Raw genomic sequence first — 230,686 nt, forward strand, 5'->3', positions numbered from 1 at the left:
ACATTTTAACTTTAAAATTTAAAATCATTTCTCATTCATTAAGATCACCCCTACAGCGAGGACCTTAACAAAGTATATTCAGCTATAAAATTAAAACAACAATTTCCTTAAACTATAATTTTATGACATTTTTTAAAATTTATATTCATAATTTATCAATCACTTCTTATAAAATTTTCAGCCAAATAGTTATAGAGCAATTTGATTCGTTTTGGCGTTGGTCCCAATTGTGGGCGATATAAATACAATCCCCATGGAGATGACTTAACATTTTTCATAACTTCTATAGCAGTACCTTGCTGAATCATCGGTAATGCCAAAAATTCTGGAATATGAGCAAAACCAATACCATCAACTATTGCCTGACAATAAGCATCAAGGTCATTGGTTGAAAAAGATGGCAAGTTAGGTAAAAAAGTTTGATCATATTCAAACCCCCAAAACCAATATTGATTTAAAGATAAATTTTCAAAGGCAATAATAGGAAAATTATCTAAGTCGCCAATCTGATAAGGCTGTCCAACTCTTTTTATAAGATCTGGTGAACCCACTACACGAAAACCGATATTCATAACTTTTCGAGACACAAAGCGATTGTCATTTAAAAAGCCAACACGAAGTCCAATATCTATTTGATTTTCAATTACATCACTGTGTTCATCAGTCAAAATACAACTGACCTTTATATTTGGATATTCAGTCTGAAACTTTGTAATTAAAGGTATAACTAAGTGTCGACCAAACGCAGTTGGCATCGTTAAACGAATATGACCAGAGATATTCTGATTAGATTCCTGAGTATTGTTTTTCACCAATTCATTAATTTGTTTTAGTAAAGGCTGAGCTTGTCTTAACAACTCTTCCCCTGCACGGGTAATTTTATGACCACGCGTGCTCCGATAAAAAAGAATTTCTCCTTTCTGATCCTCAAGTTCCTGTATGGCACGTGTAATTGACTGAGGTGATTTCCCCAACTTTACAGCAGCTTTTTTGAAATTTTCAGTATTCGCCACTGTACAGAAAATTTTAATCAGTTCGAAATAATTACTCATAACTTATTCCAAAATATGGAATTAAGAAATCCAAATTGTATCATTTTTTTTGATTTATTATTTAAGTATATTTAATTTTTAACTTTGTTATTACAGGTATAGCAATGAAAGCACAAATCTTGAAAAGCTATGATATTAAGGAATTTAGTCTGGTTGAAATTCCAATTCCTGAGATTGATTCGCATGAAGTTTTGGTCAAAATTCATAGTAGTGGTGTTAACCCTATCGATTATAAAATCCGTGAAGGGGCAGCGCCTTATGCAGATCCTATTCTCCCCGCCATACTCGGAACAGATCTTGCTGGTGAAATCATAAAGGTAGGTGAAAATGTTAATAACTTTATCGTTGGAGATAAAGTATATGGTTTGGCTGGTGGTGTCCGAGGATTACAAGGCACCTTAGCTGAATATATTGCTGTAGATGCAGATTTACTTGCAATTAAACCTAATAATTTATCTATGCGGGAAGCTGCTGCCTTACCTTTGGTTTTTTTAACAGCTTGGGAAGGCCTTGTGGATAGAGCTCAAGTTAAAAAGGGGGATTCCGTCTTAGTTCAAGGTGGTGCTGGTGGTGTTGGTCATATGGTTGTGCAGCTTGCAAAAGCTAAAGGTGCGGAGGTATATGCAACAGGTAAAGCACACAATCGTAAAATAATTGAAGATCTTGGAGCAATAGCAATTGATTATGAGACACAAAGTATTGATGATTATGTTCAGAAACATACTGCGGGTCAGGGTTTTGATATTATTTATGACACTGTTGGTGGTAATACTCTTGCTAACTCCTTATCAGCAATTAAATCATATGGACACATTTCTAGTTGCTACGCCTTTAGTGAAATAAATTTAGCCCCTTCATCTTTACGAGCTGCAACGCTTTCAGGTGTTTTCGTCCTCCTACCACTACTCACTGGTCAAGGTCGAGCACACCATGGTGCTATTTTGCGACAACTGACTGAATATGTTGAGTCAGGAAAAATTCGCCCTATTGTTGATCGTCATACTTTTAGTTTGGGAAATGCTCTTGAAGCGCATGATTTTTTAGAAAGTGGATCTGCGTCAATCAAAGTGGTCATTGATATTATTTAACTCGCTCGGTTTAGGACTAAACTTAGTCAAAAAAGAAGACCCTTGAAAATGCACTGCCCCAAAATCGTGGACAGTTTAGTTAACACTGCATTGAGTTCTGAATTGAATAGGACTCAATCCTTTTAGTTTAATTTAATTTTCTATTAGCGGCTGTGGCATTTCATAAATAGTTTGCGTTGTAGGCTAAAATTGAGCATGAGACATATACATCGTAAAGCATGAATAAAAATAGCGAGGCTGTATACTCAACCTCCCTTTTCAAAAAGGGAGGATGAGTTGCCTAGTTGAGTATTGGTTTTAGATGAGCAGTTTCCTCCCCACCTTCATTTACGACTTAATACTTATATTTCACGCTGAGCATAAAATTACGTGGCTCACCATAGACCCCAGAATTATAGAAGCCGATGTTGGTAAAGTAGTGTTGATCAAAAATATTATTTAAATTAATCGCAGTGCTTAAATGTTCATTAAACTGGTAGTTGGCCATTAGATCGACCAATACAAAGGCTTTCTGATCAATCACTTCACTACGTTTTTTGACATTGTTATACACCGTTTGCCATCCGTGGTTCTGCCAACGAACATTCCCGCCCACGCTTAAACCTTCGAGTTGCTGATCAAATTTATACTGGGTAGAGATATTAAATTGATGTTCTGGTTCCCATGTTGAAATCTTCTCACCATCATGGTCCTTAATTTGCTTATAGGTATAACCACTTTGCACTTGGACATTGGGGAAAACCTCACCAGAAGCTTCAATCTCTACCCCCTTAGTTTTGGCTTTCGCACCAATCCATGCAAAATCAACAGCGGGATTACTTGGCGCACCATTATAAACAATGTCCTCAATGGCACGATTGGATTCATGGATTTCAAAATAAGCGATACTGGCATTTAACTTGGCATCATCAGATTGAAACTTAAAGCCGCCTTCGTAGTTTTTACCTTCGTCTGGATCTAGGATTTTATTGGCTGACGACTTATACCAGATATCATAAGGCATAAAGATATCGCTGAGACTGGCATAAGCACTGACTCGATCAGTAATGTCATAGACGACCCCAACATAGGGAATGAAGCGATTCTTTTCCTCAACCACACCTTGTAAGCCTTTCATTTTATAGTTGATCATACGGGTGCCTAAGAGCACCTTTAAATCATCTGCCAGATTTAAACGTGTACTGGCGTAGGCACCATATTGTGAAGTACGGTCATGGGTATAGGCATTTGGCTCACCCCAATTTGGCTGTGCAATATTGCCATCCCATTGGCTAAAATCGGGAATATGTGAATCATAACCCTGCATGCCACCATACCAATCTTTCCCCTTCCAACGTGAATAAGCTCCACTTGCGCCTAAGACCAAATCATGTTGCCGACCAAGCAGCTCTAACTTACCTGTGCTATACAACTCCAATGAATCACTGACAGTACGACCGATATATTGAGAAGGCCAAAGATTAGCAGAACCATCTAATTTAGGATAATAGCCTTGGATGGTGCCTAGTGTTGCATCATAGCCATTAATTTTATGGTCATATTGCAGAGTCAGTGCCCAATCATCATTAAATTTATGATGTACATTGGCAAAAATGGTGCGGGTATATTGTTTCCATTCACTCCAATTGGCACCATTATTAAAGGAGCGATCTGGATCAGGATTACGTTCCCCTTCACCATTAAATAAAGGAAAAGAGCCTGACCATGTCGATGCTTTAGGGTCATTGTTCTGGTAATCAGCACCCAGTGTAACTAAAGTTTTATCGCCTAAATCTGCTTCGACAATGCCATAAAATACAGCACTTTTACGTTCATAACGATCCATAAAAGATTCTTTGTCTTGACCCGCAGCCACAAAACGTCCACGAATAGTTTGCTCATCATTCAGTGAACCACTGACATCTGCCATAGCACGGTAATTATTCCAAGAACCTGCGCTTAAACTCAGCGATGCTTGAGTCTCTGCGGTTGGTTTTTTACGTACTAAGTTGATGGTTGCTCCTAAAGATCCCACCCCTGTAAGTAAGCCCGTTGCGCCTTTGAGTACTTCGACACGGTCATAAATAGCAGAATCACTGAGCGTATTACCCGCAGCATAACCGACATTTCGAGTCGTAGAAGGAATGCCATCATATTGGAAATTATTAATGGCAAAACCGCGTGAGTAATAACTGGTCCGTTCACTATCGTAAGCTGATACGGTAATCCCGGGGGTATGCGACATGACTTGATCAATATTATTTAACTGAAAATCATCCATCAACTGTCGCGTAATCACACTAATGGTTTGTGGTGTTTCTTTCGGTGTAAGCACTAAACGCGTGGCGGTGGCAATTTTACCTGGTGTATAAGAACCACTATTTTCAGTAATTTCCCCCAACTGATTGGCAGTTACGACAATGGTCTCAAGTTTCGCTGCTGGATTGTCAGTGAGAGAATTTGTTGCCACGGCTGAATCCGTTGCCGTGTTTGCAACTGTTGTGGTTTTCGACATCTGACGTCGTTCAATTCGCCACACCCGTGGACTTTGTTGAACAAGCTGTAGATCTGTGTCTTTTAATAACTGTTGAAAACCCTGAGCAATATCAAAACTGCCGCTTAAACCGTTGGTTTTATACCCCTGCGTCAGTTTCGGATCAAAAGACAATGCAATATTAGACTGTAGAGCAAAATTAGAAAGCGCTTGCCCCAAATCCCCTGAAGCCACTTGATAATGCTTTTGAGTTGCTGCTGTTTCAGCATGGCTAAATGCACTGACACCCAACATGCTGCTCAGTACCAATAAATGCATGACCGAATAACGCATTTTTTTCTCGCGGCTTATTTTATATGGTTTCGGTTTTTTCAAATTTTTTGCGTGTTGCAATGCTAGAGACACCATAACCCCCTATTGAATACCAATGAGTTCTCTTATTAGCCTTGCCAGTTGAGTTTTAAAAAAGTGTCAGCCTTAAATTATTTTTTTTCACCAATACTGACCCAATAGCCCTGTGCATAGCGATTGATGTCTAACTTATAGGTGACAGCCAACATGCTATATAGCGTTGGCAAATCATTGATTGGATAAGTCCCTGATATTTTAATCTGAGCAATATCATCATCTAAAGCAATATAACCCTTTTGATATTTTCCTATACGCTGTACGAATTCAGACAACGGCAGATCATTCACGATCATCCAGCCCTGCGTCCAACTGTTGCGTGTAAGATCAGCACTTGTAACCTCGGCGACCTGCTCGCGATTCAAATGACTTTGCTGACCCGCCGCAACAATCACTGCCTGAGTTGGATGACGTTGTGGTTGTAATTTCACCGCACCTTGCTCGACGAATACCCAAGACTGCTTTGGATTAAGCTCTACTGAAAATTCAGTACCCAAAGCCTGCATTTGCCCATGTTGAGTTTGCACAAAGAATGGGCGTTGCTGTTGATCTTTCGCAGTTTTAATCCAGATCTGACCTTTTCTTAGCACGACATTACGTTGCTTAGCGCTATAGTCCAGATCAATTGCCGATGCGCTGTCTAAATACAGTTCACCACCATCGGGGAGTTTAATTTTTTCAATTTCACCTACTTTTGTACGATAGTCCGCCGTCCATTGTTGCTGCTGATTTAAGCTATAACCTAAATACAGTAACGATAGACCAGCCAAAACCCACATGTAATGACGGCGTTTTTTCCATGAAGATGATGTACTTTGCTCTAAAATAGGCCGTGCTACTTCTGTTGGGAGTTGATCAAAAGTATGATGCAGTTGCTGCATTTTTTGCCAAACTTTGGCATGCACTGAACTTTGTTGCTGCCAGATCTGTAATTGCTGTAATTCTTGTGAACTCAACTCACCTTGGCTTAAACGCATACACCAATCAGCCGCTTCATTTAAAATTTGTTGCGTCTGTTGCTGATCTTGTTTTTGATCTAATTTTTGATTGTGTTGTTGTTCAGATTCATTCTGCTTTGACATTGGCTTAGTCGTCCAGCATCGCAGACAGACAATGTACATACGCTTTTTTGATATAGCGTTTGACTGAACTTAGGGAAATATCCAATTTAACTGCAATCTCATCGTATTTCAGCCCTTCAAGCTGTGCATAGAGAAAAGTATCGCGTACCACCGCAGGCAGTTGCTCTAGTAATTGTGTCACTTCAAGCAAACTTTCGATAATCAAACAGTGTTGTTCTGGAGAGATTTCTTCGAGTTCAGGTTGTAGCGCCAGCACGTCTAAATATGCCCGCTCAATATGCTTACGTTGAATCCAATTGATCATCAAGCCTTTGGCTACAGTGGTCAAATAAGCACGTGGTTGCAATAATTCAATTTGCTGTCGTCGTGCCATCACTCTTAAGAAAGTATCTTGTGCCAAATCAGCTGCATCAGAGCTATTGCCTAACTTTTTATATAGCCATGCATATACCCAAGAATGATGTTCTTGATAAAGCTGAGCAATATCATGATTGGAAAGCGACGCAGACATGGAAAAAGTTTATTTAAGCGAATGATAATTATTATCAGTAATTTAATGGCTAAATTCAATCATTATTTTCATCTTAACCACGCCCTTGTCCAACTCGCTTTTATTGCACAAACCCAAGCTACATATCATCCATAAAGGCCTATTATCGACAATGGCATAAACTCCACAGATGAAATTAAAATTCTTCAGGATTAACGATCCTCTATTAAGGAAGTATTATTTTTTCATCATGATTAATTTATAGGGATTTTGCTTGTGCTTTTAACTCAATTAAAGACAACGACAAACTGAATAAAGATCATAAGTTTAACGAAAAAGAACAAGAAATTGATATTTTCGCTATGAAAAAAACGTGATGTAAAATCATCACGCTTTATTTTTATTTATTTATTCCATTCAGCAATCGGTGTTGGCATATGTAATGCCAACTGAGCATCTTTGATCACATCCATTCGTAAGATTTTTTTAGCACCGAGTTGATCCAATAATTGACTGACTGGGCCACCATAACGATTTAACTCAACATGTTTTGGAAATAACTTTTGAGCAAAATTTTGGTTATTTGCCTGAACGTATGAACGATACCAAATACCATCAACCTGATTCAGCATGGTTTTCTTTTCTTGCTGTGATTGATTTTTTACAGTTTTAAGTTTTGGTGTTGGCGCAGATAGGCTGATGTCGAGATTGCCTTGAGTATCATACAAATGCGCTTGGACCTGATCAGCTATTTTTAAATCAATTGCAGTGAGCCACTTGGGTAAATCATAACCATAAACACCACGTACACGTGCAATTTCAGTATCGACAGGTAGTGCAAGAACATAACCATAATAATCGCGCGCACGTGCAGATTTGATTAACTCTAAAATATTGGCGCCTTTTGCATGAGGACGGCGAACCACAACAGCAACAGATACTTCATCATAAGGATCGTTATCACAGACATCATAGGCAAAAAAAGTAAGTGAGACCAATCCATAGCCAGGTATTGGGCTTAAGGGTTCAACTTTAGCAGGCAACTTTGCTGTTAACTTATCTAATGGTGCAAGCATCAACAGTTGAACATTGCTGGTTTTATAATAATAGTTTGGCGACCACACTTGGCCTATACGTGTTTCAACCAGTTGCTTAGGAATCTTTCTAAAGAAATCTATATTGCCAATACCAGATTCCTTTGCAACCTCTTCTAAATTTGGTTGCATATGGAATCGGTCATAAAAACCACCTTTAGGAACCAGTACCTTATGCGGTCCAAATTCGACCTCTACAAACGCTTTTGCATTTGGATATTGAGTGGTTGGTTGCTTTGCATTAACTCGATTGGTCATTACAGTATTTATATTTTGCATCGCTGTATTCTCTTGTGAATGTGAGATGTTACTGAGCTGATTGTTAGGTGTAAGATCATTTACTGCAAAAGCAGAATGTACGAATGCAAAACTCATAAAAAAGCGTTTGCGTTGTTCGATTTAAATTAAAAAAATTCAACATCGCTTTCACTCTAATTCAGCATTGAGTTCATGCTATGTTTAAAGTGGACTTTAAGGTCAATAGGGTTTATTTGTTTTTTAATTCAATTTGAATTGTGATTAAAATTCATGCACAAAAAACCGCAGCTCAAATTTAAAATGATGAATATATATTTGATCGCACTTGCAAAAGATCAAATTAAAGCAAATGCTGAATGACGCCCAGAGTCAGCACTTTATGGGTAAAATGCCATTCATCTAAAATAGATAGAAGATTAAAAAACAGGCTTGACCTTAAAGCTTACTTTAACCTTATACTCACCATGAAACAACTCACAGGAAATCATGATGACAAATACTTGGGTTATTAAGCATCGTATAATTCAACAGTTATTGGTTGTTTTAGCAGCATTATTTTCAGTGCCTTTTACATCTGCGAATGATAACAGCAGTTCAAAATCAATTTCGAACCCATCTTCGTCAGGATCTAAAGGAAAAATATTGGTTGTGATGACCAATCATGACAAATACCCTTCACGTAAAGATTCTACAGGGCTATGGGTAACTGAGCTCACACATTTCTATGACGTTGCGTATAAAGCGGGTTACCAAATGGATTTTATTAGCCCTAAAGGGGGTGCAGTGCCACTGGATGAGCGTAGTCAAAAATGGATCTATATGGATAAACAAGCACGCGCTTATTTAGCCGATCCTGCGTTTATGTCGCGGTTAAATAACACCTTGCAGCCAAGTGAGGTAAAAGCGTCTGACTATAAAGCAATATATTTTACTGGCGGTCATGGCGTGATGTGGGACTTTCCAAATAATCCTGAATTAACCGCACTAGCTGAACAAATTTATCGTCAAGGCGGTGTAGTATCCGCGGTATGTCATGGTGTGGCAGGTATACTTTCCCTAAAAGATGAACAAGGCAAAGCACTCATTGCAAACCGTAAAGTGACAGGATTTTCAAATCGTGAAGAATCGCTTTCAGGGATGAAAAAACAAGTGCCCTTTTTCCTTGAAAATCAGTTGAAATCAAAAGGTGCAAAATATTCTCAAGGATTTTTCCCATTTACCTCTTATGTCATTGTCGATGACCGTATTATTACAGGTCAAAATCCTCAATCACCACGTGAAGTAGGCGAAGAAGTAGTCAAAAAATTAGTGACTATACCATAATTTAAATTAGCTAGATTGGACATATTTTGTGAGTTAAGGCTTGCAAAATATAACCTCATATTAAAACACTCATGTGATGCCTTCAAAATATCGCCAATGTTGAATACCAGTATTCCAGTCTATCCCCCTCACTTGCGGAGATATCTTTAGGTAAATTAAATAAACTGGATTAGATGATCTTCAACACACAGTTTCGGTGGTCTGCCTATTCATAGAAATTTTCATCTGCTGTTGTTCAACCATTAAAGCAAATATTGAACGAGAGATGCCCTGTAGAACGATTGAACTAAAAATCAGAGCACATTTTTGAGTCATGATATCCATATACCGATTTTGTTTGAAAATCTTAATTTTCACAAGATTAATATAATATAAATCAAAAAGATATAAATTTATTAGTTTATAAAAAAAAGCTTAATGATTGATTTTAATGTTGACATTTTAATCAACTTAAAGAAAAATCATGATTCGTAAAAAAATATTATTTCTTTATTTTATATTTTTATTCAAAAATAGGTTCTCGCCTTTACGGCTGATTGTTTTATGTCGAATTTGGTTGTTAGAAAATGTCAGGGCTTTGATTTTCATTTGCATTAGATGAATTATTACAATTTACCAAGAAACAAAGCATACATTTTATAAAATAACTAAAGAAACATGCCGTTGTATAAGCTGGCATAACAGCGTAGGCCATGAGCTTTAAAACTCAAATGCATCGTTCAGTACTGAATGGAAATCTTAATTTTTGATGCATTTAAACTCAATCAATTGCTCATAGCCTTCGGGAGGAAAGTTCTATTTGACATAAGCTAAACAGGAGTATTTAGGCTTAGGTAGATTTTTGCCTATTATTTTTCAAGGATGGAAAAATGAATTTTCTGGCATGGTCATCATTTGTCGATAATTTTACATCTTCACTGGTGAGCACAGTTACTATTGATGCATGTTTTTCTTATCGCGTAGATCATAATTTAATGACTTCCGAGCACTATTTCCAAAATATTAGCCGTCACGTTGTTGATTATTATCTAAAAGAAATACAAGAACATGACCCATTATTTATTGGCAAAAACATTCTAAATGAAAAGAATATGCTGGTCTTGTCCCAGCAATCTATTTCTGAACAATATTATGCTTTTATGCAAAGTCACCATGTCGGTGACAATGTGGAATTATATTTTAAACTCAATAATATACCCATTAGAGGTATTAGTTTAATTCGCCATAAAGAAAAAGGACGTTTTACCAAAGAAGAATTAGATTTACTCCAAAGTTATCACAACTTTACCAATCATTACTTAAAACAAGAGCTAACAAAAGACACGCCCCAAAATAGATTTCCTCTTGATTTACATCACATGACCAAAAAAGAACAAGAAATTATTAAACTCATTTGCGCTGGTAAAAATAACGAGCAAATAGCACAAATGCTGTTCATAAGTATGTCGACTGTTAAAACACATATTCAGCACATTTTTCAAAAAATTGGGGTGAATAGCAAACATCAGCTTGTTACCAAACTCTTTGCGATTGCTTAACGAACAACTAAACACTGCTGTTTAAAAATCATCCTCTAGGATGATTTTTTTTTAGCCATTCTTATCTAATGTATCACTACCTATACACATGTATGTTGATCATTCAATAACAGGCATTAAACGTCTTTAACTAGACGCCAAGTCTAAAATTAAATGAGCGTGAATATTTACATCAACAACAATAATTTAATCAGTAGTTTAGCTGATTTCCTCAAGGACTTTAATTTATTATGGATGATAATTATGAAATTAATTCAACGTACCAACTCCTGCTTAGGGGGAGTAATCGTATTTTTTTCAACCATGCTGTTACCCCCCCATACTCTCGGCAACGAGCAGATTCAGGTTTCAGCAAACCTGTTTAATTTGTCAATGTATAGTCAAGAAAGTAGTATCGATGATCACTTTACCAATTCCGCAGCACTTATATTAGGAACTGACATTCAGCTTGATACCCAATCAAATGACTTAGGTGTATTAAAAGCACAATATATATTTAATGGGTTAAATAACGATGCTCAACTCAATACATCAACGAATTGGTTCGGCGGAGTCGGGAGTTACATTGGAGGTGCTATTTCCCCAAATGACATCGCCTCATCTCAATTAAGCCTGTTAACTTGGGACAAAAAATGGGATGAAGATAAAATCTATACAGCTATTGGCCGAACCAATCTACGACGTTACTTTCTTTATAATAATTGTCAAAATCTGATGATATGCACAGACCCTATTAAAATTGCTATGGGCTCACCACCTTTCACTTATGGCTATTGGGGAGGTTATCTAAAATATAATTTATCAGACCAACTTTATTTTCACACTGGTGTGTTTGAAGTCAATATAAATGACTATCTCGAAAAGAAAAAAGGACTCGACTTTTCTTTTAATGATCAATTAGGTTATACCCAAGTTTATGGGGTCGGATACAAGGATAAACAAAACAAGGCCGAAGTATTTTATTTTTATAACAACTCTGAATATACAAATGCATTCACCAAAGAAAAATATCGTAATACTGACGGTTTTAATTTTAGATTTAATTATGATTTTAAAAAAAATAATATCCCCGAATTTTATGGTGCAGTGTCTTATATTACTGAGAAAAATCAGCCTTATAAAAACTATTGGGAGCTAGGATTTAATTATAAGCTCAACGCACCTGGTAATCATGTCGGTATGAAAGTTGGTCAGACCGAGCTAAACAATGATTTTTTTCAGCTGACTCAGCAATTAAATGGCAATCAAAACAGAAAAACATCATTTTTATCTTTTGATGGCGCGGTTAAATATAAACAACTGACTTTAAGACCATTTGTTCAATATATCTGGAATCCTGATAATTATTACCGCTCTAACCAAGGAAGTTTTGATAGCAATATCATCGTTGGATTATTCACTCAATTGAAAATTCATTAAGGAGTACGATCATGAAATTATCTAAAATAACGCTTTTTTTAGGTAGTATTATCATGAGTAGTTTGGCTTTTGCAGAATACTCATGCCAAGAACTAGGGCTAATTGACTGTCCAAATCAAGTAGATAAACAGCTACCAGACCCCCATGATATGTTGACTTGGACACCCGAGCAGCGTGTTATTGGATTTAGAAATACATACCGAAGCTATGACGGTAGCGCATTTCACCCAGATAAAAATAATATTTTAAAACTTAATAAATATGAAAAACCGATTACCAATAAAAAAATCACATATTCCATCGGGAGTAAAAAATTCCATCTAAACGATTATTTAAAAAGGCAGGTTGTAGTTGGTTTGATTATTTTAAAAGATGGGAAAATCGCCTATGAATATTATAAAAGCGACAATGATGCGACAACCTTATGGACTTCTAGATCCATCGCAAAATCAATTGTTGCAACTTTAGTTGGTATTGCGATTAAACAAGGTAAAATTCATTCTTTAGAAGATCCAATAATTCAATACCTTCCTGATTTAAAAGGGACTGCTTGGGAAAAAGTCACATTAAGACAACTTATGCAACACACCTCTGGCGTTGAATGGGACGAAAATTACAAAGACCCTCAGTCTGACTTTGCAAAAATGACCTATTGTGAAGTTGAAAAAGATCCAAATACTTGTGTTTATGAAAATATTAAAAAAGTAAAAACTAAATATGAGCCTGGCACAGTATGGTCATATAACACTGGAGGTGCATTTCTTGTCGGAAAAGTATTAGAAGCTGCGACTCATGAGAATATTGCTGCATACCTAGAAAAAAATGTCTGGAAAAAAGTAGGCATGGAAAAAAATGGTATTTGGCAATCGTATAAGCGTAATGTCATTGACATGGGGGGACATGGTTTTAATGCCACGCTACGTGATTATGCACGGCTCGGTGTATTTATTAGCAATGAAGGCCGCCTCTCGAATGGTGAAAAATTACTACCAGATGGCTGGACCAAAGAAGCCACAAACTGGACCAAGGCAAAAGGTTCGGTTTCTAACGATTATCCAAACGGACAATACGGGTTTCAATGGTGGAGTTCACATGCAAAAAGCGGCGCTCCTCTGACCACAAAAAATGCAGATGCAACCTTGTGGGGATTTGGCATTTTTGGTCAGATGATGGCGATTAATCCAAAAGATAATATTGTGATGATTCAATGGAGTACATGGGATACGGCTATTCCATCGGAACCGATTATCAATGAGAAAAGCTTATTTTTTAATGCTGTCACTAATTATCTAACACGCTAATATAAAAAAGCCATTACTGAATGTTCATAATGGCTTTTTAAGTAAACACTGTGAAAAATTAGAAATCCTCCAGCAAAATACAAATAAAACATAACCACCCGTATTAACCAAACTAAAATAATGAGCACGCTAAGCGAATCGTTTCCAAAACGCGATGTTGGACAAGAATAACCATCACTCTAAGAACTCTCTGCACCGAGTGTAGCAACCATCAAAATGCATTAAGCAAGCCTTAAACCTGATTAAATTTGAGACATCTCATTTTTAAAATGGGCGTTATTTTAATTAAATCAATAGACATTTCATCAATTCACAATAAATATCAACATGCTAAACAGAAATATTGTGTTGACTCAGTTTTTGTATTAGATTAGTATTTTTAATGTAAATAATTATCATTATCATATAGCCAACAAAGCATTGCCCTTTCTAGCCACGATGATTGTCCAGTTTTTTTATCAAGCAAAGGATAAAGCAATGTTGTTATCTAAAATGAAAATAGGTCATAAAACGCTGATTGCGAGTTCAATCTGTACCATTCTTGCGGGTTGTGGTGGCGGTGGTAGTAGTGGTGGTGGAGACAGCAAACCGAGCAATACTGCGCCCACAATTGATGCAATCAGCCCATTGACCATACAAACCCTAGACAGTAAAAAAATTAGCGTAACGGCGAAAGATGCTGAGAACAACGCGCTCACCTATAGCATCAAAACTGCGCCAAAATTAGGCACTGCCAGCATTGACAGTAAAACAGGTGTGATTACTTATATTGCAGGCAATGTGGTTGGCGCAGATACACTTGTGGTGAGTGTCAGTGATGGTTCACTGAGCACAGATCTGAGCATTACGATTAATACCCAAGTTGAGTCGGTGTTTGATTATCAATTCTACAAAGTCGCCAACCCTGAAACAGGTAATTCTCAAATTGTTCGTTATGACCCTAACAACGGCAAACAGGAGTATTACAGCAGTATCAGCAATGTGATTTTAGGCAATCGTGTCTTTGTAATGAGTGCTGCAAAAGATGGCGATAAGACGGTTTATAAAAAACGAGAATATGCGATTTTCCTTGACCCAAATGCATCTAAAGAAACGCGTAATTACACACCAGCTGGAGCAACAACAGCAACTGAATATACATTCTATACCGACAATATTCTAAAACGATTTGATGCAAGTAATCCAAACAGTCAAGCCACCATTTTTAGTAGTGCAGCATTACCAGCAGCATTAACAGCCGCAGGAATGAAAGTGATTGGCGATACACAAACCATGTATCTCAATGAAACAGATATTGATAATTCTTATGTGCAATTGCGTACTTTTGCCAAACTACCCGATATTTTTAGAGGCGAACTGTCTGACAATATTAAAAATGCCTATATCACTGTGCGTTTATCAGATGGCAAAGTGACACAGGGTCGAACCATTAAACAGGTTGTCAATAACACGACTGGTAAAACTGATTCAGTATTGGTCAACTACAGTGCTGCCTATGTCAAAGGAAGCTACCCAACTGCAAGTAATGAAGCTGCACGTTTACAAAGCTGTACCGTTGATTTGGTCACCTGTACTGATATTGGTGGAGGAACAGGTCAATACTACTTCTTAGCGCAAAATGATAGCCATATTTATCTGGCAAAAGAAGGGGTAAAAACACTTTATGCTTATGATAAAACAGCAAAAACCTTAGCGAATGTAACAGGTGCAGAATATCCTGCAAATTATAATCCCGAACATCATCAACTTAAATTTGGTGGTGGACATGGTGGTGCGGGTATCTTTAGTAATTTCTTTAACATGCCAAATGTAGTCGATAATTTGGCAGAAGGTAATACTGGTTATTTATTGATTAATTATAACCTTGATACACAAAATGCAGCGATCACCCATACAATATTTGGCAACGCCTATGTCTTTAAAAATGCCGAAATTCTGAAATTGACAGGCACCAGCGCAAGCAAAATTTATGATAATGGCACTGGTACGGATTTAGCCAATAATTCAAGCAATGTGGCTTTGTCATATAACCTCAACCTTACTGCGGTCAAAAATGGTTATTTATTTGTCGAAGCGGCCAAGTTATCTAAAGACAAGATGAACCTTAACTATCAACAAGGCTGGTTAAATACAGCAACCACAACCACAAAAACAGCGTTGGATAATGCCGTCATTGATCAGGATATTCCATACTTTACTTCAATGCGGGTACCTGCGGTGGCAGTCGGTGATTATGTCTATGTCAATGAGACCAATCCAACTGCAGCAGCAACCCGTGTTTATAACGTTTATAAATTACCACTCAATGCGCCAACAGCCAGCAAAACCAGCGTCACCCCAACGATTGGCCGTATGTACTTTGAACGCACTGCATTCCGTGCCAATGGTGTTTATGAAGGTAATGTATTGTTATGGAACAAACGTGCCAATCAGGCAACGGATACAGATGACACAGTCGGTAGTATTGTCAATGCCACCACGGGCAAACTCATGGGTAACATCAAGGATTTAGAGGGTGGAGGTGGAATTACCAATGTCACTGCCGACGCTTCAGGTAATGCCACTTTGGCTGGGATTGGTGGTCTATTTGGCTTGCATATGACAGGTACTCATACTGGTGTTCCTTTACTGACCAGTGGCTTCTCGGAAAATGAAAAATCATTGAAAAGAGTCAATCAAATTAATGGTTCTTGGATCACTGACTAGGCCATACATACTCATTCAATCGGGTTACTGTTTCCATTCTTAAGATGGGGCAGCAACCCTGCGTTTATTTTGACTGGATTTCTGTCATGAACACACCTCCCTTTCTCCCACGATATCTATTATTGGCCCTGTGTATTGCTGGTGGATACTCTCCTTTCTATCATCTCTATGCAGCAGAAAATAAGAAAGATACCGACATAAATGATGAACACCCCACTAAACTGCCTGTCATTGAAGTCACAGCAGAAAAAGTCCTCAAGGCAGAGCGACAAAATCAACAAGAAATGTTTAACAAACCCTATTCCAAACAGATCATCAGTCAGGAAAAAATTCAACAGGAAGGCTTAGCCGATGTCAAAGAAGCGATTCGGGATATTCCTGGTGTTTCCATTACCGAAACTGGGGCTTTCGGTAAAAATGTAAAAATTCGCGGTCTGACTGGGCAACGCGTGGTCAGTGTTGTTGATGGCATCAAAATCGCCAATCAAGGTTTAGACCATTCAGGTTCTGGTGAAATCAATCAGGTGGATATTAACAACGTTGAAATGATTGAAGTGGTAAAAGGTAGTCCTGCGGTGATTTACGACCCGGGTGCATCAGGTGGCGTCATTATCGTCAAGACCAAACCTGTACAAATGAGTCAAGGCATCGGGGTCAGTCAAAAATTCGCTTATGATGAGGGTTATGACAAAACCAGTTCCACCACCAGTCTAAACGCAGGCATGGATAATTTTGGTGCAAAGGTCACTTATACCAAAGAATCGTCCAATGACTATCGGGTCCGTGGTGATGCTGATAAAAAATATGCGATTAGTAAAACCAATGCATTAAATGCAGTGAATAGCACAGTAACCGTAAAAGATTTGGGTTATGACGCCGAATCACTGAGTGCCAAATTATCAGGAAAATTTGCTACAGATAGCCAAATTGATCTCGATTATGACCAATGGATCGGCAAAGATATTGCATCAGCACATGGGAATACCATGCAAGATGCAATGGTGATGCTGTTGGCACGCAAAGAGCGTGAATCAAAATCCATCACTTATCGTAAAGACAATCTGGGTATTTTTAATAACTTCTCATTTAAATATAACAAACAATCCTTATTAGAACGCCAACAAGAAGGTGGTTATACCGAAACATTAGACAGTGATAATTTTAATGCCAATCTATTTTTAAACTGGCATCAATTACAAGCCAGTTTTGGTCTGGAAGCTGTTTTAGATAAAGCCGTCACTGCTGTGTATTCTGAACAAGATTATTATGCAGGTTTTACCAATTTAGAATATGACTTCGGCACATGGACAGGTTTTGCAGGAGTACGCGCCAATTATTGGGCAACCCGACAAAAATTACTGCCAGGTGCAAATGCTGAACTTGCCTCGCAACTCATCGGTATTTCGGGAATTACCCCTGAAAAAACCATATTCGAGCCAACATGGGCGCTAGGAGCACAATATCACCTCACCGATACTCAGAATATTTCTGCCAACATCAGCCGTACTTTCCGCGCACCTGATTTGTATGAACGCTATACGTTTGGAGGCTTTTTGGGTGGAGGTTTAGCTTTACAACCGGAAGAAGGCTACCATGCCGAAGTGGCTTGGAAATACCTCAATGATCATTGGGCGTTAAATACCAGTGTGTTTTATAGCGACTTTGACCAATATATTTGGACAAAAACCAATCGTAGAGTTATTGATCGGGCTGGTTTGGAAAGTTGTATTCGTATCGGTAAATGCAATATAGCGACAGGCGATTTTAATGATCGTGAATCTGACTTTTTCCAAGACACCACCCGATATTATAATGCCGACCAAGTCAATAATTGGGGTATGGAATTCAGTGCCAATTATATGGATGAAGTGCATGATTTTGGTATTTCAGGTAGTTTTAATAAAATTGATTCTGAAGATGTTTTTGTGCAAGCTGCGGCACATCCAATTGATATTAACAGCCATTATAAATATACCTTTAGCCAATTTCCGTTACAGCCATGGGTGAAAGGCAAAATTCAGACCGTATTTAATGAACCTCAAGTCATACAAAAAGGCGGCTTTGATTCTTATACCATCGGTAGCCTGTATGCGGGTTTTAATCATAAATATGTCAATTTAAGTGCAGGGATCCGTAACCTCGGTAATACCACCTATAGGGCTGCGTATAGTGGTTTAAATGGTCTGGAACGTACTTATTTTATCAATGCTGAATTTAAATGGAATAATTATAAATGAATCTAAATTTTTGGGTTGTTGCCCTCGCCTGTGAAAAGAGACCAACATGATGATCATCTACATCAATCTGATCTGTTCTATTTCAATCCAAAATTTATATAGAGTATGTGGGACAAAATCAAAGCAAAAAAAAGACCCTTAAAAATTTAAGGGTCTTTTAAATATTTGGCGGAAGCGGTGTCCGTATAACACTTGTTTTATACAGTCCAATATAATCCAATATAATCCAATATAATCCAATATAATCCAATATAATCCAATATAATCCAATATAATTTTATCTTTCAATAACTTAAAATAAAACCTTTCCAACCAAGTCTTGCCTAATCCGACCATTTCCAATATTCTATGTGGGTTATTATGTGGGACAAGAACAGCCCTATGCCTAAAAAAGCAAAAAGAACTCTCTGCACTCAGTGTAGCAAAAATCAAAGAAAATGGTAGACATGCTGTAGGCGGTGTAGATGGTTTGCATCTACGTATTGTGAATGACTCTCGTTCTTGGATTTTACGTGTGGTTGTAGGTCAACGTTTTGATGAAGATGGTAAACAACGAGTCCATCGCCGTGATATTGGTTTAGGCTCATACCCTGAGGTATCCCTAGCTGAAGCAAGAACAAAAGCTCAAGAAATGAAAGCTCAAATCCGAAATGGGATTGATCCTATCCAGCAAAAAAGGATAAGCTACAGGCTTTACGTATTCAAAAGCTCCGTGATCGTACTTTCCGTGAATGTGCTCAGATTGTGATTGCTAATAAATCTCGTGAATTGAAAAATCAGAAACATATTGCTCAATGGTCAACTACATTAGAAACTTATATCTACCCTATTTTAGGTGATCGTGTGATTGGCTCAATAACTAAAGTCGATATTGCCAAAGTTTTGGAACCCATCTGGACTGAGAAAAATGAAACAGCTAAACGACTCCGTGGTCGTATTGAAACCATCTTTGATTATGCCAAAGCCATGGAATATTTTGAAGGCGATAACCCTGCGGAATGGAAAGGTAACTTAGAACCTATTCTAGGTAATTTAAAACAGATATCACGCCCTCACCCTTCTTTATCTTATGATCTGGTAGCAGAATTTGTTCAGCATCTGCGCCAGAAAGATGGTATTTCACCTAAAGCTTTAGAATTTGCAATTTTAACCGCTTGCCGTTCTGGTGAAATCTTTGGAGCAACTTGGCAAGAAATCGATTTTCAGAATAAAGTTTGGACTATTCCAAAAGAGCGGATGAAAATAGACAAAGAACATCGTGTTCCACTTTCAGAGCCAGCCATTTCATTACTTGAATCAATTCAGGCCGATACTCAACCTCAAAGCTATATTTTCCCTGCACCTCGTGGTAGTGGCATGCTTTCAGATATGTCTTTAACTGCTTTGATTAAGCGTATGCATGAACAGAAGCTAAAAGAAAATGGCTTAGGCTATATTGACCCTAAACAAAATCGAGTAATTACAACCCATGGTTTTCGATCCACATTCCGTGACTGGTCGGCAGACCAAACTGACTACCCTCGCGAAGTCTGTGAACACGTCCTTGCACATAAACTGCCTGACAAAGTTGAAGCAGCTTATTTACGTGGAGCATATTTAGAAAAGCGTAAAACGTTAATGGCTGATTGGGCTCAGTTTTGTAGCTCAAAATGAGCATAAACTGCATAAAACTAAGCCTCCAGCCCTCTGATAGCTGGAGACTTCTCAAATTCATTCCAATAATCTGCTTTAAAAGACTCACACAAAATAATTTATAGACTAGATGGAAAACAAATTTAAGTTGAAAGAATCTAGCATAAATTTAAGCTGACAGACACAATTTTCAATAAGTAACTTTCTGATATAGTTTGTGTTAGTACAGACAAGCGTATTCAAAAGGGTATTTACTTTATCTAACACATCATCATTTTTCATTTTCCTAAACTTAAATGGGCTAACATTTCTAGCAATTACGCTAAGTTTAATCGAAGAGCATTTTATTAAATCTAGTATGCTATTCCTCTATATTTAGCTTATATTTTTCTATCTCTCCATTTTTATCTTTGTATAAATCCAAAATTATTACCCCTGAGTATTTATCACCTGTTAAATGAATCGTATAGAAATCATAATCTGGACCTTCCGGAGCACCAAAATATCTACCTACTTTCCAAATTTTGTATTTCTGAATATAACCAAATTTACGTTGTAACTGATTATCTTTTTGAAAAACAGTTTCAATATATTGTTCATTTTTTGCCCATGAATGTTATTCTGGACAAAAATTGTTACACTCGATAATAAGATTATAAAAAATATTATTGCTATAATTTTTTTCATGTTATTTACTATTATTCCTTCGAAATCAGCACCATAGGAACCACCTATAGCAACTCCAAATTTCCATGTACTATTTCCAGAAACCGTCGGATCAATATTAAAGCTTAGCTTATTCACGGCGAAATACCCCACCCGTTTTTGTTTAAATCCATTACCGGTCGCAGCTGTAATAACCGTACTAGCTCTAATTGGACCTAAACCAATACCAACTAGATAAAACATCAATTAATGTATTCAAAATTTCAATAGAAAAATGAATTTAGAGATCGCTAGATTAAAGTAACACCTATGAATCACACATAAATAATTCAAAGACCATGCACATATATTGTTGTTCTTAAAAATTTCAGGGAACAATTACATGATCAATTACTTCACGATTACTTAGGATGTAGAGTACATCTCCTGGATCAATTCTCTTAGAATCAATTTTTACTTTTAAAGATTTAACACATTCGCATCCATCCCTATTTTTACCATAAAAAATCAAAGATGATTTTTTAAAAGTATTTAATGTCAAGTAAGCACTTTCATGATCAGAACATGAAAAAACATCTGTTAATGATACTAAATAAGCTTTTTCCTTATTTAACATTAAAATTTCTGGTTTAATTTTTTCATACGTATTGCATTTATTTTCTTCAGAAACAATTTTTATTCCAGATTCCAATGTAAATTGATCTTGCTGGTGTTGCCTTTTATTGCAAGCTGTAAGGCTTAGAATCACGAATAAGACTAATAATGCTTTAGACCATTTATTATTTTCCATTATTAAACTCCCTCCACTCCCCAGAACTAGAAAATTAGGAATACTATTAAATGGTCATTTATTTCCAAATTTATCAAAAGATTTTTTAGATTACTATTTAGATCTAAAATTGATAAAAAAGTATATTTTCACCACTATCCAACAAATTATAAAAAATAAAGTCGAATTTTACCGTAAAAAATATTAATTTTTAATCTAAAAATTAATATTAAAGATAATAGTATAATACACGAGCTATGAAGAGTTTTCAGTTAAGAATTTTTCTATATTTTCTTCAATTTCAATCTGTTTTTGAATTAAATTTAGAGTTTCTTTTTTCAATAAAAACTTTTTATCTTCTGGAATATATTTAATTACAACCTTATCTTCTCCAAAATAAGGATTTAGAATAAATACAACATACCCTCGATCTTGATCTGAAATTGGTAACAAAAGTAAATTTGTATCACTATCCAAAGCATTTTTTAATAAAACATAAGATTGGCTAGTATTTTGAATATTCTTATATCTTGATTCAATTGCTTGCATAACTGAATATTGATGCTTCACAGCCATCTCATTTTTAAATGCCTTATAATTACAACCATTCCCTCCTATAAGGCAGACTGTAATTATTAATATTTTTATCAATTTCATGGGTTAAACTCCAATAAGCTACTCGGAATCGATCCACCTTGAGGGATTCTAATAGCATTAGCCCCATTGCGTTGCATAATGATCTCCGTATTTCCAGGATATGGACTGACGACTGGTACTGAAATCGAGTTGATCCCGCCTTGATGCAAAGCTTTTTGAGTACGTGTTGCACATGTATCATTAAAAGCACTCCAAGGATTTTTAAATGGATCTGGAAGACTATTTGGGTCATATTTTTGCAATTCACGAATCATTTTTGCTTCCTGCTCAGGGGAAGTATTTAAAATATAGACAGTGGAAGCTCGATACCCTGCTTGATTAGAAAGATAGTTAGTAAAACTGCTTCCATAAGATGTCCGAGTACCTGAACTAAATATACCCTGTCCAGTGAATCCAATAGCGACATGTCCGAAGGGATTACCACCTGTCGCATGCCCTACCACTACAGCTGTTTTCAATCCTGTTGGATCAACATAACTAATTGGATTACTCTCGACATAAGCATAAGTATTTAAACCACCAGCTAGTCCAATTGGATCACTTTGAGTATATCTTCCTGTTGTTGGGTCATAATAGCGATTCCAGTTATACCACAAACCACTTTCTGAATCGTAATACTGCCCAGGAAACCCCAAGTTAAAAGGCCCAATACTACTTTGAATTACAGCACTATCGTAACTACTGGTATTCGCCTTCCATACTACCGCTTTATTCGTATCGGTTATAACTTCTGGGCGTTGTAAATGATCATTGTGGATGTAATACACTTGATTATTACGAATTAATCCCACTGGCTGCCCACCCAACCAAATGTAGATAGTTCCTAATCCACCATTCTGAATTGCACCCATTGGGCTTTCTGCTAATAATCGGCCATCTGGTGCATAAACATAGTTAATATTGCCATTGCTACTGACTTTCCGACTACGAAGATTAAATGCTCCATAATCATATGTAGTGGTTACACCACCTAGCTTCACTGACTTCAACCGGTTAAATGCATCATAAGTGTAGTCTTGTGTGCCACCATAACCTGATTTTTGGATTTGATTTCCCACTGCGTCATAATAGAAGTTTTTAGCCTCTGCACCTGTGATATTGAGTAATCTATTTCCAGCTCCAATCTTATATGCAGATATAGCGTTTGTATTGCCAGTCCTATTAGTCCGATTTGAATTGGTATTCACTCCCCAACTCTCAGTGTACTGCGGTGAGGCAGCACGTATCAGCTGCCCTAATGCATCATATTCAAATGAAGATGTTTTACTCGTCTCAACGCTATTACTAATCAGCGTAATCCAATTATTTGCGTTATAGTTATGTGTTAAATTTTGAATTCCCGAAGTTGTGATTCCTGTTAAACGATAATCCGTATCATAGCTAGATTGGCGTACAAGCCCATTTCCATATGTCCAGTTTTTAACCCCTCCATAGGGCTCATAACTAATATTTCTAATAATGGTTTGTATATTTGATCCTATTTTGAATTTAACAGCATTTACACGATTTAATCCGTCATATTCATAGATCGTTTTATAATCATCATTATTGCCTTGGCTTTCACCAATCAGTCGACCGCTATTGTCATAACTCAAATGTGTCGGATAGCTTATTCCTTCGATTTTTGTAATTTGAACTGATATTTTTCCATCTTTCGTATAACCATATCCTGTACCAGATGTGCCATCTGATACAGCACACAACTGACCAATACCATTAGTACAGTTATCATAATTCCATGCCAACGTCTGGTTACTACCTACTGCTTTAATCCTTCGATTCAAGGCATCATAACTATAACGGGTAACTTTGTTATCTGCGTATGTTACCGTTGCAAGATTACCAACATTGTCATAGGTATAGCTGGATAATCCCCTTGACGGACTGTTTTCAGTAAGCACCTGTCCAAAACCATTATATGTATATGTTGTTTTATTCCCTGAAGCATCGGTAACAGAAGTTAGATTTCCGAAAACATCCCAACCATACACAATATTTGAGCCATTTGAATGAGTTTCCTGAAGAGGTCGTCCCAATGCATCATAACTGTAAGTTTTGATGTGATTTAGTGAGTCTATTTGTTTTATAACATTGCCTTTTGCATCATATTCTTGACGAATGTTCTGACCATTATTGCCACGATTAGCTGTTATCCAACCCAATTGATTATGTTCATTCATCCATGAATAACGAATATTCCCACCTTCCCTATATTCTACTTTTTGTAATACGCCCAAATTGGAATAACTGTAAGTTTGCTGACTTACTGCTTGATCATTATTACTATGAGAAATACTGGCAATCGTTCCATTATCATTATAGCTAGTTATTTCTTTCAAACCATTCGATGAACTGACCTCGGTAATTCCAAAGGGCCCATACTTATAACTTGTCGAAGTAAATATAATAGGTGCGATTTCTTTTATTTCATTAATTACCCTACTACGGCTGTCATAACTATATCGTGTGGTCTGACCATTCGGCTGGATTATTGTTCCAGGATTACCAAGTCCATCATAATCACTATATGTTGTAGTTTGTCCTAGTGGATTTTTTAACTGTGTCAAATTGCCTAAAGAATCATAGTTATAAGTAAAAACCTGCCTATTACTACTAATTGTAATAGTTTTCGGAGTTCCATTGTTATGCAGACTATAATTATATTCTTGTTTACGACAATTGTTCGCATCACAGACAGTAAAGCTTCTCAGACGGTTATTCTTGTCATCATATGTATAACTCTCGGTTTTCCAAGGTTTAATTGTAGAGCCTACACCAGAAAAATATTCTACTTTGGATGGAAGCTCTGTGTCATAAGACCAAGCATATTTAATTATCAAAGCAGTACTATAATCGCCATTCCGAATACCACGGATTTCCTGAGTGACTCGTCCTGAACTATCGCGTAGATATTCTGTTTTCACACCATTCCAGTCTATACGAGAATTAATCAACCCTTTATTATCATATGTTGTCAGAGCACTCGCATTTGGACAGTTACTAACGCCACTTCGTTCAATACTGCTCAGCTTAGTCTTGTCCGTTCCTGTATAGGTATATTTACTCACTGCACCGGCTGCATTAGTAACAATAGAGTAATTCTCTCCATAACTGACTTTGTCAGTTTGCGTACCATCACTACGACCACTTTGAATAGCTCTATTCTGCGCATCATAAAGATAACTCGTAAGCCGTTTTCCATTGACTAAAATTGCAGTTAAGTAGGTCCATCTATGGCCTCCATAATCATAACTACGTGTGGAACCATCAGGATAGGTAACTCCCATAAGGTTGGAAGCTCCTGAAGTGTTTTCATAATTATAGTGGTAGTGATTTCCTGCTGGATCAGTAACTCGTGTGATATTTGACTGAAATACTGGATCTCTAGACTGGATTTCTATAGATTTTCCATTTGTATGCGTTACTTTACGTATCTGCTCAAAATCATATTCATCATAGGTAATTGTCCATCCAACACGATGTGCATTTAACTTTCTCAAAAGCTTTCCAGCAATATCGTATGCCTCTGCACCACCATCAGGGAGTAAAACTGTATAGATACCTGAACCATATAAAACCCACTTCGCATCATCTACACGTTCCTTCGTTCCATCAGGCAACAGCCTTACATAGTTTTTTTTATCATCTCTGACCAGCATATAGTCGAAATTATGCTGCCATTTTGTCTGAATCAATCTTTTATTCGAGAAATTTGCTGGCCCATTAGGCCCAGAAGCAGAATTATAATAACGAATAAATTCCAATGGCATTTCTCCGGGAGTAGTAAAGTCCACTTCCTTCTGCATTTTTGCACCATGAGCAATTTCAATAGGATTAGATGTTGTTTTACATTCTATATCTTCAGCATCTTTAAGCTCAGCATGAATTGAGCTCACCTTACCAAGTGAAGTAGGTGTTGAGTATGTTGAGTAAATCACACCAGGAGGTATTCCTCTTTCACCACCATAGGACGGCTGAAACTGTCCTGGAAAGCTACTTGATGGTTGTGTGGCAGTCACTGTAATCGTAGGTAAAGACGCAATATTTGCAACAATAGACTGACTAATCAGACTCAAACTAATTGCAATTGAGATTATTTTATTCTTACTCATGGGAAATTCTTGTCATTGATATTTTGAAATGTTATAACATAACAACTATTTTAAATTCAATCAGTACCTTTATTAAATTGATATTTATTTTATATATAGTGAGCAGTAAATTTCTCACTTATTGATAATTATCACAGAAAATAACTTATATTTAGCAATATTAAATTAAGCGTATATTAATATACGACTCTTAGGAGTAATTAAGACTTATGAAAATTTTAAAAAATATTCAAAAACAGGTAGAAATGATGTCTAATAATTTTAAATGGATTTTTTTATATGGCGGTCTTGGCTGGGGCTTATCTATGGCAACATTTATGTCTGTTCTTAGATGGATTGAATATAAATCTCCTGCATTTGGTTCTTTGCCTATATTTTTCGTAGTCTGTGTTGTATGCGGCATTGGATGGGGGTTTTTCATTAACAAATTAGATAAAGAAAAGAAAAATCTTAATATAATTTTTCCAAAGTTAATAAAATCTTTACTCTTATTAGTTTGTACTCTTTGTATTTATGGATTGGTTTTTAGGTACATTCTTGTTCCTAAAAACCTGAATAATACATTTATTAGCACATTACTTTTATTTTTACTTTTGTTACTACCTTTTTCTGCAAAAAAATTTAGGGCTATACTAGATAAGGTTTAAATTCCAGCCTAAAATCTCAAAACTTTCAATTGTTGTTTTGGGCTTACATAGTTAAATCTAAACTCGCATTCTTTCAAAAAACAAGAGAAATAATTCGTTCGGAATACCATTATATTTTCGCAGTATTTTTTTACTTGATTCCAAAATTTTCAATTCCATTAATATGATTTTTCCCATTTGCAAAGTGTGTAGAATGATTAATTCTATTATAGCAGAACCCAGCAACATCTAGAGCATTGTTGCAACTACGCTATTGATCAGTATAGACAATGTTATCTGTGCAATTTTCTTTGCAATTACAATCATTTAGGTACTAAATTTAGTGTCTGAAACAATAATAGTATAGACCTTTCTATTACCCTTTAATAATCCAAAACTATCATTTTACCCGCAGAACTACGACCACGCTTACCTTTACGAGTGCCTCCAAGATTCCTTTCATTTAATTCAATTACGCCATAAAATATTTCGAAAGCTCCTATCTCTAAATAATAAGCAATAATTTTACGAACTTTAGTAAAGAAAAGAGCAGCCGAATTATGATGAATTTCTAATAAATCAGCTGCTACTCTTGCAGCTACACCCAACACGAAAAACTTTAGAAATTCTAATTAAGTTTTCTTATTTAATTTACAATAGGTTAGCTTTATTTTCATAGATTAGCACATTACTAATCTAGTACAATCCCTAAAGAATTATGTGAATTATCTAGAAAAAGTGAATTTTCAATGAAATCCCCCCCTTTTTTTTAATTTCCCCCCTCCAGTAAATAAAATAAATATGTTTAAATAATACTAATTTTAACAGTCATAAACTCTTTTATTTTTTAAGTACTTCAAAAAGTGTACTTAAATAACAATTGAAAAAATAGATATATCTAAAATATATCTATCTATTAATTAGTAATATGATTTATTTTTTATAACATATTCTAAATTTATCTTATCTCAAGAAGCACTTATGGAGAAAAAATGTATACCTACGCGTATCTGAAAAATGAAGAATCTTCTTTTTTAAAAAATACAAATTTTAATTTTATTGAGTTAAATGGATTCACAATACTTAAAGAAAGAATCGTATTCGAAGATATTTCTGTTGAAAAAAGAATTAAATTTAAAAAGCTAATTAAACACACATTAAAAGAGAATGATTTACTAGTAATCAACAGCTTAGATTCCATGGGAACTAATTTTATTGAAATAGATAGCACTATAAATTATATTTTTAAAAAAAATATTCGCTTAATTTGCTTAGAATTCTCAAAGAAAGAAATATGTAGTAATATTAAAATTATTTTTCTACATTTTTTAAGAATTGCATCAAAATTTGAAAGAAAAAAAATAACAAGTAAAAATAAAATTATAAAAAATAAATTAGGTAGACCAGAAATTTTAAACAACAATCAAAAAAAAGAAATAATACAAAAATTCAAAAAAGGACAAAGTATTTACTCTTTAGCAAAACAGTTTTCCGTATCAAGAACCGTTATTAAAAGAATTATTTCAAATTTAGAAAGTACTGAAATAGAAAAATATTAAAAATAGTTACTCAAACTAAAAAACTATTTAAAACCTAGTTCAATAAAATAAAATTCAGAATTACAATAAAAAAAAACTTCTTTATAACAAACCCCCTTAACTTCAAAAACACCTAAACCACTTAATGATTTAATTTGAATCTTACTTATTTTTTTTGAAATACTATTTTCATCATAACATAATTGAACAACAAACTGCTTATTAGGATTGCATTTTTTCTTAGCAATTACCATTCTACATTTTCTAATATTTTCACTCATAAAATCCTCAATTAGTACATAATGACACTATAGATTTTTTATTAAACCTTTGGAATTAATTATTTATATACATTTTATAAAAATTAATTCCAATTAAATTTAAGGGGATTTATCAAAACATAATTAGAATTCCACTTGAACTGTTACGGTATCACTATATTTACCAGCAGGCAGACTCTGTGAATTCGTATCCAGAATTTTTGTTGTGAAAGCATAACCTTGCTGCGTATTGGCATTATAAATACTAGGATTTGTAGTCGCAACATCGCTCAACCACTGCTCGTTATTTTTTCCCCAACGTTCTGTGGTCGAGTTTTTATAAATTTCATAACTCATATAGTTATTACCCGTTTCAGATTTCATCGCCCGCTGATTGCCATTTTGTGGATAGAGACCATCATTCAGACTCACTTTATAAGGTGTCTTGACTGAACAACGTATTCCCATAGAAGTTTTCACTGGTGTAAAGGCATCTGCAAAGGCTGCTGTTCCAAAATTCACATCATTGGTCGCAATCCGGCAATCGGGTAAAACTTCAATACTTAAGTCGAATGTTGCATCACTACCACTTCCCCAGCTAAAAGGTATGATAGGCCAAGTTCCTCTATTGAAACCAGGACTTTCATCGTGGAGAGCCAACGCACCTGCTCCAAAATAAGCTATAGAGTAATACCATTTGACTTTAAATGATGTTTCAGCTCGGTAGATCCCAGGCGATACAGCTTGTCCTGGATTAACTCTTGCGTTAAATTGTAATGATCCACCAGACTCCTTAAAGATATTGATAAGTGAATACGTACTCATATCAACTTCCTGACCAAGAGTAATTGCTTCGTTTTTGGTATCCAAATAATTCACCGTAAGGCGTTCACCAGTGACACTATTGATATAGTTTATTGGCATCTGATCGACCCGATATTTAATATAATAGATACTTGAAAAAACCAAACCAAATCCACTACAGGATAAACCTGCACTGAATTGCGAAGATTGAACTCCACTTTCTGCCAGAGTAATTGAAGGCACTTTACCAATAGACACATTGCCACTTGAGTTAACGTTACAATCCGCATAGCTCTGAGCAGCAATTAATATCAACCCAGAGAATAATAGACCTGCGGGTATTATTTTTTTTAAAGTAATCATGGTTTAGCCACCTCACGACAAACAACCGACTTAATCACTGCAATCTGTTGTTGCGCTTGTTTTAAATCCAACGAAAAGTTTGCTTCACATACGCTCTGATCTGGTAGTTGCACTCGAATGCTATTCTCTGCACCCAGATCTTCAAGATAAGCAATCCCGTCCATCCCCACATAACTCGATTCTTGATCCGCACGATGTACCACAGCACCTACTGGAACCGCCTGCCCATTGCTTTGTACTAAGGACACATTTGCCGCATAAGACTGTTTGATTGGGAAGCCAATCACCACACCTGAACCTCGTTTTGCTGCGATCCGATTTTCAACTTGGGTTGCATTAAAGTTAGAAGGTAAATCGATCGGGTTGATGCTGTATTTAGCTGCGTAATAAGGCGTCACTGACGGTACAAAAACATAGCCCTTGGCGTTACTCCGCCCCACTAGACTGTTTTCATAATGCACGGGTACATCTGCAACTTTGTTGGTATCAATCAAAGCAAAAGATTCACCCAGTCGATTGGCAACGAAAACATTGCCTGACATCAACACCACTGAACCGGAAAGTCCAAACCAATAGTTGTAATCATTGCTACCCGACATACCGACATCGGTATTAAAATATTGGTTACGGTAGCTCACGCGTGCTTGATTGTAGTCATCGCTGTTTTCATTAAAACGTCGGCTTAAATCAACACCAACACCGCCTGCCAACGGTGCACTACGGTTATAATTGACATAACCATAATCACCACTGGATTGTTGGCTATAACCTAGACTGGCCGTGGATCTGCTCTTGGAAAATGGAACCGATAACTGAAATACTGCACTCCAATCTTTTTCCACAAAATCCCGATTGGCACTTAACGACACTGTCGCACCACGCAGATAAGACGGTAATACCGGTGCCCAAGACAGATTCATCAGTTTATTTTTAATGTCGCGGTTCTTGGTCTGGATATATGCCATCCCAAAAGTACCTGACTTATCTGTGGCAAAATAAGTATTGGCAACCAAACTCTTATGACTGTTGGCTGAGATCAAATTGCTATATTGCAAGCGCGAAAGGTCATAATAATCCTGATCGCGCTGAGTATGATTGAGACTAAATCCAAAACGCTGCTGGTTATAGCTATAGCCTAAAGTATATTGATTTCCCTTAAGATTTTGACTATTGATCCGGTTAAACTCTCGATCTGCCCGACTTTGAGTTGCCGAACCACTTAATACCCCAAACTGATTCAGCTTAAGCACTGAACCCAATCCAGCCAACTGAATTGAATCGGAGAGTTCAACTCGCCCTTCAGTCGTGAGCCAATCATTAATCCCATAACGTGCATCTGCTGAACTGGCAAATTTGCCATATGCAAAGTTCTTAATCCCATAGTCTTCTCGGATCTGCCCCATAGACACGGAATAATCCAATAAGCCCGGTTTAAGCAAAGTATTCGAAATATAAAACGGCACTGAGGTTGCCACCTGACGGCCAACACTATCTGTGGTGACAATCACCGCCTCGCCTTTACCATTAACAAACGGAACATTATTCAAAATAAAAGGACCAGATTGCACATCTGTTGAATTGGCCTTCTGCCCATTAATCAACAAATCTACAGTACTCGGTAAGGCCGCTTGTCCTTTAAACTGGGGTAAAGGATAGGTAATCAAATCTGGACGGGTACCAAAATTACGTTGTAACTGTAATCCACCTAAACGCACTGAACTTCCCCATGCGTTTTTACTTCCAGTAATTACATCACCTGCTAAAAATGAAATCACACTGACCGGATCATCATATTGCCAAGTGGTATCATAGCGACGATAACCATCACTGTTCTGATTGGATGACTCAAAATCAGTTTTGCTGTAAATTCCTGAGTTTCTCAGTACACCATAAGGGGAGAAAAAGCGTTGTTCTGTAAAGAGTGTACTGCTATAGCCACCATTCTCTGGGCGGTAGGTATAAAAGTCATAGTTATTTAATAGACCAATACCCGACTGCGCTGTTTCAGGTTGATACCAAGAATCCAAACCGCGTATCTGCACCGGCATCCAGCTGGCAGGAAGATCTAGACTAAAATACTGTTGCGCTGAATTGTACTCATACTTCAATTCGGGAATCTGATTGAGGCTGACCCAATCCAAGGCCTTGCCCGAAAAGCCTAAAGTAAATACATCTAGATCCGTCAGGTTTTTTTCTGACTGTTGCTGAAGTGCATCCGCAGGCAGCTTAATCTGTAACTCATCCAGTTTTGATTGCTGAATAAAGTAATGATCGCCTTTGACAATGAAGGGGATCACTTGTCGGGTCGAATATTGATTGATCACCAAGTCCAGATAGAGCTTAAATAAGCTATTCACTTCTGAAACATCTCGTGGTGGCGGGGGTAAACCATTTGCATAGACATTGCAGCTTAGCAATGGGATATTTGCGACCAATATCAATGTCAGGCTTTTGCATAAAAAAGAAGGGGTATGTAACCCTGATAAATAACCCATTTACCCCCCTCCTTCTTTCTTAATCTCAACCAATTCCTGTTTCACTCCTGAACTGTCAACTCCGTACAAACTGGTTTGACCACTTAGGCTGTTGAGTAACTTGTTGTCTAGATCAAACTTCATGGTGCTGTTTGCCAGCACATAACCAAAGGCAGTTTTGCCAAAAGCCATTTGCTCTGAAGTCGGGGTTAATTTAATCCCAGCAAGCCGTGAAAATTTTGAACCGGTATTTTTAATATAAAGTTCAGGTTTGCCCTGTTCATTCTTCTTGACCCACCAACTTAATATCGGTTTTGCCAAGGGGTTTTTCGTATTGGCTTTTTGTGAAACTTCAGTTAAACCACTGCCAAGTCCTTTACCATAGCTAAATAAGGGAATGGAATAACGCATCTGAAAGCTGACCGTGGATGTTTCTTTATCCGTTTCTGGATTGAGCTTAATCGGTAATTCATCGACAATAATTCGATAGGCAAGTTCCTTGGCATCAGGTACAGCAGCTGAGCGAGTTAAACGCAACATATGCTTTTCACCTGCTTTAATCTTTGCCACGGGTGGACTTGGAATAACCTCGGTTTGTTCCACATAAGCATCTTGCTGATGATTCTGATCCCATTTAAATACCCGAATCTGCACCATGGCATCAGAGTTACCAGTATTTTGTAGCCATACCGCAGTGGCTTTTTCATTTTCTTCAATTTTTGGATAGATTGGCCAGATTAAAAATGTAGCCTGTGCGAATACCGGTGAGGTCATCATCAATGCCGCTGCAATAGACAGTACTTTAAAAGGCTGTCTTATAAATTGTCTTAAATTCATAGAATCACCATGTAATCGTAATTGCGACCGTATCTTTATAAAGACCTGCGGATCGTGGTTGATTGTTATTATTCAAATCTGCAACAGCATAAACTGCAAAACCCAATACGGTGTTCAAAGTAGTGGTTGGTGTCAGTGGGTAAGTACTGCCACTGGCATATTCACCTTGCAAATTACTGTCCTGATAAAGCTGATAAGGTACAAATTCATTCTGCTGGGCATGTTTCATCCGCCGAAAGTTATTTGAAAAGTGATCACCACCATTCAACATCACCTTTACCGGTAGCCGTGCAGTACAACGAATATTCCAACTTTGTGTCGTATTTATCACAGATCCTTTTAACCGCCCCTGCATCACAGCAGGATGACGACCAAAATCAATTAACTGTTCGACATTGCTGAGTTTGCACCCATTTTCAATGGTCGCCTGCACTTTAAAACTTGCCGAAGTTACAGGATCAACAGCAAACCCACTTTGAACAATCGAAATCAGCAGAACACTTAAACCTATTTTTTTCATGATTTTGTTCTTTAAAATTCAATGGTAATTGGAATAGTGTCGGTATATTGTCCAAGCGAGACTGACCGACCATTATTAACAGTTTGCCCCATGAGATTAAGCGTTTGCGGCTGACCATTATTGGTCAAAGTAATGATTTGATTGGGCCTTAACGCTTCGCGAGCAGTTCCATATAAGATGTTGTAGGCAAGGAAATCTGTGCCATTACTGATTGCACGAAAATAATTTGCGCCAAAAGGTGCTGGTACCTTGCTGTCATGTTGCCCCGCACCAAAGGTAACTTTTATTGGGGCATTGCCAGGGCATTGAATGGTCAAACCTGAGCTAGAACTCTGACTTAAGCTGGTCTCTATCACCTGATTAAATGCAGCTGTGGTTTCTCCGAAATCCAGCTGTCCAAAATTCAAGCCATTTGTTCCGTTATTCACGGTCTCATTGTTGATCTTGCAGGATGGCTCTAATTCAAGTTGAACATTTAACTTAGCAGCCAACTGTGCTGCACTAGTGAATGATGAAATAAATCCACAAGCTACTAATCCAACGCATTGTTTAAATAACAGATGCATACGTTTCTCCTTAAAACAGGCTTGTTCAACAACAAACCTGTTCACTGTTACGTATACTGATTAGAAATTAACAGTCACCAATAAAGTGTCTTTGTAGTCACCCTGTGCTTTTGCAGTGCCGTTGTTCGCAGCGATTGCGCCAAAAATTGGAACTTCTTGAGCTACACCTGTCGCAGCAGTGAAAGTCTGAGGAGCATTAATTACATATGGATTGGTACGTGCTGCATCACGGTAAACGTTATAATTCACTAGGTCGGCAGCAGTGGTATGTTTAAGACTACGATCAGCACGTAGACCACCGTCAATGGCAACAGTAAAGTCAACAGGCGTTGTACTGTCACATTTTACGTTTAAATGGCCACTCGTCGCTGATGAAGCAACTTGAGCTGTAAGGGTATTGGTCCAAGTACCAGAAGTTTTACCGAAATCTAATGTACCAAATTGGTTCATATTTCCATTCACAGTAGAACCTTCAACAGTACAACCTGTTGAAACATTCAGCTTGACATCAACTTGACCCGTCACTGCTGCTTGTGCAGTCGCGATATAAGCCGTGCCTAGTAATCCAGTTAGTGTTAGTTTAGTAAAAATATTCATATAAATTCCCATAATTTGTATTATTCGTAAACTTTTACACAAGAAGTGTGAAAGTATTTACATAATCACAACTTAAAAAGGAACACTCAATATTTAATAAATTAAAGAACGTAAAATAGACACTTAAGTATTTATTTTTTAAATTTTTTTTTAACAATAATAGATTTAAATTATAAAATTAAATTAAATATCCAATAGGATCTATAGAATAATCCGCAAATAGAACTTTAAATAATTATTATCAAATATTTAAGAAAAAATTCACTCAGATTTTAAACCGTAAGTATTAATCTTATGCTTTTCTCTTTTACCTGTGATTAGATAAAATTCAATTTTGATTAAGGTTTTTTGATATTTACTGTATTAAAAAATAGCGAGATAGCAAAATTTTAATATCCAAACCAAACTTACTAATCGTTATGCTTCGAACAATGATGAAAGATCAAGATGGGTATAAACTAAAATCTATTTTCTGTAATTTTAAGATTTATCTCAAACAAAATTTGAGAAATTTTATTGAAACTATTTTTTCCCGTATCAGAACAGATTGCCCAGTGTTTAAGAATCAATGAGTATTCAATTTATATCATGAGTCAAATTGGTAGTATGTATTTCGCCAAGCACACTTGTGAAAATTTGATTCAATTCAATTTGAAGCGATAAAATACAGGTTGATCATAAAATATCGAGATTTATTGTCATCAATTTAGTTTGTTGGTCTGTTTATAAACTGAAGGAGCTTGTCCTGTCCAGCGTTTAAAGGCACGTCGGAACTCACGTAACTCACTAAAACCCAGTTTTAGACTAATCTCACTCATGGATAGGTTTTGTTCAAGTAATCGCTTTGCTTTGTGCTCCAAGACATTTTGCCGAATTTTTTGAAAAGTCAAACCTTCTGATAATAATTGTCGTCTTAAATGACGTTCGCTGATGCATAGATGCTCTGCAGCTTGCTGTATCTTGAAATGTTCAGGTAGATGCTGTTCAATCAAATGTTCAAGTAAATACAGATAGCTGATTTGATTGAGCTGGTCAATTTCTTTTAAAGTCCGTTCACAGATCTGGATGGCAGTTGCGTAATTAGTGGCGCTGTAATTTTTTAAGCTGCGATGCAATATGTTTTGTTTAAAACTAATGATATTTTTATCACTGTTGAATTGAATTGGGCAGCCAAAGGTATAATAATATTGTTCTTGATATTCACTTGGAAAATAGCTGAGCTCAAGACTGACCACATCATTATGATCACCTAACATCACGTCTAAACAAGTTATTGTACTGCTAAAAAACTCATCATAGAAAAAGGCTTGTAGTTCATTACAGGGAAAGCGTTCAGTTATTTCACATTTAAAAAGATCATCTTGGATGGCATACTTTACATTCAGTACACTCCCAGAAATCCGATGATAGCGCAGTACGATGTCTAAAGCATCTGCAAAAATCTTACAAGACTGCATTGCAAAACCCAGAATGCCCATTCCGATTAACCCCTCGCTTCTACCAAGTTTTAAACCGAGATCGGGTACTTGATAGGAGATAATGGCCTGAGATAAAACATTACAGATTTGATTAAAATGAACAATACTTTGAGCTTGTTGTATTTGTTCAATGTCTAAACCTGAATCATGAAACCATGCTGCATAATCCCACCGCTGCCGCTCTGCATAATGGATAAGGCTAGTCAGAATAGTTGGTGGAATAAATTGTTGTTGGTCGTATTTATCACTGCTACGTGTAGGCATAAGTCTGTTTCCCCCTCCTTAAAGAAAATTCTATAACCCTGTTTGGTATCGCATAATTTTGATTAAATTACAATATACTTTAAGGCCGTTAGAAAATTTTGAAAAGGATGTTTAAATGTATCAGGTAGGTTGGGATAAATAGAAAATCAAAATTAAGCCGAAAGGCTATGCCATATTTTATTGAAATTTTCATAATTGAATTAAAAACACTGCAATTGGAACTATGTCTACGTTATGAATTACAAAATTTCTCAATTTATCCGACCTTTCTACAATTTAAATCAGATGGTATAAGACGAATATATAGTTTCAATGTATGCCAATGAAAAATATGACATAAAACTGTGCTAGCAGTTTTAGTAGATAGAAATGCACATTTGATTGTTCCACTAAAGAAGAAGGAAAAACTATGGAAAGATATTTAAATAAGTTTGAATGAAATAAGCTAATTCTTTTCTGATTTTTTCAATCAAAATTTTGTTTTATATCAGTTTTTATCAAAACGATTACTTTGTGAAAACCAATACACAACTACAAGACATTTCAATCCTTTGTCCGTAATAGCATTCAGATGGATATCAAAATTCATCATGGCTTTGCCAGTTGAGACATTATCTTTGTCACAGATGAAGTTGAAGCCAATCTGATTATTATGGGTGCACATAATCGCTCAAACGTAAAGTGTTTATTACTCAATTGTTTGGCGTGTGCCGTACTAACAGAATCTCATATTATTGCATTCATTTAAAATGCAACTGATTATTTTAATTAATAAATAGAACTTCTCTGTGCAAGTTCCGTTTATTTTCTACAATCTCCTATCTGGCCGTATATCCCCCCATCTCGATCATATGCAACCCTATTTCATTATTTTAAAAGATGCTTAACTAAACACTTGGCATTCATTTCCGAATCAAAATAGTGGGTAGGATTTGTTTACTATCGTTAGAAAAATTGACCGTCAATAAAAAGATCAGATTTAAAAATGATACAGTTTCAAGGATGATAAATATGAAACCCAAACTAATGGTGATGGCCCTCTATGGGATGTGTATAAGTACATTGAACCACGCAGCAGCACTTGAACAATCAGGACAATCCATTCAACCTTTTCTGGAAAAGGGCAATTATGTAGAGGTCAGTGCCACAGCTGTTGATGCTGACATTTCAGGCAAAATTAGTAATCGCCCAGAACTGGTCAATGATCCGCAGAATCTTAACTCAGGTAATATGATTAATAGCGCGCAATATTATAGTGCAGCATTCAAACTACAGCTAACTGATCGAATCAGCTTTGGTCTGCTCTATGACCAGCCTTTTGGTGCAGATATTACCTATCCAATGCAGTCCAATAACACATTTTCGGATAATAAACTTACTCAGCAAGGGACATCCGCCAATGTCGATACCGAAAGTATTAGCATGATTTTGGGTATAAATCCTTTTAGCAATTTTCAGCTTTATGGTGGTACAGTTTATCAATCAATCAAAGGCGATGTCTCACTTCGAGGTAATGCCTACGATAAATTGAATGGCTATGATGCCAAATTTAAAGCCGATCATGCTGTTGGTTGGCTGGCAGGTCTGAGTTATCAAATTCCAGATATCGCCTTAAAAACAACCCTTACCTATCGTTCTACAATCGACCATGACACACAGGCAACTGAGACCATGTTTGGCCAACCCTTAGAAGTCACTACGTCAAGTAAAACCAGAATTTCTACACCACAATCAGTGAATGTTGATTTTCAAACAGGTGTTTATAAAAACACATTGCTTTATACCAATCTACGTTGGGTAAACTGGAAAGATTTTCATATTCGACCTACTCAATTTGGTGCAGTGACCGAATATCTAACTGGCTTGAGAAGCAAAGGAAGATATACTGATGGTTTTGATCTAGACAGTTATCAAAAAGATCAATGGACAGTAAATGTCGGACTTGGACATCGATTTACTAAAAAATGGCGTGCATCCACTGAAGTAAGTTGGGATTCAGGTACAGGCGACCCAATTTTAAATCCAAGTAAAGGTTATTGGGGCATTGGCTTAGGTGTCCAGTTTAATCCTGCCCATAACTATTTTATTGCAGGTGGTGTTAAATATTTCTGGTTAGGTGATGCGGTTGCTAAAGAAAGCAAGCACTACACTCCAACACTGCCAGGAAGTTTTGAAAATAACAATGTTATCGGTTATGGTTTGAAAATGGGCTATCATTTTTAGTTACTAAATCTCATCAAGCCAAGTAGAAGCATGATCAACTTTAAACTCTGTAACTACTTGGCTATTTTCTGGCATCCAATCAACGGATTAGAATCTTAGTAGCCTATTCTGATAAAGACTGTAACCTCTAGGATAATGCAATGAAAAAAACTTGCCTTTTCTATATTTAACTTACCTTTTCTTTTACGGTTTTTGCTAATTCAACTAATCCCAATGTAAACGTGAATATTTTTATTGGCACTTTAAACATTCAGAATGAGAATACCATTTTAATGCAATGTGATATTACTCAAACTGAATATGTTTTGAAAAATGCGGACGATTATAAAAAAGCCGTATTAGGTTTTCTATCCAAAGCCACAAAACTAAAGTAATCCATTTATGCACAAGTGATTGCCACTTATAAAAGTGAATAAAGACATCAATATTCTATTGGTCGATTCCATTGTAAATCTGACCGAAGCTAAAAGCTGTCATGACCGATTTATTTTAAAGATCCAACATGGCAGGCTTTTAGATCGAATATTGATGAGCAAAGCTCGATCACTCATTAAAAGTATACCATGTCTCAAAAGCATGTTTGCTATAAAGCTTTAAGTTGGAAAACTGGGCAATAATTGCTTCGCTCTGTTTCGGTTTTTTTAAACACAAAATCATCGACCTGAATATCAAAATCCTTCGGCACATTGACCAATTCCTGATTACTGCTACGCCCATACAATGCATGAGTATGCGCTTGATCTGGGTAGACATAATCAGCCAGCCAATAGCTACCATAAATAAACATCGCCTTACTTTATGTGGTAATTTATTTAATAAAGACATAGATACAAGCTAAGTAAAAGGTAGTATTTTTAATTCAGACGCAACAATTTATAACGCAGGTTGTAATGCCCTTAAAAAATCACTTGTTTTTAATAACATTGAACCAAAGGACAAATCATTGCAGACACTTTCAGTCGTATGAAAGCTAAAGGTTGAACGACCACCTCCATTAAAACAAATCTCATCATGTCACTACGTTGGGAACTGTTTTTGAATCAATTGTTGATAATGAGCATAAGTCTGCTGTGAGCTGTGATAAGCCAACTCAGGCTTTTTAATGATGGCTGGGATATTGGTGACATGTGCATCATAGCCCATCAAACTTGAGAGTTTTAAATACTGCGGGTACTGTTAAGTCAGTTTTAAAATTTCGAACAGTTGTTGTGTAGACTCTACTCCCACCACGATGAAACCCAACATCAATCTCAATATTCACATCCAAACAAAGAGAATATAGCCGAGCAATGTCAAAATATTGCTGTAAACGTTACTTGCTATAAATCAACCACTGAATTTTGGCATTTGACCATTCTGTATGCTAATCAAAAAAATGACGTACTGCCAGGGCAGGCATTGGTTTGCCCAACAAAATATCAGCTTAGGCAAAATTTCTAAGATCGAAATAATATGCAGTTGATGAAACACCATAAAGCGTTTCGTATTGATCTATTCAGATAATAGCTTGAGTAAATCTAAACTCGCTAAAGACTTCAGCACCAACCGTGCTTTTAAATGTTTGGCGTGAGTAAGATGAATCTGAACATGCTGAATATTTTATTTTACGGCCGCTTCATCAAAAATCAGTTGCGGGTTCGCAATCCTCTGTTTTTTTAGATCGAGATTTAGGATCCAACATATTTATACCTTTTTATTTAATCGTAACCCTAAAATTGTTTGATACAGAAAAGTCTTATCGATTAAGCTTATTTTCCCTAAAATAACTTTTCCAGATTGGATCAAGTTTCAGATGCAAAGCCATAAAACAATCTCACTTTGGATATAAAGTCCAAAGCTGTGTGTCGGTGATTTGATACATGCTTCCCCAATGCGGACGCCCCAATATTTCTGCAAGATTGGCTTAACCACATCAAAAATCAATCGTAGTTTCTGGCTATGATATTGATGCACTGAAATCGAAATTGAATCTTGCAGATAAAAAAGAACTAAGCCAAATATCTTCACCTTTGAAAAACCAAAATTTGAACAGAAAAAGTGGCAACGTTATAGTCTCTTAATACTTGTAACATTTCATCTAAGCATTCAATTCCACGATCAACAGGAATTTGATATTCCATTTTATTGAACTTGTTATTACGCGGCATTGGAAATATTTTACACGACTAAGCCTCATAGGCCGTTGGTTTTACAAAGATGCTTAAAAGCTTCTGTAAACAAGGATTCAGCGAGGGAAAGGTTTTGGTCAGTTCAGAACATAAGCTCAGTAAAGTATAATCTAATGAAAAATTCCTTTACGTGGCAAAATCTCTTCATCATTCTCATCCAAGCTTTTCATTATTAACTGCTTTTCATAGGAAAAGGCAAAACATTCGACATATCAATGCTGATGTTTCGATTATTGAAAATTCTGCATCATATGCTCTACAGAACACAATTCAATATGTTCTGTGAGCTTAAGCTTATAGTGAGGGTAATTCTGCTTAATGATCTTTGTTTTTAGAAGCCTGTCCAATTCGACCAAATGCCTCCTTGCTGATTATGTATATTACCTTCTTCCTTGGCTGGTAGCAGTTTTTAAGTTGCCATGATTGGTTCGTTTTGAGAGTTCCTCTTCTGAAATTTGCTGTGGACGTGTCGTTTGATCGTAATGACGTTTATTTTTTTCTAACAGCAATTGTTCTGTTAAACCCCGAAATTTACTTTGACAAGCTGCCAGTGTCCATTGGCCAAATAAGGTATGTCCACCTTCATAGGCTTGCTCTTGGTATTCTTCATAGGTCGTAACGTAGCCCATATAATCATTGCAGTACGATGCTAACCAAACTCTTTCCATGGATGTTTGTGCAACAAGAGTTTCTTTAACTGTATCGGCTATACGCTGCCCGGCGATGGTAGTAAACTCTCCTGGACAACAGACCAATGCTAACGAACCTAATCGTATTATCTGCAAGGGAACCATACTTGGAACTAAAAGACTATTCTGAATCGCCCCTGCTTTAACTTGTCGGTTCATTTCTGCAATTGTTGGATCAAGAATACTCGGTGGAAAATCAATCGGTTTACCTAAAATCTTTTTGGTACCCGCTTCCAGTAATATCTGTTTCGGCCCTTGAGATGCATATAACCTTTGATATTCTCTAAAGTCAGTTGCTTGGGGATACTTTGTTTTTTGTTTACGAAATTGATCAGCTAAAAATTTTATCCCCATAATTAATGGTTTCGGTAAACCTAAACCATCAACAGGAGTACCTGCAAAAAAAGCTGTACCGTGACAGGGTTTACTGGTCTTAGCATTCTTTTGGCCATAAGCAAACTCATCTGGAATTTCAATATTGCTAAGGTCTACATAGGAAAAAACAGCATCTATCTTACCTTCAACTTTTTTCAGATTTTTAGAGATATTCTCTTGTAAGGTCATCAAAGCCAGTTCACTTTGATAACGCCCATTTTGTTGAGCATATTGATATTCCTGCTCACCTTTAATCTTATTGCGAATCTTAAGCTGGTCTTTACCATGAAAATGTGGTGACACATCCCCTGCAGTTGCTTGGGCAAAAATCGTAATCGGATTTTGAACCCCTTGCTCGATTAAAGCCTGCTCTGAACATGCAGCGGCATAACCTTTGTTATCCCCATCATATGCTTTTAAGGAATTTCCCAAACACGTCGCATGTACCCCAAATAAGGAAATAAAGGACTGTAGTTTTTGATCACGATAGAAACCTATCAGCTGCATTTCTCGGTTCAAGGCTAAATGCGTTTCAGCTTCCGTACGTGGCTGAATCTCCGGATTACGATTGTAGGCTTTAATTGAACGATTCCATGCCACGGCTGTATTCTCTGAAAAATGTTGACTCCCCAATAAAATCTCGGTGTCTTTTTCAGATGCAACTGCATTTTTTATGCTAAGTATAATTGCCTCTACTATTGCATTGAAATGCTCAGGTACAAAACCAGGTGTTGGCATATTATATAAAGCCTCATAACCACAACCACCAGGCCCAGAATGAGTATGGGTTGCCATTAAGACCAATTTATTTTCATCAAATTGTGAATCTAGGATTTGTGTTAATCGCTCTACCGTTTGGCTTCGTATGGCATGTGTAATACAACCTAAATCCAGACAACAGATCAGGAGTCGGTTATAGTGCTGATCGACAATACTCACGCTACGTGCATATAAAGCCGTTCTTTGTTCATAAGCCCGATGTGACCATTTCCCATAACCAAACATGGCATAGCCTTTCGGCTTAATTTTGATTTGCTGTTTATCCCAACCTACCTGATACATTTGCATATCCTTTTCCAAATTTTCTAACTGCCTTACAGCATGTTGAAACTTAATCAGAATTATGTGATACCAAACAGGGTCGAAAACTTTTCTTTTGGGGGGTAAAACGGACTTATGCCTACATGCGGCAGTGATAAATACAACCAACAATGTGCTCTACCAATTACTCTGGCTAGTCTTACCCATTATGCTGAGCAACTGAGGTATCCTTATAACACTTGTTTTATGCAGTCCAAACCAATCCAACATAAATTTATTTCTAAGTATCAATTATATACTAGTCGGTTCTGTAAGCGCTCAACTTAAACTCAATTTATCAATTATCTAAAGTAGCCTGAATAATTCTTATTTTGATTATTCCAATCCAAAATTTATATAGGAGACGTGAAATAAAATCAAAGCAAAAAAAAGACCCTTAACAATTTAAGGGTCTTTTTAAATATTTGGCGGAAGCGGTGAGATTCGAACTCACGGAGGACTCACACCCTCGTCGGTTTTCAAGACCGGTGCATTAAACCGCTCTGCCACGCTTCCAATGGCGGCTATCATATAAATAAAATTGCAACTTGGCAAATCTTTTTCAGTATTTCTTCAATCAAATGTACAAAATAAAGTCAAATCTCGCTAATTTGATGAATATTCAAACTATTCATAACGAATTGAATTGATATACCAACGTTTTTTACCTGATGGTGTATCCACTTCTGCCTCATCATCGACTTGTTTAGACAGTAAAGCTCTTGCCATCGGTGAATCAATTGAGACATGTTGCGGATGATGATCATAAATTTCATCTACTCCGACCAGACGTATGGTTTTTTGTTCGCCTTCGTCATTTTCTATTTCAACCCAAGCACCAAAATACACTTTACCTGCTTGTTCTGGAGAAAAATCGATAATTCGTAATTCTTCTAAACGCTTCCCTAAATAACGTACACGACGATCGATTTTTCGAAGTAGCTGCTTATTATACTGGTAATCAGCATTTTCAGAACGGTCACCCAGACTGGCAGCCCATGTCACTTTCTTGGTAATTTCAGGTCGTTCTTCGCGCCAGAGATGTTGTAACTCTGCAACCAACAGATCATGCCCGGAACGGGTAATTAAATTAGATTTCATGATTTAAAACCATTTAAAATACATATGCACTTGATACTTATTTTTTAAAAAATGTTGCTACAGTCTACAGCCAATAGCGTAAACATGTCAGCTCAAAAATAGCGCATTTTAAGTTTTAAAAAGCAATAAAATCGTTTTTTTCCTATTTAAATTCAGACAGAAAATTCAATCAGAAAACCTTTTAAAAGTGGTAATTCTTAACTTACATTTGGAACATTTGCTTACAGTTTTTGGCAGCGTATTTCAGTTTTAAAATTCCTGCAATTTTTAAAAAAATATTTCTTTAAAAATCATTATCTTAAATATTTTAAATTGATCATTTTTCATACAAAGTTTGACAGATCTAAAAACCGCCTATATTATGCGCACATGTTTTATGAGTTTATTTTTTTAATTTTGTAGTTTTTCTGCAAAATCTTTCTATCCCACATGTCATTTTTTGAATGACGTTCATGACTGCCCACCCTTATTGAATTTACCAACTATAAGAAGTTTTTAAGCGTTTTTGTGCTTATTACTTTTTAGGGCAATAAATTACTTGTAGCGGAGACAACATGCACAGTAGTTCAACCTCTGGGTCGAGGCTTAGCCTTAACTCATTTTTTCGTGCGCTGCCAATCAAAACTTTAGTTTTATCCACTGCATTAATTCCTTTTAGTATTAATGCGAGTAAGAACAATCAATACAATGCTGTAGTTAATTCGAGTAAATTGACTGTAGTTGCGGTTTCCAATCCAAGCATCGTGTTTAAGGATGGAGACTATAAGCATGGCTTCGGCTATGACTTAGCCCATAACTATGCTGAAAGTTTAAACGTTAAACTTGAGCTTAAAACTGTTTCTGACAATGCAACAGCATTGAAAATGGTTGCTCAAGGTAAGGCGAATTTTGCGATTACCACCGCAAATATGCAAAGCATCGAAGCAGAACGCTTAACCTCATTTTCAGCAAGCTGTGGTGATTTCAACAGTTTAAAAAGTAATGGTTTAAACCCAGAATTAAATTGGGTATTTAAACAAGCTGAAGATCCATTAACAGCAACTGCAAGTGGTTTCATTTGCCAAAGCAAACAAAATGGTTCAACTCAGCAACTTGCCTCATTTTATAATCGTAATGTCGTTAAGAAAGACGATTGGAACGTGATTCAACGTGACCTAAGTTCTCGTCTACCGATTTATAAAGCCAGCTTTAAGCGCTCTGCGCAGCAATATGGCTTAGATTGGCACCTGCTTGCTGCAATTGGTTATCAAGAATCATATTTAAAACCAGACTCTGTTTCTCCCACAGGTGTCCGTGGTTTGATGATGTTGACCAATACTACAGCTAAAGAAATGGGTGTCAGTAATCGTAGTGATCCCGCTCAGAGTATCCAAGGCGGCGCAAAATATTTTGATATGATGTTGAGTCGTTATTCTTATATTCGTAATCCAGATCGTCATTGGTATGCTTTGGTTGCATACAATATGGGGCCTGGTGCAGTTGAAGGTATTCAAAAGCGCATCAAAGCACAAGGTAAAGATCCCAATGACTGGATGAATCTTTATAATTATTTGACACGTAATCAAGCAAGTAATGGTCGTTATAAGCAAGCTGTACAGTATGTCACACGTATTCGGGCTTATTTAGAACACATTAAAACCACACCTCGATTACTAGAAATTTAATCTGTATTTTAAATCGATTGGATCTGTAAAAATCAGGCAATAAAAAAGCTTACTCTCGGGTAAGCTTTTTTATTGTAAAAAGATTAAGCAGTTTGCTCTAATACTTTCTTAAATAAATCTTTTTGCTCTTGGCTTGGCTTGGCTGTTTGTAAAGCCATCAATTGAGACATATCACCTTGAACTTTGATTTTGCCTGTCATAAATGCTTGCATTGCAGCAGCCATATCAAATTCTAAGAATACTTTACGAAGTGTTTCAGCATCCATGTTCAACGTTGTTTTCGCATTTGCAGAACTACCTTTGACGATTTTTCCGCCGTCTAAAGCAAGCTCTGTGTTGCCATCTGCATCTGCAACAACCAAATTAATTGCTAAACCTGAAAGTGCTGGTGGTAAGTTTAAATCACCTGCTTCAGCAGTTAATTTTTCAACATTTGCAAACCAATCATCAGTTAAAAATGCAGGCATGTTCATTCCTCAAATTATTTATTCAATTTATTGTGTTATCTATCCAGACAACATCAGGTTGAAGCAGTTTTGCTTGCCCAATGTTATAGCATGATAATTTCAATTTGGGCTAAAGTTTTTTGTACGGACTGTTCATGTTTTATCGATTTTATCGGTTTATTTTTTTAAATCAGGCACTCATCTCAATATGAATGCCCGATTCGTTCATTTAATTGGCAAAAAAGATCAATCTGCTGCAAAACTAAGATTTACAACATCTAAACGCTTTTTCATTTCTTCCGTATCACATTTCATATCGAATTCGCGTTCTTCATCCAATTTTTCAAAATCAAATAAATCACGGTCAGCTAATTGTGATGGTGAAACATTCTGTAATGCACCAAAAATACTGTGCAAACGTTTTGGATATTGTTTATCCCAACCACGTAGCATGTCGTTTAACATGGCACGTTGTAAGTTTTCCTGAGAACCACATAAGTTACATGGAATAATCGGGAATTTACGAATTTCAGCATATTTGATGATGTCTTTTTCTTCAACATAAGCCAAAGGACGAATCAAAATGTTCTTTTTATCCGAAGACAATAATTTTGGCGGCATCGCTTTTAAGCTACCACCATGGAATAGATTTAAGAAGAACGTTGCAATGATATCATCGCGATGATGACCCAATGCCACTTTGGTCGCACCAATCTCTTGCGCAAAACCGTAGAGTGAACCACGGCGTAAACGTGAACACACTGCACAGTAAGTTTTCCCTTCAGGTGTCAAACGCTTGGTGATGCTATAGGTGTCTTTTTCCAAAATATAATAAGGAATATTGTTTTCTTCCAAATATTTCGGTAACACATCTTCAGGAAAACCAGGTTGCTTTTGATCCAAGTTCACTGCGACAACATCAAAGTTGATCGGTGCAATACGTTTAAATTGCAACAAAATATCAAGCAAGGTGTAACTGTCTTTCCCACCAGAAACACAGACCATTACCTTATCGCCTTCCTCAATCATTTTAAAGTCACGAATTGCATGGCCGACTTGACGACGAAGTTTTTTCAAAAGACGATAATAAGCTGAACTTGTTGGAAGCTCTGGTTTAAAATTAAATCCTTGTTCGGACTCAACTGGCGAGTACATAGACGAGATAAACCCATAAAAAAATACTGGGCAATTTTATCTGATTTGAACGTTAACCGCATCTAAAGATTTTTTTATTTTGCATCAATTTTTATCTGGTCATCTTCCTGTCGTATTTCCACATTTAAAATAGACGGCTCAGTTCATTTTTTAGCCGAAGTGCTTATCTTTTGGACTTTTCCACAGTTTTCCACAAAACCTGTGGATAAAATTGTGGATTGTTTGGGGCTTGACAAAGTTTTCTCACGCAATGATGGGCATTCTCTTTAGATTGATCATTTTTTAACCATTATATTTTATATATATTTTTCAATTGTTTAGCATAGTCAATAAATATATTTTAAAAAAAATATAAAATTTTTTTTGATTAATATGCCAACAAATAGCACTTGCTTTTTCGCGATTGTATTGTTAAAACTCAATTCATAGTTTTTCTTGTTCAATAACTTTGTTAAACTCCCAAAAATTGGGGAAATATTTTAATTACTACAAAATGAAAAAATTAATTACGGGTTCGCTAGTATCTATTTTAGGGTGTATGAGCTTTGCTTCATTTACATCGCAAACGTTTGCAGGGCAAATTTATTTCTACAAAGACCAAAATGGGACAACCTTACTAACCAATCGCAAAAATTCGGATCGTTCACTGCAAAAAGTCAAAGTGACTTATTATAAAGACAGTAATATTCACAGTTATAGCAACTGGGGCAGCTCAGAATCCGCAGTACTGCCAAGTTATAGTAAAAGTAAAAACTCTTTTGACAGTATTATCCGCCAAGCTGCGCAGACGCATGGTGTGTCTGAAGGCTTAATCAAAGCAGTAATGCATACTGAGTCTGGCTTTAATACCAATGCCCGTTCGCCTGTCGGTGCACAAGGCTTAATGCAACTGATGCCTGCAACGGCTCGTCGCTTCAATGTGTCCAATTCTTATGATCCACAGCAAAATATTTTTGGTGGTGCCAAATATCTCAGTTGGTTAATGAAACGCTTTAATGGCAATACCAGTTTAGCTTTAGCGGCTTATAATGCGGGTGAAGGGAATGTCGATAAATACGGCGGTATTCCTCCCTTTCGTGAAACCCAAGACTATGTCAAACGTGTCACCAGTCGTTTAAACAACCTATATGCTGGTGGTTTAAATTTATCTGCAAATAATATTGGCACTTCAACCAGTACTGGACAAATCATTGCCCAATCAAATCAAAATGATTTCTCCAATCAAGTCGAGCCGACACCACAAATCAGCAACAGTTCAAATATTCAACCCGTAAAATATAGTTCTCGTCCAATTATTATTGCTTCTGATGGGACCTACACCGATGCTCCTGCGGGTTCTTATTCAACAGCACATGCCAGTGCGACAGCACAAATCACCATTGGCAACTAATCACTTAAGCGCTTAATATCCCCCAAATTATGTTGCTAAAATAGAAAATAATGCACTTAATTTGTGCAATTACATATTTTCAACAAATTGCTGAAAAAAATAATGTTTTCTCTAATACAGAGAATCTTTTTTTAACTTGCCTATTTTTTTAAATAAATTGCTTATCCACTATCCATTTCATTTGAATTTGTTATTTTTTGCCCGCTAGATTTTTCCCATTATTCTTGAATTTTAATCATCTAAACCTCATATTGAATTTCATGATTTATTTAATACGTCATATTATTTATTATTTATAAGAGGATTCTCTCCATGATGCGGATTGGTTTGTTTTTGCTAACCAACCTCGCGGTACTGGTTGTAGCTGGCATTATCCTATCATTATTAGGTGTTGGTAGTTACTACGGCGCTGGCGGTCTTAAATTAGGCAACCTGATGGTCATCTGTTTAGTGTTTGGTATGGTAGGTTCTTTAATCTCCCTATTTATGTCCAAATGGATGGCGCTAAAAACCACAGGCACTGAATTAATCGACCCGAATGCTCCTCGTAACCAAGCCGAAGTTTGGTTATTACAAGAGGTTGCTCAACTTTCACAACGTGCTGGTATTCAAATGCCAGATGTTGGTATTTTCCCATCTTATCAATCCAATGCATTTGCTACAGGTTGGAACAAAAACGATGCGCTGGTATCGGTTTCAACAGGTTTGCTCGAACGCATGAACAAAGATGAATTGCGTGCCGTACTTGCGCATGAGATTGGTCACGTTGCCAATGGTGACATGGTCACATTATCCCTTATTCAAGGTGTAGTGAACGCCTTTGTAATGTTCTTTGCCCGTGTGGTTGGTGATTTTATTGACCGTAATGTCTTTGGTCGTCAAGATGGTGAAGCGCCTGGATTGGCTTATTTTGCAATTACCATCGTGCTTGATATCGTCTTCGGTATATTGGCTTCGGCAATCGTAATGTGGTTCTCTCGCTATCGTGAATACCGTGCAGATGAAGCTGGTGCTCAACTTGCAGGTAAAGAAGCCATGATTTCCGCTTTATTGCGTCTACAAGCTGAATCTGAAATGCCAGATCAAATGCCGAAAGAAATGAAAGCTTTTGCGATCGCAGAAGGTAAAGAGCAAGGTTTTAGTTTGGCTGCTTTATTCCAAACTCACCCAAGCATCGAGCAACGTGTTGCCGCTTTACGTCAACTTAATTTGCCTTAATCTATACATGCTCGCTCAATCGTAGTGATCATTAGAAAAACAAAGCCTCCAATATGGAGGCTTTGTTTATGGGTACATCATATTTTTAATTTTTGCTTGTTCGATATTTAACGTGCAATTGCTATCTTTCTTACTTTCTTACTTTCTTTCTTTCAATACCAATTTGAGGAATTAATCTAATTGGATACAACGGATTAAACTTCCATTCGGATCAATCACACAAAACATATCAATTTCTTCGAGATACTGGATTTCTGTTATTCGTGCTTCTGGGAATTGTGCCCAATCTAAGCCTTGCCAAAAATGAAACAGATCTTGCAAGACATGTGTTCTTAAGCAGGCACTAAACCATGATTCTTTTGGATTTAAATCGGGGTGATGGAAAAACTCAACCAGCAAACTGTCCTTACTTAAGATCATCCATTCTGCGGACTGATAATCACACTGAAAACCTAAGAATGCATAAAATTTACGAGTATGATCAAAATCAATAGCAGGAAGGTTTGCCGAAATATAATCTTGCATGATCACCTCTGTATTTTAATATCTACATTTTCACATCAATTCAATGTTGGAATCTATGCACGATAGCTTTGATACCAATCCCATAACATATTTACGCCAAACCACATTGCAAGTCCAATCAGGATCAAAACAATCAAACCTAAAATATCGGGAATATGAATCCAAATCCAAGCAATAACAGGATTACGCCAAAATGCTGAATGCTGTTGCTTTTGTTCTAACTTCTCATGTAAAAATGGGTGAACCACATGATCATCGCTATAAATCTGATATTCTTCTTGAATATGGTCATGTACAACGTCTAAGGCTTTACGACTGGGCCGGATAAAAATATCGAATAAGGTTCCAGCAATCGGTATACATCCCACAACGCCGTCAATCACAGCCAGTTTTAATACCCCGTTGAGCTTTGCTTGAGGCACGCCAATCTGTTTGGCTTTATAAACCGCATAACAGGTCAACACAAAACCCGCGACATCACCAGCAATCGGTATAGTACTGAGTGCGGCATCTGCCCCTACCCCTTGTTTGGTAAATGGAATACGCACCACTGAATCCATCATATTGGCAAATTTAGCCAAATCTCGTTCAAGTTTAATGACTTCTTGAGTAGATAATTTTTTTTCTGTACCCATAAAGATTTCAATTTTTTGACATGGTGAAGTTAAATTGATCATACCCAATAAATTCAGTATGTTGTGTATAAGTTTAATATTTACAGTAGCAAAATCTTATCAATACAATAAAAAAGGCTGAGCGCTCTTTTAAACTACTCAGCCTTTTCGGATATACAATGGGATTAATCTAAGAACTTAACCACAGTCCCCGGTTGAACCTTACGACCTAAATCATTGGCATCCCAATTGGTCAAACGAATACAACCATGAGAAGCGGTCTTTGAAATTAATGAAGGATTCGGCGTACCATGAATACCAAATGTCGGTTTACTTAAAGCAATCCACATATTGCCAACAGGACCATTTGGACCAGGCGGTAATGCCAGCTTTTGACGGTTGCTCCCTTGAACAAAGTTTTTCGGGTTATAACCATAAACAGGGTTTGCGGCAACTTTAATGACCTTATGCGTTCCTTTCGGGGATGGTGTACCAGAACCCCCAATTGTGGCAGGAAAAGATGCAATCATTTGATTTGCACTATTGTATAAATAAAGTTGTCGAGCAGGCTTATGCGCAATAATTAAGGCCACACCTTCAGGCAAATCATTGCGTACAATCGGTACATTGATGGTTTCGCCTACTTTTTTAAAGTTAGCTTTTGGATTGAGTTGTTTAAGAAAGTCTTCATCAATATGAAACTTTTCACCTAACATTTCAGTCACACGGGTGTAATACAGACCCGGCATTTTTGCTTGTTGGGCATAATTTCGCGGAATTGATTTGGCATAAGGCCCTTTAATATCCGCTGCAGTAATTTGATAAGTTCCAAACGCTGCGGATTTTTGATTTTTTAACAAACTGTCCCAAGTCTGTTTATCCAGTTCACCACTAATCGGTAAACTTTTAATCTGTTGATACGCAGCAAGTGCTTTTAAAAAGTTCTTGCCACTTTTACCGTCGATTGGCCCTGGCGAAGCATGTAAATTATTGAGCATCACTTGTGCACGGGCATAAACGGGGAATTGCCCTCTGCCAATATTTTCAGACCAATTGGCGGTATTGATACTATTGACTGACCAATCTTGTTTTAAGTCCGCTTTTATCGCTTCTTGACTTTTATCAGCTTTAACATTTTGTTTGGCAAAAATTTGACTTTGAATATTTAAACCCACAAGACACATAATGCAAATCAGGTTTGGCAGAAACTTGCCCATATAAAGCTCTCTATTAACTCAATATTATAATTGATGTACTTATCTAATAAACTATTGTATTACAGACACATAGTATACTGATCTCGAACAATAAAAGCGACGTCACACACACCTTGAACGATCATTTATATTCTCAAGGCTTTAAACACAATTGTATAAGATCAATAGTGTGTTTATTCATAAAATGAAAATTATGTATGCTGGAAGTTTATCTTTGTATGACTTTATTATCATTTTTTAAGAAAAATATGCAATAGTACATTTTGACTATTTAATCATTTAAAAACGGTAATTTTAAAATAAATTCAAATTAAGCAATTGAAAATCATTGCCATGTTATACAGTTGTAGATTTTCTACTCAGCATTAGCACCCAATCATGACACACACATGACCAATCCGAACAAAATATAAGCTTTAGATTTGTTTTTAATCATTTAATTTGAATTATTGATTAGAAATAGCTGTTATCATTTTAAAGTGTTATAGATTATCATCTCATTTATTTTGTCAGTAAGAATTGCCTTGAATACGATCACTTTGCTTCAGCCAGATGACTGGCATGCCCACCTGCGTGATGGTCTTGCCTTAAAACGTACAGTTCCAGATCTAGCCAAACAATTTGCCCGTGCGATTTGTATGCCGAACCTCGTTCCACCTGTGAAAACTGTAGATGAAGCGAATGCTTATCGTGACCGTATTATGGCACATGTCCCTGAAGGGGTTGATTTTGACCCACGTATGGTACTGTATTTTACCGACCAGACTTCTCCAGATGAAGTTCGCAAAATCAAAGAGTCTCAATTCGTCAATGCAATTAAACTCTATCCTGCTGGTGCAACAACCAACTCGGATAATGGTGTCAGTGACATTCGTAAAGTCTATGCAGTGATTGAACAGCTTGAAGAACATCAAGTGCCATTACTATTACATGGTGAAGTTACTCATCAGCATGTGGACATTTTCGACCGTGAAAAACGCTTTTTAGACGAAGTACTTTCACCGTTACTGAAACAATTTCCGCAATTAAAATTGGTGTTAGAACATATTACCACCAGTGAAGCCGCGCATTTTGTGCTTGAACAAGATCGTAATGTTGCTGCGACGATCACACCACAACATTTAATGTTTAACCGTAATGATATGTTGGTCGGTGGTATAAAACCGCACTTTTATTGTTTACCGATTTTAAAGCGTCAAACTCATCAACAAACTTTACTTGAAGTTGCCACAAGCGGTAGCCCTAAGTTTTTCTTAGGTACTGACAGTGCACCACATTCTAAAAATGCCAAAGAAAATGCATGTGGTTGTGCAGGTTGCTATAGTGCACCTACAGCAATTGAGCTTTATGCTCAGGCTTTTGATCAAGTCAACAAAATCGAACGCCTAGAAGGTTTTGCCAGTATGTTTGGTGCAGACTTCTATGGTTTGCCTCGCAACACAAATAAGATTACCCTTGTGAAAGAAGATCAGGTAATCCCTGAAAGTTTAGATTATTTGGATGGTGAACACATTATTCCACTTTATGCTGGAAAAACCATCCAATGGAGAAAGGTGTGACAACTGAAACATTACCTGTGATTGGACAACGCTTTCGTGGTTTTTTACCCGTTGTGGTTGACGTTGAAACAGCAGGTTTTAATGCAGATACCGATGCATTGCTTGAAATCGCATGCATCCCGATTGTGTATGATGCTGAAGGAAAATTTGTTCCAGGTGAAGCACATCATGCACACATCAATCCTTTTGAAGGTGCAAATTTAGATCGCCGTTCTTTGGATTTTATTGGTGTAGATCCATTTAATCCAATGCGTATGGCAATGGCTGAAGACGAGAAAACAGCATTAAAGCGTATTTTTAAGGCGGTCAATGAAGTACGTCGTCAGCAACATTGTACCCATGCGGTCTTGGTCGGACACAATGCCCACTTTGATTTAGGCTTCCTAAGAGCTGCAATTGCGCGAACTGGCAGTAAAAATCAAAACCCTTTTCATAGTTTTTCTGTATTTGATACGGTGACTTTAAGTGCGGTCATGTTTGGTCAAACTGTTTTGGCTAAATCATGTATTCAAGCTGGAATTGAGTTCGATGGTAAAGAGGCTCACTCGGCCTTGTACGATACTCAAAAGACGGCTGAACTGTTTTGCTATATTTTGAACAAACTCGCACCTCACTTACTTGACAATTTGGTGGCGGATCAATAAGATATCGCCATCTTCTAAACGACCCTATCGTCTAGAGGCCTAGGACATCGCCCTTTCACGGCGGTAACCGGGGTTCGAATCCCCGTAGGGTCGCCATCTAATTATTCTTATAATTTCTTTCTCTCTTTTTTGATCTTCTTGATTCAATTATTTTATTTCATCCCTTTTCTTTAGACTTTAGAAGCTGACGGTTTATTTTATTTTGTCAATTTTGGCATTTTAATCTAAAATATCTCTTTAAAGTTCAATGACATCAAATATGCAATCACCTGATCAATCGAATCAGCACACTGTCGCTGATGGGCAAACTATTGTCTTAAAAAGATCCATGACCAAACGCCACCTGATCATGTTGTCATTAGGCGGTGCAATCGGTACAGGCTTATTTTTAAGTTCAGGTGAAGTGATTGCACAAGCTGGACCGATTGGTGCAGTGATTGCCTATATCATCGGTGGTTTAATTGCCTATATGGTGATGCTGTGCTTAGGTGAACTTGCGGTCAATCAACCTGTAACCGGATCTTTTGGTGCTTTTGCAGCTAAAAATATTGGACCGGGTACAGGCTACATGGTGTCGTGGATGTACTGGCTTGGCTGGTCTGCCACCTTGGGGACTGAATTTACCGCAGCAGCCATGCTGATGCAGGAATGGTTTCCAACAACCTCCATCTGGTTATGGACCTTGGTCTTTATTGTTGCCATCTTGATTTCCAATCTAACCTCAACACGCTTTTTTGCAGAGTCAGAGTTTTGGTTGTCTTTTGTCAAAGTTGCAACGGTATTGGTATTTATCTTACTCGGCCTAACCGCAATATTTGGGTTAATCCCCTTCCATGGTCATGAAACTGCACCTTTATTCAGTAATTTAACCGCACATGGCTGGCTACCCAATGGTTTATTTCCTATTTTTGCCACCATGCTGATTGTAAATTTTGCCTTTAATGGTACTGAGATGATTGGGATTGCTGCTGGTGAAACTGAAAATCCTGAAAAAAATGTCCCAAAAGCGATTCATGCTGCGGTTTGGCGGTTAATGATTTTCTTTGTTGGTACCATTATTGTCATCAGTTCATTATTGCCCTATCAAGATGCTGGCCTAGCCGCGCATGGTGAAGGGATCAGTAATAGTCCCTTTGTTTCTGTATTTAACTTGATTGGAATTCCTTACGCAGAAGACATCATGCGTTTTGTGATCATTACAGCGCTTTTGTCCACTGCTAATTCAGGACTATATGCGGCATCTCGTATGATGTGGGCGCTTTCAATTCAAAAACAATTACCTCGAGTTTTTTCCAAACTGACCAAATCAGGTACCCCTGTTGTTGCAATTTTTGTGACCATGATTGGAGGTTTACCCGGTTTACTGTCGGAGCAATTTGGCGCAGATGTCATCTTTAAAAACTTACTCGGTGTGGCAGCATTTACCATGGTTATCGTGTGGATGAGTATTTGCTGGAGTCAGTTTAATTTCCGTCGTAAATGGCTGGCCAGCGGTAAAACACTGGCTGATTTAAAATTTAAAACGCCGTGGTATCCAGTCGTACCGATTCTTGGCTTTATTACCTGTACCGCAACTGGTTTAAGTATGGCAGCAGATCCGGAAATGCTTTCTGGCTTTATTGGTTGTTTAGTGTTTATGGCAGCATGTTATGCAACTTATTACTGGCTTTATCATCAGAAAAATTAAGTCGCAGTGTAAATCACTGATCAGCCCGTATTCATACGGGCTTTTCTATTTTGGACTTTTAACCAACAGCATAATTTTTAAGTGATTCATATATAAATCAAGCCGTTTTTATTTGATTTGGATTCTTCTAAAAAACAAAAAATAGCTTTATGGCTAAATTAAAAACAAATACATGATGATTCGCTTATAGATTCATCAGTTAAACGCTTTTTCGATAAATCCATTTTGACAAAAATATCTTTTATCCTTAATATACGCATCACCTCATTACGACCCTATCGTCTAGAGGCCTAGGACATCGCCCTTTCACGGCGGTAACCGGGGTTCGAATCCCCGTAGGGTCGCCATATTTGAGATTGTTTCCAACACAAAACTTTCTCGTAAAAAAGCCTGAGCAATACGACTCAGGCTTTTTTATATCTATCGTATTTTAAAGCAGTTAAAAACCACCATCCCGTCATATTTAAAAGATTGTTTTTTCATCAATAATCTGAATTTTTAATTTAAAATAATCAGTGCAGAGTTAAATATAAATAATTGATTTAAATATTTATTTATAAAAACCATAAAATCATGGTGATTTATAGTATTGCTTATTGAGCATTAACAACACTCAATCATTGCACTATTTATGAATTGGGCTAAAATAGCGCGCTTCTTGTTTTATTTCCATCTGAAGCTTATGCAGTCATCACCAAATCAAAATGATGCTCAGGTATCATCTAATTCTTCACCACTCAAACGAGCAATGAGTACTCGTCACTTGGTGATGATTTCGCTTGGTGGTGCAATAGGTACAGGGCTTTTTTTAGGTTCTGGTGAAGTAATCTCACAAACGGGTCCGATTGGTGCCATTATCTCTTACATCCTCGGCGGTGTAATTGCCTATATGGTGATGCTGTGCTTAGGTGAACTTGCGGTTCATATGCCTGAGTCTGGTTCATTTGGTACTTATGCGCAACGATACATTGGCCCAGGTACAGGATACACCGTTACTTGGCTGTATTGGCTGACATGGTCAGCAACACTAGGCACTGAATTTACTGCTGCGGCTTTGTTAATGCAAGAATGGTTTCCGCATATCTCGATGTGGTTATGGACGCTGATTTTTGCAGCAATCGTGTTTGGCTTAAATATGAGCTCAACCAAATGGTTTGCCGAATCTGAGTTCTGGCTCTCTTTGGTTAAAGTCATTACGGTAATCGCTTTTATTCTTTTTGGCCTCTTGGCAATTTTTGGTATTTTAAATTATCAGGGACATACTTCAGCACCATTATTTAGTAATTTGACCGATGAAGGCTGGTTCCCACAAGGTCTATTCCCAATCTTCACCACCATGTTAATCGTGAACTTTGCCTTCTCTGGTACGGAGTTGATTGGCGTTGCTGCGGGTGAAACTGAAGATCCTGCGAAAAATGTGCCTAAAGCCATCAATACTGCTATTTGGCGTTTATTGATTTTCTTTGTTGGTACGATCATTGTCATTAGTGCACTGCTGCCTCACCAAATGGCAGGATTACATGCTGAAGGGGTCAGTAGCAGCCCATTTGTTACCGTATTTGATCATATTGGTATTCCATACGCAGAAGACATTATCCGTTTTGTGATCATCACTGCATTGTTGTCTGCGGCTAACTCAGGGCTATTTGCAGCGTCACGTATGATGTGGTCGCTCTCAGCCAAGAAACAGCTTCCAGCATTGTTTTCTAGAGTCAATGCACGCGGTATTCCATATATTGCGGTGATTGTCACCATGTTCGGTGCATTACCTGGTCTGCTTTCAGAGCAATTTGCACCTGAGACTATTTTTAAAAACTTGTTGGGTGTGGCTGCGTTTACCATGGTTGTGGTGTGGATGAGTATTTGTCTGAGCCAGTTTAATTTTAGACGTCAATGGTACAAACAAGGTCATACCAAAGCTGAATTAGGCTTTGCTGCACCATTGTTTCCAATTGTGCCGATCTTAGGTTTTATCTTCTGTTTAATTACCTGTATCAGTATGGTATTTGACCCTGAGATGGTGGTGGGCTTTATTTGTTGTTTAATCTTTATTGCCATTTGCTATATCAGCTACGCATTCTTATATAAAGATCAATCACAACCCTAAACAAGATCTAACTGATCATGCCTAAACAAAAAGTGTAGCCATTGGCTACACTTTTTGTACATTCATAGATAGTCAAAATCAGTTTAAACTCGTAATTTAATAGCTAAACATAACAATCTATAAAACCCCCAATGAAGATTATTTTTATTCATGGTATGAACCAGCAGAATTATAATGCTGAGAGTTTAAAACAACATTGGGTTGATATTCTTCAACAGGGAATCGATGAACTTAAACTGCCTATTTCAACCGCACAATTAGATATTCGCTTGGCTTTTTATGGTGATTTAATCAGTAAGCACCAATTAAGCAATCGCTTTGACTTAGAAAGCTTTCTGCCTAAATCATGGGTAAACTTTCACTTTCATAAACATACAACAACGCCAGCCACGACAACTTTAAATGTCGCTCCCGCAATTCCAATACTGCCCTACTTCATGCCTGAGCATGACTTAAAACTGTCTAAACGCTTGTATTTGGCTTCGCAATTGTTAAAAGATAAGGCACTCAAAGAGTTCTCTTTAATTTTAAATAATTTTCCAAAACTTCATGAAAGTCTGATTCATAAATTTCTGATCGAAACTTATTTATACCTCGCCAATCCTCAGTTTATGGATGAAGTCCATCAACGGATACTGGCCAACTTAGAACCCGATCAACCGCATATTATTGTTGCGCATTCGTTAGGAACCGTGATTGCCTATAATCTGTTACAACAGCTGCAAGCAAACTACCAGATACAACGCTTTATTACCTTAGGCTCACCACTCGCCTTTAAAGTGATTCAGTCTAAACTAACACCACCCATCAAAAGACCAAATTGTCTAAATGGTGATTGGCATAATTTCTATTCACCAGATGATTTTTTAACCGCTTTTCCTTTGATCAATGCACCCTTTGACTTTCAACCCGCGATTTTAAATACCGCGATTTCAACGTTTATTCATACTCCTCATCAAATCGCAGGCTACTTACAACATCCTGCGGTGATTCAAAATATTTTAGATCCCATTCTGTACCCCAAGCCGTAATAATGGTCTTAATTTTAACCACTTTGCTCATATTGCTTTGTTTTTATCCATATAAACGCAATTTCAGTTTTTATTGTGGAAAAAAGTTTGACACCTGCCAGTATTCGCCCTAATATACGCCCACCTCTGAAACGACCCTATCGTCTAGAGGCCTAGGACATCGCCCTTTCACGGCGGTAACCGGGGTTCGAATCCCCGTAGGGTCGCCATTAATTTAATGGTTTAGTTTCAAGTGTCTGCCTCAATTTATTGACCCTATCGTCTAGAGGCCTAGGACATCGCCCTTTCACGGCGGTAACCGGGGTTCGAATCCCCGTAGGGTCGCCACATTCAAGAATGTATGTATATACCGCTTCTTATAAAAAACCTGAGCATCATGACTCAGGTTTTTTTATGTCTGCTATATTTTCAATCAATTCAAGCCAGCAACCGAGTCAACCATTTTCAATTTCTTTGAATTAAAAATTGCACTTGGCGCAATCACAGTTTCTCGCAATGGAATATGCTGTCCATAGCGTTGTTGCATAAGTGCTTTAACACTTCGATCTGTGAGATCAAAACTTTGTAATTTTTCCAAGGGCGCCAATTCTATTACTAAAGCATATTGATAAGCTTTCCATACAATTTCAGAGCAATAAATTGCGTCATCATTCCATTCAAAATAAACATCATAGGGTTTATTTAAATAAGTCTCGGCCTGTTTGACTAACTTGTGTTGTTGCTCAGCAGTCAATTGAGGTTGATAACGCTTTACGACATAGGCTTTATTTACACCACGATTGATCCATTGTTGAAGCGGTGTATATTTCACAGGCTGAATCGCCTCCAAAACCAAAGCTTGACCTTGTTTCATTACGATCATTCCCATGTGGCTATATGGCGAATGGGTGGCTTTTTCGATCACAAGACTTTGTGCTGATTTAGAGCTATGAAAAATAATATCTCCTGTCTGATACTCTGCGGCATATATCGAGTTAACGTAAAACAACACTGTCAGCAACAAGAGTTTGAACGGTTTTCTTAACATCATTTAAATCTTAATTTTGATCTTCTTTATCTTGGATTTAATCTAACAGAGTAGTAAAGCATTGCCTAAACTTTGTAATAAAAAAGGAGCAAAATAAACTTTCATTTTGCTCCTTTAGCTTTTAATTCAAATCAAAAACATCAGCTGTTTGTGATTTTGCTTTTGACTTATATACCTCATCAAGACAAGAGCAAAACCCAATCATTCATCATTTAAAGCACATTCAAAACTACTTGGGGTTTGACCACATCGAACCTTTTTCAAAATTTTCATCATTGTTGGGTCATAGAAGCCTTCTTTGGTCATCTGAATACGTGCTTCACGCATAATCTTAATATAGCCTGGCTTATCTGCTTCACGAATATCAAACCAATATTTATCTGGAACTTCTCGCTCCAGTTTATCGACAAACTGAAATGCTGGGCTGAGTTGTTTAGAAATCATTTCCCGTGCGATTGGTCCCATACCTGCAGGGAACTTATTCCGATGCATGATTAATGTGCCTGTCACCTGTATCAAAGGAAAGCGAATAATACCACCGACCACATTGCCATTTTTATCAGTCATACCCTTTTTCAATTCTAAAGGCTTAAATAACAAAGCAGGCCCCGCCATAATATCGACTTCTTTGTTATTAAACTTTCCACCCACAGTTAATAGATCAACTGAAACAGGTTGTGCACCAACATTTTGCACCAACTTCTTTTGAGTACCGTCAAAGTTCATGACCGCCACTTTTTTCCCTGCTGCTTTTGATAAGGTATCAATACGGCGATCATTGACCATGATATACGCAGCACCTAAAGGAACAATCCCCACCACTTCATAATCACGATTGACCATTTTTGCATCGTACTCAGGCCGTGCAAGTAACTGGATCACGGTGGTTAATTGCTTATAGTTTTGTACTGCCCCAATAGCATCAATACTGCCGACAAACGGATTAAACTGACGTGCACGAATGTTACTGATTCCAGCACCATCACAGCGTTTACTGCGGAAATCCTCAGTCAATACACGTTCATCGGTATAAACTCTTAAATTAATATCCGTAGAAGCGGTTTTCTTTAATTTTGGATAATTTAAATCAATATGCATCGACAATTTGGTTGGACGGGTAATTTTCATATCCACCCCAAATTCCTTAGCAATCTGTGTAATTCGTGGCAGTTCACTGATATAACTGGTCGCTTGTTCAAAAGCTTCACTATTGGCGCCATCAGGAGAATACACACACAGCGTGACTGTTTTGGGAATCTGTTGCCAAACTTTTGGATCATTCATTAAGGTTTTAATTTTATTCTTTGAATGTGCAGATAACTCAAGATCCAGTTTTGGCGCTGCTGGAGCGGCATAGCTCATCAGCGGTAAACTGCTTGCCAATGCAAGCATTGAGATAACAAACCGTCGTGACAAGGTATGAGATTGTTGTTTTAGCTGACTTTGCATGGTGTTTTCCTGTTTATTTTCGTGCTTATCCATAATTATCACTCACGTGAATTTCTTCTCAGCCTAATTGAAGTGCTTTCATTTGCAATTGACTGAGCAAAATCCTACATTTGTCAGAATAGATACTCCGGACTTAAAATGTAGAACATCAATATTTAATCTTGTTTTATCAAACGATTAGCATAATAGCTTAAAACCGCCCATTTATCGCAAACTCTAGTGAATAAAAGATAATCAAAATAACATCTTGATCATTTCGTTATAAATGCTGTTTATCATTTCATTGTATACTGGCAACAGTTTAGTTTTAGCATTCAAAACATGGATCAAAATTCACAACTGCGTAGATCTTTAAGACAACAACGACAAAAGCTGACCCGCAATCAACAAACGGTCATTGAATTGCAATGCTTTAAACAGATGCTACGCCATCGCCATTTTTTCAATGCGCAGAAAATCGGATTATATTTAGATGCTTTTGGTGAAATTCAAACCAAATTGCTTATCGAATATTGCTGTGCGATTGGAAAAACCGTGTATTTGCCCATGATCTGTAATATGAACAAAAAACTGGTTTGGGTCAAAATATCAAATCGGCAGTTCCGCAATCGGCGCTTTTCTTTACATCGTCTTGGGATGTTAGAACCTATGGCAAGTCGTGCTAAACATATTTCAATACTCGATCTGGTGGTCATGCCTTTATTGGCCTGTGATTTAAAAGGTAGCCGTATGGGCATGGGAGGCGGTTTCTATGATCGAACGCTTGCATCAGCTACACATCGCCCACATCGGCTTGGTTTAGCCCATGATTTCCAGTTACTCACCCATGAGCTTAAAAGAAATCCGTGGGATCAGCCCTTAGACAGCCTAATTACCCCAGCAAAAACCTATTATTTTCGCCGTTAAATTGACCAATAAATGCAAATAGGTTTATTTGTTAATCAAATAGTTGCGATTTTTTAAACTTTTTATTTGGCAAAGCCCTTGTAATTTTTGAAATACACATCACTATAAAAAACATGGCAACACCGTTGTCACTCATTAGGAGTGCCCATGTCTGAGATTATTATGAATCAAGAAAACTTAGAGCCACAGGTTCCAAGTGTATTACCGCTTTTAGCGTTGCGTGACGTGGTTGTGTACCCACATATGCAAATTGCGCTATTTGTGGGTCGTGAAAAATCGATCAATGCAGTTGATGTGGCTCGTAACAGTGACAATTTAGTATTTGTAGTTGCGCAAAAAGATTCGCTTACAGAAGAAATTGATCACGACAACTTATATCAATATGGTACCGTCGCAAAGATTGTACAAGTTGTGAATCATGAAAATGATGAAAACTGTATCAAGGTACTGATTGAAGGCTTACATCGTTCTAAGCTGGTTGAAATCATCGACAATGATGAATACTTATCGGCTGAACATGCATTAAGCCCAATGACGATATCTGTAGATAAAGATACTCAAGCAACACGTGTAGAAGAATTACGTGCACTGTTTTCACAGTATGCAGAAGCCAAATTACGTAATGCACGTGAATTGATTGCAGCAGCAAATAAAATCGACGATTTATTACAATTGTTGTTCTTTGTTGCAACCCGTGTACCTTTAAATATCGATGTAAAACAAAAATTCCTAGAGCACGATGAGTTTGAAGCACACTTACAAGAGCTGATGACTTATTTATTGCAACAATCTGAAGAACAACAGATTGAGCAAACATTGCATGACTCTGTAAAACGCCAAATGGAAAAGAACCAACGCGAATACTTCCTCAATGAGAAGATGAAAGTCATTCAGCGTGAACTTTCCGATATGAATGGTGGTGCGGAAGATGATGTTGCTGAAATTGAAAAACGTTTAGCGGAAGCTGATTTACCTGAACATGTGCGTAAAAAAGCTGAAAATGAATTCCGTAAACTCAAAGCAATGCAACCTGCGTCAAGTGAAGCTGCTGTTGTACGCAACTATATTGAGGCGATTTTAGATACGCCTTGGAATAAAGCCAGCAAGGTCAGCATTAACTTAGCAAAAGCTCAGGAAATTTTAGATACAGACCACTATGGTTTGGATGAAGTCAAAGAACGTATTGTTGAATACTTAGCAGTTCAATCACGCGTGAAAAAACTTCGAGGTCCAATCCTTTGTTTAGTTGGTCCTCCTGGTGTTGGTAAAACCTCACTCGGGGAATCAATTGCCAAAGCAACTGGTCGTGAATTCGTTCGTATGGCACTCGGTGGTGTCCGTGACGAAGCAGAAATTCGTGGTCATCGTCGTACCTATATTGGTGCGATGCCGGGTAAAATTGTGCAGTCATTGACCAAAGTTGGTGTTAAGAACCCTCTGTTCTTGCTCGACGAAGTGGACAAAATGGCACAGGATTATCGTGGTGATCCAGCTTCTGCCCTGCTTGAAGTACTTGATCCATCACAGAACAACAAGTTTAACGATCACTACTTAGATCTTGATCTTGACTTGTCTGAAGTAATGTTTATCTGTACTGCAAACAGCATGAATATTCCTGAGGCTTTATTAGACCGTATGGAAGTAATTCGTTTGCCGGGTTATACCGAAGACGAAAAAGTCAATATTGCTGATCGTTACCTTGTTCCAAAAGCAATCAAGAACAATGGCTTACGTGGCAAAGAATTGACTGTTCATGAAGAAGCGATTCGTGACATTGTACGTCGTTATACCCGTGAAGCTGGTGTACGTAGTCTTGAACGTGAAGTATCGAAGATTGCACGTAAAGTGGTAAAAGAATCAGTCAGTAAGAAAGCGAAAAACTTACATATTGATGTCACTGCTGAAAACTTACCTGAATATTTAGGTGTGCATAAATTTGATTACGGTATGGCGGAAGAAGAAGCTCAAGTGGGTCGTGTAAATGGCTTGGCATGGACTTCTGTCGGTGGTGAGTTATTGACTATCGAAGTTGCAGCAGTAAAAGGTAAAGGTAAATTTATTACCACGGGTTCACTCGGCGATGTAATGAAAGAATCTATTACTGCGGCAATGACTGTGGTTCGTACACGCGCTGATGAATTGGGTATTGAAGCTTCTCGTTTTGAAGAAACTGACGTACACGTTCACTTACCTGAAGGTGCGACACCGAAAGATGGACCATCTGCAGGTTTGGCATTAACCACTGCTCTGGTTTCGGCATTCACTGGGATTGCGATTCGTCCTGATATTGCAATGACAGGTGAAACCAGCTTAGGTGGCCGAGCAATGCGTATTGGTGGCTTAAAAGAGAAACTTTTAGCAGCACATCGTGGTGGGGTTAAACTGGTGTTTATCCCACAAGAAAACGTTCGTGACTTAGCTGAAATTCCTCAGAATGTGAAAGATGGTTTGGAAATTAAAGCAGTGAAAAGCATCGATGAGATTCTTCCACTTGCTTTGGTTGAACAACCTACGCCATTGGTCAAAGCACCAATCGTTAAAGCGGTTGATGAAGGCAAAAAAGCTGCACGTCATTGATCCAATGATCGAAAAAGAGAACGCTTCGGCGTTCTTTTTTATCTTTATAATCAAGGGTCTGTTGACATTTCATAAATCGATTGCGTTGTAGGTTAAAATTGAGCATGAGACGTATACGTCGTAAAGCAGGAAACGAAGAGAATAGCGAGACTATTTTCGAGTTTCATAACGTAGGCTGAGATAATTTTAGCCACAACCCTTCGGGACTAGCGTGTTTTTTGCCGCTACGTCGTTACGAATTACTCATTTAGAATGACTAAATTTCGTATTTCGCGCCTAGTATCGCCTAAAAAACACACGTCGTCGCAAACATAGACGAATTGTCAACAGACCCTATTGTTTCTTTAAGTTTTTCTTGAAATATTGATTAAAAAATAAACTTATTTACAAAATACAGCTGCTCTTGAGTTAAGTTTGTCATAAGCTAATCACAATAAAGTCTAAAAATAGAGTTTAAAGGCTCAACTGCCCTTAAGCTTATAAATACAGCCATATATGGTCATAAAACCGATAACAGCAAAATAAAAGGACACGTTTATGTCAAATCCAGTGTGTTGGTTCGAAATCTATGTCAATGATATGGCACGAGCTAAATTATTTTATCAAACGGTGATTGGTGTTGAGCTGAGTTTACTCAGTGATCCAAATGATTCATCGGTGGAAATGTGGACATTTCCATCGGATATGAGCCAATACGGTGCAACAGGCTCATTGGTTAAAATGGAAGGCATTTCTGCTGGTGGAAACAGTACAATTGTCTATTTCAGTAGTGAAGATTGTGCCATTGAAGAAGCCCGAGTAGCAGCCGCTGGCGGTCAAGTTCATCAAACAAAAATGTCGATTGGGCCTCATGGGCATATTGTTTTGGCGATTGATACTGAAGGCAATATGTTTGGTATTCACTCAATGAATTAATCGTGAGTGAACTCAACGACTGCTGGTAATTTAAAATTGGCAACTAAACTGGTTGAAAATTATACGAACATCCTCATATATAAATTATACAAGTATGCGCGCTGTAAGTGTGGTTACTTAACGTCGATTTGGTCTCCAGACAGATCAACGTTAAAACACAGTCCTACCCATTTTGGACTGTGTTTTTTTATGGGTAACTTAGGGCTGATTACAAAAGCTTATCCCAGAAAAACGATCTATTGACTTAAAGCGCCTACAATTATGACCGGTTCTGCTGCCATTGTGCATATTTTTGACTAATCACGACTGCCATCAAATCATAATTATCCCATGTATCATCCACAGCATAGGTATCTGTCAAACCTTTAGCATCAACTAAGATTTCATCATAATCTTTAAAATATTCATGACTCTCATAATAGGCTTGGGTAAATTCAAAGCCTTGTTCATTTAAATCTTCTTCCCAAAACTTTTCATCGCACATATTGATCAAAAACTGCCGTCCAGTCATTTGACGTGTGCGGACTTGTTCTAATTCATCTACACTTTCTTCTTGGTGAAACTCACCTTCCAATTGGTTATTGATAATCCAGGCTAAATAAATTCCAATATGTGTCCCACCATTTTCATATGGAAAGCCTGCTTGCTCTGCGGATTCGCCATGCCAATCAATACGATCTATTGCCATTATTTATTTTTCCTTGTGATTATTTATTGAGATCTTTAAACAGTATAAACACTTATTTTATATTTTTTAATCCAAAAACTAAGCAATTAAAGATAAAAAAAGCCCTAAAATTAATTCAGGGCTTTGCTCTAAGCTGTAAAATAAAGGAGATCAACCTTGGAAATAACGTAAATCTAAACGACCTTCATAAACGGTTGCAGTCGGCCCTGTCATCCAAACCACATCGCCTTCTTTCCATTCGATTTGTAATTTACCACCAGCCAACTCAATTTCTACATTATTGGCAAGTAAGCCACGACGCATTCCAGAGACTGCGGCTGCACAAGCGCCTGTACCACATGCCATCGTTTCGCCGACACCACGTTCAAACACCCGTAAACGCGCATGCTTTTCATCAACAATTTGCATAAAGCCAGCATTCACCCGTTGTGGGAAACGCGCATGTGCTTCCACTTGAGGGCCAATTTTGGCAACATCTGCAGTTAAAACATCGGGAACGATTGTCACCGCATGTGGATTGCCCATATTGACCACATCTATAGTCAGCAATTCATTATCTTGCAATGCGATGTCATACAATGCATCTGGTTCTTCTGCAAGAAATGGAATCTCATTGGGTAAAAATTTTGGATAGCCCATGTTGACACGCACCCAACCATTTTCACCCAACTCTGGTTCGACAATACCAGCGCTGGTTTGAACTTTAAAACGTTTTTTATTGGTCAACTGACGTTCATAAACAAACCGCGCAAAACAACGTACGCCATTGCCGCATTGCTCTACTTCTGAACCATCTGCATTGAAAATACGATATTTAAAATCAACATTGGGAAAATCTGGTGGTTCAACAATTAACAGTTGATCAAAACCAATCCCGAAATGGTGATCAGCCAAACGGCGAATGGTCATTGCATCAAAAAATGCACGCTGGCTGATTAAATCAACCACCATAAAGTCATTGCCCAGACCATGCATTTTGGTAAATTCTAATAACATTTAAAATGGCTCCTTAAGGCAATAAGCTTTCATTTTCCCAAAGTGATTCAATGGTTTCTCGCTTACGAATCACATACGATTGATCAGCATCGACCATGACTTCAGCAGCACGACCACGGCTGTTATAATTTGAACTCATGACAAAACCATACGCACCTGCACCTAAAACAGTAAGATGGTCATTTTCCTGAATGGCAAGTTCACGTTCTTTACCGAGAAAATCGCCTGTTTCACAAATGGCACCCACGATATCCCAAGTTTTTGCTTCAACATCTGTACGCGATACTACAGCTTGAATGTCCATCCACGCTTGGTAAAGCGATGGACGAATCAAGTCATTCATTGCAGCATCAATAATTGCGAAATTACGATAATTGGTTGGTTTTAACAAATCAACTTTCGTCACCAATACCCCAGCATTTGCTGAAATACTCCGCCCCGGTTCCATATAGACTTTTAAGCCTAATTTCTCTAAAGCTGGACGCATTGCGTTGGCATATTCTGCAACACTTGGCGGTGTTTCATCTTTATAGGTCACCCCTAAACCGCCACCAATATCGATGTGTTTCAGCTGGATGCCCAATTCTTTTAATTTTGCAATCATCATGATGACGCGGTCAAGCGCATCTACGAAAGGTTGTGTTTCAGTTAATTGCGAACCAATGTGACAATCGATCCCAATCACATCAAGGTTGGGTAAAGACGCCGCATATTGATAGGTTTCAAAAACTGAGTCTGATGGAATACCAAATTTATTTTCTTTTAAACCTGTCGAAATATAAGGATGGGTTTTCGCATCTACATCTGGGTTTACCCGTAACGAAATCGGAGCTTTTTTGCCTAAACCTGCCGCAACTTTCTGGATACGATCAAGTTCAGCATGAGATTCCACATTGAAGCACGCAATCCCTACTTCTAGGGCTTTTTGAATATCTGCTTCTTGTTTGCCTAAACCTGAAAATACGATTTTTGTAGCATCACCACCTGCGGCAAGGACTCGCGCAAGCTCACCACCTGTGACAATATCAAAGCCTGAGCCTAATTTTGCCAATACATTCAATACCGCAAGATTTGAGTTTGACTTCACCGCAAAACAAATTTGATGATCGATAAAGCCAAATGCCTGATCCATATCCAAATAATGCTTTTCAAAAGTTGCCTTTGAATAAACATAAAGCGGTGTGCCATATTGCTGCGCGAGTTGATCTAAAGAACATTGCTCTGCATGCAATACCCCATGAATGCGGGAGAAACTCATGAATCTATCCTTTCAATGAAAGTGTAATTAGGTTTAGTTTGAAGTGGCTTGAGACGCTGGCACAGATTGATCTGCAATGGCTGTCTGATCTTGCACTTTTGCCTTGCTTTGGGCAGCTTTATTGGCATCTTTTGAATAGAGCAAATATTTGGCACGTTTGTCATAGTCTTGACTGTTTGCCAACTGCAAATTGCCTGATTGACCACAACCCACCAACACCGCACTTGCTAAAACTAAACCGATGCCACAAATTGCAAAACGCATTTGTTCACCTATTTCCAAAATTTTCGTCAGTATACCTTATACCTTGAATCTAAAATATAGACCAAAGCGGAAGCCTTAAAGCTTAAAATGAGAATAAAAAAAACGCCAGTAAATTACTGACGTTTTCTTATCAATATCATTGAAATCGTTAATGACTATTTTTTCTTATAAAAACAGAAATAACCAATCGCAAGGATAATGAGCCAGATCGGACTGACCATCAATGATTTCATTGTATCTGGTTCTAATGCAAGAATACCAATCGTACCGACAAAGAAAATGATCACGATATAACAAGTAATCGGTCCACCTGGTAATTTAAACACTGATTTTGCATGAAGTTCTGGGCGTGTTTTGTAGTACACCAAATAACTCCACAAAATAATGATCCATACCAAGATAAACAAGATCGTGGACAGCGTAGTTGCTAAAGTAAATGCTTCGACTGTGTTTGGAACGAAATATTGTAATGCCGCACCACCCAATAGACATACACCAGAGAAATACAAAGCATTCGCTGGAACTGCGCGTTTATTTAACAGACCAAATGCTTTAGGACCTTGGTCTTCACGAGAAAGACCAAACAGCATACGACTTGTTGAGAATACACCACTATTCATTGAAGACATTACAGAAGAAAGTACTACCAAGTTCATAATGATTGCAGCCGCAGCAATTCCCGCTTGACTAAACAAGTTCACAAATGGGCTAACTTTAGGATCAATCATATTCCATGGTGTAACTGACATAACAATCACTAACGCCAATACATAGAAGAAAATAATACGGATTGGAATTGAGTTAACTGCTTTAGGTAAGTTCTTCTCTGGATCTTTGGTTTCTGCTGCTGTGGTACCAACAAGTTCAACACCAACAAAAGCAAAGATGGCAATTTGGAAGCCTGCTAAGAAGCCTTCAAAGCCTTTCGGGAACATTCCCCCATGATCCCAAAGATGAGTAAATGACGCCACTTGACCTGTTGCCGCCGAAGTAAAGCCAGTAAAAATCATCCAGAAACCCACCAAAATTAACACCACAATGGCAATAATTTTGATCAGTGCAAACCAGAATTCCAATTCACCAAACAGTTTTACTGTGACTAAGTTCAATCCTAAAATAAAGAAGATTGCGGCAACACTGATCATTGCCCCTTCAGTTGGGGTAAAGGGCACCCCATTATTGAAGAACTGTAAGTAATAGATAATTGCAGATAAATCTGCGATACCAATAGTGATCCAGCACAGCCAATAAGTCCATCCGACAAAATAGCCGGCCCATGGTCCGATCAAATCTGTTGAAAAATCAATAAATGACTTGTATTGCAAGTTTGAAAGTAACAGTTCACCAAGCGCACGCATGACGAAAAAAACCATCAAACCAATGATCATGTAAATAAATAATATGGATGGTCCCGCAAGACTGATCGTCTTCCCTGAACCCATAAATAAGCCTGTACCAATCGCACCACCAATTGCAATTAATTGTAGATGACGATTCGATAAACTTCTTGCTAGTTCACCTGTTTCCGCAGAAGAACTGAGGTTTTCATTTGACATTGTTATATTCTTCTCTCAGATTTCGTTGTACAAAAGTAGCTTAAAACAAAAAAAATAAAAAAGCCTTTTTCAATGAATACTTAAAATATCTAAGTTTTTTCATCTTTTAGCTTATTTAATAGTCAAACGACTATCCCTTACCTTTCTTATTTTTACCGTTCCTTCGATTTGCAGTTTACGTGCCAAAATAGTTTTTGGCGAGATGTTAAGCAAAAAATTGTATTTCAATGGCGCTATTGGTACATTCAGCACATCATTCAAAAGGTGAACGCACTCAAAATGGGCAAAGTCAAAACTGTTTATCGTTGTGAACAATGTGGTACAGACCATCCAAAATGGGCAGGTCAATGTTCAGACTGTGGTGAATGGAATTCTCTGACTGAAGTGCGCATTGAACCTGTCGTATCACATCGTGCCAAACCTATGGGCGGTGGGTATGCTGGACAAGCAGCCAATGTCACCTTGCTTAACCAGATTACCGTGTCCAATGAAACACGTTTAGCTACGGGTATAGGCGAGTTTGACCGAGTACTTGGTGGTGGTTTAGTCACAGGTTCTGTCGTCCTGATCGGGGGTGACCCCGGTATTGGTAAATCAACGATTCTGTTGCAAACCGCAACGCATATGGCTGCTGCGAAGAATTCAGCGCTCTATGTCACAGGGGAAGAATCACTTTCACAAGTGGCTTTACGTGCCAATCGTCTTGATTTAGCTACCGATAAATTACAAGTCATGGCAGAGACGTGTGTAGAACGAATTTGTGATACCCTCGCACAATTGCGCCCTGCTGTTGCCATCCTTGACTCAATCCAAACCTTATATACCGAAACCTTACAATCTGCTCCCGGCGGTGTTTCGCAAATTCGTGAGTCAGCTGCACTATTGACTCGATTTGCAAAAAACAGTGGTACAGCGTTATTTCTTGTTGGTCACGTCACCAAAGAAGGTGCCTTGGCAGGTCCACGTGTACTTGAACACATGGTCGATTGCGTACTGTATTTTGAAGGGCAATCTGACTCCCGCTACCGTATGATTCGTGCTGTCAAAAACCGTTTTGGTGCGGTCAATGAACTTGGTGTATTTGGCATGACAGATAAGGGCTTAAAAGAAGTCGCCAATCCGTCTGCCATCTTTTTAAGTCGTTATGATGAAGCGATTCCCGGTTCAGTGGTGATGATCAGTCGTGAAGGTACACGGCCATTATTGGTTGAAGTTCAAGCACTGGTTGATGACGCGCATGGACAACCGCGTCGGGTCGCACTGGGTTTAGAACAAAACCGCTTAAATATGTTGCTTGCGGTTATGCATCGTCATGGTGGTGTACAGACCTCTGGACAAGACGTTTATGTCAATGTCGTGGGTGGCTTAAAAATTACCGAAACAGGTTCTGATCTTGCGGTACTTTTGGCCTGTGCTTCAAGTTTACGCTCTAAAGCTTTACCACAACAATTGGCTGTGTTTGGTGAAGTGGGCTTATCAGGTGAAATACGCCCTGTTCCCAATGGGCAAGAACGCTTAAAAGAAGCCATAAAACATGGTTTTAAATACATCATCGTACCTAGAGGCAATGCACCACAAAAGCCTATTGCAGGTGTACAAATCATTGCAGTGGCTCGACTGCATGAGGCATTAACAGAAGCCATGCAATTGAGTGATGAAGTCTAAGCATCCCATTTATAAAATAGGACCAAGCCTTACAAGGAAGTAAGCTTGCTTTGATAGAGAGCTTAAATAAAAAATTTCCTCTTCTCCCTCATTAAATGAACCCTCACAGATCCAATAAAAATTAAATCTCTGACTAAAGTTAAAACAACAGTTTTGCTTTAATCATTTTTATAACGGATTGATCGATCGATATTTATTCAAATAATTTAAAGGTAAAGACTGGGTACTACACGCTATAAATTATCCATTAAATCATGAGAATTTTTATCATAAATTGCTGCACTAAATTTGTATATCACAGCACAATTCCACCGATATGATAAAAGCCTTTTTAAATTGATAGTTTTAATTATTTCAATAGATTAGAAAATCCGTATTGGACTTTAAAAGCCCAGCAATATATTCGTTATGTTTATGTGAATATATGTGCAAATAAATCTTAAAAACATTGAAATTCTCTTAAAAAGACTGCATAAAGAGAACTATGAAAAGCAATTACAGTAATGTGCTTGCACTCATATTCATCAACATATTTTTAATATAGGTAGATTCAATGGAAGTTCGACAGCGCGGCTTGGTCGCAGGTATTTTAATGGCAACTTTGGCTGTAGCACCTTTGGCTGAAGCAAAACGTGCAGGTGGTGGTAAAAGCCATGGCATGAGCCGTTCTTCGAGTTCAAGTCAGTCTTATTCTCAACCTCGACAAGTTACGCCTGCTCAACAACCAACGCCTGCTCAACCTGGACAACAAAAATCAGGTTCTGGTGTAGGTAAAATGGTTGCTGCTGGTGTTGCAGGTGCAGCAGTAGGTGCGATTGCGGCAAATGCAATGGCTGATGATCATAATGGTAATGCCCAAGCACAAACCAATGATGCTGAATTAGCGAAACAACAAGCAGCTGCTCAACAAGAAGAGAAAAAAGGTGGAATTCCAAGCTGGATCTGGTTAATCCTGATCGCAGGTGCTGCATTCTTCTTGTTCCGTAAATTCGGCGCAAAAAAAAAATTAGCCAGCAATAATCCGTATGCACCAAATAGCACAGGTCCAACATCTGCGCCATTTGGGCAAAACAATACGGCACGTAGTTCAAAAGACGCGACCAATATTTTTGGTCAGTCTGTCAATGGTGGTACTGCAACCCAAGCACCGTTTGGCGCAGCGTCAATGCAAAGTGGCAATCAACTTCCAGATGGAACTGAACCTGCTGCTTTCCTACGTGTTGCTCGTCAACGCTTTAACCATATTCAGTCAATGAACTCAGTGAGCAATATTGCTGAAATTCAACGCTATTTAACAGCTGATCTTTATCAGTCAATGTACAGCGATATCATGGCAAACCAAGATCAAGATGTGGCTGAGTTTTCAAACTTAAATGCATTGGTATTGGATAGTGCAACAGAAAATGGACAATACGTGGTGAGTGTTCGTTTTACTGGCACTGTCAGCGAAGACTTAAATAGTCAACCTGTACCGTTCTCAGAAGTATGGCACTTTGTTAAACCAGCAGGGTCTACTCAAGATTGGTTAGTTGCTGGAATTCAACAAGAAAGTTAATTGAATAGCGTTTTATTGCAATAAAAACAGTGCTTCGGCACTGTTTTTTTGTTTTAAAAATACAGTAGATATTGATGATTTTCTGTCGAATAGATTGAATCAAGACGGAAATAGTTTTGTTGAGATGCAACCATTCGTTTAAAATCACTTTGTCTTTATAATCAAAGCTAATTAAAAAAATGGGATAAAACAAATGAATAAAATAATCTATAGTCTAATTCTCAGTTGTAGCACACTTTCAAGCTTTAGCTTTGCCTGTGATCCGGCTTCTTTAGACTGGGAGAAATTCCATAAAACCTATGATTTAAATAAAAATAATACCTTTGAACTCAATGAGTTCTTAAAAGTCAAAGACTTTGATCCACTCCCATGGCCAGATGACCGACGCTTTAAAGGTCAAGATAAAAACATTAAATTATTTAAATTCTTAGATAAAAATAAAGATGCAAAGCTCTCAAATGAAGAAGTTGGCGCAATCCATAACCTATTACCTAATCCCTGTGCCAATTGGCCTCACTAGCACTAAATAGTCTTTTGAACTAAGGAAAACCTTCATCTCAGACATAAAAAAGCCCTGATGAATCAGGGCTAAAATTTTCGCGATATTTAACGTCGTGGTAAAGGGATAAATTGTGAGTCAGCACTTTGAACTTTACGCTCACCCACTTTAACCGTGAGATTGACGGTTTGTTCGCCACGGATGACTTCAACTTGAATATCGGTATTCGGTGCTTGGAGCGCAACATAATTAATTAAATGTGAGGTTGAAGTAATATCTTCATTATTCACTTTAACAATACGATCGCCCACTTTAATCCCCGCTTCCGCCGCAGGACCTTTTTTCAATACATCAGCAACCACAACACCTGGTTGACGCGGTTGTAATACATCCGCTTGCGTTGGTGGAACTAAACTAATGCCCATCCATCCACGAATCACACGGCCATCTTTTAAAATCGAATTTAAAATTTGCTGACAGATTTTGGCAGGAATGGCAAAGCCAATCCCCAACGAACCACCTGACTGTGAGAAGATTGCAGTATTAACCCCAATCAAATTCCCAGCCACATCAATCAATGCACCACCTGAATTACCCGGATTAATGGCTGCATCGGTCTGAATAAAGTCTTCGTAAGTATTGATACCGAGATCAGAACGACCCGTCGCAGAGATAATCCCCTGCGTTACCGTTTGCCCGACACCAAATGGATTTCCTATTGCCAATACAACATCACCAACTTCATTGCCACTCAATTTAAATGGCAAGACAGGTAATTCTTTCAATTCAATCTTGATCACAGCCAAATCTGTATCAGGATCCGTTCCGATTACAGTGGCTTCTGCACGGCGACCATCTTGCAAGGCAACAACGATTTGATCTGCTTGAGCAATCACATGGTTATTTGTCAAAATATAACCATCTGGACGCACAATCACTCCAGAACCTAAACTGTTTTCATTCTGGTTTTGATTTTGTTCAGGGATCTGATTTCCAAAGAACTCTCTAAACGCAGGATCATTGAGCAATGGATGATTTTGTTTTACTTTTTGAGTGGTAAAAATATTCACCACTGCTGGTGCGGCAACCTTAACGGCAGCACTATAGGACACCACACCACCCGTTCGAGATGTATTGACCAAAGGCTCAACTTTCTCAGCAGGCATCTTCACACCATCAGCAGCAATAGGTGCTTTGGGCTGTTGAAGTTTTTGCCAAACCACAAAACAAATAATAACCAGTATCAGTAAAACCCAAGGGAGCCAAGTAAATGAACGCCGCACGTTTTTATTCCTCTAAGAATTTTTTAATTCGTTGATGCAAAAGCAATTTGTATATTGTAAAGCAAATCAATCAAGAAACATAAAAAACACAAAGAGTTTTGTTCAGCTTTAGTTACAATTTAAAATATGTTTTGATGTTCTTAACACACTTCATTTAAATAAAGGTTATTCATGGCTTTACTCAAAGATATCATCCAGTGGTGTGATCAAACCTTAAAATCACATGAATTTAAAGATTACGCACCCAATGGATTACAAATCGAAGGACGATCTGAAGTAAAAAAAATTCTGTGTGCAGTCACGGCGTCACAAGGTGCAATTGATGCAGCGATTGCACAACAAGCAGATCTGCTCTTGGTTCATCATGGCTATTTCTGGAAAGGTGAACCCTATCCAATCACAGGTATGCGTGGCAAACGAATCAAAGCATTAATCCAAAATGATATTTCACTTGTTGGATACCACCTCCCCTTAGATTCGCATCCAATATTGGGGAATAATGCAATGATTGCCAAAATCCTTGGACTGGAAAACATTGAAGCTTTAGACCCAAGCGAACGCAATCCGATTGGTAATATCGGTTATTTAAAAAACCCGATCTCACCAGAGGATTTTAAACATATTCTTACTGAAAAATTAGGCTTTGATACCATTCATCTCAATGCAGAAAAATCATTGATTCAAAAAGTCGGCTTCTGTACAGGTGGAGCACAGGATTTTATTGGCAAAGCGGCAGCAATGAATTGTGATGCCTATATTTCAGGTGAAGTCAGCGAGCGTACTTTTTATGAAGCCAAAGAGTTAGATGTGCATTACTATGCATGTGGTCACCATGCAACAGAGCGTTATGGTGTTCAACAACTTGCTCAAGCGATCGCGGAACAGTTCAATATTGACGCTCGTTATTTCGAACTCAACAACCCGATTTAAGCGTTATCCTAAAAAATGTAGCGTATTTTTTGGCAAATATTGCTCTGCCGATTAGACACTTTTCCATAAAAATGCGATGCACTTTTTAGATTTTCTATATACGTATTAAATCGAAATAAATTGTGTATTGTTATTTAACATCTTGCACAATTGTTGAAAGAATCCATTACAATAAAGCCACTTAATGTTAAAACCCAGCTAAATGCAAGGAATTTAAAACATGACAACCATTACTTTACCTGCTTTACCATACGGCTATGAAGATCTTGCGCCGCACATCAGCAAAGAAACTTTAGAATTCCATCATGACAAGCACCACAATACTTATGTTGTAAATTTAAACAACTTAATCAAGGGTACTGATCTTGAAGGTAAAACTTTAGAAGAGATCATTGTTGCTGTTGCTGGCGATGCTTCTAAAGCAGGTGTATTCAACAACGCTGCACAAGTTTGGAACCACACATTCTACTGGAACTGTATGGCTAAAAACGGTGGCGGTAAAGCAACTGGCGCTTTAGCTGCTAAAATTGATGAAGCTTTCGGTTCTTACGAAAAATTTGCTGAAGAATTCGCTGCTGCTGCAACAACTCAATTCGGTTCAGGTTGGGCTTGGTTAGTTGCTGATAAAGTGAATGGCGAGCTTTCTATTCTTAAAACTTCAAATGCAGATACTCCACTTGCACATGGCAAAGTAGCAGTACTTACAATTGACGTTTGGGAACATGCTTATTACATCGACTTCCGTAATGCTCGTCCTAAATACATTTCGACTTTCTTAGAAAGCCTTGTAAACTGGGACTATGCAAACGCGAAATATGCCGGTCAAGAAGCTGGTGTTGAAAAATAAGATCTCAGCATTTTATTTTTGTATAAAGGCCATTCTTTTTAGAATGGCTTTTTTATGCGATTTAATTTTTTTCAATTCAAATATGATCAATCCTAATTACACAGTAAAAGCAGATCCAATAAAAATCTTTTATAGTTATGCAATGCTTAGCGCTATTCAAATCCTGTGTACCCCTTCTGCAACTGCAAAAAATTTAACCACTTATAATCATTTGATCTCGAATAAAGAGCTGGAAAACTTTAAAAATAATCAATATATATACAAACTCTTTAAATTCGGACAATAAAAAAACATTTAAGCCTTTTTTCTTATCATTTCACTTGACCACTTTGGCTTTCATCCATAAAATGCGCATCAGATTCTCCAATAGCTCAGTCGGTAGAGCGACGGACTGTTAATCCGCAGGTCCCTGGTTCGAGCCCAGGTTGGAGAGCCATCTATTCTTCCATAGCTCAGTCGGTAGAGCGACGGACTGTTAATCCGCAGGTCCCTGGTTCGAGCCCAGGTGGAAGAGCCAGATTCTAAAAAGCCCACTCATAATGAAGTGGGCTTTTTTATATCTTTATTTTCTATAGACAAAAGATTTAAACGTTTTTCGGCTTACGCCTAAATTTTAGAAGGTTTAAAACAACTTTGCTTTTATTCAGATTTACTTTTATTCAGAATGATCAAATATTTAGCAAATAATGCTTTTTTATGATGAATTTAACAATTTTTCCTTGACCCATTCCCATTTCATCCCTAAAATGCGTTCCAGATTCTCCAATAGCTCAGTCGGTAGAGCGACGGACTGTTAATCCGCAGGTCCCTGGTTCGAGCCCAGGTTGGAGAGCCAGATTTTAAAAACCCACTCATGATTGAGTGGGTTTTTTCTTGTCTATACGATACCGATCCCTTATGTCTCTCGATTTACATCAAATTTTATTTTTATTGATTGGCAGTATCGCAACCTTTGCTTTATTGCTTGCCTGCTTTGGTCAGTATTTATTTCGAAATAAACATTATTATGCAAAACGTGTGATCACCCCTTTTGAACAGAAAATGTTTTTCCGTTTAAATGAAGCCTTTCCACAACATCATGTACTTGCACAAGTCGCGTTTAGCGCATTAATTGATTGCAATCAATTTAAATTGCGTTCCAAATTCAATCGCAAAGTGACCGACTTTGTGCTACTCGACAAACAGCTTGAAGTGATTGCTATTATTGAACTTGATGATCCCAGTCACCTTGGCAAAGAACATATCGATGCACAACGTGACGAGATGTTAGAACAAGCAGGTTATCAGGTATATCGCTATACCGATATTCCCAGTTGTCGAGATTTAAGAAAAGACATTGCGGATTGACCATGATCAGCCAAGCATTTCTAAAGCTTACCATTCAGCCATGTCTTATAAAATAATCGATGCAATACATAAGTAAACGATAACGCCTGTTGCATCGCAAATCGAAGTTACTAAGGGTGCCGAAGCACTTGCTGGATCCAGTTTTAAACGATTCAGTATAAATGGCAGACTCATTCCTATTAAGCAACCCATCAATACGATACCCATCATACTTAAAGCTAAAACCAAAGCGACCATTGCATCGCCTCTAAAGTAGCCAAGAATGGACACAGCAATTGCCATTGTTCCGCCCAAACATAAACCGACCAAGCTTTCACGCCCAATCAGATACATCCAATCTTTTAAATGTACATCACCCGTTGCCAATGCCCGTACCATTAACGTGGCCGATTGTGAGCCAGCATTCCCGCCACTCCCGACCAAAAGCGGCAAAAAGAATACCAGCACAATATTCTTTGCGATAATATCTTCAAAATGCGCAATCCCGAATCCAGACAATAAGCTGCCAAAAACCAAAATCACCAACCAAAATACCCGTTTTTTATAGAGGTAATGAATCGGTGCTGTCTTAATACTCATTTTAGGAGACGATGAGACTGCACTGGATTTTAAAAAGTCTTCTGTGGCTTCTTCAGTGACGACATCCATGGCATCATCATAAGTAACAATACCTAAAAGACGTTGTTGCTCATCAACAATTGGCAGCGCAATAAAGTCATAATAATGCAGCTTCTCTGCAATGCTCTCTTGGTCTTCATTAACGTCCCCAACAATCAAATCCGTACTCATAACTTCAGCAATGGTTTGCTCAGGCTCAGCAAGAATAATTTCACGTAAGGACACAACCCCGAGTAACTTGCCTTGTGCATTGACCACATAAATCAAATAGACCGTTTCACGATCTGTGGCAATTGCTCTGATCTGCTTGATGGCTTGTGTCATGTTCAAATCAGGTGACAATGTCACATAATCTGAACTCATGATTGCACCAGCAGACTCTTCTGGATATCTGGCTAAATGTTGGATCTGCTGTTGTATTTCAGGGCTTAAATCGGCATAAACAGCTTGCTGTAATGCATAAGGCAAGTACTTAAATAAATCTGTACGATCATCCGAGTGCATCTCAGAAATGATATTGACCAGTATCTGTTTTGGTAAATGTTCAGAAATTTTAAGTTGTTGTTCGAGTGATAAAAACTCAAGAATATAGGCAGCATTGGGCAAATACTCCACCAATGCCAGCTGTTCATTTAAAGATAAATCTGCCAAAATTTTCGCGATATCGGCATCATTGATTTGTTCAAATTGTTTTTCAATGAGATCAAATTGATGGTTTTGAATGGCTTTTTCTATTTCTGAAACGAGTGCCAAAGAAAATTGCATAGGATGATCCAAATTCCATCAAACTTTTGCCACATGTTGGACTGCAATCCCACGAAAATAAAGATGTTTTTTGTTGTGAAACATATTTTAAAGATTCTATATGATTTGAAGCTTGCTCAATTTTCATCAAAGAACATTGAGCAAGCAAAACTCATCAATCAACACCCTTACTCAGAGGGTACTTTTGATTTAAAAATTGAACGAACCAGCACATACATAAATGGGATAAACAGCAAAACTAAAACTGTTCCGAAGATCACCCCACCCAATACGCTTACCCCTATTTCTTGACGACTGGCAGCACCTGCACCCAATGCAACAACCAAGGGAATAATCCCCGCACCAAAGGCCAAGGATGTCATCAGAATTGGACGTAACCGCAACCCTGCGCCTTCTAATGCAGCAGCAATCGCTGTTTTACCTTTTTCCTGTGATAGTGCCGCAAACTCAACAATCAAAATCGCATTTTTACACGACAAACCAATCGTGGTCAGCAATGCAATTTGAAAGTAAATATCGTTTGGGAAACCTGCCAATTTACTAAAAATAATATTGCCTCCAATCCCCAAAGGAATTGCTGCTATTACAGCAGTTGGAATCGACCAACTTTCATATAAGGCTGCGAGGCAAAGGAAAATAAAGCCGATCGAAATCAAATACAGTAACCATGCTTGGCTACTTGATTTTTGTTCTTCAAATGACAAGCCACTCCACGCAACATCAATTCCATCTTGTTGACTAATCAAGGTCTGAATATCTTTCATGGCTTGACCTGAACTGGTATGCGCCGCTGCATTGGCTTCCATTTGTAAGGCGGTATAACCTTGGAAGCGATTCACCACATCTGGTCCACCTTCCCAGCGCGTTGTTGCGAAATTGCTAAATGGCACCATTTGGTTTTGTGCATTACGCACCGTCCATACTTGTAGATCTTCAGGCTTAGAACGAAACTCTGCATCGCCCTGCATCATCACCCGTTTAATTCGTCCACGATCAATAAAGTCATTTACATAAGAGCCACCCCATGCTGCTGACAAAGTATTGTTAATCGAGGTCTGACTCAGCCCATTTGCCAATGCCAATTTTTGATTAACATCAACTTTTAACTTAGATTTATCTGGATTGGATTTTTTATCCAGATTTTCAAAGGATTGGAACTGTTTGGCTTGTGCCTGCAATGTAGTGAATTGTTGGTCTAAATATTTCCGTCCTTGACCGTTAATATCCTGAATCCAAAATTCTAAACTATCACTATCCCCCAAGCCATTTACTGAAGCAGGCAAACTGACTGTAATCCGGGCATTGCGATCTTGACTAAAATACTTTGTCGCACGCTCACGAATTGCTTGCGCAGAATTTTGTGTACCTGAGCGATCATCCCAATGCTTTAAAGCCACAAAGCCTGTTCCTAGATTTTGCCCTGTACCCGAAAAATTACGTCCATAACGAATCAAGACAATATCAACATTTTGTTTTTCATGCTCAAGGAAATATTTTCGAATATTTTCCCCAACCACCTGACTACTCGACATCGGTGCACCATCAGCTAAACGGAACTGTACACTCAACATGCCCTGATCTTCACTTGGAATAAAACTGGTGGGTAAAGCCCGATAGATCAGTGAAAATACAGCAATCAAAGCCACAAAAATCGTCAAAATTACCCATTTCAAATTTAAGGTCTTTTGAATCAGGCGAATATAACCTTGTCTTAGATTTTCGAGTTTAAGATTGAACCAAGTAGCCCAACGCATAGGTTTAGGATTGGGTTTTAAAATAATGGCACAGAGTGCTGGGGTTAAGATCAATGCAACCAACAATGACAAGGCCATTGCCGCTACTAAGGTGATGGAGAATTGACGATAAATTACACCTGTCGAACCTGTAAAGAACGCCATCGGAATAAATACTGCCGTCAAAACCACGGTAATCCCAATCAAAGCTCCTGTCATTTCCTGCATAGACTCGATAGATGCCTGTTTTGCAGTTAAGCCCTGCTCATGCATCAAACGTTCAACATTTTCCACCACCACAATGGCATCATCGACCAACAGACCAATTGCCAACACTAAGGCAAATAAAGTCAATGTGTTAATACTCATACCGAGCACATTGAGTACCGCAAAAGTACCTAAAATCACAATCGGTACAGTAATGGTTGGAACCAGCGTTGCACGCCAACTTTGTAGGAAAATAAACATGACCAGAACCACCAATACGATGGCTTCTAATAAGGTTTTGACCACCTCTTTAATCGATTCTTGCACAAACGGCGTGTTATCACGTGGATAAACAATCTTATAACCTTGTGGCAGTTTTTCAGAAATCTTCGCCAATTCAGCTTTGATGAGTGCAGATGTTGCTAAAGCATTTGCACCAGAGGATAAAGAAATCCCCATGCCCGATGAAGGGTAACCATTAATGGTATTAAAAGACTGATAATTTTCTGCACCCAACTCAATACGCGCCACATCTTTTAAATAGATATAGCTACCATCTGTATTGGATTTAACAATAATATTTTTAAATTCGTCGACTGTTCTTAAACGTGAACCAGCCGTGACTTTTGCATTTAAATATTGGTCAGCAGTTACTGGTAAATCACCGACGCCACCAGCTGCAACCTGTGTATTCTGTGCTTCTATTGCTGTGCGAATATCACTGGGCATCAATTGATACTGACGCAGTAAATTCGGATTCAGCCAAATTCGCATGGCGTATTGAGAACCGAAGACATCAACTTCACCAATCCCTTCAATCCGTGATATTTCTTGTTCTATATGATCAGATAAATAGTCACCTAATTCGATATTGTTACTTTTACCTGTTTCATCATACAAACCCACCACCATAAAGGTATCGCCAAGCGATTTATTCACCGTTACACCTTGACGCTGTACATCATCTGGTAAGCGGTTCAGTACACCATTAATACTATTTTGTACTTGGACTTGTGCAGTATCCGGATCCGTTCCGTTTTCAAAACTGATACTAATTCTGGCACGACCCGATGAGTCACTACTCGAACTAAAATAAAGCAGGTTGTCGATCCCTTTAATTTGCTGCTCTAAAACCTGAGTAACACTCTCTTCAACAGTTTCAGCATCTGCGCCTGTATAGGTTGTAGAAACAGTAATCCTTGGCGGAGCAATATCTGGATATCGCTCTATCGGTAAATTCAAGACTGAAAATACGCCTAAAGCCATGACAATAATTGCAAGTACACAGGCAAAAATAGGACGTTGAATAAAAAATTTTGAGAGCATCAGAGTAGGTTCTGCGTCAAAGGATTGAGGTAAAGTTGTTGTAGCAATTAAATCGACTTTATATGGATATTCTGTGACTTAAACTAAAAACTCAAGGAAAAATAACAGAAAAGCGAATGATAAGTTTAAATATGAAGAAACTATGAAGAATTTTTTTCTTCTAGGCATAAATCTACCAAAAGCATTTCATTAATTTTTCATCTTGATGTCATCGCAGTGTCAATTTAATGACATAAGCTATGCACAGTTTCCATATAAGAATTTGAGAAAAATATGATTAAAAATACTGGGTTAATGATCAGTATTATGGCGCTATTAACCGCTTGTAATGATGACGATAAAAAAACAGAAAACGTCACACCAGAATACAAAGAACCTAAAATCATTATTGTTGGTCACCGTGGGGCGAGTGCTTTACGCCCTGAACATACCCTTGAAAGTTATCAAAAAGCCATTGATGATGGTGCTGATTTTATTGAGCCAGATTTGGTATCAACCAAAGATGGCGTATTGGTTGCACGTCATGAAAATGAAATTGGTGGCACAACCAATGTCAGCACATTCAGCCAATTTGCAGATCGCAAGAAAACGAAAATCATCGATGGGACATCATTAACGGGATGGTTTACAGAAGACTTTACTTTAAGTGAATTAAATCAACTTAAAGCCCGCGAGCGTATTCCAGCTTTACGCCCAAACAATACCCAATACAATGATCAGTTGAATATCCCTACCCTTGAGCAGATTATTGAACTGGCAGAAAAGAATTATAAAAAAACCGGTAAAGTGGTTGGACTCTACATCGAAACCAAGCACCCAACATATTTTCAAAAATTAAATTTAGCCATGGAAGATCCATTGCTGAAGACTTTGGCAAAGTACCAATATAGCCGTGAAATTGCGCCGATTTATCTACAGTCTTTTGAAGTCAATAATTTAAAGTATTTTAAGGACCAATTGACAGCGCACAAAAGTTTAAAGCATGCCAAAATCATTCAGCTTTATGATGATAAGAAAATCAGCCCAGCAGATTATGTCGCACAAGGAATTAAAACCACTTATGGCGATATGGCCACAGCACAAGGTTTAAAAGACGTCGCCAAATATGCCGATGGTGTTGGTCCATGGAAACCGTATATTTTTAATGATAGCTATACTGCACCCTCTTCTTTCGTTACCGATGCACATGCAGTGAACTTAAAAGTCCATCCATATACTTTCCGTCCTGAAAATAATTTCCTTGCCAACAATTTAAAATGTAGCACAGCTGAAGCAGATGCAGCCAAGCGTTGTGAAGCTGGCGCAAACAAAGAATATGAGATGTATTTTAAAGCTGGCGTGGATGGTGTATTTACCGATGATCCCGGTTTAGGTCGTAAAGCTTTGGATGCGTACTGGAAAGCCAATCCAAATACCAAGTAACAACTGATTTTTTCAAACAAATAAGCAAATGATTCAAGCATTTGCTTAATTTTTTCTAAACTTGGTGTTTTTTGTTTAAAATTAATTCCGATTTAAGTTTAGAATAATACACTTCTTAAAAACTTTAGCTGCTTTGATTTATGAGTGATTATTCTCCATTTAAGGGTACGACGGGTTTCAAACGCATTCTCAATGCGACAGGCTATTCTTTAGCAGGATTTAAAGCTGCATATCAAAATGAAGCGGCTTTCCGTCAAATTGTTTGGATTAATATCGTTTTAATTCCGATTACATTTTTTGTCGATGTCTCTTCTGTTGAACAGGCAGTGATGATTGCGGTGTGCTTATTGGCAATCATTGTAGAATTGTTTAATTCAGCATTAGAAGCTGTGGTTGATCGTGTTTCTTTAGAACGCCATCCACTGTCTAAAAATGCCAAAGATATGGGAAGTGCTGCACAGTTCGTAGCTCAAGCAATTATTTTCTTTACTTGGGTCATTATTCTTTTTAGATAAGTTATTTTTTCTAGATCAAATAATCTTGTTAGGTAAGTATTCTTTTAAAAAATTAGAGAGACTATTGACATTCCCCCACAGGTAAAATGTCAATTCATAAAAATTGATAACAGCCTAATTTTGCTTTGCTGCACTAATCCAGTCTAAGCACCACGACCTTTTAACTCGAACAGCGCACTTTTAGCTTAAAATTATCTCTGTAAACAATGGATTAAAGTGATGGTTTTGGAATTGGGATATTCTTGTCAATTTTGTCAGGTCGATTGATATCCATAGAACAATTACTATATCCCCATTTGGTGACCTTACCTTGTTCAAGCATAAATTTCCTTGTACAAGCATTCCAGCCATCATTATATGAAATAATTTTTGCACCATTTGGGAGTTCATAGCTTCTATACGGTGGTCCCCATTTACTGATCAGTTTTTCTTCTGTACTCCCCACCCAAGATTGCATAAAATCATTTCTTGTTTCAAGTCTTTGTCCCATGATACTTAAACATCCTGTTAGCATCTGGCTGATTGCAATAATGAAGATTAATCTTTTCATTTTAGTTCCCCTCAGTTTTCGTGTTGTATTTATATTTACCGAATAGTACAAAAGCATAATAAAAAATATACAAAAAGACAAGGATGAAGCAATTTTCAACGAATATAGCCCCACCTAGTCATCAAAAAAAAGACCGCAGAAAGAACTTTCCCATTCAACTCTATCGAAAGTTTTTTTAACTGCTCAAAATATGAAAAACATGATCTACGTCTGTATCTTCAAGCAAAAAAGAATACTGAGGCAACTATTATTGTCTATCCAAGTGAATCTTATGTACAGTCCCCATGAAAATCAGATAAATAAAGCAACATGGATTTCAAATAAAAAGTATATAAAGGAAAAATTAAAACTAATCCAAATGGTAGAAAAATGACATTCATAGGCGACATAGACCCCTTCAGCCTTATGCCGTAGTCAAGTTTGGACTAAAGTTGAATAAAATTCTTGTAATAAACTCTTCTATTTACTTTTAAATATTGGAGTTTATACATTACAAATTAATTTATTTTATTGCTAACTGGTCTATAGCACCATTTACAAAAGCAATGTTATAAGAAATTACTTTAACTTTTGAAACATTCGGATTTGATATCCACCACATTCCTAATTGTATTCCAATTGCAAATATAGTATGAGCAAAAACATCAACTTTTTCATAATCTATATTTGGATAATGTTGGGTAATTAGGTTAATTAAATGCTTTATAGTACCTAAGCGAAGATCATTTAAAGATTTCCCTAAATCACCAACTGCAGGAATCATTGAGCCAGCAAATAATGCTTCCCACCTTTTAGGATTAGTTTCTACAATTTCAAAATAGATAGTAGTGACTCTTAAAATAAGATCATTTAATGGCAGATTACTTTTAAATACCTCTACTAATTTGTTCTCATATTCAGTTCTAGCTCTTTTAACACATGCTAAATACACTTGATCTTTTGAGCCAAAATAGTCATATACCATTGGACGACTTACATTAGCCGCAGTTCTAATACTTTCAATTGATACCTCATCATAGCCTAGTTCAATAAATTGTTTCTCTGCAATATCAAGTATTTGCTTTTCACGAATGGCCCTTGGTACTCGGCCATGTTTATAACCATCTATCGTCATAGTACATAAAAATTAAGATTGAGATTATCTTTATACCATGAAAAAATTGACACTGTAACCTACAGAATGTAACCTACATTAAGGAAATAACTTTTATATAATATTTCGACATAATGGAATTTCTATGGCTAGCTTCTCATCTAAAATAATAAACTATATAGTATTGCCACTTCGTGGTTCAAAAAGGAAAATGTCAAATATTAAGAAGTTTTCAGAGAGTTGCTACCATAAAAAAAATCCTTGTCCTCCCCCAAAACAATTGAAGAAAAAATTTGAAGTTGAAAAAGGAATTTTTAATACTAATTTAGACTATTATAAGATACGACCTAGAGAGTTAGTCCCTAAAGGTACGATTGTATATTTTCATGGTGGAGCATATGTTAATAATATTGTAAGATCACATTGGTTTCTAATAGAAAAAATTGCAGAAAAAACTCAGTTTGAAATTATAATCCCCTTATATCCATTAGCCCCTCATTCTACCTTTGATGAATCAATTCTTAAACTCTCTCCATTTATTAAAAGTTGTATAAATCATCATAGTGAGAAAAAAATAATATTTATGGGAGATTCTGCTGGTGCTGGTTTATCTCTATCATTATGTATGATGTTAAGAGATATAAAGGAAAAATTACCGAGCAAAATTATACTCCTTTCACCATGGCTAGATATCTCGATGACTGATCCTAATTTAATAAAATTATCTCCAAAAGATAAAATGTTAGGTATTGAAGGCCTAAAGTGGGCTGGAGATAAATGGGCTGGATCTAACAAAAAAACAGATCCAAAAGTTAGTCCCTTATACGGTTCATTAACAGGCCTGCCACCAATTTCTATTTTTAGTGGCACTGCTGATATTTTAAATGTTGATGCGCAAAAACTTCATAAGTTAGCAAAATTAAATAATATAGAATCAGAGTTTTATGAGTATCCAAACCTCTATCATGTATGGATGGCCACTCCAATTCCTGAAGCATATCAAGCTATTGACCAAATAGAAAAATTTATTAGCAAATAATTACTCATCTATAGAATAATGTTTTTTAATGTAGACTTATTTATAAAAAATAATAAAGAATAAGGACTGTTAAAAGAGCATATTAGTAAACTTTGACGAATCAAAGTTTACTTTCAATTATAGAACTTAGAATCGATAACCTATTTTCATACCATATGCTAATGCTGAATTTCCATTAAACTCTCCAGCTGGTATTCCAGGCCCAACAGTGCTAGTTGCATTACCTAATTTAAAATATTTAACGCCACCAGATAGCTCTACATTTTGGAAAATTTTGTAGCGTAATCCAACTGCAATATTTTTATATCCATCAGTTGGTCCTAAAGAACTGACAGGCTTTCCAGCTCCCCCATCCCATCCAAACGCAACGCTACCACTCAATTTATCAGATAATTGACGACCCAATCCTAAACTGGCCGACCACTGATCTTTAGAATAATACAGTAAATCAAAACCATCTTTTGGATATACTGCTTTAGATAGAGTAGTAAACATTGTTGGACCTAATTTTACACTAGACCAGTCAACCCACCGGATATTACCGAATAATACCGTTTTTGAGTTTAAACCCGTTTGAAAATCAAAATTTATAGATTGTGGTGTAATTAATTCAGTGGAACTAGTCAATTTTGTTGGTACTAGGCTGTTTAGCCCACTAAGTTGTGCTTGCTGTCCAGATAAGTCGTTTCGCATTTTCATTAATGAATCTTGTTGAGCAAGTAAATATTGCTTTCTTGGATCTGTTGATGGAACCGTTACTAATTGAGCCAAGCCTTTATTAACTTCAGCTATCCCAGCATCTACTTGATTTAAACCACTATTAACCTTTTGTAATAATTTATCAATTCCTATAGTTTCATGTGAGGTTAGCTTATGATTTATTTTTGATCTATAAGTTATTGAGGTTTTTAAAGCAATCTCAGGTACTTCATATGAACCCCCAGCCAGCCAGCCTAGAGCATTATTTCTTTCAATTTTTATGTCATAACCATTAAATATACTATATGCATCCCCCCTCAATTGGGCATTACCTTTAACTTCTTGATAAACCATGCCTGTATAGAGTTTAAAATTATCATTTAAATTATACCCGACTAATCCTGTCACGCTCTGAGAATACACTTTGGTACCAGTTTCTTCGGCTATTCCACTATTTGTAAAATTATTAACTCCATGATAAGTAGCTTTAGCTCCAAAAGGTTCATCATAAAACAACCCTAAGGAAATTTTTTTTGTAGGCTGAAGTTTAAGACCAGCAGTAGCAAATGTATAACTATCTCCAATATCAGAGATATGATTTTGATTATTATCCTTCCCTTTTACTGTCGGATGCAAAGACGATATTCCCACTTCCGCATAATTACCATCTTGAAAAAAAGCAGAAATAGACTGACCTGACCTATCTAAAGCTGCGCCAATTGCATAGGTAGGGCATAACACCATTGTTAAAGCTGCGAAAAAATAAGTTTTATTTTGCATTTTTTATTTTCCATAGATTGAATCCATTCAAGATAAAACGCATGGAATTATCTAGAATTCCTAACGTCCAATTTGTGTCTTTTAATAATCTAAGGTCAATGTATAAAAGACATTAAACCTACATCTTGTAGGTTACATTATGTAATGTAACCGATTTATAAACTCATTTCAATTGTTGGTTGTTTTCTAAAGTTGAAAAAATGATGATATTTAAATTTTATTTTGTTATTAAATTAATATTTAGCAATAATATTCAGATACTTATTTAATTTTTAATCGTAAGTATTAAACGCCTCATCTATTTATTTTGGTTACGCACAATAGTATTTTTTCATAAGTTTCCTATACACCTTCTCTCTGATGAGATCAGTAAATTATCACAACCAGAACAGGTCAAAGCCGAAGAAAAAATCTCCAAACCATCCAAAGAAAAAGATTTTGGCAACAATAAGAAAAATCACAATTACGGATTGGTCTTTATCAAGGTTTATCTACGCTAACTGGTGATAATTCAGACTAGATTCATATTTTATGAACTCACTGAATAGTGCGTCTTATGATGTACCGATTCAACAAATTCAAACGAAAGGCGGCATAATGAAAGTCTTAATATTTGTTGAAGACATAACTAATCGATAATGAATCAACTCATTTTTTAGAATAACTTCCTCCAAATTGATCATTTACCCTCTTTTTATACTTATTTATAGGTGTCGCTTAAAATATCAAAAAATATACATATTGAATGAGGAAAACTCCATTCTTACGTCAGAATGAAATAGATGTTGTTCTGAGTCAAAAGCGCCTGATTTTTCTCAGGCGTATTTTTTTTAATATTCCCATTCATTCAATATTTAAACTCTTATCTAATATGATAGCTTCTGTTTTTAAGAGATCTAAGGTCTATAAAATTAAAAAGGTCACAAATAAAATTTGTGACCTTTTTAGTAACAAACTCAAATGTGAGTAACATTATGAGTAAGTTAAAAACTAATAGCTTAAATCATATTAAATTACAATAATTTAAACTACATATAAGCGGTTTACATCATTCCGCCCATACCACCCATGCCGCCCATATCAGGCATAGCAGGTTTGTCTTCTGGGATATCAGTAATCATACATTCAGTTGTTAACATCAAACCAGCAACAGATGCAGCGTGCTCAAGTGCAGAACGCGTTACTTTAGCAGGGTCAAGGATACCCATTTCTAACATATCGCCATATTGTGAAGTTGCAGCATTGTAACCAAAGTTACCTTCACCGCTCTTCACTGCATTGATCACAACTGATGGCTCATCGCCCGCGTTAGACACGATTTGACGAAGTGGCGCTTCGATCGCACGACGAAGGATGTTCACACCTACAGTTTGGTCATCATTTGCACCAACAAGACCGTCAAGTACTTTAGCTGCACGTACCAACGCAACACCACCACCTGCAACAACACCTTCTTCAACCGCAGCACGCGTTGCATGAAGCGCATCATCTACACGGTCTTTCTTCTCTTTCATTTCAACTTCAGTTGCAGCACCAATTTTGATTACAGCAACACCGCCAGCGAGTTTAGCTACGCGCTCTTGAAGTTTTTCTTTATCGTATTCAGATGTTGATTCTTCGATTTGAGCACGAATTTGAGTTACACGTTCAGCAATTTGATTTGCATCACCAGCACCATCAACAATCACAGTATTTTCTTTAGAAATCGTGATTTTATGTGCAGTACCTAAATCTTGAAGTGTTGCTTGCTCTAAAGACATGCCCACTTCTTCAGAAATCACAGTAGCACCTGTCAAGATTGCGATATCTTGAAGCATTGCTTTACGACGATCACCAAAACCAGGTGCTTTAACCGCACATACTTTGATGATACCGCGCATGTTGTTTACAACCAGTGTTGCAAGTGCTTCACCCTCAACATCTTCAGCGATGATGAGTAATGGTTTACCTGTTTTTGCAACAGCTTCTAAAACTGTAATCAATTCACGGATATTACCAATTTTCTTATCAACAAGAAGAATGAATGGATTTTCAAGTTCAGCAGTCAAAGTATCTTGTTTGTTTGCAAAGTACGGGCTGATATAACCACGGTCAAACTGCATACCTTCTACAACATCAAGCGCATCTTCAAAGCCTGAACCTTCTTCAACGGTAATCACGCCTTCTTTACCAACGCGTTCCATTGCTTGCGCAATCAACTTACCTACAGTTTCATCAGAGTTAGCAGAAATCGAACCGACTTGTTCAATTGCTTTAGTATCAGAAGCTGGTTTAGCAGTTGCTTTGATATTTTCAACAACAGCTCTAACCGCAAGGTCGATACCACGTTTCAAATCCATTGGGTTCATACCCGCAGTGACTGATTTGATCCCTTCATTTAAAATCGCTTGAGCAAGTACAGTTGCAGTTGTTGTACCGTCACCTGCGATATCATTGGTTTTTGAAGAAACTTCACGAACCAATTGCGCGCCCATGTTTTCGAATTTGTCTTTTAAAGAAATTTCTTTCGCAACAGTTACACCATCTTTAGTGATGTGCGGTGCACCGAAAGAACGATCAATAACCACGTTACGACCTTTAGGGCCTAAAGTTACTTTTACTGCATCTGCAAGTACGTTTACGCCCGCGATCATTTTTGAACGCGCTGAATCACCAAATTTTACGTCTTTAGCTGACATACTAAACTCCAGATATCTTTATAAATTTTAAATTTTGACCAATATGTTTGGATGAAAACTCATCTCAACGGCAGAAGATTAACCTTCCAATACCGCTAAAATGTCAGACTCTTTCATCACAAGAAGTTCTTCACCATCAACTTTAACTTTAGTACCTGCATAAGCACCAAACAGTACGTTATCGCCAACTTTAACGTCTAAAGCGCGTACACCGTTATCAGTGATTTTGCCATTACCTACAGCAAGAATTTCACCTTGAGCAGGTTGTTCAGCTGCAGAAGTACTTAAAATCAAACCACCTGCTGTTTTAGTTTCTTTTTCAACACGGCGGATCACAACGTTGTCATGTAAAGGACGAATCTTGCTCATTTCTAACTCCATAGACATTTAAAATGTCATTGATTACTCAGCGAAGATGACTTCTTATTCCTAGGTCATCGACAAAATATTTGTATGTCACATTTGTGGGGATGGAAATAAACGCTTCAAGGGGAAAACGAAAAAAAATTTATTTAATTTGTATGTTTTTTCTTCTTTTGTATCAAATCATGTCTAATTCAGAATTTTTTAGTGCAGTTTTGGCAATAAATTCCTGTAATTGTTCATCAAAAAAATAATGTTCAAAGCCACCATCTTGATGAATCACATTAAAGCTATTAGGTATATTTTTATGCAAACGTCGAGAAACTGCTGTACCCGCATGAACCTCATAAACCGGTTGCTTTAAATTTAGCGCAAAGGCTTGATTCAGATCATAGACCGCAACTAAATGTAAATGACCATGCAATAAAGCATACAGTTGATGTTGTCCCCATTCTTTAATGGCAAACTGCCCTAAAGCTGGACAATCTTTTAAGTGATGGTCTTCATTAGAGGTATAAAAAGGTTGATGACTAACGATTATTTTTAATTTATTTTTCGGTGCATTGGCCAACAACTGATTTACATTTTGAATTTGCTCAAAAGAAATATGTCCGCGTGTGTGATAACGGCGACGAATACTGTTCATGCCAATTAAATAAAAATGCTCTGTAAATAAGCTGCGTTCTAAACTACCAAAGAACAGTTGATATAAGCCAAATGGTCTAAAGGCACGATTCCAGACATGATACAAAGGAATATCATGGTTGCCAGGCACCACAAAATAAGGGATGTTTAGTGATTCTAAAAACTGCTTACATGCATAGAATTCTTTAAATTTAGCACGTTGAGTTAAATCACCGCTCACCACAACCACTTCTGGTTTATGCACAGCACAAAACTTTTGAATCGCCCGTATACACTCTGGACGCTCAGTACCAAAATGTAGATCAGACAGATGCAATAACATGCGGCACCATAATTTTTAAAGCATTTTTTTCTACGTGTAAGGTTAATGGGGTCGTCATTGAAACAATTTCTCCATCGACAGCAACAGTCAGTTTAGGCTTTTTTGAATAGACAATGACTTTTTGTGCACCAAAACTATACACATCGGAAGCGTTTTCCAATTTTCCACGAATGGTTTGAAACAAAGTTTTAAATAAAGTGGCTTTATCTCCTTTGGCGATCACCACACCGGCAATCTCCCCCACCTCTGCACATTTCGAAATTTTTAAATTCAATTCTTTTAATTGCAGTTGATTATTACCAAAAAAAATCAGTGGTGTTTTTACAGGATACTTTTGCCCATCTACTTCGATCTCTAATTTGAGTTCTTTACGATCACGAATCAGGACATCCAAACCAGACGTATACGCATTTAAAGGAAAGCGTCCAAACCGACGATTATATTCTTCGCGTTTTTTAATAAACAAAGGATACAAACCTAAACTGGCATTATTTAAATAAATTTGATCATTGATACAGGCCACATGTGAGGCACGCGGCTCCCCTGTGGCAATCACATTGGCTGCCTCTAAAATATTCAAAGGGATATGTAGAACACGCGCCACATAATTAAAAGTACCCAAAGGTAGTATTCCCATAGGAATTTTTTGCTTTAACATTTGCGAGGCGACTGCATTCAACGTACCATCACCACCAGCAGCTACAATGACACCACAATCTGTGTATTGTGCATGACGTTGAAAGATTTTTTGCATCAGGGTTTTTATATCAGGCTCTGAACCAATATCAAAAACTTGAATTTCAAAACCATGTGAGGTCCAGATGGTCATGAGTTTTTCATAAATATCATCTTTCTGATTGGCATGAAAACCTGACTTTTCATTGTAAATCATTGAAAGCGGCTTGAGTTCTGTGTCCATAAGCTTGATTATTTTGAAGTATTTGCACTAATTTCGTCGATTTTCTAAACAAATAAAAGCACCTTTATGTAAAATTCGAATTATGCCCATTTATTAAATCAATAATTAATTTAGTAAATCTTATAATTTCAACTTATTGTAAACTATTATTATTTACAATTAAAATACCCTACATTCTATTTAAAAATACCAATAAAAATCAAACAATAATCCATGTTAGATAATACAAATCAAACACTTAGTGAAAATTCGAGCATTGGTATCTTTTAAGCCTTTAGTCTTATTTTTTTTATGAATATATGTTTTAATACCACCACTTTTTTTCATACTTAAATTTGAATGTAGTATCCCTTCATTCAGATTATTATTTGTACACAAAATTGTACATATTTTAGATAGGCCTCACCATGACCCAAGTGAACGCACCAGAATTCGTTCGTCATCCCAAGCTCATTGCATGGGTTGAAGAAATTGCTAAATTAACTAAACCTGCAAAAATTGAATGGTGTGACGGAAGCGAAGAAGAGAATCAACGTTATATCGACTTGATGATCGCTAACGGCACTATGCAAGCGTTGAACCAAGAAAAACATCCTGGTTCTTATTTAGCGAATTCTGATCCGTCTGACGTAGCGCGTGTTGAAGGTCGTACATACATCTGCTCTGAAAAACAAGAAGATGCTGGTGCGACAAACAACTGGGAAGCTCCTGCTGAGATGCGTACTCGCCTTAACGGTTTGTTTGATGGTGCAATGCAAGGACGTACCATGTACGTGGTTCCATTCTCTATGGGTCCATTAGGTTCTCACATTGCTCACATCGGCATCGAAATTACAGATTCTCCTTATGTTGCTGTAAGTATGCGTAAAATGGCTCGTATGGGTAAAGCTGTTTATGACGTACTAGGCACTGATGGCGACTATGTTCCTTGCGTACATACTGTTGGCGCTCCGCTGGCTGAAGGTCAAAAAGATGTTGCATGGCCTTGTAACCCAGAAAAATATATCGTGCATTATCCAGAAACGCGTGAGATCTGGTCTTACGGTTCAGGATACGGCGGTAACGCATTATTGGGTAAAAAATGCCTTGCTTTGCGTATTGCATCATCTATGGGTCGTCAACAAGGCTGGTTAGCTGAACACATGTTGATCCTTGGTGTAACCAATCCACAAGGTGAGAAACACTACATTGCAGCAGCATTCCCATCTGCTTGTGGTAAAACCAACTTTGCGATGTTGATTCCACCAGCAGGTTATGAAGGTTGGAAAATTGAAACTGTAGGTGACGATATTGCTTGGATCAAACCAGGTGAAGATGGTCGCTTATATGCAATCAACCCTGAAGCTGGTTTCTTTGGTGTCGCACCTGGTACAAACATCAAAACAAATCCAAACTGTATGGCGACACTTCACAAAGATGTCATCTATACAAACGTTGCTGTAACAGAAGATGGCGATGTATGGTGGGAAGGTTTAACCAAAGAAGCGCCTGCTAACTTGACCAACTGGAAAGGCCAACCGCATGTTGCTGGTGAAAAAGCAGCACATCCAAATGCGCGTTTCACCGTTGCAGCGGGTCAATGCCCTTCTATTGATGCTGACTGGGAAAATCCAGCTGGCGTACCAATTTCTGCGTTCATCTTTGGTGGTCGTCGTGCAGATACAGTACCTTTAATCTCAGAAGCTTTTGACTGGGTTGATGGTGTTTATAAAGCAGCAACAATGGGTTCTGAAACAACTGCGGCTGCAGTAGGTCAACAAGGTGTTGTACGCCGTGACCCATTTGCAATGCTTCCATTTGCTGGCTACAACATGGCTGACTATTTCTCTCATTGGTTAGAAATGGGTGAAGAAGTTGGTGCGAAAGCAAAAGCTGCAGGCAATAAACTTCCTGGCATTTATAACGTAAACTGGTTCCGTCGCGATGCTGAAGGCAACTTTGTATGGCCTGGTTTTGGTCAAAACATGCGTGTGCTTGAGTGGATCATTGACCGTTGTGAAGGTCGTGCTGAAGCAGTAGAAACACCAATTGGTTTTGTTCCAACTTATGAGCAATTGAACTGGACAGGTTCTGACTTCACTAAAGATCAATTTAATCTTGTGACTTCTCAAAACAAAGATCAATGGATCAAAGAGATTGAGAGCCACACTGAGTTATTTGATAAACTTGGTGAGCGCTTACCAGCTGCACTTAAAACTCGTCAAAATGAGCTTTTAGAGGCTGTTAAAAAATCTGCTTAATCGCTAAAAATTAAGTCATACAAAAAGACCGCTACATAGCGGTCTTTTTTGCTTAGTGTGAACCAGTTCACTTTATTACTCTAGTATTCATTACAATTATGTAATAAAAATACAAATGATTACTGTTTCCATGTACAAAATTCATATTTTCTCTATAATTCAAACATTACTTTATTTTATTGATTTTTTTTAATCATGTTAGAAAATATTATTTATTCGGCAAAAGTTATTAGAGCCAAATTTGTCTCAGATAGACGTTATCTCACCAAAAGATTTATTGCTAAATTGGGTTATACCCCGAACTTTGATCAGCCTAAAAGTTTCAATGAAAAAGTCACCGCCAGAATGATCTATGAAAGAGCACCTTTACATACGAAATTAGCAGATAAATTTGCTGTACGCGAAATGCTTGCAGAGAAAATTTGTTGTTCCCATTTTGTTCCACTGATTGGTGTATATAAGTGCTTTGAGGAAATTGACTTTAATCAACTTCCTAACAAGTTTGTTTTAAAATGCAATCATGACAGCGGCAGTGCGATTGTCTGTAATGATAAAGCGCAATTTGATATCAAAAAAGCGCAGCATAAACTCAATCACCACCTTAAACAAAATATGTATTTTAGAAAACGAGAATGGCATTACAAAGATATTGTTCCTCTAATTTTGGCCGAACAACATATTGATTTGTTTGTTGATCAAGACAATAAACTGACCATTACAACATGCCGTGTTCATTGTTTTGAAGGTCAGCCTCGATATATTGAAGTCGATGTACAAGACAGCCAAGGCGTGGATTATTCAAATATGTATGACACATCTTGGGTGCTGCAACCCTTTACCGTTGATCTAAAAAGCAATACGCCAAGCTGTTTAGCAAGACCGCAAAAATTAAATAAAATGCTTCAACTGTCAGAAGATCTTTGTTTTAAATATGGTTATAGCCGAATCGATTTCTTATTATCTCAAGACGATGTTTTCTTTAGTGAGATTACCTTAACCCCCAATGCAGGTCGTATGGTCATCACCCCAAGTGAGTGGGATGAAAAGTTAGGCGCTTTATGGCTGACTGACTAAGCCGAGTAAAAAGACCGACGTGTTCGGTCTTTTTTGTGATTTAATGCAACCATTCAATGATCTAAAAATAAGCGCAATGACAACAATTAAAAACATTACCACAGTTCAACCTTATCTAACCCTGTTACCTGACCACGAAGTTGTCTTCGCCCCTTCAAGTCTATTTCTAGCTCAACATTTACTTCCACTTATTTCAATTGATTTATCGGCAATCAATCCAGCATGGCAAGGAAAAATTCATTTGCTCAATCCGATTGAACCTTATGAATGCTATATCGGAAGTGATACCACAGAATTTTCTGATGCATTTGCCAATGAAAATTGGTTTATTATGCAATTAAATCAACAAAATCAATATGAATGGTTAGCAAACAAAAGATATTTTGCTTTAGAGAATCCTGATTGCGAGGCCGATCTAAAAACCCATCATAAAGAAATGCATGAAGATTACTTGCAGCTTAAACAGCGCTTTGCTGAAACTGAAAAAGTCATTTCAACATCACGCATTGAATACCAAAATGATTCTGCAATAACCCTGCTTGACCAATTAGGGGGTGAATGTGGCGGTGGAAACTGGACTTATCCAATTGATGAACATTTTGATTTACGCTACATCAACGCAGACCGCGATGATCAAGAAGTTCATATTTATGACCGTGATGGCAAGCGTTATTATTTTATTGCAGCTGTTGCTGGCTGGGAATATTGTTCACATGGGGCAGATTGGATTTTAATGTACTACCAACCTGAAACCCGACGCGTTTTATATACCTTTGATTGGTCATAACGTCTCTTGTGCAAAGCTATATATTTTCCACCTTTGCTTAGGCAACATCTTTCTGTAAGCGGCGTTCATGCAATTCAAGCAAATATTCATCCAATGCTTGAATTTCAGCTTCGGTAAATTTTAAATATAACTTGCTACGGCGCTTTAAAATATCCTGACTGGTGATCGCCCACTCCTGATCAACCAAATAATCGACCTCTTGGGCATATAGACCATGACCAAAATCTTGACCAAGTTCATGAACAGATGTCGAATGATTTAAAAATTTCCATGTATAAGTTCCATAGGCATGTGCCCAACGGCTTGCAGTTTCATGATCAAGCCCTTTGATTTTATTTTGAATTTCTAAAACCAATCCATCAACCGAAACTAAATTCTCAGCACCCGGCAGTAAGGATTTTTCAGTCCAAGCTTTCCCAGCGTTAGGGAAGAACTTCTGCAAATGCTCCATGGCAGATTCAGCCAAGCGTCGATAAGTGGTTAACTTGCCACCAAACACAGAAAGTAAGGGTGCATCATTTTCATGATCTTGCGATAAAGCCAAAGTATAGTCACGGGTGATTGCGGCTGGATTATCAGACTCATCATCACACAATGGGCGTACCCCTGAGAATGTCTGAATAATATCGGCTTGAGTCAGTTGCACTTTAAAATGATCATTGGATACATCAAGCAGATAATCAATCTCTTGCTGACTAATTTCAACATTATTCGGATCTGCTAAATATTCACGGTCTGTTGTACCAATCATGGTGTATTGATTGAGATAAGGAATTGCAAACACGATACGTTGATCATCATTTTGCATAATAAAGGCTTTATCACCGTCATATATTTTCGGCACAATAATATGACTGCCTTGAATGAGGCGAATTCCATATTGCGATTTTAACTGAAGCTCTTGCTTAATGAATTGTGCAACCCAAGGCCCCGCAGCATTGACCAAAGCCTTCGCTTGTATGTGATAAATGCCCTGCTCATTTTCAAACTGGATATTCCATAAACCATGTTCGCGCTGTGCTGAAATACAGCGTGTTTGCGTAACCACAGTGGCATTTTTTTCACGTGCTTGCATCGCATTTAAAATCACTAAGCGTGAATCATCTACAGCACAATCTGAGTATTCAAATCCGCGTGTGATCTCTGTTTTTAGTGGGCTAGTATAAGGATCAAATTCAACCAAATGTGAACCTGCAAGCTTCTCTCTTTTGCCCAAATGATCATATAAAAACAGCCCCGTACGAATCAGCCAAGCAGGACGCAAATGAGGTTGATGTGGCATGATAAAACGCATAGGACGAATGATATGTGGTGCTTTTGCCAGTAAGACTTCTCGCTCAGCCAACGCTTCTCGCACTAAACGAAATTCTTTATGTTCCAAATAACGTAGACCACCATGGATCAACTTACTGCTTGCAGACGAGGTATGGCTGGCTAAATCATCTTTTTCACACAAGAACACAGATAAACCGCGCCCAGCAGCATCATTGGCAATACCAACACCATTTATTCCACCACCAATTACAGCAATATCATAATACGTTTGTTGCTCATTGATTTGTGTCATAAACGCCACCACCTTTGATCATTTGCATATATTCACAATCATTTTTGAGAATATATTTTCGTTTGTTTTCATTTAAGAAAATAATAGATAGTTTTTTAATCAATGTCTATCAAAAAATGATCAATTTCACGTTTATCATATTTTCACTATGAGTTTTAAAATTAGCTTAAACCACAGTTAAAACCACTTCTGCTGCATGAATTTGTTTTAAATAATTTTCAGTGGGCACTTTATTGGTAAAAAGCCGATCTATTTCAGAAAGATGGCCTAAGCGCATCATTGCATGACGACCAAACTTGCTCTCATCTGCTGCTAAAAATACCTGCCGAGCACCTAAAATAATTTCTTGCGAGACAGACACTTCTTGAAAATCGAAATCGAGCATGGTTCCATCTTCATCAATCCCACTGATACCAATTAGGGCATAATCAACTTTAAACTGTTTAAAAAATTCGGAGGTGGCTTGTCCTATCACACCACCATCGGGGCGCACTTTTCCGCTGGCAATCAATACTTCAAAATCATCATTCATACTCAAAATTTTCGCCACATTTAAATTATTGGTAATCACTTTTAAACCGCGATGTTGCAATAAAGCATGGGCAATAGCTTCGGTTGTAGTACCAATATTGATAAATAACGATGCATGGTCTGGAACTGCATTTGCGACAGCTGTTGCAATACGCTGTTTTGCCGCTAAATTATGGCTGATCCGTTGACTATATGCTGTATTGGTGACGCTTGAGTCTATCGCAGCACCACCATGATAACGACGTAATAGTCCGGCATCGGCCAATTGATTGATATCCCGCCGTACAGTTTGTGGGGTAACTGCAAAATGCTGTGCAATCTCATCAATACTGACGTAGCCCCGAGCCTTAACCAATGCTAATGTTTGCTGTTGTCGAATCATCAAGTCCATAGATGTGAAACCTTATTGTTTTATTTTCAAAAATGAACATTTAGCTGCTATAAATAGCATGACTGCTTAGCTTACGACTAGATTAAATTTTTAAAGTCTCCCAACTCAGCTTATTAAATTGTGCACATTTCATACATTTAGATGCAAGCAAACATGCTTTAACTTTAAGCTAAATTCTTATAATTTATAAAATATTTCAAATTAAATAGCTGTTTTAAAAAAATTATTCATTTATTTCTAGAATTTCTCATTCTAGATCAACAATAAACCCTCAACACAGCTAAGACCAAAGTCTAATAAGGTCTGCTTTCATTCAAGCGTATAACGAGCATTGTAATTATTTGTATCTCCCTCGTCATACTGACTTAAATTCTCTCTGTTTGATTTTTCTGCTTTGATTTTCATCCAAAATGAAAGTTAAACAGGCTGTATTTTGCATATTCTTTTGGAGAATTGCCTTGTCCAATTCATCTCCTCAAGTTGCCACTTCGCAACTTGATAGAAAAACTCGTTTCAAATCTATACTTGGTGGTTCAGCTGGTAATTTAGTCGAATGGTATGATTGGTATGTCTATGCCGCATTTACCCTCTATTTTGCCCCTGTGTTCTTTCCAGAAGGTAATGAAACGGTCAAACTTCTCCAAGCTGCTGCAGTTTTTGCTTTAGGCTTTTTAATGCGTCCGATCGGCGCATGGATCATGGGCGTTTATGCTGACCGTAAAGGTCGTAAAGCGGGTTTAACACTTTCTGTTTCATTGATGTGTGTTGGCTCATTAATCATTGCTTGTGCGCCATCTTATGATTCAGTCGGAATGTTTGCTCCTGCACTGCTTTTATTTGCACGCTTATTACAAGGTTTAAGTGTTGGTGGTGAGTATGGCTCTAGTGCCACCTATTTAACTGAAATGGCAGGTAAAAATCACCGCGGATTTTTCTCAAGTTTCCAATATGTCACCCTGATTTCAGGTCAATTACTTGCACTCTGTGTGCTGATTATCCTGCAACATAATCTTTCTGAAGATGCCTTACATGCATGGGGATGGCGTGTTCCTTTCTTTATCGGTGCATTACTTGCAATTGTTGTGTTCTGGATTCGTCGTGGTCTGGTTGAAACAGAATCATCTAAACAAGCACAACAACAAGCTAAAAATGGCGGTGAAACATCTGGTGCTTTAGCCTTATTCACCAAGTATCCTAAACAAGCCTTTACAGTCATTATGCTGACTGCGGGCGGTACCTTAGCCTTTAATACATTTACGACTTATTTACAAAAATACTTAGTCAACACTTCGGGCTTTGAAAAAACCACCGCAACTGAAATTACCACAGCTGCAATCTTTATTTTTATGTTGATTCAACCTGCAGTCGGTGCACTTTCAGACAAAATTGGTCGTAAACCAATTATGATCACTTTTGGTGTACTCGGTGTGTTATTTACCGTTCCTATTTTCAATGGTTTAGGCTCGACAACGGACCCTAAAACGGCTTTCTTCTTATGTATGAGTGGTATGGTCATTGTGACTGGATATACAGCCATTAATGCGGTTGTAAAAGCTGAATTATTTCCACCACATATTCGCGCTTTAGGTGTAGCCTTACCTTATGCACTTGCCAACACTGTATTTGGCGGTACGGCTGAATTAGTTGCACTAAGCTTTAAAAATGCCGGTCATGAAAACTATTTCTTCTATTACATTACCTTTATGATCGGTTTATCTCTAATCACCTATGTGTTTATGAAAGATACCAAAAAACATAGCCTGATTACGGATGATTAATTCAAAATAAACTTTGCAATCTAATTCATTTAAAACAGCTTTTTTATTCACATGAAAAAGCTGTTTTATTTAAGCAATTCACTTATCGTGAAAATTGCAAAGCTATGGCATACTAAAAATAATTCAAAAAGCTAGGACTTTAAAAGATGAAAAAAATCACTTATGCAGGTTTAGGATTAATCGTTTTAGCTTTATCTGCATGTCAAACAACCCCTCGTCAATACAATGGCGTAACCGGTTATCAAATTGAAAATCAAACAGCAGATAGTGCAACCCTTGCGTATACCCTTTCAGGTCGTGCAGATCGTGATTTGGATGCGGATAAATTACAGCGCGCATGTCAAAAAGTGTTGGGTGCAAACAAAAACTATAAAATTTCTGTATTAAGTACCAATGAAATTATCAACCCGCAAACAGCAAAAGATCAGGCTGGCGTTCAACTTGGACATAGCCGTACATCTTTTGGGCTTTCCAACACGCCAAGTCTAAATAACAGTGAAGATTATGCAACACGCCAAGCCTTAGATACCCGCCCAAGCACTTTACATGTGGTACGTTATACCTGTTCTTGATTTTAGCTATGTGTATCGCAGAATAAAATAAGACGCTGTCACAGCGTCTTATAAAAACTCACATTTCTAAATTCTTTGGCTTCATCTAAATCAGGCCAAGTGGTTGCACTTCGTTCATCCAATTTTTGGTAATTCGGATGACTAAAGTTTTTCACTCGGCTATCTGCCACCCATACTTCTGGTGCAAATTTTAAAAACTCATCCAAGAAGAAACGGTTAGATTGATCATATAAAACATCTGCAGCCAATAAGACATCAACTTGTTCGGCTTTATATAAATCATCTAGATATTCAAGCTCTACATCATTGAGCAAGGCATTTTCACGACAAGCATCCAAACTTATTGGGTCGATATCACAACAGATGACACGTTTTGCACCTGCCATTTTGGCTGCAATTGCAACCACACCTGATCCAGCACCAAAATCCAGCACCACTTTATCTTTTACATGCTGTGGTTCTGCAATCAGCCATTGTGCCATTGCTAAACCTGAAGCCCAGCAAAAAATCCAATACGGTGTATCATTCCAAATACGGCGAATCACCTCATCATCCAAACGATCTGTTGGAAAAACTGGTGGAATCAACCATAACGAAATTGGGCTTTCAGTCAACTGCTGTGCCAATAATTCGCATTGAGGAATTACTTCATGCAAAGCATCAAGTAAATGTTGTGGGGCTTTAGGAAATTGATAAGTACAGCTCATGCAAAATATGACCAAAATTATTATTTTGATATTGAGGAAATACAGCTTCTTCCTCATATTCGATAGACAGTAACATCATGTGCTAAGGTTCGAGACGCTACTGCTTGTTAAGTCTCAGATACTGCTACTTAAAAGTACATCTTAAACGCGTTAAGCCAATGACCATTAAACTAATGACAATATTGCCTACTTTTACTGAAAATAAACATTGCCGTGTAAATGTAGGCTAAATTTAAGCACAGTGAATGCATGGCTTTCACTGTGCCCAGAATAAAACAGGACTTAAGCTAAGGCTTTTTCAGCAGCTTCCACAGTTTGACGAATCAACGTTGTGATCGTCATCGGGCCTACGCCACCTGGAACTGGTGTATAAGCGGAAGCGACATCTTCAATACCGACCAATTGGATATCACCCACACCACCACCGTCACGAGGATGGAATCCAGCATCAACCACAACAGCACCTTGCTTAATCCAGTCTTTTTGGATTAATTCAGCTTTACCGACTGCACCGACAACTATATCAGCCTGTTTTACCAATTCAGCAAGATTTTGTGTACGAGAATGACAGATTGTCACTGTTGCATTGGCTTGAAGTAGCATCATTGCCATCGGCTTACCTAAAATAGCCGAACGCCCTACCACAACTGCATGTTTACCCGCAATTTCAATCTTGTTTTCTTGAAGAATCGTCATGATACCTGCAGGTGTTGCCGAACCATAAGCAGCCTCACCCATTGCCATACGACCAAAACCTAAGCAAGTTACCCCATCTACATCTTTTTCAAGTGAAATGGCATCAAAGCAAGCACGTTCATCAATTTGTTCAGGCACAGGATGTTGGAGCAAAATACCGTGAACATCAGGATTGGCATTTAATTTTTCAATTTCAGCCAATAATTGTTCAGTTGTGGTTTCTTTACCTAACTCTACTTTTAAAGAATCCATACCAACACGACGGCAAGCATTTCCTTTCATGCGTACATACGTCGCAGATGCACCATCATCACCCACTAAAATAGTCGCTAAAATTGGGGTACGACCTGTTTTTGCTTTTATAGCTTCAACACGAGTCAACAAGTCTGCTTCAATTTGTTTCGCTAATGCGCGACCATCCAATACCAATGCCACGGCACATCTCCAAAGTAGATATGAATCAATTTTGCAAATAATACATGATTATTTAGACAATTTTCTTTCATATGCTGAATTTATGTGCATATGTATGAATTATAGTATTGTTTTTTTTTCAAAGATTGCTAATATGTGCATCACCAAGACATGGCGGGGTGGCAGAGTGGTCATGCAGCGGACTGCAACTCCGTGTACGCCGGTTCGATTCCGACCTCCGCCTCCAATCTTGTAAAGCCCGAGTGGTGAAATCGGTAGACACAGGGGATTTAAAATCCCCCGCCCACAAAGCGTGCCAGTTCGAGTCTGGCCTCGGGCACCATTTTAATTCTTGTTAAAATGGTGCAATAAAGAACCCAGCGATAAGCTGGTTTTTTTATGCCTAAAATTTTATATTGTTTTTTATGTTAATATCCAAAGTGAAATTTAGATAAGCGAAGCCTATATGATTCAAAACAAGCAAGTTTCCCTCTATTTAAATCAATTACAACAACAATACCCACAAGCATTTAAGCGCAACTTTCTATTTTATAGTCAAATTAAAACCAAAGGGCTTTTAGATGAAGCAAAGGAATTTATTCCTTGGATTTTGTCGATTATGATTTTTTGCAGCATCTATTTTAGTTTAGGTCAGTATATTGCAAATCATTTTCCTCAATTCGATAGCTTTCAAGCCAATGGCATTGCCGCTTTAGCGATTATGTTATTTTTTATGATTATTGTCCCGATCATTATCAAACAAATAAAACACAGTTCGACGCATTTATACCAACAACTCAATAATATTCCGCTTAAACTTGCGGTACTGATCGTCCTGCAAGCACTCAATCTTTATTTTATAGAAAGCACCCTACTGCAAGGCCTGTTATTTTTCTTTGCAATGAGCTTTGGTTTTGTCAAATTTTATAAAGAAAATTTATTTAGAGATAGCACCAAAGACACTGAATATTACCAATTACAACAAATTCGAAAAAGCTGTTTATGGGCTTATAAACAAGCCAAGAAAGCCAAATTCAAAATGCGATTCTTAGGCAAAGATTCTGAGCAATATCAATTTTATCAAAAGCGCTTAGTCACCTTTTTAGAATTACATTTAGAACTATTAAAATATGAAAATGAAATGTGTAAAACCTATAAATATGAAGATTTAGATGCCTATATGGACAGTATGATGTAATCCATCTATCACGTTAAAAAGCCGAGTAATCTAAACTCGGCTTTTTAAGCTTGAAAATTTATGCACTTTTCTGAACAGTCTTTACATCAACCAAATTGTTATTTAAAACCACTTGATGGGCACGAGCCGTATCCACCGTATAGGTTTTTTCCTTGATGCTATTTAAGAAAATCCAATCCGCTTGTACCTGTTGTGCTGTAAAACTGACTTTTAAGTACCCTCGCTGATTTAAATTGGTGTAATTCAATTCATCAATGAGCGTGGTGAAGGCCATTTCAAATTGTTGTAACTGTGCCAAAGGAATACTTAAATACTTTTCCATCCCAGGTGAAGAGACCGAACTGGTTGCCAATTCAACCCCAACAAAATCACCCGCTTGAGTATGCAAGTCAGCAGACCATGCATTATGGGTATCCCCCGCCAACACCACAACTTTCTTATTTAATGTTTTAAGTGTGCCATATAAAATTTCACGTTCTGCATAGTAGCCATCCCAAGCATCTAAATTATAGGGTGCTACTGTGGTTACACGAGCTTTTTCTGCGGCGGTTAATGTTGGATCACCACTTTTCAAACGAACTTTTAAAGTAACTAACTCGATGATCTGCTGATTCATTTTTGCCAAAGTTTCGGCTGTGACATTTCCACTGGTAATTGCAGATAAAGACAATAGCAATTCAGCAGGGATTAACATTTTTGCCATCAACACTTGCTGACCCAATACATTCCAAGTCGCGGTAGATTGTGCCAGTTTCTTTTGTAGCCACTCACGTTGGGTATAACCCATCAGTGTACGCGTAGTACTGGTTAAATCAGCCTGAAACTTAGCAATATCTAAGCCCGAAGCCGTCATATAATTGGCATAATCGAGTTGCTTATCACGTGCCAAAATACGGGTATCTAACATGGTCAATTGTACCAATGAACCAAAGTCAAACTGGCGATAAATATTTAAGTGATCTGTTGCAGATACAGGACGAATCGGCATCCATTCAAAATAGGCTTGTAAAGCTGCCAATTTACGGTCTAAGAAATTACCCTCATTGGCTTGATGGTTTTCTGCACCGTCTTTCCATGCATCATTTGCCAGTTCATGGTCATCCCAAATCACGATAAAAGGATGACGTGCATGTGCGGCCTGTAGATCGGCGTCAGTATGGTAAAGCGCATAACGCTTACGGTAATCGTCCAACTTGATAATTTCTTTATCATTGTCAGCAGCGAGGGTACGACCCAGCTTTACCGCCTCTTCTGTGGCATATCCATCTTTACCATATTCATAGATGTAATCCCCCAAATGGATGATCGCATCAACCTCTTGTTTTGCCATTTCCTTATACACATAGAAATAGCCAGCAGGATAGTTTGAACATGAACACACCGCAAACTGCACCGAGCTAGTGGTTTCAGGTAATGTTTTGGTACGCCCTACTGGCGAAATCACCGAACCAAATTTAAAACGATAATAATAAGTTTGCCCAGACTTAAGCTTGTCTGCATCGACCTTAATAGTAAAATCCTGAGCTGATGCTGTTTGTACTTTTCCAGTATTGATCACTTGCGTAAATTTATCGTCTGTGGCAATTTCCCAAACCACTTCTAAACGCAAAGACGTATCCTGCGGGGTAATACGCGTCCACAAAATCACACGATCTTTTAATGGGTCGCCACTGGCAACACCATGTAAAAATTCAACTTTTGTTGTAGGAGATATTGAATCGTTGTTATCACTCCCACAAGCAGTCAACGACACTGGTATAGATAATGCCCCAAAACTGGCTAATGACTTTTGAATAAGTTCACGGCGTGAAATTGAGTTTGGCATTGAAGTAGGTTTCCTCTAAGTTTTTTTATCCAATCAATTTAAAGGCTTAATATTTCGCTTTAATCTCAAATTGATGAAAAAATCATGACAAAATACCCATTCAGCGGCTTAAAGTGCTTTATTTTCAAACATAAGCACATGAATTGATTGAAAAGAAAGCAAATCGACATAAATACGCTTGCCAAGAGAAAAACTGTCCTTTATTATTGCGCACATGCCCGAGTGGTGAAATCGGTAGACACAGGGGATTTAAAATCCCCCGCCCACAAAGCGTGCCAGTTCGAGTCTGGCCTCGGGCACCATTTTAAATCTTATTAAAATGGTGCAATAAAGAACCCAGTGATAAGCTGGTTTTTTTATGCCTAAAATTTGTAAATCATCTATAAATCACCAATTTAAAAATAACGCAAAGTTCAATACATCTTGCTAAAAAGCGTGATAGCTCAACTATATTTTTGTGGTTATTTTTCATTAAAAAACTTATAATATGATAAATTTACATTAATTATTAATATTTTCATAAACTTAATTAAACCAAAACCATGTCTAAAATTACCACTGAAACTCAAAAAGCCGCCTCTATATTTCCTCGAATATTCGCATTTATCATCGACTGTATTACCGTCGGCGTAGCCTGTTTAGAGATGGGTAAAATACTCTACCCATATTTTGAAAATTCTCCTTTTATTTTCCAATGTATAGGTACGCTCCTCTGTCTATTTTATTTTGCTGCTTTTAACAGCCATATCGGTAATGGTAAAACCATTGGGAAAATTCTGGGTAAAATTAGGGTAAAAGATTTAAATGGTGCTTCAATTCCATTTATACATTCTCTGGTTAGATCAAGTATCTTTATCATTCCATTTTGCTTTGCAGGTTATTTACAAACATATTCAACTCAGCATCTTTCACTCAGCCTACTTGTGGCATTTTTTCAAAGCATCGTCTTTGCCTGTTTTTACTTGGCTATTTTTAATGGAAATAGCCAACAATCTCTGCACGACCTACTCAGTGAAACTCAAATCCTCAGAAACGCTCAATCCAATATTCCACGCCAATCTGTATGGCGTATTCATTACTACATCATTGCGCTGTTAACGATTGTGATTTTTTCTGTCAATTTATGGGGTTATTTCCAAAGCAAAGCAATGTCAGCCAATGATTTTAGTTTGATCTCCAATGACATTAAAAATGCTCAAGTTGAAAGTCGCCATACCTTCATCGGAGAAGCCGAATCCACAAATCAGGTTTTAATTTTAAATGTGAATCAGCCAGATTATCTGGATGACCTTGAGCGTGCCGAAACATTGCTAGAAAAGATTAATCAACAACACGCTGAGGTGTTAACGCAATACCACATCACTCAGGTGCAATTTAACTTTTCTTATCAATTTGGCTTGGCTAAATTATCAAAAACAACGCTTTATGATTATAAAAAGACGCCTAAAAGTAGCTTAAGCTATATTGGGGAGAGTACAGGGCTAAACCTTGGTTTTTAAACAAGACCAAGTCTCGCTGTTAAAGTTTAAATCTTGTAGATAAAAAAAGACCACGTTTTTGGAAACGTGGTCTATAAAAATGGTGGCTATGACGGGACTTGAACCTGTGACCCCCGCATTATGAGTGCGGTGCTCTAACCAACTGAGCTACATAGCCTAAAACTGTGCGCGCATTATCTGCTGTAAACAATGTTACGTCAAGCACTAATTAAAATAAAATTCATCGAAGTGAGCCGATAAGCCGGGTTCTGTCTAGAACGATCATTCCTCTAGGCGTATGATCACTCATACGCTCAAGCGACCTACCCGGATCCAGCATGGGCCATGCCTATAGGATCCCTATTTGGTCTTGCTTCCGGTGGGGTTTACCATGCCATGAACTGTTACCAGCCATGCGGTGCGCTCTTACCGCACCCTTTCACCCTTACCTTCCATTTCTCCGAAAAGAAACGTTATTGAAGGCGGTCTACTCTCTGCTGCACTTTCCGTCGGTTCACACCGCCCAGGCGTTACCTGGCACCTTGCCCTATGAAGCCCGGACTTTCCTCCCCTGCTTCAATCACGGAGATCTCCACAGCAGCGATCGTCTGGCTCACTTCGGGGCGTATCCTAACAAATTTCTCGGCTAATTGCTTGCGCTTTTTTGAGCAATTAGTTTTTTATACTTTTCCATCAAGTCGTCTTGGCTCTCTACATGGTTCGGATCGAGCGGAATACAGTCGACTGGACAGAAAAGCGCACACTGTGGCTGATCAAAATGCCCGACGCATTCTGTACATAGGTTAGGATGGATTTCATAAATCTCCTCCCCCATAAAAATGGCATCATTTGGACATACAGGCTCGCATACATCACAATTGATACATTCATCAGTGATAATTAAAGACACGCTACCAACCTTGTTGATGTTTACGATGGAAGGCTTCGACAACGCATTGAGGAACAAACTTTGCCACATCGCCTTTCAATCGTGCTATTTCTCGAACCATCGTCGAAGAAATAAATGAAAATTGCTCTGATGGTGTTAAAAATACTGTTTCAAAATCATGATCAAGCTGACGATTCATATTCGCAAGCTGAAATTCATATTCAAAATCTGAAACAGCTCTTAAGCCACGTAACACTGCTGTAGCATGTTGTTCACGTGCAAAATTTACCAATAACCCATCAAAACCGACAAACTCAACATTGGGTAAATGTTTGAGTGATATCTTTGCTAACTCTACACGTTCTTCCAAACTAAAGACTGGATTTTTATGATGCCCAATTGCAATTGCGACCACAACTTCATCAAACATTCGTGAAGCACGTGCGACTAAATCAACATGGCCATTGGTAATTGGATCAAAAGTTCCTGGATAGATGACACGAGTTTTAGACATCCATTTGTACTCTAGTTTGTTATGTAGGGCTATAGTTTAACAAAAACTTAAATATTAGCGAATAACCTCTTTTGATTTAGCTTTGGCTTTAATTGTGAAATGACTTCACCTGAAGCCAAGTTTGAGGCAAAATAAGGCTATTCTTGGAATATTTGTATTATGTCGAAAAACATTGTCGTTAAAAAAAATAATAGTGGGACGATTGCACAAAATAAACGTGCACGCCACGATTATTTTATTGAAGAAAAATTTGAAGCTGGGCTTTCTTTACAAGGTTGGGAAGTCAAGTCATTACGTGCTGGGCGGATGACCATTACTGAAAGCTATATTACCTTTAAAAATAATGAAGCATTTCTCTTCGGTGCTCAAATTCAACCTTTACTTTCAGCATCTACGCACGTAGTCCCTGAAGCGACACGTACCCGTAAACTGTTGCTCTCGCGCCGTGAGCTTGAAAAGCTACTGGGTGCTGTCAATCAAAAAGGTTATACCTGCGTACCTTTGGCGTGTTACTGGAAAGGTCATTTGGCTAAACTTGAGATTGCTTTGGTAAAAGGTAAGCAGTTACATGACAAACGTGCCACTGAAAAAGATCGCGACTGGCAACGTGATAAATCACGAATCATGCATAAATAATCTGTTTGATATACGAAAAACCTCCGAAATGGAGGTTTTTTCTTTTAAACATCTTTTTAACAGAATTTTAACGAACCATAGCAGTTGGGAGCAAAGTCCTGATTTTTAAGTTGTAGATCTTTTAACGGAAAGTTTACTGATGTATTCGGTAAGTTGACATTTCCAATACCCAAATAACCACCTAAACACCCACCCAATCCACTACATGGAATCGGATTTGAGGTTAAGTAATTACTAATCGGATCTACCACTTGTTTAAGTACATCATTGGTAATAATAATTTTTTGACTAGGTGTAACATCTCCAATATCAATAGAATCTTCAAATGCCATCCACCAGCCTCTTTGCGCAGCAACTTCAGCTCCTGGCCACCATACATTTTGATTTTGCAGAGATAATGAAAAAGGGTTATTTAAATTAATTTTATGAATATAACCTAAATTTTGATCAACAGACACATTCGCTTTTAACCCCGTAATATTACCATCAACCGTTTTTTGAAGCTTAAATAAGCCGGCTGTAATATTCAACGATGCTTCTAAATTACCCGAAAAATTAATTCTATTAATATTTGCATAACCATTTAAAAGTACCTTATTCATCCTATTGCCAGATATGGTTTGTCCATTAATAAAAATATCAGCCTTAGCTGAATCTAAATTTAAACTATAGTTATTTGACCTCACTCCAAGAGGAATATTCAAGCAAAGAATTACACAAATCCGAGCATTAATATTTGCATCAATAGTTTTACCTGTGTCTGAATAAGACATATTACGTGCCTGAGTATAGCCTGTGCCAGTAGTATCTTTAATTTTCATATAACCACTGAGACTATTAATTCCGTTTGGCGAACCTGTATTTTCAGTACCTGCTGTCAACATTCCCAAAACTTTTTCAGCACTTAAACGTAGACCAACCACTTCTCTTGTTGAAGCAGAATTGGGATTTTTTATGGCAAATTCTACAAATGGATTGGTTAATTTTGCACTTGAACCCACACGTCCTTCACGCGTATCAGCCAAACCTGAAAGACTCAGATTATCAATATCAATGTCGCAACCACCCGCCCCGTTTACCCCACCACAACCGAGCTGTAACTTTTTAATGTTGGCATTCAATTCAAGCTCGGCCTCAAGTCCAAGTTTATAAAAACCAACGCCTTGCCCCTGCATCTTATTGACTGAGTCATTTGGCGCAATATAACCCAAGCTCATCAGTGCCTGACCATGAACATCGGAAAGCTCAGAGTCATTCAATTGAGTTAGACTCTCCAAGTATAGAGAATTTGCAAAACAATGCATTGAGGAAAACAATCCAGCATAAATTACGACATTCTTTACGACTTTAATGATTTTCTTATCAATCATTCTATTATAGTTGATATCCATATCAGCTAATCTCATTTTATTATGAATAAAAAATATACTAAAATACAAATAAAGCAAATAGAAAAGTGAATTAAATATCTCAATACTATAACAATTATGCAAACCAAGATTACTTTCTCAATGATTCTAAAGACTTTTTATTGATATTTACTTATGTAACTAATTTTAATTATTATATATTTATACTTAATAGTCATACAATCTACTTTTCAGCACATCATGTGGTTTACAAGTCACCTAAGAGGTTATTGTCAGTGGTCATGATTGGTAAAGCGATAAAACTCAATCTTGTATAAGCAATAAAAAACCTCCAGACGGAGGCTTCCTTTAGTCTTAAAGGTCTAACAGAATTTTAGATTGCCATAGCAGTTAGGTGCAAAGCCTTGAGTTGCTAAGGGTAAATCCTTAATTGGGAAATACAGTGGTTTTGCCGATGATAAATTAACTTCACCAATATTCAGACCAAGAGCTATACATCCAATTGCTAACTGACAGGTCGGTGGGTTATTTGTTAAATAATTGTTAATACTGGGTACAACTTGTTTAAGAATATCATTGGTTACATCAATCTGATTTTTTGGTATAACTTTACCAATATCAATTTCATCTTCTATGGCTAACCACCATCCACGATTCGCAGCGTATTCAGCACCAGGCCAGTGAACTTGAGTCGACTGTAGTGATAAAGAAAATGGATTGTTTAAAGGGAATTTATGAATATATCCAAGATCTTGTTCAATATCTAAGTCAGCCCTTAAGCCTGATATATAGCCATTTGAATTAATACTCAAAGGAATCAATGAAACGAATGGTAGATTTACTCTTGCAGTAATGTTTCCACCAAAGTTTAAATTATCGATCAATGCAGTGCCTGTGAGTTTTGCAGAAGTTAAACGTGTACCTGCTAACGTTGTACCATTGATCAATAAATTAGCTTTAGTTGATTGCAACTGTAAATTATAGTTATTTGTAGTAAAAGTTGGTGCAACAAAACCTATTATAATTCGGCCACTCATAGCCATTCCTGTATCATTAAATCTCATCGCCCTTGGAGCTGTGAATCCCGTTCCTGTGGTCGCCTTAATTTTAATTGCCCCACTTAAACTATTTATCCCATTGGGAAGATCAGAGTTCTCTATTCCTGTAGTTAATAAGCCTAAAACTTTTTCAGCACTTAAACGTAGACCAACCACTTCTCGTGTTGACGCAGAATTGGGATTTTTTATCGCAAATTCTACAAAGGGATTGGTTAATTTTGCACTTGAACCTACACGTCCTTCGCGGGTATCTGCTATACCCGAAAGACTCAGATTATCAATATCAATGTCGCAACCGCCTGCCCCGTTTACCCCACCACAACCCAGTTGTATTTTTTTAATATTGGCATTTAGGTCAAGCTCAGCTTCCAGTCCAAGTTTATAGAAACCGACATCCTGTCCTTGCATGTTATTGATTGAGTCATTTGGGGCGATATAACTCAAGCTCATCAGTGCCTGACCACTCACATCCGAAAGTTCAGCATTATTTAATTGAATTAAACTCTCAGAATGTAGAGTGCTTGCAAAACTATGGATTGAAGAAAACAATCCTGTACAAATGAAAACTAGCTTTGCAATTTTAACAATTTTCTTATCAATTGCTCGGTTTTTTTTGATATCCATACCATCTTCTCAGATCTTATTATGGATAAAAAATATACTAAGTGTTAAATAAAGAAAACATCACTTCGTCGTAAACATTTATATTTTATAATTTTTATATGATTCAACATCACTCTCATAATGATTCTAAAGGATTTTTTACTTATATTACTTTATGTAACTAATTTTAACAATTGTATATTTATACTTAATAATACCATAATAATCCGTCCAAAACAGAACATAAGCCACCAGTGCATAATACCTTTCCATGAATGCAAAAAATAATCATATTGATTGAATTATATTGGTATTTAAAGTTGCTTCTCCCGTTGGGAGAAGCCTAGGATGTGGGGCTTTTATATTGATCTATAGTTTAAAAATGGCTTATCAAAAAAGCCTATTATAAAATTTTTTATTTATTCTATTTTCCATTCTTTTATCGAATACCAATGAACAACTACGGCGTAATTTTATTTATGAGTAACGCAATATACTCTCCAAACCATGTTGCGGTTTGCAAGTCACCAGAAGGCGGTGTAATTTCAACTGGTGCATTATCTGATTGTGTCATTAACCCTAAATAACCCGCCATACGGTTTAAATCTGTGGGTTTAACACCTGTAGGCATTAAAGGGAGTCCAGACCATAACATGCCATGTTGCATTGCAAAGATATTAATCTGTTGCAGTACAGATAACTTATCTCCACTTAAACCACCAGAGTTGGTAAATGCAGCAGCAAGTTTGCCCTGCCAATCACGATTTTTCCAACGTTTAGATGTAGAGTCCATAAACATTTTAAATGGACCTGTAACACTTCCCATATAGGTCGGTGAGCCAAAAATTATGGCATTCGCTTGATCTAAAATATCCCAATCAATATGCTCAATATCCATTTGATGAACAGTTACACCGATCTTCTCTGCACCTTGTGCAATATAATTCGCAACTTTTGCAGTATGACCAAATGGACTGTGGTAAACGATCGCGATAGATTTAGCAGATAAAGACATATCAATTGAAAACAAACAAATTTGGTCAAGTTTAACATCAATTCATTTTTAAACAATTCTTGTAATGTTCAGAAAACCTATGACATAACGCTTAAAACAACGATAAATCTATTTAAAAATAAAGATTTAATTCCGAATAAATACAAAAGTAGCCATACGCCCTGTTTTTGCATGGCGACGATAAGAATAGAAATCCTGATCTTGACGATAAGAACACTGATCTCCTCCTGTAACCACATTCACCCCATGTTGTTTAAGAATATAACGCGCAATCGCATACAAATCCGCATAGTGCTTACCTGCTTGCTCACCCTCTATAAATGCAGTGTCTAGTTCAGCATATTTAGAACAAAAAGCAGCTTTGACTTCTGCGCCAATTTCAAAACAAGGCTGGCTGATTGCTGCACCCAACCAAGCCCAAGTAGGTGGAGACTTCATATTGGCAATGGTATTTTCAATTATTCCCCCTGCTAAACCGCGCCAACCTGCATGTAGGTTCGCAACCTCAGTGCCTGCGGCATTGCCTAATACAACGGGTAAACAATCAGCGGTCATCATCATCAAAGCATGCCCCTGAGTCTGTGTGACCAAACCATCCCCCTCCAATGCGCTAAAAGTCATTTCTTCATTGATGGTATGACATATTGTGCTGTGGGTTTGCGTCATCCATGTGATTTTACTAACACCTAATTTTGCGAATTCATCCAATAAAATCATACGGTGTTGTTGTACCCGTTGAGGATCGTCATTTACATGCAATGCCAAATTAAAACCTTCAAGCTCAGGCTGTACAGATGGCAAAGCCTTTGGGTGATGTATATGTGTCTGGCCTGCATATACACCTTGAGGTAATCCTTGAACAAATTGCATGTGACGCTCATTGAAATATTTTTATTAAACTTATCATAAGCTGATTAACAAAGCTTTTGAAAATCCATTTTTTGATTGAGTAAATTTTATACAAAAAACCAACAATTGTTAATTTATTCTAATATTATATTTAAAAAAAATTAAAACACACGGAGCGTGGATATGAAAAAAATTACATTGGCTATTGTTACTTCGTTTTTAGGCATAACTAATGCTTATTCAGCAGTTTGTGAGTATAAATTTGATGCAACTTCTGAACAAGTTATTGTAGTCAATCCAGAAGAAGTTGGTTCGCCACCAGTTACTCGCTTTCCTCAGCAAAATGGGGCGAAAGTTGGTTTTAAACTAACAAATGCCCTAGTTAAATCTTTTATGGCTTTTAATTCTAAACAAACCAACGCACTTAAAGATCTAATTATTGGTAATTCATCTGTAGCGGTTGGAGACCAAATGCTTCCATCTACAGGTACTATTGCTTTTGAACTCAACTTTAAAGTTCCAAATGCATTAAAAGGAAAAGGTAAATTAATCTCTTTCCCAATTATGATTTCAGGTAAATCACAAGACAATAAACAGACAAGTATTTTTATTTTTTATATGAATAACCCAGACGAGACAAATACTACCAATTTTTTTGGAACATTTTTTAAACATGATCAATCCTCTATTACCCCTGAAAACTTTTCATCACCATTACATGTGCAAAATACACTTGATGGTTATCAAAGAATGGGAATCTATATAAATCAATCAACAAACCAAGTGGGGTTAATCTTTAATCATCAAAATTATGGCTATATCGGAACACTCCCATCAAAACTGGACAACTTATTTTTTATGATCTCTGCCGGATACGGTAATATTGCAGCATCAGATTTAAATCAGGAGGTATCAATTGAATTGGTAACAGATAAATCTAAATTTAAAAATACCTACCCAACAGGAACAAAAGATATTTGTGGCAACTAAATAATTTAGCTTAAAGTTTTATTTTTAATGAAATTTCAGAACTTAAGCAAAGTTTGATAAAAGAATAAAGAGAGAAAAACCATGAAAAAATTAAAGCTTTCTGTTTTATTGATTCTGAGTATTATCAGCACGCAAGGATTTGCACTATGCCGTTATGATTTAGAAGGTTTTTTGCCTGAACCTGCTAATCCAGCAGCACAAAAATTTCCTACAGTATCAGGTCAAAAAGTTGCTTATAAAATACTGAATGCACCCAACCAAATCACATATTCAGCAACCCATAGCAATTTCAGCTCCAGCAACAATATTGCGACAGGAACACTCCCGATAGCAAATACGGGTATTGTTGGATTTGAATTTAATATTGATACGATTTCAAATGAATTAACAGGAACTAATAATATCGGCAAAGGGATGAATTTATTAATGTTTGATCAAAACAATCAAACCATAGGTGTTATCGCCATTATGTATGGAAATAATTCAGCAATACAGAATTATAAGAAACCATTATTGATTTGGGTGATGCAAAAGAATCCTATCACAAATCAAAATGATATTACCTATGCTTATCTACAACCTTACGACGCTTCAACTACACAAAATGTAGGGGTATATATCAATCAAAATGCCAATCAAATTGGATTTATTTTAAATAAACAAAATTTAGGTTATGTGGCTACGATTAATTCAAAAATTAAGTCATTAACTTTTCAACCTCAAGCACTATTCAGTGGTTTTGAAGCCAACTCTCCATACCTAAATAAAACCATGTCATTAGAATTGGTCACGGATAAATCAAAATTTACCAATACTTTTCCTACAGGAACAAAAGATGCTTGTGGTAACTAAATCAATGTATAAAACTGCTCTCATTGAACAGTTTTATCATGTAAATCAATTAATAGGCTTTGTTTTCAGAGCGTAAAACTTCAACCAACTCAACGAAATCATCTGACCATGGTGCTTCAAACATCATTTCTTCTTGTGTACGTGGGTGAACTAGGCCTAATTTAGAGGCATGTAAAGCTTGGCGTTTAAAGTTACGCAATGCACTGCTCAGTTTTTCAGAAGCACCTGCTGGAACTTTAACTCGGCTAACATAGACTGGATCACCCACCAATGGATAACCAATATAGGTGAAATGAATCCGGATTTGATGAGTACGCCCTGTTTCAAGTTGCGCTTGTACACGGGTGAAATGTTGAAAACGTTCTTTAACATTGTAATGCGTCACCGCATCACGACCACCCGGTAAAATAGCCATTTTTACACGATCTACAGGATGACGTTTAATCGGCTCATCAATCGTTCCCCCCGCAATAATATGACCATAACAAATCAAGTCATATACACGGTAAACTGCTTTTTTAGCCAATTGTTTACTTAAAGAAAATTGCGCTTCCAAATTTTTAGCAACAACCAATAAACCGCTGGTGTCTTTATCAATACGATGCACTAAACCTGCACGAGTTAATTCGGCAGATTTTGGGTAATGATAAAGCAAGGCGTTCACCAAAGTACCATTTGGATTACCCGCACCAGGATGAACAACCATACCGACAGGTTTATTGATGACCATAATATCGTCATCTTCATAAACAATGTTTAAAGGGATATTTTCAGGTTGTGCAGACGTTTGTGCTTCCAATTCAACATCTAAACATAGAAGTTCATTGCCTTCGCATTTATACTTAGGCTTGACAATGTTACCATTTACCAACAAATGACCTTCTTTCATCCACTGCTTGAGTTTTTCACGAGAAAACTCGTTCCAAACCAGTGCTGCGACTTGGTCAATACGTTGCCCTAAATAGCTTTCATCCAGTTGAAATTGCAACGATAAACGTGTTGCAGTCGGCGCAGAATTATGATTATCTGCATCCTCAGAATCTTCAAGTAAATTGAAATCATTTTCTGGGAAATTAGAATTAGAAGAGTGTGCTGAAGTCATTTGCTCATTCGGACAAAAGTGGTTTAATAGCGCAATTGTAGCCTATTGCCCGTATAAACAGAGGAATTTTTATGTCGCTACCACGTTATAAAGTCACAATGCTTGCTTTAACTGTAGGCTTAGCAACTGCATTTGTCGGCTGTAGCAGCAATCCGAAGAAGGATGTTGTTGATACAGGCCCGAAATCAAATGAGCAGACTTATTACAATAATGCGATAAAATCATTAGACCGTGGGCAATATGGCGATGCTGCAAAAGCGTTAGAAGCAATGGATACTTATTTCCCGACTGGGCAATATGCACAACAAGCTCAGCTTGAATTGCTTTACACAAAATTTAAGCAAAAAGATTATGAAGGCACAATTGCACTGGCAGATCGTTTTATTCGTTTAAATCCTCAACATCCGAATTTAGATTATGCTTACTATGTCCGCGGCGTAGCCAATATGGAGCAAAATTATGACAGTTTGCTTCGCTATACCTCATTAAAACAAGCACATCGTGATGTAGGTTATTTAAAAATTGCCTATCAAAATTTTGTCGACTTAATTCGTCGCTATCCTTCAAGTCAATATTCAGTTGATGCTGCACAACGAATGAAATACATCGGCCAAGAACTGGCTGAAAGTGAAATGAATACTGCACGTTTCAATATTAAACGTAAAGCGTATTTGGCTGCAATTGAACGTTCGCAATGGGTGATTGAACACTATCCTCAAACGCCTCAAGTTCCTGAAGCCTTAGCAACAATGGCATATGGTTATGACAAGTTGGGCGATAAAGAAACATCACAACAGTACATTGGCGTGCTTAAGCAAAACTATCCGAACCTTGTTAAATCCAATGGCGAAGTGAATATCCGCGCAGCACGCAAAGAAGCGAGCTGGTGGAACCGTGCAACATTAGGTATATTAGGTCGTGGTGATAAAGCAGAAGTATCACAAGAAGCGAGTTCTGAAACGTCTGATCAAGCAGAACAAAAATCAAGCTTGTTAAATAAAGTGAGTTTTGGCTTACTTGATCGTCCAAATCGTGAAGTGTCTAAAGAGCCAGCACGTGCAGATGAAAGTTTGTATGATGGACAACGTAAATAAATATTGATTGCGACAAATCAAGACGGGTTTTTACCCGTCTTTTTTATTCATAGATATTTTTAGACTCAAAACTACGTTAAACTTTAAATTGGTTTAAACGATACATGACATTAAATTTATGGCTATTCCTCAGCACACGATAGATCAAATTTTGGATCGCACAGATATTGTCGATCTGATTGGTCAACGTGTGAAATTGAAAAAAACTGGTCGCACCTATTCAGGCTGTTGCCCTTTTCATCAGGAAAAGTCACCTTCTTTTCATGTTTACCGTGATAAACAGTATTATCACTGCTTTGGCTGTCAGGCAAATGGCAATGCCATTCGCTTCTTAATGGATATTGATAATCGAAATTTTGTCGATGTCATGAAAGAACTCTCCAGCCATGCAGGTGTCGAACTTCCCAAAGACAATCATGACAATAAAAAACTGTCGTATAAACGTGAAGTATCCAAACCTAAGCCAGCAGTGAAGGCTGTAGAAAATAAAGTAGTCGATTCTAAACCCGCTGAGCAAAAAACAGATTCTGTTCAGCCACTAGAAATTGACCCTTTTGAAGCCTTTAGCCAATATCCTGATCCTGAGCATTTCGATCCAACCCAGTTTGACTCAGTAGGTTTTGATCAGCTCCCTCAAGATGGCAACCTTTATGATCTGTTAGAAAATATTGCGCAATTTTATGAACGCCAATTACCAAACAGTAAAGTGGCGCAGAATTATTTTAAACATCGTGGTTTAAGCGCCGAAACAATCCAATATTGGCGCTTAGGCTATGCACCAGAAGATTGGCAACATTTAGAAAAAGCTTTCCCACAAGATATTGAAGGTTTAAAACTACTGGGTCTGATTCGTACCAGTGATAGTGGTCGTGACTTCGATTTGTTGCGTGATCGGGTGATTTTCCCGATTCGAGACAACAAAGGTCGTGTTGTAGGTTTCGGTGGTCGCGCATTGAATGACGAAATCAAACCGAAATATATTAACTCACCTGATTCTGAAGTCTTCCATAAAAACCAACTGCTTTACGGCTTGTATGAAGGTCGGAAAGATCGTGCGCAAAATTGGCTCATGGTTGAAGGCTATATGGATGTGATCGCCTTACAACAGAATGGGATTTCTGGTGCGACAGCAACATTAGGTACGGCCAGCAATGCAGATCATTTAACTATTTTATTTAAGCAGAACAATCAAATCACGATTGCGTTTGATGGTGATGCCGCTGGACAAAAAGCAGCACGTCGAACCTTAGAAATTGCCTTACCTTTATTGAACGATGGTCGTGAACTTAAATTCTTTGTTCTCCCCAAAGAACATGACCCAGATTCGTTGATTCGTAAGGAGGGTTTTGAAACGTTTCAACGGATATGGCAACAATCCCCTTTATTATCGGATTTTGTCTTTGCTTTATTGAGTCAAAACTATGATGTTGCTACACCTGAAGGTAAAAGTCAGGTGATGGCTGAACTCAATCAACTGACTGAGTTACTGCCTAAACAAGGTTCTTACCGCTATTTATTAAGACAATTTTTTAAAGAAAAGTTAGGTTTTAATCGAAAATGGCAGCCTCAAGTCAGCTTAGATGCCTCATTGTCTTTTAATATTCGCACCAAAGATGAAGACTTTGCTGTGGCGATTTTGATGCAACATCCGTTTTTATATATTCACTTTGAAGTATTACGTGCATTGATTCAACCAGATGAGTTATTGGCGCAAATCTTAGCGGTATTTGACCGTGTCTTTGATGATCTACCAGATGATCAGGAACTTGCAACCTATTATATTTTAGGTGCATGTGGTGCTTATCATTTGGAACTCTCTGAAATCATACAACGTACCAATATTCAGGCTTTGGCTGAAGCGCCTGAAATGGCAGATAAATTGGCTTCAGATTACTCTTTGGCCTTGCAAGAGAAATATTTAAAATTAAAGCTTAAAGCACCAACCTCATTGAGTGAATCACGTAATTTACGTAAACAACTCAATGAACTGACTAAACAAATTAGTTTAAAGTTGGTACATCATTAATTTTGCTTAAACGCCTCATTAAGCTTATCAAGTATTTTGTAATACAAAAAATTCATATGGCTATTGGCCTCTTCCATTGAGGAATCATAAGGCTTATATAGGTTTATAATTATATGTTTTTGAAAGTTTTCATCACAAAAAAACGCGTTGGTAGGGTAATTAGAATCTGAGTGTGCATTTATACTCTCGACCATAAGTGGATCAAATATCCGCCCTGAATAATCTAGATAAAAGCAATATAGTTTAGGTTTTTTGGGGTTCTTATAGCATCGAGCTACTGAATCAATTACCCCCATAATTCCACCCTGCGTAGAGAGGCTATGTAGATCCTTAATTGCTTGATTCTAATTTGATCGCACTAGTATATACACCAATAATAGCTGGTGAAGCAAAAACATTAAATCACATTCTTTTTAAAAAATAATCACTTCGTTTTTGGTTTTCTTTCTTGTTCAAAAATATCCTGAATATTTTCTTTCATCCATTCAAAATGTGAAGGATCTTCATCCTGTGCTGCTTGGCGTAGCAAAATTGAAGATGGGTGCAATAACTTTTGCGTCAAACGATGTGCAAAATCCTCAAGTACATGTTGCGTATCCTCACCTGCCTGAATACGCTCTAAGGCATGCGACAACTCCATCTGGCGTTGTTCCTCACCGTGCTCACGAAACTGTTGAATCGTCCCACCAGCATCTTTTACTTTTTGCTGTGTCACCAACTGAGTTACCAATTGATTGACCATAACCTCTGCTTCAACCGCAGCTTGACGTCGTTGTGCTAAATTTTCATCAATTACACTTTGTAGGTCATCCACACCGTATAAATACACACCATCCAAACTTTCAACTTTTGGATCTATATCACGAGGTACAGCTAAATCGACCATAAGCATTTGTTGATAACGACGTTTTTTTAAAGCGAATTTCACATCTGCATAAGCAATGACTTGATGCAAACTGCCTGTACAACTGGAAATTACATCCGCACGATAAAGCTGAGTAGTGAGTTCATCAAATGGAATAATCTCCACTTCAACACGGTGCGCTATTTCTTGTGCTAATTTCTCTGCCCGTTCACGGCTTCGATTACAAATCAGGATTTTTGCAACGCCCATTTCAGCCAAGTGTTTTGCCACCAAGCTGTTCATTTCACCTGCGGCAACCACCATGACTGTAAGCTGTTCAGGCTTACTAAACACTTGCAATGCGAGTTGAGCAACAGCATATCCCATCGAGACAGCATGACTGCCGACTGCAGTTTCAGAACGTACGCGTTTGGCTGCATAAAAAGCATATTCAAATATTTGATTCAGATTTTGCGAGACGATTTCAGCATCTTTTGCGATTGATAGTGCTGTTTTAACCTGCCCAAGAATTTGCGGTTCACCCAGCATCAACGAGTCTAAACCACTGGCAACCCGCATTAAGTGCGAAACTGCATCGGTATTTTCATAACGATATACATGATTTGACAATTGCTTTACATCAATACCATTGGTTTGGGCGAGCCAATTTAATACCATATCGGCATTTTCAGCCATGGCATAGACTTCAGTGCGGTTACATGTTGACACCACCACCATATCATTCAAATTTTGGCGAAGGCTTTCTACGGCAAATAAATCTTTTAATCGTTCTGGATTAAAAGCGATTTGCTCACGTAGCTCAACAGAAGCAGTTTGATGGTTGACACCCAATGCAAAGAAAGACATATCAGATCATCATTTCGCTAAATTTGTGCTATTGTGCAATAACGGTGTCATAAAAAGCATACTTGGATTCGGAAAAATTGCGTCAAATAAACAACCGCTTAAGCGGCATGACAATTAAGCAATATTCTACCACATTCTTACTGGTTGGTAGCATGGCTTCTAGTGCTCATATTAGAGCATCTGGAGAATTTTATCATGCTAAATATAATACTAATGCATTAAAACAAAGTATTATTGCTGAATTTTCATTGGCTTATAATGATACTGCAACTGCTTTACACAATTATACTGTGCTCGCAATTCGTAGTAATTCAACCACCATTAAACAACGTGCCTTGAATGTTGCAATTGAACAAAACGATTTAAAAGCAGCTTTAGACATTGCCACCCATTGGGTTGTACAAGAACCTGAGGATGTTCCTGCAAAATTTTATTTGGCGCATATCGCGCTCAAATCACATGAATATGAGCTTGCAGCGGAGACTCTGGACAGTATTCTCAATATTGACCCCAACGCTGATTTAGAAAAGATTTTAGAAGGAATTGCACCAGAATCAGAAGTAGATCGTCAAAATCTGCTCAATACGCTGAGAGCAAGTAAAGAAAAAAACAACCCTTCTGTTTTAATTCTAATAGCCGGTTTGGAAGCGCAAAACGATGAAATCGAGCAAGCCTTAAAAACCGTCAATAAGGCGTTAAAAAAACGTTCAAAAGTGACTGGCTTTATTCTGATGAAAGCCAATTTATTAGAGGCTTTGGGTGACCAAGAAGCGACTTTAAATTGGTATGATCGAAGCAGTCGTAAAAACAAGTACAACTATGATATCCGTCTGGCAGAAGTCAAATATCTGATCAAGATACATCAATCTGAATTGGCCTTAAGCAAATTAGAATCGATTATTCAAGCTTGGCCAGATGCTGAAGAAGCCCTATTTATTGCAGGTTTAACTGCGATTGATTTAAAAAAGCTGGATCAAGCTGAACAGTATTTAGTGGAGTTACGCTACTCGTCACGTTATCAAAACGAAGCTTATTTTTATTTGGCAGTAAATGCTGAACGAAAGCAAAATGATGAAACGGCAAAAGCCTATTATCGTCTGGTTGATGGAAACTTATATACAGTTTCACGCCGTAATCTGGTCTCGATTTTTGAAAGACAAGACAAGATGAATGATGCTTTGCGGTTTTTAACCCAAGAACGTGTCAATTATCCACAACATGCAAGTTTCTTATATCAGGCTCAAGCCGAGATTTTAAAACGCATGGGCAATAAAAAAGCAGCGCTGAGATTACTCACTGAAGCAGTCAAGAACTTGCCTGATGATCCTGAAATTCTCTATTCAGAAATATTGCTTCTTGATCCATTTGAGGATCGTGATTTACTTGATAAAGCATTGAAACAACTCTTAACTTTAGAGCCAAATAATCCTGCTTATTTAAATGCTTATGCCTATACGCTTGCACTACAAAATAGACGTCTAGATGAAGCGCGAAAGTATGCTGAACATGCCTTAGATTCTGCGCCAGATCAGGCCTCGATTTTAGATACGCTGGGATATATCACATTCTTGCAAAATGATTTTGATGCCGCCTCGAACATTTTATCGAAAGCTTATAATTTGAGTCATAGTGTAAACATTGGTATTCGATATGCAAAATCTTTGTATATGCAAGGTGCCTTAGCTCAATTTAATGAAGTGTTACAACAACTCAAACAAAATCATCCAAATGATCCTCAATTAAATCAATTAGATTCATTAATATTACCGCAACATATTAAAAAGAGTTAATGACTTGTATGCGTCACATTCCACAGATCTTTTGCACCCTAACTGCTGTAACCGCTTTTACACTCACAGGTTGTCAACAAGTCGTAAAGCCAGCACAAACCACCCCAACGCTTACAGCACCCACTGATGCCACAACGCCCCCACAAAAACCGTCAAATCAATTTAATCTTGAAGGGAAAATTGGGGTAAAAACACCGAAACAGTCTGGCAGTGCGTTCTACACATGGACACAAGACCAACAAGATTTTAACATCCAGTTGAATGGGATCTTAGGTATTGGCAAAACTATTATTGAAGGAAAATCTGGAGAAGTTACCCTCAATAGCGCTAAAACAGGTTCGATTTCGGCTGAAACACCAGAAGAGCTGCTTGAAAAAGCCACAGGCTGGACTGCACCTATTACGCATATTGTCGATTGGGTTCAAGCTTACCCTGCCACTGAAAATGCACAAATCACCCGAGATAATACTCAACGTATTGCTCAAATCATTGAAGATGGCTGGACTGTAGATTTTAGTTATAACAATCAAGCGAGCTTGCCCAATAAGCTGATTTTAAAACAACAACTTGAATCTGGTCAGGAAAATCGTATTACAATGGTGATTCAAAACCGCTAAATCTATACCTTAGACAATGAAATCTATGATTCGTGTTCCCTCTCCAGCAAAATTGAATTTGTTTTTGCATATCACAGGTCGCCGTGAAAATGGCTATCACGAGTTGCAAAGTATTTTTCAGCTGATTGATTTGTATGACTGGTTAGAATTCACCCAAACAGAACATTCTCAACCTGAAATCAGTCTTGAAGGTTTGAGTAACGTCGATTTGGAACATAATCTGATCTATAAAGCGATTCAAATTTTAAAACCTTATGCTACACAGCCGACTGGTTTAAAAATTCGTATCGAAAAGAATATTCCAATGGGTGCAGGTCTAGGTGGTGGTTCTTCCAATGCAGCCACCACATTGATTGTGGTCAATCAACTTTGGCAATGTGGTTTAAATACTGAACAACTGGCTGAGCTTGGGGTTAAATTGGGTGCAGATGTTCCAATCTTTGTTCATGGTCGTAATGCTTGGGCGGAAGGTATAGGTGAACACTTAACATTCATAGACTTAGATCAAAAACAATACATTGTGTTAAAACCTGATTGTTTTATCAGCACTCAACGACTTTTTTCGCAAAAAACATTGACAAGAGATACGAAGCCTACTAAATTTTGCGCCTATCAGCTAAAGCCATCCAATTTTAGAAATGATTTTGAGCCACTGGCAAGAAATTTATATCCTGAAGTTGATGAAGCAATGCAGTATTTAGATCAGTTCGGTACAGCAAAGCTTACAGGTACAGGTGCTTGTGTTTTTGTTGAAGTCACTGAACAAATGAAGATTGATGATGTTTTAAATCATTCACCCTGCAAAGCCTATTTGGTCAACAGTTTGAATGAATCACCACTCACTCATTTTACAGTGTAATGATAGGGGCGTCGCCAAGTGGTAAGGCACCGGGTTTTGATCTCGGCATCCGTTGGTTCGAATCCAGCCGCCCCTGCCATCATTTTTCATCTGTAGATCGTTGTATTTTAGGGGCGTCGCCAAGTGGTAAGGCACCGGGTTTTGATCTCGGCATCCGTTGGTTCGAATCCAGCCGCCCCTGCCATTAAATACAACATCAAATTAGGGGCGTCGCCAAGTGGTAAGGCACCGGGTTTTGATCTCGGCATCCGTTGGTTCGAATCCAGCCGCCCCTGCCATTTTCTCAAAAAAGACAGAACGTAGTAATTTGTATTTAATGTTGATTTACCTTGACAGAGACATACAAAAACACTAAAATTCTGCCGCATTAGGGGCGTCGCCAAGTGGTAAGGCACCGGGTTTTGATCTCGGCATCCGTTGGTTCGAATCCAGCCGCCCCTGCCATCTAATTCAAATCTGCCAACCGCCAAGGGTGCTTCATGCCCAATCTTGTCGTTTTTAGTGGAACTGCGCATCCACAATTCGCCCAAAAAGTCGTTAGCCATTTGCACATCCCTCTGGGAGCTGCTGCTGTAGGTAAATTTTCTGATGGTGAAATCACTGTCGAAATTACTGAAAATGTGCGTGGTAAAGACGTGTTTATCGTACAGCCCACTTGTGCCCCTACGAATGATAACCTTATGGAAATCTTAGTAATGGCAGATGCTTTGCGTCGTGCAAGTGCTGGTCGTATTACTGCTGTAATTCCATACTTCGGTTATGCACGCCAAGACCGTCGTCCTCGTTCAACTCGTGTTCCAATTACTGCAAAAGTTGTAGCAGACATGCTTACCACTGTGGGTATTGACCGTGTTGTAATGATCGACTTGCATGCTGACCAAATCCAAGGTTTCTTTGATATTCCTGTAGATAACATCTACGGTACACCTGCTTTGCTTGCTGACTTACGTCAACAACAACATCATAACTTGATGGTGGTTTCACCTGACGTTGGTGGTGTAGTTCGTGCACGTGCTGTTGCAAAACAAATGGGTGATATCGACCTTGCAATCATTGATAAACGTCGTCAAAAAGCTAATGAATCACAAGTGATGCATTTGATTGGTGATGTACGTGATCGTGACTGTGTGATTGTTGATGACATGGTTGATACAGCTGGTACTTTGTGTAAAGCTGCCGACGCACTTAAAACTTTTGGTGCTCGTAAAGTGGTTGCTTATGCAACGCACCCTGTACTATCAGGTAAAGCACTCGAAAATTTAAGCAAATCTGTAATTGATGAATTGGTTGTTACTGACACAATTCCACTTTCAGATGAAGCATTAAAACTTGGTAAGATTCGCCAAGTTTCAGTAGCAAGTATGGTTGCTGAAACAATTCGTCGTATTAACAACGAAGAATCTATTAGCGCAATGTTCGATTCTTATCTATAATAGCGCCAAATTTTCAAAGCCCTACTCTTTGGTAGGGCTTTATATCACTGGGCTGGTCGAAAGTTCAGTCAATTACACTCAATGAGGAAATGTCATCATGGCAAACTTCGTATTAAATGCAGTAGCACGTGAAGAAGCAGTTCAAGGGAAAGGTTCGAGCCGCCGCCTTCGTCTTCAAAATAAAGTTCCAGCAATCATCTATGGTGGTTCTGCTGAACCTGTAGCAGTTACTTTAGAACTTCGCGAGCTTGTTAAAGCTTTAGAAAACAACTCTTTCTTTGAAGAAGTTATCGATCTTAACATCGAAGGTAAAGTTGAAAGCGTTAAAATCCAAGCTTTACAACGTCACCCAGCTAAAAACACACCAATGCACGCTGACTTTAAACGCGCATAAGTGTTAAATGGTGTAAATGAGTGAGTAAACTTTCACTGATTATTGGTTTGGGTAATCCAGGTTCTGAATATGCCCAAACCCGCCATAATGCAGGCTTTTGGTTCGTCGAACGCCTTGCAGAACAATATGGTATTACATTAAAAACTGATTCAAAATATAAAGGAATCAGTGGTCGTGGTAATATTGAAGGACAAGATGTTCGTCTACTATTGCCCACAACATTTATGAACCTTTCTGGTCAAAGTGTTGTTCCCTTTGCAAAATTCTACCAAATTAAACCAGAAGAAATTCTCATCGCTCATGATGAACTGGATATGAATCCAGGCGTCATTCGTTTAAAAACTGGCGGTGGACATGGTGGTCACAATGGTCTACGTGACATTGTTCCTCATATTGGTTCTAATTTTCATCGCTTACGTATTGGCATTGGTCATCCCGGCGCTAAAGAAAAAGTTTCAGGACATGTACTTGGTAAAGCACCAAGCAGTGAACAGACTTTAATGGATGATGCAATACACCATGCTTTAGGCAAAACAAAATTATTGGTTAATGGTGAGATTCAGCAAGCAATGAATCAAATCAATGCTTATAAAGCATAATTTAAACCTAAATTTTATGTTCTTTGTTCAACAATTTTTCTTGCCATGATTCATTTTTAAGAGCAAAATGCGCTTTCAAATGCATCCCCCCATTGAAAATTGTTGATTCAACACAAGATAACAATTGTAAGGGCTACTCTGGAGACGCAAATCATGCTATCTCGTTTATTAAAAGCAAAAATCCATCGTTGTGTTGTTACACAAGCAGAATTACATTATGAAGGTTCTTGTGCAATCGACGGTATTCTTTTGGATTTAGCTGGTATCCGTGAATATGAAGAAATTCATATGTGGAACGTGACTAATGGTAAGCGCTTTACAACCTATGCGATTCGTGGCGAAGAAGGCTCAGGCATCATTTCAGTCAATGGTGGCGCTGCACTTCAAGCTGATGTTGGTGATTTAATGATTATTGCCACATTTGGTGATTTTACCAATGCAGAAGCTGATGCGCATAAACCACGTCTTGTATATGCAAATCCAGACAATACAGTAAATCACACAGCAAACTGTATCCCTGTTCAAGTTGCATAATTGCACACAGATGATTCAAGACCCGCAATGTTGCGGGTTTTTTTATTTAAATAGTATTTCCACAAATATCTGTAGAGCCAGATGGGTATTGGTATTGTAATTTAGAATAATCAGTAATGAGCTCCATTGTCACCTCACTTCCAATCTTTGTTGAGTTGTTAGAGAATCCAGTAAACCCATTCATCAATATAAAGCCTATATCATTAAATGGCGTGGTAAAAGACCACTTGTAGCCTTTATTTACACCATTCAAAATATATCCTATTTGCTTAGTTTGCTTATTAATGTAAATACCAATCCGATTACCTTCACCATTAATACTTTCAAATGATTGATATAACGGGATTGGATTTCCTAAACCCACGAGTATTAATTTCAACCCATCATTATTTGATGCTGGAGCAAAAAGCGATCCATTAGTAACCGTATTACTATTGGTAGATGAATTTAATAACCACCCACCTGCCTCCTCACTACCAGTTAAATTTACTGGAACTACTGATTTATACTCAAAAGCAATGATATTAGAATTTGGAAGTGCTTTATGAGCACTTGTTTCAGCTTTACTTTCCAAACCCACATTAGCCTGAACATACGATGTAAACTTTTGACCTTGCAAACTCACCAAATTAGACCAAGATCCTGAACTTGCAATCCCCTCGACATTAAAACTGCCTGCATTACAATCTGCGAATACAGAAACTGATATTGCAAATGTAAAGACTCCTGAAGCAAATCTTTTCATAACCAACTCCTTTTTTTGTATATTTAATATACATTAAATGTCACATTTGTGCATATTTTATTAAAAATACATTAAATAAAAGTTAACAATAAATGTAGGTTTATTAATTTTTAGTCTTTAAGATAGCTGTTTCCACGCCCATTTAGATAAATCAATAATTATCTGAAAGCTATCACAAAGCAAAATCAGTACTTTTTTAATAGACCAACTTAGTCGTTACTCTTTTTAGAACTTCCGAGAGATGGAATTCTTTAAAGTATTTTTTATAAAAGCTTGCTAGTTGTGGTCATCACCTTATGACGATTTATCTACAGAACGAAATCCATCACGCCAACGTTGTTTATTCTCACAGTCCAGATCTTGTAAATGCTCTCCTCGTAAAGATGCAAGAATCGCATTGCCCTGCTGATCCACCTTAAACTCAGCATACTTTGCTTGCTGATAACATTCAGCTAAACCTTCTGCAAATAAAAAGCTATTGGATGCAGGATAAAGTGTTCTATGTCGATTATCAGGGTTCTTCAAAATCAATTTTACAGTTTGCGCATCTTTAGGTTTTTCAAAATAAGTATGTGCCACCTTTTTCTGTTGATCCAATTCAACATAAGCCGTAACCGAAGGCTTATTTTCAATCACTTGATCAAAATAATGCCCCGAAAAAATATGATTTTCATCACTATCACTTGGATCTACATTGTTCTGATCGCCCCGATTTAGCTTTTGCGGTGCAAAGTAAAGTTGATAACTCAGCACCATATAATCACCTTGTATTAATGAACGTGGATCAACAGGTTGTAAGTGGACATATATACTCTGACTATTCTTCAGATGCTGCTCATTCTTAAAAATGATGCCTAGAAAAAGAACAATACAGATTAAAGCAAGACAAAGAGGAATGAATTTTTTCATGTATTTACTCCCTCTTTTGATTGGAATTTATGTAGCACCCAAGTCAGTATCAACAAAATTAATCCTGAGCTAAAAATACTTAGACTTTTAACGAGGAAGCTAACATTCAACGCGTAGTAAATAAAGCATAAGGTTAACGCCAAAGTCACTAAAGCGAAACCATAGACAATCTTATCGTGCTGTGACAATGCCCATGAAAGTATGGCGATACAAATAAAAATTTCAAAATAGCCATAAAATATCAGTACTGCAGCAAAAGCCAATAAAATCAATTGAGCAATCAAGCTAAATTGATTGCGAATCCTCAACACCATAAACAAAGCCAACCACAAAATAGGCAGCCCCAAGTTGAGAATAGGAAGGTATCTAATTTTCTCTAATTCATATTGTCCAAATAGCGTATAGAAACCCAAGGATGAAAGAATAATCAATAAATTAGCCAATGCTAAACTGCGTTGATATTGACTGGGTTGAATACGATGCACCCAAATCATTACCAGATAAAACCCATAACTGAGCAAGACCAGAAATGCAAAATTTTCAACAAAACGATGAAATCCAAGCAGAACGTTTAAATCCCAAATCAACGCAATACCAGATAAATATAAGGCAAATAGTTGGATAAAAATAAAGAACCAATGGCTGCGAATAAAATAACTAAGACACAGCATGGCAAATTGAATAAAGAAAATTGGAAAGAATTGGTCAGTTAATTCAACCGTGTGGAAAATCACAGCATGTTGCCCTGCGACCCATATACAATAAGCAAACTGCCTTAAAAATAAAGCTTGTTTACTTCTTAAAATAAAGGCAGCCAATACCACAAAAACTGCCCCCATGATCAAGGAGAAATTCCCCCAAAATGCCAGCATCAATGATGCCAATAAAACACCTGCAATCCATGCACCCACTGCGATAGGAATATTGTTAAATTTGTTTTGTGGGATAAACTTAATCAATAAAAAAGTAATCAATGCAAACCAAGCGAAAACCACTAGTGCAATTAAAAATAATCCGAGCACTTCGGATTCACGAAACAGACTATTCATCCATTTGAAAATCACCAGCGTAAACGTAATCCCTAAACCTACTGCTGAAAGCACACTACATAACTGATCTCTTTTTCGATAAAAATAAGTTAATGCGACAGAAAGTAGAAAAAATGATGATATTAAATAAGCGATCTTAAGATCTATCCATGTAAAAATCATGGCTGTGGCGAATGCTAAATTACTGTCTCCATATAAAAATAGCACCATATGCCAAATTGAAAGAATGCCAAACCATAAGACAAAGAGATAACGCAGCTTTTGATAACAACGAAGACAAAAATAAAACTGAAATAATGAAAGGAGATTTAAGCTAAATAAAAATGTGACAGGATATTCGTCAGCCCAAAATGTTTGTTTAAAAAACAAAAATAAAGTGAGTTGACTGACAATACAGAGCAATGTAAAAACACCAATATTCGGACGATACAACCACGGCAGTAATAAAATAGACCAGATTAAAAATAGTAAATAACTATCTGCCCCTGTTTGATAAATTTGACCAATGACAGCCAAACTTAAACCAATCATCAAGCCACTTATTGTATGTAAACACTGCACTAAATAATCATGCTGAACTAAAAAAATACTGGCTACAGCACTGAGTAACAAGAAAAGTTGTGGAATTGCCAATTGAAAAAACTGAGGCAACATAAACCAATTTGCAGCGGTCAGATATAAAATACTGACTGCAATTAGAGCAAATCCTAAAACCTGTAAGTGTTTAACAAAGTCATCATTACGCCATGAATAGACATCTTGCTGAATTGTGATCAAGCTGAGTCTCCTTATTTTATGCTTTGTTATTTGTTGATCACTATGACCACAAATATTCTTTTAAATGTATAAGTTTAATTATTTTCTATAGCAACTATTGTTCTATCTATAGTACTGATCATTCTAAAAAAAAGCATCCATTTAGTAAAAAAGTGTCTATAATAAATGCACATCGCTTCAGGGCGGGGTGTAATTCCCCACCGGTGGTAATTTGGACGGATTTTCAATCCTGAGCCAACAGCCCACGAGCTTATCACGCTTAATCGTGATTCGCAGATTTGGTGAAATGCCAAAGCCGACGGTATAGTCCGGATGAAAGAAGACGACGTCACAGCTTAAAAATTTCAATATTCGCTATTGGAAAAGGTTTTGTAACGCCACTATTTCAAATGTCCTGAAATGTTCAACCGTATTTTAACTTTACGAGAGCGTTTCAATGTCTAGTTTAATTCAACCCGAAATTTTCTTTTCTGCACTATCCCCCGCAGACCAACGTATCGAACAAGCAATCGAAGATATGCGCCAAGGCAAACCTGTTTTGGTCATGGACGATTTTGATCGTGAAAATGAAGCAGATTTAATTGTTGCAGCAGAAACCCTCAATGTTGAAACCATGGCACGTATGATTCGTGATGGTTCAGGTATTGTCTGCTTAACCATTACCGATGATCTAGCAGATCACCTTGAACTCCCACCGATGGTTCAGGACAATTCAAGTCAATTTAAAACGGCTTTTACCATTACCATCGAAGCAGCACAAGGTGTAACAACTGGCGTTTCTGCAAAAGACCGTACCACCACTATTCATGCTGCAATTAAAACAGGTGCTGTCGCAAGTGATCTGAATCGCCCTGGTCATGTTTTTCCATTGCGTGGTCGTAATGGTGGTGTATTAACCCGTCGTGGACATACAGAAGGTTCTATTGATTTGGCACGTTTAGCTGGTTTAAAACCCGCTGGTGTGTTATGTGAAGTGACCAATCCTGATGGAACAATGGCTTCAGGCATTCAAGTTTTAGCATATGCACAAACGCATCATTTAACGCTTATTACCATTGAAGAATTGGTTCAGTATCGTTTAAAACACAATGTCTAAGAAAATATTTTAAGTCATTGTATTTAGACAGAGTAAAAAAGCCAGTTCAAATCTTTGGACTGGCTTTTTAATATTGATTAGATGTTTTGGTTAACGTGCAATGAAATGACAGCGTCAGTTTTTGTTTTAATTTTTTATAAGTGACACTGATTAAAAATTAAATAGCCAAAAGTATCAAGCTGATGAATAATAAATCATTGAAGAAACTGAGTTTAAACATCTTCCAAATGTAAAATACTTTGACGAATACCGTCTGCACGTAACCATGCGAAATCATAACTTGCATTGGCCAATGCCAATACACGACGTTCAAACTCATCCCAAAGCGGTTTTACCTGTTTCGCTTGAATTCCCAAACCACTCTCTTCTGCGAGATGTTTATTTTTTTCACAAATTTTTAATGCATGATACAACTTGCGCCCTTTAGAAGCAGAATCCATCACTCGTATACGTTTACCCAAAATAAAACCTTCAATATGTCTTAAATCAGCAAAAGGTAGCATCGGAATTAAAATTTGATCGAGCTGTGCATCCAGCCTCTTCCAAACGGCTAAACGTTGCGCTGAATCATATGTATTCCATTGGATCACTTCATGATTAAAACGACGGCAACCACGACAAACAGAATCACCAAATACCGTTGAACAACGACCAGCGCATGGCGTTAAGGTGGGTATCCGACGTTCGTTACTCAAAATTTACTCCTTACATCAACGATGTGACACACTTTTTCGGCACGAAATAATCATTTCGCAATACTATATATGGTATATAAAATATTTTAAAGCACTATATTTAGTATAAAAACCCATATTTTTTTCAGGGAATAAAAAAACACTACAAAGACTAGGGTTTTCTCGCATATTCATGTAAATCACGCTAAAATATGCGCCTTAAATTTTATTCTATCTTAAATATTTGGAGTACTCCATGAACGCTACTGTAGAACAGCTTGCACCTGTAGAACAGCAAGCGACCTCTGGTTGGGTTGTTGCAGCACTTTATCAATTCAAAGAAGTTCAAGATCCTGCTGATCTTCAACAACGTCTTTTAGACTTGGTAAAAACCATCAACCTTTGCGGTACTCTCATTATTGCAGGTGAAGGAATTAACGGAACTGTTGCTGGCGATCGTCAAGCGATTGATGTCATTCATCAATTCTTATTGAATGAAGGCTTTAATAGCATGGAATATAAAGAATCACATAGTGATGAAAAGCCATTCCGTAAAATGAAGATTAAGCTAAAGAACGAAATCGTAACTTTAGGTGTAGAGGTGAAACCTCGTGATCTTGTTGGACATTATCTTGATCCAAAACAATGGAACGAACTGATTGCGCGTGATGACGTGATTTTGATTGATACACGTAATGATTATGAATATAAAGCGGGTACTTTTAAAGGCGCGATTGATCCTAAAACAGAAACCTTTCGTGAATTTCCAGAATACGTAAAAAAAGAACTTGAACAGCATAAAGATAAGAAAATTGCGATGTTCTGTACAGGCGGTATTCGTTGTGAAAAATCAACCTCATTACTGCTTCAAGAAGGTTTTAACGAGGTGTATCACCTTAAAGGCGGTATTTTAAAATACCTTGAAGAAACCCCTGCTGATGAAAGTATGTGGGAAGGTGAATGTTTCGTATTTGATGGCCGTACTGCGGTGACGCATGGTATGGAAGAAGGCGAAAATATTAAATGTCATGCATGTGGTTGGCCACTTGTTCCTGAAGAAGCCGATTTACCAAGTTATGAACATGGTGTTTCTTGCAAATATTGTATTGATAAAACATCTGAGAAACAAAAAGAAGGTTTCCGTATGCGTCAATCACAAATTACTGCTGCAAAACGCAAACGTCTTTAATCTCAATCAATTTTAAAATGCTTCACTCAACCGCAGCTTATTGGCTGCGGTTTTTATTTAGATATTTTAACAACACAACAAATTCTCACTATATTTTGATAAATGAAAACCATACCATGTTTATAACGCCCTATTTTTATATATAAAATGACTGATTGGATTATTTCGATCATGGAGCAACTTGGTTACTTTGGTATTGCTCTTTTGATGTTTTTAGACAATGTTTTCCCGCCAATTCCCTCAGAAGTGATTATGCCATCAGCTGGGTTTGCTGCATCTAAAGGTCAATTATTATTATCGGGTGTGATTATCGCAGGAAGCATCGGTTCACTGCTTGCAGCAGCGTTGTTGTATTGGGTAGGTCGAAAAATCCCAAATCAAAGCATTTTTAATTGGGTTGACCGCTATGGTAAATACCTTTTTATCAAATCAGAAGATGTCAAAAAAGCTTTAGATTGGTTTGAAAAATATGGACATCGCGTGGTTTTCTTTGGACGAATGGTTCCCGCAGTTCGTTCTTTGATTAGTATCCCTGCAGGCATGAGTCATATGCCCTTTTGGAAATTTATGCTGTATAGCGGTGTAGGGACAATTATCTGGACCACTTTTCTTGCATGTGTCGGTTATTATTTTGGAAACAATATAGAACTCATGCAACAAATTTTTAGTCGCGTGGGCTATGTGATCATTACCATTGTCTTAATTTTAGTTGCTTATTTTTTCTATAAAAAATCAAAAGCACGCTAAAAATTATTATGCTCCCAGCATTCAGTTAAAACACACTATTTGTGTACATTGAGATTTGTGTGCATTGAGTCGAGCAGACAAATTTGTGTTTGCTTGACCAAGCTCAATGTTCTTAACATTAGCCCTTAACATTAGCTGTCTGACAAATAATCAGCGAACTCTAAAAATAACCACAAAGACATTAGAGCGTTCATAAATCAAAATGATCATGCGAAATGAAGCTTGATAGTTCTTTCTCGCTGAGGAAAAGCTAGGATGAGAGCCACTATCTTTTGATTTATGGGTTTTAACAGGATTTATAAAAGAAGCCTATTGTTTATATTTTCTTATACTCCCCGTTTCACCAATGCCGACCAATTGAAACACGATCACCATATATAAATAGCATCGCTGTATAAAAATCACCCAATCGTAATCAATACACCACAGCGATCGTAAAAAATCACCACACATTCGATGTGAGCAAAACTTCCGAGCGATTGAAAATTTGAGTGAATTCAACGGCAAGCACTATACATTCCAAAAAATCATGCATTTCATCAAAATATTATCGCTTTAACCTAATGCAAATATATGAAAAATATAAAAATAATTAAAACTGTGTAAAAAAGGATACATGCGTGAATGAAATGATTGCTGTGATCTTAATCACCTGCTTGGCAGTAATAAGTCCTGGCGCTGATTTTGCTATCGTGACACGAAACAGTTATTTATATGGTCGAAATATTGGAATAAGCACTGCTTTAGGTATTGCTTGCGGTGTTTGGATACATGTGGGTTATAGCCTACTTGGCCTGGGTTTTTTTAAAAATCATATGCCCTATCTTTTACAAACAATTCAATATATTGGCGCTGCTTATTTAATTTATCTTGGCTATAAAACATTTACGCAGGCAAAAATAAAACTGGATGAAATTGGTGTTGGTATCAGTAGCTGGCAAGCGTTTAAACATGGTTTTTTAACCAATAGCCTAAATCCCAAAACAACTTTATTTGTAATCAGTTTATTTGCTCAGCTGATGACTTCTACAGGAAATTCGACCATTCAGCTTTTTGCTTATGGTGCGTTTATTTCGTTGAGTCATTTTGTTTGGTTTGGCTTGATTGCCTTATTTTGTGCACATCCCAGCATACGAAATAAAATTTTAGATCGCCAAGTGGTGATCAATCGTGTGATTGGCCTTTTACTGTTTATTTTAGGTTGTAGCCTATTATTTGCACGGTTTTAACTATTGGCGTAAATCACCAACAAAAAAAAGCATGCCACTTTTCAGTGAGCATGCTTTTTTTATACGCGCAAATTAATTTGGTGTGTGGTACATCAAATAAATTTCATTTAGATTTTCAGGAATTTCTTCAGCAATCTCGTCCATTAACTGGCCGTTGCGGCGGAAAGATTCCATTTGAGGATCTTCATCATCAATACCACTGAACACCATCATTGGTAGTGTGAGATCAACAACTTGATCTTCATATTCTGGTGCAAACCAAGCTTCTTCATTCAGGAACATTGCATCGACAAAGCCAACACTCCAGTCGCCTAAGCTTGATTCAACATCAGCTTCTTCAATTTCAAAAGGAAATGTAATTCCTTCTTCATTGGCTAAGTTTTGACGAATCGCTTCAAGCCATGCTTTGATTTGTACAATGATTTCTGCTGGAACTTTCTTTTGATTATTATCAAATAGCTCATCAAGCCATTTATCAAAAGTAGGACCAACCGCAATTGCGCACAAGAAACCATGAGTCGCTGCGAAATCTAGACCAAATTCATTTTGGTCACCATCTAGATAATCACTCAGTAGGTCTAAATCTAAAGCACTCATTTTGTTTCCAGTAAATTTGTATCAGATTTAAGCATAGCATTTTCCCACGCCATGCCCAATGAATTTTTAATCTTCGTCATCAAAATCATCGTCATCATCAATGTCATAATCAAAATCTTTTAAATCTTTTTCTAAACGACGTTGAGCAAGTAAATCATCGATCAAACGTCGCTTTTCTAAAGATTCTTTGGCGCTAATTTTGCTTGATGACTCATCGAAACTAACATCATCATCACCGTAGTTATCATCTAGTTCAAAATCTGTAGAAGACACTAAAACTACCTCATAATGAAAAAAAGTGAATGGGTCTAGGCGCTATTTATCTGTCTTCAGAAAACTTGTCAAGTTTTTTCCGTTTTTTTTACATTTAAATGCGAATTTGGGCTTTTTTCGGGCCCTATTTTATGTAATGATATAATCCACCCTGCGTCTTACTATTTTATGACATTTTCTGAATAGAAATCGCACGGGATGATCTTGAAAATAACAATTTCACCCCCACCTATTTGATTGAATTTAAATTCTGAATATTTTATCGGACAGTTTTATGCTGATTTCTTCCGATGGAATATGCGAGCTATTCAAAGATATATTTTAACAGATTGTGCGATTACGCACGGTTTTTCATTGCCACAGATTCAACGAGAAGAGAGTAAAGATGAGCGAAATGCATTCCCCTACTTCCCAAGTAGCGGCTCTTATTAGCCGAGGCAAAGAACAAGGTTACTTAACCTACGCTGAGGTTAACGATCATCTCCCAGACTCGATCACCGAAAGCGAACAGATTGAAGACATTATCCAAATGCTTCAAGACGTTGGTATTCCAGTTCATGAACGTGCACCTGAAACTGACGATGCAATGTTCGAAGGGAATAGCGAAGCTGGCGATGAAGTTGCAGAAGAAGAAGCTGCTGCAGTACTTGCCTCTGTAGAAAATGAGCCAGGTCGTACCACTGACCCAGTACGTATGTATATGCGTGAAATGGGTACCGTTGAACTTTTAACACGTGAAGGCGAAATTAGTATTGCCAAACGTATTGAAGAAGGTATTCGTGACGTTCTACATTCAATTGCATACTGGCCAAATGCTGTAGAAGTTGTTTTACAAGAATATAAAGATTATGAAACTGGCGAACGTCGCCTTGCCGATATTCTATCAGGCTATTTAGATCCTGAATCTGACGAAGTGATTCCTGAAGTTTTAGAAGACGAAGCTGAAGTTATCGTTGAAGAAGAAGATACTTCTGCAAAACCAACTAAAGAAGTGAAGTTGGATGATGAAGACGAAGAAGAAGAATCTGAAAGTGATGACGATTCTGAAGGTGAATCTGGTCCAGATCCTGAAATCGCGAAGGCGCGTTTTGAAGAGCTAGAAGCAGTTTGGAACAGTGCAAAAGTCGCAATTGCACAACATGGCCGTAACAGTACTCAAGGTACTGAGGCAATGGAAGCACTGGCAACTGTATTTATGATGTTTAAATTTACACCGCGTTTATTTGACATCATTTCAGAAATGATTCGTGGTACGCACGAACAAATTCGTACCTCTGAACGTGAAGTGATGCGTTATGCAGTTCGTCGTGGTCGTATGGATCGTACACAATTCCGTACATCGTTCCCAGGTCAGGAATCAAATCCTGCTTGGTTAGATGAACAAATTGCAAAAGCACCTGCTGAATTAAAAGGCTATTTAGAAAAAGTTCGTCCAGATGTATTGGCATTCCAACAAAAGATTGCTGATATTGAAAAAGACCTAGATCTAAACGTAAAAGAAATTAAAGACATTTCTAAACGTATGGCGATTGGTGAAGCCAAAGCTCGTCGTGCCAAGAAAGAGATGGTTGAAGCCAACTTACGTTTGGTAATTTCAATTGCGAAAAAATACACAAACCGTGGTTTACAATTCTTGGATTTAATTCAAGAAGGTAACATTGGTTTGATGAAAGCGGTAGACAAGTTTGAATACCGTCGTGGTTATAAGTTCTCGACCTATGCAACATGGTGGATTCGTCAGGCGATTACCCGTTCAATCGCGGACCAAGCACGTACAATTCGTATCCCTGTACATATGATCGAAACGATTAACAAGATCAACCGTGTATCTCGCCAATTACTTCAAGAAATGGGTCGTGAACCGACTCCTGAAGAATTAGGTGAACGTCTAGAAATGGACGAAGTTAAAGTTCGTAAGGTGCTTAAGATTGCTAAAGAGCCAATTTCTATGGAAACGCCAATTGGTGATGATGAAGATTCTCATCTTGGTGATTTCATTGAAGACAGCAACATCACTTCACCAGTAGATGCTGCGACTTCAGAAGGCTTAAAAGAAGCAACACGTGAAGTACTTGAAAACTTAACTGAACGTGAAGCAAAAGTCTTGAAAATGCGTTTTGGTATCGACATGCCGACTGACCATACTTTGGAAGAAGTAGGTAAACAGTTTGATGTAACACGTGAACGTATTCGTCAGATTGAAGCCAAAGCTTTACGTAAACTTCGTCATCCTTCTCGTTCAGAACACTTACGTTCGTTCCTTGAAAATGACTAAGTTGAATTTGTTCAATCTATGAATACTTTCGGGACTTGAAAATCAATCGAGTAACCCCATTAAGTATTTAAGAGAAACACAATGCCTGCACTTATGCAGGCATTGTTGATAAATTAGAGGTGAAAAAATGTTAGACCGCACTCCATCTCGCGAATTACAAGAAGATCTTTGGGTTTTTCCAATGGATTACCCAATTAAATTGATTGGTAATGCGGGTGAAGAATTACGTGGTGCTGTAGTTGAAATTTTGGTAAAACATTTCCCTGAATTTAATGAAGCGACACTTGTTGTACAACCATCACGTACTGGTAAATATCATTCGATTACGGCTCAATTACGTTTTGAAGAGCTTGAGCAAGTGCATGCCTTGTATGCTGACCTTGCTGCTTGCGAACATATTCGTACTGCCTTGTAATGCTGAAATGAATTAAAAAACACGCCACAATGGCGTGTTTTTTTGCACCATGATTTTATCGGGGAATATGCCCTGCTGGCTTATTTGCAAATGATCAGCAATTGCTTTCACTTTTCCAAACTAAATTTCTTTATAATTAAAGCGATTTTTATATTTTAAGGGCACTTGTCTGTGAACGATGCTGTTCTAAAACCACATCTGATTATTCGTCAATATCAAGACTTAACGCCTTATGCCGAGCGTTTTCAGGAAATGAAATCTTTTACTGAACAACGTGATGAAAATTCTCCAGATCAACTTTGGATCTTGCAACATCCTGACGTACTGACTCAGGGGCAAGCAGGCAAACCTGAACATATTTTAATGCACAGTAATATCCCTGTTGTTCAATCAGATCGTGGTGGACAAGTTACCTGGCATGGTCCTGGTCAAATGGTGATTTATTTCATGTTTGATTTAAATCGCTTGAAATGGAATGTGCGTACATTGGTCACTTATGCAGAGCACTTAATGATCAATCTGCTCAAGAAATATGATGTCGATGCCTATGCCAAAGCTGATGCACCAGGTGTTTATGTCAACGAACGTAAAATTGGTTCACTGGGCTTTAAAATCCGCAGAGGACGTAGTTATCACGGGTTAGCATTAAATATTGATTGTAACTTAGATGGCTTCCATACCATTAACCCATGTGGTTATGCAGGTTTGGAAATGGTCCGTGTCTGCGATTTGATTAAAAATTATCCTGATTACAAGCAACTATCAAAAGATGTGATTGAGTATTTTCAACAGAGTGGGTACTTTAGTGATATTGAAGTCATCGACAAAAAATCAAATGACCATGAAGTCATTCACAAATAAATCGCTTTATTTTTATCTGAAAACAAATTAGAGTAATTACTCTAAAACAAAAGTACAATTTTATATAAGGGACTAACGAGTGATTTCAAGTAAATCTATCAAACCCGCTTTAGAACAAGCCTATGTCAAACTCATGATGGATGTGATTGGCAGAGGTTTGGTCATGGCGAGTCAAGTTGATGATGAAATTAAACATGAAGTATCTGTACTCCCTGTTGGTTTTACATTATCAATGAAAGTTTTTCCAAACGGCGCTTCATTTATTGCCAGAGTCAATCAAAACAAGCAGCTTGAACTGGTTAAATCTTTAGACGCTAAGCCTGATCTATCGATTATTTTCAAACATGTTCATCATGCTTTTTTAGTCTTTTCATTTCAGGAAAGTACAGCTCAAGCTTTTGCAAATGACCGTATGATCGCAGATGGAGATGTGGCACATGCCATCCGTTTAGTGCGTTGTCTGAATAAAATGGAAGCATTAATTTTACCTAAACTGGTTGCTGAACTCGCGGTAAAAGAATATCCATCAGAATTAAGTTTAAAAGAAAAATTAGCGGGTGCTGCAAATATCTATCTTAAAGTTGCCCAATCATATTTAAAAGGGAGTGCTTAACACATGGCTAAACCATATTACGAATTTTTCTGTCCTGTAAAAGTGATCGCTGGTCATGCTGCACTCGAACATATTCCTTTCGAACTTGCATCATTAGGCGCTAAACGCCCAATGATCATCACTGATAAAGGTGTACGTGCCAATCACCTTTTAGCACCTATTGAAGCTGCATTTGAATCTACTGATATTGAAATTGGCATTATTTTTGATGATGTTCCGCCTGATTCAAGCCTTGAAACAGTTCGTGCCGCAGCACAAGCGTATCGTGAAAATAACTGTGATGCGATTATTGCTGTGGGTGGTGGCTCGGTTATTGATACCTCTAAAACAGCCAATATTTTAGTCTCCGAGGGTGGCGATGATTTACTTAAGTATTCAGGTGCACACAACCTCCCTCGCCCACTTAAACCTTTTTTTGTGATTCCTACCACATCTGGTACAGGCTCAGAAGTGACCTTGGCTGCGGTCGTATCTGACAATCAAAAAAATGTGAAAATGGCATTTGCCTCGAATTACCTCATGCCACATGCGGCGATTCTCGATCCACGTATGACCCAAACATTGCCACCACATCTGACAGCAATGACAGCGATGGATGCCATGACACATGCTGTAGAAGCCTATACCTGTATCGCAGCCAATCCAATTTCCGATGCGTATGCAACAGCTGCCATCAAAAAGATCAGTACAAGCTTATTTGATGTACTGGATCACCCTAGTGATGCAACAGGCCGCTTAGAACTTGCTCAAGCCTCAACAATGGCAGGCATTGCATTTTCTAACTCGATGGTTGGTATTGTGCATTCTCTTGGTCATGCTTTAGGTGCAGTTGCGCATTTGCCTCATGGCTTATGTATGAATCTCTTTCTTCCTTATGTTTTGGAATACAACAAGGAAGTGAATGGTGACAAGATTGCCGATCTATTATTGCCACTTGCTGGTGCTGATATTTACGCACAGACCCCTGCAAACCAGCGTGCGGATAAGGCCATAGAGACGTTAAACACCATGCGTGATCGTGTCTATCATTTGACTAAGCTTCCACGTACCTTGAGTGAAACAGGTAAAATTACTCAAGCACAGCTGGATGAAGTTGCCGAAAAAGCACTCAATGACGGCTCAATTATTTTCAATCCGAAAGAAGCAACCTTTAAAGATTTAAAGTCAATCTTAGAAAAAGCTTGGTAATTGTCTAAAATTGCGACAATATAGAGGGAGCTATTGGCACTAAGTCTATGTTTGCAGTGATGTAGTCTACAGATGAAATGTTGACAGCCCCCGATAGTAAATAGCCTGATGTTTATCTAAACATCGGGCTTTTATCTTGCAGAATGGGCAGTCACTTATTTTTTGATCAAGATGGCACGTTTTCTGCTAAAAAAGCCAACAAAGTTACTGACAAATGTGACCTTTTAGAGTAGATTGGCGCACTTTTGTTTTATTCTTAGGGGGGATCGTTCGTCTCAAACGATCCTTATAAATATGACTGATCCTTGATCAACGATTAAGAGGATAACGCCGTTGACAGATATCTCTGGGACTCAATCCACAGCAAAACTGAAAAAAAATCTTGTGCTGTGGCATATTATCATTATTGGTCTAGCGTATATTCAGCCACTTACCTTATTTGATACCTTTGGTTTAGTGTCAGACGGAAGCCATGGACATGTTCCAACTTCTTATATTTTTGCGCTTGTTGCCATCCTTCTGACCTCTATCAGTTATGGTCATATGATCAAGCGCTACCCTTCGTCAGGGTCTGCTTATACCTATGCGCAAAAATCGATTCACCCAAATGTCGGCTTTATGGTTGGCTGGTCTTCTTGGTTAGATTATTTATTATCTCCACTCGTCAACATTATTTTGGCTGATATTTACTTAAGAGCCTTATTCCCAGATGTAAATAACTGGATCTGGGTCATTGCACTGACAGCAATTATGACTGTGATCAACTTGTTTGGTTCACGTTTTGTTGCTCGATTTAACAGTACCATTGTTGTGGTGCAACTTGCGATCATCTTCTATTTTGTTTATGAAGTTTACTTACTGTTAACTCAGGGCATTTACGCAGATGGCACCTTAAATCCAGATAAAGCTGAATTATGGTCACTTGCTCCATTCTGGAGTGAAATGACGGCAATTGGTGCATTAATCGGTGGTGCAACGATTCTTTGTTTCTCTTTCACAGGTTTTGATGCGTTATCATCCCTTGCAGAAGAAACCAAAGATGCTGAAAAAACCTTGCCAAAAGCAATTTTCTCTACAGCGTTGATCGCGGGTATTATCTTTATTTTTAGTACCTATTTTATTCAGCTATTTTTCCCAAGTAATGCCAATCTTTACTTTAATCCGCTGGATGAATCTCAACCTGTGATGCTTGAAGCACTTGGCAATGCTACCATTCTAACGGCAATTACAGGCATCGCATTTAAAAAGTTAGTATTGTATTTTGCGGTCATTGCTGTACTGGCTTCTGGTATTTCTGCACACGCTGGGGTATCCCGTTTGATGTATGTAATGGGGCGTGATGGCGTCATTAACAAAAAGATTTTTGGTCATATTAGTCCAAAATTACATACCCCGACTTATAATATTTTGATTGTCGGTGTTGTTGCGCTATCAGCAGGTTTTCTTGACCTTGAACATATTGTCAACTTAATTAGCTTTGGTGCTTTAACTGCCTTTAGTTTTGTGAATTTCTCCGTGATTTCACGTTACGCCTTACGTGACGGCAGAACAAAATCACTGAAAGAAATCATCAATTATGTGGTGATTCCATCTCTTGGTTTTGCCAGCGTATTCTTGATGTGGTTAGAAATTGATGAAATGGCATTAAAACTCGGGCTTGCATGGGCTGTATTAGGTGTTGCCTATTTAGCCTATAAAACTCGTGGTTTCCGCTACCCTGCACCACAACACAATGAACATGAATAATTGATTATTGCATATGTAATCAAATAAGAAAGGCGCTTTATGCGCCTTTCTTATTTTAGTCATATCAACTGCAATTATGCTGCAATAAATTTTTCAGTAATCGCTTTGATTCGTTTTGCATATTGTTTTGCAGTCTCTAAATCACCGCTTGGAATCTCATCTGTACTGGCATCAGCAGGTGATTGAACCAATAAGCCGACAGAACCGCCTAAGCTGTTCACATCCTGACGTGTAGCGCTTTTAGTGTTTGATGGTGCCAAACCAAGACTGACCCAAATACCACCATGTTGTGAAGCCAAGGTATGTAAAGAAATTAACGTAACTTGCTTATCGCCATTTAAACTTGCGCTGTTGGTAAAACCACCGAAAACCTTGTCTGCCCATGCACGAGTAAACCAACGCTTAGAAGATGCATCTGCAAATTTTTTAAATTGCCAAGGCACACCGCCCATATAAGTTGGCGCACCAAATACGATTGCATCTGCGGCATCTAAAGTGTCCCAATCCTGATCTTGAATATTGCCCTCTTGATCCACTTCGATGAGCGTTGCCTGAATTTCATTGGCAAAAGTTTCTGCAATGACTTTGGTATGACCATAACCTGAATGATAAACAACAGCAATTTTTGACATGATAAGTCCTCTGATTGAGATGATAGGTATATTAATGTTTGATATAACTTGGAGGGGTTGCAGTTAGACCTTGTTTGAGTTGTTGGGTAGATTCCCCAACCAACACTTCAAAGGCATTTTGTTGAATTCCATCAAATACGTGTTGCGCCACTGTATGTGGAGAAATTTTGGCAATATCCAGTGATTGGGTTAAATCTGTGTCGATAAAACCAACATGTACCCCCATCACATGAACATTGGCTTTTGCTAACCATTGCCGAGTTGAATTGGTAAATGACCATGCTGCCGCTTTAGAAATCGCATAACTGGCTAACATCGTGCTGGGTTCCCAAGACACATCCGATAAAATATTGACGATATAACTTTCAGCGTGGCTTGCTAAAATTGGAGAGAATTGCTGAGTCGTATTGATCACACCATAAAGATTGGTGTCTAAAACCGTCCGTGTCACTGCTGCAATATTTGCATCTACAGGACTTTCATTTAAGCGTGCAATACCTGCATTGTTGATTAATAGATTGACATCACCACATTCTGCAACAGCTTTTTGAATAGATACGGGATCTGTGACATCTACAACAATCGGAATAATACCCTGTTGATTAAAACCTTGAAGATTACGCATTCCTGCATAAACTTTCTTGGCACCACGTTGTATCGCTTGCTGGGCAAGTGCTAAACCTAGACCACGATTTGCACCCGTAATAAAAACGACCGCATCTGTTATTTTCATTAAAACCACGCTCATAAATATAAAAGGGTCGATCAACGCTATCAATCAGCAGAAGTTGTATTGACCTGATTAATTTATGATATACTTTTGAAATCTAGTATCAATTAGTTACTACGTGGTAACTGGTCATTTCTTGGTTATAACTTTCCAAATTGAGGTATAGATTGATGACTAATGCATTCAATTTTAATATTTTTCATCCAAATTGCCCGGCAAGATCTTTTTTTGAAAAATTTGCAGATAAGTGGGTTTTGATGATTATTTATCGACTTCATCAGCACTCTCAACACTTCAATGAACTGAAAAAAAACTTAACAGGCATCTCACCTAAAGTACTTTCTCAGAAATTAAAAATTCTGGAAAGAGATGGATTTATCACCCGTACAATTCATGAGAACAATGTGATTCGTGTTGAATATGCATTGACCTCTCTAGGCTTTGAGTTTGCTCAAACTGCTTTATCATTTAAGCTCTGGGCTGAAGGCAATGTGCAACATGTCATTCGTGCTCAAAAACAATTTGACGCAATTCAAGCAAAAAATGAGCCAGCACTGTTGCAGGAAGCCTAAACCTCAACACTTTAAATATGACTTATACTCAGCTCGCTATGTTGTAAGCATGATATCAGCTCAGCATCATTTGAATAAAACACAGCAAAGGGGAAAAAAATAATGAAAATTCCACTGCTCTTTATCCTAGCAATCCTCAGCCATAGCGCTTTTGCGTCCTATGGAAATTCTTGTGATTTAGAGGTTAAACTTTTAGAAAACTCTTCTACACGTACGTTATATATCAATAAAGATGGCTTAGGTGAAGTTGAGGAAACAACACTCAACATAAAAGGTATTGTAAAAAAAGCGCAAGCTGCTGGCCGAGCAGATAGTGTTTGTCAACACTATATCGGCAAAGTCTTAGAAGAAAATTTAAGCGATTTCCCGAATCGCTCTGAATTTAAAAAAGGACAAAAAATTAAACTGAATATATTAATCACAGATTATAAAGGTATACCGAAATCTGAAACGGTGACCTATTTAGGACCAGATAAATAATTAGTCAGCTCAGCTATGAAATCAGTCCAATACACACTGTGATCCTTGTACAAAGACACTTTGATACAATTTAAGCAGCAAAGAGTCATTACTTTTGCATAAATCATCAATTCCAATGCTATAAGTCATCGTGCACTCAGCTAAAAATTTCACCTGATGCAATACACTTAACATCTTATAAATAAAACATGTTAAACGGGAAAAAATAATGAAAATACTATTCCTCTTTATCCTAACACTATGCAGCCATCGTGCATTTGCTTCTTATGAAAACTCTTGTGATTTGGTGGTCAAGCTTTTAGAGAATACCTCTACAAATACATTTCTTATTGACAGACTTGGTGATGGCCGCTTTAAAAGTGAAACGTACCTTATTTCTTTTAAAGGCCTTGTTAAAAAAGCACAGGTTTCTGGTCGAGCAGATACGGGTTGTCAACACTATTTAGAAACAGTTATAGAGAATAGCTTCTTCTTAAACATTCGATATACAGCAAAGAAAGGGCAAAAAATTAAGATAAATATTCGGATTACTGATTTTAAAGGCAAATCCCAATCGGATGAGATCGCTTATACAACCATAACCACATTGCTCCTTCCAAAAAGGAAATTCTAAATTAATAAGAGTAAAAACCCATCTATGCGATGGGTTATGATTTTTATTTTAATTCTTTAAATCCTTGTTGACGCCATGCTTCATATAGAATCACTGCGGTGGCATTCGATAAATTCAGACTACGTGAATTCGGTGCCATAGGTAAACGAATCCAATGCGACTGAGGGAACATCATCCGGACATCTTCTGGTAAACCACGTGTTTCTGGCCCCATCAATAAAGCCACAGGCCGGTTTAAATCTGAGGTATGTGGTGTTTCAGTACCTTTGGTGGTTAAAGGATAAATCGCATCAAGATCAATCCCCTGCACCTTTAAATGTGCCAAACATTCAGCAAAATTTTCCCAAACTTTCATATGCGCCCATTCATGATAATCCAATCCTGCACGGCGCAACTTTTTATCATCCAGTTCAAAACCTAAAGGCTTGACTAAATGTAATTGTGCACCTGTATTGGCACATAAACGAATGATATTCCCTGTATTTGCAGGAATTTCAGGCTCGTATAAAACAACATGAATCACGGGAGATCTCTACTTATCAGAATACAACCTAAGTCCTTTAAAAAAGACCATGTCTGTTTTTTAAAGAAAAATTTAGGCAGATATTATTGCCACTGTAACTGTTCGCGTAAACTCACTACTTCACCAATAATAGTTAAAGTAGGTGCTTGAATATGGTTTTCTTCAACTTTTGATGCAATGTCTGCCAAAGTACCAATCACCACCTTTTGATCCGGGGTTGTGCCTTTGGAGATCAAAGCCACTGGCATATTTGGACGTTGACCATGTGATATTAGATTTTCACAAATTTTTTCTAGCCCCACCAAGCCCATATATAAAACCAGTGTCTGGTTTTCATAAACCAACTCATTCCAAGGTAACTCAGGTGAACCTTCTTTTAAATGCCCAGTCAAAAAACGGACGCTTTGTGCATAATCACGATGTGTAAGCGGAATCCCAGCATAAGCTGAGCACCCTGATGCGGCGGTAATGCCTGGAACAACTTGGAACGTAATATTGGCTGCAAAAAGCTCTTGAATTTCTTCACCACCGCGACCAAAAATAAACGGATCACCACCTTTTAGACGGCAAACACGTTTGCCTTCGGTGGCATATTTGACCAGTAATGCATTAATCCCATCTTGTGGCACAGAATGATTTGAACGTGCTTTACCCACATAGATTTTTTCAGCATCACGGCGACACAACTCTAAAATCGCGGGGGACACCAAACGATCATAAATCACCACATCCGCTTGCTGCATCAGTCTAAGAGCTTTTAAGGTTAACAGCTCTGGATCACCTGGTCCTGCACCAACCAAATAAACTTCACCTTTTGGTTTTTGCCATTTTGTTAAAGCTTGTTCAATTAGACGATCCGCCTCTATGAGATTGTCATTAAACACCTGCTCTTTTAAAGGGCTGGCATATAAATCTTCCCAAAAGATTCGACGTTCATCAGGATTAGTAATCTGTTCTTTAACAGCTTTACGCCATTTCCCAGAAAAATCAGCAAGTTTACCCATTCCATGTGGAATAGACGCTTCAAGCTGAGTACGAATTTGTCGAGATAAAACAGGAGAGGCACCGTTGGTGGCAATTGAAACCACCAGTGGTGAACGATCAATGATCGCAGGCACCATAAAGCGACAATGTGGAGGATCATCAACACTGTTGACCAACACATTTAAATCTTCACAAGCTTCAAAAACAGCTTGATTGACAGCTTTATCATTGGTTGCAGCAATCACCAAACGATAGCTACTTAGGCTAATTTGAGGATCAAATTTATCTGCATGATATTGCCCATGAGTTGAATGGACAATATCTAAAAGATTTTGCTCTATATCAGGTGCAACCACATGAATCACTGCACCTGCTTTTGCAAGTAATACTGCTTTGCGGTAAGCAATATGCCCACCACCCACAATCAGACAAGGTTGCCCTTGTAGTTTTAATGAAATTGGGAAAATTTCCACAGTGTTCCTCAAAAGTTCAAATCTGATTGTACTAAGCAATATTTATGCACAAAACTGAACCAAATATCGAGTTTTCGACATTTAGTCGATGAATGTTGCACCAGCCATGTACGGGCGTAACACTTCTGGCACTTCAATAGAGCCATCGGCACGTTGGTAGTTTTCCATCACAGCCAATAAAGTACGACCGACAGCCAAACCAGAACCATTCAAAGTATGTACCAGCTCAGTTTTCTTTTGGTCTGCACGATAACGCGCCATCATACGACGTGCTTGGAAATCGCGCATATTTGAACAAGAAGAAATCTCACGATATGTATCTTGGCTTGGTACCCAAACTTCTAAATCATAAGTTTTACACGCACCAAAGCCCATATCACCACCACATAAAACGATTTTACGATAGGGTAAGCCTAAAGCTTGTAAGATTCCTTCCGCATGACCTGTCAATGCCTCCAAAGCATCCATTGAGTCTTCAGGTTTTACGATTTGAACCATTTCAACTTTGTCGAATTGGTGTTGACGGATCAAACCACGCGTATCACGACCATAAGAACCTGCCTCACTACGGAAACATGGTGTATGCGCAGCATATTTCAACGGTAAACGGTCAGCATCAATGATTTCATTACGGACAAAGTTCGTCACTGGAACTTCAGCGGTTGGAATCAAATAGTATTCTTTTTCGCCTTGTAATTTAAACAAATCTTCTTCAAATTTAGGCAGTTGACCTGTACCACGCAATGAGTCTGCATTGACAAGATAAGGGACATAAGCTTCGGTATAACCATTTTTCAAGGTATGGGTATCCAGCATGAACTGGGTCAATGCACGTTGTAAACGCGCCAATGGACCTTTCAATACGCTGAAACGTGTGCCCGTTAACTTGGTTGCAGTTTCAAACTCCAACCCACCCATCATTTCGCCAAGGTCAGTATGGTCTTTGATTTCGAAATCAAATTGACGTGGTGTGCCCCACTTTAAAACTTCAACATTATCACTTTCATCTTTCCCTTCTGGTACAGACTCATGTGGCATGTTTGGGATTGAGAGTAGTTTTGCTTCTAATTCAGCTTGAAGTTCATTCAATTCAACTTCAGCGGCTTTAATCTCATCACCAATCGCACCCATACGTGCCATGATTTCTGAAGCATCGCCACCAGATTTTTTGATTTGACCAACTTGTTTCGCACCCGAATTACGCTCTGCCTGTAAGTTTTCAGTTCTAGACTGAATTTCTTTACGGCGAGCTTCTAGTGATGCCCATTCTTCAACGTTGAGTTGTACACCACGTTTGGCTAAGGCTAAGTTTACAGCCTCGATATTATTTCTGATTAATTTCGGGTCGATCATAGTCAATCTAAAGGGTAAGAAAAAAACTGACTATAGTGTAAGCTCTTCACTGTAAAAAATACAGTGACAGAGCATTAGACATACATGAATTGTATGATTTGAAGACAATTAAGGTGTAACAGGTTTTTCTACAGTCGCTTCGACTTGAGGTAGACTTGGTAAATACTCAGCTTTAATCAAATCTTTTGCCACTTGATACGGCAGCTTTAACTCAGGCATACCTTCTGCATAAGAGGTAAGTTCATATAATGGATAAACAAAAACCAGACCATTTACACCATAATAATAGTTATCGCTTAACTGCAATTTATCACGCGTAATATCTTTTTGAATCAACCAATTCGCATTGGCATCATAAAGCTGTTCAGCAACTTTTGCTTCGACGTTTGGTTTTAAAATATCAGTTAGAGCGAGGCGCTTTTGCGTGCTTAGATCGAATGTCACATATTCATTGTGATACATCCCATGAGCAGCACCTGCTGCATAGGTATAAGTCTGGATCACAAAAGTGGCTAAATTATTTTGTTGTGAAATAAAACGAACATAAATTGAATTTTGATTTAAACCTTTAGGTGAAGATTGCGCTTCACTTTCAGCTTGAGCAAGATTTTGATCTTTCTCAAATGCGCCTGGGACATCTTTTTTAATACGATTTAGAAAATACTCATCTAGCCAAGGCACATTACTTTTAACAGTTTGCAAATCATATTGCGTACAACCATCTTCATCACAAAACTGTTTTTTTACCACATTGACGCGTTCAACTTTGGCTTGAATCAGCGGTATTTGTGCGTGTTGAGTTGCTGTTGCAGCTTGTTCTGCTTGAGGTGCTGGCTTTTCTTGGCATGCGCTAACCATGAGCATACTGGATAAAAGAGATAAAAAAATCAGACCACTTTTAAAATTTACTTTCATTTCTATATCTTTAAAGCATATTTAGTAATAGCCCTATCATAAAACCAGAACCTTTAAATTAATATTCATAATTGTTAATTATTGAAATTTTGTTGTTTAAGCCTATGTGCTAACTCTTTTATTCAAATTAGCGCCAACATTGTCATTTTGATTGAAATCTACATTTGCATGGTTCTCAACCCAATTACAATGAAATCCCAGTGGTATATGTACGCCCAAATCAATTTCAGCTTGTGGCTGAATTTCCAATCCATTTACTTTTAAAATAACAGCTTTGGCTGCTTCTCCCTCTACGTGATGTAAATAGGCCATCAAATAACCTTGCCCTTCTGCACTGTGTTCATGCTCAGCCACAAAAGTGACTTCACCAATTGCCCACTGCGTACCAAAATCATAACTCACAGATGTTTGCATTTCTAAATCATAAATATATAAACAATTGAACAATGCAGTTTCAGCAAAACCCAACGTGTATAAATAACGATATGGTACTCCAGTAAAACGCGCATCAATTTTCGGAAATTCTTGAACCCGAGAGTCGAGTACAGTTCTATGTAGCGTTTGTAAGCTTAAATCAATGCACCAACGTTCTAACTGTGCATGTTGCAATTCATAAGCTGCGTGTTGGGAATGTTCAAAATCGTCCTGATGCACCAAAACATCTAAAATAATTCTATTTTCATGATCACGAAAAGCATTTGCTGCATGAAAAACAAAACATGGTTCAAGCTCAATCCACTGAATCTGTTCAGCGTTAGCATATTTAGGCAATATTCCGATACGTGCTTGATGTTGTTTATTCCATTGATAGGGAACACTTGCGCCACGCAATAATCGAGTCATTGAAAAAGTAAGTGGAAAATCAAAAACCAAAACTTCTTGTTGTGTAATGAGACAATCATGAATCATGGGACCATGTTGTAATAAAATTTGCGTGACATGAATCAAATCACCATGCTGATCAATCACTTGGTAATAGGCATTTTTAGGATCTAAAGCATCATAACTAATCGCATGTAAGTGCCCTGTTTTGGCATCTTTACGAGGATGTGCGGTAAACGGTAAATCAGCATCACTATTAAACAACTGATAACGTTCTGCATTTAACTCATCATCTAAGCAGATTGGAAACGCGCCAGCTTCAATCACCGCCCAAAGTTTTCCTGCATGTTTAAAAATGTTGGTATTTACAACATCATGTGCACCACGGCGAAAGCCGCCTATTGCTGGTTGTTGTTTATATTGCTGCACCTTATCTGTGGCCAGCATACTGCTTTTAAACCAGATTGCTTTACCCGCTTGTAATTTAAGCGCGTGAATCATTCCTTGACCAAGATACCATTCAAATAATGTCGGCTTTGCGACATCAATCGGATTTGAGCCAATTCTTAACAATAAACCATTTAAACGTGGTGGGATAATTCCTGATATTTTTAAAGTTGTTGTGATGATTTCTTCAACTGGCTGGTAAAGCTTTTGCTGATAAAGATTGACTTCTTTATCACGACGATGCCGTCTTAAAAATCGCCCAATCATGCAGATTAACTTTTGCCTCAAAACATTCAAAAATGACTTTTGCGCAGTCATCTTTGGGTAATGTTTGAGTTTCAATTGTGTTTTGCGATACATATAGCATCTCAGTTTTTATATTCAAACCCTTGTTTGAGCATAGAATAATCTTGTATTGAAAGCCACTTTATTTGCTCGTAGCTATTATTCATCATTCGCCTAATCAACATGGCTGAGTCTATTGCTCTGTTCTGTTTAATCGGCATAAAAAAAGCAACCTTACGGTTGCTCTTCTATTCAATCAAAATCGTTTATTGATCAATAATGTCTGTGCCTTTAGGTGGCACAAAATTAAAGGTAGATGCAGGAATAGCGGCATTAACCTGTACATTGTTAAAACGCACAGTGGTTGTTTGACCTAAAGAATCTTGCAAGATCATTAAAGTCGGTGCATTTTTCGCCCCAAAACTAATCGTCAAGCTTTGGAAAGCACCATCTTTTTGTTTTGGATACAAGGTATAGTAAGTTTTACCTGCATTAGGCTGAGTAATACGATAAGCCTTTTGAATTTGCTCAGTATTACCACTGAGGAGTAATGCTGGTGTATTGGCAACCTGCTCATCTAAACTTTGGCGTACAGCCTGCTGTAAGTCAGGATCATAAATCCACACTGTACGACCTGCGGTCACAATAGTCTGTTTTGCGGGCGTGGTGGTTTCCCAATAGAATTTACCAGGACGTTCAACCTTCATTGTACCTTTAAAGGTTTGATTCATATGCTGAGCGGTTAAACCCTTTTTCTGTGCAACTTTACCTGTTTGAGTCGCTTTTGTGGTTTGCTCAAAATTTGCAGTAAAGCTTTTTACACCACTGAGTTGTTTAACCAGATTTGCGGTTGCTTGTTGCTCCGAAGCAGCAGTTGCTGCAAAAACTGTTGTGCTCATTACAGGTGCAAACAGCGCTGCACTTATAGCCACTGCACCCATCGTTTTACGAAGCATATTCATATGTTCACCTTTTCTATGTCTGCACCTCAATTAAAATATTCAAATAATATTTGGCACATAATGTAATTTATTAGATTGCTTATCTTAAACCAAATTGAGTCAGTAATAATTGAGAAAATAAGAAGTTTTGTATTGTTATTGGTGCAATATGTTGAAAATTATTCATCATGATGAAGATGGTTTTTTGTTTAATGCTAAAAAAAACTGATAAAAAAGCCCGCAATAAAGCGGGCTTTTTTGCACTCTTAAAGCTTACGCTTCAACAGATACATAGCGACGGCCAAATTGACCTTTCACTTCAAATTTGATTACGCCGTCAGCAGTAGCAAATAAAGTATGGTCACGACCCATACCAACATTTGTACCCGCGTGGAATTCTGTACCACGTTGACGAACGATAATGTTACCAGCAGTCACAGCTTGACCACCGTACATTTTAACACCTAACATTTTAGGATTCGAATCACGACCGTTTTTGGTCGAACCACCGGCTTTTTTAGTTGCCATGTCTATATACTCCTAGTGATTAACCTGCGATCGTAGTAATTTTCAACTCGGTAAACCATTGACGGTGACCTTGTTGTTTACGGTAGTGCTTACGACGACGCATTTTAACAATACGAATTTTGTCATGACGACCGTGACCAACCACTTCTGCAGTTACTTTTGCGCCAGCTACAACTGGAGCACCGATTTGAATGCTTTCGCCATTCACAACCATTAATACATCATCAAATGTAATAGTCGCGCCAGTTTCAGCTTTCAACAATTCTACTTTAAGGGTTTCACCCTCAACAACACGGTGCTGTTTACCACCGCTTTGGATTACTGCGTACATAATGTACTCCAACTTACCCGTGTCGTCGTGCCGATAAAGGAATATATCGATCTTAAGACGAACGCCACTGGGGGTTATTCAAGGGCAAAGATTTTAAGTGATAATGAATTAAACAACAAGTCATTTCCAGCAAATATTATCATTGTATAGAAAATAATCTACATATAATGGTTTTTTTAAGATTTCCCCTTTGATAATATGAATTTTTTTTTAAGATACAGCTAAAATTGAAATAGATTTTTAAAACAAATCCGCTACTATGTAGCTCAAAAGAATGATCGATTGAATGTTCAATGCTTTATTCATCTTTGGACAAAGAAAGAACAAATCATTAAGATTCAGGCACGATGTCTGCTTTCAAAAGCAACATTCAGACATGTTAATTGTTACACTAGCAACTTATAACGCATTTGCATGAGGCTCCCACCCGATGACCATCGACTTTAAGCAAGATATTCTCGCTCCAGTTGCAACCGACTTTGCTGCAATGGACAAGTTTATTAATGAAGGGATTACCTCAAAAGTTGCTTTAGTGATGGCCGTCAGTAAACATGTTGTTGAAGCTGGCGGTAAACGCATGCGTCCAATCATGTGCCTACTTGCAGCAAAAGCATGTGGTGCAACAGATCTACAGATGGACCCTTATCGCAAACTGGCAGCAATCATTGAAATGCTGCATACCGCAACCTTGGTACATGATGATGTTGTAGATGAATCTGGTTTACGTCGTGGTCGTCCAACTGCGAACGCAACTTGGAACAACCAAACTGCTGTGTTGGTGGGTGATTTTCTGATTTCTCGGGCTTTTGATCTTCTGGTTGATCTCGACAATATGATCTTGCTCAAAGACTTTTCGACGGGCACTTGTGAAATTGCCGAAGGCGAAGTGTTACAGCTTCAAGCACAGCATCAACCCGAAACGACTGAACAAACTTATTTAGATATTATTCACGGTAAAACTTCTCGTTTATTTGAGCTTGCAACTGAAGGTGCTGCCATCATTGCAGGGAAACCTGAGTATCGTGAACCATTACGTTTATTTGCAGGTCATTTTGGCAATGCCTTTCAAATTATTGATGATATTTTAGACTATACCTCTGATGTTGAAACATTAGGTAAAAATATTGGTGATGATTTAATGGAAGGTAAACCCACTTTACCTTTAATCTCTGCCTTAGCAAATACCCAGGGTGAAGAGCACGAGATTATCCGTAAAAGTATCGCAACTGGTGGAACAGGCGATTTAGATCGTGTGATTGAAATTGTGCAGACCTCAGGTGCTTTAGATTATTGTAGTCGCCGTGCCACAGAAGAAACTCAAGCTGCGATTCAGGCTTTGAATCATTTGCCTGAATCTGAGTATCGCCAGGCATTGTATAATTTAGCGCAACTTGCCTTACATCGAATTCAATAAAATTTAACAAGGCTTATGCATATACAATTTAATGATCTTTTCCTCCTTATGCAGGAACAACTCGACGGCATAAAAGTTGTTCCCAATCCTGATATATTAATTGAGTTAATCAATCGTATCAGACCCAGTGACAGCCACAATTTAGAAGAAAGTCAAAATAAATTTGATGCTTTAATTCAAGCACTGCTCACTACACCCAATGCATCTTCTGCATTTCAAGGTTACTTACTCAAGCTGGTCAATCACTATAAACAAGCAGGATTGTATGCAGATAGTGGGATTTTATCTTTAGACGGCTTTTGGAATCAGCTTGGGCAACGTATTGGTGCACATTTTCTACCTTTATTGACAGACGAATCAGATCTCAAAGATTTGGTTGGCAAAGTGTTTCACCAACGTAGTGATAAATATTGGCTGGAAAATATCAGTGAAAAGAAATGGGAACAATTGTTCCGATTACTCAATCAAGGTCATCGTTATAAAAACGATAAATTGGGAATTAAACGCGATATTGTCAAAGCCATTACTGTGCTTTCCTATCGAATCAGTGGTATTGGCTTATATCCTGAATTTATCAATGCCTACCCTGAGCTTCAAGAATATGAATCGCCTTTTTTAGTTCAAAACCGTGAAATTGTTGAGTTTATAGAAGCGTATAAAAAGCAGCATCGCGATGAAGATGAGTTTGCTGTGGGTATTCCTCCAGATGCAGACCAAGCATTGGTCATGATTGAACAATGTCGTGATGTGGTACAGAAAATCCGTCGAGCAATCAAGCGGATTGGGGTGAGCTTAAGTCTGACCTATTTACTCTCGCTACTAGAACAATGTATTGATCGAATCGAACTCTTACTCAATCTTCTGGTCGAAGATGACCAGATTCGTTATCAGCTCTGCGGTGAATTGCTCACTGACTTAGTCAATGCACACTATAGTGAAACCAGTGTGCGTGATTTGCTTAAAACCAACAGTGAATTAATTGCACTACAAGTCACTGAAAATGCCAGTAAGACAGGCGAACATTATGTAAGTACCGATAAAAAAGGTTTCTTTGGTATGTATAAAGCAGCTGCAGGTGCAGGTGCGATTATTGCAACCATGGCAACCCTGAAAATACTGACTGCACGTTTAGTCCTTGCGCCATTTTTGCATGCTTTTCTCTACAGTATGAATTATTCATTGGGTTTTATCCTGATCCATGTTTTGCACTTTACTGTAGCAACCAAACAACCAGCTATGACAGCGGCCGCACTTGCATCAACAGTTCAGCACCAAAAAGGTTCAAAAACAGCGCAAATTGCTGAACTTGCCGGACTGATTATTAATATTATTCGGACCCAGTTTATTGCAATTCTGGGAAATATTTCGATTGCGATTCCTACTGCCGCATTAATTACCTATCTCTGGCAGCTGTCAATGCATGAACCACTTTTGACGCATGCTAAAGCCACAACCTTACTCGCCAGTCTAAATCCATTTACTTCATTGGCAATTCCTCATGCAGCAATTGCCGGTGTTTGTTTATTTTTATCGGGATTAATCGCTGGATATTTTGACAATATGTCAGTCTATCGAAAAGTCGGTCCCCGCTTAAAAGCTCACGTAAAATTGAAAAAAATGATGGGACAAGCCAGACTGGACAAGTTTGCAGACTATATCGAGCGAAACTTAGGCGCTTTAGCGGGTAATTTTATCTTTGGGATCATGCTTGGAAGTATGGGAACCATTGGTTTTATCTTAGGTTTACCTTTAGATATCCGCCATATTGCGTTTGCTGCTGCCAACTTTATTCAAGGCTTAATGACCATTAATGGTTCACCTGATATTGGCCTCATCATTGTGTCTTTCCTTGGCGTGTTGTGTATTGGTTTGACCAACTTATTTGTCAGCTTCACGCTCACCATTATTGTGGCACTCAGAGCAAGACAAGTTCGTTTTTCGCAATGGAAACCATTGGCAAAACTCATATTTACCCATTTTTCTACCCGTCCTTTAGATTTCTTCTGGCCGCCAAAACAACCCTTACAACTTGAAGATGAGGCAAACTCACAAAGCAAACTAAATCACTAGGATTTTTGTTATTTTTTGTGCAAATTGTTAAATATTTCACAAAAAGAAATTAGTATAAATTACCTAAATTTACTCACTTGAAAAAAAGTGTACTGGCTAGTACACTTCGGTTGATTAAATAAACTTAACGTACGCAATTATATACTCTAGGTTAACTTATGCCTTACGTATTGCTCCTTATTGGCTGTATAGGTTTACTTATTGGGAGTGTTGGTTTAAACATTAACCAGGTACAACAGTTTGATTTTTCAAGCGTTGTATGGATGAGTTCACACCGTTTAGAGGTCTTAAATGGTCTAGCACTCACCCTATCCTATCTGGGCGGCTTACCGTCAATGATCGTGATTGCAGGGCTATGTAATTTATATTTCATACGCCTAAAACAATATGCAAATGTGCTGATGATCAGTATTGGACTGCTCGGTGCTGCGGCAATTGGTTGGATACTCAAATATCTGGTCAATCGTCCTAGACCCGATGAAATCTACCAAATGGTGCAAACCTATGGTGCTTCATTTCCTAGTGCTCACAGCATTTATGCAGCGATTGTATGCTGTTCGATTATGTTTATATTTCAAAAGCATCGCCAAGTTAAATGGATTAGCTTGGGGGGCTTTTTATGGTTTCTAAGCATGGGGGGCTCTAGAATTTATCTAGGGGCACATTTCCCAACTGATGTACTCACTGGATGGAGTATAGGTGTCATATGGGCTGCAATTTTATGGCTCATACTGTCACGAGAAACGTTAAGACAGAACAAATTATTTTTAGATAAGAATCTAAACGAGGTGGAATAATGATGTCGGCAAAGCTTTGGGCTCCTGCCCTTACTGCTTGTGCTCTCGCAACAAGTATTGCACTTGTAGGCTGCAGCAAAGATCCTAAATCAGCACAACAAGCTGGTGGTGCTGCCCAAAAAATGCCGCCGACTGAAGTTGGTGTCATTGTTGCTCAGCCACAAAGCGTAGAACAAACTGTTGAACTTTCGGGTCGTACTTCAGCGTATCAAATCTCTGATGTTCGCCCACAAACAAATGGTGTGATTTTAAAACGTTTGTTTACGGAAGGTAGTTTTGTTCGTGAAGGCCAACCTCTTTATGAGATTGACTCGAGCATCAATCGTGCAAACTTAGACAGTGCAAAAGCAGCTTTAGTACGTCAGCAAGCAAACTTAAATGCCTTGCAGGTTAAAGCAAATCGTTATCGTCAACTTGTCGGCATCAATGCTGTTTCTAAGCAAGAATTTGATGATTTGCTTGCACAAATCAAACTTGCTGAAGCAGATATTGCAGCGTCAAATGCTGCTGTTAAAAATGCACAAATTGACCTAGGTTATTCGACTGTTCGTTCACCTATTTCAGGTCAATCTGGTCGTTCTTCAGTTACTGCCGGTGCTTTGGTGACTGCAAACCAAGCCAATGCTTTGGTTACAATTCAGCAACTTGACCCAATTTATGTAGACATCAGCCAATCAAGTGCTGAGTTATTACGTCTACGTCAACAGTTAAGTCAAGGTAGTATTGATCGTAGCAATAACACCAAAGTTCGTTTAAAACTTGAAGATGGTAGCTTCTACAGTGTGGAAGGAAACCTTGCATTTTCTGATGCTAGTGTAGATCCAAGCACTGGTTCTGTAACTTTACGTGCAGTCTTCTCAAATCCTAATCATTTATTATTGCCAGGTATGTTTGCCAATGCGCAGATCGTACAAGGCGTAATTCCAAATGCTTACTTAGTTCCACAAGCAGCAATTACACGTACCCCAACTGGCCAAGCAATCGCGATGATTGTAAATGCTAAAGGTGTAGTCGAAAGCCGTCCTGTAACAACTGTAGGTGTTCAAGGTAAAGATTGGATTGTCACTCAAGGCCTAAATACTGGCGATAAAGTGATTGTTGATGGTATTGCCAAAGTAAAACCAGAACAAGCTGTGGTTGCTAAACCGTATCAGCCTCAAGCGGCTGCACCCCAAGCAGGTGCTAAACCAGGTACAGCAGCACAACCTGTTCAACAAAATAAATCTAGTGAACAAAAAGCTACTTCAAATGCATAAGGGGTAGACGAATATGGCTCAATTTTTTATTCATCGCCCCATTTTTGCGTGGGTGATTGCACTGGTAATTATGTTGGCGGGTATTCTGACGCTGACAAAAATGCCTGTTGCTCAGTATCCAACAATTGCTCCGCCTGTGGTGACAATTTCTGCAACTTATCCTGGCGCTTCTGCACAAACTGTTGAGAACACGGTAACTCAGATCATTGAACAACAAATGAATGGTCTAGATGGTTTACGTTATATCTCATCGAACAGTGCGGGTAATGGTCAAGCATCAATCAACCTGAATTTTGAACAAGGTATTGATCCAGACATTGCACAGGTTCAAGTACAGAACAAATTACAATCAGCGACTGCACTGTTACCTGAAGATGTACAACGTCAAGGGATAAAAGTGACCAAATCTGGCGCGAGTTTTATGCAAGTACTTGCATTTTATTCGCCAGATGGCAGCCTGTCTGGGGCTGACATTAAAGACTATGTAAACTCAAATATTTCTGAACCACTGAGTCGTGTTGCAGGCGTAGGTGAAATTCAAGTCTTTGGTGGTCAATATGCAATGCGTATCTGGCTAGACCCAGCTAAAATGACCAGTTTGCAAGTTACACCAAGTGACATTGCTGCTGCCATTCGTGCGCAAAACTCACAAGTGGCTGTAGGTCAATTGGGTGGTGCTCCAGCGGTACAAGGTCAAGTCCTCAATGCGACTGTCAATGCACAAAGCATGTTGACGACACCTGAACAGTTTAAAAATATTTTCCTGAAAAATACCGCTTCGGGTGCTCAGGTTCGTTTAAGTGATGTTGCACGTGTAGAACTCGGCTCAGATAACTACCAATTTGATTCTAAATTTAATGGTAAGCCTGCTGGCGGTGTAGCGATTAAATTGGCAACAGGTGCAAATGCACTTGATACAGCCGCTGCTGTAGAAAAACGCCTCAGTGAACTCCGTAAAAACTACCCAGATGGTCTGAAAGATAAGCTTGCTTATGACACCACACCATTTATCAAACTTTCAATTGAAAGTGTGGTACACACGTTAATTGAAGCAATCGTTCTTGTATTCTTTGTGATGTTCTTGTTCTTACAGAACTGGCGCGCAACGATTATCCCAACAATGGCAGTTCCTGTGGTTGTACTGGGGACATTTGCAGTTATTAATATTTTCGGCTTCTCAATCAATACCTTAACCATGTTCGCCATGGTACTGGCAATTGGTCTATTGGTCGATGATGCCATCGTTGTGGTTGAGAACGTGGAACGGGTGATGCAAGAAGAGCATACGGGTCCAGTTGAAGCCACTGAAAAGTCGATGAAACAAATTTCAGGTGCTTTGGTCGGTATTACCAGCGTATTGACTGCCGTATTTGTGCCAATGGCATTCTTCGGTGGTACTACAGGGGTAATTTACCGTCAGTTCTCGATCACGCTCGTTACTGCAATGGTTTTATCATTAATCGTTGCTTTAACTTTTACCCCTGCGCTTTGTGCGACATTGTTAAAACAGCATGATCCAAATCAAGAACCAAGCAATAACATTTTTGCGCGTTTCTTCCGTTGGTTTAACCGTAGCTTTGATAAAGTAGCTGAGAAATACCAAGGTGGTGTCAATCGTATGACCCATCATAAGATCTTCTCTGGTGTGATCTACGTTGCGGTAATTGTTGCCTTAGTCGGACTGTATAAAATGCTCCCCTCTTCTTTCCTACCAGAAGAAGACCAAGGGATGGTTATGACATTGGTTCAGTTACCACCAAGTGCCAGCCTTGAACGGACAGATAAAGTCATCACGACCATGACCGATTACTTCTTAAACAAGGAAAAAGCAAACGTAGATACTATATTTACAGTTTCTGGTTTCTCGTTTACTGGGGTTGGGCAAAATGCTGGTTTAGCATTTATGAAGTTGAAAGACTGGAGTGAACGTACCACACCTGAATCACAAATTGGCGCCATTATCCAACGTGGTATGGCACTGAATATGATTGTCAAAGATGCATCTTACATCATGCCATTGCAATTACCAGCAATGCCAGAATTAGGTGTTTCATCAGGTTTTGACATCCAATTAAAAGATGCAAGTGGTCAAGGCCACGAGAAATTGGTTGCTGCACGTAATGCTGTTTTAGGTATGGCTTCTCAAGACAAACGTCTTGCTGGTGTTCGTCCAAATGGACAAGAAGATACCCCTCAATATCAAATCAACGTTGACCAAGCGCAAGCTGGTGCAATGGGGGTTAGTATTGCAGATATTAATTCGACCATGAGCATGGCTTGGGGTGGTTCTTATATCAATGACTTCGTTGACCGTGGTCGTGTGAAAAAAGTTTATGTTCAAGGCGAATCAAGCGCTCGCATGATGCCTGAAGACTTAAACAAATGGTATGTACGTAATAATAGCGGCACTATGGTTCCATTCTCTGCATTTGCAACAGGCCAATGGACTTATGGTTCACCTCGTCTCGAGCGTTATAACGGTGTAGCTTCTGCAAACATTCAAGGTACACCAGCACCGGGGGTAAGTTCGGGAGATGCGATGCTTGCTATGGAAGAAATTATTGGTAAGTTACCGTCTATGGGCTTAACAGGTTTCGACTATGAATGGACGGGTCTATCTTTAGAAGAACGTGAATCTGGCAGTCAAACTGTTCCGCTTTTAATTCTTTCATTGCTTATCGTGTTCCTTTGCCTTTCAGCTTTATATGAAAGTTGGTCAATTCCAGTTTCAGTATTGCTGGTCGTACCATTAGGTGTTATTGGTGCATTTACGTTAACTTGGTTGGGCATGGTCATCAAAGGTGACCCTAACTTATCATTTAACATCTACTTCCAAGTCGCGATCGTTGCAGTCATCGGCTTGTCTGCAAAAAATGCGATTTTGATTGTAGAGTTTGCAAAAGAGTTGCAAGAACAAGGCGAAGAATTGTTTGAAGCGACATTGCATGCTGCAAAAATGCGTTTACGTCCAATTATCATGACAACCTTAGCGTTCGGTTTCGGTGTATTGCCACTTGCTTTATCAAGCGGCGCTGGTGCTGGTAGCCAACACTCAGTCGGTTATGGTGTATTGGGTGGTGTAATTAGCTCAACACTTTTAGGTATCTTCTTTATTCCTGTGTTCTTCGTATGGATTCGTAGTATCTTTAAGTACAAACCTAAAAATCAAAATATTCAGGAGCATAAATCGTGATGCAAAAAGTATGGTCTATTTCAGGTCGTAGCATTGCGGTATCTGCACTTGCGCTTGCTTTGACAGCGTGTCAAAGCATGCGTGGCCCAGAACCCGTAGCTCAGGCGAACATACCAACAGGTTATATTCAAAATAACGGTGGTACATCTATTGCTGAACAAGGTTATAAAGAGTTTTTTGCAGATCAACGCTTACTTCAAGTACTTGATCTTGCTTTAGCCAATAACCGTGATTTACGTACAGCAACATTGAACATTCAACGTGCTCAACAAGCCTATCAAATCACTGAAAACAATCAGCTACCAACGATTGGTGCAAGTGGTGGCCTGTTACGTCAGGATCAAGGTGTAGGTGCTCAAACACGTTATAATGTTGGCCTTGGTGTAACTGCTTATGAGTTAGACTTCTGGGGTCGAGTAAAAAGTTTAAAAGACAATGCGCTTGATACTTATTTATCGACTGCTAGTGCACGTGATGCAACGCAAATCAGCTTAATTAGTCAAGTTGCGCAAGCTTGGTTAAATTACTCTTTTGCCAGCGCACAACTTAAGCTCGCTGACCAAACATTAAAAGCACAGCTTGACTCTTATAACCTCAACAAAAAACGTTTTGATGTCGGTATTGACAGTGAAGTGCCTGTTCGTCAGGCTCAGATTTCTGTTGAAACTGCACGTAATGATGTTGCCAATTATAAGACTCAAATTGCACAAGCTCAGAACTTGCTAAATCTGCTTGTTGGACAATCAGTTCCAGACAACTTATTGCCAACACAACGTGTAACGCGTATTACTTCAAATGCTGCGTTCGCATCAGGTTTACCAAGTGACTTGCTGAACAACCGTCCAGACGTCAAAGCGGCTGAATACCAACTTTCTGCTGCTGGTGCAAATATCGGTGCTGCGAAAGCGCGCTTATTCCCAACCATCAGTTTGACGGGTACTGCAGGTTATGCATCTACTGATTTAAGTGATTTATTTAAATCAGGTGCTTTCGTTTGGTCTTTAGGTCCTAGTCTTGATATTCCGTTATGGGATTGGGGCACACGTAAAGCGAACATTAAGATTTCAGAAACAGATCAACAAATTGCGTTATCTGACTATGAAAAATCAATTCAATCTGCTTTCCGTGAAGTCAATGACGCATTAGCGACTCGCCAAAATATTGGTGATCGTCTTTCTGCTCAAAAACGTTTAGTTGATGCAACCAATACAACCTATAAACTTTCAAATGCCCGCTTCCGTGCTGGTATTGATAGTTACTTGACTGTTTTAGATGCTCAACGTACTTCTTACTCTGCTGAACAAGGTTTATTGCTATTAGAGCAAGCGAACTTAAACAATCAGGTAGAGGTTTATAAAACCCTTGGTGGTGGTCTAAAAGCCAACACTGCGGATCAAATTGCACAACCGGCCTCTTCATCTGAATTGAAATATCATTCAAAAGATAAAAAAGTCAGTTAATCTCAGTTTGATGATCAAAGCTCACTTCGGTGGGCTTTTTTTATTGCTTTTTGATGGATAATTTCCTATGTTTGAAGCAATACATCATCAATGAATATTTAAAATGAAACTCAGTAATTTAGAAACTGTTCCAGCACATGTCATAAAGCAACAGCTTGATGTCGTTTATGGAAGTACCGTCCGTAGTAAACATGTTGGACGTGACTTTATGGCTGGTCTAAAAAATATTGTCGGTGGTGAACTCAAAGGCTATACCGAGTTATTAGAAGAATCGCGCCAAGAAGCCATGAATCGTATGATTGAAAAAGCACATGGTTTAGGTGCCAATGCAATTGTTGGAATCCGTTTTTCCACCTCTAATATTGCGCAAGGTGCATCAGAACTTTTTGTCTATGGTACTGCGGTCATTGTTGAACCGACCACAACTCAACTTCCTGACCCATTTTCAAAATAGGCGAAACAGATGGATGGTTTAATTTTTAAAATTGGGCTCACACTGGTTCTGTTTTTTATTGGTTGGGGTTTTGGACGTTTTATTGAACAAAAGCATTTAAAAGAATTGGCAGACAATGAACAACGGCTTGCCCATATTCGGATTGATACCAATAAGTTCCAAGTCTCTGAAAAGCAAGGGCAACTTATCAGTAGTAATGTGGTGATTTCGCATGATTATTTTAAATATATTATTGCGCAAATTCAGAACTTCTTTGGTGGTCGTTTAACCACCTATGAGAGTGTCGTCGATCGCGCACGTCGAGAGGCAATTGTTAGATTAAAACAGGAAGCTGAAAATATTGGAGCTACGCATATTATGGGCTTACGTTTAAGTACCACAGAACTCGGTATGCAAGGTGGAATGGTTGAAGTCTTTGCCTATGGAACAGCAACTTAATCTCACTCCTCTTTTTAAATAATCATCATGATTTTTTCATTAGAATACACGATCTTTGTTGGACGGTTTGATTTTGTATTCTGGTGATGTAAAAATCATGAAATACCTTGATCATAACAAAAATGAAAGAATCTTAACTTCATGAACAGGTTAGATATCATGAAAGCTTTAGCACTTAAAATAAGTATCGGATTACTGTCTATGCTTCCATTCACAATAAATGCAGAATTGATTGTATTGGCTTCACCACAAAGTCAGGATAAATACTATGCAGAAAAAATCGATGATATCTTTGATTTCCATGTCGATTATGCAAAGAAAATTATTCAAAATGGTGACAATGTGATGATCTTAACCGATCAACAACTTTACCCTGATTATGTCAAAGCACTGGGTAAACAGCATGTCACCCTCGCGCCTATGCAAGATATTTGGATGCGTGATTTTAGCAGTGCCAATCCCAATCAACCTGTTCTTTTTCGTTATACCGCAGCAGGACAAGGTGGAACCAAAAAAGCTCAAGCCATTTCTGATGATGTTCAAGCAGACTTTAAAGCCTATAGTCAAAAAGCTGGTTTAAAATTTACCCAGACTCAACTGCTCAATGATGGCGGTAATTGGGTTGAAGATGGTTATGGCAATGTTGTGTTAAGCACCAAGTTCTTAGCTGACAATCATTTAACCGAAACCCAAGCTAGAGCACAACTGATCCGTTTGACAGGTGCTAAACATATTGCATTTATTGAAGCAGATGAACAAGGCGGTTTAGAACATGCGGATGGTGTCGTAAGTTTTATAGATCAGAATACTTTAGTGATTAACACCTATCCTGAAGATCCTGACTACGCCAAACAGTTAAAGATCGATTTAAAACGCGGTATTCCAGATATCAAAATTCATGAAATCACTACACCTTATGATGGTAGTGAAATTTATGATGAGAAATTTGGTTCAGCTTGTGGCTTATATACCAATATGCTGGTTACGCCTGAGCGTATTTATTTTCCGCAATTTGGTATTAAACAAGATGCACTGGCATTACAGCAAATTCGTCGTCTAACCAAACGAACTGTCATTCCAATTCACTCTGCACAGGTGTGCCATATGGGCGGTGGAGTACGCTGTATGTCATGGCAATTACGAGGCAAAAATGCTGAATTGTTATTAAACTACTTCAATAAAACACATTAAATATTTCATTTATCGCCATTAAATACCCTGTTATTTTAAAAGCATTCATCTTTTAGCTCACGACTAACTTTTAGCTCGCTAACTAGAAGATGAATGTTTAATCGTCAGCTTTACGCTGCAATGACTTAACCTTATTGATATTCTTGACAGTATTGCCTATCAGTACTGATATTCATCTTTAAATTTTTTAGGAAATTGATATTTTTCCCCATCAAATTTTAAAACAAACCGTTGTTGCGATAATTGATGATTAACTTCTTGGCAATCTTCGTTGATCACTTGCGTCTGGTAGCGTTTAATTTTGCTATTGACCAAAATATCCGTATATTTCTTGGTTTGGGTTGACTGCATCACTAAGGTTGAAGCGCGTTCTTCAATATCTGCATTACACTGCATATCCGTTTCTGCCCGATAACGTTCAACTATCAGACTATCTAAGATTTGTTGTTTATTTTTAAGGTCATATAAGTTTAAAACTTGCATAGAAAAAGGAAAGGGTTGTGAGTGACCTGAGTAGTTTAATCTTAGACCCAAAGCTCGGTTTGAATCAGTGACTTTATAATTTGCAGTATCCAGCTCAATAGAATTTAAGCTAATTGCGTCCGAAACCATGCGTTCTACAACAGCATAGTGATAAATCACCTTTAAATTTTTTGGATTAAACTTAAATAAGTCTAAAGCATAATCCCTTTCTTCTGCATTTTCTTTTACAGGAATCCATTGGGCATAGGCCATGATCATATTTGAATTATCGACCGGATCGAGTTTACAGTCGATTAAAGACTGTTCAAACTTTACAATTTTAGCCTGCTTCAATATTTGCGCAACAACTTGAGTATCATCACAAATATTTGCATAAACGGCACTGATCAATATGAATTGTAGACTGATGGCTTTAAAAATTATTTTCATTAGATTTAACATCTTTTTTTGTGCTTATAGAGACGGAACATATTAAGAAAAAGCGCTTATACAATGTATAAACGCCTTCTCAATACATACAAAAGTTATTAATTTTTAATCACTTTACTTTCATCTTGCGAATCATTTTATAAAGTGTCGATGGTGATAGGCGAGAAACCAACACACCCAATTTTTCTTTACGCCCACCCACGACAATATATTCTTGACCTTTTAATAAAGCGGAAACCGTTTTCTGCGCAAAATCATCGGCTTCTAAACCATTTTCAATGGCTTCATCCTGATGTGCCTGTGCTTTTCCTGCACCATTTAAAGCATTGAAAGATACGTTGGTTTTCACAAAACCAGGGAAAATAACAGAAACATTAACACCATCTTGTGCCACTTCTGCGCGTAAACTGTTTGCCCACATATGAATCGCTGCTTTTGCTGCAGAGTAAGATGCACGATATTGCGTCCCCAATAAGCCTGCAACGCTAGAAATATACGCAATTCGCCCAGATTTTTGAGCTAAAAAGGTTGGTAAAACCAATTTGGTCAAAAACACTTGAGAAAAGTAATCAATTTCCATAATTGCACGTTCAGTTTGCATACTGGTATCTGCAATCAATGCTCTTTGGCTTAAGCCCGCATTGTTGATCAACCAATCAATACGCCCTTTTTCATCTAAGACTTGTTCATAGGCATGGCGTACTTGCGCTTCATCGGTAATATCCATTGCCACGGAAATATGATGATCTGGGTTAAGAAGACTAATACGAACTTTTTCAAGTTCTTCTAAACGTCTTGCGCTTAAAACCACTTGTGCACCTTGCAAAGCACATTCAGCAGCCAAGGCTTTACCAATCCCTGAAGATGCGCCTGTAATCCAAACCACCTTTCCTTCTAAGCTTTCCATTTTATTATGCTCTTGAATATGGTGAATAAATATTAGACCACGTGACGCACCAAATCAATCAAACCTCCCTTTTTAGAGATTAAGCCTCAACTAAAAACTTTTTAAAGTGCGCTGCATAATGTTGCGCCTTTTCTACATTGCGAGGATTGTATTCATCGCCAACTTTTTCTAAGCGCTTATAGCCTGTACTGGTGATCATATTGATCACACCATTTAAGGTTTTATCAACTACAAAGTTAAATTTTAACAAAGTCTTAGGATCCCGAATAAACTCTGATACACCGAGGTCAATAATTTTAACCAAATTTTTTAGTGTCACAGGCAAAGCACTGGTATCCCCTTGAATGACCTTTTGAATATTACTGGTCGCTTCTTTACCTAGATGGCTGTCTAATTGGTAGTACATCACCACTTGGCTTGCATCGGAATCTTCAAACTTTTTAAGAATATGATTTGCCACAGGTTTTAAACGATCATTACTAAACAACGAAATCGACCACGGCATATATTTTTTAAAAGCCCCTTCAATCTGCGTAAAAATTTGTTCTGCTTCTTTCAGTTTCTTCTGACCATTCGCATCTAGCGCAGAGTTATTCCGTTGCTCTTCAAGCAAAGCACCAAAGACTTGATCTAGCACTTGGCATGACATTTCCGTAAAGACATTACCTAATTGTTTTGCCAGATCACTTTTTTCGCCATGATTTAAACTTTGGGTAATGCTTTTTAACTCTTGGTACGTCTGCTGTTTAATCAATAAATCGATTTTATACTGCATTGTTATCTGTCCTTTTGTTGTTTTGTCCTATTCAATTTTGATCTTAGCAAAACTTGAAATATCTTGCATTGTCTTTAACTGCTGCTATTTGTTGAATATCAATCACAAATACTCTCAATAAATCAAATATCTAAAACACGCATTTGTAAATATGACTCAGTTAAAACTCCACAATATCCAACATTTGTCATATTTGAGATTAATAACAACAACAAATGCATCTTGTATTTTCATGTTTTGATTGCTGCATTTAATTCAAGGTAAATATGCCATAACAGGAATCAACATTCCTAATGAATATTTGCTACAATGAATGCAATTTTTTACTTACTTTTGATCTGTTTTTACTATGACTGATTCAGCGCAAAATATTGCTACAACCTACGATCCTACCGAGATCGAGAAAAAATGGTACAAGACTTGGGAAGAGAAAGGTTATTTCCAACCGTCTCGTAAAGGCGATTCATTCTGTATCATGATTCCGCCACCGAACGTCACGGGTAGCTTGCACATGGGTCATGGTTTTAACAATGCCATCATGGATGCCTTGACACGTTACAATCGTATGTCTGGTAAAAATACTTTATGGCAACCAGGTACTGACCATGCGGGTATTGCAACGCAAATGGTAGTTGAGCGTCAATTGGCAGCTCAAGATATTAGTCGTCATGACTTAGGTCGTGAAAAATTCATCGACAAAATTTGGGAATGGAAAGAACAATCTGGCGGTACAATTACCCGTCAAATTCGCCGTCTTGGCTCGTCTGTAGATTGGTCACGTGAACGTTTCACCATGGATGATGGCCTTTCAAATGCGGTTAAAGAAGTATTTGTAAAACTGCATGAACAAGGTTTGATTTACCGTGGCAAACGCTTGGTAAACTGGGACCCTAAACTACAAACTGCACTTTCTGACTTAGAAGTTGAATCAGATAAAGAAGAACAAGGTTCATTGTGGCACTTCAAATACTTCTTTGAGGATAAGTCACTACGTACTCAAGACGGCCACGATTATTTAGTGGTTGCAACCACCCGTCCAGAAACATTACTGGGTGATACTGCTGTTGCAGTTGCTCCAGATGACGAACGTTATGCACACCTTGTCGGTAAAAATATTATCCTGCCGATTACAGGTCGTGCGGTTGCGATTGTTAAAGATGAATATGTCGATAAAGAATTCGGTACAGGCTGTGTAAAAATCACCCCTGCACATGACTTCAATGACTATGAAGTGGGCAAACGTTGTGAACTCGCAATCATCAATATTTTCAACAAAAATGCCGAAGTTTTAGCTGATTTTGAGTTTATCGCAAAAGCTGGCGAAGCGATTTCTAAAACCATCCCAGCACCAGCTGACTATATTGGTTTAGAGCGCTTTGCTGCACGTAAAAAATTGGTTGCACAAGCTGAAGCTGAAGGTTGGTTAGACCAAATTCAACCCTATACGCTGAAACCACCACGCGGTGACCGTTCAGGTGTGATCATTGAACCATTATTGACCGACCAATGGTATGTCAAAATTGCGCCTCTTGCAGAGCCTGCAATCAAAGCAGTAAAAGACGGCGATATCAAATTTGTGCCTGAACAATACAGTAATATGTATATGGCTTGGATGAACAACATTCAAGACTGGTGTATTTCTCGTCAATTGTGGTGGGGTCACCGTATCCCAGCTTGGTATGATGCTGAAGGCAACATTTATGTTGGTCGTTCTGAAGAAGAAGTTCGTGCGAAAAACAATATCGCTGCTGATATTGAATTAAACCAAGATGAAGATGTACTGGATACATGGTTCTCTTCAGGTCTTTGGACATTCTCTACACTGGGTTGGACCGGTGATGAAGCAAAAGATAAAGAAAATTATTTCTTAAATACATTCCACCCAACGGATGTATTGGTAACAGGTTTTGACATCATTTTCTTCTGGGTTGCCCGAATGATCATGATGACCATGCACTTCATGAAAAATGAAGATGGCACACCGCAAGTTCCATTTAAAACCGTGTATGTACATGGTTTGGTTCGCGACGGTGAAGGTCAAAAAATGTCTAAATCTAAAGGCAACGTACTTGACCCATTAGATTTAATTGATGGTGTAGATCTTGAAACCTTAGTACAAAAACGTACCACTGGTTTAATGAATCCTAAAGATGCACCAAAAATTGAGAAATCTACACGTAAAGAATTCCCTGAAGGTATTCAAGCTTACGGTACAGATGCGGTTCGTTTTACTTTCTGTGCACTTGCCAATACAGGCCGTGACATTAAGTTCGATATGAAACGTGTTGAAGGCTATCGTAACTTTGCCAACAAAATCTGGAACGCAACCCGTTTCGTGATGATGAACTGTGAACAACAGCCAATTGGTCAGGAAATCCGTCAAGATCTTTGGGAACTTCCTGAACAGTGGATTGTCAGCCGTTTACAAAAAGCGGAAGCTGCCGTTCAACAAGCGTTTGCAACTTATCGTTTAGATTTGGCTGCTCAAGCGATTTATGAGTTCATCTGGAATGAATACTGTGACTGGTATGTTGAACTGACCAAACCAGTACTGAATGATGAAAACGTATCGGCTGAGCGTAAAGCAGAAGTTCGTCGTGTCCTTCTTTCTGTAATGGAAGCATCTTTACGTCTTGCGCATCCAATCATGCCATTCTTAACTGAAGAAATTTGGCAAACCCTTGCACCAATGATTGGTATTGGTGGTGAAACCATCATGCTTGCGCCATACCCTGTTCCAAATCCTGAACGTATCAATGAACAGGCCGAAGCAGATATGCTTGGGCTACAAGGCTTGATTGGTGCTGTACGTAATATTCGTGGCGAAATGGGCTTAGGTAATGCACGTTTATTACCTGTATTGCTTCAAAACGCGACTGATGCTGAAAAAGCACAAATTGCACGTATTGAACCATTGTTTAAAGCTTTGGCTAAAGTTGAAAGCATTACCTTCTTAACCGATGCTGAGCAACCACCGTTGTCTTCATCTTCTGTTGTGGGTCATGTATCTGTATTTGTACCAATGAAAGGCTTGATTGATCCGAAAGCAGAACTTGCTCGTTTGCAAAAAGACTTAGATAAGGTTCAAAAACAACATGATCAAATCGCCTCTAAACTTGCAAATGAAGGCTTTGTGGCTAAAGCACCTGCTGCGGTTGTTGAAGGTGAAAAGGTTAAACTTGCTGAGTTTGTGGATCAGTTAGCCAAGATTAAAGCCAATATGGAGCAGATTGCAGCGCTTTAAGCGAAGCTTGCAATTTTGCCTCTAAAGAAGGAAGCTTAATTAAGCTTCCTTCTTTTTTTTGTAAAATAATTATGGTTATTCAAAAATTAAAACAACATTTCATCAATCAAAACTTATGTATCAATCAACCGACTACATTGTTAGAAACGTTAAAATTTGAACAAAAATACGGAGTTAAACTTCCACAAATTTTTAAAGAATATTTTATTTTCTTCAATGGTACAGGTGAAGCCAATTTTGCTGATGAGGGCTATTCTTTCTTTTCTTTAGCTGAATTTAGACCTGTAAAAGATTTAAAAGGCATTGAAGACTTTCCTCATGCAAATTGTTTTGTATTTTCAGAATTCTTACTCTGGATGACTGCGTATGCAGTAAAACTAGATGAACATGGCAATGAATTAGGTACTTATGAAATCTGTAATACGCATAATAAGGTTTGTAATAGTTTTGAAGAGTTTATTTTGCTCATAATGAAAGGTGATTTAGAAATACTTGATCGATGATGTTTTTTTGACCAAAATTCAACAATTTCATATCCATTTAACTTAAAGATCAGTTAGCAAAATAAAGCGAATTGATACACTCTAATTTTTCAAGAATTACCCTCACCCTAGCCCTCTCCCACGGGGAGAGGGGACTTCCATTACTAATTTTATCGTTATTTGATACACAATAGGTTTCTCTCCTTTCAACAGAGAATTAAAGAGAAATGACTAAAAATGTGTGCATAACATTCCACAACCTCAATCTTCCCCAAAAATGTGGCAGAGACACTCTTTGAGAGTTTAATAATTATTCGATACACAATGAAGCTCCCTCTCCTTTCAGCAGCGGGTTAAAGAGAAGTAACTAAAAATGTGTGCATAAATTCCACCACCTCAATCTTCCCCCCAAAATGTGGAAGAAACACTCTTTGAGAATTGAATAGTTATTCGATACACAAAGAGGTTTCCTCTCTTTTCAGGAGAGGGTTAAAGAGAAGTAACTAAAATATTTGCATAAATTCCACCACCTCAATCTTCCCCCCAAAATATGGAAGCTCACTCTTTGAGAGTTTAATAGTTATTTGATACACAAAGAGGTTCCCTCTCCCTAGCCCTCTCCCACGGGGAGAGGGGACTTCCATTACTAATTTTATCGTTATTTAATACCCAATGAAATTACCTCTCCTTTCAACAGAGGATTAAAGAGAGGCGACTAAAAATATTTGCATAAACTCCACCACCTCAATTTCCCCCAAACGTGGAAGCAACACTCTTTGAGAATTGAATAGTTATTTGATACACAATAAATTTCTCTCCTTCCAGAAGAAGGCTAAAGAGAAGTAACTAAAAATATTTGCATAAATTCCACCACCTCAACCTTTCCCAAAATGTGGAAGAAACACTCTTTGAAAATTGAATAGTTATACGATACACAGAGAGGTTACCTCTCCTTTCAACAGAGGATTAAAGAGAGGCAACTAAAAATATTTGCATAAATTCCACCACCTCAATCTTCCCCCCAAAATGTGGAAGAAACACTCTTTGAGGATTGAATAGTTATTTGATACACAAAGAGGTTCCCTCTCCTTTCAGGAGAGGGTTAGGGAGAGGTGTCTTTCAATTCAATACAGACATTCCATAAATCCACCCCACTCCGATTCAAAACATCATCATTCCAATAGCAAAAAACTTTAAGAAATAGAAAATAAAAGGAATTTTTCTAAGGAATTGTCACAAAAAGAATCAAAAAAGCAGATCAAAAGATCTACTTTTTACCCTGAATTACTCCAAAATCAACCGTGCGCCAATCGGTTGTATCGGACGATTATTTGGATGTCCCATTAACTCCATAAACGACTCAATTTGCTCACTAGATGCCTGCTGAATTTCCTTAAACACCACCCATCGGACTCCTTCTGAACACGGCGGTGTTGTTAAAGACCCATTAAAACGGTAATACTCTAAGTTATTGGGTAAATAGCTGTCTGCTTTATTTTTTGAATATAGCTGATTACTTTCACCCACTTTTTTTGGCAAAGAATTCCAGATATGTTTTAGTTTTTCATTCTCCAATCCATGTTGAAACATTAATGCAACAACTGCCAATTCACCTTTATCTGAAGCATGCACTAAATGTAATTCCATGGGATAGCTTTGGCCATTAATATTGTTTTCACTTGGACTATGTACATGAAATTGTTCCAGTAAAAATGTCTGTCCATCTAAAACTAAACTTGCTCCTTGATTAAACTCAATCTGCATCGTATGACCAATATTTTGCACAGACTTTGCTGTAGTGTGATAATTAAATTCCAATGGTGGTAAATTCGCAGTCACCGTATCTCGAATATCAATTGGAGATTGATTTATTCCTGCACACGCTTGGTATTGTTGATTTGCACTTGCCCAATCTTTAGGGTTTTGATAATCCCAATCTGATCCTGCCCAAAGTATTGTTGTAGCGCATAGACTAATTATTGTTAAACCGTATTTAATAAACATAAGAGCCCCTTAATTATTCAAATATTTTCAGCACTGAATGCTCTATTTATAAATGCTCTAGTTACTGGTTATATGAAAGGCTGTTGAACTGAAGAGCATGATGTGATGTTGGTAAAATTTTTATTAAGATTTTCTACCAAATCTTATTAGATTATAAGAAATATACTTATCCAAGTTCAAGTCCTTTATTTTTTCCTATAACAGATACACGCACTACTCTGTATTTTATAAATGCGTCATATTGAATTAAGCTTTTTCATTGTTATTTTTCTAATCAAACTCCAAATTTAAATCCAAAACGCTATTCCTTAAGCTGATCCAAAGCCGTCCCCTGTACAGGATTTCTTTTCCAATAATAAGGTTGGAAAAATCGAAGTAACAAACGCCATGGTGTCATCCAGACAATACGCGCATTACTCTTCTTATTCTTACTGATGCGTTGCGCCAAATAACCACACACTTGCTCAGGTGGGTCAATTACAAACATAAATAACCATTTCATTTTATGCCAGTTTTTAACTTCACCTTGCTGCCAAGAAGAAATCAATAAATCTGTTGCCACCATTCCGGGGCTGAGTGTCCCAATCAAAATATCACTATTCTTGGTTTCTTTATTTAAAGCATGATTCAGATAAGCAACTGCTCGTTTACTGGTTGCATAAGGCGTCATCCCCGCACTCCACTCACCACGACTGCCCCAACCTTCCATATTAAAAATTTGCCCAAAACCTTGCTGCATCATTCCTTTTAAAGCCACTTGAGAGCCCAACATTGTTCCAAGTACATTGGTTTTGATTACACTTTCCAAATCTGAGCTAGCAATCTCGGTAAATGCCCTTGCTGCGTTACAGGTACCGGCATTGTTAATCCAAACATCGACCTGACCAAACTTTAAAACTGTTTCTTCCCATAAATTTTGCAAATCGTCATATTGAGCCACATCACAGGTCACCCCATAAATTCTATTCGGTGTATAGCGTTGCGCTAAATCTGCAACAATTTGATTTAACTGCGCTACATTTCGTGCCGAAACCATCACAGACCAACCTAACTTTAAAAAAGCTTCTGCTAAAGCAAAACCAATTCCACGTGTACCCCCTGTAATCACGACAGATAAAGCTTGATCAGAATTTGATGCGTTCAAAATATTCCCCATTGTGGTGATAAATCAGTATAAGACAGCAAACTGGCACATATAAAACACACGACTATATCTCCAATTTAGGACATTCAGCATCAAAAAATCAATTTTTAAGATAGAATCTTCAACATTCAAAATCATTGAATGATTCAAACTCTATGAAAAACAAAATTTTATTATGCATCACCCTTATTTTTCTCATTGGCTGTCATGAGAAACCCAACACATCAACTGAAAGCAAGCCAACCAAACAAGAAACACCACAACAAGCACATACCAAAGCAGAACCTATTGAGATTGCTGCTCATCCAGAGCCAGACCACCTCGTCAATAATCCAACACCTCTCCCTCAAGGTTATTCAGTCGATACGGCATATCTCAAAAAGCCATTACTCATCGATTTTGATGGAGATGGAAAACGAGATGCCTTCCAAGTTTTAAAAAATCCCAATAAAAAAGGCATGAAATATCTGTTTGAATTCCGTATTTCGGACAGCGATAAAGTTTATTACTATCAAAATAATGAAGAAGGTGATGATTTAGATATTTTTGCTAAGTTCGAAGTCGCACCTAAAACAAATATCTATGTCGATGAAGAATATCGCTTTGGTGAAAATGGCGATATTCTTGCTAACGAACAGATTGACCCTAAACATTATTTAAAGTTTAAAGGTGATGGTGTTTCAGTCAATGTCCTCGAGGAAACCTGTGCTGCATCTGCTTTCTTCTTAACAGATGACAAAATTAAACGGATTTATCTCTGTTAAATCTATTTTTCATCTGCAAAAATTGCATTTGCCCCAATCACTTTAGAAATCTTCACTTGGTCTTGCTTTAATAAAGCATAGATTTTTGCTTTAAGCGTTTCACTGGTAAAAGTCCCGTTTAAATTCAGTAAAACGGGTTCATCACTCAATGAACCTTTGCCATGATATTCTTGATTAATATTGTTGGTGGTTGCCTGATTAATCACCACAAAATGCCCCGCAATACCAGTCGCTTGACCACAAGCTAAACTTTGTGGTGACCAATCCCCTACTTTGATCTCAGGTGTTAAAGCATAGCCTTTACTTGCTAATATTTTCTTCTGCTGTGCTGTTGCCATGGGAAAATTCAGTATCTTTTGCTGACCTTTCCAGTTTACCGCTAATTGACTGGATAAACATGATGCTCGAAAAGGACCTGCACTACCTGACTCTGCACCCTCATGAGAATCATCGCATTGTGAAATAACTTGAAAAGTTGCGTCTCCACACTGCAACAGTTTAGATTTATAGATTTTATATTGGCTGGGTTGCGCACTCACTGATTCAGTAAATAGACAAAAGCCAGAGAGCACTATTAAATACACTAAAAAATTGCAATATGTTTTAGACACCATCATTTTTATACACTTCATTGATCATTTAATCGAAAATTGATTTTATATTAAACATTTATTTACAACTGATTAAATCACCCAACAACACATCAAGCATTTGAAATTTATAATGATATAAGTTAGATATCCCTAAGATGCTGATTAAACCAGAAGATGAATACAATAGCATGACAACAAAAGCTTGATAAAAATACATATTTTTAAAATAATGTTAATTCAATCACAAAAAATCGATATGATGATGAAAAATATAATAATATTCAGCGGTGGTGTTCTATCACTATTTTTGGCCTCGCTTAATTATGCCGCGGCTCCGCAAGTCCCTGAGGAAACGGCAACACAAATTTTTAAAAGCGCAAAGTTTCAAAAAACCAATCTTGGCTGGGAAAGCCGCTGTAGCCTTGGCAATATCTCCTATTATGGTGACCTCAATAAAGATAGTCGTCCTGATGCTGTTGTAGTCGATGGTGGTGTCGGCTGCTATGCAAACACAGGAATTGGATTTTATATTGTTACCCAACAGACCAATAAACAATGGGTGAGAATATTTAACAGTCATGGGACGCCTGAGTTTCTATCAACTTTAGGAAAGCATGGTTGGCCAGATATTGCCATCAATGACTCAAGTAAATGCTTTGCTGTGTATAAATGGAACGGTCAAAAATTTCAAAGAAACCGTTTCGAATACAAAAATCAAGCTTGCAGTCTGAGTGTTTCCAAAAATTGATCATTAAGTTATTTTTTAATTTTAACTCAATCATTTTATCGGTTTATTTTTAGATTAAAATTTGACAGCCTAGGTTTAAGGTGAAATACAATAAATAAAAATCAATAATTATCAGTATCTTAAAAATAAGTCAGAATATCTTATTGCATCAAGTTAGTGCACAAATTCCAATTTAGTGCATACTTTTGCTTTATATCGAGTCTTAATAATATTTTGAAATTGTTGATCTATTTTTTCATACAGCCAAACACTTCACGGATCCAAATCGTTAGTTATACTTGAACCAATTTGTGACAAATAGCACCAAAAAGAATCGTATATGCAAAACGTTGATCTACTCTTTCTCTTGCTTGGCGCAGTGCTTGTACTCGCTATGCATGCAGGCTTTGCTTTTTTAGAACTGGGAACAGTTCGCCATAAAAATCAAGTCAATGCACTCAGTAAAATCATTACTGATTTTTCAATCTCAGCAATCGCCTACTTCTTTGTCGGTTATTACATTGCTTATGGCCAACATTTTTTTCATACAGGTGCTACGCTTTCAACTGAGCATGGCTACAATTTGATGCGTTGTTTTTTCCTTTTGACCTTTGCTGCAGCAATTCCCGCCATTGTTTCTGGTGGCATTGCAGAACGTGCCAAAATGCGTTCTCAAGCCATTGCAACCCTGTTTATTGTAGCGCTGGTTTATCCATTTTTTGAAGGGATCGCGTGGAATGGCAATCTCGGCCTGCAAAAATGGTTAGCGGATACGTTTGGTGCAAGCTTCCATGATTTTGCTGGCTCTGTTGTAGTCCATGCAATGGGCGGCTGGATTGCGCTTGCGGCAGTATTACTACTCGGTGCGCGTAATGGCCGCTATAAAAAGGATGGTCGCGTCAGTGCACATCCACCCTCTTCTATTCCTTTCTTAGCACTCGGTTCTTGGATCTTAATTGTGGGCTGGTTTGGCTTTAATGTCATGAGTGCTCAACGCTTAGATGCTATCTCAGGTTTAGTTGCCATGAACTCACTCATGGCAATGGTAGGCGGCACACTTTCTGCAAATTTCTTTGGAAAAGAAGATCCTGGCTTTTTACATAATGGTCCCTTAGCGGGTTTAGTGGCAATTTGTGCAGGTTCTGATGTGGTTCATCCCATTGGCGCTTTATTTATTGGTATCTGTGCAGGTTTTCTGTTTGTTAAACTGTTTACCTATACACAAAATAAACTCAAGATTGATGATGTACTCGGAGTTTGGCCATTACATGGGGTTTGTGGTGCATTTGGTGGTATTGCTGTGGGTCTATTTGGTCAGCAGTGGTTGGGGGGAATCGGTGGAGTATCTTTGATATCTCAGCTGATAGGTACACTACTTGCCATTTTACTGGCTTTAGCAGGTGGATTTGCCGTATATGGTATACTTAAAGCCACTATGGGGATTCGTTTAACACAAGAAGAAGAGTTTCGTGGTGCAGATTTATCGATTCACAAGATTTCTGCAAACTCTGAAGATGCAATGTTTTAAGCTTTTACAAGGCATGGTTTTAGTTTTATACATTTTGCGGCTGAAAAGCCGCTTTTTTTATAGCCTGGAAATGACAATAAAATAATTTTCACGATAAAATTTTAAACTAGAATCACTCTACCTTAAAGAAAATGATTTAAAATATGTATCTTTGAATACGCATAGATATTTTCTTCTGTATCACCGCTCAATAATAAGACTGCTCATTATTCAACAATTAAGTCTAATTTAAGGTTGTTTTTTTCTAATAAGCGCAGATTAAAATGATTATATTGAGTGACTCGCCTCATGCCCTATTCCGATACAAATAAATTTTTCATAAATAACAGTTTATTGTTAGGAATATTATTTTTAATATTGTTCTTTGTCTTTCCTGTTGGCGGTGCAATCGATATGTATTTTATCCAGCCGTGGATAGATAGCACTGGTCATTTCCCACTCAAGAACAATTGGTTTCTTATTGAAATTAATCACAAGCTACTTAAACATATTGTCATTGCCTTTTATATTGCAGTCTTAATTTCATGGATTGCATCTTTTAAAGTTGCAAAATTAAAAACCTATCAATGGCAATTGGGCTATTTATTTTTTATTAGTGTTTTATCCACTGCACTGATTGGTATTTTCAAATCCCACTCAGCACATGCCTGTCCTTGGTCCATGACAGAACAAACTGCTTTAGGCTATGTTTGGGATTTTTCTGCAAGCAATGGACATTGTTTTCCGGGTGGCCATGCCAGTACAGGTTTTTCACTGCTCACCGGCTTTTTTGTATTTAGACAGTCAAATTCTAAAATTGCTTATCTTTTCTTAGTCTTAGGTCTGGTGCTTGGTTTGATTACGGGTTGGGGGCAAATGATGCGTGGTGCGCATTTTCTTAGCCATAACCTTTGGACAGGCTGGATTATTTTCACTTTTAATTTAATTATTTATCGTATTTTTTATAAAAAATTTACAACCTAACGATCCAAAATATTCAGCCATATACTATTATCTTTATTAAAAATGCGATTCTAAAAATAAGCTTCTTGTATGCATCAAAATGAGCATTCAATACTGACATCGTTTTAAATATCGATGAAACAAAGGTGGTGTTTCTAGCGTGAAGCATCGCCTACACAAAGTGATTAAAACTTTAAACGTAAAACGTGACATTGCAAACTTGATCTTCATACAGTTAATTTCGATGTCATGGTAAAAGTTTCATGCTTGATAGAGCTTCGCCACATTTAAAAATCATTCCAAAGCTTACTTTTACAAAAGCAATCATGTATTAGACATTTAAAAATAAATCACTCGTCATTGTCGCTTATTTAAGCGCTGATCTACTTTTTATTCCAATCTAAAATACCAAATCAAGTGATGTATCGTTATATGCGTCACTCAAAGTATTACATTTTTGTCAGAATTTAAATATTAAATTATTAAAGCAATCTTAATTTTTACAATTTTTTATATTTTGTTTATACTTGAGTTAATTTAGTAATCTTATACGTGCAAAATATGAGTAATTTTTCTAAATTTCTCCGCAATTCGCTTAAAATTCAAGACCAAAACATTCAGTCTTATCAGTTGGGTGGTGGCAAAGTGTGGCTTAAGAAAGCCTCTGAACGCCACTCAGCTTGGATTTATGTCCCATTAAAATGGGTTGCACGTATACTCAATATTGAAGCACTCACCCCTATTCCAAATTATGGTGGTAGTAAATCGATTTATTGTGAAGTTCATCGTCTGACAGAATTAAATTCATTAGGTATTCCAACACCACAAATTTTAGCCAATTGTTCACAAGGTCTATTGATTGAAGATGCTGCTGATCAGGGTGAAGATGTCATGCAACTTGATCAGGCATTGGCACAAATGGAAGGAAATACAGCTAAAAAACTCGAATTTTATCGTGAAGCAATCTTTGCCATTCAAGCTGTACATCACAAAGACAGTTATTTAAGCGAAGCCTTTGCACGAAATATTTTAGTCAATAAGGACAAAACATTTACTTTTATCGACTTTGAAACAGATCCCGGTGAAGTGCTGGACTTAGAAACCTGCCAAATTCGAGATTGGTTATGTTTTATTTTCTCAACAGCATTCCGTTTTAATGATGATGAGCTTGCTCAAGCTTGCGATATTTTTATTGGAGAAATTTATCCAAGTAAATCAAAATACAACGAAATTTGCCGTATAGGCAATAAACTCAATTGGGTTGCAAACTTTAATTTGGGTAAACTTGGCAGTGATGGTCGTAGAATGCAAAAATGTTTAGAATTTTTTCAGTATATGAAGAAAAATGAACCACTTCCATTAATGTAGAAATGGAATCATTCATTTTCCAAGCATCTCACTTCTCTGTTTTAATATCACACTGAATTGGGATTTTGACCAAGACACTGAGTCCGCCCAATTCTTCACTACGGGATAAAGACAGTTCACCACCTAAATGCTGAATGGCTTTATCCACAATCGACAATCCCAAACCACTGCCCACTTCTAAGTGATGATGTACGCGATAAAAACGTTTTAAGACTTTATCGTACATCTCTGGATCAATTCCTAAACCACTGTCTTCAATCAAAACATAAGCAAAATCATGAACATCTTCAAACACTGATATATTTATCATGCCTGAAACAGGGGTATATTTTATTGCGTTATCAATTAAATTAAAAATGATTGAATGAAGACTATGTTCTACACTTTTTAAAATCACTGTTTCATTACGCACAAAGCCAAGATCGATATCTTTTTCCATCGCAAGATTCATCAACTGTTCTACACAATTGAGTGCCACATCATTCAACTTAAATTGAGTCACTTGAACTTCATGACTTAATGAAGAATCTTGCTTTGCTAAGGCAAGCAGTTGCGTAACCAAATGCTGCATCCGTGCCAAACCTTTGCTTAAATTTTGTAGATTTTCCTCTTCAGGAAACTGACTCATCAAAATTTTAGTTTGCAGATTCAATGCAGTGATGGGGGTGCGTAACTCATGTGCAGCATCTGCCACAAATTGTCGCTGTTCTTGTTGAGCAACAGAAATTCGCTCAAACAAATGATTCATTTCATGGATCGTCGGCAGCAATTCTTCTGGATAGTGGGCATTTTGAATTGCGATCAAGGAGTTTGAATCACGTTTTGCCAGTTCAGATTTAAAGTCCTCAAGTGGCTTTAAACTACGACGTATAATATAAACCAAGCCCAACAAAGCAAATGGAATGATCAGTAGATATGGAAGAAACATACTGCCTGCAAGCTCTAAAGCCAGATGCTCTCTGACTTTTTCCTGCTGGCTGATTTGAATCTGATAATTTGCAGTTGGTAGGATGTAGGTAATCCATATGCCGTGCGCTGTTTCTTGACTATAGAAACCCGCTTTTTGCTTAGGTTCAACAATGACATGATGCGGCGTATTTTGGGTTTGTTTAGGTTCAGCATACGCCCAAACATCTATGAATAAATCTTCTTCATGATAGCGTTTATGGATATCAAAATGACTTTCAATGGGGCGTGGATTTAACTCCACCCGCTCTGCCAGATAGACCATCTGAGCATCTAAAATTTCATTGATCTCTTCTAAAGAAATTTTATATGCTGAAAAAACCAACACGCAACCAAGTAAGATACTAAAAATAGACGTATAACGAATTAAACGCTTTCTTAAGGAAAATGCAGTTTCCATATCATTCCGCTTTTTGTGGTTGCCCCAAACGATAACCTAACCCACGAATTGTACGAATAATATCTTTACCCAATTTCGATCGGATATGGTGTACATAGACTTCAATTGTATTGCTATTGATTTCGCTATCAAAAGCATACAATTTATCTTCTAAATTAGATTTAGAAAATATTTTATTGGGATGGGTCATTAACGGAATGAGAATCGCCCATTCACGGTTTGATAACTCCACCGTTTCGCCTCTAATTGTGGCAATATGCTGTTCAACATCTAAAACAATTTCACCATTTTTCAACAGATTTGAAGCACTTCCGGTTACTTCTTTCGCTGTATCGCCTGTGCGACGTAATAATGCATGGATACGAGCCACCAGTTCATCAAACTCGTAGGGCTTAATCAAATAATCATCTGCGCCTTGATTTAAGCCTTCAACACGATTTTGCAATTGATCACGTGCTGAAATAATCAGAACAGGCAAACTCGAACGCTGGCGAATTTGTTTTAAGACCTGCATCCCATCCATCATAGGCAAGCCTAAATCAAGTAAGACCAAATCAAATTGTTTCTCCGAAATAAGCTTTAGGCCATCTAAACCATTATTCACCCATTCCACATCAAAGCCTTGATATTTCAACAATGTTTTAGATGATTCTGCAATCATAAAATCATCTTCTATCATCAAAATTTTGGTCATGGTTTATATCCTTTCAATCAGCTTTGTACAGCACATTGCTGCAACATATTATTTTTTTGATCTATGACTTGAGTCTGGACATTTAGCAAACTCAAAAGACTTGGAAATAAATTATCTTGACTCAATGTTGCCCCTTTTTGTTGATTTAAACAATTGATTTGTTTTGCAGCTGCAGATTTCCATGCATCTGAAAACCACATCAGCATAGGTACATGGGTCTGTTGAGTAGGTGCAATCGCATAAGGCGCACCATGTAAATACATACCACGTTCACCTGTAGACTCACCATGGTCAGATAAATACCAGAACCCTGCACGATAGTTTTCTTGCTGTTTTAAAGTTTCAATCAATTGATTCAAAATATGGTCTGTATAGACAATCGAATTATCATAGGTATTAATCAATTCAGTCGATGAACAGCCTTGTATCGCATTGGTTTCACAGGTCGGTTTGAATTTTTTAAATTGTTCAGGTGCGCGTTTATAATATGCAGGCCCATGACTTCCCATTTGATGCAATACGATCAAATGTGGTTGCTTATCATCTTTTGGTAATTGACTTAAATATAGGTTTAAGCTGTCTACCAAAATACCATCTTGGCATTCGCCCCCTTGACACCATTTTTTCTCTAAATCTTGAGGGATAACAAATTTCTCAACACGATCACATGTTCCTTTGCAACCTGAGTTATTATCAATCCATGTCACCTTATAGCCTGCACGTTGTGCAATATCCAGCAAACCTTCTCGGTGACTGGCAAGTTGCTCATCATAATCTTTACGCGGCATGCCGGAGAACATACAAGGTACTGAAACTGCGGTTGCGGTACCACAAGAGCTGACTTGAGAAAAATTAATTAGATCAGCCTGCTTTGACAATTCAGGATTGGTATTCTTTGCATAACCATTTAAAGAAAAACTCTCTGCTCGTGCGGTTTCACCAACCACCAAAACCATCAGTTTAGGTTTATGTTGTAAAGTCGCATCGTTGACTAAATGTGCATCTTCACCATAACGAATCAAAGGTAGATTCTTTTTCGGTGCTTTTTTATGGAAATAAGACAGTGTTGAAGCCACTGTATTTTGTGGAGAGATCATGCCTTTTAAGTCACGATGCTCACGAAATATAGCAGCATAATCCACATAGAAAACAAATAATAATGCTGCTATAACAGCGAAAGAGCCCGCAATATTTAGGCTTTTAAATAACAGTACTTTGCCAATTTTCTCTGGTTTAATTTTTATCCATAGAATCAAGATAATGGGTAAAATAACAAAACCCAGTGTCCAAATAAAAAATTGCAAAGAAAGTAAGTCTGTTACTTCACCAGGATCTGTTTGTACCATATTCTGAATTTGATCAGGCGAAATCACGACACCCAATGAGTTAACAAAATAAGCACTAAAGCCACCGATGAAGACCAAGACAATTGCAAAAAATTTTGCTGTCCATTTCCAATCTAAAATTTGCAATAACAGATTATATAAAGCAACCAGTACAAAAGCTGTCGCAATCAGAAAAAGTTGTGCTTTAACTCCCTGATAAGGCGTTAGAGACTGAACTTTATTTAAAAAACTAAAATTTAGGCACAAGCCTAACCACACTGCGACAATAAAATTAAAAGCAGTCAGGGAAATGGAGACTTCACGTCGTTTTATACGCTGTATTAAGTTAGACATTACTGTGGTGATACTCTTTTCAATGGTGTTAAGTTAAAAAATGAAGCTTAAACTGAACTTAAAAAGCACTTTCCCAAGCATATTGCACCACTGATCTTAATTGTAATCGCCTTTCTATTTCTCATAATCTGAGAAAATTAAAATCAAATAAAGCATCCACAAAAAAAATGAGTATTATTTTATAGCCCGTAGATTATAATACTGCTTATTCCATTCAAAATAATTCATTAAAAGTTAATAATTTGGAGCTAAAGTTATTCTAAATCCAACAAAAGAATAATACACGAATTGCTTTCTAAACGTAAAAAAATGACGAAAAAGTAATTTTTTATTTTCCAGTCAATGTAAAATACATCAAACTTTTATTAAAAAATAAAGGTAAAATCACATTAAATCAAAGGGATTTATGTATTAAGTCAAACCGCACTAATCAAACAATTTATTATACATCATGACAATATATTATAATCTTAACTATCCCTAAGAAAAATTATTTAATCTATTTCATTCAATCAAAAAATCCCTAATCATCGCACCACATACTCAATAATAATTATACTCATTATCAAACCCAATCTCACAATATTATGTATACTGTATGTTTTTAATCCAATACATAATCGGGATTAGGCAAAAAACACCAATTACTAAAATCAAACTTAAAAAATTTAAATATCCCAATTGATCGCCAATCACGCCACTTAATGTATACAGTAACCCACTGATTGTTGCCATAACAGAGACCTGAAAAGTGAAATCTGTACCTGCATGTTCATGACGACTATATTGCATTACTAAAGTTAAGATCACGACTAGAAGCATTGCAGCACACATATCTTCTAAAGCGTTGATCAAATAAATTAACCACGGCGCTACAAAGTACGATTGTTCATATTGAGCTGCTAACCATACGAATCCAGCTAAACTGATCAATTTCAAAATAGAAAATAAGATTAAGGCTTGGTGGCGCTTTAGTTTTTTTAGCAATAGACTGGCCAAAGCTGCACCGAATAATGCAGAAAATGCCCCCAACATAGTGATATAAATGCCGATTTGAGAAAGACTTAAGTTAAGATCAACCAACAAAGGCTTGGTAATGGGACCGGTAAAGCCATCGGTTATTTTGATGGTACAAAGCACAAAGAACCACGTTCTTAATTTTTTATTGGCAAAGAAGTAGCTTAAGTAGGTTTTAAATTTTTCAATAAAGTGCTTTGCAGCTTGATTCTGTAAATGTGGTGAAACAGCCTTTTTCAAGTGTTCTGGTTCTTGATAAAACCAGATAGGAATTGTATTTAAAGCCACAATGCCAGCCAAAATCAAAAATGTATTTTGCCAACTTAGCCAGTCCATTGCCCATAAAATTGCCCCGCCCCCAACAATAAATCCTAAACGAGAACCAATGACTTGAAACATATTCCCGATATGTTGCTGATCCCCTTTTAAAATACTCACCGCTAAACCATCCGTCGCGATATCTTGGGTTGCACCAATACTGTTCATACAGAGCAACGCTATAAAAAACAATAATAAATAAATCGGTTCATTCAGGGATTGAATCGGTAAAAAAGATAAAATGCTCAGGATAGCAATGGTTAAAACTTGGGTTGGAATAATCCAACTTCGATAATGCCCTTTGGAACGATGTCCAAAGCTATCCACAAAAGGCGCCCATAAAATTTTAATTGCCCAAGGCGCCATGAGTAATCCAAAGCCACCGATATGGGCCAAAGACACCCCTTGTGAACGTAAAATCACTGGTAAAGCATGGGTCATAAAACCTACAGGTAAACCTTGCGCCCAATACAGTGAAAATAACAACAAATAGGTGTTTCGCATGTAATCTAAGCTCGAACAATGTCAATATAAATGGGCCTAATTAGATCTTGTATGTATTGCTTTAATCTACGAATTTTGTAATATTTGCATTTTGCAGATAGTTACTATTAAGCAAAAAACTAAAATCAATACAAGAGCAGTCATATAAAAACACAATGTCACAAAACTTTCCGATCATACCAGATCAAGTACCCCAACGTGGTACAAGCACCAGTCGTAACATCTTTAAAAACCTTTACTTAGTTCAAGGCTGGGGATTTGAAGGTGAATTTCCCAACTTACCCAAAGCAGTGGTATTTATTGCACCACACACTTCAAATTATGATGGTTTATATGCTTTCCTCGCCATGTTAGGTATTGGTGTTAAAGTCACAATTTTTGGCAAAGATAGCTTGTTTAAACCACCACTCAAAGCACTTTTTGAATGGATTGGCGTGATTCCTGTGCATCGTGATTCACCGCATGGACTCACTCAACAGATTGTTAAGGTTATACAACAACAAGATAAAATTTGGATTGCAATCGCACCTGAAGGTACCCGGAAAAAAGCGGAAAAAATTAAAAGTGGTTTTTATCATATTGCAATGGGCGCCAATATACCGATTGCAATTTTTTCGCTCGATTACGAGAAAAAGCGAATTCACTGTTTGGGTACATTGCAACCTACTGGAGATTATGAGCAAGATTTAGCAGAAATTTTATCGCGTTTTAAAGGTAACTTTTCACCTAAAAGACCTAAATTATTATCGATTCCTTTACAAAAACTATTGAAAAATGGCTAGAAAAAACAGAGACAATCTGTTCAGATGTGCAACATATATTTTGATCAAAAGTAATACCCCCATGCGTTTTAAACAACTCGGTTTTATAGGCTTATTGGGTCTAGCCCTTGTTGGCTGTGACAAAACCACCAAAACACCAACTCAGACCACGGCAATTAAAGCACGTGAGCCTGTTATTGCGATTGCTTTAGGTGGCGGCGGTGCAAAAGGTTTCGCTCATATTGGTGTGCTCAAGGTTTTAGAATCTCATGGGATCAAACCTAAAATTGTGACTGGAACCAGTGCTGGAAGTTTTGTCGGCAGTATCTATGCCAGCGGTAAAACACCCTATCAAATGCAGCAAATTGCACAGCAATTGAAAGAATCTGATTTGCGTGATTTAACCTTAAATAGCCAAGGTATTGTTCTTGGTCAAAAACTACAAGATTATGTCAATCGTAATGTTGCCAATAAACCGATTGAACAATTTCCAATCCGTTTTGCAGCAGTTGCTACACGCTTAGACAATGGCAAAAAAGCAGAATTTATTAAAGGGAATGCAGGCCAAGCAGTTCGTGCTTCTTGCAGTATTCCCAATGTTTTTGTTCCCGCAACCATTGGCAATACCAAATATGTTGATGGCGGTTTAGTTAGTCCAATTCCGGTCCAAACTGCACGTGATATGGGGGCAGATATCGTGATTGCGGTCGATATTTCTGCACGTCCAAGTGGTAGCCAACCGATGAATATGTGGGGCTTATTGGATCAAACCATTAATATCATGGGACAACAAAGTATTAACAATGAGTTGGCTCAGGCCAATATCGTGATTCAACCTAAAGTTGGTCACTTAGGCACGCTTGATCTTAAGTCCAGTAACCAAGCAATTTTAGAAGGTGAAAAAGCAGCCCAAGGCAAAATCATCGCCATTCAAACTGCAATCAATAACTTTAAGAAAACACCTGCTGCATTAAAACCTGCGCCGCGAGCAAAATTTTAATAGCGCAATAGGGCTCATATCATCAAGCATGGTTGAAAACGAGAATAATCACGTTTTTATATGCATCACTTAAATGATCTGCTACATTGATATAGATGATCCGTCATCTATATCAATGATAATCACTAGAGTAGATGTATGAACTTTATTTTTGAACCGTGGCATTGGTTTGTACTTGGCATATTGCTGATTCTATCTGAACTCGTGTTACCAGCGTTTGCTGCTTTATGGTTTGGTATCGCTGCAGTTGTGGTCAGTATTTTATTGTGGTTATTTCCAAGTATGAGTTTCACCCTGCAAGTCGTATGCTGGATTATCTTATCCATCATTTGTACTGTGGCGTGGTTTAAATTCATTAAACCTCTATCTGTAGATAAAACCAAAGCTGGGCTTTCTCGTGAAGCAACCATTGGTCAAACGGGTATGGTCATTCAAATTGGGCTTAGCCATGATCAAATTCGTGTTCGTTTTCCAATGCCTGTTTTGGGTTCTGATGAATGGAATTGCCGTACTTTATCGCCTGTACAAGTAGGTGACCGTGTACGTGTGACTGATATTTTAGGTAATGATTTAGTGGTACAACTACATTCATCATCTTAATAATGAAGAATAAAGAGGAAAATTAAATGGGTTTTGGTTCTATTGTTGTTTTAGTCTTATTTCTGTTTGTGGCTGTGACCATTTTCAAAGGCGTGCGTATTGTTCCTCAGGGTTATAAATGGATCGTACAACGTTTAGGTAAATATCACACCACACTAAGTCCGGGTTTAAACTTTGTCATTCCGTATGTGGATGAAGTGGCTTATAAAGTCACCACCAAAGATATTGTTTTAGATATCCCATCACAAGAAGTCATCACCCGTGATAACGCGGTATTGGTGATGAATGCTGTGGCTTATATCAATTTAACCACACCAGAAAAAGCGGTGTATGGTATTGAAAACTACACTTGGGCAATTCAAAATTTGGTGCAAACTTCACTCCGTTCAATCGTCGGTGAAATGGATCTAGATGATGCATTGTCATCACGTGATCATATCAAAGCGAAATTAAAAGCGGCGATTTCTGATGATATCTCAGACTGGGGTATCACACTAAAAACCGTGGAAATTCAAGATATTCAACCATCGCACACCATGCAATCAGCGATGGAAGCCCAAGCTGCTGCGGAACGTCAACGTCGTGCAACTGTGACCAAAGCAGATGGTGAAAAACAGGCCGCTATTTTAGAAGCGGATGGGCGTTTAGAAGCCTCTCGCCGTGATGCGGAAGCTCAGGTTGTATTGGCTGAATCTTCACAGCGTGCCATTGAAATGGTGACCTCTGCTGTGGGTGATAAAGAAATCCCTGTTGCCTACTTACTCGGTGAGCAATATGTCAAAGCAATGCAAGACATGGCCAAATCGAATAATGCCAAAACTGTTGTGCTCCCAGCAGATATTATGAATACTATTCGCGGTGTGATGGGTAGAAACTAATTTTTGCAATTTTAAAAACGTTCAAAAATAGGCAGCCGATGGGTTGCCTATTTTTTATTTTTAAAAATGCCGCTTAAGTTTTAAGGCTGAACAATTGATCCTTTTTTTTCCGTCATCTATAGTTAAATTTCACGCTACTAAAAATCCTCTCTTTGCATCTGCATTCGAGATTTAAAGATCGATATTAAAATGAAATTATATAAAATACAGAAAGATGAAGAGTTTGAAGATGATGGACTTTGCTCTATTACCTTTTGGTTCGAGGATGACCCACCGAGATATATAACCCTATGTCGGGATGAACTAGAATGTCCAAGCAGTATTTACATTGAGTATACTGATCAAATATATGGATTTAAAACCAGAGACATCGAATATTCATTTGGAAACGGACGATTAACCCTAAAGCTGTTGGTTAATTCGTTCAGATGGAATAATTCCAGTGATGTTGAAATTTATATTCCCGAGACAGAAATTGACTCAGTGACATCCATCATGAAAAAAATATTTGATCTCAATTAAATTAGCTTTTTCTTGCCAACAAAAATTGCGAAATTTGGTTCAATTCCTGTGCATCCTCACCAAAATACGCTAAAGCTTTAAATGCCTGGTCATGTAATTGTTGCGCATAAATTTTGGCATTTTCTAAGCCCATTAAGGCAGGATAGGTCGACTTATCTACTTGTTGATCTTTGCCCGCAGTTTTGCCCAAAGATTCAGTGTCAGACACCACATCTAAAATATCATCTTGTACTTGAAATGCTAAACCAATCGCTTGACCATATTGACGCAATTGTGGAATGGCTTGATCTGTACCTGAAAAAACTGTCACGGCAGACAGCATAATTGCAGCTTGGATTAAAGCCCCTGTTTTATTGCGATGGATATTTTCTAACTGTGCTTGATCAACATGTTTGCCTTCAGCCTGTAAATCTAAAACTTGACCACATACCATTTTTGAACTTGCTGTGGCTAAGATTTGCATTTGTTTAAGAATAATACCTTGTTCAACAGCTTGACCTTGATCGAATAGACGGCTTCCTAATACCTCAAATGCCATCGATTGCAAAATATCACCAGCTAATAGCGCTGTGTCTTCACCAAAAGCCACATGGCAGGTTGGCTGTCCGCGACGTAACAAGTCATTGTCCATACATGGCAAGTCATCATGTGCCAATGAATAGCAATGAATAAACTCAATCGCAACCGCAGCTCTACGCACGGCTGCAAAATTCGGATTATTTTGTTTTAATTGTGCAGTTGCATAACTTAAAGCAGGTCTAACTCGTTTTCCACCTAACATCACCGTATGATGCACTGCAGATTTTAATGGCTCTGGCAATGAAAAAGCATCTAAAGCAGCTTGTAAATCTTGCTGAATTTGCACTTGCGCTCGTTTTAAAATTTCTGCATTAACATTGGGAATAGAAGTCACATCTGCCTCGGTTTGTACGAATCGCTAAAACTAAAATCAGTAGTTTTAGATACATTGGTAAATTGGGTGAGTCAGAACATTCTACTATGAGTCACTATAATTCTCATCCTTTAATTCCAATGCAATCATTTGAATAAGTGCAAGGCATCTATATTTCATTTTTTAATAAAAACAGTGAGTTTCGGCCTTTTTCTTTGGCAGAACGTACTGCAAACTCTAATTTTTGTAAGACATCCACCTCAGTTGGCTGATTGTGTGGATCTAAATGATAGATTCCGATAGATGCCGTAAGATATTCATTATTACTACCAAACAATATCTTTTCATTGGTAACTGCAAATTTAAGCCGTTCTGCAAGTGTCACCACCGCCCACTCGGTCAGATGTTCAATCACAATAACAAAACTTGCTGAATTTAAGCGAAAAATTTCTGCTTCTTCAGTTTGCGCAATCGCTTCATTTAATACAGAACCGAGTTGTATTAGAACCTCATCACCTGCAGTATAGCTATTGAGTTGATTAAATCGTTTAAAATTATCCAAATCAATTTTAAGAAAAGACAAATGCGAGTCACGACTTTTTTGCCAGACTTTATCTAAATAATGCTCAAAAGCAAAAGCATTCTGTAAGCCTGTGACAAAATCTAAATAGAGATGATCGTGCAATTTTTTATTATTTTGCAAAAGTACATTTTCACGGCGCTTCAAACGCGTTATATCCGAACATACGACTACCACTGTTTCAATCTCATCATATTGGTTACGTATTGCTTTAAAATAAGAAAGATAAAATTTTCCTTTGACGTAGAATTCTTGTTCAAAATAATTTTTATTTTTTGAGAAATAACGCATTGCCTCATTAAAATGTGCATAAACAACGGTTGAAAATGTATTGAGTAACTTATCAAACAAGTACAATGCATCACTTTCATAAATATCAGCAAATTTTTGATTTACTCCTAAAAACCGCGCTTCCTGATCAAATAAAGCGATGGGTAAAGGAATTTGTGAAATAAAAGAAACCAGATGCAATTTATCGATATCTTGTAAATATTCAAAAACTTTGATGTCTTCAAGGCTATCTCGTAGTTTTTTAGACTCTTGTTCCATACGCCACCTCGAAGCCAATAAATTTTTAATCTATTGAAATCAGCATTTAATGTATTAATTTTTTACAACAGCAAATAATCAGAATTGCTATCACATAAAGTAAGTATGATAAAATACTGTAACTATTTTGCCACACACAATACAAAATTAGTACTTTTATTGATGTAAATCACAAAAAAATAAACCTTGCGAATGCAAGGCTATTAAAATTTCAACGATCAAATCACTCAAATGCTATTTGAAAGCACATCAAAAAGATTAAAAACTATCTGCTGGCACTCGAACCCAGCCCTCCATCAATACACGTGCACTACGACTCATGATGGCTTTCTTAACAACCCATTGCCCTTTTTCATTTAGTGCTTGTGCACCCACGCGAAGTGTTCCAGAAGGATGTCCAAAGCGTACTGCTTCCCGTTCACCGCCTCCGGCAGCCAAATTCACCAAGGTATTTGGAATTGCTGCAGCTGTTCCAATCGCGACCGCAGCCGTTCCCATCATGGCATGATGTAATTTACCCATCGATAATGCACGCACCAATAAATCTGTATCGGTTTCACTCACCTGTTTACCACTAGAAGAGGTATAGCTTTTAGGTTTGGATACAAATGCCACTTTTGGGGTATGTTGACGATTAGCCGCTTCATTGATGTCTTGGATTAAACCCATTTTTACCGCACCATAAGCACGGATTTTTTCAAAGCGCGCTAATGCTGCTACATCACTGTTAATATCGTCTTGTAATTCAGTTCCGTTGTATCCAAGCTCTTCGGCATTTAAGAAAATTGTAGGAATACCTGCATTGATCAAAGTTGCTTGAAATGTACCAATTTCAGGAACCTCTAAGCTGTCTACAACATTTCCCGTAGGGAACATTGCTCCACCATCTTCCCCGTCATCAGCAGGATCTAAAAATTCAATTTGAACTTCTGCCGCTGGAAAAGTGACACCATCCAATTCAAAATCACCCGTTTCTTGAACTTGTCCCTGAGTAATAGGCACATGGGCAATAATTGTTTTATGAATATTGGCTTGCCAAATACGAACTGTACAAATACCATTTTCTGGAATCCGATCAGCTGCAACCAAACCATTACTGATCGCAAATGAACCGACAGCAGCGGTTAAATTACCGCAGTTGCCACTCCAATCTACAAATGCTTTATCAATAGACACTTGCCCAAACAGATAATCAACATCATGATTTGCTTGTGAACTCTTGGCTAAAATAACTGTTTTACTGGTACTTGAAGTCGCCCCGCCCATCCCATCAATCTGTTTTCCATATGGATCTGGACTACCAATCACACGGAGTAATAACTGATCACGGGATTGCCCCGCTATTTGTGCACGTTCAGGCAAATCATCGAGTTTAAAGAAGACACCTTTACTGGTACCACCACGCATATAGGTTGCTGGGATTTTGATTTGTGGTGCAGCGCTCATTTTATCGTATTCCTTTCAATTCTCTTTGTTGTCTCAAATAATGAATCTTCATTCAGTTTTATACTACCCTTTTTTTAAGTAAAATACTGACAGATTGACTTAAGTCTTAAATAAATCTTGGCATAAAGCTTAAATATTAAACAGATTCAGTTTGCTTTGAAAATTTAAAATTAATCTTATTTCATTGAAAATGAATAAAAAAATTCAATATATTATTTTTTGACTTCGCAGTTCCTTTCCATACATCTATCGCATACTAGGCTAAAAGTAACCAATCTATTACAATAATTAAATTCGCATAAATAGAGTTGTACACATTGAGCAACGAGTCTACACAATTACAGCGTGGACTTAAGAATCGTCATATCCAATTGATTGCCATGGGCGGTGCAATTGGTACAGGATTATTCTTAGGTTCAGCACATGTGATCGAAAAAGCTGGGCCATCCATTATTTTGGGTTATGCCATTGGTGGTTTGATCGTTTTTTTAATTATGCGTCAGCTTGGGGAAATGATAGTACATGAACCCGTTGCTGGTTCTTTTAGCCATTTTGCCAATAAATATTGGGGTAAATTTCCTGGTTTTTTAACTGGTTGGAACTATTGGATGCTGTACATCCTAGTTGCAATGACAGAATTAACTGCGGTCGGCAAATACATCAATTATTGGTGGCCTGAAATTCCAAACTGGGTGTCTGTACTGTTTTTCTTCGTTGTGATTACACTGGTCAACTTAGGAAATGTGAAATTTTACGGTGAATCCGAATTTTGGTTATCCATCATTAAAGTTACTGCTATTGTTGCAATGATTGTATTTGGTATTTATTTGGTTCTAACCGCAGATGTAAGTTCAGGCATTGCTTTTTCAAACTTATGGTCTCATGGTGGCTTTTTCCCAAATGGATTTGACGGCTTATTCTATATGCTGGCTTTCCTTATGTTTGGTTTTGGCGGTATTGAATTAGTTGGTATGGCTGCGGCCGAAGCCAAAGACCCAGAAAAAACTATTCCTAAAGCGATTAATCAAGTTGTGCCACGTATCCTTATCTTTTACGTAGGTTCGATGATTATTCTGTTGTCTTTGGTGCCTTGGAACCAGTTAAATTTTGGTGGTTTAGATAAAAGCCCATTCGTTATGGTCTTTAGTATGATTGGAATTGCATGGGCAGCTCATCTGGTTAACTTTATTATCTTAACTGCTGCATTATCTGTTTATAACAGTGGGATGTATGCCAATAGCCGTATGCTTTATGGTTTAGCAAAACAGGGCAATGCACCTAAAATTTTTACCAAAACCAATAAGCATGGTGTACCAATTCCATCCGTATTACTTTCTGCATTTTTAATTTTGGGTTGTGTGCCTTTAAATTATTATTTACCAGAAGATGCTTTAAGTCATTTGATGTATGTGGTGGTTGGTGCTTTAGTTTTAAACTGGTTAATGATTACACTCACGCATTTGAAGTTTAAGCGTGCTCTACGTTTGACCAATCAAACCAGTAAATACCCTGCACTTTGGGCACCTGTTAGTAATTTTGTGGTGATTATTTTTATTGGTATCGTTTTATATATCATGTGGGATCAAGGATTTAAAGAGTCCGTATTGATGATTCCTGTATGGATTACCCTGATGTTAGTCCTGTTTGATATTTTAAATCCAAATGAAATAAAGACTGAAGAAAAATAAATCTAACGCAAAGCTATTATTTCGATAATAGCTTTTTTTTCATATGCATATACGGTAAATTATTTGCTTATTGTGCCCTTAGCTTAACTGGATAGAGCAGTTGCCTCCTAAGCGACAGACGTGGGTTCAAGTCCCGCAGGGCGCACAATTGAACAAGAATAAAAAATGAATTTCTATCTTTACAAAGATTTAATCTTGACCACTTTATATTGCCGAATAGGCTCAGCTTTATTTTGACCATCTGGTTATATTTTATGCAGCCCATCAAGTCCTAAAATATCTATATTTTATTATTTTCAGTTTAATTTTTTTCAATATCTCTATAAATAATCTCATCTTTATATTTTTTTCTATATTCCCTCTCTGCAAACTAAACTACATAGTTCATTTTTTTTTCACTAATTCACACCCTAGAGTATTTACTCTTATTTTTTATATGTTATTTTGTAAATAGAAGTAACTTTGAGTTGTATATTTAAGTATCAAAATTATTTCTCATTCAAAACTTAAGTACTTCAAAGTATTCATTTTATTATATTAGGGAAAAATTAAAATGAAATTAAAACATTTATCAATCGCGATAATTGCTGCAAGTTTGCCAATGACTGGTGTTTTTGCCGCAGCAATGGATCGCTCAGGCCAATCTATTTCGGCATTCCTTCAACCTAATAATTATTTTGAAGCTGGTATTTCAGTTTTAGACCCAACTGTTGAAGGTCGAGAAGCGGGAGATACGCCTAAACCATATCGTGAAATCAATGATATGGGAGATGATTATTACTTTCCATCAGCAGCGATTAAATTACAACTAACAGATCAAGTTTCATTTGGTCTTTTATATGACAAACCATTTGGTGCAGATGCTGCCTATTCTGGTGAAAATGCTTTCGTTTCATCTGATCACGATACCGTATTGCCTCTAGATCGATTAACCGCTCTGCGCAACAGTACGATTGACTCCACATTTAATGCAATGACTGCACAACAACGCGTTGGTGGATTCCTGCAAGCTCAAGGTGTTGACTTAACCACGGCAAATGGTCAACAGGCACTTCGAGACTCTTTGACTAGATATGGTACTGACGCTACATATAAAGCTGGTATTGATGCTGCAGTAAAAAATGTTGTTACAGGCAGAATTGATCAAGGTATTGCAGGAGCGAATAGTACACTCGGTAAGGGCAACACCAAAGTTAAAGTAGATACCCAAAATATTTCAATGATTTTTGGTTTTCAACCCATTGCTAACTTAAACTTCTATGGTGGTGGTGTTTACCAAACCATTAAAGGGAATGTTAGTCTGCGTGGTCAAGCATATAGCTTATATAATGGCTATGATGCAAATATCAAAGAAACTGGCGGCGTGGGTTGGTTAGCGGGTGCTGCATATCAGATTCCAGATATTGCATTAAAAGCATCGGTAACTTATCGTTCTGAAATTGATCATGATGTGAATATTAATGAATCGATTCCTACACTTGGTGCATTAGCATTACTTGGTGATACTGGTACTGCTGCGGCAAAAGCAATTGCTGCTGCCAACGGTAAAACGACAATTACAACGCCACAGTCTGTTAACATCGATTTACAAACAGGGATCATGGCAAATACCATTGCTTTTGCAAACCTACGTTGGGTAAATTGGAAAGACTTCTCAATCCAACCGTTAAAATTTGGTAAAGTTTCTCAAGCAATCGGTGGTCTAGTTAACCGTCCAAATGGTTTTAACTTAGTTGAATATTCTGATGATCAATATACAGTGACGGCGGGTGTTGGTCGTAAAATCAATGACCTATGGTCAGGAACTGTTGCAGTAGGCTGGGACTCTGGTGCGGGTAACCCTGTTTCAACTTTAGGCCCTACAGAAGGTTATTGGAATGTGGGCTTAGGTGTTCAATATAGCCCTACGCCTGCAACGTTCATCGCTGGTGGTGTTAAATACTTTTGGTTAGGTGATGCAAAAGCACAAACAGGTGCTCAATCAGGTGGCGATACTTATGTTGCAGAGTTTAAAGATAACAATGCAATCGCTTATGGTTTAAAAATTGGTTATAGATTCTAAGAGTGTATACCGATAAAAAAATCCCACTTAAAGTGGGATTTTTTTATGATGACAATTTCAAACATTAAAAATCATAAAAAGAAACTTCGCCCGTTTCCAAAGAATATTCAGCACCAACAACCTTTAATTTACCTTTGGCAATTAAGTTTTCTAATACGGCTGAACCATGGCGTAATTGATTAACTGAAGCAAAAACATTTGATTTTACTGCATGCATTGATAGCTTTTCTAAGTCATCTTTCAACTCAGTTTGCATTAAAATTTCAACTGAAGGACGAACACGGTTTACAATTGACATAAGATTTGCAGAAGGTGGTGTATTCGGGTTCTTCAACGCTTCAATCGTTGAATGAATCGCACCACAATGGCTATGCCCTAAAACGACAACCAAGGGACAGCCAAAACTATCTGCGGCAAATTCCACACTGCCCACTTGCGACGGCGCAACAATATTACCTGCAACACGAATCACAAATAAATCACCGAAACCTTGGTCAAAAACCATTTCTGCTGGAACACGAGAGTCTGAACAACCTAAAATAATTGCAAATGGCTCTTGGCTGTCCATCATTTCAGATCGTTGCTGATGCGTCAAAAATTTAGTCAGATTGGTTTCACCATGTGCAAAACGTTCATTACCCTGTTTTAATCGTTCTAAAGCTTCTTGAGCAGTTAGCATGTCCTTTGTTCCATTGTGTGGAGAGTGTGATTATTTTAATGCCGCAAAATGTGAAAGTCACTGACTAAAAATAAACTCTGTTACAATTTTTGTTATGGAGCGGTTAAGGGCCTAATTTTTAAAAATACATAGATATAATTCACATTTTAATTAAAATTATTTAACTAAAATACAAAATAATCTCTATATTAGTTGAGTTGAACACTGAAACTATGGCAAAAAACTTACAAATAAGACTTTCTCGGCAAATGTTGAAAAAATTATGATCATGAATAATATTTTTACTTTATATAATGCCTAGTCTTTTACTCGGAACCCTATGCATGTCTGAACTGGCCCATAAAAAAATTCTTCATTTTTTAAACAGCATATTGTTAAGTTTGACTGCGATCGGGGTATTGTTTTTAGGTAGTCACAACAATGCAACTGCTGCCACACCAGAATATGTGGATTATTTAAAAATTGTACAAGAAGAACGTGCTTGGGCAGGATTAACGTCTAAAACATTGCGTGTGGGTGATGTTATTTGGTCTTATAGTGAAGGCGGTTCTAAAGATAAGCCAACTGTTTTACTGATTCATGGTTTAGCCAGCAGCCGTGATACATGGAATGATATCGCACAGTCATTGACCCCATATTACCATGTGATTATTCCAGACTTGCCTTCAGCAGGAAGCACCCAGGTTCCAGCCAATTTTGATTTATCTGTACCCAATGTAACTGAACAACTTAGACGCTTTATCGAAGCTGCACATATCCAAGATAATTTAAATATTGCAGGGCATTCATTGGGTGGAACCATCGCAATGTTTTATGCCTCACAGTATCCATTTGATACGAAAAGCTTATTTCTGATGAGTACTGGGGGTATTTTTAAATCAACAAATACCAATTATTTAAGAAATCCGATCTATCTCAAACAATTATTAATCACACAAAAAGGTGATTTAGATTTTGTTATGAAAAAGGTGATGTTTAATCCCCCTTTTACTGCCCGTGTGATTAAAGATGAACAAGAAAAATTATTCATTGCAAAATCTCAAGACACAGCCAAAATCATCAATCAAATTGACGCACTCAATCGACTTTATACCCCTTCAACTTTTACCACGATGTTAAAAAACATTGAAGCACCCACCCTGATCCTTTGGGGTGAACAAGATCAGATTGTAAATGCGGATGTTGCAAATGAATTAAAATCGGTATTAAAACGCCCTGAAACACCAATTATTCTACAACGTGTTGGGCACATGCCATTACTTGAAGCACCTGAACGAGTTGCGGATTACTATTTAAGCTTTTTAAACAAAGTACAACCTTTGCAAAACCCATTGTCTGATCAAACACATGGACAAATTGAGTTCAAAAAATGAAAAATCAACTTATTGAACAATTGATCGAAGCCCAACTTGGCTTTTTAGATCAAGAATTTTCACAGGCTGATACGATTAAAGTTGAGTTTACTGAATTTTATCACTGGTTTAGAAAACAGCCGTTAAAACAAATTTGGTCTTTTGCACAAATTCATGATTTATTGTCAAAGCAAATTTTAGCAACACCTGCGAACAACTTTCTCATTGAGCAAATTGCTGAACATATTCGTTTTGCTTTAATTCATCCAAGTAATGATGAAACGTTAATTGAAGATATTATTCCAGTCACCACGATTGATAAAATCGCCCAATATGTCGCAAGTAAATCGGGTCATCGTCAAGCTTTGATCAAACGTGTTGTCAATAATCCAGCCTTTTCAAGCATGTTAACCCAATTGATCCATCACTCTATTCAGGACTATATTGATAATTCAGTCATGAATAAAAAAGTCCCCGGTGTGGGACGTTTTATGAAAATGGGAAAATCAGTTTTAGAATCGGTTACCGACACGAATTTAGATGATACAGTTAAGCATTATCTTCAAAAAAATATTATTAAAATTAGTCAATTGAGTGAACAAGTCATTAACCAACAGTTTGATGACAATAAGCTTTATCATTTTCAAGCCAATTTATGGCATAAAATTAAAAAAATACCGATTGCTGTGTTGCGTAATTATGTTGAAATTAACGACCTACCTAAAACTGTAGCTCTGGGTCATGAAATATGGGAACATATTCGCCAAACAGATTATTTAAAGAAACAAGTACATGATGGTGTACTGACTTGGTATGTGCGTAATGAAGAACGCCCTTTTGATTTAATTTTAAGTGATATCAATATTGATGAAGCATTGATTCAAAATGAATTACAACAGTTACTTGAACCTGTTATTCAACAAATGGTTGCTTCTCAACACTTAAAAAACCGTGCGCGGCTCTATCTGGAAAAATTTTATTATTCAGATGAAACGTTAAAGATTCTCAATATTGAAAAAGGCGCATAAAGCGCCTTTTTCATGATTAAACAGATTTAATACAATTTAATTGAGCTTTAAAACTTATAAATTAAACCCAAATTGTAACGGCGGCCATCCAATACATAATTATAAGTCGCTGTATCTATGCTTTTATCAAATAAGTTATAAATACCAGCATTGAACTGCAACACATTGGAAGGTTTATAGTTTAGCCCAACATCAATCATTGCATACGCTGGTCTACCTTCCCCCATCGATGTACGACTTAAATAGTCAGAAGTTTTACTTCTTACATTTAAACGGCTCCACATCCCAACTTGATCATTTGTTTGCCAATCTAAAGTAGTATTAAACATATGTTTCGGCATTTCATTTAATGGCTTACCTTTAAATGCTCCACTCTTCTGTTCAGTATCCGTAAATGTATAATTTGTTGCCCAACGAACATCTGGCGTGATTGCCCAACCCAGAGTCGCCTCTATACCACGCATATTTGCTTTATCGACATTGATACGTTGACTGACAAAATCGAATTGTTGACCTAACCAAGAACATCCCATAGTTCCAGAGTCTCCTTGGCAGGTGCGAATTTCAGTAATTTTATCTTTAAACTCACTATTAAATACGGTAAAACCAGCATCTAAATTGTCATTATTATCCCAGTTAATCGATGCTTCATAATTGATACTGGTTTCTGGTTTTAAATCTGGATTACCCACAATCATACCACTTGACTGACCACCACCTGTTGCCTGTCCCCACCCTGCAACAGTGGCACGTAATGCCGGAGTTTTATAACCTGTTGATACCCCACCTTTAACAATCCAGTTATCATTCAAGGTCCAAACACCATAGACTTTCGGGCTAAAATGATCACCAAATTTTTCATCTTTGTCATAGCGTAATGAAGCCGTTACCGTGAATGGCTCTACAATATTCCACGCATCCTCAGCAAATAATGCCCAGCTATAGCGATCTAAGTTGGTTAATTTTGAGCCACCAATAACTAACTGATTGCCAAAATCCTCAAGCTCTTCTTTTAAATAACTTCCCCCGAAGCTCAAAGCATGAGAACCCAAATTGATTTGGTTTAAAGTATTAAACGTTGTATTAATTGCTTCCATACTACGGGATGGATTTTCATTTTCCTCGCGTTGAATATAAGAATGTGTCTTTAAATCGCCAATTTCACCACGATGAGTCAAACTATATTCGGTACGATAATAATCTGTATATGAGTCTGTTGGGAGCTTACCATTGCGCCCTGGTACATTGGCGATTGTTTTACCTACCGTCTGATCACGGTTTTGAATGGATCGCTGATATTCTAAATCAATGGTATGTTCAGAACTTGGCGTCAAGCTCAGTGTTGCGCCACCTGCACGTATACGTTGCTTATTATAGCCACCAATGATGTCATCTTCATTGCGTTGTGAGAATGTTCCATTCGCCTTTAAGCCAAGTAAATTACGGATTAAAGGACCAGAAACATACAGGTTTGCTTGGTGGATATCCCCAGAATCTCTATTTTCTTGTAGCGTTGTATCTAATTTAACTGAGCTTGTCCAAGTATCTGCAACTTTTTTAGTAATAATATTAATCACACCGCCCATGGCATCTGAACCATATAAACCAGACATTGGACCACGGATCACTTCGATGCGTTCAATACTTTCAATACTTGGCATCCAACCTTGCTCAATACCCGAGTTATCACTATTTGGTCGAACTGAACGTGTATTCACCTTCTTGCCATCAATCAAAAAAACTGTATAAGCACTTCCCATACCACGGATACTAATATCACTTGAACTTCCACCACCTGTGACGACGACCCCAGGAACATCTTTAAGTGCATCCGTTATATCTCTATATGCTTTTTTATTAATGTCTTCTTGCGTTAAAACTGAAATAGATGCTGCTGCTTGCTTCACCTCTTGCTCAAAGCCACTTGCAGTGACAACAATCGTCTCTAATTTGGTTGACTCTGTAGAATGTGGATTGGTTTTATTCGAGTTTTCTGGTGATTCTGCGGCATAGGCAGTTCCCATCATAACGGTGATAATGGAGAGAGATAACGCAGATTGGATGATACGGTTAGTTGACATAAGGTATTCCAAAGAGGCTAAGAATGAATAGACAATGAAGATTTAGATACAATGTGTAATAAAAACACCACAGCATTATAAACAATATTAAGAATTATTCTCATTTTTATTAACCATTCGTTTAATATTTAGGCATTTTTAAGCCTATCTTTAAGTTTTTATTCTATTTTTTAAGATTCATTTAAGCTTATTAAGATTTAAAAAATACAAAAGTTAAATTTAGCTATGTGACATCCATAAAAAAACCTCCGAAATTCGGAGGTTTTAAAGAACAGTCAAATATCTACATTGATATACAGATTATTTGAAGTAAGCACCTTCTGCTTGACTATGGTCAGTCTGATCGACCACACGTCCGAGTTCAGGAATATGCTCTTTAAGTGTAGTTTCTACACCTTGTTTTAACGTTACATCAATTGCAGAACAGCCTTGACAGCCACCACCGAATTTTAATACCGCAGTTAAACCATGTTCTTCATCTTCGACCACTTCTACCAGTGCACAGTTTCCGCCATGCCCTGCTAATCCAGGATTGATCTCTGCCTGAAGAATATAAGTAATTCGTTCTTCCATAGACGCATCTGGACCAACACGTGGTACTTTCGAGTTAGGTGCACGGAAAGTAAGCTGTCCACCAAAACGGTCTTTGTTGTAATCAATTACAGCATCTTTCAAATATGGAATCGACGGTGTATCAATAAATGCTGGAAAATCAGGATAATCTTGTTTGTAATCTGTTGGAGCAATTTCATCAGGTGCACTGTATGCCATACAACATTCAGCACGTGGAGTACCTGGATTTTCAACAAATACACGAACGCCAATTCCTGGAGTATTTTGCTTCTCCAAAAGATCTTTTAAATACTCTTGCGCATTGGGAGTAATCAATAAATTTGGAATTTCTTCTGCAACCGCAGTATTGGTGTTCTCAGTCGACATAACTCTATCCTCAAGCTGAAGTCGGTATTTTAACTGAAGATGAGGCTGAATGAGTGAAAATCAACTAAAATTGTCGGAATTAACTTAAAAAGATGTAAAAAATATAATCTACGCAAATTTCAACATAAAATATTCGCGTAATAAATGAATATAAATCATACACAAATTGATATTTACTGCATTTTAGCCTATCAACAAATCGCGCTTTAAAATGCACAAAATGACACCAATGAAACTTTTTATAAATGAAATACTAAGCATAATTTAAGACATTTTTAGCACTAATTTATTCAATTTATACGACCAATTTATCTAAATTTTGTCAGAAAATGCCACCCAAATATTGAATATGGCATGGATAATGTATACATCTGTATATTAATGATGAAATAAAACGAGATATTTTGCATGTCCAGTTCAATTGACGGTTTACAGTTTCCAGTTCATCCAAAGACTCAAAAAAGTAGCAGCTCGCAAGTCGGTAAAGAAATCATTGCGGAAGCACTTTCCTTGGTTGATCATCTCAGCGCACAGCAAGCTTTAGATGAAAAAAACTGGCGTAAAAATTATCCAGTTTATTTTAAGGCATTGGTCGAACATGGGATTCGTTCAAGTCATAACGCCATCACTATTGCCAAACAAGGCTTGCACAAAGCCCAACATAGCTTTGATTTCTTTAGAGATGGGCAACGCTATTCTTTAAAAGATATTGGTACAGTTCCAGTACTAGACAGGATTCAAAGCGTTAGTTTTAAAGGTCATTCAAATGATGACGTTGAATGGTTTGTACCCTATCACGGGCAAAAACTACAAGGCGAAGCGCTATATCAGCAAATTCAAAAGTGGCAAGATACTGGCATTATTGAAGCCAGCCATGCAGATGCACTCAGAGAAGTGATTGCTCATCCCGAATGGTTTGATTTATCGGATCGTACCTTAGTTTTATTTGGCGCAGCTTCAGAGGCAGGCCCATTAACATGGTTATCGAAATGGAAAGCCAATATTGTTGCCGTTGATCTACCCAATGAACGCGTTTGGGAGAGAATTCTTAAAGTCATTGAAAATGGCAATGCCACACTGTATGCACCTAGTTTTCAAAAAATCGTCAACACCCATGATATTGACGAATTAAAAAGCAAACTTGGTGCAAATTTACTGACCCAAATTCCAGAAATTACACAATGGCTTTGTGATAATCCACACAAGTTAGATTTGGCCTCAATTGCTTATTTGGATGGTGAAAAACATGTGCGTGTGTCGATGGCAATGGACACGATTATGAGCCATGTCAGTGAACACAAGAATGATTCATCACTGATGTATATGTGTACGCCTACAGATGTTTATGCAGTACCTGAAGAAGTGATTGAAGGTTCAAACAAAAAGTTCAAACATAGATCAAAATTTGAAACTGTACTCAGCAAAGGGATTGCAACCCTTTCCTTAAAGCAATTCTTTAAGCACCATGATCAACAATTGATTCGCTCTGACAATGGTAAATTCTATGGGATTGCTGATTGTCTGGTGGTTGAACAAGGCCCTAATTATGCCTTGGCAAAACGTATCCAACAGTGGCGTGCAACTTTAGCACGACATCAAGGGCAACATGTCAGTATCAATATTGCACCATCCACGACGACACATTCGGTCACCAAGAATCCGTTGCTTAAAGCTGCGTTTAACGGTGCAAGTTTGTTTGATGTAGAAGCATTCCGCCCTGAAACCACCAATTCAATTATGGCAGCGCTTTGGATTCATGACTTAAGAAATCCGAAGTCTGTTGCAAATCCAGAAACTGAGATGGGTCATCCATTAGAATTAATGATGGAAGGCGCTAATCATGGTGGTTTATGGCGTGTCGCCTATCTTGCTCGCACAGCCTTACCTTTTGCTGCAATTTATGGATATGCCAGTGATAAATTACCGATGCAAAAGCTTTTAACCAAGTTTAAAAAGTAATTCTTCAGGTTTAAATCTCTTTAAATTAAATGCCCAGTGATAAATTTAGCTGGGCATTTAAGTGTACGAGCACATTTTTAAATCTTATTAAATTCATAATAAAAAGCATAAGCGTTCCCCCATGGCGCCAAATAACATACACAATGCAGCGATCCTTTAATGCCTTAAATATGCTATACCAATGTAAACGGTTCAGTCATTCTAAAATGATTGACAGTTTTCTAACGATCGTTTAAAAACTTATAAAACAACCAATGAGAGAACAACAAATGTCAAATCTACAAGGAAAAGTCAGTCGTGAAATTCGTGGTCATATTTTTTTAATTGGCTTAGATCGTGCAGATAAACGCAATGCTTTTGATAGTCATATGATTCACGACCTATCACTGGCTTTAACTGAATATGAAAATAATCCAGAACTACGCTGTGCGGTGGTCTTTGCACATGGCGATCATTTTACCGCAGGATTGGACTTGGTTGAGTTACAACCAAAATTAGCCGATGGTGTTTTTAATTTTAGCGATGATATTGTGAATCCTTGGGGAACTGTTGGACGTCAAAGAACTAAACCATTGGTAACCGCAGTACAAGGCTATTGTTATACCGCTGGTATTGAATTGATGTTGAATTCTGACATCGTTGTCGCCAATGAAAATACTCAATTTACCCAAATTGAAGTACAGCGCGGTATCTTACCGTTTGGTGGTGCAACAGTACGTTTCGTCCAAGCCGCTGGCTGGGCAAAAGCGATGAAATATGTGTTAACTGGTGATTTATTTTATGCACAAACAGCCTATGAAATGAACTTAGTCACTGAGGTTGTTGAGGATAACCAACAGTTAACACGTGCCATAGAGCTGGCTGAACGTATTGCCAATGCTGCACCACTTGCCGTCCAAGCGGCACTGCATTCGGCACATCAAGCCTTTTTACAAAGTCCTGAAGTCGCATTTGCAAATCTACAAAATCTACTTAGCCCTTTACTTGCCTCAGAAGATGCGCAAGAAGGTGTAAGAGCAATGATTGAACGTCGAGCACCACAGTTTAAAGGCAAGTAAACCAATCATAGTGATATACGGCGATAATCTAATAACTGTGGGAACAATCATGCAAAATTTAAAGTACTCAACTGAAGTCCAACACTTGAATGGCAAAAGTTTTACCAGCCAAGCCATCAGCTTTAAGGCACTAGATGGTTATGTATTGGCTGGCGTACTTTACACGCCAGTCAATACAATCAAAGCAACTATAGTTGTCTCTAGTGCAACAGGTGTCCCACAAGCATTTTATCGCCGCTTCTCTGAATATGCTGCACAATTGGGTTATCAAGTACTCACTTTTGATTATCGTGGCGTGGCCAAATCTGCGCCACGGCAATTAAAAGGTTTTAAAATGTCATATCTGGATTGGGGAACATTAGATTTAGCAGGTGCAATTGACTATAGTTTTAAACAAGATATGCCCCTATTTTTAGTTGGACATTCTTACGGCGGACAAGCTTTAGGCTTGACACCGAATCACGACAAGGTAAGTGCAATGTATTGTTTTGGCACAGGTGCTGGCTGGCATGGCTATATGCCATTGAAAGAAAAAATTAAAGTTCAGGTAATTTGGAACATTATCTTTCCACCTATGGTAGCGATTACAGGTTACTTACCTTGGAGTAAACTCAATATGGGTGCAGATTTACCTAAAGGGGTCTACCAACAATGGCGTAGATGGTGTAAAAATCCCACTTACTTTTTTGCAGATCCTGAGCAACAAAATTTGCATGAACAATATGCCCAGATTAAAACGCCGATTTATGCAGTGGCTGCTTTAGATGATGATTGGGCATTGCCAAATTCTCGTTATGCTTTTATGCAACATTATAAAAATGCGCCCATGCACTTTATCAACATATCAGCCGACGAATTTGGTTTAAAACAGATTGGACATATGGGCTATTTTCGTCAAGGTTCGGAGCCAATTTGGGATAAAATGTTTAATACTTTCGAGACATTCATCCACAATTAATTTTAAGCCCATAAGCAGCAAGGTCATCTATGCGCCCACAAAAACTTACGCCTGAACACATGTTAAATACCTGTGCTTTGCAATTTAAAGCACATGGTTATGCAGGGACAAGTATGGAGATGTTGGCAAAAGCATGTGGACTCAGTAAAGCATCTTTTTATTATTATTATCCCAACAAACAAGCCTTACTAATGCAGATCTTAGCGCACACTCATCTTTATTTAAATCAATCCTTGTTTAAACTCGAAGATTTTGCTGTCGTGGATGCAAGTCAACAATTTCAAATCATCCATGATAAAGCTGTTCATTTTTTTAGTTATGAAATAAAAGGCTGTTTAGTTGGGATACTGTCCTTAGAGGCAAGCCATATTTCCTTAGAAGTCTTGGAAAAAATCCGTGAAATTTTCCAAGATTGGCAAAATGCCTTGTATCAATTATTTCAACAAAAAATGGATCAAACCGATGCACAAATTTTGGCAAAAATAAGTGTGGCCGATTATGAGGGTGCGATTTTAATGTATCGACTGAATAATGACCTGTTCTATTTAAATCAAGTCAAAGCGCGAATTTCTCAACAACTCTCCCCATAATACTTGACTGATTTGCAATTTCTTGGTGAATATTAAATGATAAAAAAGATCAAATATAGTTTTTTAGCTTTGCTTTTTATGAGCCTATTCAATACCGCTTATGCGCAATGTAATCAGCAAGATCAACGACAAGCTTATCAATGTATGCAGCAGCAATTAAAAACAGATAAAGCGAAAATAATAGGGTCTGTTGACAATTCGTCTACGTTTGCGACTACGTGTGTTTTTTAGGCGATACTAGGCACGAAATATGAAATTTAGTTATTCTAAATGATGAGAAACACTGTTTCGCAAGGTAACGACGTAGCGGCAAAAAACACGCTAGTCCCGAAGGGTTGTGGCTAAAATTATCTCTGCCTACGTTATGAAACTTGAAAATAGTCTCGCTATTCTCTTCGTTTCATGCCTTGCCTGCTCAATTTTAACCTACAACGCAAGCCGTTTATGAAATGCCAACAGACCCTGAGTTATATCATCGCATTTATCTGCAATACGATGATAACAACAAGTTATTACTAGAAAAATCACAAAAAGCTTGGCTTAATTATCGTGATGCTCAATGTAATGAACTCATGGGAAGTCTTACTTATGGGGCTTTGGGATTAGCATCAGGATTTGCACATTTAGATTGTGAAATCAATTCCACAACATTTCGACTAAAAGAGTTAAGCAGTCTAATTGAAAATCAATAACGATCTTTAAATTCGGCTTTATGCTCTACGCCTTGATGATCAACATGCGCATAGAACACCCCATAACGTCCGACATAGTATTCAAGTGATTGTTCATGATAACTCCAAAAAATAGACCATTCACCAAAATCAAAAGAACCGATCTGACTTTGGGTATTCATTGGCATTTTACTAAGTACATCATGCTGAATATGCCCTGCTTGAGAAAAATCTTTGGTCTGTAAAGCTTGTTCAAAAAACAGTTGCGCCGCTGCATCAAATAAACGTTGGTCTTCATCAGTGACCTGCTTAGCGGGGGCATGTTGCTCCTCAAGTACGGTCGACTGCTCTACTTGAACTGTAGCGCTTGTTGCCTCTTTTACTGGGGCTGAACCCGCCTTTTGTCGCTCTTCTGCAATCATCTGTTTAATCAGCTTAGTTTTTTCGGGCAGTTCATGCTCTTCTTGAGGATTTTGAACCAATTGAGATAACGCTTGCCGTTGTTCTTCAAAAGCTGCATTAATTTTTTGTTTAGCAACCCACCGCCATAACACATATAGCGTGATCAAAAATAATAGCACCAGGATAAATTTCAACATAGCGTAATCTCAAGCATATAATACGCCCCAGTTCAGACTCATGAGCTAAGTTTAAAGCTGAGTATTTTGATTGTTTTTTTAATAGTTTACCCAGTAAATTGTATAACTATCTTACTAGAGATACCCAGCTTAAACGTAACAATTGTTTTCTTTATATAGATCAACCAGATCTCTTATTTTAATTTTGTAATGCTTTTAGATCACCTGAAGCAAATACGATCCCTTTGCCTTGCACCTTTTTGAGTATTACGGGTTTTCCTATATTTTTATATATCGGTTGATCATGTTTAAGCGCTTTTAAATCAATTTTTTGAATAAAAATCTGATCATTTTTACGATACAGCTTTATCCCGCCTTCATCTGAAGCCATATAATGAACTTTCACATGATAGATTTGTTGTAAATCTGGCATCCACACAATCACTAAATCGCCGCCACGTTCATACATACTGTCAAACACAATGGTATCAGCATCCACTTGTTCAGATTTAACACCAACATAACCACTGGCATCCACCTGTTGATCGACTAAATATAATGATTTTTTAGCGCCCAATTGTATCCCATAGGCCGAATAATATTGTTCTCTGTCTTGCTTTTTACTGGTACAAGAATAAGTTTTTAATACGACTTTTGTCGAGCGCAATTGATAAGTTTGAGGTGAAAATATGTCTTCATCATCTTGATGGCATTGTTTTGCAAGCTGCGTTTGAATATTGAGTTGTTGAAATTCTTGTGCATATATAGATGACGTGATCACGACACTACAAATGAATAATAACTGTTTGATATATTGTATTTTCATTTCAATTTTCTATATTTTAGGATAAGCCGTTATCTGTTATATATCATTTAAAAATAAATGATCAGTTTTATCTGAATTCTACTAGGGTCTGTTGAAAATTCGTCTACGTTTGCGACTACGTGTGTTTTTTAGGCGATACTAGGCAGGAAATATGAAATTTAGTCATTCTAAATAATGAGAAACATCGTTTCGCAAGGTAACACGTAGCGGCAAAAAACACACTAGTCCCGAAGGGTTGTGGCTAAAATTATCTCAGCCTTCGTTATGAAACTCGAAAATAGTCTCGCTATTCTCTTCGTTTCATGCCTTGTCTGCTCAATTTTAACCTACAACGCAAGCCATTTATGAAATGTCTACAGACCCTAATATTTAAAATAAAACACGCTATATAACGCATATAGCATGTTTTATTTTAAATTTATTATTGCAATGTTTTAAACTGCGCTAAGCGTTGTTGCTGCTGTAATTGTTGTTCAAATTCAACTCTCCCCTTCGCTACATAATTTTGTAAACCCGTCTGATCAATAAATGCTTTTTTATCACCTGCATTCAATTTGGCTAATTTCTGCTTCATATGGAAACGATCCGCTTTATTGGCAAGAAAAAGATCTGCATGGATTGCATCCAAAGTTTTAAATGTGTGACGTATGTCTGAAACTAGATTTGGATAATTGTTATTGTTTAACAAATAATAACCGCCCGTAAATAAACTGTCGGCATAGATAACTTTATAATTTTTAAAGTGATAACGGATATCTGTTGTCCAAGAGGTTGCACCTGGTAAATGGCCTGGCGTCGCATGTGCTGTAAAAATTTGACGACCGAGCTTTAACTGTTGCCCATCTTTGATGATGATATCTACAGCTACAGATGGAAAAGGCAATTGCTTACCTAAAGCGAAATCAGTCACGCCGCCATTTTCTAGCATTTCGGCATTGGCAGCACTTGCGACCAATTGAGCACCACTCCATTGTTTTAATTTGGCAAAACCACCAGCTTGATCTAGACGCGCATGACTATTAAGTAGGTATTTTACATCTGTGATTTTAAACCCCAATTTTTCAATATTGGCTTTAATCTGCACTGCCGACTGATCAATCCCACTATCAATTAAAACCAAACCATCACCCGTATCAAACAGTACCGAAGATAAATTTTCAGTACCGACATAATAGACATGATTAAAAATTTTAAAGGGCTCAATGGGTGTATTCCACGATTCAAACAAACTCATTGGCGGTGCATCAGTCAATGCTTGCTGAGCATTTAATGGGGCTGCTTGAGTAAATTGAAAGCTCATTGTGATCAATGAAATAACAATGGATTTGAACAGATGCATATAAGCGATCCATGCTAAAAATGAGTCGCCCATACTTGATTAAATCACGATATTTATCAATTTTTTAATGTCTAAAAAACAACTCAATACATCTTAAATTGTAAATAATATTTGCAAATTGTATGCACGTTTTTAAAGGACTAATTTAAAACCTTGTCGGCAATTTTATTACTGACCTTAATAGCCAACTGATCGACATAATCACTATAAAAATTTGCAGCAATCAAAGTGACTGCAATCGCAGTTAACCCTGAGCAGATTACCGCAAGAGAATAACTCCAATGCCAACTTAAAAATAAGTTAAATAGTGGAATACAGATTAAATACAGCATCATTAGATGTAATAGATAAATAGAAAAAGATAACTTTCCTAACCAGACTAAAATCGGGTGATCTAAGCCTTTAGACAGTAATGGACTCATCAACACACTATAAACAATTAAAATCCCAGCGATGAAATTACTATAATCATAAGTATTCTCCCCTAAAATATGATGAACCCAGCTATAGGCTGCACTGGTATTATGTGCACCCGCCAAATATAGGCCAATCAATAGCATAGGAATAGCTACCACATTTGAAAGTGGTTTGGCATATAAATAAATATAGATACCAATAATAAAACTGGAAATCCCAAAACTAAAGCCTTGCCCTCGCCAAAGAAATGCAAGAAAAGGAATTAAAAGTGAGCCTAGCCAAAAAGCAATATGTTTATAATGATACAAATAGAGTAGAAAAAATAATGCAAATGAGCCCATAAGCTCAATCGTCATCGTCCATAACACCCAGTTTATATCACTTTCTGAGAATAAAAATGCGCCTATAGTTCCTTCATATACTGCATGTTTAAAACTAAAATCTTGTATCGCAAATGCATGTAACCAAGCCCCCACATGACTACTATCAATATGGATGACTTTAAGGACCAACCAAATGATGACACATGAAGTCAGCGCTGGAATCATTAAACGCGGATAGCGTTTAATCATCATATTGTTAATTTTTGCATGAAATTGTTGAGGGCTTTTTAAGATCGCATAACTGAGCACAAAGCCACTTAAAACAAAAAATACAAAAACAGCTGCATCACCTGAGTAGAGAAAACCAAAAGGCAAATGATGTATGGCATACACCCAAGCCAAATCTGTTTTCTCATTAGGATCAAAATGATGTAAAAATGGAAAAAAACTCATTGCAAGATGAGAAAATACGACAGCTAAACAAGCTAAACCTCGAATACTTTCTGCCGAGTTTATTTTTGCGGACATCTATGTTTCCCTGTGAAAACAAAAGCCCCAACCTGTGGGACTTTTGCTGACTAAGCCATTAGTCAATATATGTGATGCGACCATCAGCATCATGATGAACTGTAGCAATTTTTTGCTGACGAGAATGTATAAGATCATCCACATTCAGATTGAAATGCTCGGCATATTCTTGTGTAGATTTAGCTTCTGCTTCCTTTTTGGTCTTCGCTGGAACAAAGTTACTCCATAACCACAAAGAAATCGCACAAGCAATCAACGCAAATAATCCGCTTTCTAATGCTTTTGCAAAAGCATTAAAGAAATAATGTACCAGTTGTGGTTTCTCAAGTGAAAGATATCCCACTAAGATGACAATAGGTCTCCAAAGCAGTAACCAAAATGCCCAAAGCATAGCCGTCATTGTCGTGGAGAAATAACGACGATGCCACGGTAACTGCTTACGTACATCAATAATTAAAGAGTTTGTTTTCATATTCGTATCTCAAAACTTATTCTGACTAAAATGTTAGTCATCATGTCGCATACCACGATCTGGGCTAACCCAACGTGCTCTTTTACTTTCTCCACGTAAAAGAACTTTTGGAAATGCAACAATACTTGCCGTTACTGTAATCAACCAAAATACAAAGGGATACCAAATCATCCAATAGTAGTTTTTCACTAAACTCGATTCGTAACGACTATCCATCCACTTACTGATTGCGAACTGCAGTAAACAAGTTGTACCGAGTAAAATACCTGTTCCCATCGGTAATAATGGAGAACTCATTGCAGGGAATCCTGCATACGGTAGCAGCAAATGCAAAATCCAGAAAATCACCATAATCAGCATTAAATATGACCAGACTAAGGTGAGGATCAGCTCAATAATCAAAGGCCATAGAAAATTCAGCTTCGGTTTAAATAATACATCAAAATTCTTAATTAAAACTTGAGCGCCACCCATAGCCCAACGTAAGCGTTGTTTCCATAGACCATCAAAGGTTTCAGGCATTAAAATCCAAACCAAGGCATTCGGTTCAAACTTTACTTCCCAACCCGCGCGATGCAATTTCCAAGTAATATCGATATCTTCTGTCAACATGTTTGGTGACCAATAGCCCACCTCATGTACAGCACTTTTACGAAATGCAGTAATCACACCAGAAACTGTAAATAAACGACCAAAAGTACGTTGTGCACGTTTAATCATACCGACAATTGAAGAAAATTCGCCAACTTGAATCCGTCCAAGTAAAGTCGAACGGGTACGAATACGCGGATTTCCTGTCACCGCTGCAACGGTAGGATTATTGAGAAAATGACGAATCATCCACTGCGCAGCATATGGATCAAGTAACGCATCACCGTCAATACCAATTAAAAACTCAGCATCGGTAAGCAAACTACCCGCTTGTAAAGCCATGGCTTTACCTTGGTTTTCAGCCAAATGTACAACGCGAAGCTTGTCATACTTCAATGCCAACGCATTTAAGATTTCTGCAGTATTGTCAGAACTCCCATCATTAATCGCAATGACTTCAAAGTTTGGATAATTCAACTTCAATGCATGACTAATGGTCTCATCCGCATTGTCTTGTTCGTTAAAACACGGCACAAGCACAGCAACTAAAGGATATTCTTCCAATGTTGGCGGTTGAGTATATGGCGGCTCTTTACGTTCTTTCCAATAGAAAATTAAAGCGCCTATCATCCATAGATACGACATAAATAATGGATAATAGAAGATAAAGTTTAATACGGATTGCCACAGGTGTTGAAATGCACTCATATCAGACCTTAAGGAACCAATCGTTGTGGTTTAGAATCAAATACTTTACGCATTTCAGCAGTATTTGGATGATCTTCTATTGGATCATCTGGGTAGTAACCCACATGCATCACACCTTGTTGATACAAAGACTGAATTGTTTGAGCAATTTCCGAGGTTGGAATCTTTTGATTATTACGCCAGTTCACTGCTTGTAACTCAAAAATCGTCTTTTTAATCCCATTGGGTTGTTTCTTCACGTTTTGTACTAAATCTTTATAAAACTTAGTTGCATCTGGCGCCTGTTCCATATACGGCATTGCCATAATTGCAGTAAAGTCATAATTTTTAATCGATTGTTCTAAAGACTGGGCATACCAGTTTTCCGAATATGCTGAAAGTGCAACTTGAGCATATAAGTTACGTGCAGTCAGTAAGAATGGTTGGTAATAACGTGCTTTTTGCGCCAAATCCATTGCAAAGTTATCAATGGTCTTGGTTTTAAAATCAGTCCATTTTTGCAATTTTGCATCATCATTACGAATTTCTTCTAAATCGGCTGGTAAACCAATTTTTTGATAGGCTTTAATCGCTTCTGGACTAGCATCTTCATAATCTGAAAGTGTTGCATCATCATGGAACAAGATACCATCAAACGTCGTCGATTTTGCTAAATCCTGATATAGGCCTTCAATTACTTTACGTGCTTCTGGTGAATATGGGCTTAAACGATGATATCCCATATTTAAATGATCGCTGTCTTTGGCTTGCTGAGTCACCACCACATCTTTAGATGCAGGATTTGAAGCAGGTAAGTCCCAAGCCAACAAAGGCATCCACGCATATAAACGACTCACATGGGTACGCGTTTGAATCTGCCATGCAACACGGTTAAACAAATCTGCACGCATTGGCAGATAACGATTTGGGAAATACACCATATCGGCTGACCCATTCGCATCTGGATCAGCGAACGCCTGTAAGAATACCGTGGTGACATTCATTTCACGAATACGGTCTAACAGATGACCTAAGTTTTTCTCTTGCTGTGCTTCATCTGGATCATAGATATAGTCTAAATCCACATGCATGACTTTTTGTGGGCGGTTATTGTCAGTAAAGTTCATCTGACGGCTTTGAATTTCTTGTGCCAAAGAATCCGTGGTCATATTGCCTTCGACAAGAATACGGTTCAAATGACCTAAGGATTTTTCAATATGGTCTGGACCATCATCTAAGCTAATAGTAATCGGCATACCGACTTTTTTAGCCAAAGCAACTGCTTCCATATTATAACGACCATATGGCCACACCATCACACGTGGTGCTTTTAAACCATGCGATTGCAATAATTTATTATTTTTTTTCAAATCACTAAAAATACGATCTGCATAGACTTTGTCAGATTCATAGGTTTTACTTTTTGGATCGTATTCGCGTGTGACAGCGGCAGGCTCAGAGTTGCCCTGAGGATTACCTAAAATACCACGATGTAAATTATAACTGTGGCTACCAATTTCTACATAGCCACTCTTTTGCATGGTTTTAAGTTCATCCCAAGTCAAAAGTTTTTTACGTGCTAATTTTTCATCCCCAAATTGAACCATTTCGTTGGCTTTAGGTTCTAACCAAGAGCCAACGACAGCGAGTACAACAGGAATTTTACGTTGTTTAATGACCGGATATGCATATTGATAAAAAGATTGATAACCATCATCTACAGTCAATAATACAGGTTTGGTGGGTAGTTTATATTTACCTTCGTTGGCTTTAATAATCTGGTCTACATTGACAAAATTATAGCCATTTTTTTGTAGCCAATCTAAATGCAGCTCAAACTGTTTCGTGGTCACAGCATAGTCTGGAATCACAGCATCATGGTTCGGCGTAATTTCATGATAACCAATAATCGTCAGCGTATTTAAATCAATTTTAGGTAATTCATGCTCGATTGGAGTTTCAGTAGCAACTTGGTCTACTTCTGCCATTGCACTATTATAAAAGGACGAAAACAATAGTGTTACGCATATCATCGCTGAAGGAGAAAAGTAACGGCTTAGCATATATTTAAATACTCGATCATCATTGTTTTAAATCTGAATCCGTCCGTAGTACATCAATATTGAAATACTAAAATCCTTTTTCAAGACGAATTGAGCCAGAGGTTTTACAACGATGATTTAAAAGAATAAAACTGAAACGAACCTTAAAAAATAACTCTGAGCAGAATTATTTATTTATGACATTTAAACACTTTTAAGACAAAAGTATTGTAGATGATTGTTAAGTATTGAGCAAATAATAAACAAAAAAATAAAACGATTGTGTTTAAAATCACACTATTAGCTAAATATTAAGCGCATAAAGTCGGATTCGAATGATACTTTTATCTGAGTAATATATACAGAAATCAAGAAGACTCTCTCAACATCACTAATATAAGACAGTGGAGTCAATAGATGATTCATTAGACATAAAAAATAGAGATCAATTGATCTCTATTTTTGCGTCCATGTTGAGGGCTAAATTAGCTCAGACATTTCGCAGATTTAATCACGTGTTTTGACATCAAAAAGTTCAATTTCAAAAATCAGATTAGAGTTTGCTGGAATAATTTTGCCCATTTTACGCTCGCCATACGCCAAGTGTGCAGGAACGATCAATTTACGTTTACCGCCCACTTTCATCCCCATAATGCCTTGATCCCAGCCCTTGATTACACGCCCTGTTCCAATCACTGTTTCAAAGTAATTGCCACGATCAATTGAAGAATCGAATTTGGTTCCGTCTTCCAACCAGCCAGTATAATGAGTTGTAATCAAAGCACCTTTTACTGCTTCTTTACCTTCACCAACTTTTAAGTCGATAATTTCTAATTCATTTGACATACATTATTCCTATTCATCATTCGGGTTTGTGCAAAGCTTTACTCATCACTGTCTTTTGTTCAGTACGATATTCAGCATAACTTTTACAAAAACTTTGATAATCTTGCTCAACTTGTTGGGCGTAATTATACGTGTATTTCAACAATTGCGTTTTCCAAAATTCTGCTTGTTCTGCAAAATTGATTAATTCATCTGCTGTTGAAGAACCTTTACGCCCTGCCGAACGCAATTGAGCATAAGCAATTAATCGGGCCATGTTATAGCAGGCATCGGTAAATTTTTTAGGTTTATCTACACACTGTTTAAAATCAATTTTATCTTGTTCGGGTTGTAATGCTTTGACAATATACGCTTGTCCTTGAAAGTCTAGCCGTGATAACTGAGCCGGGATTTGGTACTGCATGAGTGTTTGGATGAATTGAATGCGTTGCGCTTGATCATCCCATTCTGGTTGCTCTATTTTTAGAAATGGAGACAAGCTTAGAGAGCAAGCTTGGGCCTGTTTCATATCGAATAACGTATAGGTTTTATTTTCACGATCATAAACTAAAAATACATAGCGATTTAAACCGATACTTCCTGTTCCCGCAATGCGTACTGCAACATCTAATACTTGAAAATTTGATTGATTTTTCGTATTGAGTTTTTGTAAATTCTCAGAAAATGTTTTTATCAGCGCCGTATATAAGCTTTTGGATTCTATTTTAAAATATTTTTTCTGATCAATCACCAAATAGCGTCGATCACTTGTTTTATCTAAAGAACAACGCGCTTCAATAAATGCCACAGGATCACGTTCAGAAACGGTTGCAATATATTTCTTTAAAATACCATCGACGGTTTCTTTTTCTACTGCATAAGCTTTCCCTATACGAAGTGCATTTAAATACTCATCTAGCAGTTGTGTTGCAATCGTTTTTAAATCATCGTCGCCGATATTCAGCTCTTTGCCAGCTAAAAAAATACTACAAATAAAACGCGACACATCCCACGTTGGATGGGCCAAAATCGCCTCGTCGAAATCGTTTAAATCAAAATAAACCACCTGATGTCGACTACGATAACTGCCAAAATTTTCGACATGCAAATCACCACAAATCCAAGTGATGGTTTGATCTTTCCATGTTTGTTGGCTTGCCAAATCTTCATAATATAAATGACATGAACCACGGAAAAAACGGAAAGCACTACTCGCCATTAATTTATATTTAATTGCTAGAAATCGCTCATCTCGCGACTGATTAAAATGGATAACACGTTCATAAGGATCTCGCATCGGTTTACTCCAATACTTTGTACAATTGCTTAGATTAAATCGTTAAGCTGAAAATTTGATGAATAAAAGATTGAATAAATCAACCACACTTTTTTCTTGTTTTAGAAACTTAACTCTTTAATCTCTTGATCTAAAAGCAAATAGTTTGTGAGTTTTTTATGATTTTGTGCAGATCCAATTAACACCCAGCGCCCAACAATCTGTTTTTCAGTTTTATTTTGTACACCACGTAAAATTTTCATATTGTATTGCTTAAACAATTCTTCATATTTATCTAAGGTCTCTTGCTGATAATCACATAAAATTCTGTAATTACGAGCTTGATGAATCGCTTCAATTTTTTCTTGAAAATAGACGAGAAATACTAAAACAACCAGTACCAGTAGCGTTCCAACAAATGCTAAATATTCATAACCTGCACCAGCGGCCATACCTAATGCAGCCACCATCCAAATTGTTGTTGCAGTGGTAATCCCTGAAATTCGGTTATCATCTTTAAAAATAACCCCAGCACCTAAAAACCCCAAACCCGTCAGAATATTTGCTGCCAAACGATCAGGATTTTGTACCCCAATTTTAATTGAAAGTATGGTGAATAAGCAGGATGCTAAACTTACCATAATCATGGTACGTAACCCTGCGGACTTACTGCGATACTCACGCTCTGCACCAATAATCGCACCAATCGCCAAAGCCATCAGTAAATGGTAGATGTCATTATTCATTGATTTTCTACATAACTATTTTTATCACTCTAGGTATACGAAATTTGAGCAAAAAAAAGCAAGCGATTCGCTTGCTTTTCTTGTCAATTTTTATTGAACAACAATGATTACTGTAACTGAGTCCATTCAATCACAGCTTGAGCATCATCACCAATCAAGGTCCACTCACCATCCATAACATTTAATTGCAATTGCATGGTGCGTTGACATAAAGCTTGAATTGCAGTTGTCGTCGCCTCAGACAATTGCCATACCTGAACATTTGACAAGGTTTTGAGTTTAGAACTTCTTTTATACCATTCTGCAACGGCTGAACCATAGGCGATGACAGCCACTTCTTTACAACGCGCTGCCGCTTTTTTAACTTTGTCTTCGTCAGGCAAACCAACTTCAATCCATTTAATCAACTGTCCAGTTAAATCCTTTTCCCATAAAGCAGGTTCATCAGTTTCAAATAAATCTTTGGTAAATTCCAAACGTTCATCTGCAAAACGAGCATATGCCAATACACGCACCATTAAGCGTTCAATCGTTTCAGACGGATGTAATGCCATCGTGAACTGATAATCACCATATTGATGCACATCCATATTGGCAATATTGAGATCAGCCTTATAAATTGTTGCTTTTAATGCCATGAAAGTTCCAAAAAGTTCTTAAATATGGCGCACAGTCTATAAGATTTTCAAAAGGATTACTGCGTTTTTTCCGCCTGATCAATTCGACAATTCAACAAAGCCATTTCTAAACTTTCCCAATCACGATTGTGCTGGCTAATGAGTTCAATCCGATTATCCAAGCTTTCTTCACCCGATTTATAATTCAAATTTTCGGGATTAAAATTAAATGTCATCCAACCTTGATTGGTATTGAATATCCCTTTGATCCGCAACCAGTCTTTTTGCTCACATAAGACATCTAACAAGTCATAAAAATCGAATTGCCAACGCTTTGAAAATTTCCAACCTGCCACAGTATATCCATTAGACGTTTCAACATAGTGATAAGGCAATTGTTTAACCACAGGCAGTACTTCATCGGGGTTAAATTGCTTTTGCACTTGAATCAGCGGTACAACTTTTCTCTCAACCCCTTGATGGGATAGATCCAGCTGTTGAATATCAAGATTACCCTGCTCTGCCAATACCCAAGTTTGAATATAAGCAAAGTAATCATTTTTAAACTGGTTTAATACCTCATGATCAGACGCAGACATACTATCTGCATGTGAAACCACAACAATTTGTGCAGCTTTTAACTGATCTTGATAAAGCTCTTGATTCACCCATTCAGAATCATGTAAGCGACTCCCATCAATTACTGTCACCAATGCACGCATATCAATTTGCGCTTGCCATTGAGGTTCAGTCAATTGTGCCAAAAGTTGAGCGGGATGACCTAAGCCTGTGGGTTCTATAAATAGTCGATCGGGTTGTTTATCATAAATCAATCGAGACAAGGCAATTTGCATAGGCAATTGTCCTGCGCAACATAAACAACCACCGAGTAATTCTTTTACTTCATAGCCTGAGTCTTGTGGTAACAATTGCTGATCTACACCAATCTGCCCAAACTCATTCATCAGAACCGCCCACGTTTCATTTTCTGGCTTCTGTTGAAGCAAATGCTGTAATAAGGTGGTCTTTCCAGCCCCTAAAAAACCAGAAATAATATGAGTTTTGACTGTTTTTTGGCTTAAAATCTTCAAAGGATCGACTCAGCAGATTAAATGAAAGAAATTGATGGTTATCGCGACGCTTCTTATTATTACTGAAAATGTGCCAATAATTTCAGGTTTTAAATCTATTTTTTAAATTAAAATTACAAAAACAATCCAAAACTCCAATACACTATTCATAAAGATTGCATCGTGAATGTTAATTGTAAGTAACAGTGCAGTGTATTTTTTAATCAACTTTTCATATTTACATACATTTTTACCTATTGGTAAAAGTCAATGAGTCACAAAAAAGCAACATAATACAATGATTTGTTTTAAACATGTAAACCTGTCTGTTACGCTTTGTTGCTTAGGTTGCCCATTTTTTCATCTGCACTTAGCATGACACTACTCCCTGTGATCAGCAACGCATTTAACAACTGACGCTCTCACAGGTCGTTATACGATCAATTCAATGAATTAAGGATGCCAAAATGAAACTCGTTAAAACACTTTTAGCTACTACACTTGCTTTCACTGCTTTCTCAACTTTTGCTGCTACTGATACAGCTGCAACTGAAGCTGAACAAGTTGTTGTATCAACTCAAGAACAACCAGCTGCAGCTGAAGATACTCAAGCTGCTGGTCAACCTACAGCTCAACCTGCGACTGAAAGCGCTGCTGAAGCTCCAGCGACTTCTGCTCCTCAAGCAGGTCAATAAGATTTAATACTCCTCCCGAGTTAGCAATTGGGTTGTCTGAAAAGACAATCTGAATAAAAAGACTAGATCATGCTGCGATTTAGTCTTTTTATTTTTTTTGATGTTATCCACTTAAGCTGATGATCATAAATGTATTTTTCAGCAGCTACTTTATCTGTAAAACAACCAATAATATTTAAATTGTTACTATTCTGAATCATCCAGATAAATTTAAAATCCATTTTTTAAACCATATTCATCCTTGAACAAACTCCGCTAAACTGCCTGAATCCAAGCTACATCTTTTACGGTATCACGCTGTTGAATCAACTGAATAAACGGCTTAAATTCGTCTAGATATGGCACAATTTTAAAAGAGATGGCGAAGATCAGCCAGTATGCTAAAAACAAATCTGCCGCAGAAATTTGATGCCCCAGCAAATAAGGATTTGCTTGCTTTAGCCCAACTTTAATAAAGTTATAAATTGTTTCTTCTGTACCAAAGCCTAGACTTCTTCTCCGTTCCTGAATTTGTTCTGTTGAAATACCTAAGCTTTTAATATCCATAAACTCAGTCAAAGGTCCGTGGCAAAAGAATAACCATTTTAAATATTCTCCACGCTTAGGATCATTCAATGCGGGTGCGAAACCTTTCTCAATATATTTATCTGCTAAATACGCAAAGATTGCCGGTGTCTCAGAAATGACAGAACCTTGATCCACTAAAAAAGGAATCTTAGCCATCGGATTCAGTGCCAAATATTCAGGCTGATTCAAGTCTTTATAATCCACTTGAATAATTTCGACTTGATCTTCGATATCTAATTCTTTTAATAAAGGTAAAATGGTATTTCCACGAGAATGAGCATTGGTATAAAGTTTCATTGTTTTTAAATCCATTTTTATCGTGCTTTGAGTATAATCAAAATATCACTAAGAATGATTAATTTATATGCAAAAGCAAAGTGCTTCCTTTCTAAAAAAATAAATTCCATCCTTTTATAAAGGCTCTAAACTACAGAAAAGATTAAATGTGGTTTACCCACAGTATCGCGATTGATCCAAACCAATAATTTAGAATATTTTTTATATAAATTGCACTTTAAAAAAAATTTAAAGTCACCCAATAACTTCATTTTTCTGATCTTTAATCTTTAAGATAACTCGTACATACACCCATTATTCCCCCTGAGTGCTTTTCTAATTCGAATTATTGAATAATTCAGCTATACTATTTTGCACTTAAATCAGTTTGTAAAATTGATAAATTTATAATTAAAACCTGACATATCAAGACTAACGAGGAATTTAAAATGTTAAAAAAACTGATCGGTTTAGGCGTCATCAGCACCCTACTTGTTGCATGTAGCAAACCGTTACCGACAGATAAGCAAAACTACTCAGGCACATGGCAAAGTGAGGATGGCAGTGTAAATTTGATGATTACACCTGAAGGCCGCGTTGAATATAGCAATAAACAACCTAATTCAAGTTCATCTGTATCTGCCCCAATTTCTAAATTTGAAGGCAATAACTTTAGTGCTGGCATTGGACCACTTTCAACTGAGTTTAAAGTTTCTCAAGCACCGCAACAAACTGCCAATGGGACATGGAGCATGACTGTAGATGGACGTGTTCTTAACAAAGTCAATTAAAAGTACTGCTCTGTCTTTATCAAATTTTTATGGTTTGAATTTATGTTTAAGCGTCTATACATTAAGCTTAGTGCTGTCAAAAAGGTCGTATCACGCTGACTACATTTCATTTAAATTTTGAGATTATCTTTAAGCGCCCCCTCATTGGTAACGAGGGGGCAATGCGATCAATTAACCATTTGAAGCTTTTTTATAAATACTGCAAGAAGGATGATGATTTTCTTGTAAACGTGCCACTTTACGTTGCTCAGCCGCTTCAAAACGACAGCGTTTCCAATCATTATCCAGATTTAAAGCTGGAATTTGCTGTGGCTTACCATTTTCATCTACGGCCACCATGGTGAAATAGCAACTGTTGGTATGACGTACTGTACGTTTTTGGATATTTTGTGCTTCAACACGAATCCCGATTTCCATGGAAGTACGACCAACATGGTTGACACTGGCAAGGAAGCTGACCATTTCACCCACATGAATTGGCTCTTTGAAATTCACTTTATCGACTGAAAGTGTCACAACATAGCTACCTGAATAACGACTTGCACATGCATAAGCGACTTGATCAAGCAACTTAAGGATGGTTCCACCGTGTACATTACCTGAAAAGTTTGCCATATCTGGGGTCATCAAAACGGACATGGTTAATTCTGACTGGTCATCTGTAGCTGGGATCATTTGATCTAATGGAGACATCGTATTCTAGACTCTATTTTGGCAGGAGATTTAAGTCTATTATTATATATCTTTTCAGCTAAAAAACATGTTTAATTCGGCAATTGACCATTCTCTCAATTTATGATTATGACTATAGTCATTTATTTGAGGTATATCTTATTGGTTTATCAATCATTTTCTATTTTTTTCAATATTCGCGCTGCAATCTTGCCATATCTAAGTCTTTGCTGATCCGATAATTGGTGTTGAATTTGATAACAATGATCAATGTTTACAGGAATGATTCCAAGAATAGTATGGGATAGTGTCACAATTCTTACTTTTTACCCATAACAAATTTAATCATCATAGATTTAAATAAACAGATGACCGCTATAGCACATCATCCTTATTCAAATAATCATACAGTGATAAAAGTATAATATTTTTAAATGGATCTATTACGATTGATCTTAGTTTTGAACTTGATATTGCTGCTGAGCAGTTTCAAGACTTTTCTTACTGGCAATAACCACATCTAGATCATGCATACGTTGATTGGCAGCATCGATTCCGGCTTGCATGGTATCCTGACGGCCTTTTACATCAAAAATATGCGCTTTTTCGCGTAAATCTGGCTGAATCACAATATCTGCATTTTTTAATTCTTCTGCTGCTAATCGATTTTGCATGATATTGATATTTTGGTTAAACAGCCCCCAGACATTCGTGGTTTCAGTATTAACAGGTTGTGCCAATATATCCACTGCAATCACGATATCTGCACCTAATTCTTTGGCGATATTCACGGGTACGGGGCTAACCAAGCCACCATCTACATATTCTTTACCTTTAATTTTTGTGGGAATAAACATACTTGGAATAGATACAGAAGCTCTTACAGCTTGCCCAGTATTGCCATAATTAAAAATTGTTTTTTCACCATTTTGTAATTCTGTAGCAACCACATACATCGGGATCTTCATCTTTTCCAAAGGCATTTGATCGATTTGCTTATTGACATAATCCTCAACTTTTTGCCCATCAAAAAAACCTTTCATCCCAATTTTAAAATCGCGTACATCACCCACTTTCATATTGAGTGCAATTTGACGTAATTGTTCAGGCGATTTCCCACTGGCATAAATTGAACCAACGATACTTCCCGCACTTGTTCCAACAATAAAATCAGGCTTAATACCATGTTGTTCCAGCACTTCGATTACACCAATGTGGGCATAACCACGCGCGCCCCCACTGCCTAAAACCAAAGCAATCACAGGCTTTTTCTTTGACAATTGTTTGTATTGATAAAAAGTATTGTCCAATCGTGAAGTGGCTTCTAAAACCTGTTGGGTTGCTAAGCTACTGGCTTGAGATTTTTTTTCGGGTGAATGTGCGCATGCAGTTAGCAATAAACCACAAAACAAAGCAGCTAAGGTTTTATTTAACAATGACATATACTCTCAGATCATGACACAATCTAAATTCGCATGTATCTAAGCATAATTTGCAATGATTTGCTGTTGTATTTATTTATTCTGTCATGATTTTCGATTAGATTATAAAAATCAGTGTCTAAAATAATCCTAAAAATATGCCCACACTTTTTGAAATTTTTTGGATTTTTTTAAAATTAGGCTGTAGCAGCTTTGGTGGTCCAGCC

General features: G+C 37.6%; 196 protein-coding genes, 17 tRNA genes, 1 other RNA gene, 6 pseudogenes and 1 riboswitch (2 of these 221 cut by a window edge). Of the genes and pseudogenes, 112 read left to right on the forward strand and 108 right to left on the reverse strand.

The annotated features are described in order from the left end of the window. Window positions 1–4 carry the 5' end (the start) of a hypothetical protein gene (locus ACQ7EO_RS15880; protein WP_034615966.1) on the reverse strand. It extends 701 nt beyond the left edge of the window, so 4 of the gene's 705 nt are visible here — the first part of the coding sequence; it begins with the start codon at window positions 2–4; its stop codon lies beyond the left edge, outside the window. 151 nt (window positions 5–155) lie between these two features. Next, window positions 156–1,052 carry a LysR family transcriptional regulator gene (locus ACQ7EO_RS15885; RefSeq protein ID WP_034615917.1) on the reverse strand — a complete coding sequence of 299 codons (897 nt, stop codon included), beginning with the start codon at window positions 1,050–1,052 and terminating at the stop codon, window positions 156–158. Between the two features lie 104 nt (window positions 1,053–1,156). Here ACQ7EO_RS15885 and ACQ7EO_RS15890 point away from each other — a divergent pair, with 104 nt between their 5' ends. After that, the gene (locus tag ACQ7EO_RS15890) at window positions 1,157–2,140 is read left to right on the forward strand and encodes a zinc-dependent alcohol dehydrogenase family protein (protein ID WP_434277982.1); all 984 of its coding nucleotides are present in this window, start codon (window positions 1,157–1,159) and stop codon (window positions 2,138–2,140) included. A gap of 334 nt (window positions 2,141–2,474) precedes the next feature. Here the strand turns inward: ACQ7EO_RS15890 and ACQ7EO_RS15895 are convergent, their stop codons facing one another. The 4 genes from ACQ7EO_RS15895 to ACQ7EO_RS15910 all read right to left on the reverse strand — a co-directional run bounded on the left by ACQ7EO_RS15895 (window position 2,475) and on the right by ACQ7EO_RS15910 (window position 7,966). Further along, window positions 2,475–5,021, reverse strand: coding sequence for a TonB-dependent siderophore receptor (locus ACQ7EO_RS15895; RefSeq protein WP_434277983.1), 2,547 nt, complete (start codon window positions 5,019–5,021; stop codon window positions 2,475–2,477). Window positions 5,022–5,095: 74 nt separating this feature from the next. Next, window positions 5,096–6,103 (reverse strand): FecR domain-containing protein, encoded by a 1,008-nt coding sequence (locus tag ACQ7EO_RS15900; RefSeq protein ID WP_434277985.1) that lies wholly within the window; start codon window positions 6,101–6,103, stop codon window positions 5,096–5,098. Between the two features lie 4 nt (window positions 6,104–6,107). Then, a complete protein-coding gene (locus ACQ7EO_RS15905) occupies window positions 6,108–6,614 on the reverse strand; it encodes a sigma-70 family RNA polymerase sigma factor (RefSeq protein ID WP_434277986.1) in 507 nt (168 codons plus the stop codon). 383 nt (window positions 6,615–6,997) lie between these two features. Continuing rightward, entirely contained in the window at window positions 6,998–7,966 is a 969-nt protein-coding gene (locus ACQ7EO_RS15910; RefSeq protein ID WP_434279627.1) for an acetoacetate decarboxylase, read from the reverse strand. A gap of 468 nt (window positions 7,967–8,434) precedes the next feature. Here ACQ7EO_RS15910 and ACQ7EO_RS15915 point away from each other — a divergent pair, with 468 nt between their 5' ends. The 7 genes and pseudogenes from ACQ7EO_RS15915 (at window position 8,435) to ACQ7EO_RS15945 (ending at window position 20,122) form a co-directional block, all read left to right on the forward strand. Beyond that, on the forward strand, window positions 8,435–9,268 hold the full coding sequence (locus ACQ7EO_RS15915) for a type 1 glutamine amidotransferase domain-containing protein (protein ID WP_434277987.1): 834 nt from the start codon (window positions 8,435–8,437) through the stop codon (window positions 9,266–9,268). An 869-nt stretch (window positions 9,269–10,137) separates the two neighbouring features. Continuing rightward, window positions 10,138–10,806: a response regulator transcription factor gene (locus ACQ7EO_RS15920; RefSeq protein WP_434277988.1), complete on the forward strand. Its 669-nt coding sequence runs from the start codon at window positions 10,138–10,140 to the stop codon at window positions 10,804–10,806. 243 nt (window positions 10,807–11,049) lie between these two features. Next, window positions 11,050–12,225, forward strand: a complete 1,176-nt coding sequence (locus ACQ7EO_RS15925; RefSeq protein ID WP_434277990.1) for a carbohydrate porin — start codon at window positions 11,050–11,052, stop codon at window positions 12,223–12,225. Window positions 12,226–12,236: 11 nt separating this feature from the next. After that, complete coding sequence (locus ACQ7EO_RS15930) at window positions 12,237–13,526, forward strand: serine hydrolase (protein WP_434277992.1); 1,290 nt, start codon at window positions 12,237–12,239, stop codon at window positions 13,524–13,526. Between the two features lie 477 nt (window positions 13,527–14,003). Continuing rightward, window positions 14,004–16,232, forward strand: a complete 2,229-nt coding sequence (locus ACQ7EO_RS15935; protein WP_434277993.1) for an Ig-like domain-containing protein — start codon at window positions 14,004–14,006, stop codon at window positions 16,230–16,232. An 86-nt stretch (window positions 16,233–16,318) separates the two neighbouring features. Next, complete coding sequence (locus ACQ7EO_RS15940; protein ID WP_434277994.1) at window positions 16,319–18,469, forward strand: TonB-dependent receptor plug domain-containing protein; 2,151 nt, start codon at window positions 16,319–16,321, stop codon at window positions 18,467–18,469. A 343-nt stretch (window positions 18,470–18,812) separates the two neighbouring features. After that, window positions 18,813–20,122: pseudogene (locus ACQ7EO_RS15945) on the forward strand (tyrosine-type recombinase/integrase). Between the two features lie 489 nt (window positions 20,123–20,611). Here ACQ7EO_RS15945 and ACQ7EO_RS15950 read toward each other — a convergent pair. From ACQ7EO_RS15950 to ACQ7EO_RS15965, 4 genes are all read right to left on the reverse strand, one after another. Then, a complete protein-coding gene (locus ACQ7EO_RS15950; RefSeq protein ID WP_434277995.1) occupies window positions 20,612–21,010 on the reverse strand; it encodes a hypothetical protein in 399 nt (132 codons plus the stop codon). Window positions 21,011–21,134: 124 nt separating this feature from the next. Next, entirely contained in the window at window positions 21,135–21,557 is a 423-nt protein-coding gene (locus tag ACQ7EO_RS15955; RefSeq protein ID WP_434277997.1) for a hypothetical protein, read from the reverse strand. Window positions 21,558–21,791: 234 nt separating this feature from the next. Further along, window positions 21,792–22,193 (reverse strand): hypothetical protein, encoded by a 402-nt coding sequence (locus ACQ7EO_RS15960; protein ID WP_434277999.1) that lies wholly within the window; start codon window positions 22,191–22,193, stop codon window positions 21,792–21,794. Continuing rightward, a complete protein-coding gene (locus tag ACQ7EO_RS15965) occupies window positions 22,190–26,305 on the reverse strand; it encodes an RHS repeat-associated core domain-containing protein (RefSeq protein ID WP_434278000.1) in 4,116 nt (1,371 codons plus the stop codon). Before ACQ7EO_RS15965 ends, ACQ7EO_RS15960 begins: the two co-directional genes overlap by 4 nt. 209 nt (window positions 26,306–26,514) lie before the next feature. Between ACQ7EO_RS15965 and ACQ7EO_RS15970 the strand changes: the two genes are divergently transcribed. Further along, on the forward strand, window positions 26,515–26,952 hold the full coding sequence (locus ACQ7EO_RS15970) for a hypothetical protein (protein ID WP_434278001.1): 438 nt from the start codon (window positions 26,515–26,517) through the stop codon (window positions 26,950–26,952). Between the two features lie 8 nt (window positions 26,953–26,960). Here ACQ7EO_RS15970 and ACQ7EO_RS15975 read toward each other — a convergent pair. Continuing rightward, a pseudogene (locus ACQ7EO_RS15975) lies at window positions 26,961–27,542 on the reverse strand (IS1595 family transposase). Between the two features lie 381 nt (window positions 27,543–27,923). On the opposite strand from ACQ7EO_RS15975, the gene ACQ7EO_RS15980 reads away from it, so the two are divergent. Then, on the forward strand, window positions 27,924–28,490 hold the full coding sequence (locus tag ACQ7EO_RS15980) for a helix-turn-helix domain-containing protein (protein ID WP_434278002.1): 567 nt from the start codon (window positions 27,924–27,926) through the stop codon (window positions 28,488–28,490). Between the two features lie 23 nt (window positions 28,491–28,513). Here ACQ7EO_RS15980 and ACQ7EO_RS15985 read toward each other — a convergent pair whose 3' ends face one another. The 7 genes from ACQ7EO_RS15985 to ACQ7EO_RS16015 all read right to left on the reverse strand — a co-directional run bounded on the left by ACQ7EO_RS15985 (window position 28,514) and on the right by ACQ7EO_RS16015 (window position 34,890). Continuing rightward, window positions 28,514–28,750, reverse strand: coding sequence for a hypothetical protein (locus ACQ7EO_RS15985; protein WP_434278003.1), 237 nt, complete (start codon window positions 28,748–28,750; stop codon window positions 28,514–28,516). A 123-nt stretch (window positions 28,751–28,873) separates the two neighbouring features. After that, window positions 28,874–29,896: a Csu type fimbrial protein gene (locus tag ACQ7EO_RS15990; RefSeq protein WP_434278005.1), complete on the reverse strand. Its 1,023-nt coding sequence runs from the start codon at window positions 29,894–29,896 to the stop codon at window positions 28,874–28,876. Then, window positions 29,893–32,391: a fimbria/pilus outer membrane usher protein gene (locus ACQ7EO_RS15995; RefSeq protein WP_434278007.1), complete on the reverse strand. Its 2,499-nt coding sequence runs from the start codon at window positions 32,389–32,391 to the stop codon at window positions 29,893–29,895. Before ACQ7EO_RS15995 ends, ACQ7EO_RS15990 begins: the two co-directional genes overlap by 4 nt. Continuing rightward, entirely contained in the window at window positions 32,392–33,207 is an 816-nt protein-coding gene (locus tag ACQ7EO_RS16000) for a fimbrial biogenesis chaperone (protein ID WP_434278008.1), read from the reverse strand. 4 nt (window positions 33,208–33,211) lie between these two features. Then, on the reverse strand, window positions 33,212–33,727 hold the full coding sequence (locus tag ACQ7EO_RS16005) for a Csu type fimbrial protein (RefSeq protein ID WP_434278009.1): 516 nt from the start codon (window positions 33,725–33,727) through the stop codon (window positions 33,212–33,214). A gap of 11 nt (window positions 33,728–33,738) precedes the next feature. Continuing rightward, window positions 33,739–34,293 carry a spore coat protein U domain-containing protein gene (locus ACQ7EO_RS16010; protein ID WP_434278010.1) on the reverse strand — a complete coding sequence of 185 codons (555 nt, stop codon included), beginning with the start codon at window positions 34,291–34,293 and terminating at the stop codon, window positions 33,739–33,741. A 60-nt stretch (window positions 34,294–34,353) separates the two neighbouring features. Further along, window positions 34,354–34,890, reverse strand: coding sequence for a Csu type fimbrial protein (locus tag ACQ7EO_RS16015; RefSeq protein WP_434278011.1), 537 nt, complete (start codon window positions 34,888–34,890; stop codon window positions 34,354–34,356). Between the two features lie 419 nt (window positions 34,891–35,309). Between ACQ7EO_RS16015 and ACQ7EO_RS16020 the strand changes: the two are divergent. Continuing rightward, window positions 35,310–35,444: pseudogene (locus tag ACQ7EO_RS16020) on the forward strand (IS5/IS1182 family transposase); the annotation flags it as partial. Between the two features lie 147 nt (window positions 35,445–35,591). Here ACQ7EO_RS16020 and ACQ7EO_RS16025 read toward each other — a convergent pair. Beyond that, window positions 35,592–36,632 (reverse strand): AraC family transcriptional regulator ligand-binding domain-containing protein, encoded by a 1,041-nt coding sequence (locus ACQ7EO_RS16025; protein WP_434278013.1) that lies wholly within the window; start codon window positions 36,630–36,632, stop codon window positions 35,592–35,594. 1,011 nt (window positions 36,633–37,643) lie between these two features. Between ACQ7EO_RS16025 and ACQ7EO_RS16030 the strand changes: the two genes are divergently transcribed. Both ACQ7EO_RS16030 and ACQ7EO_RS16035 read left to right on the forward strand, forming a co-directional pair. Then, a complete protein-coding gene (locus ACQ7EO_RS16030) occupies window positions 37,644–38,855 on the forward strand; it encodes a transporter (protein WP_434278014.1) in 1,212 nt (403 codons plus the stop codon). Window positions 38,856–39,031: 176 nt separating this feature from the next. Then, a pseudogene (locus ACQ7EO_RS16035) lies at window positions 39,032–39,332 on the forward strand (hypothetical protein); the annotation flags it as partial. A 66-nt stretch (window positions 39,333–39,398) separates the two neighbouring features. On the opposite strand, the pseudogene ACQ7EO_RS16040 reads toward ACQ7EO_RS16035, so the two are convergent. From ACQ7EO_RS16040 to greB, 5 genes and pseudogenes are all read right to left on the reverse strand, one after another. Continuing rightward, window positions 39,399–40,538 (reverse strand): annotated as a pseudogene (locus ACQ7EO_RS16040) (alanine racemase). A gap of 133 nt (window positions 40,539–40,671) precedes the next feature. After that, window positions 40,672–41,352, reverse strand: a pseudogene (locus ACQ7EO_RS16045) (D-arabinono-1,4-lactone oxidase); the annotation flags it as partial. Between the two features lie 51 nt (window positions 41,353–41,403). After that, complete coding sequence (locus ACQ7EO_RS16050) at window positions 41,404–43,149, reverse strand: neutral/alkaline non-lysosomal ceramidase N-terminal domain-containing protein (RefSeq protein WP_434279628.1); 1,746 nt, start codon at window positions 43,147–43,149, stop codon at window positions 41,404–41,406. 444 nt (window positions 43,150–43,593) lie between these two features. Beyond that, window positions 43,594–43,683, reverse strand: a tRNA-Ser gene (locus ACQ7EO_RS16055). 111 nt (window positions 43,684–43,794) lie between these two features. Continuing rightward, window positions 43,795–44,268: a transcription elongation factor GreB gene (gene greB / locus ACQ7EO_RS16060; protein WP_004722375.1), complete on the reverse strand. Its 474-nt coding sequence runs from the start codon at window positions 44,266–44,268 to the stop codon at window positions 43,795–43,797. A gap of 554 nt (window positions 44,269–44,822) precedes the next feature. Here greB and ACQ7EO_RS16065 point away from each other — a divergent pair. After that, window positions 44,823–45,932, forward strand: coding sequence for a transglycosylase SLT domain-containing protein (locus ACQ7EO_RS16065; protein ID WP_004722376.1), 1,110 nt, complete (start codon window positions 44,823–44,825; stop codon window positions 45,930–45,932). Between the two features lie 83 nt (window positions 45,933–46,015). Here the strand turns inward: ACQ7EO_RS16065 and ACQ7EO_RS16070 are convergent, their stop codons facing one another. Together ACQ7EO_RS16070 and ttcA are read right to left on the reverse strand one after the other, a co-directional pair. Then, entirely contained in the window at window positions 46,016–46,399 is a 384-nt protein-coding gene (locus ACQ7EO_RS16070) for an SCP2 sterol-binding domain-containing protein (RefSeq protein WP_004722377.1), read from the reverse strand. Between the two features lie 225 nt (window positions 46,400–46,624). Continuing rightward, window positions 46,625–47,533, reverse strand: coding sequence for a tRNA 2-thiocytidine(32) synthetase TtcA (ttcA, locus tag ACQ7EO_RS16075; protein ID WP_004722379.1), 909 nt, complete (start codon window positions 47,531–47,533; stop codon window positions 46,625–46,627). Window positions 47,534–48,071: 538 nt separating this feature from the next. On the opposite strand from ttcA, the gene ACQ7EO_RS16080 reads away from it, so the two are divergent. Beyond that, window positions 48,072–48,923, forward strand: a complete 852-nt coding sequence (locus ACQ7EO_RS16080) for a lytic transglycosylase domain-containing protein (RefSeq protein WP_374759594.1) — start codon at window positions 48,072–48,074, stop codon at window positions 48,921–48,923. Window positions 48,924–49,235: 312 nt separating this feature from the next. Beyond that, complete coding sequence (gene htpX, locus ACQ7EO_RS16085; protein WP_004819720.1) at window positions 49,236–50,141, forward strand: protease HtpX; 906 nt, start codon at window positions 49,236–49,238, stop codon at window positions 50,139–50,141. 171 nt (window positions 50,142–50,312) lie between these two features. Here the strand turns inward: htpX and ACQ7EO_RS16090 are convergent, their stop codons facing one another. From ACQ7EO_RS16090 to ACQ7EO_RS16100, 3 genes are all read right to left on the reverse strand, one after another. Beyond that, window positions 50,313–50,666 (reverse strand): bleomycin resistance protein, encoded by a 354-nt coding sequence (locus ACQ7EO_RS16090; RefSeq protein WP_239046222.1) that lies wholly within the window; start codon window positions 50,664–50,666, stop codon window positions 50,313–50,315. Window positions 50,667–50,719: 53 nt separating this feature from the next. Next, window positions 50,720–51,301, reverse strand: a complete 582-nt coding sequence (locus ACQ7EO_RS16095; RefSeq protein ID WP_034618064.1) for a DUF4112 domain-containing protein — start codon at window positions 51,299–51,301, stop codon at window positions 50,720–50,722. Between the two features lie 164 nt (window positions 51,302–51,465). Beyond that, window positions 51,466–52,497, reverse strand: coding sequence for a L,D-transpeptidase family protein (locus tag ACQ7EO_RS16100; RefSeq protein ID WP_262085308.1), 1,032 nt, complete (start codon window positions 52,495–52,497; stop codon window positions 51,466–51,468). Window positions 52,498–53,021: 524 nt separating this feature from the next. Between ACQ7EO_RS16100 and pyrC the strand changes: the two genes are divergently transcribed. From pyrC to ACQ7EO_RS16145, 9 genes are all read left to right on the forward strand, one after another. Beyond that, window positions 53,022–54,056 carry a dihydroorotase gene (gene pyrC / locus ACQ7EO_RS16105; RefSeq protein ID WP_434278017.1) on the forward strand — a complete coding sequence of 345 codons (1,035 nt, stop codon included), beginning with the start codon at window positions 53,022–53,024 and terminating at the stop codon, window positions 54,054–54,056. Continuing rightward, entirely contained in the window at window positions 54,041–54,700 is a 660-nt protein-coding gene (gene rnt / locus ACQ7EO_RS16110) for a ribonuclease T (RefSeq protein ID WP_004722393.1), read from the forward strand. The genes pyrC and rnt overlap by 16 nt, the downstream gene beginning before the upstream one ends. Before the next feature lie 20 nt (window positions 54,701–54,720). Beyond that, window positions 54,721–54,796 (forward strand) — tRNA-Glu (locus ACQ7EO_RS16115). A 163-nt stretch (window positions 54,797–54,959) separates the two neighbouring features. After that, window positions 54,960–56,387, forward strand: coding sequence for an amino acid permease (locus ACQ7EO_RS16120; protein WP_434278018.1), 1,428 nt, complete (start codon window positions 54,960–54,962; stop codon window positions 56,385–56,387). A 271-nt stretch (window positions 56,388–56,658) separates the two neighbouring features. Next, a tRNA-Glu gene (locus ACQ7EO_RS16125) sits at window positions 56,659–56,734 on the forward strand. A 335-nt stretch (window positions 56,735–57,069) separates the two neighbouring features. After that, a complete protein-coding gene (locus ACQ7EO_RS16130; protein ID WP_034618380.1) occupies window positions 57,070–58,494 on the forward strand; it encodes an amino acid permease in 1,425 nt (474 codons plus the stop codon). Window positions 58,495–58,625: 131 nt separating this feature from the next. After that, entirely contained in the window at window positions 58,626–59,525 is a 900-nt protein-coding gene (locus tag ACQ7EO_RS16135; RefSeq protein WP_434278021.1) for a hypothetical protein, read from the forward strand. Window positions 59,526–59,658: 133 nt separating this feature from the next. Beyond that, a tRNA-Glu gene (locus ACQ7EO_RS16140) sits at window positions 59,659–59,734 on the forward strand. A gap of 42 nt (window positions 59,735–59,776) precedes the next feature. Continuing rightward, window positions 59,777–59,852 (forward strand) — tRNA-Glu (locus tag ACQ7EO_RS16145). A gap of 85 nt (window positions 59,853–59,937) precedes the next feature. Here ACQ7EO_RS16145 and ACQ7EO_RS16150 read toward each other — a convergent pair. Then, window positions 59,938–60,552: a YiiX family permuted papain-like enzyme gene (locus ACQ7EO_RS16150; protein ID WP_434278022.1), complete on the reverse strand. Its 615-nt coding sequence runs from the start codon at window positions 60,550–60,552 to the stop codon at window positions 59,938–59,940. A gap of 201 nt (window positions 60,553–60,753) precedes the next feature. Then, window positions 60,754–61,944: a putative solute-binding protein gene (locus ACQ7EO_RS16155; protein ID WP_224965497.1), complete on the reverse strand. Its 1,191-nt coding sequence runs from the start codon at window positions 61,942–61,944 to the stop codon at window positions 60,754–60,756. A 378-nt stretch (window positions 61,945–62,322) separates the two neighbouring features. Between ACQ7EO_RS16155 and ACQ7EO_RS16160 the strand changes: the two genes are divergently transcribed. The 3 genes from ACQ7EO_RS16160 (at window position 62,323) to ACQ7EO_RS16170 (ending at window position 66,399) form a co-directional block, all read left to right on the forward strand. Beyond that, the gene (locus ACQ7EO_RS16160; RefSeq protein ID WP_434278023.1) at window positions 62,323–62,907 is read left to right on the forward strand and encodes a 5-formyltetrahydrofolate cyclo-ligase; all 585 of its coding nucleotides are present in this window, start codon (window positions 62,323–62,325) and stop codon (window positions 62,905–62,907) included. A gap of 147 nt (window positions 62,908–63,054) precedes the next feature. Continuing rightward, window positions 63,055–65,484, forward strand: coding sequence for an endopeptidase La (lon, locus tag ACQ7EO_RS16165; RefSeq protein WP_004722406.1), 2,430 nt, complete (start codon window positions 63,055–63,057; stop codon window positions 65,482–65,484). A gap of 537 nt (window positions 65,485–66,021) precedes the next feature. Then, on the forward strand, window positions 66,022–66,399 hold the full coding sequence (locus ACQ7EO_RS16170; protein WP_034617484.1) for a VOC family protein: 378 nt from the start codon (window positions 66,022–66,024) through the stop codon (window positions 66,397–66,399). A gap of 259 nt (window positions 66,400–66,658) precedes the next feature. Here the strand turns inward: ACQ7EO_RS16170 and ACQ7EO_RS16175 are convergent, their stop codons facing one another. The 5 genes from ACQ7EO_RS16175 to ACQ7EO_RS16195 all read right to left on the reverse strand — a co-directional run bounded on the left by ACQ7EO_RS16175 (window position 66,659) and on the right by ACQ7EO_RS16195 (window position 71,161). After that, window positions 66,659–67,087, reverse strand: a complete 429-nt coding sequence (locus ACQ7EO_RS16175; RefSeq protein ID WP_004819693.1) for a hypothetical protein — start codon at window positions 67,085–67,087, stop codon at window positions 66,659–66,661. Window positions 67,088–67,237: 150 nt separating this feature from the next. Beyond that, entirely contained in the window at window positions 67,238–68,083 is an 846-nt protein-coding gene (gene dapF / locus ACQ7EO_RS16180; RefSeq protein WP_434278025.1) for a diaminopimelate epimerase, read from the reverse strand. Window positions 68,084–68,096: 13 nt separating this feature from the next. Continuing rightward, window positions 68,097–69,341: a diaminopimelate decarboxylase gene (gene lysA / locus ACQ7EO_RS16185; protein ID WP_434278027.1), complete on the reverse strand. Its 1,245-nt coding sequence runs from the start codon at window positions 69,339–69,341 to the stop codon at window positions 68,097–68,099. Between the two features lie 33 nt (window positions 69,342–69,374). Beyond that, a complete protein-coding gene (locus ACQ7EO_RS16190; protein WP_004819690.1) occupies window positions 69,375–69,605 on the reverse strand; it encodes a hypothetical protein in 231 nt (76 codons plus the stop codon). 155 nt (window positions 69,606–69,760) lie between these two features. Continuing rightward, the gene (locus ACQ7EO_RS16195) at window positions 69,761–71,161 is read right to left on the reverse strand and encodes an amino acid permease (protein WP_004819689.1); all 1,401 of its coding nucleotides are present in this window, start codon (window positions 71,159–71,161) and stop codon (window positions 69,761–69,763) included. A gap of 279 nt (window positions 71,162–71,440) precedes the next feature. On the opposite strand from ACQ7EO_RS16195, the gene radA reads away from it, so the two are divergent. The 3 genes from radA to ACQ7EO_RS16210 all read left to right on the forward strand — a co-directional run bounded on the left by radA (window position 71,441) and on the right by ACQ7EO_RS16210 (window position 74,901). Next, window positions 71,441–72,826 carry a DNA repair protein RadA gene (radA, locus tag ACQ7EO_RS16200; protein WP_004722416.1) on the forward strand — a complete coding sequence of 462 codons (1,386 nt, stop codon included), beginning with the start codon at window positions 71,441–71,443 and terminating at the stop codon, window positions 72,824–72,826. 553 nt (window positions 72,827–73,379) lie between these two features. Further along, window positions 73,380–74,381 carry a Tim44 domain-containing protein gene (locus ACQ7EO_RS16205; RefSeq protein WP_434278029.1) on the forward strand — a complete coding sequence of 334 codons (1,002 nt, stop codon included), beginning with the start codon at window positions 73,380–73,382 and terminating at the stop codon, window positions 74,379–74,381. A gap of 193 nt (window positions 74,382–74,574) precedes the next feature. Beyond that, complete coding sequence (locus ACQ7EO_RS16210) at window positions 74,575–74,901, forward strand: EF-hand domain-containing protein (protein WP_434278031.1); 327 nt, start codon at window positions 74,575–74,577, stop codon at window positions 74,899–74,901. An 86-nt stretch (window positions 74,902–74,987) separates the two neighbouring features. Here ACQ7EO_RS16210 and ACQ7EO_RS16215 read toward each other — a convergent pair whose 3' ends face one another. Beyond that, entirely contained in the window at window positions 74,988–76,163 is a 1,176-nt protein-coding gene (locus ACQ7EO_RS16215) for a S1C family serine protease (protein ID WP_004722420.1), read from the reverse strand. Between the two features lie 171 nt (window positions 76,164–76,334). On the opposite strand from ACQ7EO_RS16215, the gene ACQ7EO_RS16220 reads away from it, so the two are divergent. The 6 genes from ACQ7EO_RS16220 (at window position 76,335) to ACQ7EO_RS16245 (ending at window position 79,287) form a co-directional block, all read left to right on the forward strand. Beyond that, window positions 76,335–77,093, forward strand: a complete 759-nt coding sequence (locus ACQ7EO_RS16220) for a Nif3-like dinuclear metal center hexameric protein (RefSeq protein WP_434278032.1) — start codon at window positions 76,335–76,337, stop codon at window positions 77,091–77,093. A 220-nt stretch (window positions 77,094–77,313) separates the two neighbouring features. Then, complete coding sequence (locus ACQ7EO_RS16225; protein ID WP_004722425.1) at window positions 77,314–77,940, forward strand: superoxide dismutase; 627 nt, start codon at window positions 77,314–77,316, stop codon at window positions 77,938–77,940. 360 nt (window positions 77,941–78,300) lie between these two features. Then, a tRNA-Asn gene (locus tag ACQ7EO_RS16230) sits at window positions 78,301–78,376 on the forward strand. Between the two features lie 5 nt (window positions 78,377–78,381). After that, window positions 78,382–78,457, forward strand: a tRNA-Asn gene (locus ACQ7EO_RS16235). Window positions 78,458–78,699: 242 nt separating this feature from the next. Further along, a tRNA-Asn gene (locus ACQ7EO_RS16240) sits at window positions 78,700–78,775 on the forward strand. A gap of 62 nt (window positions 78,776–78,837) precedes the next feature. Beyond that, the gene (locus ACQ7EO_RS16245; RefSeq protein WP_056514285.1) at window positions 78,838–79,287 is read left to right on the forward strand and encodes a DUF2726 domain-containing protein; all 450 of its coding nucleotides are present in this window, start codon (window positions 78,838–78,840) and stop codon (window positions 79,285–79,287) included. A 45-nt stretch (window positions 79,288–79,332) separates the two neighbouring features. Here the strand turns inward: ACQ7EO_RS16245 and mgtE are convergent, their stop codons facing one another. Together mgtE and ACQ7EO_RS16255 are read right to left on the reverse strand one after the other, a co-directional pair. Beyond that, window positions 79,333–80,670, reverse strand: a complete 1,338-nt coding sequence (mgtE, locus tag ACQ7EO_RS16250) for a magnesium transporter (RefSeq protein ID WP_004819678.1) — start codon at window positions 80,668–80,670, stop codon at window positions 79,333–79,335. 167 nt (window positions 80,671–80,837) lie between these two features. Beyond that, window positions 80,838–83,936: a multidrug efflux RND transporter permease subunit gene (locus ACQ7EO_RS16255; RefSeq protein ID WP_434278035.1), complete on the reverse strand. Its 3,099-nt coding sequence runs from the start codon at window positions 83,934–83,936 to the stop codon at window positions 80,838–80,840. A 273-nt stretch (window positions 83,937–84,209) separates the two neighbouring features. On the opposite strand from ACQ7EO_RS16255, the gene ACQ7EO_RS16260 reads away from it, so the two are divergent. Next, window positions 84,210–85,358, forward strand: coding sequence for a glycerophosphodiester phosphodiesterase (locus ACQ7EO_RS16260; RefSeq protein ID WP_419313123.1), 1,149 nt, complete (start codon window positions 84,210–84,212; stop codon window positions 85,356–85,358). Window positions 85,359–85,498: 140 nt separating this feature from the next. Continuing rightward, complete coding sequence (locus ACQ7EO_RS16265; RefSeq protein WP_004819673.1) at window positions 85,499–85,873, forward strand: diacylglycerol kinase; 375 nt, start codon at window positions 85,499–85,501, stop codon at window positions 85,871–85,873. 211 nt (window positions 85,874–86,084) lie between these two features. Here ACQ7EO_RS16265 and ACQ7EO_RS16270 read toward each other — a convergent pair whose 3' ends face one another. Then, the gene (locus ACQ7EO_RS16270; protein WP_004819671.1) at window positions 86,085–86,423 is read right to left on the reverse strand and encodes a hypothetical protein; all 339 of its coding nucleotides are present in this window, start codon (window positions 86,421–86,423) and stop codon (window positions 86,085–86,087) included. A 502-nt stretch (window positions 86,424–86,925) separates the two neighbouring features. Further along, the gene (locus ACQ7EO_RS16275) at window positions 86,926–87,537 is read right to left on the reverse strand and encodes a TetR/AcrR family transcriptional regulator (RefSeq protein WP_434278036.1); all 612 of its coding nucleotides are present in this window, start codon (window positions 87,535–87,537) and stop codon (window positions 86,926–86,928) included. Between the two features lie 124 nt (window positions 87,538–87,661). Between ACQ7EO_RS16275 and ACQ7EO_RS16280 the strand changes: the two genes are divergently transcribed. Continuing rightward, window positions 87,662–88,555: an alpha/beta hydrolase gene (locus ACQ7EO_RS16280; RefSeq protein WP_434278037.1), complete on the forward strand. Its 894-nt coding sequence runs from the start codon at window positions 87,662–87,664 to the stop codon at window positions 88,553–88,555. A gap of 126 nt (window positions 88,556–88,681) precedes the next feature. On the opposite strand, the gene ACQ7EO_RS16285 is transcribed toward ACQ7EO_RS16280, so the two are convergent. The 5 genes from ACQ7EO_RS16285 to ACQ7EO_RS16305 form a co-directional block, all read right to left on the reverse strand. Beyond that, window positions 88,682–90,034 carry a transporter gene (locus tag ACQ7EO_RS16285; protein ID WP_434278039.1) on the reverse strand — a complete coding sequence of 451 codons (1,353 nt, stop codon included), beginning with the start codon at window positions 90,032–90,034 and terminating at the stop codon, window positions 88,682–88,684. A 1,043-nt stretch (window positions 90,035–91,077) separates the two neighbouring features. After that, window positions 91,078–92,712 (reverse strand): chaperonin GroEL, encoded by a 1,635-nt coding sequence (gene groL / locus ACQ7EO_RS16290; RefSeq protein ID WP_004819670.1) that lies wholly within the window; start codon window positions 92,710–92,712, stop codon window positions 91,078–91,080. 78 nt (window positions 92,713–92,790) lie between these two features. Then, a complete protein-coding gene (locus ACQ7EO_RS16295; protein ID WP_004722444.1) occupies window positions 92,791–93,081 on the reverse strand; it encodes a co-chaperone GroES in 291 nt (96 codons plus the stop codon). A gap of 172 nt (window positions 93,082–93,253) precedes the next feature. Then, window positions 93,254–94,042 carry a metallophosphoesterase family protein gene (locus ACQ7EO_RS16300; RefSeq protein WP_270386853.1) on the reverse strand — a complete coding sequence of 263 codons (789 nt, stop codon included), beginning with the start codon at window positions 94,040–94,042 and terminating at the stop codon, window positions 93,254–93,256. After that, window positions 94,023–94,961 (reverse strand): diacylglycerol/lipid kinase family protein, encoded by a 939-nt coding sequence (locus ACQ7EO_RS16305; RefSeq protein WP_434278040.1) that lies wholly within the window; start codon window positions 94,959–94,961, stop codon window positions 94,023–94,025. Before ACQ7EO_RS16305 ends, ACQ7EO_RS16300 begins: the two co-directional genes overlap by 20 nt. Before the next feature lie 407 nt (window positions 94,962–95,368). Here ACQ7EO_RS16305 and ACQ7EO_RS16310 point away from each other — a divergent pair, with 407 nt between their 5' ends. The 3 genes from ACQ7EO_RS16310 (at window position 95,369) to ACQ7EO_RS16320 (ending at window position 99,062) form a co-directional block, all read left to right on the forward strand. Continuing rightward, on the forward strand, window positions 95,369–97,201 hold the full coding sequence (locus tag ACQ7EO_RS16310; RefSeq protein ID WP_004722449.1) for a phosphoenolpyruvate carboxykinase (GTP): 1,833 nt from the start codon (window positions 95,369–95,371) through the stop codon (window positions 97,199–97,201). A gap of 195 nt (window positions 97,202–97,396) precedes the next feature. Beyond that, complete coding sequence (locus ACQ7EO_RS16315; protein WP_004819661.1) at window positions 97,397–98,275, forward strand: ATP-grasp fold amidoligase family protein; 879 nt, start codon at window positions 97,397–97,399, stop codon at window positions 98,273–98,275. 76 nt (window positions 98,276–98,351) lie between these two features. Further along, window positions 98,352–99,062 carry a hypothetical protein gene (locus ACQ7EO_RS16320; RefSeq protein WP_434278042.1) on the forward strand — a complete coding sequence of 237 codons (711 nt, stop codon included), beginning with the start codon at window positions 98,352–98,354 and terminating at the stop codon, window positions 99,060–99,062. 37 nt (window positions 99,063–99,099) lie between these two features. Here ACQ7EO_RS16320 and glpD read toward each other — a convergent pair whose 3' ends face one another. Together glpD and ACQ7EO_RS16330 are read right to left on the reverse strand one after the other, a co-directional pair. Continuing rightward, entirely contained in the window at window positions 99,100–100,629 is a 1,530-nt protein-coding gene (gene glpD / locus ACQ7EO_RS16325) for a glycerol-3-phosphate dehydrogenase (RefSeq protein WP_419334790.1), read from the reverse strand. A 166-nt stretch (window positions 100,630–100,795) separates the two neighbouring features. Beyond that, a complete protein-coding gene (locus tag ACQ7EO_RS16330; RefSeq protein WP_434278044.1) occupies window positions 100,796–101,551 on the reverse strand; it encodes a DeoR/GlpR family DNA-binding transcription regulator in 756 nt (251 codons plus the stop codon). Between the two features lie 458 nt (window positions 101,552–102,009). Here ACQ7EO_RS16330 and ACQ7EO_RS16335 point away from each other — a divergent pair, with 458 nt between their 5' ends. Together ACQ7EO_RS16335 and ACQ7EO_RS16340 are read left to right on the forward strand one after the other, a co-directional pair. Continuing rightward, a complete protein-coding gene (locus ACQ7EO_RS16335; RefSeq protein WP_270386839.1) occupies window positions 102,010–103,329 on the forward strand; it encodes an MFS transporter in 1,320 nt (439 codons plus the stop codon). A gap of 146 nt (window positions 103,330–103,475) precedes the next feature. After that, the gene (locus ACQ7EO_RS16340; RefSeq protein ID WP_004722461.1) at window positions 103,476–103,901 is read left to right on the forward strand and encodes a hypothetical protein; all 426 of its coding nucleotides are present in this window, start codon (window positions 103,476–103,478) and stop codon (window positions 103,899–103,901) included. 38 nt (window positions 103,902–103,939) lie between these two features. Here the strand turns inward: ACQ7EO_RS16340 and ACQ7EO_RS16345 are convergent, their stop codons facing one another. Beyond that, the gene (locus tag ACQ7EO_RS16345; protein ID WP_434278045.1) at window positions 103,940–104,608 is read right to left on the reverse strand and encodes a class I SAM-dependent methyltransferase; all 669 of its coding nucleotides are present in this window, start codon (window positions 104,606–104,608) and stop codon (window positions 103,940–103,942) included. Window positions 104,609–104,890: 282 nt separating this feature from the next. Then, the gene (folD, locus tag ACQ7EO_RS16350; protein WP_004819653.1) at window positions 104,891–105,739 is read right to left on the reverse strand and encodes a bifunctional methylenetetrahydrofolate dehydrogenase/methenyltetrahydrofolate cyclohydrolase FolD; all 849 of its coding nucleotides are present in this window, start codon (window positions 105,737–105,739) and stop codon (window positions 104,891–104,893) included. A gap of 152 nt (window positions 105,740–105,891) precedes the next feature. On the opposite strand from folD, the gene ACQ7EO_RS16355 reads away from it, so the two are divergent. The 3 genes from ACQ7EO_RS16355 to ACQ7EO_RS16365 all read left to right on the forward strand — a co-directional run bounded on the left by ACQ7EO_RS16355 (window position 105,892) and on the right by ACQ7EO_RS16365 (window position 106,916). Next, window positions 105,892–105,965: transfer RNA gene (locus tag ACQ7EO_RS16355), tRNA-Cys, on the forward strand. A gap of 10 nt (window positions 105,966–105,975) precedes the next feature. After that, a tRNA-Leu gene (locus ACQ7EO_RS16360) sits at window positions 105,976–106,061 on the forward strand. A gap of 123 nt (window positions 106,062–106,184) precedes the next feature. After that, complete coding sequence (locus tag ACQ7EO_RS16365) at window positions 106,185–106,916, forward strand: hypothetical protein (protein WP_314339420.1); 732 nt, start codon at window positions 106,185–106,187, stop codon at window positions 106,914–106,916. Window positions 106,917–106,974: 58 nt separating this feature from the next. On the opposite strand, the gene ACQ7EO_RS16370 is transcribed toward ACQ7EO_RS16365, so the two are convergent. Then, on the reverse strand, window positions 106,975–108,741 hold the full coding sequence (locus ACQ7EO_RS16370) for an alkaline phosphatase D family protein (protein WP_434278046.1): 1,767 nt from the start codon (window positions 108,739–108,741) through the stop codon (window positions 106,975–106,977). A 216-nt stretch (window positions 108,742–108,957) separates the two neighbouring features. Here ACQ7EO_RS16370 and ACQ7EO_RS16375 point away from each other — a divergent pair. Beyond that, window positions 108,958–109,043: transfer RNA gene (locus tag ACQ7EO_RS16375), tRNA-Leu, on the forward strand. Between the two features lie 240 nt (window positions 109,044–109,283). Beyond that, complete coding sequence (locus tag ACQ7EO_RS16380; RefSeq protein ID WP_434278047.1) at window positions 109,284–110,240, forward strand: RDD family protein; 957 nt, start codon at window positions 109,284–109,286, stop codon at window positions 110,238–110,240. An 80-nt stretch (window positions 110,241–110,320) separates the two neighbouring features. On the opposite strand, the gene ACQ7EO_RS16385 is transcribed toward ACQ7EO_RS16380, so the two are convergent. The 4 genes from ACQ7EO_RS16385 to coaD all read right to left on the reverse strand — a co-directional run bounded on the left by ACQ7EO_RS16385 (window position 110,321) and on the right by coaD (window position 111,622). Next, window positions 110,321–110,397, reverse strand: a tRNA-Met gene (locus tag ACQ7EO_RS16385). 64 nt (window positions 110,398–110,461) lie between these two features. Further along, window positions 110,462–110,839: RNase P RNA component class A (gene rnpB, locus ACQ7EO_RS16390), an RNA gene on the reverse strand. 26 nt (window positions 110,840–110,865) lie between these two features. Further along, a complete protein-coding gene (locus tag ACQ7EO_RS16395; RefSeq protein ID WP_004722473.1) occupies window positions 110,866–111,129 on the reverse strand; it encodes a YfhL family 4Fe-4S dicluster ferredoxin in 264 nt (87 codons plus the stop codon). A gap of 1 nt (window position 111,130) precedes the next feature. After that, window positions 111,131–111,622, reverse strand: coding sequence for a pantetheine-phosphate adenylyltransferase (coaD, locus tag ACQ7EO_RS16400; protein WP_004722475.1), 492 nt, complete (start codon window positions 111,620–111,622; stop codon window positions 111,131–111,133). Window positions 111,623–111,781: 159 nt separating this feature from the next. On the opposite strand from coaD, the gene smpB reads away from it, so the two are divergent. Further along, a complete protein-coding gene (smpB, locus tag ACQ7EO_RS16405) occupies window positions 111,782–112,258 on the forward strand; it encodes an SsrA-binding protein SmpB (protein ID WP_004722477.1) in 477 nt (158 codons plus the stop codon). A 56-nt stretch (window positions 112,259–112,314) separates the two neighbouring features. Here the strand turns inward: smpB and ACQ7EO_RS16410 are convergent, their stop codons facing one another. The 4 genes from ACQ7EO_RS16410 to pgeF all read right to left on the reverse strand — a co-directional run bounded on the left by ACQ7EO_RS16410 (window position 112,315) and on the right by pgeF (window position 117,174). Beyond that, window positions 112,315–113,649 (reverse strand): hypothetical protein, encoded by a 1,335-nt coding sequence (locus ACQ7EO_RS16410; RefSeq protein WP_434278048.1) that lies wholly within the window; start codon window positions 113,647–113,649, stop codon window positions 112,315–112,317. A 341-nt stretch (window positions 113,650–113,990) separates the two neighbouring features. Next, window positions 113,991–115,310, reverse strand: coding sequence for a hypothetical protein (locus tag ACQ7EO_RS16415; RefSeq protein ID WP_434278049.1), 1,320 nt, complete (start codon window positions 115,308–115,310; stop codon window positions 113,991–113,993). A 439-nt stretch (window positions 115,311–115,749) separates the two neighbouring features. After that, window positions 115,750–116,304 carry a flavodoxin family protein gene (locus tag ACQ7EO_RS16420; protein ID WP_034617506.1) on the reverse strand — a complete coding sequence of 185 codons (555 nt, stop codon included), beginning with the start codon at window positions 116,302–116,304 and terminating at the stop codon, window positions 115,750–115,752. 126 nt (window positions 116,305–116,430) lie between these two features. Continuing rightward, complete coding sequence (gene pgeF, locus ACQ7EO_RS16425) at window positions 116,431–117,174, reverse strand: peptidoglycan editing factor PgeF (RefSeq protein WP_434278051.1); 744 nt, start codon at window positions 117,172–117,174, stop codon at window positions 116,431–116,433. A gap of 162 nt (window positions 117,175–117,336) precedes the next feature. Here pgeF and ACQ7EO_RS16430 point away from each other — a divergent pair, with 162 nt between their 5' ends. Both ACQ7EO_RS16430 and ACQ7EO_RS16435 read left to right on the forward strand, forming a co-directional pair. Continuing rightward, window positions 117,337–118,143, forward strand: coding sequence for a DUF4882 family protein (locus ACQ7EO_RS16430; protein ID WP_434278052.1), 807 nt, complete (start codon window positions 117,337–117,339; stop codon window positions 118,141–118,143). Between the two features lie 81 nt (window positions 118,144–118,224). Further along, complete coding sequence (locus ACQ7EO_RS16435; RefSeq protein ID WP_434278053.1) at window positions 118,225–118,995, forward strand: DUF4882 family protein; 771 nt, start codon at window positions 118,225–118,227, stop codon at window positions 118,993–118,995. Window positions 118,996–119,044: 49 nt separating this feature from the next. Here the strand turns inward: ACQ7EO_RS16435 and rluD are convergent, their stop codons facing one another. Then, window positions 119,045–120,097, reverse strand: a complete 1,053-nt coding sequence (gene rluD / locus ACQ7EO_RS16440; protein WP_434278054.1) for a 23S rRNA pseudouridine(1911/1915/1917) synthase RluD — start codon at window positions 120,095–120,097, stop codon at window positions 119,045–119,047. A gap of 71 nt (window positions 120,098–120,168) precedes the next feature. Between rluD and ACQ7EO_RS16445 the strand changes: the two genes are divergently transcribed. Next, on the forward strand, window positions 120,169–121,191 hold the full coding sequence (locus ACQ7EO_RS16445) for an outer membrane protein assembly factor BamD (protein WP_004819623.1): 1,023 nt from the start codon (window positions 120,169–120,171) through the stop codon (window positions 121,189–121,191). A 118-nt stretch (window positions 121,192–121,309) separates the two neighbouring features. Beyond that, window positions 121,310–123,217 carry a DNA primase gene (locus ACQ7EO_RS16450; RefSeq protein ID WP_270382753.1) on the forward strand — a complete coding sequence of 636 codons (1,908 nt, stop codon included), beginning with the start codon at window positions 121,310–121,312 and terminating at the stop codon, window positions 123,215–123,217. Between the two features lie 424 nt (window positions 123,218–123,641). On the opposite strand, the gene hemA is transcribed toward ACQ7EO_RS16450, so the two are convergent. Further along, entirely contained in the window at window positions 123,642–124,928 is a 1,287-nt protein-coding gene (gene hemA / locus ACQ7EO_RS16455) for a glutamyl-tRNA reductase (RefSeq protein WP_314339442.1), read from the reverse strand. A gap of 107 nt (window positions 124,929–125,035) precedes the next feature. On the opposite strand from hemA, the gene ACQ7EO_RS16460 reads away from it, so the two are divergent. The 11 genes from ACQ7EO_RS16460 to panD all read left to right on the forward strand — a co-directional run bounded on the left by ACQ7EO_RS16460 (window position 125,036) and on the right by panD (window position 131,154). Beyond that, complete coding sequence (locus ACQ7EO_RS16460; protein ID WP_004819617.1) at window positions 125,036–126,718, forward strand: tetratricopeptide repeat protein; 1,683 nt, start codon at window positions 125,036–125,038, stop codon at window positions 126,716–126,718. A gap of 8 nt (window positions 126,719–126,726) precedes the next feature. Then, entirely contained in the window at window positions 126,727–127,335 is a 609-nt protein-coding gene (gene lolB / locus ACQ7EO_RS16465; RefSeq protein ID WP_034617524.1) for a lipoprotein insertase outer membrane protein LolB, read from the forward strand. Between the two features lie 25 nt (window positions 127,336–127,360). After that, window positions 127,361–128,194 carry a 4-(cytidine 5'-diphospho)-2-C-methyl-D-erythritol kinase gene (gene ispE / locus ACQ7EO_RS16470; RefSeq protein WP_239046311.1) on the forward strand — a complete coding sequence of 278 codons (834 nt, stop codon included), beginning with the start codon at window positions 127,361–127,363 and terminating at the stop codon, window positions 128,192–128,194. 4 nt (window positions 128,195–128,198) lie between these two features. Then, a tRNA-Gln gene (locus tag ACQ7EO_RS16475) sits at window positions 128,199–128,273 on the forward strand. Between the two features lie 30 nt (window positions 128,274–128,303). Continuing rightward, window positions 128,304–128,378, forward strand: a tRNA-Gln gene (locus tag ACQ7EO_RS16480). Window positions 128,379–128,397: 19 nt separating this feature from the next. Continuing rightward, window positions 128,398–128,472 (forward strand) — tRNA-Gln (locus ACQ7EO_RS16485). Window positions 128,473–128,563: 91 nt separating this feature from the next. Further along, window positions 128,564–128,638 (forward strand) — tRNA-Gln (locus ACQ7EO_RS16490). Between the two features lie 35 nt (window positions 128,639–128,673). Further along, the gene (locus ACQ7EO_RS16495) at window positions 128,674–129,627 is read left to right on the forward strand and encodes a ribose-phosphate pyrophosphokinase (protein ID WP_004722497.1); all 954 of its coding nucleotides are present in this window, start codon (window positions 128,674–128,676) and stop codon (window positions 129,625–129,627) included. 97 nt (window positions 129,628–129,724) lie between these two features. Beyond that, window positions 129,725–130,021, forward strand: coding sequence for a 50S ribosomal protein L25 (gene rplY / locus ACQ7EO_RS16500; RefSeq protein ID WP_004722499.1), 297 nt, complete (start codon window positions 129,725–129,727; stop codon window positions 130,019–130,021). Window positions 130,022–130,041: 20 nt separating this feature from the next. After that, window positions 130,042–130,620, forward strand: a complete 579-nt coding sequence (gene pth, locus ACQ7EO_RS16505) for an aminoacyl-tRNA hydrolase (RefSeq protein WP_004722502.1) — start codon at window positions 130,042–130,044, stop codon at window positions 130,618–130,620. Window positions 130,621–130,773: 153 nt separating this feature from the next. Continuing rightward, window positions 130,774–131,154, forward strand: coding sequence for an aspartate 1-decarboxylase (gene panD, locus ACQ7EO_RS16510; protein ID WP_004722504.1), 381 nt, complete (start codon window positions 130,774–130,776; stop codon window positions 131,152–131,154). 46 nt (window positions 131,155–131,200) lie between these two features. Here panD and ACQ7EO_RS16515 read toward each other — a convergent pair whose 3' ends face one another. The 3 genes from ACQ7EO_RS16515 to ACQ7EO_RS16525 form a co-directional block, all read right to left on the reverse strand. After that, window positions 131,201–131,899 carry a DUF4882 family protein gene (locus ACQ7EO_RS16515; RefSeq protein ID WP_244015321.1) on the reverse strand — a complete coding sequence of 233 codons (699 nt, stop codon included), beginning with the start codon at window positions 131,897–131,899 and terminating at the stop codon, window positions 131,201–131,203. 294 nt (window positions 131,900–132,193) lie between these two features. Continuing rightward, the gene (locus tag ACQ7EO_RS16520; protein ID WP_244015320.1) at window positions 132,194–132,808 is read right to left on the reverse strand and encodes a GDYXXLXY domain-containing protein; all 615 of its coding nucleotides are present in this window, start codon (window positions 132,806–132,808) and stop codon (window positions 132,194–132,196) included. Next, window positions 132,805–134,634, reverse strand: coding sequence for a DUF2157 domain-containing protein (locus ACQ7EO_RS16525; RefSeq protein WP_434278055.1), 1,830 nt, complete (start codon window positions 134,632–134,634; stop codon window positions 132,805–132,807). Before ACQ7EO_RS16525 ends, ACQ7EO_RS16520 begins: the two co-directional genes overlap by 4 nt. Window positions 134,635–134,804: 170 nt before the next feature. Further along, window positions 134,805–134,962: riboswitch (FMN riboswitch) on the forward strand. A 108-nt stretch (window positions 134,963–135,070) separates the two neighbouring features. Between ACQ7EO_RS16525 and ribB the strand changes: the two genes are divergently transcribed. Further along, window positions 135,071–135,730 (forward strand): 3,4-dihydroxy-2-butanone-4-phosphate synthase, encoded by a 660-nt coding sequence (ribB, locus tag ACQ7EO_RS16530; protein ID WP_004819596.1) that lies wholly within the window; start codon window positions 135,071–135,073, stop codon window positions 135,728–135,730. A gap of 212 nt (window positions 135,731–135,942) precedes the next feature. Here ribB and ACQ7EO_RS16535 read toward each other — a convergent pair whose 3' ends face one another. Continuing rightward, entirely contained in the window at window positions 135,943–136,425 is a 483-nt protein-coding gene (locus ACQ7EO_RS16535; RefSeq protein WP_004722515.1) for a DUF1289 domain-containing protein, read from the reverse strand. A gap of 235 nt (window positions 136,426–136,660) precedes the next feature. Between ACQ7EO_RS16535 and ACQ7EO_RS16540 the strand changes: the two genes are divergently transcribed. The 3 genes from ACQ7EO_RS16540 (at window position 136,661) to ACQ7EO_RS16550 (ending at window position 139,569) form a co-directional block, all read left to right on the forward strand. Next, window positions 136,661–137,593, forward strand: coding sequence for a rhodanese-related sulfurtransferase (locus ACQ7EO_RS16540; RefSeq protein ID WP_034618212.1), 933 nt, complete (start codon window positions 136,661–136,663; stop codon window positions 137,591–137,593). A 171-nt stretch (window positions 137,594–137,764) separates the two neighbouring features. Continuing rightward, the gene (locus tag ACQ7EO_RS16545) at window positions 137,765–138,340 is read left to right on the forward strand and encodes a DedA family protein (RefSeq protein WP_434279629.1); all 576 of its coding nucleotides are present in this window, start codon (window positions 137,765–137,767) and stop codon (window positions 138,338–138,340) included. Between the two features lie 620 nt (window positions 138,341–138,960). Beyond that, entirely contained in the window at window positions 138,961–139,569 is a 609-nt protein-coding gene (locus ACQ7EO_RS16550) for a LysE family translocator (protein ID WP_434278058.1), read from the forward strand. 72 nt (window positions 139,570–139,641) lie between these two features. Here the strand turns inward: ACQ7EO_RS16550 and ACQ7EO_RS16555 are convergent, their stop codons facing one another. Together ACQ7EO_RS16555 and ACQ7EO_RS16560 are read right to left on the reverse strand one after the other, a co-directional pair. Further along, window positions 139,642–140,166, reverse strand: a complete 525-nt coding sequence (locus ACQ7EO_RS16555; protein WP_004722523.1) for a YecA family protein — start codon at window positions 140,164–140,166, stop codon at window positions 139,642–139,644. A gap of 66 nt (window positions 140,167–140,232) precedes the next feature. Next, a complete protein-coding gene (locus ACQ7EO_RS16560; protein ID WP_004722524.1) occupies window positions 140,233–140,439 on the reverse strand; it encodes a PA3496 family putative envelope integrity protein in 207 nt (68 codons plus the stop codon). A gap of 331 nt (window positions 140,440–140,770) precedes the next feature. Here ACQ7EO_RS16560 and rpoD point away from each other — a divergent pair, with 331 nt between their 5' ends. From rpoD to ACQ7EO_RS16590, 6 genes are all read left to right on the forward strand, one after another. Beyond that, on the forward strand, window positions 140,771–142,714 hold the full coding sequence (gene rpoD, locus ACQ7EO_RS16565) for an RNA polymerase sigma factor RpoD (RefSeq protein WP_259191535.1): 1,944 nt from the start codon (window positions 140,771–140,773) through the stop codon (window positions 142,712–142,714). 127 nt (window positions 142,715–142,841) lie between these two features. Then, entirely contained in the window at window positions 142,842–143,129 is a 288-nt protein-coding gene (locus ACQ7EO_RS16570; protein WP_004722529.1) for a YbeD family protein, read from the forward strand. A 171-nt stretch (window positions 143,130–143,300) separates the two neighbouring features. Continuing rightward, the gene (gene lipB, locus ACQ7EO_RS16575) at window positions 143,301–143,990 is read left to right on the forward strand and encodes a lipoyl(octanoyl) transferase LipB (protein ID WP_434278060.1); all 690 of its coding nucleotides are present in this window, start codon (window positions 143,301–143,303) and stop codon (window positions 143,988–143,990) included. 79 nt (window positions 143,991–144,069) lie between these two features. Beyond that, window positions 144,070–144,603, forward strand: coding sequence for a hypothetical protein (locus ACQ7EO_RS16580; RefSeq protein ID WP_004722534.1), 534 nt, complete (start codon window positions 144,070–144,072; stop codon window positions 144,601–144,603). A gap of 3 nt (window positions 144,604–144,606) precedes the next feature. Continuing rightward, window positions 144,607–145,791 (forward strand): iron-containing alcohol dehydrogenase, encoded by a 1,185-nt coding sequence (locus ACQ7EO_RS16585; RefSeq protein WP_434278061.1) that lies wholly within the window; start codon window positions 144,607–144,609, stop codon window positions 145,789–145,791. Between the two features lie 333 nt (window positions 145,792–146,124). After that, window positions 146,125–147,537 (forward strand): APC family permease, encoded by a 1,413-nt coding sequence (locus ACQ7EO_RS16590; protein ID WP_004722537.1) that lies wholly within the window; start codon window positions 146,125–146,127, stop codon window positions 147,535–147,537. A gap of 74 nt (window positions 147,538–147,611) precedes the next feature. Here the strand turns inward: ACQ7EO_RS16590 and ACQ7EO_RS16595 are convergent, their stop codons facing one another. Next, the gene (locus tag ACQ7EO_RS16595) at window positions 147,612–148,169 is read right to left on the reverse strand and encodes a flavodoxin family protein (RefSeq protein ID WP_034615631.1); all 558 of its coding nucleotides are present in this window, start codon (window positions 148,167–148,169) and stop codon (window positions 147,612–147,614) included. A 31-nt stretch (window positions 148,170–148,200) separates the two neighbouring features. Next, a complete protein-coding gene (locus ACQ7EO_RS16600) occupies window positions 148,201–148,902 on the reverse strand; it encodes an SDR family NAD(P)-dependent oxidoreductase (RefSeq protein ID WP_004819581.1) in 702 nt (233 codons plus the stop codon). Between the two features lie 167 nt (window positions 148,903–149,069). On the opposite strand from ACQ7EO_RS16600, the gene ACQ7EO_RS16605 reads away from it, so the two are divergent. From ACQ7EO_RS16605 to ACQ7EO_RS16615, 3 genes are all read left to right on the forward strand, one after another. After that, the gene (locus ACQ7EO_RS16605) at window positions 149,070–149,471 is read left to right on the forward strand and encodes a winged helix-turn-helix transcriptional regulator (RefSeq protein ID WP_004722540.1); all 402 of its coding nucleotides are present in this window, start codon (window positions 149,070–149,072) and stop codon (window positions 149,469–149,471) included. A 102-nt stretch (window positions 149,472–149,573) separates the two neighbouring features. After that, window positions 149,574–149,951, forward strand: coding sequence for a hypothetical protein (locus ACQ7EO_RS16610; protein ID WP_434278063.1), 378 nt, complete (start codon window positions 149,574–149,576; stop codon window positions 149,949–149,951). A gap of 208 nt (window positions 149,952–150,159) precedes the next feature. Next, a complete protein-coding gene (locus ACQ7EO_RS16615) occupies window positions 150,160–150,564 on the forward strand; it encodes a hypothetical protein (RefSeq protein WP_244015312.1) in 405 nt (134 codons plus the stop codon). A 43-nt stretch (window positions 150,565–150,607) separates the two neighbouring features. Here the strand turns inward: ACQ7EO_RS16615 and ACQ7EO_RS16620 are convergent, their stop codons facing one another. The 8 genes from ACQ7EO_RS16620 to rplU form a co-directional block, all read right to left on the reverse strand. Next, window positions 150,608–151,087, reverse strand: a complete 480-nt coding sequence (locus ACQ7EO_RS16620; protein ID WP_004819563.1) for a tRNA (cytidine(34)-2'-O)-methyltransferase — start codon at window positions 151,085–151,087, stop codon at window positions 150,608–150,610. 83 nt (window positions 151,088–151,170) lie between these two features. Continuing rightward, window positions 151,171–152,544: a siroheme synthase CysG gene (gene cysG, locus ACQ7EO_RS16625; RefSeq protein ID WP_434278065.1), complete on the reverse strand. Its 1,374-nt coding sequence runs from the start codon at window positions 152,542–152,544 to the stop codon at window positions 151,171–151,173. Between the two features lie 81 nt (window positions 152,545–152,625). Further along, a complete protein-coding gene (gene serS / locus ACQ7EO_RS16630; protein ID WP_434278066.1) occupies window positions 152,626–153,897 on the reverse strand; it encodes a serine--tRNA ligase in 1,272 nt (423 codons plus the stop codon). A gap of 108 nt (window positions 153,898–154,005) precedes the next feature. Beyond that, on the reverse strand, window positions 154,006–154,812 hold the full coding sequence (locus tag ACQ7EO_RS16635; protein ID WP_434278067.1) for an RsiV family protein: 807 nt from the start codon (window positions 154,810–154,812) through the stop codon (window positions 154,006–154,008). A gap of 102 nt (window positions 154,813–154,914) precedes the next feature. Continuing rightward, on the reverse strand, window positions 154,915–156,441 hold the full coding sequence (locus ACQ7EO_RS16640; protein ID WP_434278069.1) for a carotenoid oxygenase family protein: 1,527 nt from the start codon (window positions 156,439–156,441) through the stop codon (window positions 154,915–154,917). A 191-nt stretch (window positions 156,442–156,632) separates the two neighbouring features. Continuing rightward, window positions 156,633–157,328, reverse strand: coding sequence for an outer membrane lipoprotein chaperone LolA (gene lolA / locus ACQ7EO_RS16645; RefSeq protein ID WP_004722558.1), 696 nt, complete (start codon window positions 157,326–157,328; stop codon window positions 156,633–156,635). A gap of 252 nt (window positions 157,329–157,580) precedes the next feature. Further along, window positions 157,581–157,835, reverse strand: coding sequence for a 50S ribosomal protein L27 (rpmA, locus tag ACQ7EO_RS16650; protein WP_004722560.1), 255 nt, complete (start codon window positions 157,833–157,835; stop codon window positions 157,581–157,583). Window positions 157,836–157,854: 19 nt separating this feature from the next. Next, entirely contained in the window at window positions 157,855–158,166 is a 312-nt protein-coding gene (rplU, locus tag ACQ7EO_RS16655) for a 50S ribosomal protein L21 (protein ID WP_004722561.1), read from the reverse strand. Window positions 158,167–158,596: 430 nt separating this feature from the next. On the opposite strand from rplU, the gene sdsA reads away from it, so the two are divergent. From sdsA to ACQ7EO_RS16700, 9 genes are all read left to right on the forward strand, one after another. After that, on the forward strand, window positions 158,597–159,580 hold the full coding sequence (gene sdsA / locus ACQ7EO_RS16660; RefSeq protein ID WP_434278070.1) for an All-trans-nonaprenyl-diphosphate synthase: 984 nt from the start codon (window positions 158,597–158,599) through the stop codon (window positions 159,578–159,580). 15 nt (window positions 159,581–159,595) lie between these two features. Then, window positions 159,596–161,650 (forward strand): site-specific recombinase, encoded by a 2,055-nt coding sequence (locus ACQ7EO_RS16665; protein ID WP_034615660.1) that lies wholly within the window; start codon window positions 159,596–159,598, stop codon window positions 161,648–161,650. Window positions 161,651–161,808: 158 nt separating this feature from the next. Continuing rightward, window positions 161,809–162,447: a phosphatase PAP2 family protein gene (locus ACQ7EO_RS16670; protein ID WP_004819553.1), complete on the forward strand. Its 639-nt coding sequence runs from the start codon at window positions 161,809–161,811 to the stop codon at window positions 162,445–162,447. Beyond that, window positions 162,447–163,703, forward strand: a complete 1,257-nt coding sequence (locus ACQ7EO_RS16675) for an efflux RND transporter periplasmic adaptor subunit (protein WP_034615663.1) — start codon at window positions 162,447–162,449, stop codon at window positions 163,701–163,703. Before ACQ7EO_RS16670 ends, ACQ7EO_RS16675 begins: the two co-directional genes overlap by 1 nt. 13 nt (window positions 163,704–163,716) lie before the next feature. After that, on the forward strand, window positions 163,717–166,896 hold the full coding sequence (gene adeJ, locus ACQ7EO_RS16680; protein ID WP_034615665.1) for a multidrug efflux RND transporter permease subunit AdeJ: 3,180 nt from the start codon (window positions 163,717–163,719) through the stop codon (window positions 166,894–166,896). Continuing rightward, complete coding sequence (adeK, locus tag ACQ7EO_RS16685; protein ID WP_004722574.1) at window positions 166,896–168,356, forward strand: multidrug efflux RND transporter AdeIJK outer membrane channel subunit AdeK; 1,461 nt, start codon at window positions 166,896–166,898, stop codon at window positions 168,354–168,356. Before adeJ ends, adeK begins: the two co-directional genes overlap by 1 nt. 103 nt (window positions 168,357–168,459) lie before the next feature. Further along, window positions 168,460–168,810, forward strand: coding sequence for a YbjQ family protein (locus tag ACQ7EO_RS16690; protein ID WP_004819546.1), 351 nt, complete (start codon window positions 168,460–168,462; stop codon window positions 168,808–168,810). Window positions 168,811–168,819: 9 nt separating this feature from the next. Beyond that, window positions 168,820–169,248 (forward strand): YbjQ family protein, encoded by a 429-nt coding sequence (locus ACQ7EO_RS16695; protein WP_004819543.1) that lies wholly within the window; start codon window positions 168,820–168,822, stop codon window positions 169,246–169,248. Between the two features lie 159 nt (window positions 169,249–169,407). Next, the gene (locus tag ACQ7EO_RS16700) at window positions 169,408–170,439 is read left to right on the forward strand and encodes an agmatine deiminase family protein (RefSeq protein ID WP_434278072.1); all 1,032 of its coding nucleotides are present in this window, start codon (window positions 169,408–169,410) and stop codon (window positions 170,437–170,439) included. Between the two features lie 159 nt (window positions 170,440–170,598). Here ACQ7EO_RS16700 and ACQ7EO_RS16705 read toward each other — a convergent pair whose 3' ends face one another. The 3 genes from ACQ7EO_RS16705 to ACQ7EO_RS16715 form a co-directional block, all read right to left on the reverse strand. After that, entirely contained in the window at window positions 170,599–171,363 is a 765-nt protein-coding gene (locus ACQ7EO_RS16705) for a hypothetical protein (RefSeq protein ID WP_434278074.1), read from the reverse strand. Window positions 171,364–171,460: 97 nt separating this feature from the next. Then, window positions 171,461–172,258, reverse strand: coding sequence for an SDR family NAD(P)-dependent oxidoreductase (locus ACQ7EO_RS16710; protein WP_151801273.1), 798 nt, complete (start codon window positions 172,256–172,258; stop codon window positions 171,461–171,463). Window positions 172,259–172,337: 79 nt separating this feature from the next. Beyond that, a complete protein-coding gene (locus ACQ7EO_RS16715; protein WP_239046331.1) occupies window positions 172,338–173,033 on the reverse strand; it encodes a hypothetical protein in 696 nt (231 codons plus the stop codon). Window positions 173,034–173,382: 349 nt separating this feature from the next. Here ACQ7EO_RS16715 and ACQ7EO_RS16720 point away from each other — a divergent pair, with 349 nt between their 5' ends. Continuing rightward, window positions 173,383–176,277 (forward strand): valine--tRNA ligase, encoded by a 2,895-nt coding sequence (locus ACQ7EO_RS16720; RefSeq protein WP_434278076.1) that lies wholly within the window; start codon window positions 173,383–173,385, stop codon window positions 176,275–176,277. Window positions 176,278–176,348: 71 nt separating this feature from the next. Next, window positions 176,349–176,780: an SMI1/KNR4 family protein gene (locus tag ACQ7EO_RS16725; RefSeq protein ID WP_434278077.1), complete on the forward strand. Its 432-nt coding sequence runs from the start codon at window positions 176,349–176,351 to the stop codon at window positions 176,778–176,780. Between the two features lie 1,263 nt (window positions 176,781–178,043). On the opposite strand, the gene ACQ7EO_RS16730 is transcribed toward ACQ7EO_RS16725, so the two are convergent. Continuing rightward, window positions 178,044–178,763 (reverse strand): carbonic anhydrase, encoded by a 720-nt coding sequence (locus ACQ7EO_RS16730; RefSeq protein ID WP_034616171.1) that lies wholly within the window; start codon window positions 178,761–178,763, stop codon window positions 178,044–178,046. Between the two features lie 301 nt (window positions 178,764–179,064). Beyond that, window positions 179,065–179,907, reverse strand: coding sequence for an SDR family NAD(P)-dependent oxidoreductase (locus tag ACQ7EO_RS16735; protein ID WP_434278079.1), 843 nt, complete (start codon window positions 179,905–179,907; stop codon window positions 179,065–179,067). 155 nt (window positions 179,908–180,062) lie between these two features. Between ACQ7EO_RS16735 and ACQ7EO_RS16740 the strand changes: the two genes are divergently transcribed. Next, a complete protein-coding gene (locus ACQ7EO_RS16740) occupies window positions 180,063–180,671 on the forward strand; it encodes a hypothetical protein (protein WP_434278081.1) in 609 nt (202 codons plus the stop codon). 2 nt (window positions 180,672–180,673) lie between these two features. Here the strand turns inward: ACQ7EO_RS16740 and ACQ7EO_RS16745 are convergent, their stop codons facing one another. Further along, the gene (locus ACQ7EO_RS16745; protein ID WP_434279630.1) at window positions 180,674–181,285 is read right to left on the reverse strand and encodes a hypothetical protein; all 612 of its coding nucleotides are present in this window, start codon (window positions 181,283–181,285) and stop codon (window positions 180,674–180,676) included. A gap of 208 nt (window positions 181,286–181,493) precedes the next feature. Here ACQ7EO_RS16745 and ACQ7EO_RS16750 point away from each other — a divergent pair, with 208 nt between their 5' ends. From ACQ7EO_RS16750 to ACQ7EO_RS16765, 4 genes are all read left to right on the forward strand, one after another. Further along, entirely contained in the window at window positions 181,494–182,012 is a 519-nt protein-coding gene (locus ACQ7EO_RS16750) for a hypothetical protein (RefSeq protein ID WP_434278082.1), read from the forward strand. A 319-nt stretch (window positions 182,013–182,331) separates the two neighbouring features. Then, complete coding sequence (locus ACQ7EO_RS16755; protein ID WP_434278083.1) at window positions 182,332–183,519, forward strand: ammonium transporter; 1,188 nt, start codon at window positions 182,332–182,334, stop codon at window positions 183,517–183,519. A 288-nt stretch (window positions 183,520–183,807) separates the two neighbouring features. Then, window positions 183,808–184,482 carry a phosphatase PAP2 family protein gene (locus tag ACQ7EO_RS16760; protein WP_434278084.1) on the forward strand — a complete coding sequence of 225 codons (675 nt, stop codon included), beginning with the start codon at window positions 183,808–183,810 and terminating at the stop codon, window positions 184,480–184,482. 540 nt (window positions 184,483–185,022) lie between these two features. Then, window positions 185,023–185,829 (forward strand): hypothetical protein, encoded by an 807-nt coding sequence (locus ACQ7EO_RS16765; RefSeq protein ID WP_004819512.1) that lies wholly within the window; start codon window positions 185,023–185,025, stop codon window positions 185,827–185,829. A 28-nt stretch (window positions 185,830–185,857) separates the two neighbouring features. Here ACQ7EO_RS16765 and ACQ7EO_RS16770 read toward each other — a convergent pair whose 3' ends face one another. The 4 genes from ACQ7EO_RS16770 to ACQ7EO_RS16785 form a co-directional block, all read right to left on the reverse strand. Beyond that, entirely contained in the window at window positions 185,858–187,195 is a 1,338-nt protein-coding gene (locus ACQ7EO_RS16770) for an ATP-binding protein (protein WP_004819510.1), read from the reverse strand. 1 nt (window position 187,196) lies between these two features. Beyond that, window positions 187,197–187,889 (reverse strand): DNA-binding response regulator PmrA, encoded by a 693-nt coding sequence (locus ACQ7EO_RS16775; RefSeq protein WP_004819508.1) that lies wholly within the window; start codon window positions 187,887–187,889, stop codon window positions 187,197–187,199. Between the two features lie 17 nt (window positions 187,890–187,906). Next, the gene (locus tag ACQ7EO_RS16780) at window positions 187,907–189,568 is read right to left on the reverse strand and encodes a phosphoethanolamine transferase (RefSeq protein WP_034616150.1); all 1,662 of its coding nucleotides are present in this window, start codon (window positions 189,566–189,568) and stop codon (window positions 187,907–187,909) included. A gap of 585 nt (window positions 189,569–190,153) precedes the next feature. Next, complete coding sequence (locus ACQ7EO_RS16785; RefSeq protein ID WP_034616146.1) at window positions 190,154–191,407, reverse strand: MFS transporter; 1,254 nt, start codon at window positions 191,405–191,407, stop codon at window positions 190,154–190,156. A 155-nt stretch (window positions 191,408–191,562) separates the two neighbouring features. On the opposite strand from ACQ7EO_RS16785, the gene ACQ7EO_RS16790 reads away from it, so the two are divergent. The 4 genes from ACQ7EO_RS16790 to ACQ7EO_RS16805 all read left to right on the forward strand — a co-directional run bounded on the left by ACQ7EO_RS16790 (window position 191,563) and on the right by ACQ7EO_RS16805 (window position 194,646). Beyond that, the gene (locus ACQ7EO_RS16790) at window positions 191,563–192,189 is read left to right on the forward strand and encodes a 1-acyl-sn-glycerol-3-phosphate acyltransferase (protein WP_034616143.1); all 627 of its coding nucleotides are present in this window, start codon (window positions 191,563–191,565) and stop codon (window positions 192,187–192,189) included. A gap of 61 nt (window positions 192,190–192,250) precedes the next feature. Beyond that, window positions 192,251–193,168, forward strand: a complete 918-nt coding sequence (locus ACQ7EO_RS16795) for a patatin-like phospholipase family protein (protein ID WP_004819500.1) — start codon at window positions 192,251–192,253, stop codon at window positions 193,166–193,168. A 138-nt stretch (window positions 193,169–193,306) separates the two neighbouring features. Next, on the forward strand, window positions 193,307–193,768 hold the full coding sequence (locus tag ACQ7EO_RS16800) for an NfeD family protein (RefSeq protein WP_004819499.1): 462 nt from the start codon (window positions 193,307–193,309) through the stop codon (window positions 193,766–193,768). Window positions 193,769–193,794: 26 nt separating this feature from the next. Continuing rightward, window positions 193,795–194,646: an SPFH domain-containing protein gene (locus ACQ7EO_RS16805; RefSeq protein ID WP_004722624.1), complete on the forward strand. Its 852-nt coding sequence runs from the start codon at window positions 193,795–193,797 to the stop codon at window positions 194,644–194,646. A 523-nt stretch (window positions 194,647–195,169) separates the two neighbouring features. Here the strand turns inward: ACQ7EO_RS16805 and ACQ7EO_RS16810 are convergent. From ACQ7EO_RS16810 to prpF, 3 genes are all read right to left on the reverse strand, one after another. Next, a complete protein-coding gene (locus ACQ7EO_RS16810) occupies window positions 195,170–196,081 on the reverse strand; it encodes a polyprenyl synthetase family protein (protein WP_004819495.1) in 912 nt (303 codons plus the stop codon). Between the two features lie 148 nt (window positions 196,082–196,229). Then, window positions 196,230–197,189: a sensor domain-containing diguanylate cyclase gene (locus ACQ7EO_RS16815; protein ID WP_034616133.1), complete on the reverse strand. Its 960-nt coding sequence runs from the start codon at window positions 197,187–197,189 to the stop codon at window positions 196,230–196,232. Between the two features lie 258 nt (window positions 197,190–197,447). Then, complete coding sequence (gene prpF / locus ACQ7EO_RS16820; RefSeq protein WP_434278085.1) at window positions 197,448–198,635, reverse strand: 2-methylaconitate cis-trans isomerase PrpF; 1,188 nt, start codon at window positions 198,633–198,635, stop codon at window positions 197,448–197,450. A 317-nt stretch (window positions 198,636–198,952) separates the two neighbouring features. Between prpF and ACQ7EO_RS16825 the strand changes: the two genes are divergently transcribed. From ACQ7EO_RS16825 to ACQ7EO_RS16835, 3 genes are all read left to right on the forward strand, one after another. Further along, complete coding sequence (locus tag ACQ7EO_RS16825) at window positions 198,953–200,323, forward strand: amino acid permease (RefSeq protein ID WP_034616126.1); 1,371 nt, start codon at window positions 198,953–198,955, stop codon at window positions 200,321–200,323. Window positions 200,324–200,395: 72 nt separating this feature from the next. After that, window positions 200,396–200,468, forward strand: a tRNA-Arg gene (locus ACQ7EO_RS16830). A 408-nt stretch (window positions 200,469–200,876) separates the two neighbouring features. After that, window positions 200,877–202,385 (forward strand): long-chain fatty acid transporter, encoded by a 1,509-nt coding sequence (locus ACQ7EO_RS16835; protein ID WP_209826718.1) that lies wholly within the window; start codon window positions 200,877–200,879, stop codon window positions 202,383–202,385. A gap of 64 nt (window positions 202,386–202,449) precedes the next feature. Here the strand turns inward: ACQ7EO_RS16835 and ACQ7EO_RS16840 are convergent, their stop codons facing one another. Next, window positions 202,450–203,064, reverse strand: a complete 615-nt coding sequence (locus ACQ7EO_RS16840) for a carbonic anhydrase (RefSeq protein ID WP_004722639.1) — start codon at window positions 203,062–203,064, stop codon at window positions 202,450–202,452. 323 nt (window positions 203,065–203,387) lie between these two features. On the opposite strand from ACQ7EO_RS16840, the gene ACQ7EO_RS16845 reads away from it, so the two are divergent. Together ACQ7EO_RS16845 and ACQ7EO_RS16850 are read left to right on the forward strand one after the other, a co-directional pair. After that, entirely contained in the window at window positions 203,388–204,437 is a 1,050-nt protein-coding gene (locus tag ACQ7EO_RS16845; RefSeq protein WP_096733379.1) for an alpha/beta fold hydrolase, read from the forward strand. Beyond that, complete coding sequence (locus ACQ7EO_RS16850; RefSeq protein WP_434278087.1) at window positions 204,434–205,444, forward strand: hypothetical protein; 1,011 nt, start codon at window positions 204,434–204,436, stop codon at window positions 205,442–205,444. Before ACQ7EO_RS16845 ends, ACQ7EO_RS16850 begins: the two co-directional genes overlap by 4 nt. 47 nt (window positions 205,445–205,491) lie before the next feature. On the opposite strand, the gene ACQ7EO_RS16855 is transcribed toward ACQ7EO_RS16850, so the two are convergent. Further along, window positions 205,492–207,525, reverse strand: coding sequence for a ligand-gated channel protein (locus ACQ7EO_RS16855; RefSeq protein ID WP_434278088.1), 2,034 nt, complete (start codon window positions 207,523–207,525; stop codon window positions 205,492–205,494). A gap of 300 nt (window positions 207,526–207,825) precedes the next feature. Further along, complete coding sequence (gene nfuA / locus ACQ7EO_RS16860; protein WP_004819478.1) at window positions 207,826–208,464, reverse strand: Fe-S biogenesis protein NfuA; 639 nt, start codon at window positions 208,462–208,464, stop codon at window positions 207,826–207,828. Window positions 208,465–208,872: 408 nt separating this feature from the next. Between nfuA and ACQ7EO_RS16865 the strand changes: the two genes are divergently transcribed. The 5 genes from ACQ7EO_RS16865 to ACQ7EO_RS16885 all read left to right on the forward strand — a co-directional run bounded on the left by ACQ7EO_RS16865 (window position 208,873) and on the right by ACQ7EO_RS16885 (window position 213,721). Further along, entirely contained in the window at window positions 208,873–210,423 is a 1,551-nt protein-coding gene (locus ACQ7EO_RS16865; RefSeq protein WP_434278089.1) for a hypothetical protein, read from the forward strand. Window positions 210,424–210,692: 269 nt separating this feature from the next. Next, complete coding sequence (locus ACQ7EO_RS16870; RefSeq protein WP_034616111.1) at window positions 210,693–211,481, forward strand: crotonase/enoyl-CoA hydratase family protein; 789 nt, start codon at window positions 210,693–210,695, stop codon at window positions 211,479–211,481. A 49-nt stretch (window positions 211,482–211,530) separates the two neighbouring features. After that, window positions 211,531–212,439: an alpha/beta hydrolase family protein gene (locus ACQ7EO_RS16875; protein WP_434278091.1), complete on the forward strand. Its 909-nt coding sequence runs from the start codon at window positions 211,531–211,533 to the stop codon at window positions 212,437–212,439. A gap of 29 nt (window positions 212,440–212,468) precedes the next feature. Next, window positions 212,469–213,029, forward strand: coding sequence for a TetR/AcrR family transcriptional regulator (locus tag ACQ7EO_RS16880; protein ID WP_434278093.1), 561 nt, complete (start codon window positions 212,469–212,471; stop codon window positions 213,027–213,029). Between the two features lie 449 nt (window positions 213,030–213,478). Continuing rightward, window positions 213,479–213,721 (forward strand): lysozyme inhibitor LprI family protein, encoded by a 243-nt coding sequence (locus ACQ7EO_RS16885; RefSeq protein ID WP_434278095.1) that lies wholly within the window; start codon window positions 213,479–213,481, stop codon window positions 213,719–213,721. On the opposite strand, the gene ACQ7EO_RS16890 is transcribed toward ACQ7EO_RS16885, so the two are convergent. The 12 genes from ACQ7EO_RS16890 to ACQ7EO_RS16945 all read right to left on the reverse strand — a co-directional run bounded on the left by ACQ7EO_RS16890 (window position 213,715) and on the right by ACQ7EO_RS16945 (window position 226,058). Then, window positions 213,715–214,299 (reverse strand): hypothetical protein, encoded by a 585-nt coding sequence (locus ACQ7EO_RS16890; protein ID WP_434278096.1) that lies wholly within the window; start codon window positions 214,297–214,299, stop codon window positions 213,715–213,717. The genes ACQ7EO_RS16885 and ACQ7EO_RS16890 overlap by 7 nt on opposite strands. Before the next feature lie 178 nt (window positions 214,300–214,477). After that, window positions 214,478–215,104 carry a hypothetical protein gene (locus tag ACQ7EO_RS16895; protein WP_434278098.1) on the reverse strand — a complete coding sequence of 209 codons (627 nt, stop codon included), beginning with the start codon at window positions 215,102–215,104 and terminating at the stop codon, window positions 214,478–214,480. A 421-nt stretch (window positions 215,105–215,525) separates the two neighbouring features. Then, on the reverse strand, window positions 215,526–216,443 hold the full coding sequence (locus tag ACQ7EO_RS16900) for an HARLDQ motif MBL-fold protein (RefSeq protein WP_434278100.1): 918 nt from the start codon (window positions 216,441–216,443) through the stop codon (window positions 215,526–215,528). A 140-nt stretch (window positions 216,444–216,583) separates the two neighbouring features. Continuing rightward, window positions 216,584–217,711 carry an acyltransferase family protein gene (locus ACQ7EO_RS16905; protein ID WP_434278101.1) on the reverse strand — a complete coding sequence of 376 codons (1,128 nt, stop codon included), beginning with the start codon at window positions 217,709–217,711 and terminating at the stop codon, window positions 216,584–216,586. 58 nt (window positions 217,712–217,769) lie between these two features. Beyond that, window positions 217,770–218,183 carry a poly-beta-1,6-N-acetyl-D-glucosamine biosynthesis protein PgaD gene (gene pgaD / locus ACQ7EO_RS16910; RefSeq protein ID WP_004819458.1) on the reverse strand — a complete coding sequence of 138 codons (414 nt, stop codon included), beginning with the start codon at window positions 218,181–218,183 and terminating at the stop codon, window positions 217,770–217,772. 33 nt (window positions 218,184–218,216) lie between these two features. Then, window positions 218,217–219,482 carry a poly-beta-1,6-N-acetyl-D-glucosamine synthase gene (gene pgaC / locus ACQ7EO_RS16915; RefSeq protein WP_004819456.1) on the reverse strand — a complete coding sequence of 422 codons (1,266 nt, stop codon included), beginning with the start codon at window positions 219,480–219,482 and terminating at the stop codon, window positions 218,217–218,219. An 8-nt stretch (window positions 219,483–219,490) separates the two neighbouring features. Then, window positions 219,491–221,524, reverse strand: coding sequence for a poly-beta-1,6-N-acetyl-D-glucosamine N-deacetylase PgaB (pgaB, locus tag ACQ7EO_RS16920; RefSeq protein ID WP_004819455.1), 2,034 nt, complete (start codon window positions 221,522–221,524; stop codon window positions 219,491–219,493). A 486-nt stretch (window positions 221,525–222,010) separates the two neighbouring features. Continuing rightward, complete coding sequence (locus ACQ7EO_RS16925) at window positions 222,011–222,349, reverse strand: FKBP-type peptidyl-prolyl cis-trans isomerase (protein WP_004722677.1); 339 nt, start codon at window positions 222,347–222,349, stop codon at window positions 222,011–222,013. Window positions 222,350–222,365: 16 nt separating this feature from the next. After that, window positions 222,366–223,625, reverse strand: coding sequence for a DUF2252 domain-containing protein (locus tag ACQ7EO_RS16930; RefSeq protein WP_434278104.1), 1,260 nt, complete (start codon window positions 223,623–223,625; stop codon window positions 222,366–222,368). Between the two features lie 101 nt (window positions 223,626–223,726). Next, window positions 223,727–224,350, reverse strand: a complete 624-nt coding sequence (locus tag ACQ7EO_RS16935; RefSeq protein ID WP_004819450.1) for an MgtC/SapB family protein — start codon at window positions 224,348–224,350, stop codon at window positions 223,727–223,729. A gap of 107 nt (window positions 224,351–224,457) precedes the next feature. Continuing rightward, window positions 224,458–224,988 (reverse strand): YaeQ family protein, encoded by a 531-nt coding sequence (locus ACQ7EO_RS16940; RefSeq protein WP_004722682.1) that lies wholly within the window; start codon window positions 224,986–224,988, stop codon window positions 224,458–224,460. A 56-nt stretch (window positions 224,989–225,044) separates the two neighbouring features. Continuing rightward, entirely contained in the window at window positions 225,045–226,058 is a 1,014-nt protein-coding gene (locus ACQ7EO_RS16945; protein WP_434278105.1) for a CobW family GTP-binding protein, read from the reverse strand. A gap of 446 nt (window positions 226,059–226,504) precedes the next feature. On the opposite strand from ACQ7EO_RS16945, the gene ACQ7EO_RS16950 reads away from it, so the two are divergent. Continuing rightward, window positions 226,505–226,732, forward strand: a complete 228-nt coding sequence (locus ACQ7EO_RS16950; RefSeq protein WP_004722685.1) for a hypothetical protein — start codon at window positions 226,505–226,507, stop codon at window positions 226,730–226,732. A gap of 255 nt (window positions 226,733–226,987) precedes the next feature. Here the strand turns inward: ACQ7EO_RS16950 and ACQ7EO_RS16955 are convergent, their stop codons facing one another. Next, window positions 226,988–227,596, reverse strand: a complete 609-nt coding sequence (locus tag ACQ7EO_RS16955) for a glutathione S-transferase family protein (RefSeq protein ID WP_434278106.1) — start codon at window positions 227,594–227,596, stop codon at window positions 226,988–226,990. 428 nt (window positions 227,597–228,024) lie between these two features. Here ACQ7EO_RS16955 and ACQ7EO_RS16960 point away from each other — a divergent pair, with 428 nt between their 5' ends. Continuing rightward, window positions 228,025–228,366, forward strand: coding sequence for a hypothetical protein (locus ACQ7EO_RS16960; protein ID WP_004819444.1), 342 nt, complete (start codon window positions 228,025–228,027; stop codon window positions 228,364–228,366). 171 nt (window positions 228,367–228,537) lie between these two features. Here ACQ7EO_RS16960 and ACQ7EO_RS16965 read toward each other — a convergent pair whose 3' ends face one another. Together ACQ7EO_RS16965 and ACQ7EO_RS16970 are read right to left on the reverse strand one after the other, a co-directional pair. Further along, entirely contained in the window at window positions 228,538–229,059 is a 522-nt protein-coding gene (locus ACQ7EO_RS16965) for an acyl-CoA thioesterase (protein WP_004722691.1), read from the reverse strand. Between the two features lie 434 nt (window positions 229,060–229,493). Further along, the gene (locus tag ACQ7EO_RS16970) at window positions 229,494–230,480 is read right to left on the reverse strand and encodes a patatin-like phospholipase family protein (RefSeq protein WP_004819441.1); all 987 of its coding nucleotides are present in this window, start codon (window positions 230,478–230,480) and stop codon (window positions 229,494–229,496) included. 137 nt (window positions 230,481–230,617) lie between these two features. On the opposite strand from ACQ7EO_RS16970, the gene chrA reads away from it, so the two are divergent. Further along, on the forward strand, window positions 230,618–230,686 hold the beginning of the coding sequence (gene chrA / locus ACQ7EO_RS16975) for a chromate efflux transporter (protein ID WP_434278108.1). It continues 1,140 nt past the right edge of the window; only the first 69 of its 1,209 coding nucleotides appear in the window; its start codon is at window positions 230,618–230,620; the stop codon falls past the right edge of the window.

Origin of the sequence: Acinetobacter sp. CE-15 (assembly GCF_051059255.1) — a bacterium.
Lineage (GTDB): Bacteria > Pseudomonadota > Gammaproteobacteria > Pseudomonadales > Moraxellaceae > Acinetobacter > Acinetobacter guillouiae.

Coding starts and splice junctions, on each gene's coding strand:
- ACQ7EO_RS15885 (WP_034615917.1), bottom strand. CDS start 1,052: ATGAGTAATTATTTCGAACTGATTAAAATTTTCTGTACAGTGGCGAAT.
- ACQ7EO_RS15890 (WP_434277982.1), top strand. CDS start 1,157: ATGAAAGCACAAATCTTGAAAAGCTATGATATTAAGGAATTTAGTCTG.
- ACQ7EO_RS15895 (WP_434277983.1), bottom strand. CDS start 5,021: ATGGTGTCTCTAGCATTGCAACACGCAAAAAATTTGAAAAAACCGAAA.
- ACQ7EO_RS15900 (WP_434277985.1), bottom strand. CDS start 6,103: ATGTCAAAGCAGAATGAATCTGAACAACAACACAATCAAAAATTAGAT.
- ACQ7EO_RS15905 (WP_434277986.1), bottom strand. CDS start 6,614: ATGTCTGCGTCGCTTTCCAATCATGATATTGCTCAGCTTTATCAAGAA.
- ACQ7EO_RS15910 (WP_434279627.1), bottom strand. CDS start 7,966: ATGCAAAATATAAATACTGTAATGACCAATCGAGTTAATGCAAAGCAA.
- ACQ7EO_RS15915 (WP_434277987.1), top strand. CDS start 8,435: ATGACAAATACTTGGGTTATTAAGCATCGTATAATTCAACAGTTATTG.
- ACQ7EO_RS15920 (WP_434277988.1), top strand. CDS start 10,138: ATGAATTTTCTGGCATGGTCATCATTTGTCGATAATTTTACATCTTCA.
- ACQ7EO_RS15925 (WP_434277990.1), top strand. CDS start 11,050: ATGAAATTAATTCAACGTACCAACTCCTGCTTAGGGGGAGTAATCGTA.
- ACQ7EO_RS15930 (WP_434277992.1), top strand. CDS start 12,237: ATGAAATTATCTAAAATAACGCTTTTTTTAGGTAGTATTATCATGAGT.
- ACQ7EO_RS15935 (WP_434277993.1), top strand. CDS start 14,004: ATGTTGTTATCTAAAATGAAAATAGGTCATAAAACGCTGATTGCGAGT.
- ACQ7EO_RS15940 (WP_434277994.1), top strand. CDS start 16,319: ATGAACACACCTCCCTTTCTCCCACGATATCTATTATTGGCCCTGTGT.
- ACQ7EO_RS15950 (WP_434277995.1), bottom strand. CDS start 21,010: ATGTTTTATCTAGTTGGTATTGGTTTAGGTCCAATTAGAGCTAGTACG.
- ACQ7EO_RS15955 (WP_434277997.1), bottom strand. CDS start 21,557: ATGGAAAATAATAAATGGTCTAAAGCATTATTAGTCTTATTCGTGATT.
- ACQ7EO_RS15960 (WP_434277999.1), bottom strand. CDS start 22,193: ATGAAATTGATAAAAATATTAATAATTACAGTCTGCCTTATAGGAGGG.
- ACQ7EO_RS15965 (WP_434278000.1), bottom strand. CDS start 26,305: ATGAGTAAGAATAAAATAATCTCAATTGCAATTAGTTTGAGTCTGATT.
- ACQ7EO_RS15970 (WP_434278001.1), top strand. CDS start 26,515: ATGAAAATTTTAAAAAATATTCAAAAACAGGTAGAAATGATGTCTAAT.
- ACQ7EO_RS15980 (WP_434278002.1), top strand. CDS start 27,924: ATGTATACCTACGCGTATCTGAAAAATGAAGAATCTTCTTTTTTAAAA.
- ACQ7EO_RS15985 (WP_434278003.1), bottom strand. CDS start 28,750: ATGAGTGAAAATATTAGAAAATGTAGAATGGTAATTGCTAAGAAAAAA.
- ACQ7EO_RS15990 (WP_434278005.1), bottom strand. CDS start 29,896: ATGATTACTTTAAAAAAAATAATACCCGCAGGTCTATTATTCTCTGGG.
- ACQ7EO_RS15995 (WP_434278007.1), bottom strand. CDS start 32,391: ATGGGTTATTTATCAGGGTTACATACCCCTTCTTTTTTATGCAAAAGC.
- ACQ7EO_RS16000 (WP_434278008.1), bottom strand. CDS start 33,207: ATGAATTTAAGACAATTTATAAGACAGCCTTTTAAAGTACTGTCTATT.
- ACQ7EO_RS16005 (WP_434278009.1), bottom strand. CDS start 33,727: ATGAAAAAAATAGGTTTAAGTGTTCTGCTGATTTCGATTGTTCAAAGT.
- ACQ7EO_RS16010 (WP_434278010.1), bottom strand. CDS start 34,293: ATGCATCTGTTATTTAAACAATGCGTTGGATTAGTAGCTTGTGGATTT.
- ACQ7EO_RS16015 (WP_434278011.1), bottom strand. CDS start 34,890: ATGAATATTTTTACTAAACTAACACTAACTGGATTACTAGGCACGGCT.
- ACQ7EO_RS16025 (WP_434278013.1), bottom strand. CDS start 36,632: ATGCCTACACGTAGCAGTGATAAATACGACCAACAACAATTTATTCCA.
- ACQ7EO_RS16030 (WP_434278014.1), top strand. CDS start 37,644: ATGAAACCCAAACTAATGGTGATGGCCCTCTATGGGATGTGTATAAGT.
- ACQ7EO_RS16050 (WP_434279628.1), bottom strand. CDS start 43,149: ATGTATCAGGTAGGTTGGGATAAACAGCAAATCAAAATTAAGCCGAAA.
- greB (WP_004722375.1), bottom strand. CDS start 44,268: ATGAAATCTAATTTAATTACCCGTTCCGGGCATGATCTGTTGGTTGCA.
- ACQ7EO_RS16065 (WP_004722376.1), top strand. CDS start 44,823: ATGCACAGTAGTTCAACCTCTGGGTCGAGGCTTAGCCTTAACTCATTT.
- ACQ7EO_RS16070 (WP_004722377.1), bottom strand. CDS start 46,399: ATGCCTGCATTTTTAACTGATGATTGGTTTGCAAATGTTGAAAAATTA.
- ttcA (WP_004722379.1), bottom strand. CDS start 47,533: ATGTACTCGCCAGTTGAGTCCGAACAAGGATTTAATTTTAAACCAGAG.
- ACQ7EO_RS16080 (WP_374759594.1), top strand. CDS start 48,072: ATGAGCTTTGCTTCATTTACATCGCAAACGTTTGCAGGGCAAATTTAT.
- htpX (WP_004819720.1), top strand. CDS start 49,236: ATGATGCGGATTGGTTTGTTTTTGCTAACCAACCTCGCGGTACTGGTT.
- ACQ7EO_RS16090 (WP_239046222.1), bottom strand. CDS start 50,666: ATGCAAGATTATATTTCGGCAAACCTTCCTGCTATTGATTTTGATCAT.
- ACQ7EO_RS16095 (WP_034618064.1), bottom strand. CDS start 51,301: ATGGGTACAGAAAAAAAATTATCTACTCAAGAAGTCATTAAACTTGAA.
- ACQ7EO_RS16100 (WP_262085308.1), bottom strand. CDS start 52,497: ATGGGCAAGTTTCTGCCAAACCTGATTTGCATTATGTGTCTTGTGGGT.
- rnt (WP_004722393.1), top strand. CDS start 54,041: ATGGAGAAAGGTGTGACAACTGAAACATTACCTGTGATTGGACAACGC.
- ACQ7EO_RS16120 (WP_434278018.1), top strand. CDS start 54,960: ATGCAATCACCTGATCAATCGAATCAGCACACTGTCGCTGATGGGCAA.
- ACQ7EO_RS16130 (WP_034618380.1), top strand. CDS start 57,070: ATGCAGTCATCACCAAATCAAAATGATGCTCAGGTATCATCTAATTCT.
- ACQ7EO_RS16135 (WP_434278021.1), top strand. CDS start 58,626: ATGAAGATTATTTTTATTCATGGTATGAACCAGCAGAATTATAATGCT.
- ACQ7EO_RS16150 (WP_434278022.1), bottom strand. CDS start 60,552: ATGTTAAGAAAACCGTTCAAACTCTTGTTGCTGACAGTGTTGTTTTAC.
- ACQ7EO_RS16155 (WP_224965497.1), bottom strand. CDS start 61,944: ATGCTTGCATTGGCAAGCAGTTTACCGCTGATGAGCTATGCCGCTCCA.
- ACQ7EO_RS16160 (WP_434278023.1), top strand. CDS start 62,323: ATGGATCAAAATTCACAACTGCGTAGATCTTTAAGACAACAACGACAA.
- lon (WP_004722406.1), top strand. CDS start 63,055: ATGTCTGAGATTATTATGAATCAAGAAAACTTAGAGCCACAGGTTCCA.
- ACQ7EO_RS16170 (WP_034617484.1), top strand. CDS start 66,022: ATGTCAAATCCAGTGTGTTGGTTCGAAATCTATGTCAATGATATGGCA.
- ACQ7EO_RS16175 (WP_004819693.1), bottom strand. CDS start 67,087: ATGGCAATAGATCGTATTGATTGGCATGGCGAATCCGCAGAGCAAGCA.
- dapF (WP_434278025.1), bottom strand. CDS start 68,083: ATGTTATTAGAATTTACCAAAATGCATGGTCTGGGCAATGACTTTATG.
- lysA (WP_434278027.1), bottom strand. CDS start 69,341: ATGAGTTTCTCCCGCATTCATGGGGTATTGCATGCAGAGCAATGTTCT.
- ACQ7EO_RS16190 (WP_004819690.1), bottom strand. CDS start 69,605: ATGCGTTTTGCAATTTGTGGCATCGGTTTAGTTTTAGCAAGTGCGGTG.
- ACQ7EO_RS16195 (WP_004819689.1), bottom strand. CDS start 71,161: ATGTCAAATGAAAACCTCAGTTCTTCTGCGGAAACAGGTGAACTAGCA.
- radA (WP_004722416.1), top strand. CDS start 71,441: ATGGGCAAAGTCAAAACTGTTTATCGTTGTGAACAATGTGGTACAGAC.
- ACQ7EO_RS16205 (WP_434278029.1), top strand. CDS start 73,380: ATGGAAGTTCGACAGCGCGGCTTGGTCGCAGGTATTTTAATGGCAACT.
- ACQ7EO_RS16210 (WP_434278031.1), top strand. CDS start 74,575: ATGAATAAAATAATCTATAGTCTAATTCTCAGTTGTAGCACACTTTCA.
- ACQ7EO_RS16220 (WP_434278032.1), top strand. CDS start 76,335: ATGGCTTTACTCAAAGATATCATCCAGTGGTGTGATCAAACCTTAAAA.
- ACQ7EO_RS16225 (WP_004722425.1), top strand. CDS start 77,314: ATGACAACCATTACTTTACCTGCTTTACCATACGGCTATGAAGATCTT.
- ACQ7EO_RS16245 (WP_056514285.1), top strand. CDS start 78,838: ATGTCTCTCGATTTACATCAAATTTTATTTTTATTGATTGGCAGTATC.
- mgtE (WP_004819678.1), bottom strand. CDS start 80,670: ATGCAATTTTCTTTGGCACTCGTTTCAGAAATAGAAAAAGCCATTCAA.
- ACQ7EO_RS16255 (WP_434278035.1), bottom strand. CDS start 83,936: ATGCTCTCAAAATTTTTTATTCAACGTCCTATTTTTGCCTGTGTACTT.
- ACQ7EO_RS16260 (WP_419313123.1), top strand. CDS start 84,210: ATGATTAAAAATACTGGGTTAATGATCAGTATTATGGCGCTATTAACC.
- ACQ7EO_RS16265 (WP_004819673.1), top strand. CDS start 85,499: ATGAGTGATTATTCTCCATTTAAGGGTACGACGGGTTTCAAACGCATT.
- ACQ7EO_RS16270 (WP_004819671.1), bottom strand. CDS start 86,423: ATGAAAAGATTAATCTTCATTATTGCAATCAGCCAGATGCTAACAGGA.
- ACQ7EO_RS16275 (WP_434278036.1), bottom strand. CDS start 87,537: ATGACGATAGATGGTTATAAACATGGCCGAGTACCAAGGGCCATTCGT.
- ACQ7EO_RS16280 (WP_434278037.1), top strand. CDS start 87,662: ATGGCTAGCTTCTCATCTAAAATAATAAACTATATAGTATTGCCACTT.
- ACQ7EO_RS16285 (WP_434278039.1), bottom strand. CDS start 90,034: ATGCAAAATAAAACTTATTTTTTCGCAGCTTTAACAATGGTGTTATGC.
- groL (WP_004819670.1), bottom strand. CDS start 92,712: ATGTCAGCTAAAGACGTAAAATTTGGTGATTCAGCGCGTTCAAAAATG.
- ACQ7EO_RS16295 (WP_004722444.1), bottom strand. CDS start 93,081: ATGAGCAAGATTCGTCCTTTACATGACAACGTTGTGATCCGCCGTGTT.
- ACQ7EO_RS16300 (WP_270386853.1), bottom strand. CDS start 94,042: ATGTTATTGCATCTGTCTGATCTACATTTTGGTACTGAGCGTCCAGAG.
- ACQ7EO_RS16305 (WP_434278040.1), bottom strand. CDS start 94,961: ATGGACACAGAACTCAAGCCGCTTTCAATGATTTACAATGAAAAGTCA.
- ACQ7EO_RS16310 (WP_004722449.1), top strand. CDS start 95,369: ATGACCCAAGTGAACGCACCAGAATTCGTTCGTCATCCCAAGCTCATT.
- ACQ7EO_RS16315 (WP_004819661.1), top strand. CDS start 97,397: ATGTTAGAAAATATTATTTATTCGGCAAAAGTTATTAGAGCCAAATTT.
- ACQ7EO_RS16320 (WP_434278042.1), top strand. CDS start 98,352: ATGACAACAATTAAAAACATTACCACAGTTCAACCTTATCTAACCCTG.
- glpD (WP_419334790.1), bottom strand. CDS start 100,629: ATGACACAAATCAATGAGCAACAAACGTATTATGATATTGCTGTAATT.
- ACQ7EO_RS16330 (WP_434278044.1), bottom strand. CDS start 101,551: ATGGACTTGATGATTCGACAACAGCAAACATTAGCATTGGTTAAGGCT.
- ACQ7EO_RS16340 (WP_004722461.1), top strand. CDS start 103,476: ATGAAAAAAATCACTTATGCAGGTTTAGGATTAATCGTTTTAGCTTTA.
- ACQ7EO_RS16345 (WP_434278045.1), bottom strand. CDS start 104,608: ATGAGCTGTACTTATCAATTTCCTAAAGCCCCACAACATTTACTTGAT.
- ACQ7EO_RS16365 (WP_314339420.1), top strand. CDS start 106,185: ATGATTCAAAACAAGCAAGTTTCCCTCTATTTAAATCAATTACAACAA.
- ACQ7EO_RS16370 (WP_434278046.1), bottom strand. CDS start 108,741: ATGCCAAACTCAATTTCACGCCGTGAACTTATTCAAAAGTCATTAGCC.
- ACQ7EO_RS16380 (WP_434278047.1), top strand. CDS start 109,284: ATGTCTAAAATTACCACTGAAACTCAAAAAGCCGCCTCTATATTTCCT.
- coaD (WP_004722475.1), bottom strand. CDS start 111,622: ATGTCTAAAACTCGTGTCATCTATCCAGGAACTTTTGATCCAATTACC.
- smpB (WP_004722477.1), top strand. CDS start 111,782: ATGTCGAAAAACATTGTCGTTAAAAAAAATAATAGTGGGACGATTGCA.
- ACQ7EO_RS16410 (WP_434278048.1), bottom strand. CDS start 113,649: ATGGATATCAACTATAATAGAATGATTGATAAGAAAATCATTAAAGTC.
- ACQ7EO_RS16415 (WP_434278049.1), bottom strand. CDS start 115,310: ATGGATATCAAAAAAAACCGAGCAATTGATAAGAAAATTGTTAAAATT.
- ACQ7EO_RS16420 (WP_034617506.1), bottom strand. CDS start 116,304: ATGTCTTTATCTGCTAAATCTATCGCGATCGTTTACCACAGTCCATTT.
- pgeF (WP_434278051.1), bottom strand. CDS start 117,174: ATGCAATTTGTTCAAGGATTACCTCAAGGTGTATATGCAGGCCAGACA.
- ACQ7EO_RS16430 (WP_434278052.1), top strand. CDS start 117,337: ATGAAAAAAATTACATTGGCTATTGTTACTTCGTTTTTAGGCATAACT.
- ACQ7EO_RS16435 (WP_434278053.1), top strand. CDS start 118,225: ATGAAAAAATTAAAGCTTTCTGTTTTATTGATTCTGAGTATTATCAGC.
- rluD (WP_434278054.1), bottom strand. CDS start 120,097: ATGACTTCAGCACACTCTTCTAATTCTAATTTCCCAGAAAATGATTTC.
- ACQ7EO_RS16445 (WP_004819623.1), top strand. CDS start 120,169: ATGTCGCTACCACGTTATAAAGTCACAATGCTTGCTTTAACTGTAGGC.
- ACQ7EO_RS16450 (WP_270382753.1), top strand. CDS start 121,310: ATGGCTATTCCTCAGCACACGATAGATCAAATTTTGGATCGCACAGAT.
- hemA (WP_314339442.1), bottom strand. CDS start 124,928: ATGTCTTTCTTTGCATTGGGTGTCAACCATCAAACTGCTTCTGTTGAG.
- ACQ7EO_RS16460 (WP_004819617.1), top strand. CDS start 125,036: ATGACAATTAAGCAATATTCTACCACATTCTTACTGGTTGGTAGCATG.
- lolB (WP_034617524.1), top strand. CDS start 126,727: ATGCGTCACATTCCACAGATCTTTTGCACCCTAACTGCTGTAACCGCT.
- ispE (WP_239046311.1), top strand. CDS start 127,361: ATGATTCGTGTTCCCTCTCCAGCAAAATTGAATTTGTTTTTGCATATC.
- ACQ7EO_RS16495 (WP_004722497.1), top strand. CDS start 128,674: ATGCCCAATCTTGTCGTTTTTAGTGGAACTGCGCATCCACAATTCGCC.
- rplY (WP_004722499.1), top strand. CDS start 129,725: ATGGCAAACTTCGTATTAAATGCAGTAGCACGTGAAGAAGCAGTTCAA.
- panD (WP_004722504.1), top strand. CDS start 130,774: ATGCTATCTCGTTTATTAAAAGCAAAAATCCATCGTTGTGTTGTTACA.
- ACQ7EO_RS16515 (WP_244015321.1), bottom strand. CDS start 131,899: ATGAAAAGATTTGCTTCAGGAGTCTTTACATTTGCAATATCAGTTTCT.
- ACQ7EO_RS16520 (WP_244015320.1), bottom strand. CDS start 132,808: ATGAAAAAATTCATTCCTCTTTGTCTTGCTTTAATCTGTATTGTTCTT.
- ribB (WP_004819596.1), top strand. CDS start 135,071: ATGTCTAGTTTAATTCAACCCGAAATTTTCTTTTCTGCACTATCCCCC.
- ACQ7EO_RS16540 (WP_034618212.1), top strand. CDS start 136,661: ATGAACGCTACTGTAGAACAGCTTGCACCTGTAGAACAGCAAGCGACC.
- ACQ7EO_RS16545 (WP_434279629.1), top strand. CDS start 137,765: ATGGAGCAACTTGGTTACTTTGGTATTGCTCTTTTGATGTTTTTAGAC.
- ACQ7EO_RS16555 (WP_004722523.1), bottom strand. CDS start 140,166: ATGAGTGCTTTAGATTTAGACCTACTGAGTGATTATCTAGATGGTGAC.
- ACQ7EO_RS16570 (WP_004722529.1), top strand. CDS start 142,842: ATGTTAGACCGCACTCCATCTCGCGAATTACAAGAAGATCTTTGGGTT.
- ACQ7EO_RS16585 (WP_434278061.1), top strand. CDS start 144,607: ATGGCTAAACCATATTACGAATTTTTCTGTCCTGTAAAAGTGATCGCT.
- ACQ7EO_RS16595 (WP_034615631.1), bottom strand. CDS start 148,169: ATGTCAAAAATTGCTGTTGTTTATCATTCAGGTTATGGTCATACCAAA.
- ACQ7EO_RS16600 (WP_004819581.1), bottom strand. CDS start 148,902: ATGAAAATAACAGATGCGGTCGTTTTTATTACGGGTGCAAATCGTGGT.
- ACQ7EO_RS16605 (WP_004722540.1), top strand. CDS start 149,070: ATGACTAATGCATTCAATTTTAATATTTTTCATCCAAATTGCCCGGCA.
- ACQ7EO_RS16610 (WP_434278063.1), top strand. CDS start 149,574: ATGAAAATTCCACTGCTCTTTATCCTAGCAATCCTCAGCCATAGCGCT.
- ACQ7EO_RS16615 (WP_244015312.1), top strand. CDS start 150,160: ATGAAAATACTATTCCTCTTTATCCTAACACTATGCAGCCATCGTGCA.
- serS (WP_434278066.1), bottom strand. CDS start 153,897: ATGATCGACCCGAAATTAATCAGAAATAATATCGAGGCTGTAAACTTA.
- ACQ7EO_RS16635 (WP_434278067.1), bottom strand. CDS start 154,812: ATGAAAGTAAATTTTAAAAGTGGTCTGATTTTTTTATCTCTTTTATCC.
- ACQ7EO_RS16640 (WP_434278069.1), bottom strand. CDS start 156,441: ATGTATCGCAAAACACAATTGAAACTCAAACATTACCCAAAGATGACT.
- lolA (WP_004722558.1), bottom strand. CDS start 157,328: ATGAATATGCTTCGTAAAACGATGGGTGCAGTGGCTATAAGTGCAGCG.
- rpmA (WP_004722560.1), bottom strand. CDS start 157,835: ATGGCAACTAAAAAAGCCGGTGGTTCGACCAAAAACGGTCGTGATTCG.
- rplU (WP_004722561.1), bottom strand. CDS start 158,166: ATGTACGCAGTAATCCAAAGCGGTGGTAAACAGCACCGTGTTGTTGAG.
- sdsA (WP_434278070.1), top strand. CDS start 158,597: ATGACCATCGACTTTAAGCAAGATATTCTCGCTCCAGTTGCAACCGAC.
- ACQ7EO_RS16665 (WP_034615660.1), top strand. CDS start 159,596: ATGCATATACAATTTAATGATCTTTTCCTCCTTATGCAGGAACAACTC.
- ACQ7EO_RS16670 (WP_004819553.1), top strand. CDS start 161,809: ATGCCTTACGTATTGCTCCTTATTGGCTGTATAGGTTTACTTATTGGG.
- ACQ7EO_RS16675 (WP_034615663.1), top strand. CDS start 162,447: ATGATGTCGGCAAAGCTTTGGGCTCCTGCCCTTACTGCTTGTGCTCTC.
- adeJ (WP_034615665.1), top strand. CDS start 163,717: ATGGCTCAATTTTTTATTCATCGCCCCATTTTTGCGTGGGTGATTGCA.
- adeK (WP_004722574.1), top strand. CDS start 166,896: ATGCAAAAAGTATGGTCTATTTCAGGTCGTAGCATTGCGGTATCTGCA.
- ACQ7EO_RS16690 (WP_004819546.1), top strand. CDS start 168,460: ATGAAACTCAGTAATTTAGAAACTGTTCCAGCACATGTCATAAAGCAA.
- ACQ7EO_RS16695 (WP_004819543.1), top strand. CDS start 168,820: ATGGATGGTTTAATTTTTAAAATTGGGCTCACACTGGTTCTGTTTTTT.
- ACQ7EO_RS16700 (WP_434278072.1), top strand. CDS start 169,408: ATGAAAGCTTTAGCACTTAAAATAAGTATCGGATTACTGTCTATGCTT.
- ACQ7EO_RS16705 (WP_434278074.1), bottom strand. CDS start 171,363: ATGTTAAATCTAATGAAAATAATTTTTAAAGCCATCAGTCTACAATTC.
- ACQ7EO_RS16710 (WP_151801273.1), bottom strand. CDS start 172,258: ATGGAAAGCTTAGAAGGAAAGGTGGTTTGGATTACAGGCGCATCTTCA.
- ACQ7EO_RS16715 (WP_239046331.1), bottom strand. CDS start 173,033: ATGCAGTATAAAATCGATTTATTGATTAAACAGCAGACGTACCAAGAG.
- ACQ7EO_RS16720 (WP_434278076.1), top strand. CDS start 173,383: ATGACTGATTCAGCGCAAAATATTGCTACAACCTACGATCCTACCGAG.
- ACQ7EO_RS16725 (WP_434278077.1), top strand. CDS start 176,349: ATGGTTATTCAAAAATTAAAACAACATTTCATCAATCAAAACTTATGT.
- ACQ7EO_RS16730 (WP_034616171.1), bottom strand. CDS start 178,763: ATGTTTATTAAATACGGTTTAACAATAATTAGTCTATGCGCTACAACA.
- ACQ7EO_RS16740 (WP_434278081.1), top strand. CDS start 180,063: ATGAAAAACAAAATTTTATTATGCATCACCCTTATTTTTCTCATTGGC.
- ACQ7EO_RS16745 (WP_434279630.1), bottom strand. CDS start 181,285: ATGGTGTCTAAAACATATTGCAATTTTTTAGTGTATTTAATAGTGCTC.
- ACQ7EO_RS16750 (WP_434278082.1), top strand. CDS start 181,494: ATGTTAATTCAATCACAAAAAATCGATATGATGATGAAAAATATAATA.
- ACQ7EO_RS16755 (WP_434278083.1), top strand. CDS start 182,332: ATGCAAAACGTTGATCTACTCTTTCTCTTGCTTGGCGCAGTGCTTGTA.
- ACQ7EO_RS16760 (WP_434278084.1), top strand. CDS start 183,808: ATGCCCTATTCCGATACAAATAAATTTTTCATAAATAACAGTTTATTG.
- ACQ7EO_RS16765 (WP_004819512.1), top strand. CDS start 185,023: ATGAGTAATTTTTCTAAATTTCTCCGCAATTCGCTTAAAATTCAAGAC.
- ACQ7EO_RS16770 (WP_004819510.1), bottom strand. CDS start 187,195: ATGGAAACTGCATTTTCCTTAAGAAAGCGTTTAATTCGTTATACGTCT.
- ACQ7EO_RS16775 (WP_004819508.1), bottom strand. CDS start 187,889: ATGACCAAAATTTTGATGATAGAAGATGATTTTATGATTGCAGAATCA.
- ACQ7EO_RS16780 (WP_034616150.1), bottom strand. CDS start 189,568: ATGTCTAACTTAATACAGCGTATAAAACGACGTGAAGTCTCCATTTCC.
- ACQ7EO_RS16785 (WP_034616146.1), bottom strand. CDS start 191,407: ATGCGAAACACCTATTTGTTGTTATTTTCACTGTATTGGGCGCAAGGT.
- ACQ7EO_RS16790 (WP_034616143.1), top strand. CDS start 191,563: ATGTCACAAAACTTTCCGATCATACCAGATCAAGTACCCCAACGTGGT.
- ACQ7EO_RS16795 (WP_004819500.1), top strand. CDS start 192,251: ATGCGTTTTAAACAACTCGGTTTTATAGGCTTATTGGGTCTAGCCCTT.
- ACQ7EO_RS16800 (WP_004819499.1), top strand. CDS start 193,307: ATGAACTTTATTTTTGAACCGTGGCATTGGTTTGTACTTGGCATATTG.
- ACQ7EO_RS16805 (WP_004722624.1), top strand. CDS start 193,795: ATGGGTTTTGGTTCTATTGTTGTTTTAGTCTTATTTCTGTTTGTGGCT.
- ACQ7EO_RS16815 (WP_034616133.1), bottom strand. CDS start 197,189: ATGGAACAAGAGTCTAAAAAACTACGAGATAGCCTTGAAGACATCAAA.
- prpF (WP_434278085.1), bottom strand. CDS start 198,635: ATGAGCGCTGCACCACAAATCAAAATCCCAGCAACCTATATGCGTGGT.
- ACQ7EO_RS16835 (WP_209826718.1), top strand. CDS start 200,877: ATGAAATTAAAACATTTATCAATCGCGATAATTGCTGCAAGTTTGCCA.
- ACQ7EO_RS16840 (WP_004722639.1), bottom strand. CDS start 203,064: ATGCTAACTGCTCAAGAAGCTTTAGAACGATTAAAACAGGGTAATGAA.
- ACQ7EO_RS16845 (WP_096733379.1), top strand. CDS start 203,388: ATGTCTGAACTGGCCCATAAAAAAATTCTTCATTTTTTAAACAGCATA.
- ACQ7EO_RS16850 (WP_434278087.1), top strand. CDS start 204,434: ATGAAAAATCAACTTATTGAACAATTGATCGAAGCCCAACTTGGCTTT.
- ACQ7EO_RS16855 (WP_434278088.1), bottom strand. CDS start 207,525: ATGTCAACTAACCGTATCATCCAATCTGCGTTATCTCTCTCCATTATC.
- nfuA (WP_004819478.1), bottom strand. CDS start 208,464: ATGTCGACTGAGAACACCAATACTGCGGTTGCAGAAGAAATTCCAAAT.
- ACQ7EO_RS16865 (WP_434278089.1), top strand. CDS start 208,873: ATGTCCAGTTCAATTGACGGTTTACAGTTTCCAGTTCATCCAAAGACT.
- ACQ7EO_RS16870 (WP_034616111.1), top strand. CDS start 210,693: ATGTCAAATCTACAAGGAAAAGTCAGTCGTGAAATTCGTGGTCATATT.
- ACQ7EO_RS16875 (WP_434278091.1), top strand. CDS start 211,531: ATGCAAAATTTAAAGTACTCAACTGAAGTCCAACACTTGAATGGCAAA.
- ACQ7EO_RS16880 (WP_434278093.1), top strand. CDS start 212,469: ATGCGCCCACAAAAACTTACGCCTGAACACATGTTAAATACCTGTGCT.
- ACQ7EO_RS16885 (WP_434278095.1), top strand. CDS start 213,479: ATGCCAACAGACCCTGAGTTATATCATCGCATTTATCTGCAATACGAT.
- ACQ7EO_RS16890 (WP_434278096.1), bottom strand. CDS start 214,299: ATGTTGAAATTTATCCTGGTGCTATTATTTTTGATCACGCTATATGTG.
- ACQ7EO_RS16895 (WP_434278098.1), bottom strand. CDS start 215,104: ATGAAAATACAATATATCAAACAGTTATTATTCATTTGTAGTGTCGTG.
- ACQ7EO_RS16900 (WP_434278100.1), bottom strand. CDS start 216,443: ATGCATCTGTTCAAATCCATTGTTATTTCATTGATCACAATGAGCTTT.
- ACQ7EO_RS16905 (WP_434278101.1), bottom strand. CDS start 217,711: ATGTCCGCAAAAATAAACTCGGCAGAAAGTATTCGAGGTTTAGCTTGT.
- pgaD (WP_004819458.1), bottom strand. CDS start 218,183: ATGAAAACAAACTCTTTAATTATTGATGTACGTAAGCAGTTACCGTGG.
- pgaC (WP_004819456.1), bottom strand. CDS start 219,482: ATGAGTGCATTTCAACACCTGTGGCAATCCGTATTAAACTTTATCTTC.
- pgaB (WP_004819455.1), bottom strand. CDS start 221,524: ATGCTAAGCCGTTACTTTTCTCCTTCAGCGATGATATGCGTAACACTA.
- ACQ7EO_RS16925 (WP_004722677.1), bottom strand. CDS start 222,349: ATGTCAAATGAATTAGAAATTATCGACTTAAAAGTTGGTGAAGGTAAA.
- ACQ7EO_RS16930 (WP_434278104.1), bottom strand. CDS start 223,625: ATGCGAGATCCTTATGAACGTGTTATCCATTTTAATCAGTCGCGAGAT.
- ACQ7EO_RS16935 (WP_004819450.1), bottom strand. CDS start 224,350: ATGAATAATGACATCTACCATTTACTGATGGCTTTGGCGATTGGTGCG.
- ACQ7EO_RS16940 (WP_004722682.1), bottom strand. CDS start 224,988: ATGGCATTAAAAGCAACAATTTATAAGGCTGATCTCAATATTGCCAAT.
- ACQ7EO_RS16950 (WP_004722685.1), top strand. CDS start 226,505: ATGAAACTCGTTAAAACACTTTTAGCTACTACACTTGCTTTCACTGCT.
- ACQ7EO_RS16955 (WP_434278106.1), bottom strand. CDS start 227,596: ATGAAACTTTATACCAATGCTCATTCTCGTGGAAATACCATTTTACCT.
- ACQ7EO_RS16960 (WP_004819444.1), top strand. CDS start 228,025: ATGTTAAAAAAACTGATCGGTTTAGGCGTCATCAGCACCCTACTTGTT.
- ACQ7EO_RS16965 (WP_004722691.1), bottom strand. CDS start 229,059: ATGTCTCCATTAGATCAAATGATCCCAGCTACAGATGACCAGTCAGAA.
- ACQ7EO_RS16970 (WP_004819441.1), bottom strand. CDS start 230,480: ATGTCATTGTTAAATAAAACCTTAGCTGCTTTGTTTTGTGGTTTATTG.